Source organism: Enterobacter sp. UCD-UG_FMILLET (assembly GCF_000762975.1).
In the GTDB taxonomy this organism is placed as follows: Bacteria; Pseudomonadota; Gammaproteobacteria; order Enterobacterales; family Enterobacteriaceae; genus Enterobacter; species Enterobacter dykesii.
Genome location: NZ_JRJC01000023.1, coordinates 1 through 230,686, shown reverse-complemented (window position 1 = coordinate 230,686; position 230,686 = coordinate 1). Strand labels below are relative to the sequence as shown.

General features: G+C 56.1%; 194 protein-coding genes, 1 rRNA gene, 3 pseudogenes, 1 riboswitch and 1 other annotated feature (1 of these 200 cut by a window edge). Of the genes and pseudogenes, 121 read left to right on the top strand and 77 right to left on the bottom strand.

Annotation, left to right across the window (positions count from 1 at the left end; all coding sequences use genetic code 11):
* Together LA04_RS11280 and LA04_RS11275 are read left to right on the top strand one after the other, a co-directional pair.
* Positions 1 to 583 carry the 3' portion of a patatin-like phospholipase family protein gene (locus LA04_RS11280; RefSeq protein WP_047651606.1) on the top strand. The gene continues 470 nt to the left of window position 1, outside the view, so 583 of the gene's 1,053 nt are visible here — the last part of the coding sequence; the start codon falls outside the window, past its left edge; it ends in the stop codon at positions 581 to 583.
* Complete coding sequence (locus LA04_RS11275; protein ID WP_047651604.1) at positions 580 to 1,362, top strand: TatD family hydrolase; 783 nt, start codon at positions 580 to 582, stop codon at positions 1,360 to 1,362. The genes LA04_RS11280 and LA04_RS11275 overlap by 4 nt, the downstream gene beginning before the upstream one ends.
* Here LA04_RS11275 and LA04_RS11270 read toward each other — a convergent pair.
* Both LA04_RS11270 and LA04_RS11265 read right to left on the bottom strand, forming a co-directional pair.
* Positions 1,357 to 2,217, bottom strand: coding sequence for a YjjW family glycine radical enzyme activase (locus LA04_RS11270; protein ID WP_047651603.1), 861 nt, complete (start codon positions 2,215 to 2,217; stop codon positions 1,357 to 1,359). The two genes, LA04_RS11275 and LA04_RS11270, sit on opposite strands and share 6 nt — an antisense overlap.
* Positions 2,192 to 3,727 (bottom strand): YjjI family glycine radical enzyme, encoded by a 1,536-nt coding sequence (locus LA04_RS11265; RefSeq protein WP_047651602.1) that lies wholly within the window; start codon positions 3,725 to 3,727, stop codon positions 2,192 to 2,194. The genes LA04_RS11270 and LA04_RS11265 overlap by 26 nt, the downstream gene beginning before the upstream one ends.
* A 262-nt stretch (positions 3,728 to 3,989) precedes the next feature.
* On the opposite strand from LA04_RS11265, the gene deoC reads away from it, so the two are divergent.
* The 4 genes and pseudogenes from deoC to deoD all read left to right on the top strand — a co-directional run.
* Entirely contained in the window at positions 3,990 to 4,769 is a 780-nt protein-coding gene (deoC, locus tag LA04_RS11260) for a deoxyribose-phosphate aldolase (RefSeq protein ID WP_003856543.1), read from the top strand.
* 53 nt (positions 4,770 to 4,822) lie between these two features.
* Positions 4,823 to 6,145: a thymidine phosphorylase gene (gene deoA / locus LA04_RS11255; protein ID WP_047651601.1), complete on the top strand. Its 1,323-nt coding sequence runs from the start codon at positions 4,823 to 4,825 to the stop codon at positions 6,143 to 6,145.
* A 53-nt stretch (positions 6,146 to 6,198) separates the two neighbouring features.
* Entirely contained in the window at positions 6,199 to 7,242 is a 1,044-nt protein-coding gene (gene deoB, locus LA04_RS11250; protein ID WP_047651600.1) for a phosphopentomutase, read from the top strand.
* A gap of 89 nt (positions 7,243 to 7,331) precedes the next feature.
* A pseudogene (gene deoD, locus LA04_RS11245) lies at positions 7,332 to 7,952 on the top strand (purine-nucleoside phosphorylase); the annotation flags it as partial.
* 22 nt (positions 7,953 to 7,974) lie between these two features.
* Here deoD and lplA read toward each other — a convergent pair.
* On the bottom strand, positions 7,975 to 8,991 hold the full coding sequence (gene lplA, locus LA04_RS11240; protein ID WP_047651598.1) for a lipoate--protein ligase LplA: 1,017 nt from the start codon (positions 8,989 to 8,991) through the stop codon (positions 7,975 to 7,977).
* A 39-nt stretch (positions 8,992 to 9,030) separates the two neighbouring features.
* Positions 9,031 to 9,675, bottom strand: coding sequence for a YtjB family periplasmic protein (locus LA04_RS11235; RefSeq protein ID WP_023310324.1), 645 nt, complete (start codon positions 9,673 to 9,675; stop codon positions 9,031 to 9,033).
* 117 nt (positions 9,676 to 9,792) lie between these two features.
* Between LA04_RS11235 and serB the strand changes: the two genes are divergently transcribed.
* From serB to nadR, 3 genes are read left to right on the top strand one after another with little or no spacing between them, the layout of a single operon-like run.
* A complete protein-coding gene (gene serB / locus LA04_RS11230; RefSeq protein WP_025757501.1) occupies positions 9,793 to 10,761 on the top strand; it encodes a phosphoserine phosphatase in 969 nt (322 codons plus the stop codon).
* Positions 10,762 to 10,772: 11 nt separating this feature from the next.
* Complete coding sequence (gene radA / locus LA04_RS11225) at positions 10,773 to 12,158, top strand: DNA repair protein RadA (protein WP_014068810.1); 1,386 nt, start codon at positions 10,773 to 10,775, stop codon at positions 12,156 to 12,158.
* Between the two features lie 37 nt (positions 12,159 to 12,195).
* Entirely contained in the window at positions 12,196 to 13,428 is a 1,233-nt protein-coding gene (gene nadR / locus LA04_RS11220) for a multifunctional transcriptional regulator/nicotinamide-nucleotide adenylyltransferase/ribosylnicotinamide kinase NadR (protein ID WP_006810194.1), read from the top strand.
* A gap of 42 nt (positions 13,429 to 13,470) precedes the next feature.
* On the opposite strand, the gene LA04_RS11215 is transcribed toward nadR, so the two are convergent.
* Positions 13,471 to 14,472: a zinc-binding alcohol dehydrogenase family protein gene (locus LA04_RS11215; RefSeq protein ID WP_047651596.1), complete on the bottom strand. Its 1,002-nt coding sequence runs from the start codon at positions 14,470 to 14,472 to the stop codon at positions 13,471 to 13,473.
* 108 nt (positions 14,473 to 14,580) lie between these two features.
* Between LA04_RS11215 and LA04_RS11210 the strand changes: the two genes are divergently transcribed.
* A complete protein-coding gene (locus tag LA04_RS11210; RefSeq protein WP_047651595.1) occupies positions 14,581 to 15,480 on the top strand; it encodes a LysR family transcriptional regulator in 900 nt (299 codons plus the stop codon).
* A 73-nt stretch (positions 15,481 to 15,553) separates the two neighbouring features.
* Here the strand turns inward: LA04_RS11210 and ettA are convergent, their stop codons facing one another.
* A complete protein-coding gene (ettA, locus tag LA04_RS11205) occupies positions 15,554 to 17,221 on the bottom strand; it encodes an energy-dependent translational throttle protein EttA (protein WP_047651594.1) in 1,668 nt (555 codons plus the stop codon).
* A gap of 227 nt (positions 17,222 to 17,448) precedes the next feature.
* Between ettA and sltY the strand changes: the two genes are divergently transcribed.
* On the top strand, positions 17,449 to 19,386 hold the full coding sequence (sltY, locus tag LA04_RS11200) for a murein transglycosylase (RefSeq protein WP_047651592.1): 1,938 nt from the start codon (positions 17,449 to 17,451) through the stop codon (positions 19,384 to 19,386).
* A gap of 55 nt (positions 19,387 to 19,441) precedes the next feature.
* The gene (gene trpR, locus LA04_RS11195; protein WP_047651590.1) at positions 19,442 to 19,768 is read left to right on the top strand and encodes a trp operon repressor; all 327 of its coding nucleotides are present in this window, start codon (positions 19,442 to 19,444) and stop codon (positions 19,766 to 19,768) included.
* On the opposite strand, the gene yjjX is transcribed toward trpR, so the two are convergent.
* On the bottom strand, positions 19,765 to 20,280 hold the full coding sequence (gene yjjX / locus LA04_RS11190; RefSeq protein WP_047651589.1) for an inosine/xanthosine triphosphatase: 516 nt from the start codon (positions 20,278 to 20,280) through the stop codon (positions 19,765 to 19,767). The two genes, trpR and yjjX, sit on opposite strands and share 4 nt — an antisense overlap.
* Before the next feature lie 50 nt (positions 20,281 to 20,330).
* On the opposite strand from yjjX, the gene gpmB reads away from it, so the two are divergent.
* On the top strand, positions 20,331 to 20,978 hold the full coding sequence (gpmB, locus tag LA04_RS11185) for a 2,3-diphosphoglycerate-dependent phosphoglycerate mutase GpmB (RefSeq protein ID WP_023310332.1): 648 nt from the start codon (positions 20,331 to 20,333) through the stop codon (positions 20,976 to 20,978).
* Here gpmB and robA read toward each other — a convergent pair.
* Complete coding sequence (gene robA / locus LA04_RS11180; RefSeq protein WP_047651588.1) at positions 20,975 to 21,844, bottom strand: MDR efflux pump AcrAB transcriptional activator RobA; 870 nt, start codon at positions 21,842 to 21,844, stop codon at positions 20,975 to 20,977. The genes gpmB and robA overlap by 4 nt on opposite strands.
* A 211-nt stretch (positions 21,845 to 22,055) precedes the next feature.
* Between robA and creA the strand changes: the two genes are divergently transcribed.
* Positions 22,056 to 22,529, top strand: a complete 474-nt coding sequence (creA, locus tag LA04_RS11175; protein ID WP_032660778.1) for a protein CreA — start codon at positions 22,056 to 22,058, stop codon at positions 22,527 to 22,529.
* Positions 22,530 to 22,575: 46 nt separating this feature from the next.
* On the opposite strand, the gene arcA is transcribed toward creA, so the two are convergent.
* Positions 22,576 to 23,292, bottom strand: coding sequence for a two-component system response regulator ArcA (gene arcA / locus LA04_RS11170; protein ID WP_003856501.1), 717 nt, complete (start codon positions 23,290 to 23,292; stop codon positions 22,576 to 22,578).
* Positions 23,293 to 23,387: 95 nt separating this feature from the next.
* Between arcA and yjjY the strand changes: the two genes are divergently transcribed.
* The 7 genes from yjjY (at position 23,388) to LA04_RS11145 (ending at position 30,161) form a co-directional block, all read left to right on the top strand.
* On the top strand, positions 23,388 to 23,528 hold the full coding sequence (gene yjjY, locus LA04_RS24405; protein ID WP_085928893.1) for a protein YjjY: 141 nt from the start codon (positions 23,388 to 23,390) through the stop codon (positions 23,526 to 23,528).
* Between the two features lie 399 nt (positions 23,529 to 23,927).
* Positions 23,928 to 24,614 carry a tRNA/rRNA methyltransferase gene (locus LA04_RS11165; protein ID WP_047651586.1) on the top strand — a complete coding sequence of 229 codons (687 nt, stop codon included), beginning with the start codon at positions 23,928 to 23,930 and terminating at the stop codon, positions 24,612 to 24,614.
* Between the two features lie 211 nt (positions 24,615 to 24,825).
* Positions 24,826 to 24,894 (top strand): thr operon leader peptide, encoded by a 69-nt coding sequence (gene thrL / locus LA04_RS23525; protein WP_015572623.1) that lies wholly within the window; start codon positions 24,826 to 24,828, stop codon positions 24,892 to 24,894.
* Positions 24,833 to 24,949 (top strand) — a sequence feature (Thr leader region). It overlaps the preceding gene by 62 nt.
* Before the next feature lie 24 nt (positions 24,950 to 24,973).
* Positions 24,974 to 27,436 (top strand): bifunctional aspartate kinase/homoserine dehydrogenase I, encoded by a 2,463-nt coding sequence (gene thrA, locus LA04_RS11160; RefSeq protein WP_047651583.1) that lies wholly within the window; start codon positions 24,974 to 24,976, stop codon positions 27,434 to 27,436.
* Position 27,437: 1 nt separating this feature from the next.
* Positions 27,438 to 28,367 (top strand): homoserine kinase, encoded by a 930-nt coding sequence (gene thrB, locus LA04_RS11155; RefSeq protein WP_023310337.1) that lies wholly within the window; start codon positions 27,438 to 27,440, stop codon positions 28,365 to 28,367.
* A gap of 3 nt (positions 28,368 to 28,370) precedes the next feature.
* Complete coding sequence (gene thrC, locus LA04_RS11150; RefSeq protein WP_047651582.1) at positions 28,371 to 29,657, top strand: threonine synthase; 1,287 nt, start codon at positions 28,371 to 28,373, stop codon at positions 29,655 to 29,657.
* Between the two features lie 201 nt (positions 29,658 to 29,858).
* Positions 29,859 to 30,161, top strand: a complete 303-nt coding sequence (locus LA04_RS11145; RefSeq protein WP_047651581.1) for a DUF2502 domain-containing protein — start codon at positions 29,859 to 29,861, stop codon at positions 30,159 to 30,161.
* A 32-nt stretch (positions 30,162 to 30,193) separates the two neighbouring features.
* On the opposite strand, the gene yaaA is transcribed toward LA04_RS11145, so the two are convergent.
* Both yaaA and LA04_RS11135 read right to left on the bottom strand, forming a co-directional pair.
* Complete coding sequence (yaaA, locus tag LA04_RS11140) at positions 30,194 to 30,967, bottom strand: peroxide stress protein YaaA (RefSeq protein WP_023310340.1); 774 nt, start codon at positions 30,965 to 30,967, stop codon at positions 30,194 to 30,196.
* A 66-nt stretch (positions 30,968 to 31,033) separates the two neighbouring features.
* Positions 31,034 to 32,464, bottom strand: coding sequence for an alanine/glycine:cation symporter family protein (locus LA04_RS11135; RefSeq protein WP_047651580.1), 1,431 nt, complete (start codon positions 32,462 to 32,464; stop codon positions 31,034 to 31,036).
* Positions 32,465 to 32,726: 262 nt separating this feature from the next.
* On the opposite strand from LA04_RS11135, the gene tal reads away from it, so the two are divergent.
* From tal to LA04_RS11120, 3 genes are all read left to right on the top strand, one after another.
* On the top strand, positions 32,727 to 33,680 hold the full coding sequence (tal, locus tag LA04_RS11130; protein ID WP_023310342.1) for a transaldolase: 954 nt from the start codon (positions 32,727 to 32,729) through the stop codon (positions 33,678 to 33,680).
* A 110-nt stretch (positions 33,681 to 33,790) separates the two neighbouring features.
* A complete protein-coding gene (gene mog, locus LA04_RS11125; protein WP_029740861.1) occupies positions 33,791 to 34,378 on the top strand; it encodes a molybdopterin adenylyltransferase in 588 nt (195 codons plus the stop codon).
* A 122-nt stretch (positions 34,379 to 34,500) separates the two neighbouring features.
* Positions 34,501 to 35,823, top strand: coding sequence for an MFS transporter (locus LA04_RS11120; RefSeq protein ID WP_047651579.1), 1,323 nt, complete (start codon positions 34,501 to 34,503; stop codon positions 35,821 to 35,823).
* Here the strand turns inward: LA04_RS11120 and satP are convergent.
* Entirely contained in the window at positions 35,800 to 36,366 is a 567-nt protein-coding gene (gene satP / locus LA04_RS11115) for an acetate uptake transporter (protein WP_023334461.1), read from the bottom strand. The two genes, LA04_RS11120 and satP, sit on opposite strands and share 24 nt — an antisense overlap.
* A gap of 296 nt (positions 36,367 to 36,662) precedes the next feature.
* Between satP and dnaK the strand changes: the two genes are divergently transcribed.
* From dnaK to nhaR, 4 genes are all read left to right on the top strand, one after another.
* A complete protein-coding gene (gene dnaK / locus LA04_RS11105; RefSeq protein WP_023310346.1) occupies positions 36,663 to 38,576 on the top strand; it encodes a molecular chaperone DnaK in 1,914 nt (637 codons plus the stop codon).
* An 87-nt stretch (positions 38,577 to 38,663) separates the two neighbouring features.
* On the top strand, positions 38,664 to 39,809 hold the full coding sequence (gene dnaJ, locus LA04_RS11100; protein ID WP_023310347.1) for a molecular chaperone DnaJ: 1,146 nt from the start codon (positions 38,664 to 38,666) through the stop codon (positions 39,807 to 39,809).
* A 172-nt stretch (positions 39,810 to 39,981) separates the two neighbouring features.
* Positions 39,982 to 41,157 carry a Na+/H+ antiporter NhaA gene (gene nhaA / locus LA04_RS11095; protein ID WP_047651577.1) on the top strand — a complete coding sequence of 392 codons (1,176 nt, stop codon included), beginning with the start codon at positions 39,982 to 39,984 and terminating at the stop codon, positions 41,155 to 41,157.
* A gap of 58 nt (positions 41,158 to 41,215) precedes the next feature.
* Positions 41,216 to 42,115, top strand: a complete 900-nt coding sequence (gene nhaR, locus LA04_RS11090) for a transcriptional activator NhaR (protein ID WP_032660752.1) — start codon at positions 41,216 to 41,218, stop codon at positions 42,113 to 42,115.
* A 57-nt stretch (positions 42,116 to 42,172) separates the two neighbouring features.
* On the opposite strand, the gene rpsT is transcribed toward nhaR, so the two are convergent.
* Positions 42,173 to 42,436, bottom strand: coding sequence for a 30S ribosomal protein S20 (gene rpsT, locus LA04_RS11085; RefSeq protein WP_003856458.1), 264 nt, complete (start codon positions 42,434 to 42,436; stop codon positions 42,173 to 42,175).
* A gap of 101 nt (positions 42,437 to 42,537) precedes the next feature.
* Here rpsT and LA04_RS24995 point away from each other — a divergent pair.
* The 14 genes and pseudogenes from LA04_RS24995 (at position 42,538) to folA (ending at position 66,003) form a co-directional block, all read left to right on the top strand.
* Positions 42,538 to 42,756: pseudogene (locus LA04_RS24995) on the top strand (DUF2575 domain-containing protein).
* A gap of 7 nt (positions 42,757 to 42,763) precedes the next feature.
* Positions 42,764 to 43,690, top strand: coding sequence for a bifunctional riboflavin kinase/FAD synthetase (gene ribF / locus LA04_RS11080; protein WP_047651575.1), 927 nt, complete (start codon positions 42,764 to 42,766; stop codon positions 43,688 to 43,690).
* Between the two features lie 45 nt (positions 43,691 to 43,735).
* Positions 43,736 to 46,552 (top strand): isoleucine--tRNA ligase, encoded by a 2,817-nt coding sequence (gene ileS, locus LA04_RS11075; protein WP_047651574.1) that lies wholly within the window; start codon positions 43,736 to 43,738, stop codon positions 46,550 to 46,552.
* Positions 46,552 to 47,052 (top strand): signal peptidase II, encoded by a 501-nt coding sequence (gene lspA / locus LA04_RS11070; protein WP_008502034.1) that lies wholly within the window; start codon positions 46,552 to 46,554, stop codon positions 47,050 to 47,052. Before ileS ends, lspA begins: the two co-directional genes overlap by 1 nt.
* A gap of 52 nt (positions 47,053 to 47,104) precedes the next feature.
* On the top strand, positions 47,105 to 47,554 hold the full coding sequence (fkpB, locus tag LA04_RS11065; protein ID WP_003856450.1) for an FKBP-type peptidyl-prolyl cis-trans isomerase: 450 nt from the start codon (positions 47,105 to 47,107) through the stop codon (positions 47,552 to 47,554).
* A gap of 1 nt (position 47,555) precedes the next feature.
* Positions 47,556 to 48,506 (top strand): 4-hydroxy-3-methylbut-2-enyl diphosphate reductase, encoded by a 951-nt coding sequence (gene ispH, locus LA04_RS11060; RefSeq protein WP_047651573.1) that lies wholly within the window; start codon positions 47,556 to 47,558, stop codon positions 48,504 to 48,506.
* Positions 48,507 to 49,279: 773 nt separating this feature from the next.
* Complete coding sequence (locus LA04_RS11050) at positions 49,280 to 56,518, top strand: inverse autotransporter beta-barrel domain-containing protein (RefSeq protein ID WP_052119545.1); 7,239 nt, start codon at positions 49,280 to 49,282, stop codon at positions 56,516 to 56,518.
* A 360-nt stretch (positions 56,519 to 56,878) separates the two neighbouring features.
* Positions 56,879 to 57,700, top strand: coding sequence for a 4-hydroxy-tetrahydrodipicolinate reductase (gene dapB / locus LA04_RS11045; RefSeq protein ID WP_047651569.1), 822 nt, complete (start codon positions 56,879 to 56,881; stop codon positions 57,698 to 57,700).
* 453 nt (positions 57,701 to 58,153) lie between these two features.
* Positions 58,154 to 59,302, top strand: coding sequence for a glutamine-hydrolyzing carbamoyl-phosphate synthase small subunit (gene carA / locus LA04_RS11040; protein ID WP_010427050.1), 1,149 nt, complete (start codon positions 58,154 to 58,156; stop codon positions 59,300 to 59,302).
* 18 nt (positions 59,303 to 59,320) lie between these two features.
* A complete protein-coding gene (gene carB / locus LA04_RS11035; RefSeq protein WP_039260850.1) occupies positions 59,321 to 62,545 on the top strand; it encodes a carbamoyl-phosphate synthase large subunit in 3,225 nt (1,074 codons plus the stop codon).
* 138 nt (positions 62,546 to 62,683) lie between these two features.
* Positions 62,684 to 62,917 carry a YgdI/YgdR family lipoprotein gene (locus LA04_RS11030; protein ID WP_023310357.1) on the top strand — a complete coding sequence of 78 codons (234 nt, stop codon included), beginning with the start codon at positions 62,684 to 62,686 and terminating at the stop codon, positions 62,915 to 62,917.
* 103 nt (positions 62,918 to 63,020) lie between these two features.
* Complete coding sequence (gene kefF, locus LA04_RS11025; protein WP_047651568.1) at positions 63,021 to 63,551, top strand: glutathione-regulated potassium-efflux system oxidoreductase KefF; 531 nt, start codon at positions 63,021 to 63,023, stop codon at positions 63,549 to 63,551.
* Positions 63,544 to 65,409, top strand: a complete 1,866-nt coding sequence (gene kefC, locus LA04_RS11020) for a glutathione-regulated potassium-efflux system protein KefC (RefSeq protein WP_047651567.1) — start codon at positions 63,544 to 63,546, stop codon at positions 65,407 to 65,409. The genes kefF and kefC overlap by 8 nt, the downstream gene beginning before the upstream one ends.
* Before the next feature lie 114 nt (positions 65,410 to 65,523).
* On the top strand, positions 65,524 to 66,003 hold the full coding sequence (folA, locus tag LA04_RS11015; RefSeq protein ID WP_047651566.1) for a type 3 dihydrofolate reductase: 480 nt from the start codon (positions 65,524 to 65,526) through the stop codon (positions 66,001 to 66,003).
* 39 nt (positions 66,004 to 66,042) lie between these two features.
* Here the strand turns inward: folA and apaH are convergent, their stop codons facing one another.
* The 6 genes from apaH to lptD are packed head-to-tail and all read right to left on the bottom strand — an operon-like array spanning position 66,043 to position 72,772.
* The gene (gene apaH, locus LA04_RS11010; RefSeq protein WP_047651564.1) at positions 66,043 to 66,891 is read right to left on the bottom strand and encodes a bis(5'-nucleosyl)-tetraphosphatase (symmetrical) ApaH; all 849 of its coding nucleotides are present in this window, start codon (positions 66,889 to 66,891) and stop codon (positions 66,043 to 66,045) included.
* 4 nt (positions 66,892 to 66,895) lie between these two features.
* Positions 66,896 to 67,273 carry a Co2+/Mg2+ efflux protein ApaG gene (gene apaG / locus LA04_RS11005; protein WP_023310361.1) on the bottom strand — a complete coding sequence of 126 codons (378 nt, stop codon included), beginning with the start codon at positions 67,271 to 67,273 and terminating at the stop codon, positions 66,896 to 66,898.
* Between the two features lie 3 nt (positions 67,274 to 67,276).
* Entirely contained in the window at positions 67,277 to 68,098 is an 822-nt protein-coding gene (gene rsmA / locus LA04_RS11000; protein ID WP_047651562.1) for a 16S rRNA (adenine(1518)-N(6)/adenine(1519)-N(6))-dimethyltransferase RsmA, read from the bottom strand.
* Positions 68,095 to 69,081 carry a 4-hydroxythreonine-4-phosphate dehydrogenase PdxA gene (gene pdxA, locus LA04_RS10995; RefSeq protein ID WP_047651561.1) on the bottom strand — a complete coding sequence of 329 codons (987 nt, stop codon included), beginning with the start codon at positions 69,079 to 69,081 and terminating at the stop codon, positions 68,095 to 68,097. Before pdxA ends, rsmA begins: the two co-directional genes overlap by 4 nt.
* A complete protein-coding gene (surA, locus tag LA04_RS10990; protein ID WP_047651559.1) occupies positions 69,081 to 70,367 on the bottom strand; it encodes a peptidylprolyl isomerase SurA in 1,287 nt (428 codons plus the stop codon). The genes pdxA and surA overlap by 1 nt, the downstream gene beginning before the upstream one ends.
* Positions 70,368 to 70,420: 53 nt before the next feature.
* A complete protein-coding gene (lptD, locus tag LA04_RS10985) occupies positions 70,421 to 72,772 on the bottom strand; it encodes an LPS assembly protein LptD (protein ID WP_047651557.1) in 2,352 nt (783 codons plus the stop codon).
* A 239-nt stretch (positions 72,773 to 73,011) separates the two neighbouring features.
* On the opposite strand from lptD, the gene djlA reads away from it, so the two are divergent.
* A complete protein-coding gene (djlA, locus tag LA04_RS10980) occupies positions 73,012 to 73,827 on the top strand; it encodes a co-chaperone DjlA (protein ID WP_023310366.1) in 816 nt (271 codons plus the stop codon).
* 29 nt (positions 73,828 to 73,856) lie between these two features.
* Here the strand turns inward: djlA and rluA are convergent, their stop codons facing one another.
* The 6 genes and pseudogenes from rluA to araB form a co-directional block, all read right to left on the bottom strand.
* Complete coding sequence (rluA, locus tag LA04_RS10975) at positions 73,857 to 74,516, bottom strand: bifunctional tRNA pseudouridine(32) synthase/23S rRNA pseudouridine(746) synthase RluA (RefSeq protein WP_047651556.1); 660 nt, start codon at positions 74,514 to 74,516, stop codon at positions 73,857 to 73,859.
* Positions 74,517 to 74,528: 12 nt separating this feature from the next.
* A pseudogene (gene rapA, locus LA04_RS10970) lies at positions 74,529 to 77,235 on the bottom strand (RNA polymerase-associated protein RapA).
* Positions 77,236 to 77,363: 128 nt separating this feature from the next.
* On the bottom strand, positions 77,364 to 79,721 hold the full coding sequence (gene polB, locus LA04_RS10965) for a DNA polymerase II (protein WP_047651555.1): 2,358 nt from the start codon (positions 79,719 to 79,721) through the stop codon (positions 77,364 to 77,366).
* A gap of 74 nt (positions 79,722 to 79,795) precedes the next feature.
* Positions 79,796 to 80,491, bottom strand: coding sequence for an L-ribulose-5-phosphate 4-epimerase (gene araD / locus LA04_RS10960; protein ID WP_039260840.1), 696 nt, complete (start codon positions 80,489 to 80,491; stop codon positions 79,796 to 79,798).
* 47 nt (positions 80,492 to 80,538) lie between these two features.
* Positions 80,539 to 82,041, bottom strand: a complete 1,503-nt coding sequence (gene araA / locus LA04_RS10955; RefSeq protein WP_023310371.1) for an L-arabinose isomerase — start codon at positions 82,039 to 82,041, stop codon at positions 80,539 to 80,541.
* A gap of 10 nt (positions 82,042 to 82,051) precedes the next feature.
* A complete protein-coding gene (gene araB / locus LA04_RS10950) occupies positions 82,052 to 83,761 on the bottom strand; it encodes a ribulokinase (RefSeq protein ID WP_047651554.1) in 1,710 nt (569 codons plus the stop codon).
* A gap of 337 nt (positions 83,762 to 84,098) precedes the next feature.
* Between araB and araC the strand changes: the two genes are divergently transcribed.
* Together araC and LA04_RS10940 are read left to right on the top strand one after the other, a co-directional pair.
* Positions 84,099 to 84,944, top strand: a complete 846-nt coding sequence (gene araC / locus LA04_RS10945) for an arabinose operon transcriptional regulator AraC (RefSeq protein ID WP_047651553.1) — start codon at positions 84,099 to 84,101, stop codon at positions 84,942 to 84,944.
* A 128-nt stretch (positions 84,945 to 85,072) separates the two neighbouring features.
* The gene (locus tag LA04_RS10940) at positions 85,073 to 85,840 is read left to right on the top strand and encodes a DedA family protein (RefSeq protein ID WP_047651552.1); all 768 of its coding nucleotides are present in this window, start codon (positions 85,073 to 85,075) and stop codon (positions 85,838 to 85,840) included.
* Between the two features lie 43 nt (positions 85,841 to 85,883).
* Here LA04_RS10940 and thiQ read toward each other — a convergent pair whose 3' ends face one another.
* The 4 genes from thiQ to sgrR all read right to left on the bottom strand — a co-directional run bounded on the left by thiQ (position 85,884) and on the right by sgrR (position 90,962).
* Positions 85,884 to 86,585 carry a thiamine ABC transporter ATP-binding protein ThiQ gene (thiQ, locus tag LA04_RS10935; protein WP_047651550.1) on the bottom strand — a complete coding sequence of 234 codons (702 nt, stop codon included), beginning with the start codon at positions 86,583 to 86,585 and terminating at the stop codon, positions 85,884 to 85,886.
* Positions 86,569 to 88,179: a thiamine/thiamine pyrophosphate ABC transporter permease ThiP gene (gene thiP / locus LA04_RS10930; protein ID WP_047651549.1), complete on the bottom strand. Its 1,611-nt coding sequence runs from the start codon at positions 88,177 to 88,179 to the stop codon at positions 86,569 to 86,571. Before thiP ends, thiQ begins: the two co-directional genes overlap by 17 nt.
* Positions 88,155 to 89,138: a thiamine ABC transporter substrate binding subunit gene (thiB, locus tag LA04_RS10925; protein WP_047651548.1), complete on the bottom strand. Its 984-nt coding sequence runs from the start codon at positions 89,136 to 89,138 to the stop codon at positions 88,155 to 88,157. Before thiB ends, thiP begins: the two co-directional genes overlap by 25 nt.
* Before the next feature lie 31 nt (positions 89,139 to 89,169).
* Positions 89,170 to 89,270: riboswitch (TPP riboswitch) on the bottom strand.
* A 36-nt stretch (positions 89,271 to 89,306) separates the two neighbouring features.
* Positions 89,307 to 90,962 carry an HTH-type transcriptional regulator SgrR gene (gene sgrR / locus LA04_RS10920; protein WP_047651547.1) on the bottom strand — a complete coding sequence of 552 codons (1,656 nt, stop codon included), beginning with the start codon at positions 90,960 to 90,962 and terminating at the stop codon, positions 89,307 to 89,309.
* A gap of 88 nt (positions 90,963 to 91,050) precedes the next feature.
* Here sgrR and sgrT point away from each other — a divergent pair, with 88 nt between their 5' ends.
* Positions 91,051 to 91,203, top strand: a complete 153-nt coding sequence (sgrT, locus tag LA04_RS10915; RefSeq protein WP_023310379.1) for a glucose uptake inhibitor SgrT — start codon at positions 91,051 to 91,053, stop codon at positions 91,201 to 91,203.
* Between the two features lie 119 nt (positions 91,204 to 91,322).
* The gene (locus tag LA04_RS10910) at positions 91,323 to 92,501 is read left to right on the top strand and encodes a sugar efflux transporter (RefSeq protein ID WP_047651545.1); all 1,179 of its coding nucleotides are present in this window, start codon (positions 91,323 to 91,325) and stop codon (positions 92,499 to 92,501) included.
* Positions 92,502 to 92,583: 82 nt separating this feature from the next.
* Here the strand turns inward: LA04_RS10910 and leuD are convergent, their stop codons facing one another.
* From leuD to leuL, 5 genes are all read right to left on the bottom strand, one after another.
* Positions 92,584 to 93,189: a 3-isopropylmalate dehydratase small subunit gene (leuD, locus tag LA04_RS10905; protein ID WP_047651543.1), complete on the bottom strand. Its 606-nt coding sequence runs from the start codon at positions 93,187 to 93,189 to the stop codon at positions 92,584 to 92,586.
* A gap of 10 nt (positions 93,190 to 93,199) precedes the next feature.
* Positions 93,200 to 94,600, bottom strand: coding sequence for a 3-isopropylmalate dehydratase large subunit (leuC, locus tag LA04_RS10900; protein ID WP_047651542.1), 1,401 nt, complete (start codon positions 94,598 to 94,600; stop codon positions 93,200 to 93,202).
* Between the two features lie 2 nt (positions 94,601 to 94,602).
* Positions 94,603 to 95,694 (bottom strand): 3-isopropylmalate dehydrogenase, encoded by a 1,092-nt coding sequence (leuB, locus tag LA04_RS10895; RefSeq protein ID WP_047060144.1) that lies wholly within the window; start codon positions 95,692 to 95,694, stop codon positions 94,603 to 94,605.
* Complete coding sequence (leuA, locus tag LA04_RS10890) at positions 95,694 to 97,265, bottom strand: 2-isopropylmalate synthase (RefSeq protein ID WP_023334495.1); 1,572 nt, start codon at positions 97,263 to 97,265, stop codon at positions 95,694 to 95,696. Before leuA ends, leuB begins: the two co-directional genes overlap by 1 nt.
* A 91-nt stretch (positions 97,266 to 97,356) precedes the next feature.
* Positions 97,357 to 97,443, bottom strand: coding sequence for a leu operon leader peptide (gene leuL / locus LA04_RS25245; protein WP_071786497.1), 87 nt, complete (start codon positions 97,441 to 97,443; stop codon positions 97,357 to 97,359).
* Positions 97,444 to 98,048: 605 nt separating this feature from the next.
* On the opposite strand from leuL, the gene leuO reads away from it, so the two are divergent.
* The 23 genes from leuO to mutT all read left to right on the top strand — a co-directional run bounded on the left by leuO (position 98,049) and on the right by mutT (position 125,225).
* Positions 98,049 to 98,993: a transcriptional regulator LeuO gene (gene leuO, locus LA04_RS10885; RefSeq protein ID WP_047651540.1), complete on the top strand. Its 945-nt coding sequence runs from the start codon at positions 98,049 to 98,051 to the stop codon at positions 98,991 to 98,993.
* A gap of 379 nt (positions 98,994 to 99,372) precedes the next feature.
* Complete coding sequence (ilvI, locus tag LA04_RS10880) at positions 99,373 to 101,097, top strand: acetolactate synthase 3 large subunit (RefSeq protein WP_047651539.1); 1,725 nt, start codon at positions 99,373 to 99,375, stop codon at positions 101,095 to 101,097.
* A gap of 1 nt (position 101,098) precedes the next feature.
* Positions 101,099 to 101,590 (top strand): acetolactate synthase small subunit, encoded by a 492-nt coding sequence (gene ilvN / locus LA04_RS10875; protein ID WP_023310389.1) that lies wholly within the window; start codon positions 101,099 to 101,101, stop codon positions 101,588 to 101,590.
* 179 nt (positions 101,591 to 101,769) lie between these two features.
* A complete protein-coding gene (gene cra / locus LA04_RS10870; protein WP_047651537.1) occupies positions 101,770 to 102,777 on the top strand; it encodes a catabolite repressor/activator in 1,008 nt (335 codons plus the stop codon).
* A 599-nt stretch (positions 102,778 to 103,376) separates the two neighbouring features.
* Positions 103,377 to 103,835 (top strand): division/cell wall cluster transcriptional repressor MraZ, encoded by a 459-nt coding sequence (gene mraZ, locus LA04_RS10865; protein WP_021240528.1) that lies wholly within the window; start codon positions 103,377 to 103,379, stop codon positions 103,833 to 103,835.
* Positions 103,836 to 103,837: 2 nt separating this feature from the next.
* Entirely contained in the window at positions 103,838 to 104,779 is a 942-nt protein-coding gene (gene rsmH / locus LA04_RS10860; RefSeq protein WP_047651536.1) for a 16S rRNA (cytosine(1402)-N(4))-methyltransferase RsmH, read from the top strand.
* Positions 104,776 to 105,141: a cell division protein FtsL gene (ftsL, locus tag LA04_RS10855; protein WP_008501989.1), complete on the top strand. Its 366-nt coding sequence runs from the start codon at positions 104,776 to 104,778 to the stop codon at positions 105,139 to 105,141. Before rsmH ends, ftsL begins: the two co-directional genes overlap by 4 nt.
* Before the next feature lie 15 nt (positions 105,142 to 105,156).
* On the top strand, positions 105,157 to 106,923 hold the full coding sequence (locus tag LA04_RS10850) for a peptidoglycan glycosyltransferase FtsI (protein ID WP_047651534.1): 1,767 nt from the start codon (positions 105,157 to 105,159) through the stop codon (positions 106,921 to 106,923).
* A complete protein-coding gene (gene murE / locus LA04_RS10845) occupies positions 106,910 to 108,397 on the top strand; it encodes a UDP-N-acetylmuramoyl-L-alanyl-D-glutamate--2,6-diaminopimelate ligase (protein WP_047651533.1) in 1,488 nt (495 codons plus the stop codon). The genes LA04_RS10850 and murE overlap by 14 nt, the downstream gene beginning before the upstream one ends.
* Positions 108,394 to 109,752, top strand: a complete 1,359-nt coding sequence (gene murF, locus LA04_RS10840; RefSeq protein WP_047651532.1) for a UDP-N-acetylmuramoyl-tripeptide--D-alanyl-D-alanine ligase — start codon at positions 108,394 to 108,396, stop codon at positions 109,750 to 109,752. The genes murE and murF overlap by 4 nt, the downstream gene beginning before the upstream one ends.
* Positions 109,746 to 110,828: a phospho-N-acetylmuramoyl-pentapeptide-transferase gene (gene mraY / locus LA04_RS10835; protein WP_008501985.1), complete on the top strand. Its 1,083-nt coding sequence runs from the start codon at positions 109,746 to 109,748 to the stop codon at positions 110,826 to 110,828. Before murF ends, mraY begins: the two co-directional genes overlap by 7 nt.
* Positions 110,829 to 110,830: 2 nt before the next feature.
* Entirely contained in the window at positions 110,831 to 112,147 is a 1,317-nt protein-coding gene (gene murD, locus LA04_RS10830; protein WP_045355138.1) for a UDP-N-acetylmuramoyl-L-alanine--D-glutamate ligase, read from the top strand.
* Positions 112,147 to 113,391 carry a cell division protein FtsW gene (ftsW, locus tag LA04_RS10825; RefSeq protein WP_024907458.1) on the top strand — a complete coding sequence of 415 codons (1,245 nt, stop codon included), beginning with the start codon at positions 112,147 to 112,149 and terminating at the stop codon, positions 113,389 to 113,391. Before murD ends, ftsW begins: the two co-directional genes overlap by 1 nt.
* Positions 113,388 to 114,452 (top strand): undecaprenyldiphospho-muramoylpentapeptide beta-N-acetylglucosaminyltransferase, encoded by a 1,065-nt coding sequence (gene murG, locus LA04_RS10820; protein ID WP_047651531.1) that lies wholly within the window; start codon positions 113,388 to 113,390, stop codon positions 114,450 to 114,452. The genes ftsW and murG overlap by 4 nt, the downstream gene beginning before the upstream one ends.
* 56 nt (positions 114,453 to 114,508) lie before the next feature.
* A complete protein-coding gene (murC, locus tag LA04_RS10815) occupies positions 114,509 to 115,984 on the top strand; it encodes a UDP-N-acetylmuramate--L-alanine ligase (protein ID WP_047651530.1) in 1,476 nt (491 codons plus the stop codon).
* On the top strand, positions 115,977 to 116,897 hold the full coding sequence (locus LA04_RS10810; RefSeq protein ID WP_047651529.1) for a D-alanine--D-alanine ligase: 921 nt from the start codon (positions 115,977 to 115,979) through the stop codon (positions 116,895 to 116,897). The genes murC and LA04_RS10810 overlap by 8 nt, the downstream gene beginning before the upstream one ends.
* A 1-nt stretch (position 116,898) precedes the next feature.
* On the top strand, positions 116,899 to 117,741 hold the full coding sequence (gene ftsQ / locus LA04_RS10805) for a cell division protein FtsQ (RefSeq protein ID WP_023334507.1): 843 nt from the start codon (positions 116,899 to 116,901) through the stop codon (positions 117,739 to 117,741).
* Positions 117,738 to 118,994 carry a cell division protein FtsA gene (ftsA, locus tag LA04_RS10800; RefSeq protein WP_023334508.1) on the top strand — a complete coding sequence of 419 codons (1,257 nt, stop codon included), beginning with the start codon at positions 117,738 to 117,740 and terminating at the stop codon, positions 118,992 to 118,994. The genes ftsQ and ftsA overlap by 4 nt, the downstream gene beginning before the upstream one ends.
* A 63-nt stretch (positions 118,995 to 119,057) precedes the next feature.
* Positions 119,058 to 120,209, top strand: coding sequence for a cell division protein FtsZ (gene ftsZ / locus LA04_RS10795; RefSeq protein ID WP_008501978.1), 1,152 nt, complete (start codon positions 119,058 to 119,060; stop codon positions 120,207 to 120,209).
* Positions 120,210 to 120,310: 101 nt separating this feature from the next.
* On the top strand, positions 120,311 to 121,228 hold the full coding sequence (lpxC, locus tag LA04_RS10790; protein ID WP_008501977.1) for a UDP-3-O-acyl-N-acetylglucosamine deacetylase: 918 nt from the start codon (positions 120,311 to 120,313) through the stop codon (positions 121,226 to 121,228).
* A 279-nt stretch (positions 121,229 to 121,507) separates the two neighbouring features.
* Positions 121,508 to 122,011, top strand: coding sequence for a secA translation cis-regulator SecM (gene secM / locus LA04_RS10785; protein WP_161785592.1), 504 nt, complete (start codon positions 121,508 to 121,510; stop codon positions 122,009 to 122,011).
* 58 nt (positions 122,012 to 122,069) lie between these two features.
* On the top strand, positions 122,070 to 124,775 hold the full coding sequence (gene secA, locus LA04_RS10780) for a preprotein translocase subunit SecA (protein WP_047651527.1): 2,706 nt from the start codon (positions 122,070 to 122,072) through the stop codon (positions 124,773 to 124,775).
* Positions 124,776 to 124,832: 57 nt separating this feature from the next.
* A complete protein-coding gene (gene mutT / locus LA04_RS10775; protein ID WP_047651526.1) occupies positions 124,833 to 125,225 on the top strand; it encodes an 8-oxo-dGTP diphosphatase MutT in 393 nt (130 codons plus the stop codon).
* A gap of 34 nt (positions 125,226 to 125,259) precedes the next feature.
* Here the strand turns inward: mutT and yacG are convergent, their stop codons facing one another.
* The 3 genes from yacG to coaE are packed head-to-tail and all read right to left on the bottom strand — an operon-like array spanning position 125,260 to position 126,827.
* Complete coding sequence (gene yacG, locus LA04_RS10770; RefSeq protein ID WP_045401034.1) at positions 125,260 to 125,454, bottom strand: DNA gyrase inhibitor YacG; 195 nt, start codon at positions 125,452 to 125,454, stop codon at positions 125,260 to 125,262.
* Between the two features lie 9 nt (positions 125,455 to 125,463).
* On the bottom strand, positions 125,464 to 126,207 hold the full coding sequence (gene zapD, locus LA04_RS10765; RefSeq protein ID WP_047651524.1) for a cell division protein ZapD: 744 nt from the start codon (positions 126,205 to 126,207) through the stop codon (positions 125,464 to 125,466).
* On the bottom strand, positions 126,207 to 126,827 hold the full coding sequence (coaE, locus tag LA04_RS10760) for a dephospho-CoA kinase (protein WP_047651523.1): 621 nt from the start codon (positions 126,825 to 126,827) through the stop codon (positions 126,207 to 126,209). Before coaE ends, zapD begins: the two co-directional genes overlap by 1 nt.
* Before the next feature lie 228 nt (positions 126,828 to 127,055).
* Between coaE and LA04_RS10755 the strand changes: the two genes are divergently transcribed.
* On the top strand, positions 127,056 to 128,099 hold the full coding sequence (locus tag LA04_RS10755) for a GMP reductase (RefSeq protein ID WP_023310407.1): 1,044 nt from the start codon (positions 127,056 to 127,058) through the stop codon (positions 128,097 to 128,099).
* A 43-nt stretch (positions 128,100 to 128,142) separates the two neighbouring features.
* Here the strand turns inward: LA04_RS10755 and hofC are convergent, their stop codons facing one another.
* From hofC to nadC, 4 genes are all read right to left on the bottom strand, one after another.
* A complete protein-coding gene (gene hofC, locus LA04_RS10750) occupies positions 128,143 to 129,327 on the bottom strand; it encodes a protein transport protein HofC (RefSeq protein ID WP_047651522.1) in 1,185 nt (394 codons plus the stop codon).
* Positions 129,317 to 130,699: a type II secretion system protein GspE gene (gene gspE, locus LA04_RS10745; protein ID WP_047651521.1), complete on the bottom strand. Its 1,383-nt coding sequence runs from the start codon at positions 130,697 to 130,699 to the stop codon at positions 129,317 to 129,319. The genes hofC and gspE overlap by 11 nt, the downstream gene beginning before the upstream one ends.
* Positions 130,700 to 130,709: 10 nt before the next feature.
* A complete protein-coding gene (gene ppdD, locus LA04_RS10740; protein WP_047651519.1) occupies positions 130,710 to 131,147 on the bottom strand; it encodes a prepilin peptidase-dependent pilin in 438 nt (145 codons plus the stop codon).
* Positions 131,148 to 131,321: 174 nt separating this feature from the next.
* Positions 131,322 to 132,215 carry a carboxylating nicotinate-nucleotide diphosphorylase gene (gene nadC / locus LA04_RS10735; RefSeq protein ID WP_047651518.1) on the bottom strand — a complete coding sequence of 298 codons (894 nt, stop codon included), beginning with the start codon at positions 132,213 to 132,215 and terminating at the stop codon, positions 131,322 to 131,324.
* Positions 132,216 to 132,302: 87 nt separating this feature from the next.
* Between nadC and ampD the strand changes: the two genes are divergently transcribed.
* Both ampD and ampE read left to right on the top strand, forming a co-directional pair.
* Entirely contained in the window at positions 132,303 to 132,854 is a 552-nt protein-coding gene (gene ampD / locus LA04_RS10730; protein ID WP_047651517.1) for a 1,6-anhydro-N-acetylmuramyl-L-alanine amidase AmpD, read from the top strand.
* 9 nt (positions 132,855 to 132,863) lie between these two features.
* Entirely contained in the window at positions 132,864 to 133,718 is an 855-nt protein-coding gene (gene ampE, locus LA04_RS10725; RefSeq protein WP_047651515.1) for a beta-lactamase regulator AmpE, read from the top strand.
* 18 nt (positions 133,719 to 133,736) lie between these two features.
* Here ampE and LA04_RS10720 read toward each other — a convergent pair whose 3' ends face one another.
* The 4 genes from LA04_RS10720 to LA04_RS24780 all read right to left on the bottom strand — a co-directional run bounded on the left by LA04_RS10720 (position 133,737) and on the right by LA04_RS24780 (position 137,904).
* Positions 133,737 to 134,687 (bottom strand): glycoside hydrolase family 43 protein, encoded by a 951-nt coding sequence (locus LA04_RS10720; RefSeq protein ID WP_047651514.1) that lies wholly within the window; start codon positions 134,685 to 134,687, stop codon positions 133,737 to 133,739.
* Positions 134,688 to 134,697: 10 nt separating this feature from the next.
* Positions 134,698 to 136,095: a glycoside-pentoside-hexuronide (GPH):cation symporter gene (locus tag LA04_RS10715; protein ID WP_047651513.1), complete on the bottom strand. Its 1,398-nt coding sequence runs from the start codon at positions 136,093 to 136,095 to the stop codon at positions 134,698 to 134,700.
* A 164-nt stretch (positions 136,096 to 136,259) separates the two neighbouring features.
* Complete coding sequence (gene aroP / locus LA04_RS10710; RefSeq protein ID WP_047651512.1) at positions 136,260 to 137,630, bottom strand: aromatic amino acid transporter AroP; 1,371 nt, start codon at positions 137,628 to 137,630, stop codon at positions 136,260 to 136,262.
* A gap of 46 nt (positions 137,631 to 137,676) precedes the next feature.
* Positions 137,677 to 137,904 (bottom strand): hypothetical protein, encoded by a 228-nt coding sequence (locus LA04_RS24780; RefSeq protein WP_081957687.1) that lies wholly within the window; start codon positions 137,902 to 137,904, stop codon positions 137,677 to 137,679.
* Between the two features lie 263 nt (positions 137,905 to 138,167).
* On the opposite strand from LA04_RS24780, the gene pdhR reads away from it, so the two are divergent.
* The 4 genes from pdhR to lpdA all read left to right on the top strand — a co-directional run bounded on the left by pdhR (position 138,168) and on the right by lpdA (position 145,229).
* Positions 138,168 to 138,932, top strand: coding sequence for a pyruvate dehydrogenase complex transcriptional repressor PdhR (gene pdhR, locus LA04_RS10700; protein ID WP_008501960.1), 765 nt, complete (start codon positions 138,168 to 138,170; stop codon positions 138,930 to 138,932).
* A 123-nt stretch (positions 138,933 to 139,055) separates the two neighbouring features.
* A complete protein-coding gene (gene aceE / locus LA04_RS10695) occupies positions 139,056 to 141,719 on the top strand; it encodes a pyruvate dehydrogenase (acetyl-transferring), homodimeric type (RefSeq protein WP_023310418.1) in 2,664 nt (887 codons plus the stop codon).
* Between the two features lie 14 nt (positions 141,720 to 141,733).
* Positions 141,734 to 143,629 carry a pyruvate dehydrogenase complex dihydrolipoyllysine-residue acetyltransferase gene (aceF, locus tag LA04_RS10690; protein ID WP_047651510.1) on the top strand — a complete coding sequence of 632 codons (1,896 nt, stop codon included), beginning with the start codon at positions 141,734 to 141,736 and terminating at the stop codon, positions 143,627 to 143,629.
* A gap of 175 nt (positions 143,630 to 143,804) precedes the next feature.
* Positions 143,805 to 145,229 (top strand): dihydrolipoyl dehydrogenase, encoded by a 1,425-nt coding sequence (gene lpdA, locus LA04_RS10685; RefSeq protein ID WP_003856313.1) that lies wholly within the window; start codon positions 143,805 to 143,807, stop codon positions 145,227 to 145,229.
* Positions 145,230 to 145,282: 53 nt separating this feature from the next.
* Here the strand turns inward: lpdA and LA04_RS10680 are convergent, their stop codons facing one another.
* Both LA04_RS10680 and LA04_RS10675 read right to left on the bottom strand, forming a co-directional pair.
* A complete protein-coding gene (locus LA04_RS10680) occupies positions 145,283 to 146,074 on the bottom strand; it encodes a DUF2950 family protein (protein ID WP_047651672.1) in 792 nt (263 codons plus the stop codon).
* A gap of 10 nt (positions 146,075 to 146,084) precedes the next feature.
* Positions 146,085 to 147,641, bottom strand: coding sequence for a DUF3300 domain-containing protein (locus LA04_RS10675; protein ID WP_047651509.1), 1,557 nt, complete (start codon positions 147,639 to 147,641; stop codon positions 146,085 to 146,087).
* A 399-nt stretch (positions 147,642 to 148,040) separates the two neighbouring features.
* On the opposite strand from LA04_RS10675, the gene acnB reads away from it, so the two are divergent.
* Both acnB and yacL read left to right on the top strand, forming a co-directional pair.
* Positions 148,041 to 150,638 carry a bifunctional aconitate hydratase 2/2-methylisocitrate dehydratase gene (gene acnB / locus LA04_RS10670; protein WP_047651508.1) on the top strand — a complete coding sequence of 866 codons (2,598 nt, stop codon included), beginning with the start codon at positions 148,041 to 148,043 and terminating at the stop codon, positions 150,636 to 150,638.
* 190 nt (positions 150,639 to 150,828) lie between these two features.
* A complete protein-coding gene (gene yacL, locus LA04_RS10665; protein ID WP_023310423.1) occupies positions 150,829 to 151,191 on the top strand; it encodes a protein YacL in 363 nt (120 codons plus the stop codon).
* 31 nt (positions 151,192 to 151,222) lie between these two features.
* Here yacL and speD read toward each other — a convergent pair whose 3' ends face one another.
* From speD to LA04_RS10650, 3 genes are all read right to left on the bottom strand, one after another.
* Positions 151,223 to 152,017: an adenosylmethionine decarboxylase gene (gene speD / locus LA04_RS10660; protein ID WP_032649781.1), complete on the bottom strand. Its 795-nt coding sequence runs from the start codon at positions 152,015 to 152,017 to the stop codon at positions 151,223 to 151,225.
* Positions 152,018 to 152,887, bottom strand: a complete 870-nt coding sequence (gene speE, locus LA04_RS10655) for a polyamine aminopropyltransferase (RefSeq protein ID WP_023310424.1) — start codon at positions 152,885 to 152,887, stop codon at positions 152,018 to 152,020.
* A gap of 113 nt (positions 152,888 to 153,000) precedes the next feature.
* Entirely contained in the window at positions 153,001 to 153,348 is a 348-nt protein-coding gene (locus LA04_RS10650; RefSeq protein ID WP_014882582.1) for a YacC family pilotin-like protein, read from the bottom strand.
* A 145-nt stretch (positions 153,349 to 153,493) separates the two neighbouring features.
* Here LA04_RS10650 and cueO point away from each other — a divergent pair, with 145 nt between their 5' ends.
* On the top strand, positions 153,494 to 155,062 hold the full coding sequence (gene cueO / locus LA04_RS10645) for a multicopper oxidase CueO (RefSeq protein ID WP_047651507.1): 1,569 nt from the start codon (positions 153,494 to 153,496) through the stop codon (positions 155,060 to 155,062).
* Between the two features lie 37 nt (positions 155,063 to 155,099).
* Here cueO and LA04_RS10640 read toward each other — a convergent pair whose 3' ends face one another.
* Positions 155,100 to 157,490 carry a glucose/quinate/shikimate family membrane-bound PQQ-dependent dehydrogenase gene (locus tag LA04_RS10640; protein WP_047651506.1) on the bottom strand — a complete coding sequence of 797 codons (2,391 nt, stop codon included), beginning with the start codon at positions 157,488 to 157,490 and terminating at the stop codon, positions 155,100 to 155,102.
* Positions 157,491 to 157,698: 208 nt separating this feature from the next.
* On the opposite strand from LA04_RS10640, the gene hpt reads away from it, so the two are divergent.
* The gene (gene hpt / locus LA04_RS10635; RefSeq protein ID WP_008501948.1) at positions 157,699 to 158,235 is read left to right on the top strand and encodes a hypoxanthine phosphoribosyltransferase; all 537 of its coding nucleotides are present in this window, start codon (positions 157,699 to 157,701) and stop codon (positions 158,233 to 158,235) included.
* Positions 158,236 to 158,295: 60 nt separating this feature from the next.
* Here hpt and can read toward each other — a convergent pair whose 3' ends face one another.
* On the bottom strand, positions 158,296 to 158,958 hold the full coding sequence (gene can / locus LA04_RS10630) for a carbonate dehydratase (RefSeq protein ID WP_008501947.1): 663 nt from the start codon (positions 158,956 to 158,958) through the stop codon (positions 158,296 to 158,298).
* A 107-nt stretch (positions 158,959 to 159,065) separates the two neighbouring features.
* Here can and LA04_RS10625 point away from each other — a divergent pair, with 107 nt between their 5' ends.
* The 4 genes from LA04_RS10625 to LA04_RS10610 all read left to right on the top strand — a co-directional run bounded on the left by LA04_RS10625 (position 159,066) and on the right by LA04_RS10610 (position 162,614).
* Positions 159,066 to 159,992, top strand: coding sequence for an ABC transporter ATP-binding protein (locus LA04_RS10625; RefSeq protein WP_032660633.1), 927 nt, complete (start codon positions 159,066 to 159,068; stop codon positions 159,990 to 159,992).
* On the top strand, positions 159,989 to 160,759 hold the full coding sequence (locus LA04_RS10620; protein WP_023310428.1) for an ABC transporter permease: 771 nt from the start codon (positions 159,989 to 159,991) through the stop codon (positions 160,757 to 160,759). The genes LA04_RS10625 and LA04_RS10620 overlap by 4 nt, the downstream gene beginning before the upstream one ends.
* Before the next feature lie 104 nt (positions 160,760 to 160,863).
* Positions 160,864 to 161,304, top strand: coding sequence for a PTS sugar transporter subunit IIA (locus LA04_RS10615; RefSeq protein ID WP_047651505.1), 441 nt, complete (start codon positions 160,864 to 160,866; stop codon positions 161,302 to 161,304).
* Positions 161,305 to 161,366: 62 nt separating this feature from the next.
* Complete coding sequence (locus tag LA04_RS10610; protein ID WP_047651503.1) at positions 161,367 to 162,614, top strand: polysaccharide deacetylase family protein; 1,248 nt, start codon at positions 161,367 to 161,369, stop codon at positions 162,612 to 162,614.
* A gap of 3 nt (positions 162,615 to 162,617) precedes the next feature.
* Here LA04_RS10610 and panD read toward each other — a convergent pair whose 3' ends face one another.
* From panD to thpR, 9 genes are all read right to left on the bottom strand, one after another.
* On the bottom strand, positions 162,618 to 162,998 hold the full coding sequence (gene panD, locus LA04_RS10605; RefSeq protein ID WP_006810068.1) for an aspartate 1-decarboxylase: 381 nt from the start codon (positions 162,996 to 162,998) through the stop codon (positions 162,618 to 162,620).
* Between the two features lie 33 nt (positions 162,999 to 163,031).
* The gene (panC, locus tag LA04_RS10600; protein WP_047651502.1) at positions 163,032 to 163,883 is read right to left on the bottom strand and encodes a pantoate--beta-alanine ligase; all 852 of its coding nucleotides are present in this window, start codon (positions 163,881 to 163,883) and stop codon (positions 163,032 to 163,034) included.
* A gap of 11 nt (positions 163,884 to 163,894) precedes the next feature.
* Positions 163,895 to 164,686: a 3-methyl-2-oxobutanoate hydroxymethyltransferase gene (gene panB, locus LA04_RS10595; RefSeq protein WP_014882600.1), complete on the bottom strand. Its 792-nt coding sequence runs from the start codon at positions 164,684 to 164,686 to the stop codon at positions 163,895 to 163,897.
* Positions 164,687 to 164,809: 123 nt separating this feature from the next.
* Positions 164,810 to 165,289: a 2-amino-4-hydroxy-6-hydroxymethyldihydropteridine diphosphokinase gene (folK, locus tag LA04_RS10590; protein ID WP_047651501.1), complete on the bottom strand. Its 480-nt coding sequence runs from the start codon at positions 165,287 to 165,289 to the stop codon at positions 164,810 to 164,812.
* Positions 165,286 to 166,683, bottom strand: coding sequence for a polynucleotide adenylyltransferase PcnB (gene pcnB / locus LA04_RS10585; RefSeq protein ID WP_072162357.1), 1,398 nt, complete (start codon positions 166,681 to 166,683; stop codon positions 165,286 to 165,288). The genes folK and pcnB overlap by 4 nt, the downstream gene beginning before the upstream one ends.
* Positions 166,684 to 166,725: 42 nt before the next feature.
* Positions 166,726 to 167,616 (bottom strand): tRNA glutamyl-Q(34) synthetase GluQRS, encoded by an 891-nt coding sequence (gluQRS, locus tag LA04_RS10580; protein WP_047651499.1) that lies wholly within the window; start codon positions 167,614 to 167,616, stop codon positions 166,726 to 166,728.
* 59 nt (positions 167,617 to 167,675) lie between these two features.
* Entirely contained in the window at positions 167,676 to 168,131 is a 456-nt protein-coding gene (gene dksA, locus LA04_RS10575) for an RNA polymerase-binding protein DksA (protein ID WP_001155232.1), read from the bottom strand.
* A 176-nt stretch (positions 168,132 to 168,307) separates the two neighbouring features.
* Positions 168,308 to 169,012, bottom strand: coding sequence for a DNA/RNA nuclease SfsA (sfsA, locus tag LA04_RS10570; RefSeq protein ID WP_047651497.1), 705 nt, complete (start codon positions 169,010 to 169,012; stop codon positions 168,308 to 168,310).
* Positions 169,002 to 169,556, bottom strand: coding sequence for an RNA 2',3'-cyclic phosphodiesterase (thpR, locus tag LA04_RS10565; protein WP_047651494.1), 555 nt, complete (start codon positions 169,554 to 169,556; stop codon positions 169,002 to 169,004). The genes sfsA and thpR overlap by 11 nt, the downstream gene beginning before the upstream one ends.
* Before the next feature lie 73 nt (positions 169,557 to 169,629).
* Here thpR and hrpB point away from each other — a divergent pair, with 73 nt between their 5' ends.
* The 6 genes from hrpB (at position 169,630) to fhuB (ending at position 180,942) form a co-directional block, all read left to right on the top strand.
* The gene (gene hrpB / locus LA04_RS10560) at positions 169,630 to 172,059 is read left to right on the top strand and encodes an ATP-dependent helicase HrpB (RefSeq protein ID WP_047651493.1); all 2,430 of its coding nucleotides are present in this window, start codon (positions 169,630 to 169,632) and stop codon (positions 172,057 to 172,059) included.
* A 155-nt stretch (positions 172,060 to 172,214) separates the two neighbouring features.
* Entirely contained in the window at positions 172,215 to 174,740 is a 2,526-nt protein-coding gene (gene mrcB, locus LA04_RS10555) for a bifunctional glycosyl transferase/transpeptidase (RefSeq protein WP_047651491.1), read from the top strand.
* 235 nt (positions 174,741 to 174,975) lie between these two features.
* A complete protein-coding gene (fhuA, locus tag LA04_RS10550; protein WP_047651488.1) occupies positions 174,976 to 177,225 on the top strand; it encodes a ferrichrome porin FhuA in 2,250 nt (749 codons plus the stop codon).
* A 50-nt stretch (positions 177,226 to 177,275) separates the two neighbouring features.
* Positions 177,276 to 178,073, top strand: coding sequence for a Fe3+-hydroxamate ABC transporter ATP-binding protein FhuC (gene fhuC, locus LA04_RS10545; protein ID WP_033144663.1), 798 nt, complete (start codon positions 177,276 to 177,278; stop codon positions 178,071 to 178,073).
* A complete protein-coding gene (gene fhuD, locus LA04_RS10540; protein ID WP_047651486.1) occupies positions 178,073 to 178,963 on the top strand; it encodes a Fe(3+)-hydroxamate ABC transporter substrate-binding protein FhuD in 891 nt (296 codons plus the stop codon). Before fhuC ends, fhuD begins: the two co-directional genes overlap by 1 nt.
* A complete protein-coding gene (fhuB, locus tag LA04_RS10535) occupies positions 178,960 to 180,942 on the top strand; it encodes a Fe(3+)-hydroxamate ABC transporter permease FhuB (protein ID WP_047651484.1) in 1,983 nt (660 codons plus the stop codon). The genes fhuD and fhuB overlap by 4 nt, the downstream gene beginning before the upstream one ends.
* Before the next feature lie 93 nt (positions 180,943 to 181,035).
* On the opposite strand, the gene hemL is transcribed toward fhuB, so the two are convergent.
* Positions 181,036 to 182,316 (bottom strand): glutamate-1-semialdehyde 2,1-aminomutase, encoded by a 1,281-nt coding sequence (gene hemL / locus LA04_RS10530; protein ID WP_047651483.1) that lies wholly within the window; start codon positions 182,314 to 182,316, stop codon positions 181,036 to 181,038.
* A 177-nt stretch (positions 182,317 to 182,493) separates the two neighbouring features.
* Here hemL and clcA point away from each other — a divergent pair, with 177 nt between their 5' ends.
* Both clcA and erpA read left to right on the top strand, forming a co-directional pair.
* Positions 182,494 to 183,894: a H(+)/Cl(-) exchange transporter ClcA gene (clcA, locus tag LA04_RS10525; protein ID WP_047651482.1), complete on the top strand. Its 1,401-nt coding sequence runs from the start codon at positions 182,494 to 182,496 to the stop codon at positions 183,892 to 183,894.
* A 79-nt stretch (positions 183,895 to 183,973) separates the two neighbouring features.
* Positions 183,974 to 184,321, top strand: a complete 348-nt coding sequence (gene erpA / locus LA04_RS10520; RefSeq protein WP_047651481.1) for an iron-sulfur cluster insertion protein ErpA — start codon at positions 183,974 to 183,976, stop codon at positions 184,319 to 184,321.
* Between the two features lie 39 nt (positions 184,322 to 184,360).
* Here the strand turns inward: erpA and LA04_RS10515 are convergent, their stop codons facing one another.
* Genes LA04_RS10515 through mtnN form a run of 3 tightly spaced genes read right to left on the bottom strand, consistent with a single transcriptional unit; the run spans position 184,361 to position 186,503 of the window.
* Positions 184,361 to 184,984, bottom strand: coding sequence for a TRIC cation channel family protein (locus tag LA04_RS10515; protein WP_047651480.1), 624 nt, complete (start codon positions 184,982 to 184,984; stop codon positions 184,361 to 184,363).
* Positions 184,985 to 185,011: 27 nt separating this feature from the next.
* Entirely contained in the window at positions 185,012 to 185,812 is an 801-nt protein-coding gene (btuF, locus tag LA04_RS10510; protein WP_047651479.1) for a vitamin B12 ABC transporter substrate-binding protein BtuF, read from the bottom strand.
* Positions 185,805 to 186,503: a 5'-methylthioadenosine/S-adenosylhomocysteine nucleosidase gene (mtnN, locus tag LA04_RS10505; protein ID WP_014882620.1), complete on the bottom strand. Its 699-nt coding sequence runs from the start codon at positions 186,501 to 186,503 to the stop codon at positions 185,805 to 185,807. Before mtnN ends, btuF begins: the two co-directional genes overlap by 8 nt.
* Before the next feature lie 82 nt (positions 186,504 to 186,585).
* Between mtnN and dgt the strand changes: the two genes are divergently transcribed.
* The 3 genes from dgt to cdaR all read left to right on the top strand — a co-directional run bounded on the left by dgt (position 186,586) and on the right by cdaR (position 190,972).
* Positions 186,586 to 188,100 (top strand): dGTPase, encoded by a 1,515-nt coding sequence (dgt, locus tag LA04_RS10500; protein WP_047651478.1) that lies wholly within the window; start codon positions 186,586 to 186,588, stop codon positions 188,098 to 188,100.
* A 131-nt stretch (positions 188,101 to 188,231) separates the two neighbouring features.
* Complete coding sequence (gene degP, locus LA04_RS10495; protein ID WP_024907518.1) at positions 188,232 to 189,668, top strand: serine endoprotease DegP; 1,437 nt, start codon at positions 188,232 to 188,234, stop codon at positions 189,666 to 189,668.
* Positions 189,669 to 189,814: 146 nt separating this feature from the next.
* The gene (gene cdaR / locus LA04_RS10490) at positions 189,815 to 190,972 is read left to right on the top strand and encodes a DNA-binding transcriptional regulator CdaR (RefSeq protein WP_023310452.1); all 1,158 of its coding nucleotides are present in this window, start codon (positions 189,815 to 189,817) and stop codon (positions 190,970 to 190,972) included.
* Between the two features lie 92 nt (positions 190,973 to 191,064).
* Here the strand turns inward: cdaR and LA04_RS10485 are convergent, their stop codons facing one another.
* The 4 genes from LA04_RS10485 to map all read right to left on the bottom strand — a co-directional run bounded on the left by LA04_RS10485 (position 191,065) and on the right by map (position 195,953).
* A complete protein-coding gene (locus tag LA04_RS10485) occupies positions 191,065 to 191,451 on the bottom strand; it encodes a DUF3461 family protein (RefSeq protein ID WP_014168696.1) in 387 nt (128 codons plus the stop codon).
* Positions 191,452 to 191,562: 111 nt separating this feature from the next.
* Positions 191,563 to 192,387, bottom strand: coding sequence for a 2,3,4,5-tetrahydropyridine-2,6-dicarboxylate N-succinyltransferase (dapD, locus tag LA04_RS10480; RefSeq protein ID WP_008501915.1), 825 nt, complete (start codon positions 192,385 to 192,387; stop codon positions 191,563 to 191,565).
* A 32-nt stretch (positions 192,388 to 192,419) separates the two neighbouring features.
* Positions 192,420 to 195,095 carry a bifunctional uridylyltransferase/uridylyl-removing protein GlnD gene (glnD, locus tag LA04_RS10475; RefSeq protein ID WP_029741204.1) on the bottom strand — a complete coding sequence of 892 codons (2,676 nt, stop codon included), beginning with the start codon at positions 195,093 to 195,095 and terminating at the stop codon, positions 192,420 to 192,422.
* A gap of 63 nt (positions 195,096 to 195,158) precedes the next feature.
* Positions 195,159 to 195,953: a type I methionyl aminopeptidase gene (gene map, locus LA04_RS10470; RefSeq protein ID WP_023310454.1), complete on the bottom strand. Its 795-nt coding sequence runs from the start codon at positions 195,951 to 195,953 to the stop codon at positions 195,159 to 195,161.
* Between the two features lie 321 nt (positions 195,954 to 196,274).
* On the opposite strand from map, the gene rpsB reads away from it, so the two are divergent.
* From rpsB to tilS, 20 genes are all read left to right on the top strand, one after another.
* Complete coding sequence (rpsB, locus tag LA04_RS10465; RefSeq protein WP_003856207.1) at positions 196,275 to 197,000, top strand: 30S ribosomal protein S2; 726 nt, start codon at positions 196,275 to 196,277, stop codon at positions 196,998 to 197,000.
* A 117-nt stretch (positions 197,001 to 197,117) separates the two neighbouring features.
* Positions 197,118 to 197,969, top strand: a complete 852-nt coding sequence (tsf, locus tag LA04_RS10460) for a translation elongation factor Ts (protein ID WP_014882627.1) — start codon at positions 197,118 to 197,120, stop codon at positions 197,967 to 197,969.
* 149 nt (positions 197,970 to 198,118) lie between these two features.
* Positions 198,119 to 198,844 carry a UMP kinase gene (pyrH, locus tag LA04_RS10455; protein WP_008501910.1) on the top strand — a complete coding sequence of 242 codons (726 nt, stop codon included), beginning with the start codon at positions 198,119 to 198,121 and terminating at the stop codon, positions 198,842 to 198,844.
* Between the two features lie 167 nt (positions 198,845 to 199,011).
* Entirely contained in the window at positions 199,012 to 199,569 is a 558-nt protein-coding gene (gene frr / locus LA04_RS10450; RefSeq protein WP_003856180.1) for a ribosome recycling factor, read from the top strand.
* 95 nt (positions 199,570 to 199,664) lie between these two features.
* Positions 199,665 to 200,864, top strand: a complete 1,200-nt coding sequence (ispC, locus tag LA04_RS10445) for a 1-deoxy-D-xylulose-5-phosphate reductoisomerase (protein ID WP_047651477.1) — start codon at positions 199,665 to 199,667, stop codon at positions 200,862 to 200,864.
* Positions 200,865 to 201,050: 186 nt separating this feature from the next.
* Positions 201,051 to 201,809, top strand: coding sequence for a (2E,6E)-farnesyl-diphosphate-specific ditrans,polycis-undecaprenyl-diphosphate synthase (gene ispU, locus LA04_RS10440; RefSeq protein WP_047651476.1), 759 nt, complete (start codon positions 201,051 to 201,053; stop codon positions 201,807 to 201,809).
* Between the two features lie 12 nt (positions 201,810 to 201,821).
* On the top strand, positions 201,822 to 202,679 hold the full coding sequence (gene cdsA, locus LA04_RS10435; protein ID WP_023310457.1) for a phosphatidate cytidylyltransferase: 858 nt from the start codon (positions 201,822 to 201,824) through the stop codon (positions 202,677 to 202,679).
* 11 nt (positions 202,680 to 202,690) lie between these two features.
* A complete protein-coding gene (gene rseP / locus LA04_RS10430; RefSeq protein ID WP_047651475.1) occupies positions 202,691 to 204,043 on the top strand; it encodes a sigma E protease regulator RseP in 1,353 nt (450 codons plus the stop codon).
* A 29-nt stretch (positions 204,044 to 204,072) separates the two neighbouring features.
* Positions 204,073 to 206,490 (top strand): outer membrane protein assembly factor BamA, encoded by a 2,418-nt coding sequence (gene bamA, locus LA04_RS10425; RefSeq protein ID WP_047651473.1) that lies wholly within the window; start codon positions 204,073 to 204,075, stop codon positions 206,488 to 206,490.
* Positions 206,491 to 206,612: 122 nt separating this feature from the next.
* On the top strand, positions 206,613 to 207,107 hold the full coding sequence (gene skp / locus LA04_RS10420; protein WP_045907838.1) for a molecular chaperone Skp: 495 nt from the start codon (positions 206,613 to 206,615) through the stop codon (positions 207,105 to 207,107).
* 3 nt (positions 207,108 to 207,110) lie between these two features.
* Positions 207,111 to 208,136 carry a UDP-3-O-(3-hydroxymyristoyl)glucosamine N-acyltransferase gene (lpxD, locus tag LA04_RS10415; protein ID WP_047651471.1) on the top strand — a complete coding sequence of 342 codons (1,026 nt, stop codon included), beginning with the start codon at positions 207,111 to 207,113 and terminating at the stop codon, positions 208,134 to 208,136.
* A gap of 102 nt (positions 208,137 to 208,238) precedes the next feature.
* Complete coding sequence (gene fabZ / locus LA04_RS10410; protein ID WP_010426706.1) at positions 208,239 to 208,694, top strand: 3-hydroxyacyl-ACP dehydratase FabZ; 456 nt, start codon at positions 208,239 to 208,241, stop codon at positions 208,692 to 208,694.
* Positions 208,695 to 208,697: 3 nt separating this feature from the next.
* Positions 208,698 to 209,486, top strand: a complete 789-nt coding sequence (lpxA, locus tag LA04_RS10405; RefSeq protein WP_023310462.1) for an acyl-ACP--UDP-N-acetylglucosamine O-acyltransferase — start codon at positions 208,698 to 208,700, stop codon at positions 209,484 to 209,486.
* Positions 209,486 to 210,634, top strand: a complete 1,149-nt coding sequence (gene lpxB / locus LA04_RS10400; protein WP_047651470.1) for a lipid-A-disaccharide synthase — start codon at positions 209,486 to 209,488, stop codon at positions 210,632 to 210,634. The genes lpxA and lpxB overlap by 1 nt, the downstream gene beginning before the upstream one ends.
* Entirely contained in the window at positions 210,631 to 211,227 is a 597-nt protein-coding gene (gene rnhB / locus LA04_RS10395; protein ID WP_047651469.1) for a ribonuclease HII, read from the top strand. Before lpxB ends, rnhB begins: the two co-directional genes overlap by 4 nt.
* Before the next feature lie 38 nt (positions 211,228 to 211,265).
* Entirely contained in the window at positions 211,266 to 214,748 is a 3,483-nt protein-coding gene (gene dnaE / locus LA04_RS10390; protein WP_047651468.1) for a DNA polymerase III subunit alpha, read from the top strand.
* A 12-nt stretch (positions 214,749 to 214,760) separates the two neighbouring features.
* Positions 214,761 to 215,720, top strand: coding sequence for an acetyl-CoA carboxylase carboxyl transferase subunit alpha (gene accA / locus LA04_RS10385; protein WP_023310466.1), 960 nt, complete (start codon positions 214,761 to 214,763; stop codon positions 215,718 to 215,720).
* A gap of 100 nt (positions 215,721 to 215,820) precedes the next feature.
* Entirely contained in the window at positions 215,821 to 217,953 is a 2,133-nt protein-coding gene (locus tag LA04_RS10380) for a lysine decarboxylase LdcC (RefSeq protein WP_047651467.1), read from the top strand.
* 65 nt (positions 217,954 to 218,018) lie between these two features.
* A complete protein-coding gene (locus LA04_RS10375; protein ID WP_029741193.1) occupies positions 218,019 to 218,408 on the top strand; it encodes a VOC family protein in 390 nt (129 codons plus the stop codon).
* Between the two features lie 58 nt (positions 218,409 to 218,466).
* Positions 218,467 to 219,756 carry a tRNA lysidine(34) synthetase TilS gene (gene tilS / locus LA04_RS10370; protein WP_047651466.1) on the top strand — a complete coding sequence of 430 codons (1,290 nt, stop codon included), beginning with the start codon at positions 218,467 to 218,469 and terminating at the stop codon, positions 219,754 to 219,756.
* A gap of 28 nt (positions 219,757 to 219,784) precedes the next feature.
* Here tilS and rof read toward each other — a convergent pair whose 3' ends face one another.
* Together rof and LA04_RS10360 are read right to left on the bottom strand one after the other, a co-directional pair.
* Positions 219,785 to 220,045, bottom strand: a complete 261-nt coding sequence (gene rof, locus LA04_RS10365; protein WP_008501890.1) for a Rho-binding antiterminator — start codon at positions 220,043 to 220,045, stop codon at positions 219,785 to 219,787.
* Positions 220,032 to 220,232, bottom strand: a complete 201-nt coding sequence (locus tag LA04_RS10360; protein ID WP_008501889.1) for a YaeP family protein — start codon at positions 220,230 to 220,232, stop codon at positions 220,032 to 220,034. The genes rof and LA04_RS10360 overlap by 14 nt, the downstream gene beginning before the upstream one ends.
* 196 nt (positions 220,233 to 220,428) lie before the next feature.
* Between LA04_RS10360 and LA04_RS10355 the strand changes: the two genes are divergently transcribed.
* The 3 genes from LA04_RS10355 to nlpE are packed head-to-tail and all read left to right on the top strand — an operon-like array spanning position 220,429 to position 222,126.
* A complete protein-coding gene (locus LA04_RS10355; RefSeq protein ID WP_047651465.1) occupies positions 220,429 to 220,974 on the top strand; it encodes a YaeQ family protein in 546 nt (181 codons plus the stop codon).
* Entirely contained in the window at positions 220,971 to 221,393 is a 423-nt protein-coding gene (gene arfB / locus LA04_RS10350) for an alternative ribosome rescue aminoacyl-tRNA hydrolase ArfB (protein ID WP_032649720.1), read from the top strand. Before LA04_RS10355 ends, arfB begins: the two co-directional genes overlap by 4 nt.
* Before the next feature lie 34 nt (positions 221,394 to 221,427).
* Entirely contained in the window at positions 221,428 to 222,126 is a 699-nt protein-coding gene (gene nlpE, locus LA04_RS10345; RefSeq protein WP_047651463.1) for an envelope stress response activation lipoprotein NlpE, read from the top strand.
* A 47-nt stretch (positions 222,127 to 222,173) separates the two neighbouring features.
* Here the strand turns inward: nlpE and proS are convergent, their stop codons facing one another.
* From proS to metN, 6 genes are all read right to left on the bottom strand, one after another.
* Positions 222,174 to 223,892: a proline--tRNA ligase gene (gene proS, locus LA04_RS10340; RefSeq protein ID WP_047651462.1), complete on the bottom strand. Its 1,719-nt coding sequence runs from the start codon at positions 223,890 to 223,892 to the stop codon at positions 222,174 to 222,176.
* Between the two features lie 112 nt (positions 223,893 to 224,004).
* Positions 224,005 to 224,712: a tRNA (N6-threonylcarbamoyladenosine(37)-N6)-methyltransferase TrmO gene (tsaA, locus tag LA04_RS10335; protein WP_039260568.1), complete on the bottom strand. Its 708-nt coding sequence runs from the start codon at positions 224,710 to 224,712 to the stop codon at positions 224,005 to 224,007.
* Positions 224,709 to 225,113 (bottom strand): Rcs stress response system protein RcsF, encoded by a 405-nt coding sequence (rcsF, locus tag LA04_RS10330; protein WP_008501883.1) that lies wholly within the window; start codon positions 225,111 to 225,113, stop codon positions 224,709 to 224,711. Before rcsF ends, tsaA begins: the two co-directional genes overlap by 4 nt.
* 106 nt (positions 225,114 to 225,219) lie before the next feature.
* Positions 225,220 to 226,035: a methionine ABC transporter substrate-binding lipoprotein MetQ gene (gene metQ / locus LA04_RS10325; RefSeq protein ID WP_014168729.1), complete on the bottom strand. Its 816-nt coding sequence runs from the start codon at positions 226,033 to 226,035 to the stop codon at positions 225,220 to 225,222.
* A gap of 40 nt (positions 226,036 to 226,075) precedes the next feature.
* Positions 226,076 to 226,729: a methionine ABC transporter permease MetI gene (locus LA04_RS10320; protein WP_014168730.1), complete on the bottom strand. Its 654-nt coding sequence runs from the start codon at positions 226,727 to 226,729 to the stop codon at positions 226,076 to 226,078.
* Positions 226,722 to 227,753, bottom strand: a complete 1,032-nt coding sequence (gene metN / locus LA04_RS10315) for a methionine ABC transporter ATP-binding protein MetN (protein WP_047651461.1) — start codon at positions 227,751 to 227,753, stop codon at positions 226,722 to 226,724. The genes LA04_RS10320 and metN overlap by 8 nt, the downstream gene beginning before the upstream one ends.
* A 188-nt stretch (positions 227,754 to 227,941) precedes the next feature.
* On the opposite strand from metN, the gene gmhB reads away from it, so the two are divergent.
* Both gmhB and LA04_RS10305 read left to right on the top strand, forming a co-directional pair.
* A complete protein-coding gene (gene gmhB / locus LA04_RS10310) occupies positions 227,942 to 228,508 on the top strand; it encodes a D-glycero-beta-D-manno-heptose 1,7-bisphosphate 7-phosphatase (RefSeq protein ID WP_047651460.1) in 567 nt (188 codons plus the stop codon).
* A 369-nt stretch (positions 228,509 to 228,877) separates the two neighbouring features.
* Positions 228,878 to 230,666 (top strand): 16S ribosomal RNA (locus tag LA04_RS10305).
* Positions 230,667 to 230,686 lie beyond the last annotated feature (20 nt).

Genomic DNA, 230,686 nt, shown 5'->3' with positions numbered 1-230,686 from the left:
GGACATCATCCGCGCCTCCAGCGCGATCCCCGGCTTTTATCGTACCGGTGCCCTGCTGGACGGCATTAGCTACCTGGACGGTGGGATCAGTGACGCGGTGCCGGTGCAGGAAGCCGCCCGGCGCGGGGCGAAAACCATTGTGGTGATCCGTACCGTGCCGTCGCAAATGTATTACACGCCGCAGTGGTTTAAACGGATGGAGCGCTGGCTGGGCGACAGTAGCCTGCAGCCGCTGGTGAACATCGCGAAGCAGCATGAAACCACCTACGGCGCGATGCAACGCTTCATTGAAAAACCGCCGGGTAAGCTGCGTATTTTTGAAATCTATCCGCCTAAGCCGCTGCTGAGCATGGCCCTGGGCAGCCGCGTCCCTGCGCTGCGCATGGATTACAAAACGGGGCGGCTGTGCGGGCGCTATTTCCTGGCGACGGTGGGGAAAATGCTGGCGGAGCAACCGCCGCTTCATCGCCATAAACGCATTATTTTGCCGCCTGCGATTGTCGCCAATGACGCTCTGACGACGCCGCTGGTGGATATTCCGCAGGCGAATGACGCTTTACTGGATAACGAGGATCTGGCGTGACGTACCGCTTTGTCGATACCCATTGTCACTTTGATTTCCCGCCTTTTACGGGAGATGAAGAGCAAAGCATTGCGAAAGCTGCCGAGGCAGGCGTTCAGGCCATCATTGTGCCGGCAGTGGAAGCGGCCTATTTTTCCCGGGTGCTGGATCTTTCCACCCGGCACCCCGCGCTCTATGCCGCGCTTGGCCTGCATCCGATTGTGATTGAGCGGCATCTTGATGAGCACATTGAGAGGCTTGATGAGGTCGTGCAGACCGCAGGAGACAAACTTGTCGCCATCGGTGAGATCGGCCTCGATCTTTACCGTGAGGATCCGCAGTTTGAGCGCCAGCAGACGATCCTCGACGCGCAGCTCAGGCTGGCGAAGCGCCACGATCTACCGGTGATCCTCCACTCAAGACGCACGCACGATAAGCTGGCGATGCACCTGAAACGCATCGATCTGCCGCGCAGGGGCGTAGTGCACGGTTTCTCCGGCAGCCTGCAGCAGGCGCAGCGTTTTATTGAGCTGGGCTATAAAATCGGCGTCGGTGGCACCATTACCTATACGCGTGCCAGTAAAACTCGGGACGTAATGGCACAGCTGCCGCTGTCGGCGCTTCTGCTGGAAACCGACGCGCCGGATATGCCGCTGAATGGTTTTCAGGGCCAGCCGAATCGCCCGGAACAGGCGGCGCGCGTGTTTACCACCCTGTGTGAACTGCGACAGGAGCCAGAAGAGGTGATTGCCGGTGCGCTGCTTGAAAACACCCGTTCGGTATTTGGCATCACGCTATAGGTAAAGCGCCGGACGAATCACCGTTATCTTCTGTTTTTCCAGCGCCCGCGCCAGCGGTTCAACGTCCTCGGGCGTGGCGCTGCGCCACGACGCCGCCTCACCGTAAACGCCATGCGCATGAAACGCGTTGATGCGCACCGGAACATTCCCAAGCCCGTGGATAAAGGTCGTTAGCGGTTTGAGGTGTTCCAGATAATCACACTGCTCCGGAATCACCAGCAGGCGGAGCTCCGTCAAACGGTGACGATCTGCCAGCCAGCGGATGCTCTGCTTGATCTGCGGGTTTTCGCGCCCGGTCAGGAAGCGGTGATGCGCGTTCCCCCACGCCTTCAGATCCAGCATCGCGCCATCCAGTACCGGCAGCAGCTTTTGCCAGCCGGTTTCGCTTAACAGACCGTTGCTGTCTACCAGGCAGGTGAGGTGGCGCAGGGCGGGATCGGCTTTGATCGCGGTGAACAGGGCAATCAAAAACGGCAATTGCGTTGTGGCTTCACCGCCGCTCACGGTGATCCCTTCGATAAACGGGGTGGATTTGCGGACCTGGGTGAGGATCTCTTCCACGCTGAAGCGGTGCGCCATAGGCGTTGCCTGCTGCTGGCACAATTGCAGACAGGTGTCGCACTGCTGGCAGTCACTCTCCTGCCACCAGACGCGTCCGGCCTGAATAGTCAGCGCGTCGTGCGGGCAGCGGGGCACGCAGTCCCCGCAGTCGTTGCAGCGGCCGATCGTCCACGGGTTGTGGCAGGTTTTACAGCGCAGGTTGCAGCCCTGCAGAAACAGGGCCAGGCGGCTGCCCGGCCCGTCCACGCAGGAAAAAGGAATGACCTGACTAACTAAAGCGCATCTGCTGTTCATGGCTTATCACGCGCGGCTGACGTTCCAGAATGCGGGTATTACGTGCGGCCTCTTCGCCCAGCCACGTGGTATTGGTGCGCGATCCGGCTTCCCGGTATTTCTCCAGATCCGATAGTCGCACCATATAACCGGTCACGCGGACCAGATCGTTACCCGCTACGTTGGCGGTAAATTCACGCATACCCGCCCTGAACGCGCCCAGGCAAAGCTGAACTACCGCCTGCGGGTTACGTTTTACCGTCTCATCCAGCGTCAGGATATCGCTTATCCCGGAAGAGTAGTGTTTGTGGTGAGGAGCTACCGCCAGCAAATGGCTGATGAGATCCGGCTCGTCGCCGTAGGGCAGACGCGCGCCCGGCGTGGTGCCCGAGTCGGAACTGATCCCCGACTGCGCATGGAGCATCGCGCGCTGCTTCCAGCCGTATTTCACCGGCGTGTTTTCGACAAACGCCGCAAGCTGTTCGCTGATGCGATAGCCCAGCGCGTTGGCCTGTTCATCCTTTCCGTAGCGTCCCGCTATTCCTGCTTTCTCACAGAGCGCGTTTAGCGCTTCCGCCAGGCCGTACATGCCAAACATGGGCACAAACCGATCCGCATCAATCAGCCCCTCTTTTACCAGGAAGCTATTCTCAAAGAAGCCGGATTTCTCGTACAGGAAACCGCAGCGCGCATCGATGATGGCAATTTGCTGCTGGCAGTAGTGCGGGAGCGTGCGGGTGAAGAAGTCGTCAATGGATGTGCTGCGTTCAGCAATGGCTTTGAGGTTAAGGCGCACCAGGGTGCTGCCACCGCCTGCAAGCGGCAGGGAGTTGTAACAGCTCACCACGCCGTAACGGCCTTTTGTGAAAATTTTATCATTCACTGGGCCATTAGAAATGTGCGGTTTGCTGCATTCACATATGTTTTTTGCCACCTCAAGCAGCAGGTCGTCCGGGGTGATCTCGGGATCGTAGATAAAGGTCAGGTTCGGTGCAACCTGCTTCAGCTCTGCATCGGCACGCAGAATGGCACGGGTAATGGGGCCGTCAGCAGGCCCGATGTTTGCGTGCATAAACGCATCCGGCAGCGTACGGTCGAGATAGCGCCAGAAACGTTTTACTCGGCTATCGATCTCTTCTTGTGTTAGAATTATAACATATGGAGTTAATATCGCATCAAGCTGACCGAGATAGACCGGCATCGATGTGACGGAAGGAACATGATGGTAGAGGATGGTTAACAGCGAGAGGGCGTCGTCGAGATCTTTCGCGCCTTCCAGCTCCAGCCACTCTGAACCGTTAGCGAGAAATTTTGCGTAATCCGGCAGAACGTAACGGGGTTTGTAAGGCGCATGGCCTTCGAACATGTCGCAGATAAACCCCTCGTCCAGCGCGGCGCGCGCAGCTTCAGGAAGTGCCGGATAAGGCAGGTTGTTCTCCGCTTCCAGCGCCAGAAAATGACGTTTTTGTTCCGGGGTTAACACCGGGCTTGTCACAATCTGCTGGCAACGTTGTTGCAGGGCGTCGGGCATGTTCACTTCCTTGAATATTCTACGGATGATGAACGGATTGTAGAAAGCCAGCCTGTCGGCGCTTTTGATCCGACAGGGGGTATCGCTGCTTTAGTCGGCAATTCGCAGGCTAAAGTTTGAAGAAGATCTCATTACAGTAATGCAAATTTGTACGCAGTTTTCATTAACTGTGATGGATGTCGAAGTGTGGATGCGGGTGAATGTTAGAATACTCACAGACCCGCAAGGTAAAATTTATACGGCACTGCCGTTGGAGATTGTTATGACCGATTTAACTGCAAGCAGCCTGCGCGCGTTGAAACTGATGGACCTGACCACCCTGAACGATGACGACACCAATGAAAAAGTCATCGCCCTGTGCCATCAGGCGAAAACGCCGGTGGGTAATACCGCAGCCGTTTGTATCTACCCGCGCTTTATCCCAATTGCCCGTAAGACTCTGAAAGAGCAGGGTACGCCGGACGTGCGCATTGCAACCGTAACTAACTTCCCGCACGGCAACGACGATATCGAGATTGCGCTGGCTGAAACCCGCGCGGCGATTGCTTACGGCGCAGACGAAGTTGACGTGGTGTTCCCGTACCGCGCGCTGATCGCCGGCAACGAGCAGGTCGGTTTTGACCTGGTGAAAGCCTGTAAAGACGCGTGCGCGGCGGCAAACGTGCTGCTGAAAGTGATCATCGAAACCGGCGAGCTGAAAGAAGAAGCGCTGATTCGTAAAGCATCTGAAATCTCCATCAAAGCCGGTGCGGATTTCATTAAAACCTCTACCGGTAAAGTGCCGGTGAATGCGACCCCGGAAAGCGCGCGCATCATGATGGAAGTGATCCGCGACATGGGCGTATCCAAAACCGTTGGTTTCAAACCCGCGGGCGGCGTACGTACCGCCGAAGACGCGCAGCAGTTCCTGGCGATTGCCGACGAGCTGTTTGGCGCCGACTGGGCGGACTCCCGTCACTACCGCTTCGGCGCGTCCAGCCTGCTGGCTAGCCTGCTGAAAGCGCTGGGTCACGGCGACGGTAAGAGCGCAAGCAGCTACTAAGATTTGAATTGCCGGGTGAGCGTAGCGACCCCGGCCTACTTCGGGAGGTTACCGTGTTTCTCGCACAAGAAATTATTCGTAAAAAACGTGATGGTCATGCATTAAGCGACGAAGAGATCCGCTTCTTTATCAACGGCATTCGTGATAACACCGTCTCTGAAGGGCAGATTGCGGCTCTGGCGATGACCATTTTCTTCCACGATATGTCGATGCCTGAGCGCGTGTCGCTGACCATGGCGATGCGAGATTCAGGAACCGTTCTGGACTGGAAAAGCCTCAACCTTAACGGCCCGATTGTGGATAAACACTCCACCGGCGGCGTGGGCGATGTGACGTCTCTGATGCTCGGCCCGATGGTGGCAGCCTGCGGCGGTTATATCCCGATGATCTCCGGACGTGGCCTGGGCCACACCGGCGGTACGCTCGACAAACTGGAAGCCATTCCGGGCTTCGATATCTTCCCGGACGACAACCGCTTCCGCGACATTATTAAAGACGTTGGTGTGGCGATTATCGGCCAGACCAGCTCTCTTGCTCCGGCAGACAAGCGTTTCTACGCGACCCGCGACATCACCGCGACCGTTGACTCCATCCCGCTGATCACCGCCTCTATCCTGGCGAAGAAACTGGCAGAAGGGCTGGACGCGCTGGTGATGGACGTGAAGGTCGGCAGCGGCGCGTTTATGCCGACGTATGAACTCTCAGAGGCGCTGGCCGAAGCGATCGTGGGCGTGTCCAACGGTGCGGGCGTGCGCACCACTGCGCTGCTCACCGACATGAACCAGGTGCTGGCGTCCAGCGCCGGTAACGCCGTCGAAGTGCGTGAAGCGGTGCAGTTCCTGACCGGTGAATACCGCAACCCACGTCTGTTCGACGTCACCATGGCACTGTGCGTTGAGATGTTAATCTCCGGCAAGCTGGCCAAAGACGACGCAGAAGCCCGCGCGAAACTGCAGGCGGTGCTGGACAACGGCAAAGCGGCGGACATTTTCGGCCGGATGGTTGCAGCCCAGAAAGGCCCGACCGATTTCGTCGAAAACTACGCGAAATACCTGCCAACCGCGACGCTCAGCAAAGCGGTGTATGCCGATAGCGAAGGGTTTGTCTCTGCAATGGACACCCGTGCGCTGGGTATGGCGGTAGTCTCGATGGGCGGCGGCCGTCGTCAGGCATCGGACACCATTGATTACAGCGTCGGCTTTACCGATATGGCCCGTCTGGGCGACAGCGTTGACGGTCAACGTCCGCTGGCAGTGATCCACGCGAAAGACGAAGCCAGCTGGCAGGAAGCGGCTAAAGCGGTGAAAGCGGCTATTACGCTTGACGATAAAGCGCCGGAAACCACACCGACTGTCTATCGCCGTATCACCGAATAGCGGTATACTGATCTGATCGATAATTTTTGAAGCACTACGTACGGAGAACAATTATGAAACGTGCATTTATTATGGTGCTGGACTCATTCGGCATCGGCGCAACCGAAGATGCAGAACGTTTTGGTGACGTGGGTTCCGATACCATGGGCCATATCGCGGAAGCCTGTGCAAAAGGCGAAGCGGACAACGGTCGTAAAGGCCCTCTGACTCTACCTAACCTGACCCGCCTTGGTCTGGTGAAAGCGCATGAAGGTTCTACCGGCAAAATCGCAGCCGGTATGGACGGTAACGCGGAAGTCGTGGGCGCCTACGCCTGGGCTCACGAGCTCTCCTCCGGTAAAGACACCCCGTCTGGCCACTGGGAAATCGCTGGTGTGCCGGTGCTGTTCGACTGGGGTTACTTCTCCGACCACGAGAACAGCTTCCCGCAGGAGCTGCTCGATAAGCTGGTGAAACGTGCCAACCTGCCGGGCTACCTCGGTAACTGCCACTCTTCCGGTACCGTGATTCTGGATCAGCTCGGCGAAGAGCACATGAAAACCGGCAAGCCGATTTTCTATACCTCTGCTGACTCCGTGTTCCAGATTGCCTGCCACGAAGAGACGTTTGGCCTGGACAAACTCTACGAGCTGTGCGAAATCGCCCGTGAAGAGCTGACCGAAGGCGGCTACAACATCGGCCGCGTGATCGCGCGTCCGTTTATCGGCGACAAAGCGGGTAACTTCCAGCGTACCGGTAACCGTCACGATCTGGCCGTTGAGCCACCGGCGCCAACCGTGCTGCAGAAGCTGGTTGAAGAGAAAGACGGTCACGTGGTGTCCGTGGGTAAAATCGCGGATATCTACGCTAACTGCGGCATCACCAAGCTGATGGAGCTGGTGGGCGAAGATGACATTCTGATCCTGACCGCGGACCACGGCTGTGACCCAACCTGGACCGGTACCGACCACACCCGTGAGCACATTCCGGTGCTGGTGTACGGCCCGAAAGTGAAGCCGGGCTCGCTCGGTCACCGTGAAACCTTCGCGGACATAGGCCAGACCCTGGCGAAATACTTTGGTACGTCTGACATGGAATATGGCAAGGCCATGTTCTGAATCATGTTGGGTGAGGTCTGATGCCCTCACCCCGGCCCTCTCCCACAGGAAGAGGGTGAAAAGAATAAACAATGTAAAAGGAACTGAAGATGGCAACTCCTCACATTAACGCAGAAATGGGTGATTTCGCTGACGTCGTATTGATGCCGGGCGACCCGCTGCGCGCGAAGCACATTGCAGAAACCTTCCTGGAAGACGTGCGTGAAGTGAACAACGTTCGCGGCATGCTGGGCTTCACCGGTACCTATAAAGGCCGCAAAATTTCCGTTATGGGCCACGGTATGGGTATCCCATCCTGCTCTATCTATACTAAAGAGCTGATCACCGACTTCGGCGTGAAGAAAATCATCCGCGTGGGCTCCTGCGGCGCGGTGCGTATGGACGTTAAGCTGCGCGACATCGTTATCGGTATGGGTGCCTGCACCGATTCCAAAGTTAACCGTATGCGTTTCAAAGACCATGACTTCGCGGCGATTGCTGACTTCGGCATGGTGCGTGACGCGGTTGACGCGGCAAAAGCGCTGGGCGTTGAAGCGCGCGTGGGTAACATCTTCTCTGCCGATCTGTTCTATGCCCCGGACGGCGGCGAGATGTTCGACGTGATGGAGAAATACGGCATTCTGGGCGTGGAAATGGAAGCTGCGGGTATCTACGGCGTGGCGGCTGAGTTTGGTGCGAAAGCGCTGACCATCTGCACCGTGTCTGACCACGGGTGAGGGCATCAGACCGCACCTAGCGCACGGCCTGTGCAATCCACGCCGAAAGCTCCCGCAGCTCATTTTCCTGCTCCGGGAAATCTCCGATCAACGCGTCGCATTCCTGCTGCAGCATATCCGCCCTGTACAAACAGCCCTGCAAGCGTGCCGACAGCGCCTCTAACGGTGCCGGGTTCAGGCTATCGGTAAACACCTGCGTGCGGGTGATATGGCCTTTCTCCACGTCAAAATGCAGCTCCACGCCGCCCCAGGTAAAACGCTCGTCCAGCAGATGGGAAAACGCAGGAGCCTGACCGAAGTTCCACTCCCAGCTGCTCTGGCGAGCGAAGGTTTCGGCGAAGTTGGGCAGGTCCGGGGTTTTGTCAGGGGAGATCACTTCTGCTTCCACGCGCTCGCCGTAATATTCAAAGAACGCGTCACGGATCGCATCGCAAATCTGCTCGTGCGTAATTCCCGGCAGCAGTTCCACCAGATTTGCCACGCGACCGCGTACGGAGGTAATTCCTTTGGCCTGGAGCTTTTTCTTATCCGGATTCAGGTAGTTCGCCAGACGGCTCAGGTCAGCGTTCAGCAACAGGGTGCCGTGGTGGAAGCCGCGATCCATCGTTTCGCGGTAGGCGGAGCCGGAGACCTTCCGGTCGCCCTCGGGGGTTTTCACCACCAGATCGTTACGCCCGGACGCTTCCGCCTTCACGCCGAGTGAATTGAGCGCGTTGAGGACGATGGACGTTGAGATGGTTTTATCGTATTCCGGTTTGCCCGCCATAAAGGTAAAGCAGGTATTGCCCAGATCGTGAAACACCGCGCCGCCGCCGCTGCTGCGGCGCGCGAGACGGACGTTATCCTCTTCCATGCGCCGCGTATTGCACTCTTTCCACGGGTTTTGCGCGCGGCCGATGACCACCGTATCGGCGTTACGCCAGAGAAACAGTACGCGCTGGGTAGCGGGCATCTGGCGGAAGATGCACTCTTCTACCGCGAGATTAAACCAGGGATCGTAAGAGTCAGAGATAAGCAGGCGTAACGTCGTCATGGCAAAGTTCCTTTTCCGAATCGTTCGCCTACTTTATCACTAATCTTTCTTCTCGCTCTCTTCGTCTTCGGGGACGGATTTGCTGGCGGTTAGCAGGAACGGGGATTGCTGCCAGCGCGAGCGCTTGCCGCGAAGCAGGGTACGCGCCAGCACAACGCCGATGGCGAGCGAAAGCAGCAGCATCAGGCGCAGAATATTGGTGGTATTATCGACCTGTTTGGCCTCAGTAGGCAGGGTGTGGGTATCGAGGGTCAGGCGCAGATAGCCCAGCGGGCCATTCTTCCCCTGAATTGGTTCGACAATCTGCTGGTTAAAGTAGCCCCCGGCTTTTTTCCCGTCCAGCGCCAGCCTGTCGCGCACGTCGACGTGCTCGCCCGCGCGGGCAATCAGGTTGCCTTGCTCATCATAGACGCCGGCGTCAAGAATGCGGCTGTTCTCCGTGAGCAGGCGCAACACCTGGCCTATCCGCTTATCGTCCGGCGTTTCGGTACGCATGGACGGCGCGACGTTGAGCGTCACCTGGCGTGCCAGCGTGCGGGCCAGCTCTTCAAACTGCGGGTTGCGTTGCCGTTGATGGTTCTGGCTAAACCACGATGCCCCTTGCATCAGCACTACTAATAGTGCGAGACAGGAAAGGACAATCACGGCGCGATGGAGCCGGAATTTCAGTTTTGCGCGAGCCATATTCCACCTGCTGAAAATTTACGGCTTAATGTTGCCAGAAGTGATGGTTACAGGGTAGCCTCATGCGTTATTTTCCCTCTGCAACCTTCCGGCGCGAACGAAATTACAGGAGCTTTAATGCCGAACATTACCTGGTGTGACCTGCCAACGGATGTCTCTTTATGGCCAGGATTGCCGCTCTCTTTAAGTGGCGATGAGGTGATGCCTCTGGATTACCACGCCGGTCGTAGCGGCTGGCTCCTCTACGGACGCGGTCTGGACAAGCAACGCCTGACCCAGTATCAAAGCAAGCTGGGTGCGGCAATGGTCATCGTCGCCGCCTGGTGCGTGGAAGACTACCAGGTTATTCGCCTGGCGGGTTCCCTGACGCAGCGCGCAACGCGTCTGGCGCATGACGCGGGGCTGGACGTCGCGCCGCTGGGCAAAATTCCGCACCTGAAAACTCCGGGCCTGTTGGTGATGGACATGGACTCTACCGCCATTCAGATCGAGTGTATCGACGAGATTGCGAAGCTGGCGGGCAGCGGCGAGCTGGTGGCGGAAGTTACCGAGCGTGCGATGCGCGGCGAGCTGGACTTCACCGCCAGCCTGAGACAGCGCGTGGCGACCCTGAAAGGGGCCGATGCCAACATCTTGCGTCAGGTGCGCGACGTGCTGCCGCTGATGCCAGGGCTGACGCAGCTGGTGCTGAAGCTACAGTCCCTCGGCTGGAAAGTAGCGATCGCCTCCGGTGGGTTCACCTTCTTCGCGGATTATCTGCGGGAAAAACTGCATCTGACCACCGTGGTGGCCAACGAGCTGGAGATCATGGACGGCAAGCTGACCGGCCAGGTGATCGGCGATATCGTGGATGCCCAGTACAAAGCCAATACGCTGACGCGTCTCGCGGAAAAATATGAAATTCCGGTTGTCCAGACCGTCGCTATCGGGGACGGCGCGAACGACCTGCCGATGATCAAAGCGGCCGGCCTGGGTATTGCCTACCATGCCAAGCCAAAAGTGAATGAAAAGACGGAAGTCACTATCCGTCACGCTGACCTGATGGGGGTGTTCTGCATTCTCTCCGGCAGCCTTAATCAGAAATAACGAGGTAAACCGTGGCGAAAGCTCCAAAACGCGCATTTGTCTGTAATGAATGTGGTGCGGATTATCCGCGCTGGCAGGGGCAATGCAGCGCCTGTCATGCCTGGAACACCATCACCGAAGTGCGTGGTGTGGCGGCTTCGCCGAGCGTTGCCCGCAATGAACGCCTGAGCGGCTATGCCGGTAACGCGGGCGTGGCGAAGGTGCAAAAACTTTCGGACATCAGCCTCGAAGAGCTGCCGCGCTTCTCCACCGGGTTCAAAGAGTTTGACCGCGTGCTCGGCGGCGGCGTGGTGCCGGGCAGTGCGATCCTGATCGGCGGTAACCCGGGCGCGGGTAAATCGACCCTGCTGCTGCAAACGCTCTGCAAGCTCGCCGAACAGATGAAAACCCTGTACGTCACGGGCGAAGAGTCTCTGCAGCAGGTGGCGATGCGCGCTCACCGCCTCGGCCTGCCGACCGGCAACCTGAACATGCTCTCCGAAACCAGCATCGAGCAGATCTGCATGATTGCCGAAGAAGAGCAGCCGAAGCTGATGGTGATCGACTCCATTCAGGTGATGCACATGGCGGACATTCAGTCTTCGCCGGGCAGCGTCGCGCAGGTGCGTGAAACCGCGGCGTACCTGACGCGCTTTGCCAAAACGCGCGGCGTGGCGATTGTAATGGTCGGCCACGTGACCAAAGACGGCTCGCTGGCCGGGCCGAAGGTGCTTGAACACTGTATCGACTGCTCTGTGATGCTCGACGGCGACGCGGACTCCCGTTTCCGTACCCTGCGCAGCCATAAGAACCGCTTTGGTGCGGTGAACGAACTGGGCGTGTTTGCCATGACCGAACAGGGGCTGCGTGAAGTCAGCAACCCGTCGGCCATCTTCCTGAGCCGCGGCGATGAGATCACCTCCGGCAGCTCGGTGATGGTGCTATGGGAAGGGACGCGCCCGCTGCTTGTCGAAATTCAGGCGCTGGTGGACGTGTCGATGATGGGCAACCCGCGGCGCGTGGCGGTCGGTCTGGAACAGAACCGTCTGGCGATCCTGCTGGCGGTGCTGCACCGTCACGGCGGGCTGCAGATGGCGGATCAGGACGTCTTCGTTAACGTGGTCGGCGGCGTCAAAGTTACTGAGACCAGCGCAGACCTGGCGCTGCTGCTGGCGATGGTCTCCAGCCTGCGCGACAGACCGCTGCCGCAGGATCTGGTGGTCTTCGGCGAAGTGGGCCTCGCCGGGGAAATCCGTCCGGTACCCAGCGGCCAGGAGCGTATCTCCGAGGCGGCAAAACACGGTTTCCGCCGGGCGATCGTTCCCGCTGCCAACGTGCCGAAAAAGATCCCGGAAGGGATGCAGGTATTTGGCGTGAAAAAACTCGCAGATGCGTTAAATGTCTTTGACGACTTATAATTACGTAAATTTGATTTTGCAGGAGGCACCGTAATTTATGTCATCATTTGACTACATCAAGACCGCAATCCGCCAGAAGGGCTGCACGCTGCAGCAGGTGGCGGACGCCAGCGGCATGACCAAAGGCTACCTGAGCCAGCTGCTGAACGCCAAAATCAAAAGCCCCAGCGCGCAGAAGCTGGAAGCGCTGCACCGCTTTCTGGGGCTGGAGTTCCCGCGTATGCAAAAGAACATCGGCGTGGTGTTCGGCAAGTTTTACCCGCTGCATACCGGGCATATCTATCTGATCCAGCGCGCCTGTAGCCAGGTTGACGAGCTGCACATCATCATGGGCTACGACGAAACCCGCGATCGTCAGCTGTTTGAAGACAGCGCCATGTCGCAGCAGCCGACCGTGCCGGACCGCCTGCGCTGGCTGCTCCAGACCTTTAAGTACCAGAAAAATATTCGTATTCATGCCTTTAACGAAGAGGGCATGGAGCCGTATCCGCACGGCTGGGACGTGTGGAGCAACGGCATCAAAGCGTTTATGGAAGAGAAGGGCATTGCGCCTAACTGGATCTACACCTCTGAAGAGTCAGACGCGCCGCAGTTCCGCGAGCATTTGGGCATCGAGACGGTGCTGATCGACCCGAAACGCACCTTTATGAACATCAGCGGGGCGCAGATCCGCGAAAACCCGTTCCGCTACTGGGATTACATTCCGACCGAAGTGAAGCCGTTCTTCGTGCGTACCGTCGCCATCCTGGGCGGCGAGTCGAGCGGGAAATCGACGCTGGTCAACAAGCTGGCGAACATCTTCAACACCACCAGCGCGTGGGAGTACGGCCGCGATTACGTCTTCTCGCACCTTGGCGGCGACGAGATGGCGCTGCAGTATTCCGACTACGACAAAATCGCGCTCGGTCATGCCCAGTACATTGATTTTGCGGTCAAATACGCCAATAAAGTGGCGTTTATCGATACCGATTTTGTCACCACCCAGGCGTTCTGTAAAAAATACGAAGGGCGCGAGCACCCGTTCGTGCAGGCGCTGATTGACGAATACCGCTTTGACCTGGTGATCCTGCTGGAAAACAACACCCCGTGGGTGGCCGACGGCATGCGAAGCCTCGGCAGCTCCGTGGACAGGCGGGAATTCCAGTCCATGCTGGTGGAGATGCTCAACGAAAACAACGTTGAGTTTGTGCATGTGGAAGAGTCGGACTACGACTCCCGTTTCCTGCGCTGCGTCGAACTGGTGAAGGAGATGATGGGGGAGCAGGGGTAAGCGTTAACCGCCCTCTCCCTTTGAGAGAGGGCATAAAACCACTCAGAATTCAACCACCACTTTCCCACGCATGTGTCCTTCCAGCACTTTACGGTGCGCCTCGGTAATGCTTTCCACGCTCAGCCCGTGCAGCGTTTCGCTGAGCGAACTTTCCACCACGCCGTTATCCACCAGCTTTGCCACCTCATTGAGGATCTCACCCTGACGCGCCATATCCGCGGTCTGGTACATGCTGCGGGTGTACATAAATTCCCAGTGCAGGGCGGCGGATTTGGACTTCAGCTTGTCCTGGTTCAGCGGACGTTCATTCTCAACGATGGAACAGATATGCCCCTGAGGCGCAATCAGGTCGCTGACCGCATCCCAGTGTCCGTCGGTGTCGTTGAGGATGAAGATGTAATCCACAAAGGTGAGCCCGTGCTTCGCTAGCTCGCCTTTCAGGTCGCGGTAGTTGACGACAATATCAGCCCCGCGATCGCGACACCACCGGGCGGAATCTTCTCTTGACGCCGTCGCGACGATCTTCACCTTGCTGTTGTGCTTCGCAAAGGGGATCGCCAGCGATCCCACGCCGCCCGCGCCGCCGATGATCAGCAGCGTTTTGTCCGCCCCGGCATCCTGAATGTTCAGGCGTTCAAACAGACCTTCCCACGCGGTGAGCGCGGTCAACGGCAGTGCAGCGGCAGCCGCCCAGCCGAGGCTGGCAGGCTTGTGCCCGACAATGCGTGCATCAATCAGCTGGTGCGTGGTGTTGCTGCCCGGGCGAGTGATGTCGCCCGCGTACCAGACCTCGTCACCCGGCTTAAATCCGGTCACGCCAGCCCCCACCGCTTTGACGATCCCGCTTGCATCCCAGCCGAGCACTCGCGGATCTTTCAGCCCATTTTTAGCGATGCCCGCGTGGACTTTGGTATCGACTGGGTTAACGGAGACGGCCTTCACCTCCACCAGCAGATCGTGCTCGCCGGGCTGCGGCATCGGCGGGGTGATTTCAATGAAGGTGGACGGATTTTCTGGGTTAACGGCGATAGCTTTCACAGACATGGTGTTCTCCTCAATGGCATGCGTTTTGTTGAGGCTAGTCTATAAAGTGGCCAGCTGCGTGATAAGATGGACAATCAAGAACTCAGCGTTCGTACAGGATGAACAATCATGTTTAAACAGCTGCAGGATATGGCGCTGTTCGCGCTGGTGGCGGAGATGGGCAGCTTCACCGCAGCGGCACACAAAGCGGAACTGCCGAAATCCAGCGTTAGCCAGCGAATTAGCCAGCTGGAGCAGCAGGTGGGTATCCGCCTTCTGAACCGCACCACGCGCAGGATCAGCCTCACGTTTGCGGGCGAGCACTATCTGGTGCACTGTCGCGAGATGCTGGCGGCCAGCGAGCGGGCGGAGTACGCCATTCAGCGGCTGCGCGAAAACCCCAGCGGGCGGCTGCGGATCACCTGCCCGGCGGGGATAGGGGCGACGCTGCTGGCGCACATGAATGCCGAGTTTCAGCTTCGCTATCCTGACGTGTCACTGGATGTGTCGATCTCTGATGACGTGGTGGATCTGGTCGAGGCCGGTTTTGACGTAGCGCTGCGTACCGGCAAGCCGCAGGATTCCTCCCTGATTGGCCGGATGATCGGGCACTGCCCGCGCTACATGCTGGCGTCGCCGGACTATCTGGCGCGTCGGGAGCCGCTGACGCATCCCCGTCAGCTGGTGGAGCACCGCTGCATTACGCACCGGGCGTGGTCGGAGTGGCTTCTGCGAAGCGAGAGCGAGGATTACCGCTACCTGCCGGATAACGCGCACATGACCGATAATCTGGTCTACGCCCGCGAGTGTGCGATTGCCGGTGCGGGGATCACGCTCTTACCCGCATTTCTGCTGGAAGATAAAATTGAAAAAGGTGCGCTGGTTCAGGTGCTGCCGGAGTGGAATGTTGAAGGTAACGATCTGTGGCTGGCGTATCCAAGCCGCAAGCTGAATTCACCTGCACTGATGAGCTATATCGAGTTTGCGATGCAGTTTGATGAGGTGAAGCGGTATTACGTGGGTGGGTGATTTTGTGCGGCCTGATGCGCTTACCCTGGCGGTACAAACATAAAAAACGGCAACCGAAGTTGCCGTTTTGCTTTTATTTCGCGATACGCTTGTACTTAATACGCTTCGGCTCCAGCGCGTCGGCGCCCAGCGTACGTTTCTTGTACTCTTCGTATTCGGTGAAGTTACCTTCGAAGAACTCCACTTTCCCTTCGTCCTGGTAGTCCAGGATGTGGGTCGCGATACGGTCCAGGAACCAGCGGTCGTGCGAGATAACCATCGCACAGCCCGGGAACTCCAGCAGGGCGTTTTCCAGCGCGCGCAGGGTTTCGATATCCAGGTCGTTGGTTGGTTCATCGAGCAGCAGAACGTTACCGCCCACCTGCAGCAGCTTCGCCAGGTGCAGACGACCGCGCTCACCGCCGGACAGCTCGCCCACGCGTTTGCCCTGGTCGGTGCCTTTGAAGTTAAAGCGGCCAACATAGGCGCGGCTTGGCATCTCGGTGTTGCCGATACGCATGATATCCAGACCGCCGGAAACTTCTTCCCACACGGTTTTGCTGTTATCCATCGCGTCACGGAACTGGTCAACGGAGGCCAGCTTCACGGTTTCACCCAGGGTGATAGAGCCGCTGTCAGGCTGTTCCTGACCGGACATCATGCGGAACAGGGTCGATTTACCCGCGCCGTTCGGACCGATGATCCCGACGATAGCGCCTTTCGGTACGGAGAAGGTCAGGTCGTCGATCAGCAGGCGGTCACCGTAGGACTTACGCAGGTTGGTCACTTCAACCACTTTATCCCCCAGACGTGCTCCAGGTGGAATAAACAGTTCGTTGGTTTCGTTACGTTTCTGGTATTCGGTGTTGTTCAGCTCTTCGAAGCGTGCCAGACGGGCTTTGCCTTTAGACTGACGGCCTTTCGCGCCCTGACGAACCCACTCCAGTTCTTTCTCGATAGACTTACGACGCGCCGCTTCCTGAGAAGCTTCCTGCGCCAGACGCTGATCTTTCTGCTCCAGCCAGGAAGAGTAGTTGCCTTCCCACGGAATACCTTCACCGCGGTCCAGCTCGAGGATCCAGCCAGCGACGTTGTCGAGGAAGTAACGGTCGTGGGTAATCGCCACAACGGTGCCTTCGAAGTCGTGCAGGAAGCGCTCCAGCCACGCCACGGATTCTGCATCCAGGTGGTTAGTCGGTTCGTCGAGCAGCAGCATGTCTGGTTTTTCCAGCAGCAGGCGGCACAGCGCCACGCGACGGCGTTCACCGCCGGAGAGGTTCGCGATTTTCGCATCCCAGTCCGGCAGACGCAGGGCATCAGCCGCGCGCTCCAGCTGCACGTTCAGATTGTGACCGTCGTACGCCTGGATGATCTCTTCATACTTGCCCTGCTGTGCGGCCAGCTTGTCGAAGTCCGCATCCGGCTCGGCGTATTTGGCATACACTTCGTCCAGACCTTTCAGCGCGTTAACCACTTCGGATACCGCTTCTTCAACGGATTCGCGAACGGTATGTTCCGGGTTCAACTGAGGTTCCTGCGGCAGGTAACCAATCTTGATGCCAGGCTGCGGACGGGCTTCACCTTCGATGTCTGTATCAATGCCGGCCATGATGCGCAGCAGGGTGGACTTACCGGCACCGTTGAGACCCAGAACACCGATTTTTGCGCCCGGGAAGAAGCTCAGCGAGATATTTTTAAGAATATGACGTTTCGGCGGGACAACTTTGCCGACACGATGCATGGTATAAACGAATTGAGCCACGTTGGACTTCGCCTCTTTTATCGTAATGAGAAGGAATTTCAGCCTCGAAGTGTAGCCTTTTTCACGTCCTAATCCCAGCCAGGAACGTCGGGAGTGTTAAAACGCGCAAGAAAGGTAAAAAAGTGTCCATGACGTGGCGCGTTGAAGGATGCCTGGTTAGCATAAGTTAATTAGACTTTGACGTGGCAAGACGCTGCAATTGACGAAAAAACAATGAGGAAGAGCTTGTGGAAAAAGCCAAACGGGTGGTCTGGCGTCTGCTGGCTGCCAGCGTATGCGTAATGGCGGTAAGCCAGGCGGTGCATGCCGATTCACTGGATGAACAACGTAACCGCTACGCCCAGATTAAACAGGCGTGGGACAACAAGCAGATGGATACCGTGCAGGCGCTGATGCCGACGCTAAAGGATTATCCGCTGTATCCGTATCTGGAGTATCGCCAGATCACCGACGATCTGATGAACCAGCCTACCGTCACCGTGAATAACTTCATTCAGGCGAACCCGACCCTGCCGCCAGCCCGAAATCTCCAGTCTCGCTTTGTAAATGAGCTGGCGCGTCGCGAAGACTGGCGCGGCCTGCTGGCGTTTAGCCCTGAAAAGCCGAACGCCACCGAAGCCCAGTGTAACTATTACTACGCAAAATGGGCGACCGGCCAGCAGGAAGAGGCCTGGGCCGGAGCGAAAGAGCTCTGGCTGACCGGAAAAAACCAGCCGAACGCCTGTGATTCCCTGTTTAGCGCGTGGCGTGCTTCCGGCAAGCAGGATCCGCTGTCCTACCTTGAGCGCATCCGTCTGGCGATGAAAGCCGGTAACACGCGTCTGGTGACCACGCTGGCGGGGCAGATGCCGTCTGATTACCAGACGATCTCCACGGCGGTTATCGGGCTTGCAAACGATCCCAACAGCGTGCTGAGCTTTGCCCGCAGTACGGGCGCGACCGATTTTACCCGCCAGATGGCGGCGGTGGCCTTTGCCAGCGTGGCGCGTGACGATGTGGAAAACGCGCGGCTGATGATCCCGCAGCTGGTGCAGGCGCAGCAGCTTAATGAGGAGCAAACCCAGGAGCTGCGCGACATTGTGGCGTGGCGACTGATGGGCACCGATGTGACCGATGAACAGGCGCGCTGGCGTGACGATGCCATTATGCGTTCGAACTCCACGTCGCTGGTGGAACGTCGCGTGCGCATGGCGCTGGGCACCGGCGATCGTCGTGGGCTGAATACCTGGCTCGCGCGGTTGCCGATGGAGGCCAAAGAGAAGGACGAATGGCGCTACTGGCAGGCCGATCTGCTGATGGAGCGCGGTCGTGATGATGAGGCCAAAGAGATCCTCCATTCGCTGATGCAGCAGCGCGGGTTTTACCCGATGGCTGCCGCGCAGCGTCTGGGGGAAGAATACACCTTCCGTATAGATAAAGCGCCTGCCAACGCGAACCCGGCGCTGACGCAGGGGCCAGAAATGGCGCGCGTGCGCGAGCTGATGTACTGGAATATGGATAACACCGCGCGCAGCGAGTGGGCGAATCTGGTGACCAGCCGCACCACCGACGAAAAAGCCCAGCTTGCCCGCTATGCGTTTGATAATCACTGGTGGGATCTCAGCGTGCAGGCGACAATTGCAGGCAAGCTTTGGGATCATCTGGAAGAGCGTTTCCCGCTGGCGTACAAAGATCTTTTCGATCGCTATACCAGCGGCAAAGATATCCCGCAAAGCTACGCGATGGCGATTGCCCGTCAGGAGAGCGCGTGGAACCCGAAAGTCCGCTCCCCGGTGGGCGCCAGCGGCCTGATGCAGATTATGCCGGGCACGGCGACGCACACGGTGAAGATGTTTAATATTCCGGGGTACAGCAGCCCGTCGCAGCTTCTCGATCCGGATACCAACATTAACATCGGTACCAGCTATCTCCAGTACGTGTATCAGCAGTTCGGCAATAACCGCATCTTCTCTTCAGCGGCGTATAACGCGGGGCCTGGACGTGTGCGTACCTGGCTCGGCAACAGCGCCGGACGCATCGACGCGGTAGCGTTTGTGGAGAGCATCCCGTTCTCGGAAACGCGCGGCTACGTGAAGAACGTGCTGGCCTATGACGCTTACTATCGCTACTTCATGGGGCAGAAAGATACCCTGATGAGCGATGCCGAGTGGCAGAGACGTTACTGATCGGCGCGGGTTGTGTTATGCTGTACTCGCTAAAGAGTACAAGAGGCAGCATAACATGACCCAGCATTCCCCGTATTCCTCGGCAATGGCCGAACAACGTCATCAGGAGTGGCTTCGTTTTGTGGAGCTGCTTCGCCAGTCTTACGAGCAGGATCTGCATTTACCCCTGATGCAGCTGATGCTCACGCCGGACGAGCGTGAGGCGCTGGGCACCCGCGTGCGGATCATTGAAGAGTTGCTGCGCGGAGAGATGAGCCAGCGCGAGCTGAAAAATGAGCTCGGCGCGGGTATTGCAACGATCACCCGCGGCTCAAACAGCCTGAAGTCGGCCCCAATTGAGCTGCGCCAGTGGCTGGAAGCGGTATTGCTGAAAAATGCCTAACGATAAATCGCGTTATGGAACGGGCTTAACGCCAGGATCACCGCCTGATGATAAACGCCTGAACGCGTCAGCGCGCCTGCGGTAAAGACGCCAATCGCCCCTTCTTTACGGCCAATCTCATCAATGCCGGTGTACTGCGACATCACTGGCCCGAGCGCTTCACCCGCACGGACTTTTTCCAGAATAATCTCCGGCAGCGGCAGGGTGGCCGAACGCGCTTCACCGCGCTGCTCGTGGCTTTCGATGACAACCCAGCTAAAGGTTGCGCCTTCGTCGATGCCTGCTTCAATCGCTACCCAAAAGTCAGCATCCGGTACGGCAGCCTTCGCGTTTGCCACGCGATTTCGTGCGCCAGCGCGCGTTTCCTCGCTGCCAAACGGCTGTTCAGGTACGCCACTCTCGACGCCGATAACCTCAATATGGCAGGATCCTTCGCCGAAAATCTCTTCAAAAGCCTTTAGAATTGCCTGAATTTTGGCAGGATTGGTGGTAGCAGAGACAACATGGTGCATAATTAAGCTCGATTCTAAAAAAACTCATCGCAGTATAACGGAAAAAAAGCATGTTACAGGTATACCTTGTTCGCCACGGTGAAACGCAGTGGAACGCCGAGCGACGTATTCAAGGCCAGTCAGACAGCCCTCTGACAGAGAAGGGTGTGCAGCAAGCGTGGCAGGTGGCAGAGCGTGCCAGAACGCTGGGCATTACCCACGTGATTACCAGCGATTTAGGTCGCACGCAGCAGACGGCGCGCATCATTGCAGATGCCTGCGGCTGCGATGTGATGCTTGAGCCGCGCCTGCGCGAGCTGGATATGGGCGTGCTGGAAAAACGCCATATCGATACGCTGACGGAAGCGGAGGAGGGCTGGCGCCGCACGCTGGTGAACGGTACCGAAGATGGCCGTATTCCTGAAGGCGAATCCATGCAGGAGCTTAGCGTACGCATGCACGCCGCGCTGGCGGAATGCCTGAAGCTTCCGGCTGGCAGCCGTCCGCTGCTGGTGAGTCACGGGATTGCGTTGGGTTGCCTGGTGAGCACCATTCTGGGGCTACCGGCTTACGCTGAGCGCCGTTTGCGTCTGCGCAACTGCTCGATTTCCCGGATTGATTATCAGGAAAGCGCGTGGCTGGCGTCGGGCTGGGTAGTGGAGATGGCAGGGGACATTTCGCATCTTGATGCCCCTGCGCTTGACGAACTGCAGCGTTAACGACGGATCGGAATCAAGAATTCCATACGCAGATTGATTGGACCTTCTTCCGGTTTGGCATCCTGCGCCGGATAGTAGCGCTCAATGTCCTGACCTTTACGGCGATTCAGATTCAGCATCGGCATGCAGGTTCCGTAAACGGTCAGGATAAACTCCTGAACCCCCGTTCCCAGCCCTTCATACGCGAACATCACGTATTCGCCACCTTCCAGCACGACAGGCTTTGATCCCTGAATGTAGCCATTGGCCATATCGGGCGTCAGCGCGGTGGTGTAGAACACCTCCTGCTCGTCGTCTTTTTCCTGGCTTGGGTGCGTTTCGTTGAGGCCGTACAGGATCGGCGGGATCGTCGGTGCGTGGCTCAGGAAATCGCGCCAGAACTGGACGCGCATCTGATGACGGAACTCTGAAATCTGCTCCAGGGAGCACGAATAGCTCTGCGTCGTGCCGATCAGATGGGTTTCCGGCAGTGTAATAATTTCATACTTCGGCATCGCGAATTCGCCCAGACGCAGCGGCGGACGCATGCCAAACGAGCTCCAGTCAGGCGAGCGGCGATAAAGCGCTGGCGTCAACGAGAACTGTTTTTTAAAGGCGCGGGTGAAGGTCTGCTGGGAATCGAAACGATATTGCAGGGCAATATCCAGAATCGGCCGCGCGGTCAGGCGCAGTGCCACAGCAGATTTTGATAAACGACGTGCGCGAATATAGGCCCCGATAGCATGACCGGTGACATCCTTGAACATCCTTTGCAGATGCCACTTGGAATAGCCTGCTTTAGCCGCCACATTATCCAGTGACAAAGGCTGGTCGAGATGACCTTCCAGCCAGGTGAGCAGGTCGCGAATAATTCCAGCCTGATCCATATACTATCCTCATCCTTAAAACAGCAGGTGCCTGATAACAGGTTAGCGGATAATAGCATTTTTTGATGTTTTAGCATTCAGTGTTTTTTTTGCGCATTCATGCTTTTTAGAGCACATTACAGGCAGATATATTCTAATCCTGTGATCTTGCTACATTTTTGTCTAAAGTGTTGAATAATTGCTCAGTGTAATTTTAAAGAATGGTAACAATATGAAATACAAGACTTTGATCTTCACCGCGTTGATGCTGATGGTCGGGCGCGTGGCGCAGGCAGAACAGATTGGCTCCGTCGATACCGTGTTCAAAATGTTCGGCCCGGACCACAAAATCGTGGTGGAGGCGTTTGACGATCCGGACGTGAAAAACGTCACCTGCTACGTCAGTCGCGCAAAAACGGGCGGTATCAAAGGCGGGCTGGGACTGGCGGAAGATACCTCCGATGCAGCGATTTCTTGTCAGCAGGTGGGGCCAGTTGAGTTGAGCGATAAAATTAAAAACGGCAAAGCGCAGGGCGACGTGGTGTTCCAGAAACGGACCTCGCTGGTGTTTAAAAAGCTGCAGGTGGTGCGTTTCTATGATGCCAAACGCAACACTCTGGCGTACCTGGCCTATTCTGACAAAGTGGTGGAAGGCTCGCCGAAAAACGCGATCAGCGCGGTGCCGATTATGCCGTGGCGGGAATAAAAAAAACGGCGCAAATGCGCCGTTTTTTAATGCGTTAACTGCGGGATTACTCCTGCAGATCGCCGCAGAAACGGTACCCTTCGCCGTGGATCGTGGCGATGATTTCCGGCGTATCTGGCGTAGATTCGAAATGCTTACGAATACGGCGAATGGTCACGTCTACGGTACGGTCGTGCGGTTTCAGCTCACGGCCGGTCATTTTCTTCAGCAGCTCTGCACGGGACTGAATTTTGCCCGGGTTTTCGCAGAAGTGCAGCATCGCGCGGAATTCACTGCGCGGCAGTTTATACTGCTCACCGTTCGGGCTGATCAGCGAACGGCTATTGATATCAAGTTCCCAGCCGTTGAATTTGTAGCTGTCTACGCTACGACGCTCTTCGCTGACCGTACCCAGGTTCATGGTGCGGGACAGCAGGTTGCGTGCACGAATGGTTAACTCGCGAGGGTTGAACGGCTTGGTGATGTAGTCATCCGCACCGATTTCCAGGCCAAGAATTTTATCAACTTCGTTATCACGGCCCGTCAGGAACATTAACGCGACGTTCGCCTGCTCGCGAAGTTCGCGCGCCAGAAGAAGACCGTTTTTGCCCGGCAGGTTAATATCCATGATCACCAGGTTGATATCATTTTCAGAAAGGATCTGATGCATCTCTGCGCCATCGGTCGCTTCAAAGACATCGTAGCCTTCTGCTTCGAAAATGCTCTTTAACGTGTTGCGTGTTACCAACTCGTCTTCAACGATAAGAATGTGCGGGGTCTGCATGTTTGCTACCTAAATTGCCAACTAAATCGAAACAGGAAGTACAAAAGTCCCTGACCTGCCTGATGCATGTCGCAAATTAACATGATCGGCTTAACGTGACTAAAGTACGTAATTGCGTTCTTGATGCACTTTCCATCAACGTCAACAACATCATTAGCTTGGTCTTGGGTACTTTCCCTTTGGACCCGACAGTGTCAAAAACGGCTGTCATCCTAACCATTTTAACAGCAACATAACAGGCTAAGTGACACCAGACACCCAATAAAACTACGCTTCGTTGACATATATCAAGTTCAATTGTAGCACGTTAACAGTTTGATGAAATCATCGTAGCGGAATGCTAGCCTTTGTCACAATTTTTCAATAAACCAACTAGTTGCGGACATTGATTTATAAACGAAGCGAATCCAATCAGAATAGGGTATTCATGACGCCATTATCATTATAAAACATAGGGATAATAGTGTTCTGTTAACATTCTAACTGATTGTTCAGACAAGGAATAGTTTAGCGTTTTTAATTTGTTATGAAACGCTATTTCGGTGATTTGTGTTGCAATTTTGTAAATTCGCGCTGCGTAATATGTTGAAGTGCATCACATTTTTGCCCGCTAACTGATTAAAAAGAGAGCATAAATGCATCTGTCGATTGTACTGGTTGCCCCAGCCAGAGCCGAAAATATAGGCGCTGCCGCGCGCGCCATGAAGACCATGGGATTCACCGATTTACGTATCGTGGACAGCACTGCCCACCTGGAGCCTGCGGCTCGTTGGGTAGCGCACGGTTCGGGCGATATCCTCGATAATATAACGACTTACGCGACGCTTGCTGATGCGTTACACGACGTTTCGTTTACCGTTGCGACCACCGCGCGCAGCCGTGCGAAGTTCCATTACTATGCCACGCCAGCGGAGCTGGTGCCGATGCTGAGCGAGAAAAGCCAGTGGCTGGATAAAGCCGCGCTGGTGTTTGGTCGCGAAGATTCCGGATTAACCAACGAAGAGCTGGAGCTGGCGGATGTTCTTACCGGTGCGCCGATGGTCGCCGATTATCCCTCCCTGAATTTAGGCCAGGCGGTCATGGTCTATTGCTATCAATTAGCCTCCCTAATACAAATCCCTCAACCTCAGGCAGAAGGGGCAAATGAAAATCAGCTGGCTGCGCTGCGCTCTCGCGTTGAGCAACTGTTATCTCAGCTGGGAGTGGCGGATGATCGGAAAATGGCTGACTGGCTGCAGCAGCGTTTGGGGCGTCTTGAGCAGCGGGACACCGCCATGCTGCACCGTTTGCTGCACGATATTGAAAAAAAATTGGCCGAGTAAAATACTGCCATAAGTTTTTACTATGGCGAATAAGTCTGTCTGGATGGGTTGCATCTGGGGGAATCGGATGAAAATAATTCTGCACGCAGCGGGACGTGAGAGTCTTCCGAATTGTGATCAAATTAAAAATTCGTTGACTTAAGGTGCCCGATCCTTTAACCCTAAAAGAATACAGGACAGACAGATAATAATGACAGAGTACACAACATCCATGAAACGCATCAGCATCACCACCATTACTACAACCATCATCATTACCACAGGTAACGATGCGGGCTGACGCGTACAGGAAAAACAAAAAAAGCCCGCACCTGAACAGTGCGGGCTTTTTTTTCGGCTAAAGGAAACGAGGTAGAACCATGCGAGTGTTGAAGTTCGGCGGTACATCAGTGGCAAATGCAGAACGTTTTCTGCGTGTTGCCGATATCCTGGAAAGCAACGCCAGGCAGGGGCAGGTTGCTACCGTGCTCTCTGCCCCGGCAAAAATCACGAACCATCTGGTGGCGATGATTGAAAAAACCATTGGTGGCCAGGATGCACTCCCGAACATCAGCGACGCAGAGCGTATCTTCGCTGACTTGCTGCAAGGGCTGGCAGAGGCGCTGCCTGGCTTCCCGCACGCTCAGCTGAAGTCCTTCGTTGAGCAGGAATTCGCGCAAATCAAACACGTCCTGCACGGCATCAGCCTTCTCGGCCAGTGCCCGGACAGCGTCAACGCGGCGCTGATCTGCCGTGGCGAAAAACTCTCTATCGCCATCATGGCCGGCGTGCTGGAAGCGCGCGGTCATAGCGTGACCGTGATCGATCCCGTTGAAAAACTGCTGGCGGTGGGCCACTACCTCGAATCCACCGTTGATATCGCCGAATCAACCCGCCGTATCGCCGCCAGCAAAATTCCGTCTGACCATATGATCCTGATGGCAGGCTTCACCGCCGGTAACGAGAAGGGCGAACTGGTGGTGCTGGGCCGTAACGGCTCCGACTACTCCGCTGCCGTGCTGGCTGCCTGTTTACGCGCAGACTGTTGTGAGATCTGGACTGACGTCGACGGCGTCTATACCTGCGACCCGCGCCAGGTACCTGACGCCAGGCTGCTGAAGTCGATGTCGTACCAGGAAGCGATGGAGCTTTCCTACTTCGGCGCCAAAGTGCTTCACCCGCGTACCATCTCTCCGATTGCCCAGTTCCAGATCCCTTGCCTGATTAAAAACACCGGTAACCCGCAGGCGCCGGGTACGCTGATTGGCGCGAGTACCGATGAAGATGGTCTGCCGGTGAAAGGTATCTCCAACCTCAACAACATGGCGATGTTCAGCGTCTCCGGTCCGGGGATGAAGGGGATGGTCGGCATGGCGGCGCGCGTCTTTGCCGCTATGTCCCGCAACGGTATCTCGGTGGTGCTGATCACCCAGTCCTCTTCCGAATACAGCATCAGCTTCTGCGTGCCGCAGGCCGACTGCCTGCGCGCCCGCCGCGCGCTGGAGGAAGAGTTCTATCTGGAGCTGAAAGAAGAGCTGCTGGAGCCGCTCGCCATTCAGGAACGCCTGGCGATTATCTCCGTGGTCGGCGACGGTATGCGCACGCTGCGCGGTATCTCCGCCAAGTTCTTTGCCGCGCTGGCGCGCGCCAATATCAACATCGTGGCGATTGCCCAGGGCTCGTCAGAGCGTTCAATTTCTGTTGTCGTGGACAACGATGACGCTACCACCGGCGTACGCGTGGTTCACCAGATGTTGTTCAACACCGATCAGGTTATCGAGCTGTTCCTGATTGGCGTCGGCGGGGTGGGCGGCGCGCTGCTGGAGCAGGTGAAGCGTCAGCAGGAGTGGCTGAAGAAGAAACATATCGATCTGCGCGTCTGCGGAATTGCCAACTCCAGAGCGCTGCTGACTAACGTTCACGGACTGAACCTGGAAAACTGGCAGGCTGAGTTGAAAGAGGCAAAAGAGCCGTTCAACCTGGGCCGCCTGATCCGTCTGGTGAAAGAGTACCACCTGCTCAACCCGGTGATTGTCGACTGTACCTCGAACCAGGCGGTGGCCGACCAGTACGCCGACTTCCTGCGCGAAGGGTTCCACGTGGTGACGCCGAACAAAAAAGCCAACACTTCGTCGATGGATTACTATCACCAGCTGCGTCTGGCGGCGAGCAAGTCGCGCCGCAAGTTCCTGTACGACACCAACGTGGGCGCGGGCCTGCCGGTTATCGAGAACCTGCAGAACCTGCTGAACGCGGGCGATGAACTGCAGCGTTTCTCCGGCATTCTCTCCGGCTCGCTGTCGTTTATCTTCGGCAAGCTGGATGAAGGGATGAGCCTGTCGGACGCGACCCGCGCCGCGCGCGAGCTGGGCTATACCGAGCCGGATCCGCGTGACGATCTCTCCGGTATGGACGTGGCGCGTAAACTATTGATTCTGGCACGTGAAACGGGGCGTGAGCTTGAGCTTTCCGATATCGTGATTGAACCGGTCCTGCCGGCAGAATTTGACAGCAGCGGTGATGTCGCTGCCTTCATGGCAAATTTGCCGCAGCTTGACGATGCTTTTGCCACGCGCGTTGCGAAAGCCCGTGATGAAGGTAAGGTATTGCGCTATGTTGGCAACATTGAAGAAGATGGCGTGTGCCGGGTGAAGATTGCCGAAGTGGATGGCAACGACCCGCTGTACAAAGTTAAAAACGGCGAAAACGCCCTCGCGTTTTACAGCCACTATTATCAGCCATTGCCGCTGGTGCTTCGCGGCTATGGCGCAGGGAACGATGTTACGGCGGCGGGTGTGTTTGCCGATCTGCTGCGTACCCTGTCATGGAAGTTAGGAGTTTAACATGGTCAAAGTTTATGCCCCGGCTTCCAGCGCGAATATGAGCGTCGGATTTGACGTGCTGGGCGCGGCGGTGACGCCGGTGGATGGTTCGCTGCTGGGCGATACTGTTACGGTGGAAGCGGCAGACAGCTTCAGCCTGAATAACGTGGGCCGCTTCGCCAGCAAACTGCCGTCCGACCCGCGCGAGAATATCGTCTATCAGTGCTGGGAACGCTTTTGTCAGGAGATCGGCAAAAACGTGCCGGTTGCCATGACGCTGGAAAAAAGTATGCCGATTGGCTCGGGTCTGGGTTCCAGCGCCTGTTCGGTGGTCGCCGCGCTGGTAGCAATGAACGAGCACTGCGGCAAGCCGCTGAACAACAACCGTCTGCTGGGCTTAATGGGCGAGCTGGAAGGGCGTATCTCCGGCAGCATTCACTATGACAACGTGGCGCCGTGCTTCCTCGGCGGCATGCAGTTGATGATTGAAGAAAATGGCATCATCAGCCAGCAGGTGCCAGGGTTTGATGAGTGGCTGTGGGTGCTGGCCTATCCGGGCATTAAGGTCTCTACCGCGGAAGCGCGTGCGATCCTGCCCGCTCAGTATCGTCGTCAGGATTGCATCGCCCACGGGCGTCATCTGGCGGGCTTTATTCACGCCTGCTACACCCGTCAGCCGCAGCTGGCGGCTAAGCTGATGAAGGACGTCATTGCCGAGCCGTATCGCACTAAGCTGCTGCCCGGCTTTAATGAGGCGCGACAGGCATCCATGGATATCGGCGCGCAGGCGTGCGGCATCTCCGGCTCCGGCCCGACGCTGTTCGCCCTGTGCGACAAGCCTGACACCGCGCAGCGCGTGGCGGACTGGCTCTCTAAACACTACCTGCAAAATCAGGAAGGCTTTGTTCATATTTGCCGTCTGGACACGGCTGGCGCACGAGTACTGGGATAATTAATGAAACTCTATAACCTTAAAGATCATAACGAGCAGGTCAGCTTCGCGCAGGCGGTAACTCAGGGGCTGGGCAAAAACCAGGGGCTGTTTTTCCCGCATGACCTGCCGGAATTTCAGCTGACCGACATCGACGAGCTGCTGAAGCAGGACTTTGTCACCCGCAGCACCAAAATTCTCTCGGCGTTTATTGGCGACGAAATTCCGCAGGAGCTGCTGGAAGAGCGCGTGCGTGCGGCGTTCGCTTTCCCGGCGCCGGTGAAGCAGGTTGAGCCTGACGTTGGCTGCCTGGAGCTGTTCCACGGCCCGACCCTGGCGTTTAAAGACTTCGGTGGCCGCTTTATGGCGCAGATGCTGACCCACATCAGCGGCGACAAACCTGTGACCATCCTGACCGCGACCTCCGGCGATACCGGTGCGGCGGTAGCACATGCCTTCTACGGCCTGAAAAACGTCCGCGTGGTGATCCTCTACCCGAAAGGCAAAATCAGCCCGCTGCAGGAAAAACTGTTCTGTACGCTCGGCGGCAACATTGAAACCGTGGCGATCGACGGCGATTTCGATGCCTGCCAGGCGCTAGTCAAGCAGGCCTTCGACGACGAAGAGCTGAAGGTGGCTCTGGGTCTGAACTCTGCCAACTCAATCAACATCAGCCGTCTGCTGGCGCAGATCTGCTACTACTTCGAAGCGGTGGCGCAACTGCCGCAGGAAGCGCGCAACCAGCTAGTGATCTCCGTGCCAAGCGGTAACTTCGGTGACCTGACGGCGGGCCTGCTGGCGAAATCCCTGGGTCTGCCGGTGAAACGCTTTATCGCGGCGACCAACGCCAATGACACCGTGCCGCGCTTCCTGAAAGACGGAAAGTGGGCGCCAAACGCCACGCAGGCGACGCTCTCCAACGCGATGGATGTGTCACAGCCGAACAACTGGCCGCGCGTGGAAGAGCTGTTCCGCCGTAAGATCTGGCGTCTGGGTGACCTGGGCTACGCCGCGGTGACGGATGAAACGACCAAAGCGACCATGCGCGAGTTGAAGGCGGTGGGGTATACCTCTGAACCGCACGCGGCGATTGCCTACCGCGCGCTGCGCGACCAGCTTAACCCGGGTGAATATGGCCTGTTCCTGGGCACCGCGCATCCGGCGAAATTCAAAGAGAGCGTGGAAGATATTCTGGGCGAAACGCTGCCGCTGCCAAAAGAGCTGGCCGAGCGTGCCGACCTGCCGCTGCTGTCACATGAGCTACCCGCAGATTTTGCCGCGCTGCGTAAGCTGATGATGACCCGCGCGTGATTGTGTTGCCCGGTGGCTGCGACGCTGCCACCGGGCTTTTTTTATGGAGAAATTAAGGAGGAAAATAGCAGGGAAAAAGCAGGAATTCCCAATAAATGCGGTCACTTAGCGTTTAGGATTGCAGAGAATAACATCCCCCGTTCCCCTCGCGTACTCTCCTTACATCGGCCCACGTTGGGCAAAGATAATAAGGAGTCACCGATGTCTACACTGAAACCTGCACTCATCGCGCTTTCTCTGATGCTGGTCGCTCCCATGGCGGTTCAGGCATCTGAAATTACCCTCGTACCTGCGGTAAAACTGCAGATTGGCGACCGGGATAACAACGGGCACTACTGGGACGGCGGCCGCTGGCGCGACCACGACTGGTGGAAGGCGCATTATGACTGGCGTGATAACCACTGGCGTCCACATGACGAGCATCGTAAACACGACGATCGTCACGATGACCATCACCACGATGACCACCGCGACGATCGCGGCCCGGACTGGAAACATCACTAATACAAAACCCCGCCATAAGGCGGGGTTTGTTTTTACTGCTCGTGGCGCTTAAACACCAGCTCACCTTTCCCCGACGACGCCTCGTCAAAGAAATAGCCTTCGCTGTTGAAGGCGGTTAGCTGCTCCGGCTTCGTCAGGCGGTTCTGGATGATGTAGCGGCTCATCAGGCCGCGCGCTTTCTTGGCGTAGAAGCTGATCACTTTAAACTTACCGTTCTTCTCGTCGAGGAATACCGGCTTGATGATTTCGGCATCCAGCTTTTTCGGCTTCACCGACTTGTAGTATTCATCGGATGCCAGGTTAATCACCACGTTATCGCCCTGGGCATGCAGCGCCGCGTTCAGTTTGTCGGTAATGATATCGCCCCAGAAATGGTACAGATCTTTGCCTTTGGCATTTTCCAGGCGAATCCCCATCTCCAGACGATACGGCTGCATCAGATCCAGCGGGCGCAGTACGCCGTAAAGACCCGACAGCATGCGCAGATGCTGCTGGGCAAAATCGAAATCGGCTTCGCTAAAATCTTCCGCCTGCAGGCCGGTATAGACATCACCTTTAAACGCCAGAATCGCCTGGCGAGCGTTCGCCGGGGTGAAATCCGGGTGCCACTCGTGAAAGCGGGTCGCGTTAAGATCGGCCAGCTTGTCGCTGATGCTCATCAGCGAGGCGATTTGCGGCGCAGAGAGCTTACGCGCTTCGCGGATCAGCTGTTGCGAGTAGTCCAGCAGTTCAGGCTGGGTATAGCGCTCGGTGGCGAGCGGGCTCTGGTAGTCGAGCGTTTTTGCAGGTGAAATCAGAATCAGCATATCCAGTCCTTGCAGGAAATTTAGAGCGACTTTAGCAAAAAATCGCTCTGAATTGATCGATAGCTGTTATTGCCGCGGCAAATCATCCCACGTGCCGGGGGCAAGCTGCGCCTTAATATCGGGATAACGGGCGGGATCAAATACCGGCGGAACGCCGAGTTTGCGCTGACGCAGATAGTCTCTGGCAATCAGCGTAACCACGGGCGAGAGCAGCAGGATCGCGGTGAGGTTCGTGATCGCCATCAGCGCCATAATGATATCGGCCAGCTGCCAGACCAGCGGCATACTGAGGAAGGAGCCAGCGACGATCATTAGTATGACCGCGAGCCGCAGGGCTCCGATTGCTCCGCGCGAGTCGAGCTTCAGGAAAATAAGGTTATTTTCGGCGTAGAGGTAATTCACCACAATCGAACTGAAGGCAAACAACACCAGGACGAGCGAGACAAATCCTGCTCCCCAACCGCCGGTCAGGTTCACCAGCGCCTGCTGGAGAAGCTGTATCCCGGCGGTACCAGAAGAATGCGGGACGGGGCCTGCCAGCAGCAAAATCATGGCGCTGGCGGAGCAGATGATAATGGTATCGGTAAAGACGCCAATCATCTGCACAATGCCCTGTGCGGCCGGGTGCGGCGGCCAGGAAGAGGCGGCAGCGGCCGCGTTGGGGGTTGACCCCATTCCGGCTTCATTGGAGAACATGCCCCGCTGAAAACCCGCCATCAGCGCCTGGCTAAAGGTGTAGCCCAGCGCCCCGGAGGCCACCTCGCGCCAGCCAAAAGCGCTTTTGACGATGGTCGCAATCACGCCCGGCACCTGGTCGATATGCAGTGCGGCGACGAACAGGCTCGCGGCAACCCAGAGCAGCGCCATAACGGGAACCAGCCACTGCATCAGGCGGGCAACGCCCCTGAGACCGGCTGAAATGGTGAGCAAAACGACGAGGGCTAAAGCAATACCGGCGACCCACTCCGGGCAGGAGAAGGCATAGCGCAGGGCATTGGCGACAGAATTTGCCTGGACGGTATTAAAAATAAGGCCGTACGCGAGCAGTAAAAAAAGCGAGAACAGAACGCCCATCCAGCGCATCCCTAAGCCACGCGCCATGTACCAGGCAGGACCGCCGCGAAACTGGCCGTTTTTATCTTTCTCTTTATACAGCTGAGCGAGCGAACTTTCGGCAAAGGAGGTGGCCATCCCGAGTAGCGCCGTCACCCACATCCAGAAGACCGCGCCTGGCCCACCGGCGCTGATGGCCAGCGCAACGCCCGCCAGATTTCCGCTGCCGAGGCGTGCCGCCAGGCTGGTACAGAGTGCCTGGAACGACGTTAATCCGCCCGGCTGGGGCGTAACGCTGTTTTTCAGACTTCTGCCAAACTTGCGAATATAACGAAACTGGATAAACCCACTGCGTAGCGTAAACCAAATCCCTGCTCCCAAAAGCAGGTAAATCATTATCGAACCCCAGAGGACTTCGTTAATAAAGAAAAAGAAATCAGGCATTAACGTCCCTCTTGTTGATGCCAATGTGAATATGTAAGCGCTACCACTGATTGGGCATGCTGTTGCTTAGCAGCCTGTTAATCTTCCGAGTTTACCATACTCTACCTAAGCGCACTGTCTGCGGTTGCGCTACCCCTCCGTCGTGTTATCATCAGGGCAGACCGGTTACATCCCCCTAACAAGTAAACCTGTCATTTTTCCGCTGCAGGCATGCTGTCGGTAGCGTGAATTATCCAGGGCACGTTAAAAGAGAAACACTATCATGACGGATAAATTGACCTCCCTTCGTCAGTTCACCACTGTCGTAGCTGACACCGGAGATATCGCGGCAATGAAGCTGTACCAGCCGCAGGATGCCACAACTAACCCTTCTCTGATCCTTAACGCCGCACAGATCCCTGAGTATCGCAAACTGATTGACGACGCAGTGACCTGGGCGAAAGCACAGAGCAACGACCGCGCGCAGCAGGTTGTGGATGCCACCGACAAACTGGCAGTGAACATCGGTCTGGAAATCCTGAAGCTGGTTCCTGGCCGTATCTCTACCGAAGTGGACGCACGTCTCTCCTACGACACCGAAGCGTCTATCGCGAAAGCGAAACGTCTGATCAAAATGTACAACGACGCTGGCATCAGCAACGACCGTATCCTGATCAAACTGGCTTCTACCTGGCAGGGTATCCGCGCGGCAGAGCAGCTGGAAAAAGACGGTATCAACTGTAACCTGACCCTGCTGTTCTCCTTCGCGCAGGCGCGTGCATGTGCAGAAGCAGGCGTATACCTGATTTCTCCGTTCGTGGGCCGTATTCTGGACTGGTACAAAGCCAACACCGATAAGAAAGAGTACGCGCCGGCTGAAGATCCAGGCGTGGTTTCTGTTACTGAAATCTACGAATACTACAAACAGCACGGCTATGAGACCGTGGTTATGGGCGCAAGCTTCCGTAACGTCGGTGAAATCATCGAGCTGGCTGGCTGTGACCGCCTGACCATCGCCCCTGCGCTGCTGAAAGAGCTGGCAGAAAGCGAAGGTACCATCGAGCGTAAGCTGTCTTACACCGGTGAAGTGAAAGCACGCCCAGAGCGCATCACTGAATCCGAGTTCCTGTGGCAGCACAACCAGGATCCAATGGCTGTAGACAAACTGGCGGACGGTATCCGTAAGTTTGCTGTTGACCAGGGCAAACTGGAAAAAATGATCGGCGACCTGCTGTAATCATTCTGCGTGACCGGGCTCCCGGTCACGCGACTGCTTTCGTACCCTGTCTGAATCTCCTCTCTGCGTGTATCATTCCCTTTAATCAGTACTTTTTGAATGGAATGGATATGAATACCTTACGCATCGGCTTAGTGTCGATTTCTGACCGCGCCTCCAGCGGTGTTTACCAGGATAAAGGCATCCCCGCTCTGGAAGAGTGGCTAGGCAGCGCGCTGACCACCCCCTTTGACATTCAGACCCGCCTGATCCCTGACGAACAGCCGATCATCGAGCAGACGCTCTGCGAGCTGGTGGATGAGATGAGCTGCCACCTTGTTCTGACGACGGGCGGAACCGGCCCCGCGCGCCGCGACGTGACGCCGGACGCAACGCTGGCGATTGCCGATCGTGAAATGCCGGGCTTCGGTGAACAGATGCGCCAGATCAGCCTGCACTTTGTCCCGACCGCCATTTTGTCGCGGCAGGTTGGCGTGATCCGCAAACAGGCGTTAATACTTAATCTGCCGGGCCAGCCGAAATCAATTAAAGAGACGCTGGAAGGGCTGAAGGCGGAAGATGGCAGCGTCCTTGTTCACGGCATCTTTGCAAGTGTACCGTATTGTATACAGCTTCTTGACGGTCCGTATGTGGAAACCGATGAGAAAGTGGTAGCAGCTTTTCGTCCGAAAAATGCTCGTCGCGAAATAATCTCCTGAAATTAACCAATATGTGACATTAGCTGAAGCGGCGATAGCGTGGTAAAGCTTTTACGGTATAGTAATTTTTTCTTTACGATTGCTGTAAAAATAAATCCACAACACACGCATAATGGTTCGCTATGTCACATAACACCCGACCTCTGAATCGACAGGACTACAAAACTCTCACGCTCGCGGCCTTAGGCGGCGCGCTGGAGTTTTACGACTTTATCATCTTCGTCTTCTTCGCCGCCGTGGTGGGAGAGCTCTTCTTCCCGGCTGATATCCCGGAATGGCTGCGTCAGGTGCAAACCTTCGGCATTTTTGCCGCCGGGTATCTGGCGCGTCCGCTGGGCGGCATCATCATGGCCCACTTTGGCGATCTGGTCGGCCGTAAGAAGATGTTTACCCTTAGCATCCTGCTGATGGCCGTGCCGACGCTGGCTATTGGTCTGCTGCCCACCTATGCCTCGATGGGCATTCTTGCTCCGTTGCTGCTGTTGCTGATGCGCGTTCTTCAGGGCGCGGCGATTGGCGGTGAAGTGCCGGGCGCGTGGGTGTTTGTCGCGGAGCATGTTCCGGCGCGCCGCATTGGTATCGCCTGCGGAACCTTAACGGCGGGACTGACGGTCGGGATCCTGCTCGGCTCGGTGGTCGCAACCATTGTGAATACCAGCATGACGCAGCAGGCCGTACACGACTGGGGCTGGCGCATTCCGTTCCTGCTGGGCGGGGCGTTTGGTCTGGTGGCGATGTACCTGCGCCGCTGGCTGCAGGAGACGCCAATTTTTCTCGAGATGCAGCAGCGCAAAGCGCTGGCGCAGGAGCTGCCGGTGAAGGCGGTCGTGGTTCGCCATAAAAAAGCGGTAGTGGTGTCGATGCTGCTCACCTGGCTGCTTTCGGCGGGCATTGTGGTGGTGATATTGATGTCCCCGGTGTGGCTGCAAAAGCAGTACGGCTTCGCCCCTGCCGTGACGCTACAGGCGAACAGTATCGCGACAATCATGCTCTGCTTTGGCTGTCTTGCCGCCGGGCTGGCGGCTGATCGTTTCGGCGCCAGCGTTACCTTTATCGTCGGCAGCCTGCTACTGGCCGCATCAAGCTGGGCGTTTTATCATCTGGCAGGCAGCCATCCTGAACAGCTGTTTCTGCTATACGGCACGGTAGGGCTGTGCGTGGGCGTTGTCGGGGCCGTACCGTACGTGATGGTCCGCGCGTTCCCACCGGAGGTACGCTTCACCGGGATCTCATTTTCCTACAACGTGTCGTATGCCATTTTCGGTGGGCTGACGCCGATTGCGGTGACGGTGCTGATGGGCGTGTCGCCGATGGCGCCAGCCTGGTATGTACTCGCGCTTTCGTTGATGGGGCTGGGATTAGGGATTTGGCTGGGGCAGATGAAGGGATGTCGTGCCCGCGATGCGGACACGACAGAGGGATCAGTGTTTTTCACCAATCGGTAGAATGGTGCGGTCAAACTGCTCGTTCAGCACTTCACCCATTGCCAGGTAGATAGCGCTTGCGCCGCAAACCAGACCAATCCAGCCTGCAACATGAACGATGCCTTCGTTATCCACCAGGTGACCGATCGCCAGCAGGGCGAACAGCACGGTCAGGCTCAGGAAAACGAACTGCAGCATGCGGTTACCTTTCAGGGTACCGAAGAACATGAACAGGGTGAATACGCCCCACAGGCCCAGGTAGACGCCCAGGAAGTGGGCGTTTGCCGCGTCCGCCATGCCCATTTTAGGCAGCAGCAGAATGGCAACCAGGGTCAGCCAGAAAGAACCGTAAGAGGTGAAGGCGGTTAAGCCGAAGGTATTGCCTTTCTTATATTCCAGCAGGCCCGCGAAGATTTGCGCGATACCGCCGTAAAAAATGCCCATCGCCAGGATGATGCCATCCATCGGGAACATCCCGATATTGTGCAGGTTCAGCAGGATAGTGGTCATGCCAAAACCCATCAGGCCCAGCGGAGCCGGATTAGCCAACTTAGTGTTGCCCATAAGTCCTCAAAAAAATCATCATTAATATGGTGAAATGGTTAAACCCGCGTCAATACTCCCTGACGGGGCGCGGCATCATAATGGGCGCTATCGATGGCGTCTATGATCTCATCAGGGTGAAATTAAAATTTTTTTTATGCTTGCCCCTTGATGGATGCCGTCGCGACCCCATCTTGTAGTCAACCGCAGTGTGTGGACCTGAAAAAAATCAAATCTGGGCAGTTGAAAAAGCACGTTCTGCCCTTATTACAGGTACACAACCACATGTTGACTGAATTTTTAGTGGAGACGTTTAGATGGGTAAAATTATTGGTATCGACCTGGGTACTACCAACTCTTGTGTAGCGATTATGGATGGCACTACTGCACGCGTGCTGGAGAACGCCGAGGGCGATCGCACCACGCCTTCTATCATTGCTTATACCCAGGATGGTGAAACTCTGGTTGGTCAGCCGGCTAAACGTCAGGCAGTGACAAACCCGCAAAACACCCTGTTTGCGATTAAACGCCTGATCGGTCGCCGCTTCCAGGACGAAGAAGTTCAGCGTGACGTTTCCATCATGCCTTACAAAATCATCGCGGCAGATAACGGCGATGCATGGCTTGATGTGAAAGGCACCAAAACTGCACCACCGCAAATTTCTGCTGAAGTGCTGAAAAAAATGAAGAAAACCGCTGAAGATTACCTGGGTGAACCGGTAACTGAAGCTGTTATCACCGTTCCTGCATACTTCAACGATGCTCAGCGTCAGGCAACCAAAGATGCTGGCCGTATCGCAGGTCTGGAAGTAAAACGTATCATCAACGAACCAACCGCTGCTGCACTGGCTTACGGTCTGGATAAAGAAGTTGGCAACCGTACTATCGCGGTTTACGACCTGGGTGGTGGTACCTTCGATATCTCTATTATCGAAATCGACGAAGTTGACGGCGAAAAAACCTTCGAAGTTCTGGCAACCAACGGTGATACCCACCTGGGTGGTGAAGACTTCGATACCCGTCTGATCAACTACCTCGTTGACGAGTTCAAGAAAGATCAGGGCATTGACCTGCGTAACGACCCGCTGGCCATGCAGCGCCTGAAAGAAGCCGCTGAGAAAGCGAAGATCGAGCTGTCTTCCGCTCAGCAGACCGACGTGAACCTGCCGTACATCACTGCAGACGCGACCGGTCCAAAACACATGAACATCAAAGTGACCCGTGCGAAACTGGAAAGCCTGGTAGAAGACCTGGTGAACCGTTCAATCGAGCCGCTGAAAGTTGCCCTGCAGGACGCTGGCCTGTCCGTATCCGATATCCAGGACGTTATCCTGGTGGGTGGTCAGACGCGTATGCCAATGGTTCAGAAGAAAGTGGCTGAGTTCTTTGGTAAAGAGCCACGTAAAGACGTTAACCCGGACGAAGCGGTCGCAATCGGTGCTGCGGTTCAGGGCGGCGTACTGACCGGTGAAGTTAAAGACGTACTGCTGCTGGACGTTACCCCGCTGTCTCTGGGTATCGAAACCATGGGCGGTGTGATGACTGCGCTCATCAACAAAAACACCACCATCCCAACGAAACACAGCCAGGTGTTCTCTACCGCTGAAGACAACCAGTCTGCGGTAACCATCCATGTGATTCAGGGTGAGCGTAAGCGTGCGGCGGATAACAAATCTCTGGGTCAGTTCAACCTGGACGGTATTAACCCGGCACCGCGCGGCATGCCGCAGATCGAAGTGACCTTTGACATCGATGCTGACGGTATCCTGCACGTGTCCGCGAAAGACAAAAACAGCGGTAAAGAGCAGAAGATCACCATCAAGGCATCTTCTGGCCTGAACGAAGCGGAAATCGAAAAAATGGTTCGCGATGCCGAAGCTAACGCGGAATCCGACCGTAAGTTCGAAGAGCTGGTTCAGACCCGTAACCAGGGTGACCATCTGCTGCACAGCACCCGTAAGCAGGTTGAAGAAGCAGGCGATAAACTGCCAGCGGAAGACAAGACTGCTATCGAAGCTGCACTGAGTGCGCTGGAATCCTCACTGAAAGGTGAAGACAAAGCGGACATCGAAGCGAAGATGCAGGAACTGGCGCAGGCTTCTCAGAAGCTGATGGAAATCGCTCAGCAGCAGCACGCTCAACAGCAGGCGGGCGCTGACGCTTCAGCGAACAACGCGAAAGACGACGACGTTGTCGACGCTGAGTTCGAAGAAGTCAAAGATAAAAAATAATCGCCCTGATGCAGGGTAATTAATCGGCACGGGCGTAGGAGAACTCTCCACGCCCGTGCTCGCATGTTAAGGGGCTTAAAAAAACCAATGGCAAAGCAAGACTATTACGAGATTTTAGGCGTTCCGAAAACTGCGGAAGAGCGTGAAATCAAAAAGGCGTACAAGCGCCTGGCCATGAAATTCCACCCGGACCGTAACCAGGGTGACAAAGAGGCTGAAGCCAAATTTAAAGAGATCAAAGAAGCCTACGAAGTCCTGACCGATGCACAAAAACGTGCGGCCTATGACCAGTACGGTCACGCAGCCTTTGAACAGGGCGGCATGGGCGGCGGTGGATTCGGCGGCGGCGGCTTTGGCGGCGGCGCTGACTTCAGCGATATCTTTGGCGATGTATTTGGCGACATCTTCGGCGGCGGCCGTGGTCGTCAGCGCGCGGCGCGCGGCGCGGACCTGCGCTACAACATGGAGCTGACGCTGGAAGAGGCCGTTCGCGGTGTCACCAAAGAGATCCGTATTCCGACGCTGGAAGAGTGTGACGTCTGCCACGGCAGCGGCGCGAAAGCGGGTACGCAGCCTCAGACCTGTCCAACCTGTCACGGCTCTGGCCAGGTACAGATGCGTCAGGGCTTCTTCGCGGTACAGCAGGCCTGTCCTCACTGTCACGGTCGCGGCACGCTGATTAAAGATCCGTGCACCAAATGCCACGGGCACGGTCGCGTTGAGAAAACCAAAACTCTGTCCGTTAAGATCCCGGCTGGCGTCGATACGGGCGACCGCATCCGTCTGGCAGGTGAGGGCGAAGCAGGCGAGCACGGCGCACCGGCGGGCGATCTGTACGTTCAGGTTCAGGTCAAGCAGCACGCCATCTTCGAGCGTGAAGGTAATAACCTGTACTGCGAAGTGCCGATCAACTTCGCGATGGCGGCACTCGGTGGTGAAATCGAAGTGCCTACGCTGGACGGTCGCGTGAACCTGAAGGTACCGGGCGAAACCCAGACCGGCAAGCTGTTCCGCATGCGTGGAAAAGGCGTCAAATCCGTTCGCGGTGGCGCCCAGGGCGACCTGCTGTGCCGCGTCGTCGTGGAAACGCCGGTTGGCCTGAACGACAAGCAGAAACAGCTGCTGAAAGAGCTGCAGGAGAGCTTTGGCGGCCCAACGGGTGAGAAAAACAGCCCGCGTTCCAAAAGCTTCTTCGATGGCGTCAAAAAATTCTTCGATGATTTGACCCGCTAATTCGTTAGCTGGTTTTCATCTTCTCAAAGCCCGGAAGCGATTCCGGGCTTTTTTATTTGCGCGTATAGCTCGGTTAAACTGAATCTATACTCAATATTAATCTGTTTTTGCCGAGCTATTTGGCTTGGTATTATGGTTTTATCGAGGTATTGTTGTAAAAGAGAGAACTTAAATGAAATTACTACACCGTTTCTTTAGCAGTGAGGCGTCCGGTGGCGTGATCCTGATTATTGCCGCAGCGGCCGCGATGGTGCTGGCTAACCTTGGCATCACGCAGGATCTCTACCATGCATTTCTGGAAACGCCCGTTGAGCTAAAGGTCGGGGCGCTGGAAATTAACAAGAACATGCTGCTGTGGATCAACGATGCGCTAATGGCGGTGTTCTTCCTGCTGGTGGGGCTTGAGGTTAAGCGTGAGCTTGTTTTGGGCTCGCTTGCCAGCCGCCAGCGCGCGGCGTTTCCTGTGATCGCAGCCATCGGCGGAATGGTCGTTCCGGCGTTGCTCTTCCTGGCGTTCACCTGGCAGGATCCTGTTGCACGTGACGGCTGGGCGATCCCGGCCGCGACGGATATCGCCTTTGCCCTCGGGGTGCTGGCATTGCTGGGTAGCCGCGTGCCGGTGGCCCTGAAAATCTTCCTGATGGCGCTGGCGATCATCGATGACCTGGGCGCCATTGTGATTATCGCGCTGTTCTACACCAGCGATCTGTCGATCCTGTCCCTGAGCGTCGCCGCCGGGGCGATTGTGGTGCTGGCGCTGCTGAACATCTTTAATGTGCGCCGCATCGGTATCTACATCCTTGTGGGGATGGTGCTGTGGACGGCGGTGCTGAAATCCGGCGTCCACGCCACGCTGGCAGGCGTGATTGTCGGCTTCTTCGTGCCGCTTAAGCCGCAGGACGGCAAGTCACCTGCCAAACAGCTGGAGCATGTGCTACACCCGTGGGTTGCCTTTATGATCCTGCCGCTGTTTGCGTTTGCCAACGCGGGCGTTTCCCTTGGCGGGGTGACGCTGGACGGGCTGACGTCCGTGCTGCCGCTGGGCATTATTGCCGGGCTGTTTATCGGCAAGCCGCTGGGTATTAGCCTCTTCTGCTGGCTGGCGACGAAGCTGAAGCTGGCGTCATTGCCGCACGGCACAACCTTTGGTCAAATTATGGCCGTCGGCGTGCTGTGTGGAATCGGGTTTACGATGTCGATCTTTATCTCGACGCTGGCGTTTGGTGCGCATGCGCCTGAGCTTATCGTCTGGGCTAAACTCGGCATTCTCATCGGGTCATTACTGGCCGCGGTAATCGGTTATACCTTGTTGAAGGTGAAGCTGTCCGTACAGGCCGTCCGGGCATAACGGAACACCGGGAGGAGGCGTTCCTCCTCCCGATACACACTCAGGGAGAGAAGATGCGATGTCTCATTTAAATTACAACCATCTGTACTACTTCTGGCACGTCTACAAACAGGGCTCGGTAGTGGGGGCGGCAGAGGCGCTCTACCTGACGCCGCAAACCATCACCGGGCAAATCAAGGCCCTGGAAGAGCGTCTGCAGGGCAAGCTGTTCAAGCGTAAGGGACGTGGGATTGAACCCAGCGAACTGGGTGAGCTGGTTTTCCGCTATGCGGACAAAATGTTCACCCTGAGCCAGGAGATGCTGGATATCGTCAACTACCGCAAAGAGTCGAACCTGCTCTTTGACGTGGGCGTGGCGGATGCGCTGTCCAAGCGGCTGGTGAGCGGCGTGCTGGATGCGGCGGTAGTCGAAGACGAGCAAATCCACCTGCGCTGCTTTGAATCCACCCACGAGATGCTGCTGGAACAGCTGAGCCAGCACAAGCTGGACATGATTATCTCGGACTGCCCGATTGACTCCACCCAGCAGGAAGGGCTGTTCTCGGTGAAGATTGGCGAATGCGGCGTGAGCTTCTGGTGCATTAACCCGCCGCCGGAGAAACCGTTCCCCGCGTGCCTTGAAGAACGTCGCCTGCTGGTGCCTGGAAGGCGTTCCATGCTCGGACGCAAGCTGCTGAACTGGTTTAACTCGCAGGGGCTAAAGGTAGAAATCCTCGGTGAGTTCGACGATGCGGCGCTGATGAAAGCTTTTGGCGAAGCGCATAATGCGATCTTCGTTGCGCCGACGCTGTACGCGCACGATCTCTATTCGGACGACAAGATTACGGAGATAGGCAGAGTGGATAACGTGATGGAGGAGTACCACGCCATTTTTGCCGAAAGGATGATTCAGCATCCGGCGGTGCAGCGAATCTGCAATCGTGACTACTCGGCGCTGTTTACGCCACCGGCAATCTGAAGGCATAAAAAAACCCGCGTTAAGCGGGTTCTTTAAACAAGCAACAACAAGTAGCGATTAAGCCAGTTTGTTGATCTGCGCGGTCAGGTTTGCTTTATGACGCGCTGCTTTGTTTTTGTGGATCAGACCTTTAGCAGCCTGACGATCCACGATTGGTTGCATTTCGTTAAATGCGTTCTGCGCTGCAGCTTTGTCGCCTGCTTCGATTGCTGCGTATACTTTCTTGATGAAAGTACGCATCATAGAGCGACGGCTTGCGTTGTGCTTACGAGCCTTTTCAGACTGAACGGCACGTTTCTTAGCTGATTTGATATTAGCCAAGTCCAACTCCCAAATATGTTCTATGTGGACAATTCAAAGGCCGAGGAATATGCCCTCTTTGCCTTCTTTTGTCAATGGATTTGTGCAAATAAGCGCCGTTAATTAGCGACGCTACGTTACGTAGTGATGGCGCAGGATTCTACCAGCTTGTCTTCCCTGAATACAGCCTTTCGGCATAAAAATCGCAGTTCAGGAGCAGATTTTTTCGCTGCGAAAGGTCAGCCTGATGAAATCATTACGGCTTTCTGTTTTGCGCGAACAATCGCCGGTTAACCTTAACCGCTGTACAAGGTATACTTTGGCGATTTTCACTGTTTTGAGCCAGACATGAAGCTGATACGCGGCATACATAATCTCAGCAGCGCGCCACACGGGTGCGTGCTGACTATTGGTAATTTCGACGGCGTGCATCGTGGTCATCAGGCGCTGTTGCAGGGATTGCGTAAAGAAGGGGAGGCCCGTGGCCTGCCCGTTGTAGTGATGATTTTCGAGCCGCAGCCGCTGGAGCTGTTCGCGGGCGATAAATCTCCCGCCCGACTCACTCGCCTGCGCGAGAAGTTGCGCTATCTGGCGGAGTCCGGCGTGGACTATGTATTGTGCTTACGTTTCGATCGTCGCTTTGCCGCCCTCACAGCACAAAACTTCGTCAGCGACCTGCTGGTTAAGCGTCTTGGCGTACAGTTTCTCGCCGTGGGTGATGATTTCCGCTTTGGCGCTGGTCGTCAGGGCGATTTCTTGCTATTACAGAAGGCTGGTCTGGAGTACGGATTTGACGTCACCAGCGCGATGACCTTCTGCGAAGGCGGCGTGCGCGTCAGCAGCACGGCGGTGCGTCAGGCGCTGGCTAATGATGACCTGGACACGGCTGAAACCCTGCTGGGGCATCCGTTCACTATCTCAGGCCGCGTGGTCCATGGCGATGCGCTGGGCCGCACGATAGGCTTCCCGACGGCGAATATACCGCTGCGTCGTCAGGTTTCCCCGGTTAAAGGGGTGTATGCGGTGGAAGTAGCAGGACTGGGCGATAAGCCGTTATACGGCGTCGCCAACATTGGCACGCGTCCGACCGTCGCCGGTGTGCGTCAACAGTTAGAAGTGCACCTGCTGGACGTTGTAATGGACCTCTATGGTCGCCATATAGATGTGATACTGCGTAAAAAAATACGCAACGAGCAGCGATTTGGTTCGCTGGATGAACTAAAAGCGCAAATTGCGCGAGATGAATTGACGGCCCGCGAGTTTTTTGGGCTTTGAACCCGGCTTAACTGCCTACGTGATAAATACGGAACCGAGAATCTGATGAGTGACTATAAATCAACCCTGAATTTGCCGGAAACAGGGTTCCCGATGCGCGGCGATCTCGCCAAGCGCGAACCGGGAATGCTGGCGCGTTGGACCGATGATGACCTGTACGGCATCATTCGTGCAGCCAAAAAAGGCAAAAAAACCTTCATTCTGCATGATGGCCCTCCATATGCGAATGGCAGCATTCATATTGGTCACTCGGTTAACAAGATTCTGAAAGACATTATCGTGAAGTCCAAAGGCCTCACGGGATATGACTCGCCTTACGTTCCGGGTTGGGACTGCCACGGTCTGCCAATCGAGCTGAAAGTGGAGCAAGAGTTTGGCAAACCGGGTGAGAAGTTCACCGCCGCCGAGTTCCGTGCGAAGTGCCGCGAATACGCAGCCACGCAGGTTGACGGTCAGCGCGCTGACTTCATCCGTCTGGGCGTGCTGGGCGACTGGTCGCATCCGTACCTGACCATGGACTTCAAAACCGAAGCCAACATCATCCGCGCGCTGGGTAAAATCATCGGTAACGGCCACCTGCACAAAGGCGCTAAGCCGGTGCACTGGTGCGTGGACTGCCGTTCTGCGCTGGCAGAAGCGGAAGTTGAGTATTACGACAAAACCTCTCCATCTATCGACGTGGCGTTCAACGCTGTCGATCAGGATGCGGTGAAGGCTAAATTTGGTGTCTCCTCGGTAAATGGCCCGATCTCTCTGGTGATCTGGACCACCACACCGTGGACCCTGCCAGCGAACCGTGCGATCTCCCTGTCCGGTGAGTTCGAATACGCGCTGGTGCAGATTGACGGTCAGGCGGTTATCCTGGCGAAAGATCTGGTTGAAAGCGTGCTGAAGCGCGCGCATATCAGCGACTACACCGTGCTGGGCACCGTCAAAGGCGACGCGCTGGAGCTGATGCGCTTCAAGCACCCGTTCCTGGACTTCGATGTTCCGGCGATCCTGGGCGACCACGTGACGCTGGAAGCGGGTACCGGTGCGGTGCATACCGCCGGCGGCCACGGTCCTGACGACTATAACATCAGCCTGAAGTACGGTCTGGAAATCGCTAACCCGGTTGGCCCGGACGGATCTTATCTGCCTGGCACCTATCCGGCGCTGGACGGTATCAACGTCTTCAAAGCGAACGACATCATCGTCGACATGCTGCGCGCCAGCGGCGCGCTGCTGCACGTTGAAAAAATGCAGCACAGCTATCCGTGCTGCTGGCGTCATAAAACGCCGATCATCTTCCGTGCGACCCCGCAGTGGTTCGTCAGCATGGATCAGAAAGGCCTGCGCGAGCAGTCTCTGAAAGAGATCAAAGGCGTGCAGTGGATCCCTGACTGGGGCCAGGCGCGTATCGAATCCATGGTGGCTAACCGTCCTGACTGGTGTATCTCACGTCAGCGCACCTGGGGCGTGCCGATGTCTCTGTTCGTGCATAAAGAGACGCAGGAGCTGCACCCGAACACCCTGGAACTGATGGAAGAAGTGGCGAAGCGCGTCGAAGTTGACGGTATTCAGGCGTGGTGGGATCTCGACTCCCGCGACATCCTGGGCGCTGACGCAGACAACTACGAGAAAGTGCCGGATACCCTGGACGTGTGGTTCGACTCCGGGTCTACCCACTCCTCCGTGGTTGACGTGCGTCCGGAATTTGCCGGTCACGCTGCCGATATGTATCTGGAAGGGTCTGACCAACACCGCGGCTGGTTCATGTCATCTCTGATGATCTCCACCGCCATGAAGGGTAAAGCGCCTTACCGTCAGGTACTGACTCACGGCTTCACCGTGGATGGTCAGGGCCGTAAGATGTCCAAATCTATCGGTAACACCGTTTCTCCGCAGGATGTGATGAACAAGCTGGGCGCAGACATTCTGCGTCTGTGGGTGGCATCAACTGACTATACCGGTGAAATGGCCGTTTCTGATGAAATCCTGAAACGTGCCGCCGACAGCTATCGTCGTATCCGTAACACCGCGCGCTTCCTGCTGGCGAACCTGAACGGGTTCGATCCGGCAAAAGACATGGTGAAACCGGAAGAGATGGTGGTGCTGGACCGCTGGGCGGTAGGCTGCGCGAAAGCGGCACAGGAAGATATCCTGAAAGCCTATGAGTCTTACGACTTCCACGAAGTGGTGCAGCGCCTGATGCGCTTCTGCTCCATCGAGATGGGCTCGTTCTACCTCGACATCATCAAAGACCGCCAGTACACCGCGAAGGCGGACAGCGTGGCGCGTCGTAGCTGCCAGACCGCGCTGTTCCACATCGCAGAAGCGCTGGTTCGCTGGATGGCGCCGATCATGTCCTTCACCGCGGACGAAATCTGGGGCTACCTGCCGGGCGATCGTGAGAAGTATGTGTTCACGGGCGAGTGGTACGAAGGTCTGTTCGATCTCTCCAGCACCGAAGCGATGAACGATGCCTTCTGGGACGAGCTGCTGAAAGTGCGTGGCGAAGTGAACAAGGTTATCGAGCAGGCGCGTGCAGACAAGAAAGTCGGCGGCTCTCTGGAAGCGGCAGTTACGCTGTATGCAGAACCGGAGCTGGCGGCGAAGCTGACGGCGCTGGGCGATGAATTACGATTTGTCCTGTTGACCTCCGGTGCGAAAGTTGCGGATTATGCCGATGCTTCTGCTGATGCTCAGCAGAGCGAACTGCTCAAAGGACTGAAAGTCGCGCTGAGCAAAGCCGACGGTGAGAAATGCCCGCGTTGCTGGCATTACACCACCGATGTTGGCCAGGTGGCGGAACACGCAGACATCTGCGGACGCTGTGTAAGCAACGTCGCCGGTGACGGCGAAAAACGTAAGTTTGCCTGATGAGTAAAACTCTCTGTTCAACAGGACTGCGCTGGCTGTGGCTGGTTGTGGTGGTGCTGATTATCGATCTGGGCAGCAAGTTCCTGATCCTCCAGAATTTCGCTCTGGGGGAGACGGTTCCGCTGTTCCCGTCGCTTAACCTGCACTACGCGCGTAACTACGGCGCAGCGTTTAGTTTCCTTGCCGACAGCGGTGGCTGGCAGCGCTGGTTCTTTGCGGGTATCGCTCTCGGTATCTGCGTGATCCTCGCGGTGCTGATGTACCGCTCGAAGGCCACACAAAAGCTGAATAACATCGCCTACGCGCTGATCATTGGCGGCGCGCTGGGCAACCTGTTTGACCGCCTGTGGCACGGCTTTGTGGTCGATATGATCGACTTCTACGTCGGCGACTGGCACTTCGCGACCTTTAACCTCGCTGATAGCGCAATTTGCATCGGTGCGGCGTTAATCGTGCTGGAAGGCTTCTTGCCTAAACCGGCTGCGAAAGAGCAGGCGTAATACACTCGCCCGGTGGTGAAATGCTACCGGGCAAAACAAGCGAGCAATTTGCATGTCTAAATCCGTACAGAGCAACAGCGCGGTTCTCGTTCACTTCACGCTGAAGCTGGATGACGGCTCCACGGCCGAATCCACCCGCAATAACGGCAAACCAGCCCTGTTTCGCCTTGGCGATACCTCCCTGTCTGAAGGTCTTGAGCAGCAGCTTCTCGGTCTGAAAGAGGGTGAGAAAAAGGCTTTTTCGCTGGAGCCGGATGCCGCGTTTGGCGTGCCGAGCCCGGACCTGATCCAGTATTTCTCGCGCCGCGAGTTTATGGACGCGGGTGAACCGGAGATCGGCGCGATTATGCTCTTTACCGCTATGGACGGCAGCGAAATGCCTGGCGTGATCCGCGAAATCAACGGCGACTCTATTACCGTTGACTTCAACCATCCGCTTGCCGGGCGTACCGTTCATTTTGATGTTGAAGTGCTGGAAATCGATCCTGCACTGGAGGCCTGAAATGCAGATCCTGTTGGCTAACCCGCGCGGCTTCTGCGCCGGTGTAGACCGCGCTATCAGCATTGTTGAAAACGCGCTGGAGATTTACGGCGCGCCGATTTATGTGCGTCACGAAGTGGTGCATAACCGCTACGTGGTCGACAGCCTGCGCGAGCGCGGTGCCATCTTTATCGAGCAGATCAGCGAAGTGCCGGACGGCGCAATCCTGATCTTCTCCGCGCACGGGGTATCCCAGGCGGTTCGTAACGAAGCGAAAAGCCGCGATCTGACCGTATTCGATGCCACCTGTCCGCTGGTGACAAAAGTGCATATGGAAGTGGCGCGCGCCAGCCGCCGCGGTGAAGAGTCGATTCTGATTGGCCATGCCGGTCATCCGGAAGTCGAAGGCACCATGGGCCAGTACAGCAACCCGGAAGGGGGGATGTATCTGGTTGAGTCGCCTGAAGATGTCTTTACGCTGAACGTGAAAAATGAAGCCCGTCTGTCGTTTATGACCCAGACGACGCTCTCCGTCGACGATACCTCAGACGTGATTGACGCGCTGCGCCAGCGCTTCCCGAAAATCGTCGGTCCGCGTAAGGATGATATCTGCTACGCGACCACTAACCGTCAGGAAGCGGTGCGCGCACTGGCTGAACAGGCGGATGTGGTGCTGGTGGTCGGCTCCAAAAACTCCTCTAACTCCAACCGCCTGGCCGAACTGGCGCAGCGTATGGGGAAAGCGGCATTCCTGATTGATGATGCTACGGACATTCAGGAAGCGTGGGTGAAAGAGGCGAAATGTGTAGGCGTCACCGCAGGGGCTTCTGCGCCGGATATTCTGGTGCAAAACGTGATTGCGCGTTTACAGGAATTGGGCGGTGGCGAGGCTATTCCGCTGGAAGGGCGTGAAGAGAACATCGTTTTCGAAGTGCCAAAAGAGCTGCGTGTGGACATTCAGCAAATCGACTGAGAAAACGGGGAGCATGGCTCCCCGTTTTACTAATGGGATGCCCCAATTCAGCTTGCGCTCAGTTGCCATTGTCGAGGGTTCGCCTGTCTTCCTCCGTCTGTTTTGGCGTGAGTGGTGGGATAGACTTTTAGCTGCCTGGACGTATATACATGGATCTCAGTTTATTACACCAGACCTGAACGGAGCCGGCATCGAAATAGAACGCGTTCATCTTTCTATCCAGTACCAGTGAAATACAGGGATACAAATCTGGTTTACCTTCGCTTAACAACGTATCAATTTCTCCCTCCGCAAACAGGCTCAAATCAAAAAATCGCAGATACCATTTCTTAAAATTCTCAAAAGAATTCAGCACGATTAGCGTCTGATGACGGGCTCCCAACACAATCAATCTCCACATAAACTATTCTATATATATTATTTGTATATCCTGATGATTGTATTTTGGATATAAATCACACCTGCTTATTAAAAATAAATCAACACGGTTTTAAGTCCATTTTTGTATTGCTTTTTTTTGTACTGATCTCTCTTTATTTGATTGTTTTGATTGGGATTTTTGTGGAGTCCAGTTTGACACTTTTATTTGTTTGTCTTTTTGTGCGTTAAATTCATAATCCTCCGCGCATATAAAATTACTCTCTGGATTTTGCTTCATCTGTTTGATGTCGGACAGGGTTTCTCTGGCTGAAGCAAAGGCTATTGGTCTTTTTATGTTTTTACACTTTTAAAGGAAAAAAAGTTGTTAAATCGCCATCATCCACGGGGTCAAAATGAATCCTAAACTCAGTAAACTGTCTGCGACGGTTTGCCTGTTTTCGCAATTATTCAGCATCGCCTTACCGACCTTCGTGCCGGTTATTGCGCACGCGCAGAATAAGCCGCAAACGCTCGCAGAAATAACCACCACACCTTATATTCTGAAAAAAGGCGAAACGGTCTCTGTTGTTGCCGCGCGTTATTCTCTCAGCGTCGATGCGCTGAAAAAGCTTAACGTCTTCAGAACCTTTAGTAAGCCTTTCGAGAAACTCGGAGAAGGTGATGAAATCGATGTTCCGGTAAATAACACCACTAAAAAAGACACTGCCGGATATACCCCTGAGGGTGCTGACGCCTTCTGGGCAAACCGGGCCTCCTCGCTCGGCAACACACTCTCTTCAGACCATCCTGCCGATCAGGCAGCCTCGATGGTTAAAAGCATGACCACCGGTGCGGCCGTCTCCACCGTTGAGCAGTGGCTCGATCAGTTCGGCACCGCGAAAGCGAAGCTGAACCTGGACGATGATTTCACCCTCGACGGCTCATCGCTCGACGTCCTGCTGCCGCTCTATGATCAGCAGAATAACCTGCTGTTCACGCAGCTTGGTTACCGGAACAAGGATTCCCGTAACACACTCAATGCCGGCCTCGGTTTCCGTACCTTCCACGGCAACTGGATGTACGGTATCAACAGCTTCTATGATGACGACGTGACGGGTAATAACCGTCGCCTGGGCGTGGGTCTGGAAGCCTGGACCGACTACCTGAAACTCGGCGCCAACAGCTACACCGGCCTGACGGACTGGCACCAGTCCCGCGACTTCGCCGATTACGATGAACGCCCGGCTGACGGTTTCGACATCCGCGCCGAAGGCTGGCTGCCGGCTTATCCGCAGCTCGGCGGCAAACTGGTGTACGAGCAGTATCGCGGTGATGAAGTCGCCCTGTTCAGCAAGGACGACCGTTCCAGCGATCCGAAAGCGGTCACCCTGGGCATGAACTATACGCCGGTGCCGCTGGTGACGGTGGGTGTTGACCACCGCCAGGGGCAGAGCGGGCAAAATGACACCCGTCTGAATCTCGAATTTAACTACGAGCTCGGTCTGCCGTGGAACAAGCAGATCGACGATTCGCTGGTGGCCGCCCGCCGCACGCTGGCAGGCAGCCGTCTTGATCTGGTCGATCGTAACAACGATATCGTCCTTGAGTATAAAAAACAGGATCTGATCCACCTGACCCTGCCGGCGCTTCTCGAAGGCAAAGCCAGTGACAAAGGTAACATCAGCGCCACCGTCAAGGCCAAATACGGTGTCGATCATATCGAATGGGACTACAGCGAAATCCTTGCGGCGCAGGGCAGTGCCGTCGCCGTCAACAAGCAGACGCTGGAGATCACCTTCCCGCCGTATCAGACCACCGGCAGCAATGTGTACCACCTCAGCGCGGTGGCCTACGATCCGCATCACAACAAGTCAAACCGTGAAACCATGGAAATCCGCGTCAGCGAGCCGGATGCGACCATCAGTGACGGGGACCTGATTGTCACCGTGGACGGGGCGGCCGCCAACGGCGAGGCCACCGACACGGTGCAGGCGAAAGTCACCGACAGCGCGCACCACGCGGTCGCCGGGGTGAAAGTTGAGTTTACCGCAGACAACGAGACGCGGGTGATGACGGCCTCGGCGGTCACAGACGTAAACGGTCTGGCGACAACCAACCTGACTAACATCCACGCGGGCAAATCAAACGTGACCGCCACGGTGAACGGTTCGGCCCGCAGCGTCCCCGTCAGCTTTGTCGCCGACAGCGGCAGCGCGGTGATTGCCGACGGTAACCTCACCGTTACCCGCGACAACGGTAAAGCGAACAACAGCGACACCAACCACGTTCAGGCGAAAGTCACGGACAAAAACGGCAACACCGTTTCGGGCACCACGGTGAGCTTCTCCAGCACCGTCAGCGGGGCCACCATGGTGACGGCGTCTGCGGTCACGGATGAAAACGGTATCGCAGGCACCGACCTGACCAGCACCATGTCGGGCGTTGTTCCGGTGAAAGCCGCGGTGAACGGTACCGACAAATCGGTCGACACCCACTTCGCCCAGGATGACAGCACCGCCACCATTGGCACCGGTGATTTTGTCCTCACCACGGATAACGCGAAAGCCAACGGCAGCGCCACCAACGCGGTGAAGGCGACCGTGAAAGACGCGAACGGCCTGCCGCTTGCCGGCGTGGTGGTCAGCTTCAGCGCCACTAACGGGGCGAACGTTGCCAGCGCGAAGGCCACTACCGACCAGAGCGGGGTCGCCACCACGACGCTGACCAGCACGAAAGCCGGAATCTCTGCGGTAACCGTCAGCGTCAGCAATGCCACGGGCGGCAGCAGCCAGTCGCTGGACGCGCATTTTGTCGCGGACGACAGCACGGCGACGATTTCTGCCGGTAACCTGACGGTAACCACCGACAACGCGAAAGCGGACGGCAGCGCCACCAACGCGGTGAAAGCGATTGTCACCGATGCGAACGGCAACGTCCTCGCCGGACAAAGCGTGAGCTTCTCTGCCTCCAACAGTGCAACGGTCATCACTGCCTCCGCCACCACGGACGCGGACGGTGTGGCCACCACCACGCTGAACAACAGCAAATCCGGGATCACCAGCGTGACCGCCACGGTCAACGGCAACAGCCAGACGGTCGACACCACCTTCCTGGCCGACAGCAGCACGGCGGGTATCAGTTCCGGTAACCTGACGGTAACCACCGATAACGCGAAAGCGGACGGCGCGGCCACCAACGCGGTGAAAGCGATTGTCACCGACGCGAAAGGCAACCTGGTGAAAGACGCCACGGTAACCTTTACCGCCACTAACGGGGCCTCCATCACCACGGCCTCCGCCACCACGGACGTTAACGGTATCGCCACCACCACGCTGAGCAACACAAAAGCCGGTGTGGCGAAAGTGACGGCCAGCGTCAACGGCAGCAGCCAGACGGTCGACACCACCTTCGTGGCGGACAGCGGCACGGCAACCATCAGCGACGGCAACCTGACGGTGACCACAGATAACGCGAAAGCCAACGGCACGGCCACCAACGCGGTGAAAGCGATTGTCACCGATGTTAACGGCAACCTGGTTTCCGGTGTGGCAGTGACCTTTACCGCCACCAACGGCGCGACGGTGACCACCGCCTCTGCAACCACGGATGCGGACGGTATCGCCACCACTACCCTGACGAACACCAAATCCGGTGTGGCGAAAGTAACCGCCAGCATCAACGGCAACAGCCAGTCCGTGGATACCACCTTTGTAGCCGACAGCAGCACGGCGACCATCAGCGACGGTAACCTGACGGTGACCACCGACAACGCGAAAGCGGACGGCTCGGACACCAACGCGGTGAAAGCGATTGTGACAGACGCCAACGGTAACCTGGTTTCCGGTGTGGCAGTGACCTTTACCGCCACCAACGGGGCGACGGTGACCACCGCTTCCGCGACCACGGATACGGACGGTATCGCCACCACCACGCTGACCAACAGCAAATCCGGTATTGCCAAAGTGACGGCTACCGTCAACGGCAACAGCCAGACGGTGGACACCACCTTTGTGGCCGACAGCAGCACGGCGACCATCAGTTCCGGTAACCTGACGGTGACCACCGACGGCGCGAAAGCGGACGGGGCGGACACCAACGCGGTGAAAGCGATTGTCACTGACGCGAAAGGTAACCTGGTGAAAGACGTGACGGTGACCTTCACGGCCACCAACGGCGCCACGGTGATTACCGCCTCCGCCACCACGGACGTTGACGGTATCGCCACCACCACGCTGAGCAACACCACGGCCGGCACGGCGAAAGTGACCGCTACGGTGAACGGCAACAGCCAGACGGTCGACACCACCTTTGTGGCCGACGGCGGCACGGCAACCATCAACGCCGGTAACCTGACGGTGACCACCGATAACGCGAAAGCCAACGGCAGCGCCACCAATGCGGTGAAAGCGATTGTCACCGACGCGAAAGGCAACAACGTCAAAGACGCGGTAGTGACCTTCACTGCCACCAACGGCGCCACCATCACCACGGAGTCTGCCACCACCGACGCCGACGGTATCGCTACCACCACGCTGAAGAACACCAAAGCCGGTGTCTCTGCGGTAACCGCGAAAGTAAACGGTAACAGCCAGTCTGTGGACACCACCTTTGTGGCGGACAGCAGCACGGCGACCATCAGTTCCGGTAACCTGACGGTCACCACCGATAACGCGAAAGCGGACGGCACGGCCACCGACGCGGTGAAAGCTATCGTGACGGATGCCAACGGCAACCTGGTTTCCGGTGTAGCAGTGACCTTCACCGCCACCAACGGGGCCACCATTACCACCGCCTCTGCCACCACCGATACGGACGGTATTGCCACCACCACGCTGACCAACACCAAATCCGGTGTGGCGAAAGTGACGGCCACCGTCAACGGCAACAGCCAGACCGTGGACACCACCTTTGTGGCCGACAGCAGTACGGCGACGATTTCGTCCGGTAACCTGACGGTGACCACCGACAACGCGAAAGCCAACGGCAGCGCCACCGACGCGGTGAAAGCGATTGTCACCGATGCCAACGGCAACCCGGTGAAAGACATGACGGTGACCTTTACCGCCACCAACGGCTCCACCATTACCACCGCCTCTGCCACCACCGATGCTGATGGTATCGCCACCACCACGCTGACTAATACCAAATCCGGTGTGAGCAAAGTGACGGCCACCGTCAACGGCAACAGCCAGACGGTCGACACCACCTTTGTGGCCGACAGCAGTACGGCAACGCTTGCCGACGGCAGCCTGACGGTGACCACCGACAACGCAAAAGCCAACGGCAGCGCCACCGACGCGGTGAAAGCCATTGTCACTGACGCCAACGGTAACCTGGTGAAAGACGCGACGGTGACCTTTATCGCCACCAACGGCGCCACCATCACCACGGCCTCCGCCACCACGGACGCGAGCGGCGTGGCAACGACGACGCTCACCAACACCAAATCCGGTGTGGCGAAAGTGACGGCCACCGTCAACGGCAACAGCCAGACGGTCGACACCACCTTTGTGGCGGACAGCAGCACGGCGACGATTTCGTCCGGTAACCTGACGGTGACCACCGACAACGCGAAAGCCAACGGCAGCGCCACCGACGCGGTGAAAGCGATTGTCACCGATGCCAACGGCAACCCGGTGAAAGACATGACGGTGACCTTTACCGCCACCAACGGGGCGACCATCGTGACGGAATCGGTCACCACGGATGCTGATGGTATCGCCACCACCACGCTGAATAACACCAAATCCGGTGTGAGCAAAGTGACGGCCACCGTCAACGGCAACAGCCAGACGGTCGACACCACCTTTGTGGCGGACAGCAGTACGGCGACCATCAGCGACGGTAACCTGACGGTGACAACCGATAACGCGAAAGCGAACGGTACAGCCACCGACGCGGTGAAAGCAATTGTGACGGACGCCAACGGTAACCTGGTGAAAGACGCGACGGTGACCTTTACCGCCACCAACGGCGCGACCATCACCACCGCCTCCGCCACCACGGATGCGAACGGTGTGGCAACGACGACGCTGACCAACACCAAAGCCGGTATTGCCAAAGTGACGGCGACGGTGAATGGTAACAGCCTAGTTGTGGACACCACTTTTGTGGCGGACAGCAGTACGGCGACCATTAGCGACGGCAACCTGACGGTGACCACCGACAACGCGGTGGCCAACGACAGCGATACCAACGCGGTGAAAGCGGTTGTCACCGACGCCAACGGTAACAAGCTGAAAGACGCGACGGTGACGTTTACCGCCACCAATAGCGCGAAAATCACCACCGCCTCTGCCACCACGGACGTCGATGGTGTGGTCACTACCACGCTGAAAAATACCAAATCCGGTATTGCCGTCGTGACGGCCACCGTTAACAGCAACAGCAAGTCTGTCGACACCACCTTTGTGGCCGACAGCAGTACGGCGACCATTGCGACGGGTAACCTGACGGTCACCACCGACAACGCGGCTGCGAACGGCACGGCGACGGATGCGGTACAGGCGAAAGTCACCGATGCCAACGGTAACCTTGTGCCGGGTGTGGCGGTTGCGTTCAGCGTCACCACCGGGGCAACGGTCGTGACTGCCTCCGCCATCACCGACGCTTACGGACTGGCGAAAACCAACCTGACCAGCGAGAAGTCCGGTGCCTATACGGTAACGGCCACGTTTGGCGAGGCCAGCCAGACCGCCACGGTCAACTTCAAAGCGGACGCAACGACGGCGGTCACCACGCTGGTAGCCGATGTGACGACGCAGCTCGCTGACGGAGAATCCGTTATCGCGCTGACCGCCACCGTGAAGGACGCGAAGGGTAACCTGGTGCCGAATGAGAACGTGGTGTTTACCACCACCGGTGCGGCGACGTTAGGGGATGCCACCGTAACCAAGACCGTTGCCACCGACGCGAATGGCCAGGTGAAGCTGAACGTGACAAACACAACGGCGGAAATCGTCACCGTTGCGGCGAAATCGTCATCCAACGCCAGTGATACCGGCGGCAGCGTGGAGCTGACCTTTACCGCACCACCGCCAGCACCGATGCCGTCTACCACGAAAATCACGGTTAACGGCGCTGACTTTGCGGTCGACGCCGGCTTCCCGAAATCGGGCTATGACGGCGCTAAGTTCCAGATTGCCCTTAAAGGCGATGCGGCGAGCAACGCCAATTATACCTGGTCGGATAACAGTGACTGGGTCACGGTGGACAGTACCGGTACGGTGACCTTGAGTAGTGAGGGTACTTCGGATGAAGTGACCATTACCGCCACGCCAAAAAGTGGTGGAGTCCCGTTTGACTATAAGTTCCAGTTGATCACCTGGTTTAAAAACCCAAATGTTAAGGTTAAAGCAGTTGATGCACCGGGTGTATGTACTGCTTTAGATGGGGGATATTCTATTGCTGCACCTGAAAAAGTAGGCGACAAGGGTCAAAACATACCTTCCACACGTGTTGCCGGAAGCGATCGCTTGTGGTCTGAGTGGGGGATTAGCAGTACTGATTGGGTGGGGTCTACAGTGCTGTGGACTTCTCAAGTTTCAGGCGACGGTAAGCGCAGTGATTTTAATTTATTAGATCATACGCAGTATGCGTCTCCTGAAGGAGGTGCTTCGACTTATAATGTCGCCTGTGCAAAAGCGTTATAACCCATCATCACTGCATGCAGTCATGATTAATCGTCAAGAGTATTAAAATGTTATCAAATGGGAGCCACCGGCTCCCATTTTTTTATGCCCCTGTCATCCCAGGCAAAATTTTTTCCTTGCCTGTACGGCGTAGATACCCCGTTCAGACTCTCGAGGAAAGCGACGATATCATCAATGTCTTTCTGCCGCCGACGCGGGTGCTCAGAGAATGTTGCGGTTTTTGCCGATCGTCATGTCTTTTACTGATATTTAAGTCGGTTTCACGTTAAATTCTAATTATCGGTGTTTTCAGTTGGCAGTGCTTCTCAAGGCTGGTTAATCTGAAAACGGTTTACATCATTTTAACGTAAGAGAATAACTATGCATGATGCACAGATCCGCGTCGCCATTGCGGGCGCGGGTGGACGTATGGGCCGTCAGCTGATTCAGGCGGCACTTCAGATGGATGGCGTCGCGCTTGGCGCGGCACTGGAGCGAGAAGGTTCGTCGCTTCTGGGGACCGATGCCGGTGAGCTGGCGGGCGCAGGCCACACGGGCGTTACCGTGCAAAGCAGCCTGGAGGCGGTAAAAGAGGACTTCGATGTCTTCATTGATTTTACCCGCCCGGAAGGGACGCTCGCGCATCTGGCGTATTGTCGTCAGCACGGCAAGGGGATGGTGATCGGCACCACCGGTTTTGACGATGCGGGCAAGCAGGCTATCCAGGATGCATCAAAAGAGATTGCGATTGTCTTCGCCGCAAACTTCAGCGTGGGCGTTAACGTCATGCTTAAGCTGCTGGAGAAGGCCGCGAAGGTGATGGGCAACTATACCGATATCGAGATCGTAGAAGCTCACCACCGTTACAAAGTGGATGCGCCATCGGGTACGGCGCTGGCGATGGGCGAAGCGATTGCTCATGCACTCGATAAAGATTTAAAAGACTGCGCGGTCTATGCCCGCGAAGGTTACACCGGCGAACGCGTGCCGGGCACCATTGGCTTTGCAACCGTGCGCGCGGGTGACATCGTCGGCGAACATACGGCGATGTTCGCCGATATTGGCGAACGTGTCGAAATTACGCATAAAGCCTCCAGCCGAATGACGTTCGCCAACGGCGCCGTACGTTCCGCTTTGTGGCTTAAAAAAAAGAAATACGGCCTTTTTGATATGCGAGATGTGCTTGATCTCAACAATTTGTAAGCATTATTACCCATCGTGATGTGGTTATTGCAGTCGTAATTGTTTGATTGCATAGGGCAATATTTTATTGCCCTTTTATTTTATCTGTTTCATGGTGAATTTTACCTTAAAGCCATAAATGTCTATCTATTGTTGCATTTTAACGTTGCAGGAATGTAAATTTTGACCATTTGGTCCACTTTATTCTGCTCCAATGCGTTATTTTTTATTAAACCAGGCGCGCAAGCGTTTTCCACGGTGATTTACCTGATCTTTTTGTCGCTTAAGCCGCATTCCACTCGTCAGGCTTGCAAAAGAATAAGCAAAATATCCGTTTTAAGTTGACTTTTACCCATCAAATCTCCAGAATGCCGCCGTTTGCCAAAAATCCGCTGGCAACACATTTGCATTGATCCATGACATGCTATGAATTAATATGCAAATAAAGTGAGTGAATATTCTCTGGAGGGTGTTTTGATTAAGTCAGCGCTATTGGTTCTGGAAGACGGAACCCAGTTTATCGGTCGGGCCATAGGGGCAACGGGTTCGGCGGTTGGGGAAGTCGTTTTCAATACTTCAATGACCGGTTATCAAGAAATCCTCACTGATCCTTCCTATTCTCGCCAAATCGTTACTCTTACTTATCCTCATATCGGCAATGTCGGCACCAATGCGGCTGACGAAGAATCCTCTCAGGTACATGCGCAAGGCCTGGTCATCCGCGACCTGCCGCTGATTGCCAGCAACTTCCGCAATACCGAAGACCTCTCTTCTTACCTGAAGCGCCATAACATTGTGGCGATTGCCGATATCGATACCCGTAAGTTAACGCGTCTGCTGCGCGAGAAGGGTGCACAAAACGGCTGCATCATCGCGGGGGATAACCTCGATGCGACGCTAGCGCTGGAAAAAGCGAAAGCCTTCCCGGGCCTGAACGGCATGGACCTGGCGAAAGAAGTGACGACCGCTGAAGCCTACAGCTGGACTCAGGGTAGCTGGACGCTGGAAGGCGACCTGCCGGAAGCGAAAAAAGAGAGCGAGCTGCCGTTCCACGTGGTGGCCTACGATTTCGGTGCCAAGCGCAACATCCTGCGCATGCTGGTTGACCGCGGCTGCCGCCTGACGGTGGTTCCGGCACAAACGTCTGCCGAAGACGTGCTGAAGATGAATCCGGACGGTATTTTCCTGTCCAACGGCCCTGGCGACCCGGCGCCGTGCGATTACGCCATCGCCGCCATCAAGTCCTTCCTGGAAACCGACATCCCGGTATTCGGCATCTGCCTCGGCCATCAGCTGCTGGCGCTGGCGAGCGGTGCGAACACCGTTAAGATGAAGTTCGGCCACCACGGTGGTAACCACCCGGTGAAAGACATCGACAACAACACGGTGATGATCACCGCGCAGAACCACGGCTTTGCCGTCGATGAAGCCTCGATGCCGGCTAACCTGCGCGTGACCCATAAGTCGCTGTTCGATGGCACCCTGCAGGGGATTCATCGCACCGATAAGCCAGCATTCAGCTTCCAGGGCCACCCGGAAGCCAGCCCGGGCCCACACGACGCTGCGCCGCTGTTCGATCACTTCATCGAACTTATCGAGCAATACCGTAAGACCGCTAAATAATCAGGAGCCGAGAAGACAATGCCAAAACGTACAGACATAAAAAGCATCCTGATCCTTGGCGCTGGCCCGATCGTCATCGGCCAGGCCTGCGAATTCGACTACTCCGGCGCGCAGGCGTGTAAAGCCCTGCGCGAAGAGGGTTACCGCGTTATCCTGGTGAACTCCAACCCGGCGACCATCATGACCGACCCGGAAATGGCTGATGCGACCTACATCGAGCCTATTCACTGGGAAGTGGTGCGTAAAATCATCGAGAAAGAGCGTCCGGACGCGGTGCTGCCAACCATGGGCGGCCAGACGGCGCTGAACTGCGCGCTGGAGCTGGAGCGTCAGGGCGTGCTGGAAGAGTTCGGCGTGACCATGATCGGTGCGACCGCCGACGCGATTGATAAAGCAGAAGACCGTCGCCGCTTCGACGTGGCGATGAAGAAAATCGGCCTCGACACTGCGCGTTCCGGTATCGCACACAACATGGAAGAAGCGCTGGCCGTCGCGGCTGACGTGGGCTATCCGTGCATCATCCGTCCATCGTTCACCATGGGCGGCACCGGCGGCGGTATCGCCTATAACCGCGAAGAGTTCGAAGAGATTTGCGAACGCGGTCTGGATCTCTCTCCAACCAAAGAGCTGCTGATTGATGAATCGCTGATTGGCTGGAAAGAGTACGAGATGGAAGTGGTGCGTGATAAAAACGACAACTGCATCATCGTCTGCTCCATCGAAAACTTCGATGCGATGGGTATCCACACCGGTGACTCCATCACCGTTGCGCCAGCCCAGACCCTGACCGACAAAGAGTATCAAATCATGCGTAACGCCTCGATGGCGGTACTGCGTGAAATCGGCGTGGAAACAGGTGGTTCTAACGTGCAGTTCTCCGTTAACCCGAAAACAGGCCGTCTGATTGTTATCGAAATGAACCCGCGCGTATCCCGTTCCTCCGCGCTGGCTTCTAAGGCGACCGGCTTCCCGATTGCGAAAGTGGCGGCGAAGCTGGCGGTGGGTTACACCCTCGACGAGCTGATGAACGACATCACCGGTGGCCGCACCCCAGCGTCCTTCGAGCCGTCAATCGACTACGTTGTGACCAAAATTCCACGCTTCAACTTCGAGAAATTCGCGGGCGCGAACGACCGTCTGACCACCCAGATGAAATCTGTCGGTGAAGTGATGGCGATTGGCCGCACGCAGCAGGAATCCCTGCAGAAAGCGCTGCGCGGTCTGGAAGTGGGCGCGACCGGCTTTGACCCGAAAGTGAGCCTGGACGACCCGGAAGCGCTGACCAAAATCCGCCGCGAGCTGAAAGACGCGGGCGCAGAGCGTATCTGGTATATCGCCGATGCCTTCCGTGCGGGCCTGTCCGTCGACGGCGTGTTCAACCTGACCAACATCGACCGCTGGTTCCTGGTGCAGATTGAAGAGCTGGTGCGTCTGGAAGAGCAGGTTGCTGAACTGGGCATCAACGGCCTGGACGCTGACTTCCTGCGCGTGCTGAAGCGTAAAGGCTTCGCCGATGCGCGTCTGGCTAAGCTGGCGGGCGTGCGCGAAGCGGAAATCCGCAAGCTGCGCGACCAGTATGACCTGCACCCGGTCTACAAGCGCGTGGACACCTGTGCGGCGGAATTCTCGACCGACACCGCCTACATGTACTCCACCTATGAAGACGAGTGCGAAGCGAACCCGTCCGTCGACCGCGACAAGATTATGGTGCTGGGCGGCGGTCCAAACCGTATCGGCCAGGGCATCGAGTTCGACTACTGCTGCGTACACGCCTCGCTGGCGCTGCGCGAAGACGGTTACGAGACCATCATGGTCAACTGTAACCCGGAAACGGTTTCTACCGACTACGACACCTCTGACCGCCTCTACTTCGAGCCGGTTACCCTGGAAGACGTGCTGGAAATCGTGCGCATCGAGAAGCCAAAAGGCGTTATCGTGCAGTACGGCGGCCAGACCCCGCTGAAGCTGGCCCGCGCGCTGGAAGCAGCAGGCGTGCCGGTTATCGGCACCAGCCCGGATGCGATTGACCGTGCGGAAGACCGCGAGCGTTTCCAGCAGGCGGTTGACCGTCTGAAGCTGAAACAGCCGGCGAACGCCACCGTCACCGCCATTGAAATGGCCGTTGAGAAGGCGAAAGAAATTGGCTACCCGCTGGTGGTGCGTCCTTCCTACGTGCTGGGCGGCCGCGCGATGGAAATCGTGTATGACGAAGCCGACCTGCGTCGCTACTTCCAGACCGCGGTGAGCGTCTCCAACGATGCGCCAGTGCTGCTCGACCGCTTCCTCGACGACGCGGTGGAAGTGGACGTTGACGCTATCTGCGACGGCGAAATGGTGCTGATTGGCGGCATCATGGAGCATATCGAGCAGGCGGGCGTGCACTCCGGCGACTCCGCCTGTTCTCTGCCAGCGTACACGCTGAGCCAGGAGATTCAGGACGTGATGCGCCAGCAGGTGCAGAAGCTGGCCTTCGAGCTGCAGGTTCGCGGTCTGATGAACGTCCAGTTCGCGGTGAAAGACAACGAAGTCTACCTGATTGAAGTCAACCCGCGCGCGGCACGTACCGTACCGTTCGTCTCCAAAGCCACCGGCGTACCGCTGGCGAAAGTAGCGGCGCGCGTGATGGCGGGCCAGACGCTGGCGCAGCAGGGCGTGACCAAAGAGATCATTCCACCGTACTACTCGGTGAAAGAAGTGGTGCTGCCGTTCAACAAATTCCCGGGCGTGGACCCGCTGTTAGGGCCAGAAATGCGCTCTACCGGGGAAGTGATGGGCGTGGGCCGCACTTTCGCAGAAGCGTTCGCGAAGGCGCAGCTGGGCAGTAGCTCCACTATGAGAAAATCAGGCCGTGCGCTGCTCTCCGTTCGTGAAGGCGACAAAGAGCGCGTGGTTGACCTGGCCGCCAAGCTGCTGAAACAGGGCTTCGAGCTGGACGCGACCCACGGTACCGCGATTGTGCTGGGCGAAGCCGGCATCAACCCGCGTCTGGTGAACAAGGTGCATGAAGGTCGTCCGCACATTCAGGACCGTATCAAGAATGGCGAATACACCTACATCATCAACACCACCGCAGGCCGCCAGGCGATTGAAGACTCCAAGCTGATTCGCCGCAGCGCGCTGCAGTACAAAGTGCACTACGACACCACCCTGAACGGCGGTTTCGCAACGGCCATGGCGCTGAATGCGGATGCCACCGAGAAGGTGATTTCGGTTCAGGAAATGCACGCGCAGATTAGCAAGTAAGTAAAAATGCCCGGTGCCGTTCGGTTGCTGGGCATTCTCCCATCTTCAGAACCTTCTGGTTTTTCATCCGCATTCAGTCAGTTAGCCTAAAATGGTTAGGTCGATAACGAAATTCAACTGAGAGCAGGGGAAAACACCATGCAAAATAAATTACTGATCGCTTCCGTTCTGGCTGCCACGACAATGTTTACCGTTGCGGGCTGTTCGTCTAATCAGGCCGTAAAAACCACCGATGGCAAAACCATTGTCACCGACGGCAAACCGCAGGTGGATGACGATACCGGTCTGGTGTCGTATAAAAACGCCGAAACCGGTCAAACCGAGCAGATTAACCGTGACCAGGTGAAATCTATGGGCGAGCTGGATAACTAATTCAGAATTCTGACGTAAGCCCGTCAATAATATTCACTATTAGCCTGTTGAATTACTGACTACACTCTTTTGTTAAAAGAAAGCAGTAACAACAGGCTAATCAATGATTCTGATAATTTATGCCCATCCTTATCCGCAGCATTCGCATGCGAATAAGCGGATGCTTGAGCAGGTAAGGACGCTTGATAACGTAGAGATACGTTCCCTCTATCAACTCTATCCCGATTTTAATATCGATATCGCCGCCGAACAGGAGGCGCTCTCCCGTGCCGATCTGATTATCTGGCAGCATCCGATGCAGTGGTACAGCACGCCCCCGCTACTGAAGCTGTGGATTGATAAAGTCTTCTCCCACGGCTGGGCGTATGGCCACAACGGCAATGCGCTAAAAGGAAAAAGCCTGTTGTGGGCGGTCACCACCGGCGGTGGAGAAAGCCATTTTGATATCGGTTCCTTCCCGGGTTTTGACGTCCTGGCGCAGCCGCTGCAGGCGACTGCGCTCTATTGCGGTCTGAACTGGCTCCCGCCGTTTGCGATGCACTGCACGTTTGTTTGCGATGATGAAACGCTGCAGGCGCAGGCTCGCCATTATAAACAACGCTTACTTGAGTGGCAGGAGGCGCACCATGGATAGCCATACGCTGATACAGGCGCTGATTTACCTCGGCGCGGCGGCGCTGATTGTGCCCGTGGCGGTACGCCTGGGTCTGGGCTCGGTGCTCGGCTACCTGATTGCGGGCTGCGTCATTGGGCCGTGGGGCTTTCGACTGGTCACGGATGCCGAGGCGATTCTCCATTTCGCTGAAATCGGCGTGGTGCTGATGCTGTTTGTGATTGGCCTGGAGCTCGACCCGCAGCGGCTGTGGAAGCTTCGCGCCTCGGTATTTGGCGGCGGGGCGCTGCAGATGGTGGCCTGCGGCCTGCTGCTGGGCGGGTTCTGCATCCTGTTGGGCATGGACTGGAAAGTGGCAGAGCTCATCGGCATGACGCTGGCGCTCTCCTCGACGGCGATTGCCATGCAGGCGATGAACGAGCGAAATCTGACGGTTTCACAGATGGGACGCAGCGCGTTCTCGGTGCTGCTGTTCCAGGACATTGCCGCTATCCCGCTGGTGGCGATGATCCCGCTGCTGGCGGCCAGCGGTTCCTCTACCACGCTGGGCGCTTTTGCGCTGTCGGCGCTGAAGGTGGCGGGCGCGCTGGCGCTGGTGGTGCTGCTTGGCCGCTACGTGACCCGCCCGCTGCTGCGGTTTGTTGCCCGCTCTGGCCTGCGCGAAGTGTTCAGCGCCGTGGCGCTGTTCCTGGTATTTGGCTTCGGTCTGCTGCTGGAGGAGGCCGGGCTGTCGATGGCGATGGGGGCGTTCCTCGCAGGCGTTCTGCTGGCGAGCTCTGAGTACCGTCACGCGCTGGAAAGCGATATCGAGCCGTTCAAAGGATTGCTGCTGGGACTGTTTTTCATCGGCGTCGGGATGTCCGTCGATTTCGGCACGCTGGTGACGCATCCGCTGCGGATCGTCATCCTGCTCGTCGGCTTCCTGGTCATTAAAATGGTGACGCTGTGGCTGATTGCTCGCCCGTTGAACGTGCCGGGCAGGCAGCGCCGCTGGTTCGCCGTGCTGCTGGGGCAGGGGAGTGAATTTGCGTTCGTGGTCTTTGGCGCCGCGCAGATGGCAAACGTGCTCGATCCCGAGTGGGCGAAGGCGCTGACGCTGGCGGTGGCACTGTCGATGGCGGCGACGCCCGTGCTGCTGGTGGTGCTGACGCGCCTGGAAAAAGCGGGCAGCGAGCAGGAGCGCGAGGCCGACGAGATCGACGAGGAGCAGCCGCGCGTCATCATCGCCGGATTTGGCCGCTACGGGCAGATCGTGGGGCGTTTACTGCTGTCGAGCGGGGTGAAAATGGTCATCCTCGATCACGACCCCGATCATGTCGATACCCTGCGTAAATTTGATATGAAGGTGTTCTACGGGGATGCGACCCGCGTCGATCTGCTGGAATCCGCCGGGGCGGCAAAAGCCGAGGTGTTGATTAACGCCATTGACGATCCGGAAACCAGCATGCAGATGGTGGAGCTGGTAAAAGAACATTTCCCGGCGCTGACCATTATCTCCCGCGCGCGCGATGTGGATCACTACATCCGGCTGCGGCAGGCGGGCGTAGAGGCGCCAGAGCGTGAAACCTTCGAAGGCGCGCTGAAGTCTGGCCGCGTGGCGCTGGAAAACCTGGGGCTCGGCGCGTATGAGGCACGCGAACGGGCAGACCTGTTCCGCCGCTTTAATACCGAGATGGTTGAAGAGATGGCGGCGATGGCCGGCAGTACGGCCACCGAGCGTGCGGCGGTGTTCAAACGCACCAGCGCGATGCTGACGGAAATCATTAACGAGGACCGTAACCACCTGTCGCTGATCCAGCGTCACGGCTGGCAGGGCACGGAAGAGGGCAAGCATACCGGCGATCCGGCTGACGAGCCCGAGAGTAAACCTTCCGCGTGAAGTGGAGTTGCCAGCAATATTAAAAAATTTCTTTATCTTTACCCTGCCGCCAGTCGACGAAAGATTAAGCTTTCCGTATAGTGGCGGCAATTTTTTGCATCCGGGAAATTTTCAATGATCAGTCTGATTGCAGCGCTGGCGGTGGACCGCGTTATCGGTATGGAAAATGCCATGCCGTGGAACCTGCCTGCCGATCTCGCATGGTTTAAACGTACTACGTTAAACAAGCCGGTAGTGATGGGCCGCCTGACCTGGGAGTCGATTGGTCGTCCATTGCCGGGTCGAAAGAATATCGTTATCAGCAGCCAGCCGGGCACTGACGATCGCGTCGAATGGGTAAATTCAGTAGACGAGGCGATTGCTGCATGCGGCAATGCCGAAGAGATCATGGTTATTGGCGGTGGGCGCGTGTACGAGCAGTTCCTGCCAAAAGCGCAGAAGCTGTATCTGACCCACATTGATGCAGAAGTGGAAGGGGATACCCATTTCCCGGACTACGATCCGGACGAGTGGGAATCGGTATTCAGCGAATTCCACGACGCGGATGCACAGAACTCCCACAGCTACTGCTTCGAGATTCTGGAACGTCGTTAAGTGATTTTCCCTCTCCCGGCCGGGAGAGGGAATAGCGTATCAGGAGGCAACGGCCTCACTTTCTCCTAAGTCCAGCTGTCGGTTGGACGGCTGCACAAAGTAAGCTTTATCTTCCCAGCGTAAGCAGGTTAACTCTCCGCCCCAGCAGCATCCGGTATCCAGACCGTAAATCCCTTCCGGTGTGCCTTTTCCTTCCAGCGCAGCCCAGTGACCAAATACCACGCTGTACTCGCTGGTCACCGGTCCCGGAATGGCAAACCATGGTTTCAGCGGAGCGGGCGCGCTTTCCGGCGTCTCTTTGGAATACATGTCCAGCTGTCCGTTCGGGAAGCAGAAGCGCATGCGGGTGAACGCGTTGGTGATAAAGCGCAGACGGGCCAGACCGCTGAGATCCTCGCTCCAGTGGTTCGGCATATCGCCGTACATGGCATCAAGGAAGAAAGGATATGAGTCGCTCGCCAGCACCGCCTCGACGTCACGCGCGCAGGTTTTCGCCGTCTCAAGATCCCATTGCGGGGTGATCCCGGCATGCGCCATGACCAGCTTTTTCTCTTCGTCGATCTGCAGCAGGGGCTGACGGCGCAGCCAGTTAATCAGTTCGTCCGCGTCCGGCGCATCCAGCAGTGGGGTGAGGCGATCTTTAGGTTTGTTGCGGCTGATCCCGGCGAAAACCGCCAGCAGATGCAGATCGTGATTGCCCAGCACCATGCGCACGCTATCGCCGAGTGATTTAACGAAGCGCAGAACCTCAAGGGAGCCGGGGCCACGCGCGACTAAATCGCCCGTCAGCCAGAGCGTGTCCTGTCCTGGCGTAAAGTCGACCTGTTTTAATAATGCGATCAGTTCATCGTAGCAACCGTGAACGTCGCCAATCAGATATGTAGACATTAGATTAATGAATGAGTGTGGTTACGGCGAGACGGAACACAGGAATGGCAACGCGGAAATCATTGCCATCGACGTCGACCATTTCATAATGGCCTTGCATGGTACCCATCGGCGTTTCAATCACCGCGCCGCTGGTGTACTGGTACTCTTCGCCAGGGGCGATGTGGGGCTGTTCACCAACCACACCTTCACCCTGAACTTCGATTTCGCGGCCATTGCCGTTAGTGATAAGCCAGTAGCGCCCGCGCAGCTGCACGGGCATCCGCCCCAGATTGCGAATGGTCACGGTGTAAGCGAAAACAAAACGTTCTTCGTCGGGTGAGGACTGTGATTCAACATAGACGCTTTGTACATGGACACATACGCGGGGCGAATCAATCATGGTTTAATTCTCCTTCGGAGGCGCATTATCGCTGATGTAATTAGCCAGCTTGCAGTACTGCTCTACGGAAATGTTCTCCGCACGCATTGCCGGGTCGATCCCCAGCTCGGCTAACACCTCAACGGTAAACGAATTGCTCAGACTGTTACGGATCGTTTTACGGCGCTGGTTAAAGGCTTCAGTGGTAATGCGGCTCAGTACGCGCAGATCTTTAACCGGATAAGGTTTCGTCTTGTGCGGCACAAGGCGCACAACCGCTGAATCCACTTTCGGTGGTGGTGTGAACGCTGACGGCGGTACTTCGAGTACCGGGATCACGTTGCAGTAATACTGTGCCATCACGCTTAAACGACCATACGCTTTACTGTTCGGGCCTGCAACCAGACGGTTAACAACCTCTTTTTGCAACATGAAGTGCATGTCGGCAATGGCATCAGTATAGCTAAAGAGGTGGAACATGAGCGGCGTGGAGATGTTGTACGGCAGGTTGCCGAAGACGCGCAGCGGCTGGCCCATTTTTTCCGACAGCTCGCCAAAGTTCATGGTCATGGCGTCCTGCTGATAGATGGTCAGCTTCGGCCCGAGGAACGGGTGCGTTTGCAGGCGTGCGGCCAGATCGCGGTCCAGTTCGATGACGGTCAGCTCGTCGAGGCGTTCGCCTACCGGCTCGGTCAGCGCGGCAAGGCCCGGGCCGATTTCGACCATCGCCTGACCTTTTTGCGGATTAATAGCCGAGACAATGCTTTCGATCACGAACTGATCGTTAAGGAAGTTTTGCCCGAAACGTTTACGGGCTAAGTGGCCCTGATGGACTCGATTAGTCATTGAGTATTAACAATCATTTTGATGGCGAGATTAAGCGCCGTAATAAAACTGCCGACATCCGCTTTCCCCTGGCCTGCCAGATCCAGCGCAGTACCGTGGTCAACGGACGTTCGAATAAAGGGTAAACCGAGGGTGATATTCACCCCGCGGCCAAAGCCCTGGTATTTTAGCACGGGCAGGCCCTGATCGTGGTACATCGCGAGCACGGCGTCGGCATTATCCAGGTATTTCGGCTGGAAAAGGGTATCTGCAGGCAGCGGCCCGCTGAGGTTCATCCCCTTCGCCCGCATTTCGTTGAGTACCGGAATGATGGTGTCGATCTCTTCGGTGCCCATGTGCCCGCCTTCACCGGCGTGCGGATTCAGGCCACAAACCAGCACGTGCGGCTGCGGGATCCCAAACTTTGTCTGCAGATCGTGGTGCAAAATCCCGATGATCTCGCGCAGGAGTTCAGGGGTGATCGCATCAGGGATGGCTTTGATCGGCAGATGGGTAGTCACCAGCGCAACGCGCATCTCCTCCGTCGCCAGCATCATCACCACTTTCGGGCTGTGCGAGCGCTCTTCGAAGAACTCCGTATGCCCGGTAAAGGGTATACCCGCTTCGTTGATGACGCCTTTGTGGACGGGGCCGGTGATAAGGGCGGCAAATTCGCCCTTCAGGCAACCGTCGCAGGCGCGCGCCAGGGTTTCAACGACATAGTGACCGTTTTCCGTGCTGAGCTGGCCCGGGATGACCAGCGTACGAAGGGGAACAGAAAGAAGGGTGAGCGTACCGGCTTGCTGCGGTGCAGGCTGTTGGCCTTCAACGTAAGGGATGAGCGTTAAAGGCAGACCGAGCAGCATTGCCCGGTCTTGTAACAGTGTTGCATCGGCGCAGACAACCAGTTCTACCGGCCAGCTGCGCTGGGCGAGCTGGACAACGAGGTCAGGCCCAATCCCGGCGGGTTCGCCGGGCGTGATAACAACACGATGCTGTTTCATTAGTTGCTCAGAACTTTCACGTAAGCGCTGGCGCGTTGTTCCTGCATCCAGGTTGCTGCTTCTTCAGAGAACTTACGGTTAAACAGCATACGGTAGGCTCTGTCTTTCTGTGCCGCATCCGTTTTATCAACGTTACGGGTGTCCATCAGCTCGATCAGATGCCAGCCAAACGAAGAGTGGACCGGCGCGCTGATCTGGCCTTTGTTCAGCTTCATCAACGCGTCACGGAAGGCAGGATCGTAGATATCCGCAGCCGCCCAGCCCAGATCGCCGCCCTGGTTAGCAGAGCCTGGATCCTGAGAGAACTCTTTTGCTGCCTTCGCAAATGTGGTTTTGCCGCTCTTAATGTCTGCTGCGATCTGTTCCAGCTTCGCCCGCGCCTGATCGTCAGTCATGATCGGTGACGGTTTCAGAAGAATGTGGCGAGCGTGAACTTCGGTGACGGAGATATTTTGGCTCTGGCCGCGCAGATCGTTCACCTTCAGAATGTGGAAGCCCACGCCTGAACGGATAGGACCGACGATATCCCCTTTCTTCGCCGTGCTCAGCGCCTGGGCAAAGATAGATGGCAGCTCCTGAATGCGTCCCCAGCCCATCTGGCCGCCTTTCAGCGCCTGTTGGTCAGCGGAGTAGGTGATTGCCAGCTTGCCAAAGTCGCCGCCGTTACGCGCCTGTTCAACAATCGAACGCGCCTGGCTTTCGGCTTCCGCAGCCTGATCGGACGTTGGGTTCTCTGGCAGTGGGATCAGAATGTGGCTCAGGTTCAGCTCTGTGCTCGCATCGTTCTGGTTACCCACCTGTTTTGCCAGCGCGTCCACTTCCTGAGGCAGGATCGTGACGCGGCGACGCACTTCGTTGTTACGCACTTCCGAAATCAGCATCTCTTTACGGATCTGGTTACGGTAGGTGGCGTAGCTGATGCCGTCATAGGCCAGGCGGCTGCGCATCTGGTCTAAAGACATATTGTTCTGCTTCGCAATGTTAGCGATCGCCTGATCGAGCTGCTCGTCAGTGATCTTCACACCCATTTTCTGCCCCATCTGCAGAACGATCTGATCTATGATCAGACGCTCCAGGATCTGGTGGCGCAGCGTGGCGTCATCCGGAAGCTGTTGACCGGCTTCACCCGAATTGAGCTTCACCGATTTCATCAGACCGTCAACGTCACTTTCAAGCACGACGCCGTTGTTAACCACAGCAGCGACTTTATCAACAACCTGGGGGGCGGCGAAGCTGGTATTCGCAACCATAGCGACACCGAGCAGCAGCGTTTTCCAGTTCTTCATACTTTTTCCATTTCAATTAACCGCAAAGCGGATTACGTTGCAAATCAAGCACATTACAAGGCGCTACTGTACGGCAGAATATTCGAGCGCAGCATTTTCTGCGTACCCAGACCGTAGTTGGAACTCAGGCCGCGTAACTCGAAGTTAAAGCCAATCACGTTATCGTATTTGCTCTGATTGTTTTCACTGTTCCAGCCGTTAAGCTTGCGTTCGTAGCCGACACGCAGCGCGTAACAGCAGGAGTTATATTGCAGACCCACCATCTGGTCAGCAGGTTTATTGGCGTTAGTGTCAAAGTAGTAAGCGCCTACGATTGACCAGCGGTCGGCGATTGGCCAGCTCGCTGCGCCGCCCACCTGCGAAATACCGTCTTTATAGGGTTCTGAGCCAGCATAAGATGGCAATGTTGCCTGAATATATTCCGGGCTGGCGTAACGATACGTCAACTGGACCATACGGTCTTCATCGCGACGGTACTCAATAGCAGCACTGCTCGTGGCAATATTATCGAGGCGAGTGTCATATTGCACACCACCGCGCAGACCCCAACGATCGGTCATGCGCCAGTAAGTATCTCCCGCCCAGACCAGCGATCCCGTTTTGTTATCTTTCTCCCAGTTAATGTTGTCATCACCGGTGCGAGACTCGGTGAAATAGTAGATTTGACCAACAGAAACGTTAAAACGTTCAACGGCAGCATCATCATAAACACGTGTTGTGACGCCGGTCGTTAACTGGTTCGCTGACGCGATGCGGTCAAGACCGCCGTAAGTACGGTCACGGAACAGGCCGCTGTAGTCAGACTGCAGTAAAGAGGAGTCGTAGTTCTGGATTTTGCTCTGGTCGCGGTATGGCACGTATAAATACTGCATACGCGGTTCAAGCGTCTGGGTATAACCATCCGCCAGCATAGCCATATCACGCTCGAAGATCAGCTTGCCGTCCATTTTGAACTGCGGGAGCGTTCGGTTAACCGACTCTTCAAGGTCGGCATTTCTACTGGCATTGTAATTGTCGATATTTTTTTGCTGATAGTGAGTCGCCATCAGCTTGGCTTCGGTATTCAGGCTCGCCCAGTCGTTAGACCACGGCAGATTGATCGTCGGCTCAAGGTGAACACGCGTGGCTTCAGGCATGTCCGAATCCGTGTTAACGAAATGTACCGCCTGAGCGTAAACTCGGGTGTCGAATGGACCCACGTCATTCTGATACCAGTTAACGTCCAGCTGTGGCTCTGCCCCATATGTAGACGTGGACTGGTCAGAAAATACCTGGAATTGCTTGGTCGAGACGGTTGCGTCAAAGTTCTGTACCGCATAGCCTACGCTGAATTTCTGCGTGGCATAGCCATCGGTACTTGAGCCGTATTTGGACGAGAAGTCATTAAAATAAGACGAATCGCTAACTTTGGTGTAGTCAACATTAAAGCGCCAGACCTGATCCATCACACCGGCATGCTGCCAGTAGAATAACCAGCGGTGTTTATCGCCTTCGGTTGGATGCTCGTCCTGGAAGACTTTATCCGACGGCAGATAATCCAGCTCCATCAGACCCGCACCGGCGTGGGTCAGATAGCGGAACTCGTTCTCCCACATGATGTTGCCGCGCTTGTGGATATAGTGCGGCGTGATCGTCGCATCCATATTTGGCGCGATGTTCCAGTAATACGGCAGATAGAACTCAAAGTAGTTCGACGTGCTGTATTTGGCATTCGGGATCAGGAAACCGGAGCGACGTTTGTCACCGACGGGAAGCTGCAGATAAGGGCTGTAGAATATGGGAACAGGGCCCAGCTTAAAGCGGGCGTTCCAGATCTCTGCGACCTGTTCTTCGCGGTCATGGATAACCTCGCTCCCGACCACGCTCCAGGTATTGGAACCCGGCAGACATGACGTGAACGTACCGTTTTCCAGGATCGTATAGCGGTTTTCACCGCGCTGTTTCATCAGGTCTGCGTCACCGCGCCCCTGGCGACCCACCATCTGGTAATCACCTTTCCAGACGTTAGTATCTTTAGTATTCAGGTTTGACCAGGCTTTCGGACCTTTCAGGATGATCTGATTGTCGTCATAGTGCACATTACCCAGCGCATCCACCGTTCGTACCGGCTCGGCCGCACCTTCCGGCTGCTTCTGGTGCAGCTGCACTTCGTCTGCCTGCAGGCGGCTATTGCCCTGGTTAATATCGACATTGCCCGTAAACGTGGCATTGTCAGGGTAAGTCCCTTTCGAACTGTCGGCAGTAATGGTTACCGGCAAGCTATTTGTATCGCCACTCACCAGTGGGCGATTATAACTTGGAACGCCAAGCATACACTGCGAGGCGAGATCGGCTGCCAGCCCCTGTTGACTGTACAGGGCGGAGCCAATCATTGTGGCCAGGAGGGTGGGGATACGTTTTTTCATACGTTGTATTTTATTGTTCCGTCATCAGTGGCTACGGCTTACAAACGCTCAGAGACTATCTTACTCATCTGCGCAGTACCAGCGTTAATCCTGCCCGTTTGCGTGCCAGAGTGTTAGGCTCGCTATCGAATGACGAGTATGATAAAGCAAATTATAGGCGATGTCCTTCAATTGACCGTGACTTGAACACAGTGATGATGACGTTGCGTCGGCCAGGAATATGACTATCCGGGGAGTATATGCAGTATTGGGGTAAAATAATCGGCGTTGCGTTCGCCATCATCATGGGTGCTGGGTTCTGGGGGATTGTGCTTGGGCTTATTATCGGCCATATGTTTGATAAGGCGCGCAGCCGCAAAATGGCCTGGTTTGCCAACCAGCGCGAGCGTCAGTCACTCTTTTTCTCCACCACCTTTGAGGTCATGGGGCACTTAACCAAATCCAAAGGGCGTGTCACAGAAGCCGATATTCAGATTGCCAGCGTTTTTATGGATCGCATGAACCTGCACGGCGACTCCCGTCTGGCAGCGCAAAATGCGTTTCGCATCGGTAAGTCGGATAATTATCCGCTTCGCGAAAAAATGCGTCAGTTCCGCAGCATCTGCTTTGGACGTTTTGATTTAATTCGGATGTTTCTGGAAATTCAAATCCAGGCGGCCTTCGCCGACGGCTCGCTTCACCCTAATGAACGTGACGTGCTGTACGTCATTGCGGAAGAACTGGGCATCTCCCGCATGCAGTTCGACCAGTTCCTGCGCATGATGCAGGGCGGGGCGCAGTTTGGCGGCGGCTATCACCAGCAGTCATCTGGCGGTGCCTGGCAGCAGGCGCAGCGTGGTCCGACGCTGGAAGATGCCTGTAACGTGCTTGGCGTTAAGCCCTCTGACGATCAGACCACGATTAAACGTGCCTATCGTAAGCTCATGAGCGAACACCATCCGGACAAACTGGTTGCGAAAGGCTTACCGCCAGAAATGATGGAGATGGCGAAGCAAAAAGCGCAGGAAATCCAGAAGGCGTACGAGCTCATTAAAGAGAAGAAAGGTTTCAAATAAAAAAAAGCCCGACGATGTCGGGCTTTTTTTTAGAAGTCCACCGGGGCTTTAAACGTCATCGCGTTACCGAAGGCCGGATGGGTGATGGTGAGCGTCTGCGCGTGCAGCTGCAGACGTGGCGCTAAGGCCAGCGCTTCAGGCGGCGCGTAAAAGCGGTCGCCCAGAATGGGATGACCCAGGGCAAGCATATGCACGCGCAGCTGGTGTGAACGTCCGGTAATCGGCTTAAGCAGGACGCGTGCGGTATTATCCGGCGCGTACTCCAGCACTTCGTACTCGGTCTGCGCGGCCTTGCCGGTTTCGTAACACACCTTCTGCTTAGGCCGGTTCGGCCAGTCGCAGATCAGCGGTAAATCCACCAGCCCTTCCGCCTGCGCGGGGTGACCCCAGACGCGGGCGATATACTGCTTTTTCGGCTCGCGCTCGCGGAACTGGCGCTTTAACTCGCGTTCCGCCGCTTTATTCAGCGCCACCACAATCACGCCGCTGGTGGCCATATCCAGGCGATGGACTGACTCCGCCTGCGGATAATCGCGCTGAATGCGCGTCATCACGCTGTCTTTGTGCTCGTCCAGACGCCCCGGCACGGACAACAGGCCGCTGGGCTTGTTGACCACCATAATGTGTTCATCCTGATACAGAATGACCAGCCAGGGATCCTGCGGCGGATTGTAAGGCTCCATCACCATCTTGCGCTCCGTTTACTGATGCGTCACAACGATAAGACGCAGGGCATCCAGTCGCCAGCCAGCCTGATTCAGGCTTTCCAGCACCTGCTGACGGTTGCTTTCAATCGCCGCCAGCTCGTCGTCACGGATGTTCGGGTTGACGGCTTTTAACGCTTCCAGACGGGATAGCTCCGCAGACAGTTTCTCGTCTGCTTCGCTGCGCGCGGCGTCAATCAGCGCTCTGGCCGCTTTTTCAATCTGGGTTTCGCCCAGCTGCAGAATAGCGTGCACATCCTGCTGTACCGCGTTCACCAGCTTGCTGCCCGTATGGCGGTTTACCGCGCTCAGCTGTCGGTTGAAACTCTCGAATTCAACCTGTCCCGCCAGGTTCGTGCCGTTTTTGTCCAGCAGCAGGCGGACGGGCGTTGGCGGCAGGAAGCGGGTGAGCTGCAGCTGTTTCGGCGCCTGCGCTTCCACAACGTAGATCAGCTCCACCAGCAGGGTGCCCACCGGCAGCGCCTTGTTTTTCAGCAGGGAGATGGTGCTGCTGCCGGTATCGCCGGAGAGGATCAGGTCCAGGCCGTTACGGATCAGCGGGTGTTCCCAGGTGATGAACTGGGCGTCTTCGCGGGACAGCGCCACATCGCGCTCAAAGGTGATGGTGCAGCCATCTTCCGGCAGGCCCGGGAAATCTGGCACCAGCATGTGATCGGACGGGGTCAGGACAATCAGGTTCTCGCCGCGGTCGTCCTGGTTGATGCCGACGATATCGAACAGGTTCATGGAGAAGCTGATGAGACTGGTGTCATCATCCTGCTCTTCAATGCTCTCTGCCAGCGCCTGCGCTTTTTCGCCGCCGTTGGAATGGATCTCCAGCAGGCGATCGCGACCCTGCTCCAGCTGCGCTTTCAGCGCGTCGTGCTTCTCGCGGCAGGACTTAATCAAATCGTCAAAGCCGTCGGTATTTTCCGGCGCGGCCAGGTAACCGATCAGATCGCCATGCACCTGGTCATAAATGGTGCGGCCCGTCGGACAGGTGTGCTCAAACGCGTCCAGACCTTCGTGGAACCAGCGTACCAGCACGGACTGCGCGGTTTTTTCCAGATACGGCACGTGGATCTGAATATCATGCGCCTGACCGATACGATCCAGACGGCCGATACGCTGCTCCAGCAGATCCGGGTTGAACGGCAGATCGAACATCACCAGGTTACTGGCAAACTGGAAGTTACGGCCTTCGGAGCCGATTTCCGAGCACAGCAGAACCTGTGCGCCGCTGTCCTCTTCCCCGAACCACGCCGCGGCGCGGTCGCGTTCGACGATGGACATGCCTTCGTGGAATACGGCGGCGCGAATGCCTTCACGCTCGCGCAGAACCTGCTCCAGCTGCAGCGCGGTGGCCGCTTTGGCGCAGATCACCAGCACTTTCTGGGAGCGGTGGGCGGTCAGGTAGCCCATCAGCCACTCCACGCGCGGATCGAAGTTCCACCAGGTGCCGGTATCGCCTTCAAATTCCTGGTAGATTTGTTCCGGATAAAGCATGTCGCGGGCGCGCTCTTCCTGGGTTTTGCGCGCACCCATAATGCCGGAGACTTTAATCGCCGTCTGATACTGCGTCGGCAGCGGCAGTTTAATCGTATGCAGCTCGCGTTTCGGGAAGCCTTTAACGCCGTTACGGGTGTTACGGAACAGCACGCGGCTGGTGCCGTGGCGATCCATCAGCATGTCGATCAGCTCTTTACGGGCGGATTCCGCGTTGTCGCTGTCGCTGTTCGCGGCCTGCAAAAGCGGCTCGATATCCTGCTCGCCAATCAGATCGCTCAGGGTGTTAAGTTCGTCATCAGAAAGACGCTTGCCCGCCAGCAGCATGGCGACGGCATCGGCGACCGGGCGGTAGTTATTTTGCTCTTCCACGAACTGCGCAAAGTCGTGGAAACGGTTTGGATCGAGCAGGCGCAGACGGGCGAAGTGGCTTTCCAGACCCAGCTGCTCCGGCGTTGCGGTCAGCAGCAGGACGCCAGGCACGCGCTCGGCAAGCTGCTCGATAGCCATGTATTCGGAAGCGCAGGTTGAAGCGGCGCAGCATTTCAACCAGCCACTGGTGTTGCAGGGTTTCTGGCACCACAATCAGCACGCGTTCGGCAGCGCCGGAAAGCAGCTGTTGATGCAGGATCATGCCCGCTTCGATGGTTTTACCCAGGCCCACTTCATCTGCCAGCAGCACGCGCGGCGCGTGACGACGGCCCACGTCGTGGGCGATGTTCAGCTGGTGGGGGATCAGGCTGGTGCGCTGGCCGCGCAGGCCGCTCCACGGCATGCGGTACTGTTCACTCTGGAACTTACGCGCGCGATAGCGCAGGGAGAAGCGATCCATACGGTCGATTTGCCCGGCAAACAGGCGGTCCTGCGGCTTACTGAACACCAGCTTGCTGTCGAGCAGCACTTCACGCAGGACGACATTGGCTTCATCCGTATCAAGACGAGTACCAATGTAGGCGAGCAGTCCATTCTCTTCTTTTACGTCTTCAATCTTGAGCTGCCAGCCGTCATGGCTGGTCACGGTGTCACCCGGATTAAACATCACGCGGGTTACAGGGGAGTCATTGCGAGCGTACAGACGGTTTTCACCGGTGGCAGGGAAGAGGAGGGTAACCATACGCGTATCGATAGCTACGACGGTTCCTAATCCAAGTTCGCTTTCTGTATCGCTGATCCAGCGTTGACCAAGTGTAAAAGGCATAGTTGTTCGGCTCTAATCTTTAATTGCAGGCAATAGTTCGACTACCGTCAAAAAAGACGGTCATCGAAAAATGGGTCCGGGAATGGAAAGGGCGCTATGGTACTGGATGGCAGCCATTTCGTCACGCGTCAAAATAGGCCAAGTTGCCCTGTCACTAGTGTAGCAAAATCATCGTCGATGAAGGGCAAAATTCCGTCGGCAACCGGCTGAAGCTGACGCGTCAGATAGTGTTCGTAATCCAGAGGAGAATGCTGATAATCCACGGGTTCCGGGCCGCTAGTGGTCCAGACGTATTTGATGGTTCCCCGGTTTTGATACTGCGGCGCGCGGCCACGGCGGACGTTTTCTTCATCCGCGAGACGTGCGGCGCGTACGTGCGGAGGAACGTTACGCTGGTACTCCGCCAGCGGGCGGCGCAGGCGCTTGCGGTATACCAGCTGCGCGTCAAGCTCGCCCGCCATCAGGCTGGCTATCGTCTCACGCACGTAGTCCTGATACGGCTCATTGCGAAACACCCGCAGATAGAGCGTCTGCTGGAACTGCTGTGCCAGCGGCGTCCAGTCGGTACGCACCGTTTCCAGCCCTTTAAAAACCATCCGCTGCGCGTCGCCTTCCTGAATCAGCCCCGCGTAACGCTTCTTGCTGCCCTGATCGGTACCGCGAATGGTGGGCATTAAAAAACGGGCGAAATGGGTTTCAAATTCCAGCTCCAGCGCGCTGGTTAACCGCTCTTTCTGCAAATGTTCCTGCCACCAGTCGTTCACGAAGGCGACCAGCGATTTGCCGATTTGTGCGGCATCGTCTTCAGAGTGCGCGCCCTTAAGCCACACAAATGTGGAGTCGGTGTCGCCGTAGATGACGTCATAGCCCCGGGACTCAATCAGCGCTTTGGTCTGGCGCATGATCTCGTGCCCACGCATGGTGATCGAGGAGGCCAGACGCGGGTCAAAGAAGCGGCAGGCGCTGGTGCCCAGCACGCCGTAAAAAGCATTCATGATGATTTTCAGCGCCTGTGATAGCGGCTTGTTGCCGTGGCGCTTGGCCTCGTCTCGCCCGTGCCAGATGTTTCCCACGATTTCAGGCAGACAATTTTTTTCGCGCGAGAAGCGTGCGCCGAGGAAACCTTCCGTGCTGTGCTCAGCATCCGGCTGGGCCATGCCCTCAACCAGCCCGACGGGATCGATGAGGAAGGTTCGGATAATCGACGGGTAGAGGCTTTTGTAATCCAGCACCAGAACGGAGTCATACAATCCTGGACGGGAGTCCATCACATACCCGCCGGGACTTGCCTGCGGCGGCACGTCCCCGAGGTTAGGGGCGACGTATCCTGCCCGGTGCATCCGCGGAAAATAGAGGTGGCTAAAGGCCGCTACGGAGCCGCCGTGTCTGTCGACGGCCAGGCCGTTTACCGTCGCGCGCTCCAGCAGGAACGGCATAATCTCGGTTTTGTGGAAGATCTGCGTGACCAGCTCGCAGTCTTTCAGGTTATAGGTGGCGAGCGCGGGTTTGTCTTCGTTAAAGCGCCGGTCAATTTCGTCCATTCTGTCCCAGGGGTTGTCGATGGATTTGCCTTCGCCAAGCAGCTCCTGCGCGACCGCTTCCAGGGAGAAAGAGGAGAAGTTCCAGAAGGCGGACTTAAGCGCCTCGATGCCGTCGATGATCAGGCGACCGTTAGCCTGCGCGAAGAAGACACCGTTCTTAAAACCGTGTTCGCGCCATTCCAGCTCGCTGTTTCCGCGCCCCAGCATCAGCGGGATGCGGTAGCGCTCGGCGTGTTTTTGCAGCACGCGCAGGTCAAACTGCACCACGTTCCAGCCGATCAGAACGTCGGGATCATAGTCTGCAAACCACTGGTTAAGCTTCTCCAGCAGCTGCGGGCGGCTGTTGACGTACTCAAGCCGGAAATCCAGCGCGGATGCATCGCCATTCGGCGGACCGAGCATATAGACAACCCGATCGCCGCAGCCTTCCAGACCGATGCAGTACAGTTCGCCGTGGCGGGTGGTTTCGATATCCAGGGAGACCCACTTCAGCGGCGGGCGGTAGTGCGGATTCGGCTTCAGGCGCGCGTTAACGAGGCTGCCGCTATGATCGGTGCCGTCGACCCAGACGGGGGCGGTAATAAACCGCTCCATCAGAAAGCGTTCCGGTGGGCGAATATCCGCCTCGTAGAGCGTAACGCCCGCCTCGCGGAGCAGCTTTTCATAGCGCATTAGCTGACGATGGGCGCGACAGTAGAGGCCGTAAACCGGCTGACGGTGGAAATCTTTCAGCTCAAGCGGAGTGATGCGCCAGCCGTTTTCGCCGCGCAGTAGCTGTTTCACTTTTTCGACGTGCGCTTCAGGAATAAAAGCCACGGATTCCTGCGGGGGAAGCGTAACGTGCAGCGGACCGTTGTCTGTCGCCAGCCAGAACGCGACCTCGGTGCCCTGAGGGGTATCCCGCCAGTGTCGGGTCAGTAAAAAGCCTTCTTGCGCCTGCGCCACACCGTTATCCCAGAAAACAAAACCAGGCCTGATTATAGCCTGGTTAAGAATTTAATGCTGGGTTTATATACAGTTTACTGCCCGTAATAGGCCTTCGCGCCGTGCTTGCGCAGGTAATGCTTATCCAGCAGGGTTTGCTGCATATCCGGCAGCTGCGGCGCCAGCTGGCGACAGAAGATCCCCATATAGGCGACTTCTTCGAGCACGATCGCATTATGTACCGCGTCTTCCGCGTTTTTACCCCAGGCAAACGGGCCGTGGGAGTGCACCAGCACGCCGGGCATTTGCGCGGCGTCGATCCCTTGCTTTTCGAAGGTTTCGACAATCACGTTCCCCGTTTCCCACTCGTACTCCCCGTTAATCTCCGCGTCGGTCATCAGACGCGTGCAGGGAATGGTACCGTAGAAGTAGTCCGCGTGGGTGGTGCCGGTCGCCGGGATGGACTGGCCCGCCTGCGCCCAGATGGTGGCGTGGCGCGAATGGGTATGCACGATGCCACCGATGGTCGGGAATGACCGGTACAGCAGGCGGTGAGTCGGCGTATCGGAGGACGGTTTTTTCTTACCTTCGACCACTTCGCCAGTCTCGAGGCTGACAACGACCATATCGTCTGCGGTCATCACCGTGTAATCCACGCCGGAAGGCTTAATCACGAACACGCCTTTTTCGCGGTCAACGGCGCTGACGTTGCCCCAGGTCAGGGTGACCAGATTATGTTTCGGCAGCGCCAGGTTGGCTTCGAGCACCTGACGTTTGAGATCGTCTAACATTGTTGTCTCCCTGCCCGGTGAGCGTAGCGTCACCGGGCATTCCGTACTTAGCGTTTTGAACCGTAATAGACTTCGTTCCAGCGCAGCGCGTCTTTGAAGGCGGGCAGGCGGGTATCGTTATCAATCACGGTCAGCTCGATGTCGTGCAGCTCGGCGAACTGACGCATGTCGTTCAGATCCAGCGCGTGGCTGAACACCGTGTGGTGCGCGCCGCCGGCCAGGATCCAGGCCTCAGAGGCGGTTGGCAGGTCAGGCTGTGCTTTCCACAGGGCGTTGGCGACCGGCAGTTTCGGCAGAGAGTGCGGCGTTTCAACTGCATCGACGCAGTTCACCAGCAGGCGGAAACGATCGCCGAGGTCGATCAGGCTGGCGTTGATGGCCGGGCCGGTGCGGGTGTTGAAGATCAGACGCGCCGGATCGGCTTTGCCGCCGATGCCGAGATACTGCACGTCGAGGATCGGTTTTTCTTCGACGGCGATTGTCGGACACACTTCCAGCATGTGGGAGCCGAGCACCAGGTCGTTGCCGTTTTCGAAGTGATAGGTGTAGTCCTCCATAAAGGAGGTGCCGCCCTGCAGACCGGTCGACATCACCTTCATGATGCGAAGCAGAGCGGCAGTTTTCCAGTCGCCTTCGCCCGCAAAGCCGTAGCCCTGCTGCATCAGACGTTGTACCGCCAGACCCGGCAGCTGTTTCAGACCGTGGAGGTCTTCAAAGGTGGTGGTAAAAGCGTGGAAGCCGCCCTGTTCCAGGAAGCGCTTCATGCCCAGCTCGATGCGCGCCGCGTCCAGCACGTTCTGACGCTTGTCGCCGTTGATTTGTGCCGCAGGCGTCAGGCGGTAGCTGCTTTCGTACTCGTCCACCAGCGCGCTTACGTCGCCATCGCTGATTTCATTCACCACCTGCACCAGGTCGCCCACGGCCCAGGTATTCACGGAGAAGCCGAACTTGATCTGCGCGGCGACTTTATCGCCATCGGTGACCGCCACTTCACGCATGTTGTCGCCAAAACGCACCACTTTCAGATGGCGGGTATCCTGTTTGGATACCGCCTGACGCATCCAGGAGCCGATACGCTGTTGCGCCTTGCCGTCCTGCCAGTGGCCGGTGACCACCGCGTGCTGCTGGCGCATACGCGCGCCGATGAAGCCGAACTCGCGGCCGCCGTGCGCGGTCTGGTTCAGGTTCATAAAGTCCATGTCGATGCTGTCCCACGGCAGGGAGGCGTTGAACTGGGTATGGAACTGCAGCAGCGGTTTGTTGAGGATAGACAGGCCGTTGATCCACATTTTGGCCGGAGAGAAGGTGTGCAGCCACACCACCAGACCGGCGCATTTATCGTCGTAGTTGGCGTCGCGGCAGATGTGAGTGATTTCGTCCGGCGTTGTGCCCAGCGGTTTCAGCACCAGTTTGCACGGCAGCTTGGCTTCCGCATTCAGCGCGTTAACGACGTGCTCCGCGTGTTTTGTCACCTGCTGCAGGGCTTCCGGTCCGTACAGATGCTGGCTGCCAATCACAAACCACACTTCATAGTTATTAAAAATGGTCATCATCGTGTCCTTAATGGGTCAGGGTTGCCGTAGTGTCCGCGGTGCTTTTGGCCGGGGCGGCGACAGGGAGATAGTGAAGTTCGGCGTTTTTTGCCCATTGCTGGTAGCGCTGATAAAGCTGTTCAAAGCGTTGTGCCTGCTGGGCGCGCGGCTGAAGCGTGTTTTCGACGGCGCTCGCCATATGCTGCTGCGCAGTCGGAATGTCCGCATGAACGCCCGCGGCCACGGCGGCGAAAATCGCCGCGCCCAGCGCGCAGCACTGATCGGAGGCCACAATCTGCAGCGGACGGTTCAGCACGTCGCAGCAGGCCTGCATGATCGCCGGGTTTTTACGGGCGATACCGCCCAGCGCCATCACGTTGTTGACGTCGATACCCTGCCCGGTGAAGCACTCCATAATGGCGCGGGCACCGAAGGCCGTTGCGGCAATCAGGCCGCCGAACAGCGCAGGGGCGTCGGTCGCCAGGTTGAGATCCGCGATCACCCCTTTCAGGCGCTGGTTGGCAAACGGCGTGCGGCGGCCGTTAAACCAGTCCAGCACCACCGGGAGGTGATCGAGAGACGGATTTTTTGCCCAGGCTTCGGTGAGCTGCGGCAGAAGCTGCTTTTTGCTGTCGCCTATCTGGGTTTTCAGTTCAGGATGTGTCGCCGCCAGCTGGTCCAGCGGCCAGCCCAGCACGCGACCAAACCAGGCGTAGATATCGCCAAACGCGGACTGACCGGCTTCGAGGCCGATAAAATCCGGCACCACGCTGCCGTCAACCTGGCCGCAGATGCCTTTCACCGCGCGGTCGCCGACGGTGGCTTTATCCGCCGTCAGGATGTCGCAGGTGGAAGTCCCGATGACTTTGACCAGCGCGTTTGGCTGTGCGCCCGCGCCCACGGCACCCATATGGCAGTCAAAGGCACCACCCGAGATCGCCACGTTCTGCGGCAGGCCGAGGCGCGTCGCCCACTCTTCGCAGAGGGTGCCGACGGGAATATCGGCGGTGAAGGTGTCGGTAAACAGCGGGTATGTCAGGCTCTTGTTGATGATCGGGTCGAGCTCGTCGAAGAACGCGGCCGGAGGCAGACCGCCCCAGCTTTCGTGCCACAGGGATTTATGCCCGGCGCTGCAGCGGCCGCGGCGGATATCCTGCGGGCGGGTGGTGCCAGAGAGCAGGGCAGGCACCCAGTCGCACAGCTCAACCCATGACGCCGCAGCCTGCGCAACGGCTGCGTCGGCACGGGTGACGTGAAGGATCTTAGCCCAGAACCATTCGCTGGAATAAATCCCGCCGATGTAGCGGGAGTAGTCTGTCTTGCCCGGCTGGTGGCACAGGCGCGTAATGGCTTCGGCCTCTTCCACGGCGGTGTGGTCTTTCCACAGCACGAACATGGCGTTCGGGTTGTCGGCAAACTCCGGGCGCAGCGCCAGCACGCGGCCTTCGGCATCCACAGGGGCAGGCGTGGAGCCGGTGCTGTCGACGCCAATCCCGACAATCTCAGCCCGCTGGGCGTCAGTCAGTTCAGCCAGGACGGTTTTGATCGCCGCTTCCATCGACTCGATATAGTCACGCGGGTGGTGGCGGAACTGGTTGTTCGGCGCATCACAGTAGCGCCCCTCTTGCCAGCGCGGGTACCACTCAACGCTGGTTGCTATCTCCTGGCCGGACGTACAGTCCACTGCCAGCGCGCGAACCGAATCGCTGCCAAAATCGAGGCCAATCGCAATTGCCATGGTGTTGCTCCATCGAAAAAACAGGTATGGAAGAACATTAGAGACTGGGGAAAAAAGTCGTCAGGCAGGATCCGCTAATCTTATGGACTAAATTGCTGTTACAACGGAAAGTGTGACGCCGTGCAAATATTCAATGTGGACATTTCTGCCGCACTTATAGACACTTTTGTTACTGGTTATCCGCCTGCTCTGGCGGACAAATCAGGGGGAAAGGCTGAAACATGGCGGACGTAAAAGCGGCGTGATGCTTTTTGGATCTTTTCGCGGGCCATTTTAAAGCTGCTTTTAGTGATATGGACAATTGGTTTCCTTCAGGACCCTTGGGAGAACTGAATCTATGGCCGAAACGCAAAACGATCCCCTGCTGCCGGGATACTCGTTTAACGCGCACCTTGTGGCGGGACTGACCCCTATCGAGGCTGAGGGATACCTCGACTTTTACGTCGACCGACCGCTCGGCATGAAAGGGTATATCCTCAATCTGACCGTGCGAGGGGAAGGGATCATCAAGAACGCTGACCAGCAGTTTGTCTGCCGCCCCGGCGATATCCTGCTGTTCCCGCCGGGGGAGATCCACCACTATGGCCGTCATCCGGATGCCAGAGAGTGGTATCACCAGTGGGTCTATTTCCGTCCGCGCGCCTACTGGCAGGAGTGGCTTTCCTGGCCAGCTATTTTTGCGCACACCGGTTTTTATCGCCCGGATGAGGTTCATCTGGCGCAGTTTCGCGAGCTTTTTGCGCAGATTATCGAGGCGGGACAGGCCGGTGGGCGCTACGCCGAACTGCTGGCGATTAACCTGCTTGAACAGCTGCTGCTGCGACGGATGGAGGCGATTAACGAGTCGCTTAACCCGCCGCTGGACAACCGCGTGCGCGACGCCTGCCAGTATATCAGCGACCACCTGGCCGATAGCCAGTTTGATATCGCCAGCGTTGCTCAGCACGTCTGCCTGTCGCCGTCGCGTCTGTCGCATCTGTTCCGCCAACAGCTTGGCGTCAGCGTATTGAGCTGGCGCGAGGATCAGCGCATCAGCCAGGCAAAGCTGCTGCTCAGCACCACCCGGATGCCGATTGCCACCGTCGGGCGCAACGTGGGCTTTGAGGATCAGCTCTATTTCTCCCGGGTATTTAAAAAATGTACCGGGGCCAGCCCGAGCGAATTCCGCGCGGGATGTGAATAAACGGTAAAAAAAGATAAACAAACAGGTGAATGCAGAAAGCAACCTGTAAACTATTCAGACAATTGTTGCCTTGACGCGGTGCAGGGCGCTAAGCAGAATCGCTGATTCGTTTTCTGACCGGAATAGTTATGCAGGCATTGCTGGAACACTTTATTACCCAGTCCGTTATGTACTCGCTCATCGCCGTGGCGCTGGTGGCGTTTCTGGAATCGCTGGCGCTGGTTGGGCTGATCCTGCCCGGCACCGTCATGATGGCCGGGCTTGGGGCGCTGATTGGCAGCGGCGAGGTTAATTTCTGGCAGGCGTGGCTGGCCGGGATTATCGGCTGCCTGCTCGGCGACTGGATCTCCTTCTGGCTGGGCTGGCGCTTTAAGAAGCCGCTGCACCGCTGGTCGTTCATGAAAAAGAACAAAGCCTTGCTGGATAAGACCGAGCATGCGCTGCATCAGCACAGCATGTTCACCATCCTCGTCGGCCGCTTTGTCGGGCCAACGCGTCCGCTGGTGCCGATGGTGGCGGGGATGCTGGATCTGCCCGTCGCGAAATTCGTGGTGCCGAACATTATCGGCTGCGTTTTCTGGCCGCCGTTCTACTTCCTGCCGGGGATCCTCGCGGGCGCAGCCATCGATATTCCTGACGGTATGCAAAGCGGTGAGTTTAAGTGGCTGCTGCTGGGAACGGCCGTGCTGCTGTGGCTGGCGGCATGGCTCTGCTGGCGGCTGTGGCGCAGCGCGAAAGCCAGTGTCGATCGCCTGACGCGCTACCTTCCGCGTACTCGCCTGCTCTGGCTGGCGCCGCTGAAGCTGGGCGTGGCAGTGGTAGCCCTTGTCGCGCTGATTCGTCATCCGCTGATGCCGGTGTACGGTGAGATTTTATTGAAAGTGGTGAGCCGTTAACGTGTTTGCCCTCTCCCGGTGGGAGAGGGCCAGGGTGGGGGCATCAGACCGCACGAATACCCAACAGTGAAGACGCCCCTGCCTTACCACTCAGCAGTTCTTCTGTTTTTCCATCCCACAAAATACGCCCTTCGGCAATCACCACCGATCGCTGTGCGATGCGGGCAGCATCCTCAATACTGTGCGAAACCATCAGCATCGTCAGCCGCTGGCGCTGGCAGACGTCCTGCACCAGGGCGAGCATCTCCTGGCGCAGCGCGGGATCGAGCGCCGAGAACGGCTCATCCAGCAGCAGGATCGGCTGCTCGCGCACCAGGCATCGCGCCAGCGCCACGCGCTGACGCTGGCCGCCGGAAAGCTCGCCCGGCAGCCTGTCGATGAACTCGCTGATCCCCATCTGGGCGGCAATGTTCTCCAGCTTCTGGCGCTGGGCATCGTTCAGCCTGAGTCCCGGATGCATTCCCAGCGCGATGTTTTGCCGCACCGTCAGATGGGTAAACAGGTTGTTTTCCTGAAACAGCATCGAGACAGGACGTTTTGCGGGAGGTGCGTGGGTATAATCTTGATTTTCAATGACTATCGAGCCGCTTGCCGGCTGCAGAAAACCCGCAATCAGATTAAGCAGCGTGCTTTTTCCCGCGCCGCTTGGGCCAAGTACGGCGATCATCTCCCCCTGACGCGCGGAGAGCGTGAAGCGCATCGGCAGATGCTGATAAAGCCAGGTTACATCAGTCAGTTTTAACATCACGCCCCGGAAGTTTTTCGATAACGGTAAATAAGGCAAAGCACAGCAGCAGCAGTAACAGCGCGGTGACCGCGCCGTCCTGACTGCGATAAGAGCCGATCTGCTGATAGAGCCAGTATGGCAGCGTGCGGAAATCGTCATTGCCGAACAGCGCCACGACGCCAAAGTCTCCAATAGAGAGCACGCAGGCAAACGCCAGCGCCTGCGCCAGCGGGCGCTTTAGCGCGCGCAGTTCGACCACCTTCAGCCGCTGCCAGCCCTGCATGCCCAGCGACTGGCACAGCAAACCGTAGCGGCTGTTGACGTCGCGCATCGGGTTTTCCAGCACTTTGAGCGCGTAAGGGATGGCCATCAGGGCGTTGGTAAAAATCACAATGCCGTCGGCGCTTTTCGGCAGGCCGATGGTGCTGTTGAACAGTAAAAAGAAGCCCGTCGCCAGCACGATGCCCGGCATTGCCAGAATCAGCATGCCCGTCAGCTCCAGCGCCTGTCCGGCCTTTTGGGCCTGCCGGGCATAGAGTTCACGGCTGCTCCACAGCAGCATCATGGTTAGCATGACGCACAGTAACCCAGCCGCCAGGGCGATACGCAGCGAGGTCCATGTCGCCTGCCAGAGGACGGGCTGTTGCAGGACGGACATGAGATTAAGGTTCAGTCCGTCAACAATAACGGCCATCAGCGGCGGCAGCAGAAGCAGGAGCGCCAGCGCGATCAGGATAAAATCGGTAACGCGGCTGTGCAGGCTGTCCTGCGGATCGCGCCAGCCGGTAATTTGATTACTGCCAGCGGGAATGGCTTTACTCAGCCGCTGGCTCAACAGCACCAGCGCCAGACAGCACGCCATCTGCACCATCGCCAGCAGCGCGGCGCGACCGGGATCGTAGTCGTAACTTAAGGCCTGGTAAATCGCCAGCTCAATAGTGGTGGCCTGCGGCCCGCCGCCGAGCGACAGCACGGTGGCAAAGCTGGCAAAGCAGAGCATGAAGATTAACGCCGCGACGGGCGGGATCTGGCGGCGCAGCCACGGCCATTCGACAAAGCGGAAGAATGACCAGCCGCGCATGCCGAGCTGAGCCGCAATCTGACGCTGTTCGCCGGGAATGTTTTCCAGCGCCTGCAAGAAGAGGCGCGTTGCCATTGGCATATTGAAAAACACGTGCGCGAGCAGAATGCCCTGCAGGCCGTAAGGCGAGAATGACCATTCCAGACCAAGCTCGCCGAACAGCGAAGCCAGCCAGCCCTGGCGACCGTAAACGCTGAGGATCCCAAATACCGCCACCAGCACGGGCAGGATCAGCGTCATGGCGCACAGGCGCAGCAGTGCCAGCCTGCCGGGAAAACGCCGTCGATACAGGGCGCGCGCCAGGAAAATGGCCGGGAACACCGACAGCAGGGCAGAGAGAGACGCCTGCCAGAAGGAGAACCGAATGACGTGCCAGAGGTAACTGTCGTGCCAGAGGGCGAGCAGGTCGCTCTCTGGCGCGTTGAACCACAGCGCAAGAAAAGCCCCCAGGCTGACCACCACCATCACTGTGGCGGCGAGCAGCCCGGGAAGTAACCAGCCGGGAATCAACGGCTGACGGCGCGTTGCCATTCACTTACCCATGCTGCACGCTGCGCGGCGACCTGCTGTGGCGTAAATTCCAGCGAGGTGTTTGGTTTGGTCAGCTGCTCGAAACCTGCGGGCAGCGTAACGTTAGTGACCGGATACATCCAGTTACCAGCCGGGATGGCATTCTGGAACCCCGGTGAAACCATAAACTTCAGGAACTTCTCGGCCAGCTCGGGCTGTTTGCTGGCGGCGGTACGCGCGGCGACTTCCACCTGCAGATAGTGCCCTTCCGCAAAATCTGCGGCAGCATAGTTGTCTTTCTTCTCGGCGATAATATGGTAGGCCGGAGAGGTGGTGTAGCTCAGCACCAGGTCGCTTTCACCTTTGAGGAACAGGCCATAGGCTTCGCTCCAGCCTTTGGTTACGGTGACGGTTTTAGCGGCCAGCTTCTGCCACGCTTCCGGCGCTTTATCCCCGTAGACCTTTTGCATCCACAGCAGCAGGCCCAGGCCTGGCGTGCTGGTGCGCGGATCTTCATAAATCACGCGCCATTTCTGGTCACTCTCAACCAGCTCTTTCAGGCTCTTCGGCGGGTTTTTCAGCTTATTTTTGTCGTAAACAAAAGCAAAGTAGCCATAGTCGAACGGCACAAAGGTGTCGTTTTTCCAGCCGCCCGGCACGTTAACGGCATCTGCCGCGACGCCGCTTTTAGCAAACAGTTTGGTCTGCGAGGCGGCTTCCAGCAGGTTGTTATCCAGCCCGAGCACCACGTCGGCCTTGCTGTTTTTCCCTTCCATGCGCAGACGGTTGAGCAGCGATACGCCATCTTCCAGTGCCACGAACTTCAGTTCGCAGTTACAGTCCGCTTCGAAAGCTTTTTTGACTACCGGGCCAGGGCCCCAGTCGGCAGAGAAGGAGTCATAGGTGTAGACCGTCAGGACGGGCTTCGCAAAAGCAGGCAGCGCAAACAGCGCCAGCAGGGGGAGAACTTTTTTTAACACTTTGCACCTCAAGGTTGAGTGGCAAAGGATTTTGAGAGACAGCCTCAAATCCCTTCGCCGGCGTTATCCGGATCAGGTTCGACGGGTATTATCTCAGCGCACATCTGTGATGCAGCACCCCGTTGAGAACGGCGCTATTGTAATGATTTGGTGAATATTACGAAAGCGTTATGGCTCCGGCGGCGCAAACCAGGCGGATTTAAAATCAAACCAGCCCAGGGTGTTCATCCGCAGGCCGCGCATGCTGCGCTGGCCCTGGATCATCAGCCAGTGGTGGATCAAGGGTACGATCGCCTGCTCGGCCAGAAGCTGCTGGCACCAGGCTGCAAGATTCATTTCGCCCGCGCGCCACAGGGCGGCATCCTGCTGCCAGTCACGGTCGATGCAGTGCTGGATCAGCGGGACTTCATACAAATGCGAGAAAAGGGAAAAATCGAGCGGCAGGGTAAAGTTGGCGCTGTTGAGCCAGATATCGCTGGCGATCTCCCCCTGATGCCATTCGTCATAGTCCACTTCCCTGACCTCTAACCTGACCCCCTCGGCTGCCAGCAGCCGGGTCATGATTCTGGCGATAAAACGATGCTCCACGTGTTCGCGGTAGTAGGTCAGGGTGATGGACTCCAGCCCTGCGGGTTTGTCGCAGTGAACCGGGCGGGCGTGGTGCCAGCGCGGAAGCAGGCCGTACGCCGGGAACCAGTATGTCTGATACTGCTCTTCCGCATGGTAAATCAGATTGGAAGGGGACAAAACGTGGCTAACCCACCTGCGGACGGCCTGGTTTGCCCCACGGTGGGTGCGGCGGTCAAAGAGAAGATAGTAGCATCCCTCCTCCAGGCGACTCTCCACGGCTTTTTCTCCCGTGGTGGGGCCTTCCAGCGTTAGGCCGGCGCTCAGCTCTTCATTGAGATCCGGTAATACCCAGACGTTCACCTCGTCGATGAGCGCCCGATAGCCAAAGTAGTCATCGAACGCGCGGATTTTCAGCTGGTTGCTGGTATTGCGGGACACGGAGTAAGGCCCGGTGCCAATCGGCAGGCTGGCAAAGTTGTTCATTGATTCCCACTCGCCGGGCAAAATCATCGACGGCACGTAGCCCAGCAGCCAGGGAAGCCACTTATCCTGCTGCGACAGCTCGATATCCAGCGTCCAGGCCGTGGGCGAGTGGACGCGGGAGATATGCGAGTAGAGCGGGAGCTTGCGGACGCGTTCCAGAGAGGCGATGACGTCGTGCATTTCCAGCTCGCGGCCGTGGTGAAAGTGAATGCCGGGGCGTAAAAAGAAACGCCAGTGGCGGGGGGAAAGCTGCTGCCAGTGGTGCGCGATATCCGCTTCCAGTTCCCCATTTTCCTCATTTATGCGCGTCAGGCCGCTGAAGATTTGCCGGGCCATGTGGGTTTCAGAGCGGCGTAACGCCGTACCGGGTAACAGATTTTTCATCGGACGGTAGTAGAGCACCCGCAGAATGTGTCGGCCCTGACGAAAGCTGCGCCCAAGATGGGAAACCAGCATCTGGCGCACGGCGGCTTTGTCGCCCACCAACTGTACCAGCTGATCGATGCGGTCCTGCTCGAGCAGATCTTCCGCGCGCTGCTGCTGCAGCGCCAGCCCGGTATAGAGGAAGGTCAGCCGCGAGCGTTTGCCGCGTCCTGCCTCCGCTTCCCAGCTTAACCAACCCTGCTGCTGCATGGTGTTGAGCAACGTGCGCATATGGCGGCGGGAGCAGCTAAGCAGGTCCGCCAGCTCGTTGAGCGTGGTCTCCTGCGATTGCCCCTCGCAGCACTGCCAGAGGCGGATAAACTGTTGTTGCAGACGACCGGAAGGCATAAAAGGGGAACTCCTGACAAAAAACCAGCAATTTATTTATCCCTATATTAGGCCAATAATTCTCCCCGATGAAGCGAGGAGGTAAATTATGAAGAGGTCTACCGCACGTCAGTTTTATCAGCAGTACTTTTCAGCGACAAAAGGAGCGTCCTGGCTGGCCCGCCGGTGTGCAGAGCAACGGCTGAAAACGTTAGAAGAACTGATGCAGTGGGACGTTACAGCCCCGACCTCTTCCCGCTAACTCGCCTCGATCATGTGTGACTGAGTATTGGTGCTTATCACCCGCCAGCAAAATGTTTTTGCTGGCTTTTTTCGTTTACTATTCACCCAATTTCGATTCGCTTTCACAAGGACTTGCGCATGCTGTGGTTGATGACGATGGGGCGACGCCTGAATGGCGTGTATGCCGCTTTTATGCTGGTGGCCTTTATGATGGGCGTGGCGGGGGCGCTGCAGGCGCCGACGCTGAGCCTGTTTCTCAGCCGTGAGGTGGGGGCACAGCCGTTTTGGGTCGGCCTGTTTTATACCGTCAACGCCATTGCCGGGATCCTGGTCAGCCTCGCGCTGGCGAAACGATCGGACAGCCAGGGCGATCGCCGCAGGCTGATCCTCTTTTGCTGCGCCATGGCCGTGGGCAACGCGCTGCTCTTTGCCTTCAACCGTCACTATCTGACGCTCATTACCTGCGGCGTGCTGCTGGCGTCGCTGGCGAATACCGCCATGCCGCAGCTGTTCGCGCTGGCCCGTGAATATGCGGATAACTCGGCGCGTGAAGTGGTGATGTTCAGCTCGGTGATGCGCGCCCAGCTTTCGCTGGCGTGGGTCATTGGCCCGCCGCTGGCCTTCATGCTGGCGTTGAACTACGGCTTTACCACCATGTTTTCCATCGCCGCCGGGATTTTTATCATCAGCCTGGCGCTGATTGCCTTCGCGCTGCCGTCCGTGGCGCGCGTCGAACAGGCGACGGATAAACCTGTCACCGAGGTGAGCGGCTGGCAGGACAAAAACGTCCGCATGCTGTTTATTGCCTCCACGCTGATGTGGACCTGCAACACCATGTACATCATCGATATGCCGCTGTGGATCAGCAGCGATCTGGGCCTGCCGGACAAGCTTGCGGGGATCTTAATGGGAACTGCCGCCGGGCTGGAAATTCCGGCAATGATTCTGGCGGGTTACTACGTTAAGCGGTTTGGAAAGCGCAGGATGATGATTGTCGCCGTGGCGGCTGGGGTGCTGTTCTACGCGGGGCTGATCCTTTTCCATTCGCGGGAAGCGTTGCTGGCGTTGCAGCTGTTTAACGCCGTGTTTATTGGGATTGTTGCCGGGATCGGCATGCTCTGGTTTCAGGATCTCATGCCCGGCCGTGCCGGCTCGGCGACCACGCTTTTTACCAACAGCATTTCAACCGGGGTGATTCTGGCGGGCGTGATTCAGGGGGCGCTGGCGCAAAGCTATGGGCATGCATCCGTGTACTGGACGATCGCAGCGATCTCGGTCATCACGCTGGTATTGACGTGCCGGGTTAAAGACGTTTGATTCTGGCAGCCGAAAAGCAATCAGAGGGCTGGAATGCAAAAAGCGCTGGAATCAGTGGCCCGCGCTTAGCGGGCCACTGCCTTTAGCCCATAAACGCAGGCTGTTTGTTCTCATACGCTGAGATAGCGTCTTCGTGCTGGAGAGTTAAACCAATGCTGTCCAGACCGTTCAGCATGCAGTGACGGCGGAAGGCATCAATGCTGAAGCTGTAGGTCTTATCCCCGGCTTTCACCACTTCTGCTTCCAGATCCACTTCAAACGAAATGCCCGGATTCGCCTTAACCAGCGCGAACAGCTCATCGACCTGTTCATCGCTCAGCGTGACGGGCAGCAGCTGGTTGTTGAAGCTGTTACCGTAAAAAATATCCGCGAAGCTTGGGGCAATGACCACTTTAAAACCGTAGTCGGTGAGCGCCCACGGCGCGTGTTCACGGGATGAGCCGCAGCCAAAGTTTTCGCGTGCCAGCAAAATGGAGGCGCCTTTATATTCCGGGAAGTTCAGAACGAATTCCGGATTAGGCACTTCTCCCTTATCGTCCAGGAAACGCCAGTCGTTAAACAGATGTGCGCCGAAACCGGTGCGCGTCACTTTCTGCAGAAACTGTTTTGGAATAATAGCGTCAGTATCGACGTTAGCGGCGTCCAGCGGGACAACACGGCCCGTATGTTGGGTAAATTTCTCTGCCATGATTGTCTCCTTATTTCAGGCTGCGAATATCGGCGAAATGGCCGGTGACTGCCGCAGCGGCGGCCATTGCCGGGCTGACCAGATGGGTGCGCCCACCGCGGCCCTGACGGCCTTCAAAGTTACGATTGCTGGTAGAGGCGCAGCGCTCACCCGGATTCAGGCGATCGTTGTTCATGGCCAGACACATGGAGCAGCCGGGCAGGCGCCACTCGAAGCCCGCTTCGATAAAGATCTTATCCAGACCTTCGGCTTCCGCCTGGGCTTTCACCGGGCCGGAGCCAGGAACCACCAGCGCCTGAACGCCAGGCGCCACTTTGCGGCCTTTGGCAATCTCGGCTGCAGCACGCAAATCTTCGATACGGGAGTTGGTGCAGGAACCGATAAAGACTTTATCAATGGTCACGTCGGTCAACGGCACGCCAGGCTTCAGACCCATGTAGGCCAGCGCTTTTTCCGCACTGGCGCGCTCGACCGGATCGGTAAAGGATGTCGGGTCCGGGATATTGTCATTAACGGAAATCACCTGGCCCGGGTTGGTGCCCCAGGTCACCTGCGGCGCAATCTCTTCTGCCTGCAGCGTGACGACGGTGTCAAACGTCGCCCCATCGTCGGTTTTCAGGGTTTTCCAGTACGCTACCGCGTCGTCAAAATCCTGACCTTTCGGCGCGTGCAGACGACCCTTCACGTAGTTGAAGGTGGTTTCGTCCGGCGCGACCAGACCGGCTTTGGCACCCATCTCAATGGCCATGTTGCACAGGGTCATGCGGCCCTCCATGCTCAACGCCTGGATGGCTTCACCGCAGAATTCAACAACGTGACCGGTGCCGCCTGCGCTGCCGGTTTTACCGATGATGGCCAGCACGATATCTTTCGCGGTAATACCCGGTGCGGCTTTACCCTTCACTTCAATCTTCATCGTTTTGGCGCGGCCCTGTTTCAGGGTCTGCGTAGCCAGCACATGCTCCACCTCGGAAGTGCCAATCCCGAACGCCAGGGCGCCAAACGCGCCGTGGGTTGCGGTATGGGAGTCACCGCAGACGATGGTCATGCCCGGCAGGGTGATCCCTTGCTCAGGCCCCATCACGTGGACGATGCCCTGATACGGATGGTTCAGATCGTACAGCTCAACGCCAAACTCGTTGCAGTTCTTAATCAGCTCCTGCATCTGGATACGCGCCATCTCACCCGAGGCATTAATGTCTTTGGTCTGGGTGGAAACGTTGTGATCCATCGTCGCGAAGGTTTTACCCGGCTGACGTACCGGGCGCTTGTGCGCGCGCAGGCCGTCAAATGCCTGAGGAGAGGTCACTTCGTGTACCAGATGACGGTCAATGTACAGCAGCGGGGTTTCGTTCGGTGCCTCGTAAACAACGTGCGCATCAAACAACTTTTCATATAACGTCTTAGCCATGATTACACCCCTTCAGCGACATAGCGGGCAATGATGTCGCCCATTTCATCGGTACTGACTGCCGCCGTGCCGCGTGCTAAATCACCGGTACGGACGCCTTCTTCTAACGCCCGGTTAATGGCGTTTTCAATTGCGGTTGCTGCCTCGCCTGCATCCAGGCTGTAGCGCAGCAGCAGGGCCAGGGAGAGGATCTGCGCAATCGGGTTGGCAATGTTTTTGCCCGCGATATCCGGCGCTGAACCGCCTGCCGGTTCGTACAGGCCAAAGCCTTCTTCGTTCAGGCTTGCGGAGGGCAGCATGCCCATCGAGCCGGTGATCATCGCGCATTCGTCAGAGAGAATATCGCCGAACAGGTTGGAGCACAGCAGCACGTCAAACTGGGACGGATCCTTAATCAGCTGCATGGTCGCGTTGTCGATGTACATGTGCGACAGCGCGACGTCCGGGTACTGCTTAGCGACTTCACTGACGATCTCGCGCCACAAAATGGAAGACTGCAGCACGTTCGCTTTATCAATGGAGGTTACTTTATGGCGGCGTTTGCGCGCCGACTCGAACGCGATGTGGGCGATACGTTCGATTTCGAAACGGTGATACACCTCGGTGTCGAACGCTTTCTCGTGTTGCCCGCTGCCTTCGCGTCCTTTAGGCTGACCGAAATAGATCCCGCCGGTCAGTTCACGCACGCACAGAATGTCGAAACCGTTGGCGGCGATATCCGCACGCAGCGGGCAGAACTCTTCCAGACCCTGATACAGCTTCGCCGGACGCAGGTTGCTGAACAGCTTGAAATGTTTACGCAGCGGCAGCAGCGCGCCGCGCTCTGGCTGCTCTGCCGGCGGCAGGTGTTCCCACTTCGGGCCACCGACGGAACCAAACAGCACGGCATCGGCATTTTCGCAGCCTTCCACGGTCGCTTTCGGCAGTGGCGTACCGTGGTTATCAATCGCAATACCGCCCACATCGTAGTGGCTGGTGGTGATTTTCATCGCAAAACGCGCGCGAACGGCTTCCAGTACTTTCAGCGCCTGTGCCATCACTTCCGGACCAATACCGTCGCCCGGCAACACAGCAATATGGTAATTCTTCGACATTACACGGTTTCCTTGTTGTTCTCTTTATTCTGAGCTTTGCGTTGCAACTCTTTTTCGACTTCGGCGGCGCGCCAGATGTTGTTCAGAACATGCACCATCGCTTTCGCGGAAGATTCAACGATGTCGGTCGCCAGGCCCACGCCATGGAAGCGACGGCCGTTGTAATTGACCACGATATCCACCTGACCCAGTGCATCTTTGCCGTGGCCCTTGGCCGTCAGGTCATATTTCACCAGCTCAACGTCGTACTCGGTGACGCGGTTAATCGCCTGGTAGATGGCATCAACAGGGCCGTTACCGTTAGCGGCCTCTGCTTTAATTTCATCACCGCAGGCCAGTTTGACCGAGGCGGTGGCGATGTCGCTGGAGCCGGACTGTACGTTGAAGTAATCCAGACGGAAATGCTCCGGCTCTTCCTGCTGCTTGTTAATAAAGGCCAGCGCTTCCAGGTCATAGTCGAACACCTGGCCTTTTTTGTCGGCCAGCTTCAGGAACGCGTCGTACAGCTGATCCATATTGTAATCGCTGTCCTTATAACCCATCTCTTCCATACGGTGTTTAACCGCGGCGCGACCGGAACGGGAGGTCAGGTTCAACTGCACCTGATTCAGTCCGATGGATTCCGGGGTCATGATTTCGTAGTTTTCACGATTCTTCAGGACGCCATCCTGGTGAATACCGGAGGAGTGCGCGAAGGCGCCGGTGCCGACAATCGCTTTGTTAGCCGGAATAGGCATGTTGCAAATCTGGCTGACGGTCTGGCTGGTGCGCCAGATTTCGTTGTGATTGATGCGGGTGTGCACGTCCATAATGTCTTTGCGCACTTTGATCGCCATGATCACTTCTTCCAGCGAACAGTTGCCCGCGCGTTCGCCGATACCGTTCATCGCGCCTTCTACCTGACGTGCGCCAGCGTGGACGGCGGCAATCGCATTACCCACGGCCAGACCCAAATCATCGTGGGTGTGGACGGAGATAATTGCTTTATCAATATTCGGCACGCGGTCATACAGGCCGGTGATGATGTTGGAGAACTCAAACGGCATGGTGTAGCCGACGGTGTCCGGGATGTTGATGGTTTTCGCGCCCGCGTTGATGGCGGCTTCTACAACGCGCGCCAGGTCTTCGATTGGCGTACGGCCCGCATCTTCACAGGAGAACTCAACGTCATCGGTATAGTTGCGTGCGCGCTTAACCATGTAGACCGCGCGCTCAATCACCTCATCCAGCGTGCTGCGCAGCTTGGTTGCGATGTGCATAGGCGAGGTGGCAATAAAGGTGTGGATACGGAACGCTTCGGCGACCTTCAGCGACTCGGCAGCTACGTCGATGTCTTTCTCTACGCAGCGCGCCAGGGCACAGACGCGGCTGTTTTTAATGGTGCGCGCAATGGTCTGTACGGATTCGAAATCACCCGGAGACGAGACCGGGAAACCGACCTCCATCACGTCGACACCCATACGTTCGAGAGCCAGCGCGATCTGCAGTTTCTCTTTTACACTCAGGCTTGCCTGTAATGCCTGTTCACCGTCACGTAAAGTAGTATCGAAAATAATGACTTGCTGGCTCATGGGTTAGGTCCTTGTCAGTCTTAGGGCGCCTTGCTACGAGCATAAAAAAACCCGCGCAGTGGCGCGGGTTTCTAGTCTTACTGGTGACGATTCAACGCTGAATTTCGCCCGCCAGTCTACCGCGCACAGTGGATGCGTTTAGTAGTAGTAGACCGGTGAAACGAATGGTGCGTGTCATGAATCGTGCTCCGTTAAATTCAATATGCTTTTAGTGGTACTGGATACGGCTGTTCATGTCAACCCCTGAGGATGAAAACGGGCCCGACAGACGAGATCAACAGGATATTCACTTTAGCTAATTGTGCTGGTTTTTGCTTTTTTGACCCGTCTAATTGTCTAATTTTGGACTTAATAAAAAATTGCAGAAACAAAAAAATATAATTGTTCAAACAAGCGTGAAACGGGTTGAAGAGAATTCTTTGTGCCTAAAGCGTTTTGAGATCATTAAGTTATAAATGCAGTGAATCTATTCCAGAATGCTGAAAAGCGGACGGGGGTAACAGGTTGTTAACTAACTGTTGGACGATAGCGATAATTGTTTAATAATACTTACGTCATCATTAACCTGATGGCAATTGTATATTTGTTTAGTTTATGGTTTCATTTGGCTCCTAAAGTCAAACATATCATTTTTGTTCATTAATTTTCGTTAATATAGAGTCTTTATATATTCCGAATTTTAAATCATTCTCTTTCGCTGATCGTATTTGCATGATAAATCATATTTTTCGAGATTATTACCGTACGTTGGCAAAGGGGTGTAGCGTGACAGTGGAGTCAGAAGTGCCAGAAAATAATATTAAACAACCTCAAGCTACTGATGGGATTAAACCGCAGTTACGCACGGTGGATCTGAATCTTCTGACGGTGTTTGATGCTGTCATGCAGGAACAGAATATCACCCGCGCTGCTCAAACTTTGGGGATGTCACAACCTGCCGTGAGTAATGCCGTTGCCAGGCTTAAGCTTATGTTTAACGACGAATTATTTGTTCGCTACGGGAGAGGGATTCAGCCTACAGCGCGCGCATACCAGCTGTTTGGCTCTATTCGCCAGGCGTTGCAACTGGTTCAAAATGAGCTGCCGGGGTCGGGCTTTGAACCCTTAAGCAGCGAGCGCGTATTCCATCTTTGTGTCTGTAGTCCATTAGATAATTATTTAACGTCGATTATCTATAATAAAGTTGAAGAGATCGCACCAAATATCCATCTTGCTTTTAAATCATCCCTGAATCAAAACACGGAACATCAGTTACGCTATCAGGAGATAGAGTTCGTTCTGGGGTATGAAGAGTTCCGTCGTCCGGAATTTTCCTGCGTGCCGCTGTTTAAGGATGAAATGGTTCTGGTCGCCAGTAAAAAACACCCGCGCATGAATTCTCCGCTGCGAGAAAACGATGTTTATAACGAGCAGCATGCCGTTGTTGCGCTCGACAGATATGCTTCTTTTAGCCTGCCGTGGTATGACACTGCCGATAAACAGGCGAGCGTGGCTTATCAGGGGATGGCTATGGTCAGCGTATTAAACGTTGTCTCCCAAACGCATCTGGTGGCGATTGCACCGCGCTGGCTGGCAGAAGAGTTTTCTGAATCTTTAAATCTGCAAATTTTGCCTCTGCCGCTTAAGCTAAATAGCCGAACCTGTTATCTTTCCTGGCATGAAGCAGCGGGCCGGGATAAAGGACATCAGTGGATGGAAGAGTTGCTGGTTGGCATCTGCCGCCGGTAAACGCATCAGGATAAATCGCATCGGTTTATGTGATTTATCCTGATTTTTTTTAGATAACTGATATTTTATTCTATGGTGCTTTTTTCGGGCTGCTCTCTGGCGCGTAAAAATAGATGATTTTCTGCGTTGTCGCGCTTTTCAGCGATGATTTATCACCCCATCCTCTATTCTCAGAGGAATTAACCATATCTTCTCTTAACGGCTGCTTTTTCTGCTTTACCCACCGTTTATCTCCCCAGGTTTGCTAATTGCCTGCCTCATAACGAGCGGTTAAGGTAAAGAACACTCTGCAAAATATAAGATTGGTTTATCCCAATCGTAAGACGGTGCGGAAATGAATTCGGCAGTCCGTCTATAACAAAATGCCTGGAGGCAAAGCATGGAGATGTTGTCTGGCGCGGAAATGGTCGTTCGGTCGCTGATCGATCAGGGCGTAAAGCAAGTGTTCGGCTACCCTGGCGGTGCGGTCCTCGATATTTATGATGCGCTGCATACGGTTGGGGGCATTGACCATGTTCTGGTACGTCACGAGCAGGCGGCGGTACACATGGCTGACGGCCTGGCACGTGCGACGGGTGAAGTGGGCGTGGTATTAGTCACGTCCGGCCCCGGCGCGACAAACGCCATTACCGGCATTGCGACGGCCTATATGGACTCTATCCCGCTGGTGATCCTCTCCGGGCAGGTGGCAACCTCGCTGATAGGCTACGATGCGTTTCAGGAGTGCGACATGGTCGGGATTTCGCGTCCCGTTGTGAAGCATAGCTTCCTGGTCAAGCAAACAGAAGACATTCCAGGCATACTGAAAAAAGCCTTCTGGCTGGCGGCGAGCGGACGCCCGGGACCGGTGGTGGTCGATCTGCCTAAAGATATCCTCAACCCGGCAAACAAGCTGCCTTATGTCTGGCCGGAAGCGGTCAGCATGCGCTCTTATAACCCCACAACGCAGGGGCATAAAGGTCAGATCAAGCGAGCGTTGCAAACGCTTCTGGCCGCCAAAAAACCGGTGGTCTATGTCGGTGGCGGGGCGATCAACTCTGCCTGTGAAGCCCAACTTCGTGAACTGATTGAAAAGCTTAATCTTCCCGTTGCGTCGTCGCTGATGGGGCTGGGGGCGTTCCCTGCAACCCATCGTCAGGCGCTGGGGATGCTGGGTATGCACGGTACCTATGAAGCCAACATGACAATGCATCATTCCGATGTGATCTTTGCCGTCGGCGTGCGGTTTGACGATCGCACCACCAACAACCTGGCGAAGTATTGTCCGAACGCCACCGTGCTGCACATTGATATCGATCCAACGTCAATTTCAAAAACGGTGTCGGCTGATGTGCCGATCGTCGGTGATGCCCGGCAGGTTCTGGAGCAAATGCTGGATCTGCTGGCCCAGGAGAGTGCAACCCAGCCGCTGGATGAGATCCGCGACTGGTGGCAGCAGATTGAGCAGTGGCGCGCGCGTCAGTGCCTGAAATATGACACGCAAAGTGAAAACATTAAGCCGCAGGCGGTCATTGAAGCGGTGTGGCGACTGACGAAAGGTGAGGCGTACGTGACCTCAGACGTGGGGCAGCATCAGATGTTCGCCGCCCTGTATTACCCGTTTGATAAACCGCGACACTGGATCAACTCCGGTGGGTTAGGAACCATGGGCTTTGGTCTGCCTGCCGCGCTGGGCGTGAAGCTGGCGCTACCGAATGAAACCGTCGTCTGCGTGACGGGGGACGGCAGTATTCAGATGAACATTCAGGAGCTGTCTACCGCGCTGCAATATGAACTGCCGGTACTGGTGCTGAACCTGAATAACGGCTATCTCGGTATGGTCAAGCAGTGGCAGGATATGATCTACTCTGGCCGCCACTCCCAGTCCTACATGAAATCGCTGCCGGACTTTGTTCGTCTTGCTGAAGCTTACGGTCATGTAGGCATGCGGGTGACCGATCCGGCTGAGCTGGAAACGAAGCTCGCACAAGCGCTTGAGCACGTTAAAAACAACCGCCTCGTCTTTATGGATGTGATTGTTGATGGAACCGAGCACGTTTATCCGATGCATATTCGTGGTGGTGGTATGGATGAAATGTGGTTAAGCAAAACGGAGAGAACCTGATATGCGCCGGATATTATCTGTTTTACTGGAAAACGAGTCTGGCGCACTGTCGCGCGTCATTGGCCTTTTTGCGCAGCGCGGCTATAACATTGAAAGCCTGACCGTTGCCCCGACGGAAGACCCTACGCTGTCGCGCATGACGATCCAAACCGTCGGTGATGCCAAAGTGCTTGAGCAGATTGAAAAACAACTGCATAAGCTGGTCGACGTACTGCGCGTGAGCGAGCTGGGGCAGGGGGCCTACGTTGAACGTGAGGTCATGCTGGTGAAAATCCAGGCCAGTGGCTACGGGCGTGATGAAGTCAAACGCAATGCTGATATTTTCCGCGGACAAATTATCGACGTCACGCCTTCTCTTTATACGGTTCAGCTGGTTGGGACAAGCGACAAGCTGGATGCTTTCCTGGCGTCCGTGCGGGATGTCGCAAAAATTGTCGAGGTCGCGAGATCGGGTGTCGTGGGCCTGTCACGCGGTGAGAAAATCATGCGTTAGTTGTCAAAAAGGTTCGCCTCTTTCTGCCCGGTCACCAAAGCCGGGCTTTTTTTTGCGTAATCAGCCGACAACGCAGATAAAAGCGGTTGCCGCGAAGGCTTTTCTGCGTTTAGATGTTAAAAGATTTAACCATAACCTTGACAGGGCCATGGACTCTTTTCTTTTTTTAAGGGGCAATTGTGAAACTGGATGAAATCGCCCGGCTAGCCGGCGTGTCACGAACAACGGCCAGCTATGTGATTAACGGTAAAGCAAAGCAGTACCGTGTCAGCGACAAGACCGTTGAAAAAGTTATGGCGGTGGTTCGTGAGCATAACTACCATCCGAATGCTGTCGCAGCCGGCCTACGTGCCGGGCGTACCCGCTCTATTGGTCTGGTGATCCCTGACCTGGAAAACACCAGCTATACCCGTATCGCCAACTATCTTGAACGTCAGGCGCGCCAGCGCGGCTATCAATTGCTGATTGCCTGCTCGGAAGACCAGCCCGACAACGAGATGCGCTGCATTGAGCATCTGCTCCAGCGCCAGGTGGATGCCATCATCGTATCGACCTCCTTGCCGCCAGAGCATCCGTTCTACCAGCGCTGGGCGAACGACTCGTTCCCAATCGTTGCGCTGGACCGCGCTCTCGATCGCGAGCATTTCACCAGCGTTGTGGGTGCGGATCAGGATGATGCAGAAATGCTGGCCGCGGAGCTGAGAACGTTCCCCGCTGAAACAGTGCTGTATCTTGGCGCGTTGCCCGAGCTTTCCGTGAGCTTCCTGCGTGAGCAGGGATTCAGAACTGCCTGGAAAGACGATCCGCGCGAGGTTCACTACCTCTATGCCAACAGCTACGAACGTGAAGCCGCAGCGCAACTGTTTGAGAAATGGCTGGAAACGCACCCGATGCCTCAGGCGCTGTTCACCACGTCATTTGCGCTGTTGCAGGGTGTCATGGATGTAACATTACGTCGTGAAGGTAAATTGCCCTCCGATCTGGCGATTGCCACGTTCGGGGATAACGAGCTGCTCGACTTCCTCCAGTGTCCGGTGCTGGCGGTAGCACAGCGTCACCGCGATGTGGCTGAACGCGTGCTGGAGATTGTGCTGGCAAGCCTGGATGAGCCGCGCAAACCGAAGCCGGGCCTGACGCGTATCAAACGTAATCTCTATCATCGCGGAATTTTAAGCCGCCAAAAATGAAATGACCGGGGCGGAGAAGTCTGCCCCATTTTGCTGCGATAAATCGTACGGATAATTCCCGGAGAGAAATTAGGATAATTCTTGCGAGATCATAATCGCCTATTTTTTTTAATTCATTTTGGCTTTTAAATTGTCCTTTAAAGAACATCTCAGCGATTTTAAACAGCTATCTTTGTATTGTTTTGTTACAAACCCTATTCGGCCGATGAATAATCAGACGTTTTTCCTCCTCCTGTGCCAGCTTACGTGGCAACCGCCGCGCTTACCGGGTGCCAGAGTGAATCTGGCGCTGTTATCCCCTGAGAATCTGTCATAAAATGCTGCCCGCGTCGCAAACTGACACTTTATATTTATCTGCGATGATATTGAGTGAGCTTTAACGCTAGTGTGCATATTCGGTTTTTTTCTTACAAATATTCATAACGTTAATTTTGCCTCGCCAGTTGTGCAGTTATTAACCAGGACTGTTTATCTCTGTAAATAGAGGGCTTCCGAGTCCTTATAGGGAGAGTCCTGGCTTGACAAGCTTTTCCCTCGCTCCGTAAACTCCTTTAGGTGGGAATTTGTGGGTTAAAGTGGAGAGGAGGGGTGAGACTGGCATGTTCCGTGGAGCAACGTTAGTCAATCTCGACAGCAAAGGGCGATTATCGGTACCAACCCGATACCGCGACCAGCTGATTGAGAACGCTGCGGGTCAAATGGTTTGCACCATTGACATTAACTCCCCCTGCCTGCTGCTTTACCCCTTGCCTGAATGGGAAATTATTGAGCAAAAGCTGTCGCGACTGTCGAGCATGAACCCGCAGGAACGCCGCGTGCAGCGGTTGTTATTGGGACATGCCAGTGAATGTCAGATGGATAACGCAGGGCGATTACTGATTGCGCCTGTGTTGCGGCAACATGCCGGTCTGACCAAAGAAGTGATGCTGGTCGGGCAGTTCAACAAGTTTGAACTGTGGGATGAAACGACCTGGTATCAACAGGTCAAGGAAGATATCGACGCTGAGCAGTCTGATTCCGCGACATTATCGGAACGGCTGCAGGACTTGTCTCTATAAATATGATGGAAAATTTTAAACATAAAACGGTGTTACTGGACGAGGCCGTAAACGGCCTGAATATTCGTCCGGATGGCATCTACATTGATGGCACGTTTGGTCGCGGTGGTCACTCGCGTTTGATTCTCTCCCAGCTTGGAGAGGAAGGACGTCTGCTGGCAATCGATCGCGATCCGCAGGCTATTGCCGTTGCACAGACCATCAATGACCCACGCTTTTCCATCGTGCATGGACCTTTCTCTGCGCTCGCGGATTATGTTGCCGAGCGCGGCCTGACGGGCAAGATCGACGGGATTCTTCTCGATCTTGGCGTCTCTTCACCCCAACTTGATGATGCTGAACGTGGTTTCTCCTTTATGCGTGATGGTCCGCTGGACATGCGTATGGACCCGACGCGCGGTCAGTCTGCCGCTGAGTGGTTACAGACCGCTGACGAAGCCGATATTGCATGGGTCATCAAAACGTTTGGCGAGGAGCGGTTTGGCAAACGTATTGCGCGCGCCATCGTTGAGCGCAATCGTATTGAGCCCATGACCCGCACCAAAGAGTTGGCCGAAGTGATCGCGACGGCGACGCCGGTGAAGGATAAGCACAAACATCCCGCGACCCGTACCTTCCAGGCGGTTCGCATCTGGGTAAACAGTGAACTGGAGGAAATAGAGCTGGCGCTAAAAAGCTCGCTCGACGTGCTGGCCCCGGGTGGGCGGTTATCCATCATCAGCTTCCATTCGCTGGAAGACCGTATTGTGAAACGCTTTATGCGTGAACAAAGCCGCGGTCCACAGGTGCCAGCGGGGCTGCCGATGACGGAAGAACAACTCAGGAAGCTGGGTGGCCGTCAGTTGCGAGCATTAGGCAAGTTGATGCCGGGCGAAGAAGAAGTGGCAGAGAATCCACGCGCCCGTAGTTCAGTGCTGCGTGTTGCAGAGAGGACGAACGCATGATCGGCAGAGTGACAGAGACCCTAAGCAAAGTTAAGGATTCGTTAGGAAGCAACGAGCGCCATGCCTTGCCTGGCGTGATCGGCGACGATCTTTTGCGGTTTGGGAAACTGCCACTCTGTCTGTTCATTTGCATCATTGTCACGGCAGTTACGGTGGTGACCACCGCCCATCATACACGTTTATTGACTGCGCAACGCGAGCAGATGGTACTGGAACGCGATGCGCTGGATATTGAATGGCGAAATCTGATCCTTGAAGAAAACGCGCTCGGCGATCACAGCCGGGTTGAACGGATCGCAACGGAAAAGCTGCAACTGCAGCATGTTGATCCTTCGCAGGAAAATATCGTAGTACAAAAATAAGGGAAAACGCGACGCATGAAAGCAGCGGCAAAAACGCTAAAACCAAAACGTCAGGAAGAACAGGCCAACTTTATCAGTTGGCGTTTTGCGTTGCTTTGCGGCTGCATTTTACTCGCTCTGGGTTTTCTGCTTGGACGCGTGGCCTGGCTACAAATCATCGCTCCTGACATGCTGGTACGCCAGGGTGACATGCGTTCCCTGCGCGTTCAGGAAGTGTCGACATCCCGCGGGATGATCACCGACCGCTCGGGTCGTCCGCTGGCGGTGAGCGTGCCGGTGAAGGCGATCTGGGCCGATCCGAAAGAACTGCATGATGCAGGCGGGATCACGCTTGATAACCGCTGGAAGGCGCTTGCGGATGCGTTGAAGATGCCGCTGGACCAGTTAGCTTCACGCGTGAATACCAACCCGAGAGGGCGGTTTATCTATCTGGCGCGTCAGGTGAACCCTGACATGGCGGACTACATCAAAAAATTAAAGCTGCCGGGCATCCACCTGCGTGAAGAATCCCGTCGTTACTATCCCTCCGGCGAAGTGACTGCTCACCTCATTGGCTTTACTAACGTCGATAGCCAGGGGATTGAAGGCGTTGAAAAAAGCTTTGATAAATGGCTCACCGGCCAGCCCGGCGAGCGCATTGTGCGTAAAGACCGCTATGGTCGCGTAATCGAGGATATCTCCTCTACGGACAGCCAGGCCGCACACAACCTGGCGCTGAGTATTGATGAGCGGTTACAGGCGCTGGTTTACCGCGAGCTGAACAATGCCGTGGCTTTCAACAAAGCGGAATCGGGCAGTGCCGTGTTAGTCGACGTCAACACGGGTGAAGTGCTGGCGATGGCCAATAGCCCTTCCTACAACCCTAACAATCTCACCGGTACGCAGAAGGATGTTATGCGTAACCGTACCATCACCGACGTATTCGAACCGGGTTCGACCGTTAAGCCGATGGTGGTCATGACTGCACTTCAGCGCGGTATCGTCAATGAAAACACCGTACTGAATACCATTCCATACCGAATTAACGGCCACGAAATCAAAGACGTGGCGCGCTACAGCGAATTGACCCTGACCGGGGTGTTACAGAAGTCGAGTAACGTCGGTGTTTCAAAGCTGGCGTTAGCGATGCCGTCCTCAGCGTTAGTAGAGACTTACTCACGTTTTGGGCTTGGAAAGGCGACCAATTTGGGGTTGGTCGGAGAACGCAGTGGCTTATATCCTCAAAAACAACGGTGGTCTGACATAGAGAGGGCCACCTTCTCTTTCGGCTACGGGCTAATGGTGACACCGTTACAGTTAGCGCGAGTCTACGCAACGATCGGCAGCTACGGCGTTTATCGTCCGCTGTCGATTACCAAAGTTGATCCACCGGTTCCCGGCGAGCGTATCTTCCCGGAATCAACCGTCCGTACTGTTGTTCATATGATGGAAAGCGTGGCGCTGCCCGGTGGCGGCGGCGTGAAGGCGGCAATCAAAGGTTATCGCATCGCCATCAAGACCGGTACGGCGAAAAAAGTAGGGCCGGACGGCCGCTATATCAACAAATACATTGCCTATACCGCAGGCGTTGCGCCTGCAAGCAATCCGCGTTTTGCGCTGGTGGTCGTGATAAACGATCCACAGGCGGGTAAATACTACGGCGGCGCCGTCTCCGCGCCTGTGTTCGGGGCTATCATGGGCGGCGTGTTACGCACCATGAACATTGAACCGGATGCGCTGGCGACGGGCGAAAAAAGTGAATTTGTAATTAATCAAGGCGAGGGTACAGGTGGCAGATCGTAATTTGCGCGACCTTCTCGCTCCGTGGGTGCCAAATGCACCGGAGCGAGCACTGCGAGAGATGGTACTGGACAGCCGCGTGGCTGCTTCTGGCGATCTTTTTGTGGCGGTGGTCGGTCATCAGGCGGACGGGCGTCGTTATATCCCGCAGGCGATTGCGCAAGGTGTGGCTGCCATTATTGCTGAGGCGAAAGATGAGGCAACCGACGGTGAGATCCGTGAAATGCATGGAGTGCCGGTTATCTATCTCAGCCAGTTAAACGAGCGTCTTTCCGCGCTGGCGGGACGTTTTTATCACGAACCTTCCGACCAGCTGCGCCTGGTTGGCGTCACGGGTACGAACGGTAAAACCACTACCACGCAGCTGATGGCGCAGTGGGCCCAGCTGCTGGGTGAAACCGGTGCGGTGATGGGTACCGTGGGTAACGGCCTGCTGGGCAAAGTGAGCCCGACGGAAAACACCACCGGCTCGGCGGTAGACGTACAGTACGTGCTTGCCGGTCTGGCAGGGCAGGGGGCAACCTTTGCTGCAATGGAAGTCTCTTCGCACGGTCTGGTACAGCACCGCGTCGCGGCGCTGAAATTTGCCGCTTCCGTATTTACCAACCTGAGCCGCGATCATCTTGATTATCACGGTGATATGGAGCATTACGAAGCCGCGAAATGGCTGCTGTTCTCTACTCACCATTACGGACAAGCCATCATCAACGCCGACGACGAAGTGGGCCGCCGCTGGCTGGCGAAGCTGCCGGATGCGGTTGCGGTGTCGATGGAAGACCATATCAATCCGAACTGCCACGGCCGCTGGCTGAAGGCGGTTGAGGTGAATTATCACGACAGCGGGGCGACAATCCGCTTTGCCTCTTCCTGGGGTGAAGGTGAGATTGAAAGCCGCCTGATGGGCGCCTTTAACGTCAGCAACCTGCTGCTGGCGCTGGCAACGCTGCTGGCGCTGGGTTATCCGATGGCTGAACTGCTGAAAACCTCAGCGCGTCTGCAGCCGGTTTGCGGCCGCATGGAAGTGTTCAGCGCGCCGGGCAAACCGACCGTTGTGGTTGATTATGCCCACACGCCGGATGCGCTGGAAAAAGCGCTGGAAGCGGCGCGCCTGCACTGCGCCGGTAAGCTCTGGTGCGTGTTTGGCTGCGGCGGCGATCGCGACAAAGGCAAACGCCCGCTGATGGGGGCTATTGCTGAGCAGTTCGCAGATATTCCGGTTGTGACCGATGACAACCCGCGTACCGAAGAGCCGCGCGCCATCATTAATGACATTCTGGCGGGCATGCTGGACGCTGGACGCGCTCGCGTGGTGGAAGGCCGTGCGGAAGCAGTGACCAACACCATCATGCAGGCGCAGGAAAATGATGTTGTCCTGTTAGCGGGCAAAGGGCATGAAGATTATCAGATCGTTGGCAATCGCCGTCTGGACTACTCGGACCGCGTAACGGCAGCACGTCTGCTGGGAGTAGTGGCATGATTAGCATCACGTTAAGCCAGGCCGCTGCCATCCTGCAGGGCGACCTGCACGGGCAAGACCTGACCATTGATGCCGTAACGACGGACACCCGCAAAATCACCGCAGGCTGTCTGTTTGTGGCGCTGAAAGGCGAGCGTTTTGATGCGCATGATTTTGCAGAACAGGCCAAAGAGAACGGCGCTGGTGCGCTGCTCGTCAGTCGCAAGCTCGATATCGATCTGCCACAAATTGTGGTGAAAGATACGCGTCTCGCATTCGGTGAGCTGGCCGCCTGGGTTCGTCAGCAGGTCCCTACTCGCGTTGTCGCCTTGACCGGTTCATCAGGCAAGACGTCGGTGAAAGAGATGACGGCGTCGATCCTCAGCCAGTGCGGAAATACGCTTTATACCGCGGGCAACCTCAATAATGACATCGGCGTGCCGATGACATTACTCCGTCTGACCAAAGAACATGAATTTGCAGTGATCGAGTTAGGGGCAAACCACCAGGGCGAAATCGCCTGGACCGTGAGCCTGACTCGCCCGGAAGCCGCGCTGGTGAATAACCTCGCGGCGGCGCATCTGGAAGGCTTTGGCTCGCTGGAAGGCGTAGCGAAAGCCAAAGGTGAGATTTACACCGGCCTGCCGGATGACGGTATCGCCATCCTGAACGCCGACAACAACGACTGGCTGAACTGGCAAAGCATCATTGGTTCGCGTAAAACCTGGCGCTTCTCGCCAAATGCGGCCAACAGTGATTTTACCGCGACCAATATCCACGTGACGTCGCACGGCACGGAGTTCACCCTCACGACCCCAACGGGTGACGTTGATGTGCTGCTGCCGCTGCCGGGTCGCCATAACATCGCCAATGCGCTTGCGGCGGCGGCGCTGTCGACGGCGGTGGGCGCGTCGCATGAGGCGATTAAAACCGGGCTGGCGAATCTGAAAGCCGTGCCGGGGCGTCTGTTCCCGATTCAGCTTTCGGAAAACAAGCTGCTGCTGGATGACTCCTACAACGCGAACGTTGGCTCGATGACGGCGGCGGTGCAGGTGTTATCTGAAATGCCGGGCTATCGCATCATGGTGGTGGGCGATATGGCAGAGCTGGGCGACGAAAGCGAAGCCTGCCATACCCAGGTCGGTGAAGCGGCGAAAGCGGCAGGGCTGGACTGCGTGCTGAGCGCAGGAAAACTGAGCCAGGCGATTAGCCATGCCAGCGGCATTGGCGAGCATTTTGCTGATAAAGCCGCGTTGATAGCGCGCCTTAAGGCGTTGATTACAGAAAAACAAATTGTGACTGTGTTAGTGAAAGGTTCACGTAGTGCCGCCATGGAAGAGGTTGTGCACGCATTACAGGAGAACGGGACATGTTAGTTTGGCTGGCCGAACATTTGGTCAAATATTATTCAGGCTTTAACGTCTTTTCGTATCTGACGTTTCGCGCCATCGTCAGCCTGCTGACTGCGCTGTTCATCTCGTTGTGGATGGGCCCGCGCATGATTGCCCGTCTGCAAAAACTCTCTTTCGGCCAGGTTGTGCGTAACGACGGTCCGGAATCGCACTTCAGCAAGCGCGGCACGCCGACCATGGGCGGGATCATGATCCTGACCGCCATCGTCGTTTCCGTGCTGCTGTGGGCGTATCCTTCCAACCCGTACGTCTGGTGCGTTCTGACGGTACTGGTGGGTTACGGGATCATCGGTTTTGTTGATGACTACCGCAAAGTCGTCCGCAAAGATACCAAAGGCCTGATCGCGCGCTGGAAATATTTCTGGATGTCGGTGATCGCGCTGGGTGTGGCCTTTGCGCTGTATCTGGCAGGCAAAGACACGCCTGCCACCGAGCTGGTCGTGCCGTTCTTTAAAGACGTGATGCCACAGCTGGGGCTGTTCTACATCCTGCTGGCCTACTTTGTGATTGTCGGTACCGGCAACGCCGTTAACCTGACCGACGGTCTGGATGGTCTGGCGATTATGCCAACCGTCTTTGTGGCCGCCGGTTTTGCGCTGGTGGCGTGGGCGACCGGTAACATGAACTTTGCGAACTACCTGCACATCCCTTATCTGCGCCACGCGGGTGAGCTGGTGATCGTCTGTACGGCGATTGTCGGCGCGGGGCTGGGCTTCCTGTGGTTCAACACCTATCCGGCGCAGGTCTTTATGGGTGACGTCGGTTCTCTGGCTTTGGGCGGTGCGCTCGGCATTATCGCCGTACTGCTGCGTCAGGAGTTCCTGCTGGTGATCATGGGCGGCGTGTTTGTGGTTGAAACCCTGTCGGTGATTTTGCAGGTCGGTTCCTTCAAGCTGCGCGGTCAGCGCATCTTCCGTATGGCGCCGATTCACCACCACTATGAACTGAAAGGCTGGCCGGAGCCGCGCGTGATTGTGCGCTTCTGGATTATTTCGCTGATGCTGGTGCTGATTGGCCTGGCAACGCTGAAGGTACGTTAATCATGGCAGATTACCAGGGCAAAAAAGTCGTTATCATCGGGCTGGGCCTCACGGGGCTCTCCTGCGTGGACTTTTTCCTCGCGCGCGGCGTGACGCCACGCGTGATGGATACGCGTGTCTCTCCGCCGGGTCTGGACAAACTGCCGGAACAGGTTGAACGCCACCTTGGTGGTCTGAATGATGACTGGCTGCTGGCAGCCGATCTGATTGTCGCAAGCCCAGGTATGGCGCTGGCGCACCCTTCGCTGAGCGCTGCTGCGGATGCGGGCGTTGAAATTGTCGGCGATATCGAGCTGTTCTGCCGCGAAGCGCAGGCGCCCGTTATCGCCATTACCGGTTCTAACGGTAAAAGCACCGTCACCACCCTGGTGGGGGAAATGGCGAAAGCGGCGGGAATGAACGTCGGCGTTGGCGGTAATATTGGTTTACCTGCTCTGATGCTGCTGGACAAAGGCTGCGAGCTGTATGTTCTCGAACTTTCCAGCTTCCAGCTGGAAACCACCTCCAGCCTGCATGCCGCGGCGGCGACAATCCTTAACGTGACCGAAGATCATATGGACCGATATCCATTTGGTCTGCAGCAGTACCGTGCCGCCAAGCTCCGCGTTTATGAAAATGCCAAAGTCTGCGTTGTTAACGCCGATGACGCGCTGACCATGCCTGTGCGTGGCGCAGACGATCGCTGTATTAGCTTCGGTATCACGATGGGGGATTACCACCTGAATCGTCAGTTAGGCGAAACCTGGCTGCGCGTGAAAGGTGAGAAAGTGCTGAACGTGAAAGAGATGAAGCTCTCTGGTCAGCACAACTATACCAATGCCCTGGCGGCGCTGGCGCTGGCGGATGCGGTAGGGCTGCCACGCTCCTCCAGCCTGAAGGCGTTAACCACGTTTTCTGGTCTGGCGCACCGTTTCCAGCTGGCGCTGGAGCACAACGGCGTGCGCTGGATCAACGACTCCAAAGCGACCAACGTGGGCAGCACTGAGGCCGCGCTGAACGGTCTGCACGTTGACGGCACCCTGCATTTACTGCTGGGCGGCGACGGTAAATCAGCGGATTTCTCCTCTCTGAAGCCGTATCTCGCCGGAGATAACATCCGCCTGTACTGCTTCGGCCGTGACGGCAGCGAGCTGGCTGAACTGCGCCCTGAGGTTGCCGAGCAAACCGAAACCATGGAACAGGCGATGCGGTTGATTGCTCCTCGCGTGAAGCCAGGCGATATGGTGCTGCTCTCTCCGGCCTGTGCCAGTCTCGATCAATTCAAGAATTTCGAACAGCGTGGTGATGTCTTTACCCGCCTGGCGAAGGAGTTAGGCTAATGCGTTTATCTCTCCCTCGCCTGAAAATGCCGCGCCTGCCAGGATTTGGGATCCTTGCATGGTTGTTTGCGGCGCTCAAAGGCTGGGTGATGGGCTCTCGTCAAAAAGATAACGACAGCCTTGTCATGTACGATCGCACGCTGTTCTGGCTCACGATGGGGCTGGCGGCGGTCGGCTTCATTATGGTGACGTCAGCCTCAATGCCCGTCGGGCAGCGTCTGGCGAACGATCCTTTCCTGTTTGCCAAGCGTGATGGTCTTTACATCATCCTGGCGTTCTGTCTGGCGCTGGTGACCTTGCGTCTGCCGATGGAGTTCTGGCAGCGGCACAGTACGGCGATGCTGATCGCCTCGATTATTATGCTGCTGATCGTACTGGTGGTGGGGAGCTCTGTTAACGGGGCATCACGCTGGATCGCCTTTGGCCCGCTGCGCATTCAGCCTGCGGAATTTACCAAGCTCTCCCTGTTCTGCTACCTGGCTAACTACCTGGTGCGTAAGGTAGATGAAGTGCGTAACAACCTGCGCGGCTTCTTAAAACCGATGGGCGTCATTCTGGTGCTGGCGGTATTACTGCTGGCGCAGCCTGACCTCGGTACCGTGGTGGTACTTTTTGTGACCACCCTGGCCATGCTGTTCCTGGCGGGCGCGAAGCTGTGGCAGTTCATCGCTATTATCGGGATGGGGATTTCGGCGGTTGTGCTGCTGATCCTCGCCGAGCCTTACCGTATTCGCCGTGTGACCTCGTTCTGGAACCCGTGGGAAGATCCCTTCGGCAGCGGCTATCAGCTGACGCAGTCGCTGATGGCCTTTGGTCGCGGTGAAGTCTGGGGGCAGGGGTTGGGTAACTCGGTACAGAAACTGGAGTATTTACCGGAAGCGCATACTGACTTCATCTTCTCCATTATTGCGGAAGAACTGGGTTATATCGGTGTGGTATTAGCGCTTTTAATGGTATTCTTCGTCGCTTTCCGCGCCATGTCCATCGGCCGGAAAGCGCTGGAGATCGATCACCGCTTCTCAGGATTCTTAGCCTGTTCTATTGGTATCTGGTTTAGCTTCCAGGCATTGGTTAACGTCGGGGCCGCAGCGGGTATGCTGCCGACCAAAGGTCTGACGTTGCCGTTGATCAGTTATGGTGGTTCGAGTCTGTTGATTATGTCGACGGCCATCATGTTTTTGTTGCGCATAGATTATGAGACGCGTCTGGAAAAAGCCCAGGCGTTTACACGAGGTTCACGATGAATCAACCGAAGCGGTTAATGGTGATGGCAGGCGGTACCGGCGGACACGTGTTCCCGGGGCTGGCGGTTGCGCACCATTTAATGGATCAGGGCTGGCAGGTACGCTGGCTGGGAACCGCAGACCGCATGGAAGCCGACCTGGTGCCGAAGCACGGTATCGAGATCGACTTTATTCGTATTTCCGGCCTTCGGGGCAAAGGCCTCAAGGCAATGCTGCTGGCACCGGTGCGTATTTTTAACGCCTGGCGCCAGGCGCGCACCATCATGAAGCGCTTTAAGCCAGATGTGGTGCTGGGCATGGGCGGCTATGTCTCTGGTCCTGGCGGGCTGGCGGCGTGGTCGTTAGGCATTCCCGTTGTGCTGCATGAACAGAACGGTATTGCCGGTCTGACCAACAAGTGGCTGGCGAAAATCGCTACCAAAGTTATGCAGGCGTTTCCCGGTGCGTTCCCGAAAGCGGACGTGGTGGGGAACCCGGTGCGTGTGGATGTGCTGGCGCTCCCGCTGCCGGATGCTCGCCTGTCGGGCCGTGAAGGGCCGGTTCGTGTACTGGTCGTCGGCGGCTCTCAGGGGGCACGTGTCCTAAACCAGACGATGCCGCAGGTTGCCGCAAAGCTGGGGGATACCGTGACCATCTGGCACCAGAGCGGAAAAGGCGCTCAGCAGACCGTTGAGCAAGCTTACGCAGACGAAGGCCAGCCGCAGCATAAAGTTACAGAGTTTATCGACGACATGGCGGCAGCCTATGCCTGGGCCGATGTCGTGGTCTGTCGTTCAGGCGCGCTGACGGTGAGCGAAATCGCAGCCGCGGGTTTGCCGGCCCTGTTTGTGCCGTTCCAGCACAAAGACAGACAGCAGTACTGGAATGCGCTGCCGCTTGAGAAAGCCGGTGCCGCGAAGATATTTGAACAGCCACAATTTACCGCCGACGCGGTCGCCACCACCCTGGCGGGCTGGAACAGAGACGCACTGCTGGAGATGGCGCAACGCGCGCGCGCGGCCGCTATCCCTGATGCGACGGAACGGGTGGCAAAAGAAGTGAGCCTGGCAGCCCAGGCTTAACCCTCGCAGCGCGTGTTGCGCTGCACGAATTTTAAGTAGTCGATGGCGTTTAGAGAATGAATACACAACAACTGGCAAAACTGCGTTCAATCGTGCCCGAGATGCGTCGCGTCCGGCACATTCACTTTGTTGGCATCGGTGGTGCTGGCATGGGCGGTATTGCCGAAGTGTTAGCTAACGAAGGCTATCAGATCAGCGGGTCTGACCTGGCGCCAAACCCTGTTACGCAGCAGCTGGCGTCGCTTGGGGCGACTATCTATTTCAACCATCGTCCGGAAAACGTGCGCGATGCGAGCGTGGTGGTGGTCTCAAGCGCCATCTCCTCTGATAACCCGGAAATCGTTGCCGCGCACGAAGCGCGCATTCCGGTGATCCGCCGTGCAGAAATGCTGGCGGAACTGATGCGTTTCCGTCACGGCATCGCCATTGCCGGGACCCACGGTAAAACGACGACCACGGCGATGGTTTCCAGTATTTATGCGGAAGCGGGTCTCGACCCGACGTTCGTCAACGGCGGTCTGGTCAAAGCCGCGGGCGTACACGCGCGTCTGGGCCACAGCCGTTACCTGATTGCTGAAGCGGATGAGAGCGACGCATCGTTCCTGCACCTGCAGCCGATGGTGGCGATTGTGACTAACATCGAAGCTGACCATATGGATACCTACCAGGGTGACTTCGAGAACTTAAAGCAGACCTTCATCAACTTCCTGCACAACCTGCCGTTCTACGGGCGCGCGGTGATGTGCGTAGATGATCCGGTGATCCGCGAGCTGCTGCCGCGCGTGGGTCGTCAAATCACCACTTACGGCTTCAGCGAAGACGCTGACGTCCGCGTGGAAGAGTACAAACAGATTGGTGCGCAGGGGCATTTCACTCTGGCGCGTCAGGACAAAGAGCTGCTGCACGTCACGCTGAATGCGCCGGGGCGCCATAACGCCCTCAATGCCGCAGCGGCAGTGGCCGTCGCGACGGAAGAAGGCATTGATGATGATGCGATTCTGCGCGCGCTGGAAAGCTTCCAGGGTACCGGCCGTCGCTTCGACTTCCTCGGTGAATTCCCGCTGGACGCCGTGAACGGTAAAACCGGCACAGCGATGCTGGTGGACGACTACGGCCACCATCCGACCGAAGTGGACGCCACCATTAAAGCCGCGCGTGCAGGCTGGCCTGACAAAAATCTGGTGATGATCTTCCAGCCGCACCGCTTCACGCGTACTCGCGATCTGTATGACGATTTCGCCAGCGTCCTGTCACAGGTAGACACCCTGTTAATGCTAGATGTCTACGCCGCAGGCGAGACGCCGATTCCTGGCGCAGACAGTCGTTCTTTATGTCGCACCATCCGTGGGCGCGGGAAAGTTGACCCTATTCTGGTTTCTGACCCTGCACAGGTGGCGGAAATTCTGGCACCGGTCCTGACAGGTAACGATCTGATTCTGATTCAGGGCGCGGGAAATATCGGCAAAATCGCCCGTACCTTAGCTGAAATCAAACTGAAGCCGCAAACCCAGGAGGATGAGCATCATGGCTGATAAGATTGCTGTCCTGTCTGGCGGTACCTCCGCCGAGCGCGAGGTTTCCCTGAATTCCGGCGCGGCCGTGCTGGCGGGCCTGCGTGAAGGTGGCGTCAATGCGCACCTGGTCGACCCAAAAGAGGTCGACGTGACGCAATTAAAAGCCATGGGCTTCGATAAAGTCTTTATCGCTTTGCATGGTCGCGGTGGTGAAGACGGCACCCTGCAGGGGCTTCTGGATTTGATCGGCATGCCGTACACCGGCAGCGGCGTGATGGCCTCCGCTATATCTATGGATAAACTGCGCAGCAAGCTGCTGTGGCAGGGCGCGGGATTACCCGTTGCGCCATGGGTTGCGCTGACGCGTCGCGAATTTGAATTGGGCCTGCCGGATAGAGTTAATGCACGCATTGCCGAACTGGGCTTACCGGTTATTGTAAAGCCCAGCCGGGAAGGCTCCAGCGTGGGAATGTCCAAAGTCGACAAAGCTGAAGATCTTTCGTCCGCTTTAGCTCTGGCATTTCAATATGATGAAGAAGTTCTGATTGAAAAATGGCTCAGCGGGCCGGAATTTACCGTCGCCATGCTTGGCGAAGAAATTTTACCGTCAATCCGTATCCAACCGGCCGGAACCTTCTATGATTATGAGGCGAAGTATCTCTCTGATGAGACGCAATATTTCTGCCCATGTGGTCTTGAATCTGAGCGTGAAGCAGATTTACAGTCCCTGGTGCTTAAAGCCTGGCATGTTCTGGGTTGCCGCGGCTGGGGACGCATCGACGTAATGCAGGACAGTGACGGACAATTTTATCTGCTGGAAGCGAATACCTCTCCGGGAATGACCAGCCACAGCCTTGTGCCGATGGCCGCGCGTCAGGCGGGGATGAGTTTCTCGCAGTTAGTCGTACGCATTCTGGACCAGGCGGGCTGATATGTCTCAGGCTGCATTGAACACGCGCAACCGCGATGACGAGGACGAATACACCTCTTCACGCCGCAGTAATGGAACGCGTCTTGCAGGCATCATTTTCCTGCTCGGGGTGCTGTGCACCGTGTTTATTAGCGGCTGGATGGTCCTGGGCTGGATGGAAGATGCGCAGCGGTTGCCGCTCTCTAAGCTGGTGGTCACCGGTGAGCGTCACTACACGCGTAACGACGATATTCGCCAGTCAATTCTGGCGCTGGGCTCGCCTGGCACCTTTATGACGCAGGACGTCAATATTATCCAGAGTCAGATAGAACGTCTGCCATGGATAAAACAGGCGAGCGTAAGAAAGCAATGGCCTGATGAATTGAAGATTCATCTGGTTGAATATGTGCCCATTGCGCGTTGGAATGATCAGCACATGGTTGACGTCGACGGAAATTCCTTCAGCGTCCCGGCCGATCGTGTCAACAAGCAAAATTTGCCGATGTTGTATGGCCCTGAAGGCAGCGAAAACGAAGTGTTACAAGGTTTTCGTGAAATGGGTCAGGTGCTGGCGAAGGACAGATTTACGTTAAAAGATGCAGCCATGACGGCGCGCCGTTCCTGGCAGCTGACGTTAACGAACGGCATTAAGCTCAACCTGGGGCGCGGGGACACCATGAAGCGTCTGGCGCGTTTTGTCGAACTTTACCCGGTTTTACAGCAGCAGGCACAGACTGACGGCAAACGGATAAGCTACGTTGATTTGCGCTATGACTCAGGCGCAGCAGTCGGTTGGGTACCGGCTCCGGTCGAGGAACCTAATCAGCAACAGAATCAGGCACAGGTACAGGCAGAACAACAATGATCAAGGCGACGGACAGAAAACTGGTAGTTGGACTGGAGATTGGCACCGCGAAGGTTGCCGCTTTAGTAGGGGAAGTTCTGCCCGACGGTATGGTCAATATCATTGGCGTAGGCAGTTGCCCGTCCCGTGGTATGGATAAAGGTGGGGTAAACGATCTTGAATCGGTGGTCAAATGCGTTCAGCGCGCCATCGATCAGGCTGAACTGATGGCAGATTGCCAGATTTCTTCTGTCTATCTGGCCCTTTCTGGCAAGCACATTAGCTGCCAGAACGAAATCGGTATGGTGCCGATTTCCGAAGAAGAAGTGACGCAGGAAGACGTTGAAAACGTCGTGCACACCGCGAAATCCGTGCGTGTCCGCGACGAGCATCGCGTGCTGCATGTCATTCCGCAGGAATATGCGATTGACTACCAGGAAGGGATCAAGAACCCAGTCGGTCTTTCTGGCGTACGTATGCAGGCAAAAGTGCACCTGATCACATGTCACAACGATATGGCGAAGAACATTGTAAAAGCCGTTGAACGTTGTGGCCTGAAAGTTGACCAACTTATTTTCGCCGGTCTGGCGGCAAGTTATTCCGTACTGACCGAAGATGAACGTGAACTGGGTGTCTGTGTGGTCGATATTGGTGGTGGTACAATGGATATCGCCGTCTATACCGGCGGTGCGTTGCGCCACACGAAAGTGATCCCTTATGCCGGGAACGTTGTGACCAGCGATATTGCTTACGCTTTTGGTACGCCGCCGAGCGATGCAGAAGCGATTAAAGTGCGCCACGGCTGTGCGCTGGGGTCTATCGTTGGCAAAGATGAGAGCGTTGAAGTGCCGAGCGTCGGTGGTCGTCCACCGCGTAGCCTGCAGCGCCAGACGTTGGCAGAGGTGATTGAGCCGCGCTATACCGAGCTGCTCAACCTGGTCAACGAAGAGATTTTACAGTTACAGGAACAGCTTCGTCAGCAGGGCGTTAAGCATCATCTTGCGGCGGGGATTGTATTAACCGGCGGTGCAGCGCAAATTGAAGGTCTTGCGGCCTGTGCTCAGCGGGTGTTCCATACGCAGGTGCGTATTGGTGCGCCGCTGAATATCACCGGTTTAACGGATTATGCTCAGGAGCCGTATTATTCAACGGCTGTGGGCCTGCTTCACTACGGGAAGGAATCTCATCTCAGTGGTGAAGCAGAAGTGGAAAAACGCGTCTCAGTGGGGTCGTGGGTCAAACGACTGAACAACTGGTTGCGAAAAGAGTTTTAATTTTTTTAAGAGACCGGAGAGAATTAGCGGTCTCGGGCGACAGGCACAACGGAGAGAGAAATTATGTTTGAACCTATGGAACTGACCAACGACGCGGTGATTAAAGTCATCGGCGTCGGTGGCGGCGGCGGTAACGCCGTAGAGCATATGGTGCGTGAACGCATTGAAGGTGTTGAATTCTTCGCAGTTAACACCGATGCGCAGGCACTGCGTAAGACGGCTGTAGGCCAGACTATCCAGATCGGCGGTGGTATCACCAAAGGGCTGGGAGCAGGGGCTAACCCGGAAGTCGGTCGCAATGCGGCTGAAGAAGATCGTGAAGCGCTGCGCGCTGCGCTGGAAGGTGCGGACATGGTCTTCATCGCAGCAGGTATGGGTGGCGGTACGGGTACCGGTGCAGCACCTGTTGTGGCTGAAGTAGCTAAAGATTTAGGTATCCTGACCGTTGCTGTCGTGACCAAGCCTTTCAACTTTGAAGGCAAGAAGCGTATGGCGTTCGCGGAGCAGGGTATCACCGAGCTGTCCAAGCATGTGGACTCGCTGATCACCATCCCGAACGACAAACTGTTGAAAGTTCTGGGTCGCGGTATTTCCCTGCTGGACGCATTCGGTGCAGCAAACGACGTGCTGAAAGGCGCGGTCCAGGGTATCGCTGAACTGATTACCCGTCCTGGCCTGATGAACGTTGACTTTGCAGACGTTCGCACCGTGATGTCCGAAATGGGCTACGCGATGATGGGCTCTGGCGTGGCAAGCGGTGAAGACCGTGCAGAAGAAGCGGCTGAAATGGCCATCTCTTCTCCACTGCTGGAAGATATCGATCTGTCTGGCGCGCGCGGCGTGCTGGTCAACATTACCGCTGGCTTTGACCTGCGTCTGGATGAGTTCGAAACCGTGGGTAACACTATCCGTGCGTTCGCCTCTGACAACGCGACCGTGGTAATCGGTACTTCCCTTGACCCTGAGATGAACGACGAGCTGCGTGTTACCGTTGTTGCGACCGGTATCGGTATGGACAAGCGTCCTGAGATCACCTTAGTGACCAACAAGCAGACTCAGCAACCGGTAATGGATCGTTACCAGCAGCACGGTATGTCTCCTCTGACTCAGGAGCAGAAACCGGCCGCGAAAGTGGTGAACGACCCAACGCCGCAAACGGCGAAAGAGCCAGATTATCTGGATATCCCGGCGTTCCTGCGTAAGCAAGCTGACTAAGAATTGGCTGGAATTTGGGGATTTGCGCTCTTTGTGCTAAACTGGCCCACCGTTAGTGATATACACTCTCGGTTGGATAGTTAATTTGGCGAGATTATACGATGATCAAACAAAGGACACTTAAACGTATCGTTCAGGCGACGGGTGTCGGTTTACATACCGGCAAGAAAGTCACGCTGACGTTACGCCCTGCGCCGGCCAATACCGGGGTCATCTATCGTCGCACCGACTTGAATCCACCGGTAGATTTTCCGGCCGATGCCAAATCTGTGCGTGATACTATGCTCTGTACTTGTCTGGTGAACGAGCATGACGTGCGGATTTCTACCGTTGAGCACCTGAACGCCGCCCTGGCGGGGCTGGGTATCGACAACATTATTGTTGAAGTCGATGCGCCAGAAATCCCGATTATGGATGGCAGTGCTGCACCGTTCGTCTATCTGTTGCTGGATGCCGGCATCGAAGAACTGAACTGCGCGAAGAAATTTGTACGCATCAAAGAGACCGTTCGCGTCGAAGATGGCGACAAATGGGCTGAATTCAAACCGTACAATGGTTTCTCGTTGGACTTTACCATCGACTTTAACCATCCGGCGATTGATTCCAGCACCCAACGCTATGCGATGAACTTCTCTGCCGATGCGTTTATGCGCCAGATCAGCCGAGCCCGTACGTTTGGCTTCATGCGTGATATCGAATATCTGCAGTCCCGCGGCCTGTGCCTGGGCGGCAGCTTCGATTGTGCCATCGTTGTTGACGATTATCGCGTACTGAACGAAGACGGCCTGCGTTTCGAAGATGAATTCGTTCGTCACAAAATGCTGGATGCTATCGGCGACCTGTTCATGTGTGGTCACAACATCATTGGTGCATTTACCGCGTTTAAATCCGGTCATGCACTGAACAACAAACTGTTGCAGGCCGTCCTGGCAAAACAGGAAGCCTGGGAATATGTGACCTTCGAAGACGAAGCTGAACTGCCGCTGGCTTTCAAAGCACCAAGCATGGTTCTGGCGTAACGGGTCATCCCGTTTCGTAAAAAACTCGACTGGTTAACCTGGTACTCTCTCCGACCAGGAAGACCAGTCGTTTTTATTTTTACCCTTCTTCGTTTGCCCCAGCGTTATCTCTCGTTTGTCTTACGCAGAAAATGTGCGCGTTAGCTGCATTCTTGACCGTTTTTCCCCGCGGCGGCACCTCATTCCTGCTGATGTATATTGGCTTTAGTGGTACTATCTGGGCGCTAAAAAGAATAACTGAACTCAGCCTCTGCGAGGCTGGCTTATTGGGTGGAGCAGGTGAGCGGAATACTGACGCGCTGGCGACAATTTGGCAGACGTTACTTCTGGCCGCATCTCTTATTAGGGATGGTCGCGGCGAGTTTCGGCTTGCCTGCGCTCAGCAACAGTGCCGAAGCGGCGACGCCCGCAAAAACCTCCACCACTAAACACGATTTCAACACGCGGGTTAACTTCACTAACCTCGCGTGGCTTGAAGCCAGTCGCCGCCCAAACTTCACCGTCGATTACTGGCACCAGCACGCTATCCGCACCGTTATCCGCCATCTGTCCTTTGCGATGGCACCGCAGGCCATGCCTGTTGCGGAAGAGGCCCTGCCGGTTCAGGCTCAGCATCTTGCCCTGCTGGACACGCTCAACGCGCTGCTCACGCAGGACAGCCAGCCGCCGGTTATGGTTCGTCAGACAGCGCAGCGTGCGTTTGTCTCGCCTGTTTCATTCTCTGTTTCAACCTGGATTAGCCAGGCTCACGGCATTCGTGCCGGGCCGCAACGCCTCAGCTAAATTAACTTTTTCAATACCTTAATTTATCTGCCCATAATGGGGCGTTTGAGAATTTATTATGCTAATCAAATTGTTAACTAAAGTTTTTGGTAGTCGTAACGATCGTACCCTGCGCCGTATGCGCAAAGCTGTTGCCGTCATCAACGGTATGGAACCGGCGATGGAGAAGCTCTCTGATGACGAGCTGAAAGCGAAAACGGCGGAATTCCGTGCGCGTCTGGAAAAAGGCGAAACCTTAGAAAGCCTGATCCCGGAAGCGTTTGCTGTCGTGCGCGAAGCGAGTAAGCGCGTATTCGGCATGCGTCACTTCGACGTTCAGCTGCTGGGTGGTATGGTGCTCAACGAGCGCTGCATCGCGGAAATGCGTACCGGTGAAGGTAAAACCCTGACCGCAACGCTGCCGGCTTACCTGAACGCGCTGACCGGTAAAGGCGTTCACGTCGTTACCGTCAACGACTATCTGGCGCAGCGTGACGCCGAAAACAACCGTCCACTGTTCGAATTCCTCGGTATGACCGTCGGCATCAACATGTCCGGCCTGCCTGCGCCAGCCAAGCGCGAAGCGTATAACGCGGACATCACCTACGGCACCAACAACGAATACGGCTTCGACTACCTGCGTGACAACATGGCGTTCAGCCCGGAAGAGCGCGTCCAGCGTAAGCTGCACTATGCGCTGGTGGATGAGGTTGACTCCATCCTGATCGATGAAGCGCGTACTCCGCTGATCATCTCCGGCCCGGCTGAAGACAGCTCCGAGATGTACCGTAAAGTCGACAAAATCATTCCACACCTGCTGCGCCAGGAGAAAGAGGACTCGGATACCTTCCAGGGTGAAGGTCACTTCTCCGTAGATGAAAAAGCGCGCCAGGTGAACCTGACCGAACGCGGTCTGGTGAAAATTGAAGAGCTGCTGGTCGCTGAAGGCATCATGGAAGAGGGCGAGTCCCTGTACTCCCCGAGCAACATCATGCTGATGCACCACGTGACCGCTGCACTGCGCGCCCACGCGCTGTTCACCCGCGACGTCGATTACATCGTTAAAGACGGCGAAGTGATCATCGTCGATGAACACACCGGTCGTACCATGCAGGGACGTCGCTGGTCTGACGGTCTGCACCAGGCTGTGGAAGCCAAAGAAGGTGTGGATATTCAGAATGAAAACCAGACGCTGGCGTCTATTACCTTCCAGAACTACTTCCGTCTGTACGAGAAGCTGGCGGGCATGACCGGTACTGCTGATACCGAAGCGTTTGAATTCAGCTCCATCTACAAGCTGGATACCGTGGTTGTTCCAACCAACCGTCCGATGATCCGTAAGGATATGCCGGACCTGGTGTACATGACCGAAGCGGAAAAAATTCAGGCGATCATCGAAGATATTCGCGACCGCACTGCCAACGGCCAGCCGGTTCTGGTGGGGACCATCTCCATCGAGAAATCCGAAGTGGTTTCGCACGAGCTGACGAAAGCGGGTATCAAACACAACGTTTTGAACGCCAAATTCCACGCCAAAGAAGCGGACATTGTTGCGCAGGCGGGTTATCCGGCTGCCGTAACCATCGCCACCAACATGGCGGGTCGTGGTACCGATATTATGCTGGGCGGTAGCTGGCAGGCTGAAGTGGCTGAGCTGGAAAACCCAACGCCAGAACAGATTGCGCAGATCAAAGCCGACTGGCAGGTTCGTCATGGCGCCGTTCTGGCTTCCGGCGGTCTGCACATCATCGGTACCGAGCGTCACGAGTCTCGTCGTATCGATAACCAGCTGCGTGGCCGTGCGGGTCGTCAGGGTGATGCCGGTTCATCCCGCTTCTACCTGTCTATGGAAGATGCGCTGATGCGTATTTTCGCCTCTGACCGCGTGTCCGGCATGATGCGTAAGCTGGGGATGAAACCAGGCGAAGCCATTGAGCACCCGTGGGTGACTAAAGCGATCGCTAACGCACAGCGTAAAGTGGAAAGCCGCAACTTTGATATTCGTAAGCAGCTGCTGGAATATGATGACGTGGCTAACGATCAGCGTCGTGCGATCTACACCCAGCGCAACGAACTGCTGGACGTGTCCGACGTGAGCGAAACCATCAACAGCATTCGTGAGGATGTGTTCAAAGCCACCATCGACGCGCATATTCCACCGCAGTCTCTGGAAGAGATGTGGGATATTGAAGGCCTGCAGGAACGTCTGAAAAATGACTTTGACCTCGATCTGCCAATCAAAGAGTGGCTGGATAAAGAGCCTGAGCTGCACGAAGAGACCCTTCGTGAACGTATCTTTGAAACCGCGCTGGACGTCTACAAGCGTAAGGAAGAGGTTGTTGGCGCTGAAATGATGCGTCACTTCGAAAAAGGCGTGATGCTGCAGACCCTGGACTCCCTGTGGAAAGAGCACCTGGCGGCGATGGACTATCTGCGTCAGGGTATTCACTTGCGTGGCTATGCGCAGAAAGATCCGAAGCAGGAATACAAGCGTGAATCCTTCTCCATGTTTGCGTCTATGCTGGAGTCACTGAAATATGAAGTGATTAGCACCCTGAGCAAGGTTCAGGTGCGCATGCCGGAAGAGGTGGAAGCGATGGAGCAGCAGCGTCGTGAAGAAGCCGAGCGTCTGGCACAAATGCAACAGCTGAGCCATCAGACCGACGACAGCGAAGCCGCTGCGGCGATCGCCGCACAGACCGGCGATCGTAAAGTGGGTCGTAACGATCCGTGCCCGTGTGGTTCCGGTAAAAAGTACAAGGCGTGCCACGGCCGTCTGAGCTAAGTTCATAAAAAAACAAAAAGGCGCAGATTTCTGCGCCTTTTTTATGGAAGTGACAATATGAAAATACTGCAAATTGCCGTCGGGATTATTCGCAACCCGCAAAACCAAATCTTTATCACCCAGCGCGCTGCCGACGCCCATATGGCGAACAAGTGGGAGTTTCCGGGCGGTAAAATCGAGTCAGGTGAAACGCCGGAAGAGGGACTGGTTCGGGAACTTCAGGAAGAGGTGGGGATCACGCCGCTTGGCGCAACGCTATTTGATAAGCTTGAATACCAGTTTCCGGACAGGCACATCACGCTGTGGTTTTGGCTGGTGGAATACTGGGAGGGTGAACCCTGGGGAAAAGAGGGACAGCCGGGTAGCTGGGTGGAACTTCAGGCAAGTGATGCCGAAAAATTCCCGCCAGCTAATGAGCCCGTGATCCTGCGGTTAGTCGCACAACCGTAGGCCTGCCAGGCGAAGCGCCAGCAGGCTTTACAGATTACTGCTGGGTTTCACTCCAGTCGTCGCTGTCCGAGAGATCGCCTTTGCTCGGAATGCGTTTCTCTTCCGCCGCCCATTCGCCCAGGTCAATGAGCTGACAGCGCTTGCAGCAGAATGGGCGGAACGGACTCACTTCGCCCCAGACAACGGTTTTGCCACAGGTTGGGCAGCTTACGGTAGTGACATCAGACATCGGCACTCCTTAACAACAGGCCAGTTCAAAATCGAGACGTTCCGGCACGGTGCCATTTTCACTGTCCAGCGGCATAAAGCGAATCGCAAAGCGGCTCTTATGCCCGGAAATCTGCGGGTAAAGCTGTTCTCCAAGCGATAAATTCAGGCGCAGAAGATCGGCATCATCACCGTTATCCTGGAAGAAACCATTCAGGCTGGTTTGCTTGCGGAACGGCGCAGAGTTACGGATCAGATCGAGGATCAGCGACAGCGTCTGGTGCATTGGCTCCAGGCTCGCCAGCCAGCTGTTCACCTGTGCGTCACGCTGCGCCTGTGGCATATGTAGCCACATATGCAGGGTCGGCAGGTCGAAGCTGCAGCAGCCGCCAGGAATGCTCAGACGCTGGCGCACCAGGCCAATCAGGCGGTCTTCACGCAAAAACTGCCCGACGCGCGGCGCTGCCATCAGGACGGCGCTACTGCTTTTCAACTGCTGGCGGAGCGCGTCGATACGGCTCTGATCTACGCCGGGGACCTCTGTCCATGCCTGTAATTTACGCTGCTGGCGCTCCAGCTCTTTGAGTAATTCTGTGCGGACATCGCCGCGTTCAATCACATCCAGCAGATCGCCTACGTTGCGGAAGAAGTGCAACGCCGTGGCATGATCGTTAACAGGCAGATGTTGTGAAAGTTGTTTAATAAGGAATTCGATGCGCAGCCAGGTACGCATTTTTTCGTTGAGCGGATGCTCAAAAAGGATGTGGGTCGACATTATGGTTTTTCCTGTGCAACGGCCTGCGCGGCGAACGTCAGATACTGCGCGTGCAGACGGGCAACATCCGATGCAATGGCATCTGGTGCGCCGTTATTATCAATAACATCATCCGCCACGGCAAGGCGCTGAGCGCGCGTAGCCTGAGCGGCAAGAATTTGTTCAGCATGCTCCCGCGAGACGCGATCGCGCGTCATGGTTCGCTGGATTTGCATTTCGGGTGCGACATCAATCACCAGCACACGATCGGCTTTCTTCTGCAGCTGATTTTCAACCAGTAGCGGAACCACCCACAGGACATAGGGCGAGCGGGCTGCGGCTATCTGACGCTGAGTTTCCTGGTGGATGATGGGGTGGAGCAGGGCATTAAGCCAGTCTTTTTCCGCAGAATCAGAAAAAATACATTCGCGAAGCTGACGGCGATTCAGTGTGCCATCGGCAGTGATAACTGCCTGACCAAAATGTTCTGCGATGGCCTTTAGCGCGGGTGTATTGGGCTCTACCACCTGGCGGGCAATGATATCGGCATCAATAATCGTGATACCCAAACGAGAGAACGCGTCCGCAACGGTACTTTTGCCACTACCGATGCCGCCGGTTAATGCGACGATATACCCCATTAATTCAAATCCTGGGAATTATTCATTATTAAAATCAGTTGTTTAAAACTATTTGGTGCGCTGGCAACTGTTTGGCCCTGTTTACCGGCTTTTTACCAGGTAAATTTATAGGATTGTAGCGTAAAAAAAGAGAATTTCGCAGTCTTGTGGAGCAGGTATTAGTGCGTATGATAACGTCACTGGAGTTGTGCTTTTAACATATTTGCCTCTAACCCCAGGAATCCGCACATGCGTATCGAAGAAGATCTGAAGTTAGGTTTCAAAGACGTTCTTATCCGCCCTAAACGCTCTACACTGAAAAGTCGCTCAGACGTTGAACTCGAACGTCAATTCACCTTTAAGCATTCCGGTCAGACCTGGTCTGGCGTGCCGATCATCGCTGCCAACATGGATACTGTGGGAACCTTTGAGATGGCAACCGCCCTGGCACAGTTCGACATTCTCACCGCCGTGCACAAACATTACAGCCCTGAAGAGTGGAATGCGTTTGTTGCGTCCGCGTCTGCTGACGTGGTGAAGCATGTGATGGTTTCTACCGGCACTTCCGATGCCGATTTCGAGAAGACCAAACAGATCCTGAACGCTAACCCGGCGCTCAACTTCGTTTGTATTGACGTGGCGAACGGTTACTCCGAACACTTCGTGCAGTTCGTCAGCAAGGCGCGTGAAGCCTGGCCGACGAAAACCATCATCGCGGGCAACGTGGTGACCGGTGAAATGTGTGAAGAGCTGATCCTTTCCGGTGCAGATATCGTGAAAGTGGGTATTGGCCCGGGCTCCGTGTGCACGACCCGCGTCAAAACCGGCGTCGGTTATCCGCAGCTTTCCGCAGTCATTGAATGCGCCGATGCGGCGCACGGTCTGGGCGGCCAGATCATCAGCGATGGCGGCTGTACCATGCCGGGTGATGTTGCGAAAGCCTTCGGCGGCGGCGCGGACTTCGTGATGCTCGGCGGTATGCTGGCAGGCCACGAAGAGAGTGGTGGTACCGTTGTTGAAGAGAACGGCGAGAAATTTATGCTGTTCTACGGCATGAGCTCTGAATCCGCGATGACCCGTCACGTCGGTGGCGTGGCAAAATACCGTGCGGCAGAAGGCAAAACCGTGAAGCTACCTCTGCGCGGCCCGGTTGAATACACCGCGCGCGATATCCTCGGCGGCCTGCGCTCGGCCTGCACCTACGTTGGGGCATCCCGCCTGAAAGAGCTGACGAAACGTACAACCTTTATTCGCGTTCAGGAGCAGGAAAACCGCGTATTCAATAGCCTGTAATGGCTTCTGCTGGCGCATGCCCGTGCGCCAGCACTGTTCAGCACTACCCCGCGCTCATCGCATCCCCCAGATGGAAAATCGGCAGGTACATTGCCACCACCAGCGTGCCGATGATGACCCCTGTCACAATCAGAAGCACTGGCTCGAGAAGTGCCGCCAGATTATCTGCCCGTTGAAAGGTCTGTTCCGTGTGGTGCCGGGCGAGATTTGCCAGCATGATGTCCAGCGCACCTGACATTTCACCGGTTCGTAAAAGCTGAATGCACAGCGGGGTAAAGATGGCCGCTTTCTGAAAGGATGACCAGACGGGGAGACCTTTTTCAATGTCCTCCCGAACGCTGCGGAGTATCCCCCGCCAGTAATAACTTTCAACGGTCTCCTCTGCGCTCTCCAGTCCCTGTAAAAAGGGGATGCCTGCCTGCTGCGTAAGTGACAGCACGGTAAAGATGTGTCCCAGTTTTTGTCCTTTTGCCAGCGCGCCCATCACGGGCGTATGCATCAGCATGCGCTGCCAGCGAGGGTTCTGCCGCAGAGCCCAGGCGGCGGCTAAGGGCGCTAATAACGCGGCGAACAACGCGAGGGCATAGGACTGGATAAATGCGGCCATCCCCATGACCATTTGTGTCAGCATCGGGAGCGGCGTGTTAAACGTTTTGTAGATCGCGGCAAACTCGGGTAAGACAAGAATGACCATCGCCAGCACCACGAGCACGGCCAGCGTCAGGACGATCGCCGGGTAGCGCAGGGCCTTTTTCACCTTCTCTCTGAGCTGCTGCTGCGCTTTTTGCTGCTGCGCGAGCTGGCGGCAGCACTCCTCCAGTTTCCCTGTGAGCTCACCGGTTTTCACCATTGAGACATGCAGCGGGCTAAACACCTCTGGCCACTTTTTTAGCGACTCAGAAAAGGGGGATCCCTCACTGAGCTCATCGGCAATGCTTTGCAGCAGCGCCTGCCACGGTTTTAATGGATGTTGCTCTGCCAGCATCTGCAGGCTGTGGGACAACGTCAGCCCCGCCTGCAAAAGCGTGGCGAGCTGGCGAAACATCTCGCAGCAGTGATGCGGCCGCCAGCGGTGCCGCTGAGCGCATCGGGTCAGCGCCAGAGGATGGAGATCGCTACGCATTAGCCAGGTGAAGGCGGCATTGCGGTCTGTGGCCCAGAGTGTTCCGCTTTGGGATTCACCTTCTTTGGTGAGCGCTCGCCAGCGCCAGAGCTGATTAGCAGCCATCCGGTATTCCCAGCACGCGCACCAGCTCTTCGATCGTGGTCAGCCCTTGCTCGACGGCCATGCAGCCGTGCTCAAAAAGAGAAATCATTCCCGCCTGCCGGGCACTCGCCTCTATCACTTCGATTCCCGCCCCACTGGCAATGGCCTGACGCAGGGGATTGTCGATCGCCAGCACTTCAAAAATGGCCACGCGGCCATAAAAACCGTGATAACAGCGATCGCAGCCGGTGGGCTGCCAGCGTGGAAGCGGTCTGGACCATACGGCGCGCGGTAATTCAGCATGCTCGCTGGCTTCCCGGCGACAGTGCGGACACAAACGCCGGACCAGCCGCTGGGCAATCACCATCGACAGCGCGGAAGATATCATCCAGCGCGCGACGCCCATCTGCTCGAGGCGAATCAGGGTTTCCGTCGTCGAGTTGGTGTGCAGCGTTGACAGCACCAGATGACCGGTCTGGGCGGCATTAATGGCAATTTCTGCCGTTTCACCGTCACGGATTTCGCCGACCATAATGATGTCTGGATCCTGACGCAGCAGTGCCCTCAGCACGCTCTGGAATGTTAAACCCGCCCGGGGATTAATCTGCGTCTGGTTTAATCCCGCCAGAGGGATCTCAATGGGATCCTCCACGCTACAGATGTTGACGTCAGGGGTATTACGCGCCTGCAGCGCGCTGTACAGCGTCACGGTTTTGCCGCTGCCGGTAGGGCCGGTGACCAGAATCAGCCCCTGCGGCTGGTGGAGAACCTCATTGAAACAGGCCAGTTGTTCTGCGCTCATACCAAGCGCTTTCGGCTCAAGAGCCTGCTGAACCTGATGCAGCAGACGCAGCACAATTTTCTCGCCACCGTTGCAGGGAAGCGTCGCGATCCGAAACGAGACCGGCTCGTTTGCCAGCTCAATCGTAAACTGACCGTCCTGAGGTAAACGACGTTCTGCAATATCCAGGTTACCCAGCACTTTTAAACGTGCGCTGAACAGGCTGGCCAGCGAGGCGGAAAGCGGAGGCTGGGGGCAAAGCACCCCGTCGATGCGTAAACGGATCTGGCATGCGTGCTCCATCGGTTCGATATGAATGTCGGAGGCGCGCTGGTTGATTGCCTGCTGCAGCGTGTGGTTGAGGATATCCACCGTCGAGTGTGTTTGCGAAATAACGGGCAGATGCGATTGTGACGTTAGCTGCCGGTGTTTTTCCATGCGCTCAGCGCTCCAGCACTCAATATCAATCCGTTTCTGGGTCGCGAAGCGCAGCGCCTCCATGAGTTCAGCCGCGGGGCTGCCCACGACGGCGATGCTGACCATGTCACTGTCGCTGGTGAGCAGCAGAGCGTGATGGCGCTGACAAAGCGCCACGAGTTGATCGGTATTCATTATCCGCTCCTCAGTTATTGTCAAAGCGGAAAACGTCTTCGCAGGCCTGTTTCAGGGCGCTGTCCGCGCTGATGTTGCAGTCGCGCGTCCAGCCCGTCATACCGTTGCCGTCGTTCCACTGCGGCGTCATGACCACTTCCAGCCCGTTAAGACTCTCCTGTCCTGTTAAGGTCACGGTCCCTTTCGCCACGCTCATTCCTGAAACGTAGCGTGTCGTGGTGGGGGAAGGGATACCGTTACTGCCAGCGTCGCAGCTCTCCACGCCACCGTGATCCAGCGCGCAAAGCTCAATGGCCGTACGGTAGGGAACAAAGGTTTGCAGCATATCGGTCAGCGCCGCCTTGCGCAGGTAATTTTGATAGGCGGGAACGCCGATGGCGCTCAGAATCGCAATGATGCCAATGACTACCATCAGCTCAATGAGTGTGAAGCCTTGTTGTCTGTTCATATCTGCTCCTTATGCAAAGTGGCGCTACTTTGTCAGCGGGAAAGAGCAGAAACGAGAGGTAAAAAAGGGAACGGGAAGAGGGCTTCAGAGAATTTATGCAGAGTTGCAGGGAAGAACAGCGGATCTGCGAGCGGGGCTGAAATTCCCCTCTCCGGGTTGAGAGGGGAGAATGCGTTATTTGAAGCGCATTGAGAGGTCGAGGGCGCGAACGTGTTTGGTCAGCGCGCCGACGGAGATGTAATCCACGCCGGTTTCGGCGAATTCACGGATCGTTTCGAAAGTGACGTTCCCGGACACTTCAAGCTGGGCCCGGCCGTTAGTCAGTTTTACCGCCTCGCGCATCTGCTCTGTTTCGAAGTTATCAAGCATGATGATATCGGCCCCGGCCTTAATCGCCTGCTCCAGCTCTTCCAGGCTTTCGACCTCTACTTCGACAGGCACATCCGGGTGCAGCCAGAAGGCTTTCTCCACCGCCTGACGCACGGAGCCAGAGGCAATAATGTGGTTCTCTTTAATCAGGAAGGCGTCGGATAAGCCCAGACGATGGTTTGCGCCACCGCCGCACAGCACCGCATACTTCAGCGCGGTGCGCAGGCCCGGCAGCGTTTTGCGGGTATCCAGCAGCTGGGTGCGGGTACCGGCCAGCAGGTCAACGTAGCGACGCACTTCGCTGGCGACGCCGGAGAGCGTTTGTACAAAATTGAGCGCGGTACGTTCGCCGGTCAGCAAGACGCGGGAAGGACCGTCCAGTTCGAACAGCGGCTGGTTTGCCGTAATTGCATCGCCGTCTTCAACGTGCCAGATAATCTGCACATCATCGCCCGCCAACTGGGTAAATACCTCTTCGACCCAACGCTTGCCGCAAAAGACGCCGTTTTCACGGGTAATAATGACCGCGTGTGAGCGTGTCTCTTTTGGCAATAATTGTGCGGTAATATCCTTATCAGCGTTAACGTCACCGCCCAGATCTTCTTTCAAAGCATGGGAGACGCTTGCCGGAATATCCATATTAATACGTTCCAGAAGCGCTTCACGTCGGTGGTCGGGGTTGTAGCGGCGAGGCGGCATGATAAAACTCCAAATTGGTAACGAATCATAATATTGAAACATGCTACTCTGAACCGAGTCATTGCACCATACAGAAGGAGTTCCAGCATGTTGTTAGAAAACGGATGGCTGGTGGATGCGCGGCGTGTGCCCTCGCCGCACCACGATTGCCGCCCGGAGGATGAAAAGCCCACACTGCTGGTGGTTCATAATATTAGTCTCCCGCCGGGTGAATTTGGCGGCCCGTGGATCGATGCGCTATTCACGGGAACGATTGATCCCGATGCTCATCCCTTCTTTGCTGAAATTGCACATCTGCGCGTATCGGCTCACTGCCTGATTCGTCGCAATGGTGAAGTGGTTCAGTATGTTCCCTTCGATAAGCGCGCCTGGCACGCCGGGGTGTCGATGTATCACGGGCGCGAACGGTGCAACGATTTTTCTATCGGGATTGAGCTGGAAGGAACGGATACGACGCCCTACACCGATTCACAGTATCAACAGCTGGCGGCTGTGACCCGCACGCTTATCGGACTCTACCCGGCTATCGCCGACAATATCACGGGACACAGTGATATAGCCCCGGAGAGAAAAACCGATCCCGGCCCGGCCTTTGACTGGCCCCGGTTTCGCGCCACGCTCACCGCGTCGTCAGAATAAGGAGATATCATGACGTTGTTTACCATGCTGCTGGTTATCATCGCTGAACGCCTGTTCAAGCTCGGCGAGCACTGGCATCTGGATCACCGGCTGGAGGTGTTATTCCGCCGTATCAAACATTTTTCCATGCTGCGCACGCTGCTGATGATGGCAGGGGTGATGGTCATTACGTTCCTGCTCCTGCGCTCGCTGTACGGACTCTTTTTCAACGTGCCGCTGCTGGTGGTGTGGATCCTGCTCGGCGTGCTGTGCATAGGCGCAGGCAAGGTGCGTTTGCACTATCACGCCTACCTGAAAGCCGCCTCCCGTGACGATGCCCATGCGCGCGGTGCCATGGCGAGCGAACTGACGATGATCCACGGCGTGCCGCCGGACTGCGACGAGCGCGAGTTTCTGCGCGAGCTGCAAAACGCGCTGCTGTGGATTAACTTCCGCTACTACCTTGCTCCGCTGTTCTGGTTCGTGGTGGGCGGTCCGTGGGGGCCGGTACTGCTGATGGGGTATGCGTTTCTGCGCGCCTGGCAGACCTGGCTTGCCCGCTATCTGACGCCGCACGAACGTTTGCTGTCCGGCATCGATGCCATCCTGCACGTGCTCGACTGGCTCCCCGTGCGTCTGGTGGGCGTAGTGTACGCGTTAATTGGACACGGTGAAAAAGCGCTGCCCGCGTGGTTTGCCTCGCTTGCCGACCGCCATACGTCTCAGTACCAGGTGTTAACGCGTCTGGCGCAGTTCTCGCTGGCGCGCGAGCCGCATACAGACAAGATTGAAACGCCGAAAGCCGCTGTCTCCATGGCGAAGAAAACGTCGTTTGTGGTGGTGGTGATCGTGGCGCTGCTGACTATCTACGGCACGCTGGTGTAGGCCAGCGCGCCGCAAAGGCTAAAGCGTATCCGCGGGCGGGATGCCGAAATCAGGCATCCCGCTTTCATTCCAGCGGACAAGCTTCAATCGGGTATGGCGGTTCGGATCGTACAGCGGGTCGCCCTCAATTTCGGTGTAATTCCGCGCGTGATACACCAGCACATCTTCCCCTTCCGGCGTTTGCGTAAAGCTGTTGTGGCCCGGGCCGTACTGGCGATTTTCGTAGCTGGTAACGAACACCGGACGAGGGGATTTGTGCCAGTTTGCCGGGTTTTGCGGATCGGCATTCAGGTCTATCCACAGTAGACCCATGCAGTAATTCTCGTCGGTAGCGCTGGCGGAATAGCTGATAAAAAGCTTATCGCCGTGAACCAACACCGCCGGGCCTTCGTTGACCCAAAACCCGCGACGCTCCCAGTCATACTCCGGCTTGCTGAGCATCACCGGCTCGCCTTTCAGCGTCCACGGGTTCTCCATTTCACACAGATAAAGATTGGAGTTTCCGGTGATGTCCGGCGCTTTTTGCGCCCACAGATACCAGCGTTTCCCCTGATGAACAAAGGTGGTAGCGTCCAGAGCGAAGGTATCGAAAGGCGTTTTGATTTGCCCTTTCTCCACCCACGTGCCGGTAAGCGGATCGCCGTCGGCACATTCAATGGCAAACATGCGGTGCTGGAACATTCCAAGCTCGTCGAGCGCCTGGGTGTGCGTCGCGGCAAAATAGATGTACCACTTCCCGTCAATGTGGTGCAGTTCCGGCGCCCAGATAAGCTGGCTCATCGGCCCGGTCTCGGGTTTGCGCCAGACCACCACTTCTTCGGCATGACGTAAGTCTTCCAGCGACGCTGCGCGGCGGATCGCCAGCCTGTCGTACTCCGGCACGGAGGCGATAAAATAATACTGCCCCTCGTGGCGTAAAATGTACGGATCGGCGCGTTGTTCAATAAACGGGTTTGGCCAGGTTTGCATTCGGCTTTCCTTATTTTGTCTCAGCGACTTTGAGTTCCTGATAATCGTTCAGCTCGCGGTAGTTATTGCGACGCTTTTCCAGATCGGACTGGATCTGCTTCATGGTTTCGCGATCCACTTTCAGCAGGCGCACCACGCCCGCAGTAATCAAGTATCCAATGCCGGGAATGACGGTAAAGAGCAGCACGATCCCATTGATGGCGTCCGCGCTCTGCGCTTTTGCGCCCGCGTCATAACCGTACCAGGAGAGCAGGAAGCCGACCATCGCCCCGGCAATCGCCAGCCCCAGCTTCAGGAAGAAGATATTGCCGGAGAAGCTGATCCCCGTGATGCGTTTTCCGGTCTTCCACTCGCCGTAGTCGTCCACGTCGGCCATCAGCGACCAGTGCAGAGGAGACGGGATCTGGTGCAGGATGTTCAGCAGGACGTAGAGCACCACGATGGTGACGGTGGCTTTCGGGTCGAAGAAATAAAAGGCGGTTGAGAAAATCGCCAGAACGATATTGGTCCAGAAGAAGACCTTGAGCTTGCACCAGCGGTCGGTCAGGACTTTTGCCAGCACGCTGCCGAGCATCATGCCGACCACGCCCAGGCTGATAAACAGCGTGGCGAAATGGGTGCTCTGGCCCATAACCCAGGTGACGTAATACATGGTGGCCGCCATGCGGATAAAGCCCGGGCAGACGTTGCACAGGGTCAGGAGCAGAATGCGTACCCACTGGTCGTTCTTCCACACGTCTTTCAGATCGTTTTTCAGCTCGTCGTTGGTCTGTACCGCCGGACGCACGCGCTCGCGCACGGTGGCGAAGCAGAACAGGAACATGCAGGTGCCAATCAGCGCCAGAACGGTCATCGCCATCTGGTAGCCTTTGGCTTTGTTATCTCCGCCAAACCAGTCGGCCATCGGCAGCAGCGTTAATGAGAGCAGCAGCGTGGCGATACCGACCAGCACGAAGCGATACGACTGGCAGGCCACGCGTTCTTTTGGATCGTTGGTGATCACCCCGCCCAGCGAGCAGTAGGGAATGTTGATGGCCGTATAGGTCAAAGAGAGCAGGAAGTAGGTGACAAACGCATAGATAACTTTGCTGTTATAGCTCCACTCCGGCGTGGTGAACATCAGGATGCTAAACAGCGCGTAGGGGAAGGCGATCCACAGCAGCCATGGACGAAACCGGCCATATTTACTGCGGGTACGGTCAGCAATCGCGCCCATGATCGGGTCCGTTACGGCGTCAATCACGCGTACGGAAAGCAGCAGCACGCCGACCAGCGCAGGGGCGAGGCCAAAAATATCCGTATAAAAATAGTTAACAAACAGCATGATGGCACCGAAGATGATGTTGCATCCCGCGTCGCCCATCCCATAGCCGATCTTTTCTTTTACTGACAGTGTGTTGTTATCCATCGACAGCTCTCCGGTTTACGGTATGGAGAGAATTATTCGCTGGCAAAGGAATATATGCGTTGCAGTATCAGGGCGGTGATATGGATAAATGCGCTGTGGGCGTGAAAGTGTGAGGGAGGTAACAACGCGCGGCACCCGCAAAAGCAGGTGCCGCGGAGAGAGGCTTAGTGTGCCTTCATGGCATTACGGCTTTTCTGACTGAAGAGATAGCCCACGCCAAGAATCGCAATCCAGACCGGGATCAGGTAGACGGAAATCGCCATACCCGGCGTGATCAGCATGATCACCAGTACGGCCGCCATGAACACCAGGCACACCCAGTTGCCCAGCGGATAGAGCAGGGCAGGGAAGCGGGTGGTGACGCCCTGCTGCTGCTTGGCGCGGCGGAACTTCATGTGCGCCAGGCTGATCATCGCCCAGTTGATGACCAGGGCAGAGACCACCAGTGCCATCAGCAGGCCAAATGCCGATTCCGGTGCCATGTAGTTAATGAGTACGCACAGCGCGGTCACGACCGCCGAAACCAGAATCGTGTTTACCGGCACGCCGCGTTTATCGACGTTGAGCAGCGCTTTTGGCGCGTTCCCCTGCTGGGCCAGGCCGAACAGCATACGGCTGTTGCAGTATACGCAGCTGTTGTAAACAGAGAGCGCGGCGGTCAGCACCACGATGTTCAGGGCGTTCGCGACAAAGGTGTCGCCCAGCTCGTGGAAGATCAGCACAAACGGGCTGGTGTCAGCGGTCACGCGCGTCCACGGCAGCAGGGAGAGCAGCACGGCCAGCGAGCCCACATAGAAGATCAGAATGCGATAGATAACCTGGTTAGTGGCTTTTGGAATGCTTTGCTCCGGATTGTCGGCTTCAGCGGCGGTGATGCCCACCAGTTCCAGACCGCCGAAGGAGAACATGATAATGGCCATCATCATCACCAGACCGGTCATACCGTGAGGCAGGAAGCCACCCTGTTCCCAGAGGTTGCGCACGGTGGCCTGCGGGCCGCCGTTGCCGCTGAACAGCAGCCAGCCGCCGAAGATAATCATCGCCACCACGGCAATGACCTTGATGATAGCGAACCAGAACTCCATCTCACCGAACACTTTTACGTTGGTCAGGTTAATGGCGTTAATAATGACGAAGAAAGCCGCTGCGGAGGCCCAGGTTGGGATCTCGGGATACCAGAACTGAATGTATTTCCCGACGGCGGTAAGCTCGGCCATGGCAACCAGAACGTACAGCACCCAGTAGTTCCAGCCCGAGGCGAAACCGGCAAAGCTGCCCCAGTATTTATAGGCAAAGTGGCTGAAGGAGCCTGCGACCGGCTCTTCAACGACCATTTCACCCAGCTGGCGCATAATCAGAAAGGCAATAAAGCCGGCAATCGCGTAACCCAAAATAATGCCGGGACCGGCTGACTGGATAACGGATGCGCTGCCCAGAAACAGGCCGGTACCAATCGCACCGCCCAGTGCGATGAGCTGTATGTGGCGGTTTTTAAGCCCGCGCTTTAGCTGATCGCCGTGCTGTTGAGCTTCCATTTGAAACCTCGTGTGTGGTTGTTATGTTCACGCTGTGCGTGTGTAATTATGAAAATCCATATTCTGTATTTATTTCTTTACGGTTAACGAGACCGAAAAAAGCGGACATGACTTCCGTAAGCGCAAGAATAGTGGTAAGCGCCTGCGAATGCACCTGCTTTATGAAGGGGTGATGACGAGTTGAATAAAAAGAAAGCATTTGTAAATTAGCCCGCTCATTCTTCCTCACCCAACCTATAGAATAGAAATGCTCCGTAAGTGGGCGAATTTTCATTATTTGCCTTGTTGAATCGCTTCAGATTGCAAAAACCCTCGTTTCATTATGGTTAAAACTCCCTCTTTGGGAGTAATCAACTCATTTGTGCAAAGTTACATTTCTGAAACGTTATTTCTGTAAGGTTGTTAAAATGTGCAGGGTTTACTGATTTCAATCAAAACCAATATGGACAGAAGGTGAATACTTTGTTACTTTAGCGATACGAAATAGAAATTGGTAAGACCAATTGACTCCGGGCAAAAAGGCGTAAGACAGGGAATATGGCCTACAGCAAAATTCGCCAACCAAAACTATCTGATGTGATTGAGCAGCAGCTGGAGTTTTTAATCCTCGAAGGGACTCTGCGCCCGGGTGAGAAACTTCCGCCAGAACGCGAGCTGGCAAAACAGTTCGACGTTTCACGTCCCTCTCTGCGTGAGGCGATTCAACGTCTCGAAGCAAAGGGCTTGCTGCTTCGTCGCCAGGGCGGCGGAACCTTTGTGCAAAACAGCCTGTGGCAGAGCTTCAGCGATCCGCTGGTAGAACTTCTCTCTGACCACCCAGAATCCCAGTTTGACCTGCTTGAGACCCGTCACGCGCTTGAAGGTATTGCGGCCTATTACGCCGCCCTTCGCAGCACTGATGAAGATCGCGTGCGTATCCGCGAACTGCATCAGGCCATTGAACGGGCACAGCAGTCCGGCGATTTAGACGCCGAGTCCAGCGCCGTCGTCCAGTATCAAATCGCCGTCACCGAAGCGGCCCACAACGTGGTGCTCCTCCATCTGCTACGCTGCATGGAGCCGATGCTGGCCCAGAACGTTCGTCAAAATTTTGAATTGTTGTATGCCCGTCGGGACATGCTCCCACTGGTAAGCAACCATCGCACCCGAGTATTCGAGGCGATAATGGCCGGGGAACCGGAGCAGGCGCGCGAAGCGTCGCACCGCCATCTGGCTTTCATTGAGGAAATCTTGCTGGACCGCAGCCGTGAACAATCGCGTCGCGAACGTTCATTACGCCGCATACAGCAACGAAAGGATTAAGCGCCAGGTACTTTTAGAGCGCGGCAACTAAACGCAGAACCTGTCTTATTGTGTTCTTGCCCAAGAGCACAATGGGACAGGTTCCAGACAAATCAACGTATTAGATAGATAAGGAATACCCCCATGTCAGAACGTCTCCAAAATGACGTGGATCCGATCGAAACTCGCGACTGGCTACAGGCGATCGAATCGGTCATCCGTGAAGAAGGTGTTGAGCGCGCTCAGTATCTGATTGATCAGCTGCTTTCTGAAGCCCGCAAAGGCGGTGTGAAGGTTGCTTCAGGTGCAGGGGCTAGCAACTACGTAAACACGATTGCCGTCGAAGACGAACCGGAATACCCGGGCAATCTGGATCTGGAACGTCGTATCCGTTCTGCAATCCGCTGGAACGCCATCATGACCGTTCTGCGCGCATCCAAGAAAGACCTGGAACTGGGTGGCCACATGGCCTCCTTCCAGTCTTCTGCAACCGTTTACGAAGTGTGCTTCAACCACTTCTTCCGTGCAGCGAACGAGAAAGACGGCGGCGATCTGGTGTACTTCCAGGGCCACATCTCTCCGGGCATCTATGCACGTGCATTCCTGGAAGGTCGTCTGACTGAAGAGCAGATGAACAACTTCCGTCAGGAAGTTCACGGTAAAGGTCTGTCTTCTTACCCGCACCCTAAACTGATGCCTGAATTCTGGCAGTTCCCGACCGTATCTATGGGTCTGGGCCCAATCGGTGCGATCTATCAGGCTAAATTCCTGAAATACCTGGAACACCGTGGTCTGAAAGACACCTCTGAGCAGACCGTTTACGCCTTCCTGGGCGACGGTGAAATGGATGAGCCAGAATCCAAAGGCGCGATCACCATCGCAACCCGTGAGAAGCTGGACAACCTGTGCTTCATCATCAACTGTAACCTGCAGCGTCTGGATGGTCCGGTAACCGGTAACGGCAAGATCATCAACGAACTGGAAGGCATCTTCGCAGGTGCTGGCTGGAACGTGATCAAGGTCATGTGGGGCGGTCGTTGGGATGAGCTGCTGCGTAAAGACACCAGCGGTAAACTAATCCAGCTGATGAACGAAACCGTTGACGGCGACTACCAGACCTTCAAATCCAAAGACGGTGCCTACGTTCGTGAGCACTTCTTCGGCAAATATCCTGAAACCGCAGCACTGGTTGCAGACTGGACTGATGAGCAGATCTGGGCTCTGAACCGCGGTGGTCACGATCCGAAGAAAGTCTACGCTGCACTGAAAAAAGCGCGCGAAACCAAAGGTAAAGCGACTGTAATCCTGGCCCATACCATCAAAGGTTACGGCATGGGTGATACCGCAGAAGGTAAAAACATCGCTCACCAGGTTAAGAAAATGAACATGGACGGCGTGCGTTATATCCGCGACCGTTTCAACGTTCCAGTGACCGATGAGCAGGTAGAAAACCTGTCTTACATCACCTTCCCGGAAGGTTCTGAAGAGCACAAGTACCTGCACGAACGTCGTCAGGCGCTGAAAGGCTACCTGCCAGCTCGTCAGCCTAACTTCACCGAGAAGCTGGAACTGCCGGCGCTGGAAGACTTCTCTCAGCTGCTGGAAGAGCAGAACAAAGAGATCTCTACCACTATCGCTTTCGTTCGTGCCCTGAACGTGATGCTGAAGAACAAGTCGATCAAAGATCGTCTGGTTCCAATCATCGCCGACGAAGCGCGTACTTTCGGTATGGAAGGTCTGTTCCGTCAGATCGGTATCTACAGCCCGAACGGCCAGCAGTACACCCCGCAGGACCGTGAGCAGGTTGCATACTACAAAGAAGACGAGAAAGGTCAGATCCTGCAGGAAGGTATCAACGAGCTGGGCGCAGGCGCATCCTGGCTGGCTGCTGCGACCTCTTACAGCACCAACAACCTGCCGATGATCCCGTTCTACATCTACTACTCCATGTTCGGGTTCCAGCGTATCGGTGACCTGTGCTGGCAGGCTGGCGACCAGCAGGCTCGCGGCTTCCTGGTAGGCGGTACGTCCGGTCGTACGACTCTGAACGGTGAAGGTCTGCAGCACGAAGATGGCCACAGCCACATTCAGTCTCTGACTATCCCTAACTGTATCTCTTACGACCCGTCTTACGCGTACGAAGTGGCAGTCATCATGCATGACGGTCTGCAGCGTATGTACGGTGAAGCGCAAGAGAACATTTACTACTACATCACCACCCTGAACGAAAACTACCACATGCCGGCAATGCCAGCAGGTGCCGAGGAAGGTATCCGTAAAGGTATCTACAAACTCGAAACCATCGAAGGTAGCAAAGGTAAAGTTCAGCTGCTGGGCTCCGGCTCTATCCTGCGTCACGTACGTGAAGCAGCGCAGATCCTGGCGAAAGACTACGGCGTAGGTTCCGACGTGTACTCTGTGACTTCCTTCACCGAACTGGCGCGTGATGGCCAGGATTGTGAGCGCTGGAACATGCTGCACCCACTGGAAACTCCACGCGTTCCGTACATCGCTCAGGTGATGAACGACGCGCCAGCGGTGGCGTCTACTGACTATATGAAACTGTTCGCTGAGCAGGTTCGTACTTACGTTCCAGCTGATGATTATCGCGTTCTGGGTACTGACGGCTTTGGTCGTTCTGACAGCCGCGAAAACCTGCGTCACCACTTCGAAGTTGATGCTTCTTACGTGGTTGTAGCAGCACTGGGCGAACTGGCTAAACGTGGCGAAATCGATAAGAAAGTGGTTGCGGACGCAATCACCAAATTCAACATCGATGCAGAAAAAGTTAACCCGCGTCTGGCGTAAGAGGTAAAAGAATAATGGCTATCGAAATCAATGTACCGGACATCGGGGCTGATGAAGTTGAAATCACCGAGATCCTGGTCAAAGTTGGCGACAAAGTTGAAGCTGAACAGTCGCTGATCACCGTAGAAGGCGACAAAGCCTCTATGGAAGTCCCGTCTCCTCAGGCTGGCATCGTTAAAGAGATCAAAGTCTCTGTTGGCGATAAAACCGAGACCGGCAAACTGATCATGATTTTCGATTCCGCCGACGGTGCAGCAGCTGCTGCACCTGCGCAGGAAGAGAAGAAAGCCGCTCCGGCCGCCGCTGCTCCAGCAGCTGCCGCGAGCGCGAAAGAAGTGAACGTGCCTGACATCGGCGGTGACGAAGTTGAAGTCACTGAAATCTTGGTGAAAGTGGGCGACACCGTTGCGGCTGAGCAGTCACTGATCACCGTAGAAGGCGATAAAGCCTCTATGGAAGTGCCGGCTCCGTTCGCGGGTACCGTTAAAGAGATCAAGATCAACACCGGCGACAAAGTGTCTACCGGCTCCCTGATCATGGTCTTTGAAGTGGCGGGTGCTGCACCTGCTGCCGCGCCTGCGCAGGCCGCTGCTCCGGCTCCGGCTGCTGCACCAGCAGCTGCTGGCGGCGCGAAAGACGTGAACGTACCGGACATCGGCGGTGACGAAGTTGAAGTGACCGAAGTGATGGTGAAAGTGGGCGACAAAGTTGCCGCTGAACAGTCACTGATCACCGTAGAAGGCGACAAGGCTTCTATGGAAGTGCCAGCGCCGTTCGCGGGTACCGTTAAAGAGATCAAGATCAGCACCGGCGACAAAGTGTCTACCGGCTCTCTGATCATGGTCTTCGAAGTGGAAGGCGCTGCGCCTGCCGCAGCTCCGGCTGCCGCGGCTGCTCCAGCACCGGCAACTGCACCGGCTCAGGCTGCTAAACCAGCCGCTGCCCCTGCTGCTAAAGCAGAAAAATCTGAGTTCGCTGAAAACGACGCTTACGTCCACGCTACCCCGCTGATTCGTCGCCTGGCGCGCGAATTCGGTGTGAACCTGGCGAAAGTCAAAGGGACCGGCCGTAAGGGTCGTATCCTGCGCGAAGACGTTCAGACCTACGTGAAAGACGCGGTGAAACGCGCCGAAGCTGCACCTGCTGCAGCCGCCGGTGGCGGTATCCCGGGCATGCTGCCATGGCCGAAAGTGGACTTCAGCAAGTTCGGCGAAATCGAAGAAGTGGAGCTGGGCCGCATCCAGAAAATTTCTGGTGCTAACCTGAGCCGTAACTGGGTGATGATCCCGCACGTTACGCACTTCGACAAAACCGATATCACCGATCTGGAAGCGTTCCGTAAACAGCAGAACGCTGAAGCTGAGAAGCGCAAACTGGACGTGAAATTCACCCCAGTGGTCTTCATCATGAAAGCCGTTGCCGCTGCCCTTGAGCAGATGCCGCGCTTCAACAGCTCCCTGTCCGAAGACGGCCAGAAGCTGACGCTGAAGAAATACATCAACATCGGTGTTGCGGTTGATACGCCAAATGGTCTGGTTGTTCCGGTCTTCAAAGACGTGAACAAGAAGAGCATCACTGAGCTGTCCCGTGAACTGACCGTGATCTCCAAGAAAGCGCGTGATGGTAAGCTGACTGCTGGCGAAATGCAGGGCGGCTGCTTCACTATCTCCAGCATCGGCGGCCTGGGTACCACACACTTCGCGCCGATTGTGAACGCGCCGGAAGTGGCTATCCTCGGTGTGTCCAAGTCCGCGATGGAGCCGGTATGGAACGGCAAAGAGTTCGTGCCGCGTCTGATGATGCCAATCTCTCTGTCCTTCGACCACCGCGTGATCGACGGTGCTGATGGTGCGCGCTTCATCACCATCATCAACAACATGCTGAGCGACATTCGCCGCCTGGTGATGTAATCGAAAAGCCGGCCAGTCGGCCGGCTTTTTTCTGATAATCTCATGGTGTTTGTGAGGTTATTGGCGAAAGCGACAATTCGTGAGCCGTTTGTTGTTTCAAAATTGTTAACAATTTTGTAAACTGCGGGCGGATAGAACGACCCGGTGGACGACGGGTATAAATTAAGAGGTCATGATGAGCACAGAAATCAAAACTCAGGTCGTAGTACTTGGGGCAGGCCCGGCAGGTTACTCCGCAGCATTCCGTGCAGCGGATTTAGGTCTGGAAACCGTCATCGTAGAACGTTACAGCACCCTCGGCGGTGTTTGTCTGAACGTCGGCTGTATCCCTTCTAAAGCGCTGCTGCACGTAGCGAAAGTTATCGAAGAAGCCAAAGCGCTGGCTGAACACGGTATCGTCTTCGGCGAGCCGAAAACCGATATCGACAAAATTCGTACCTGGAAAGAGAAAGTTATCACTCAGCTGACCGGCGGTCTGGCGGGTATGGCCAAAGGCCGTAAAGTGAAAGTGGTAAACGGTCTGGGTAAATTCACCGGTGCGAACACCCTGGAAGTGGAAGGCGAAAACGGCAAAACCGTGATCAACTTTGACAACGCGATCATCGCGGCAGGCTCTCGCCCAATCGAACTGCCATTCATTCCGCATGAAGATCCACGCGTGTGGGATTCCACCGATGCGCTGGAGCTGAAAACCGTTCCTAAGCGTCTGCTGGTCATGGGCGGCGGTATCATCGGTCTGGAAATGGGTACCGTGTACCATGCGCTGGGCTCAGAGATCGACGTGGTTGAAATGTTCGACCAGGTTATCCCGGCTGCCGACAAAGACATCGTTAAAGTCTTCACCAAACGCATCAGCAAGAAATTCAACCTGATGCTGGAAACCAAAGTGACTGCCGTTGAAGCGAAAGAAGACGGTATTTACGTTTCCATGGAAGGCAAAAAAGCCCCATCCGAACCACAGCGTTACGACGCCGTGCTGGTGGCTATCGGTCGTGTGCCGAACGGTAAAAACCTCGACGCGGGCAAAGCTGGCGTGGAAGTGGACGACCGTGGCTTTATCCGCGTTGACAAACAGCTGCGCACTAACGTGCCGCACATCTTTGCTATCGGCGATATCGTCGGTCAGCCAATGCTGGCGCACAAAGGTGTTCACGAAGGTCACGTTGCCGCTGAAGTTATCGCCGGCATGAAGCACTACTTCGATCCGAAAGTCATTCCATCTATCGCGTACACCGAGCCAGAAGTGGCATGGGTGGGTCTGACCGAGAAAGAAGCGAAAGAGAAAGGCATCAGCTACGAAACCGCCACCTTCCCGTGGGCTGCTTCTGGCCGTGCTATCGCTTCCGACTGCGCTGACGGTATGACCAAACTGATCTTCGACAAAGAGACTCACCGCGTCATCGGTGGTGCGATTGTCGGTACCAACGGCGGCGAGCTGCTGGGTGAAATCGGTCTGGCTATCGAAATGGGCTGTGACGCTGAAGACATCGCGCTGACCATCCACGCTCACCCGACTCTGCACGAGTCCGTGGGCCTGGCGGCAGAAGTGTTTGAAGGCAGCATCACCGACCTGCCAAACGCGAAAGCGAAGAAGAAATAAGTTTCTTCAGATAAAAAAAAGCGGCCAATGGCCGCTTTTTTTATGCGCTGTGTTCAGGGGGCCACAGGCTGCCAGGTTTTATCAGGGCTATAGGCGGCTAGCGCCCGGGCTTTCTGCTCTGAATCGCTGCCGAGATCGGACTGGTACACCTTGTCGTCCTGGTTTATCACAAAGCTCATTACGCCCGTCTGACCGTAGCTAACCGGCCAGGCCACCATCGCGAAACCGTGATTATCCGGCAGGATGCGGAAGCGATAGCCGTGATAGCCGGTACCTGGCTCTTTCGGGCTAAATGCCGGGCCTAGCGGGCTGGGCGCTTCGCCGGGCGAGGCGGGCCAGTACAAACCGTCTTTTTTCCCTTTCGAGCTGACAATCTTCTGCGCGTATTTCTGGTTCATCGCAAAATAGCTTTGCTGAGCATCAACATAGGCATGTAAGGCTTCAATGGCGGCGAGTTCGTTACGCCCGATTTCACGGGTCAGGATCTCTTCAGCGCCTTCTTTGATGTCGAACTGCCAGCCTGCAGAGGTTTTGATCACCGGGATGGGAAGCTGCCAGCCGCTGTCTCCGACAACCAGATGCGCCGTATCTCCTTCGACAACCGTGGTATGGCGGACGTTCCAGTCGCGCAGGAAGCGATCGACAGCATCCGGATCAACACCTTCGGGGGGCAGAAAATCGCGCCAGTTCTCTCCTAGCAGGTTGGTCATCGCGCTCTCATTTTGCTCACTGATGGCTTTGGTCAGCGCATCGGTTGCCTGAGCGGGCGTGCTAAAGGACTGCTGCGCCATCACCGGGGCCGAAAGCATGAATAACACCATTCCGCTGAGTAGTTTACTTTTCATGTCGGTTCCCTTAGCGATGTCGAATTTCACGGCGTTCAGCACGTCCACCGGACGCCTGGCGCGGCTGCTGCTGGCGAGCAGCGAGCTGTCTGCTTTGCGCACCGCGCTGCTGTTGCGCCTGCCAGTTCGCCGAGCGGCTGTCGTTACCGCTCAGCGCATTGGCCCGCGGCTGGCTGTTTCGCTGCTGCAGAGTGCGTTGCTGCGCGGGCTGTGAAGCCCGCTTCTCTTGTCTCTGCGCGGTGGTCTGGCGGTTTTCTCGCTGCTGCGCGGTGCTCCGCTTCGCCGTCTGCGGTTTAGTGTCGTAGCCACGGTAGTTATTGCGCTGGGAAATCTGCTTCAGCTGTTCGCCTGAGGCCTGACGCTGCACGTCTTTCGTTCCGGTGCGCGCCGTTTGCGGGAAGGTTTTACCCGTGGACTTCTCCATCTGGCTTAGCGCTGCCTGGCGCTGGCTATCGCGGTTAACCGGTTTTTGCTGCGTTGAGCTGAGCCCTGTCGCCGCGTTGGTGGAGTGGAAGCGAGTGTTGAGCTGGTTAGTCGGATAGGGCACGCCTTCCCGATAGGCCGGGTTGTGCTGCCAGGTACGGTTAGCGTCCGTCAGGCGCTGTCCGCTGATTTTATTGAAGTTCTCAACGTTGATATTGATGTTGTTATCACCGTTGCGGTTATAGCCGCCGTGATTATCCCAGTCCCCATGGTGATGATCCCAGTCATCGTCATCATCCCAGTCGATGCTGCTGAAGATGGCATAGGTTGTGGCGACGCCCAGGCTGAAGCCTAAACCGTTTACGAAGCTGCTGCCAAACTGCTCCCCGGGTGTAGGCGGGAGATAGGTGGGCGGATAGGCGGTGTTTGGCCAGGTCCCGTAAACCGTATTGGGGTTATAGGTGGGGACGTAAACAACCTGCGGATCGGCAGATTCAATTTTGATTACCGTTGGGGCGGGCGCGACCGTCGTTGTTGTCGTTGCTTCAGTGGCGCTGGTTTTCGCTGGCGCCGGTTTTGTCACGGTGGTGACCGTCTGCTGAGGGGTGGATTGTAGAGCGCCGGTCTTCTGCGCCAGCGCGCGCAGGCGCTGAACGGAATCCATCACGTCTTTCGGCTGCGCGAGAAACGCATCACCCAGATTTTGTACCCACGGCGGGTTTTCACCTATCAGGGACATAAGCTGAGGAAACGCGACCAGCGATTTTACGCTGGGATCCCAGGGCTGGCTGGCAACGGCCTGAATCGCGGCGTCCCCTTCCATTTTAGGGTTGTCTTTGGACCACTGCGCCGCCTGGATCACGTTGGCCGGATAGGTCGACGCCATTAAAATTTGCGACAGCAGGGCATCCGGATAGAGCGCGATGGGAGCAACCCACTGATCGATTTGCGCGGCAGTATAGGCTGGCGCGACAACAGGTGCGGGCTGGGCTGCGGCAGGCGCAGGTGCAGCCGGTTGTTGTGCGACGGGGGTCGGCGCGGCGGGCTCCGTGGCGCGGCCTTTGACAAACATGACTCCCGAGGCGGCAAAAAGCCCGGCACTGCACAGAAGGACGAGCAGATGTGGCTTAAAGGGCAACTTCATAAAATGACTCCAACGAGACAAGCGCTGTGCCGTGAGGCGTTACGGTTGGCGTGAGTATTATTCACCCGTCTTTTACAGTTTTGACTTTTATTGGGAAGCGTCCGGGACGTCCGGATAAAGAGTGTGAGTATTTATTACACAATTATATCTGATGAAGAAAAAACTGAAGCGTCACGGTGCAGAAGATACCGCAAAAAGATGCCCTGAATCCCCGCTACACCATGCTTAACGATTCAGCAAATTTTTTAATGTTGCTTTTTTGTAAACGGATTAACACTGTGCAGAAATCCTGCTATGCTGCCCGACGCGGTATCGGGCATTTACCCTACAAACTGCTGTCTCACAGGAGCGTGAAGAGAACGCCCGCCGCATATGACAATGAGAGCGAGGAGAACCGTCGTGCTAGAAGAATACCGTAAGCACGTAGCAGAACGTGCCGCCGAGGGAATTGTACCCAAACCTTTAGATGCAACCCAAATGGCCGCGCTCGTCGAGCTGCTGAAGAACCCGCCTAAGGGCGAAGAAGAATTCCTGTTAGATCTGCTGATCAACCGCGTACCGCCTGGCGTAGATGAAGCTGCCTACGTAAAAGCCGGATTCCTTGCTGCTATCGCCAAAGGCGAAGCCACCTCCCCACTGGTTACTCCTGAAAAAGCCATTGAACTGCTCGGCACCATGCAGGGTGGTTACAACATTCATCCGCTGATTGACGCGCTGGATAACGACAAGCTGGCACCGATTGCCGCTAAAGCGCTCTCTTCCACGCTGCTGATGTTCGATAACTTCTACGATGTAGAAGAAAAAGCCAAAGCAGGCAACGTCTATGCGAAGCAGGTGATGCAGTCCTGGGCCGATGCCGAATGGTTCCTGAATCGTCCTGCGCTGGCTGAAAAAATCACCGTTACCGTCTTTAAAGTGACCGGTGAAACCAACACCGATGACCTCTCTCCGGCACCGGACGCGTGGTCTCGCCCGGATATCCCTCTGCACGCTCTGGCGATGCTGAAAAACGCCCGTGAAGGCATTGAGCCGGATCAGCCGGGCAGCGTTGGCCCGATCAAACAGATCGAAGCCCTGCAGAAAAAAGGGTTCCCGCTGGCCTACGTGGGTGACGTTGTGGGTACCGGTTCTTCCCGTAAGTCCGCAACCAACTCCGTGCTGTGGTTCATGGGCGACGACATTCCGCACGTGCCGAACAAGCGCGGCGGCGGCCTGTGCCTCGGCGGCAAAATTGCGCCAATCTTCTTCAACACCATGGAAGATGCGGGCGCCCTGCCGATCGAAGTGGACGTTTCTAACCTGAACATGGGCGACGTGATTGACGTTTACCCGTACAAAGGCGAAGTGCGCAACCACGAGACCAACGAGCTGCTGGCAAGCTTCGAGCTGAAAACCGACGTGCTGATCGACGAAGTGCGTGCCGGTGGCCGTATTCCGCTGATCATTGGTCGTGGTCTGACTACCAAAGCGCGTGAAGCGCTGGGTCTGCCGCACAGTGATGTATTCCGTCACGCGAAAGACGTTGCTGAAAGCAACCGCGGTTATTCTCTGGCACAGAAAATGGTGGGCCGCGCGTGCGGCGTCGCCGGTATTCGTCCTGGCGCGTACTGCGAGCCGAAGATGACCTCCGTGGGCTCTCAGGACACCACTGGCCCAATGACCCGTGACGAACTGAAAGACCTGGCGTGCCTGGGCTTCTCTTCTGATCTGGTGATGCAGTCCTTCTGCCACACGGCGGCCTATCCGAAGCCGGTTGACGTGACCACGCACCACACGCTGCCAGACTTCATCATGAACCGCGGCGGCGTTTCCCTGCGTCCAGGCGACGGCGTCATCCACTCCTGGCTGAACCGCATGCTGCTGCCGGATACCGTGGGTACCGGCGGTGACTCCCATACCCGTTTCCCAATCGGTATCTCTTTCCCGGCGGGCTCCGGTCTGGTGGCGTTTGCTGCTGCGACTGGCGTGATGCCGCTGGATATGCCGGAATCGGTGCTGGTGCGCTTCAAAGGTAAAATGCAGCCGGGTATCACCCTGCGCGACCTGGTTCACGCGATCCCGCTGTATGCGATTAAACAGGGCCTGCTGACCGTTGAGAAGAAAGGTAAGAAAAACATCTTCTCTGGCCGTATCCTGGAAATTGAAGGGCTGCCGGATCTGAAAGTGGAGCAGGCGTTCGAGCTGACCGATGCTTCCGCCGAGCGTTCTGCGGCGGGCTGTACCATCAAGCTGAACAAAGAGCCGATTATCGAGTATCTGACCTCCAACATCGTGCTGCTGAAGTGGATGATTGCAGAAGGCTACGGCGACCGTCGTACGCTGGAGCGTCGTATCCAGGGCATGGAAAAATGGCTGGCCGATCCGCAACTGCTGGAAGCCGATGCTGACGCAGAGTACGCGGCGGTGATCGACATCGATCTGGCGGATATCAAAGAGCCAATCCTGTGTGCACCGAACGATCCGGACGACGCGCGTCCGCTGTCTGAGGTTCAGGGCGAGAAGATCGACGAAGTGTTTATCGGATCCTGTATGACCAACATCGGTCACTTCCGTGCTGCCGGTAAGCTGCTGGATACCCACAAAGGCCAGCTGCCAACCCGTCTGTGGGTGGCGCCGCCAACCCGTATGGACGCGGCTCAGCTGACCGAAGAGGGCTACTACAGCGTGTTTGGTAAGAGCGGTGCGCGTATCGAAATCCCTGGCTGTTCCCTGTGCATGGGCAACCAGGCGCGCGTAGCCGACGGTGCGACGGTGGTTTCCACCTCTACCCGTAACTTCCCGAACCGTTTAGGTACCGGAGCGAACGTCTTCCTGGCCTCTGCGGAGCTGGCGGCGGTTGCGGCGTTGATTGGCAAACTGCCAACGCCGGAAGAGTACCAGACCTTTGTGGCTCAGGTAGATAAGACCGCGGTGGATACCTATCGCTATCTGAACTTCGACCAGCTCTCTCAGTACACCGAGAAGGCCGACGGGGTTATCTTCCAGACGGCGGTATAAACAGCAAAATCGTCTCTACGAGACGGTTTTGAGTGTTTGCACCCTCTCCCACGGGAGAGGGACGGGGTGAGGGCATCAGGCCGCAGGGTCTTGCTCTCACCTTTTTATTTTCATTCCTCCTACCTCTCCCGCTTTTTTTCTTCCTCGCTGCTGCGATAATTACCTTAATGGCTTTGCAGAGGAAAACACTATGGATTACGAATTTCTGCGCGACATCACCGGAGTGGTGAAAGTGCGTATGTCGATGGGCCACGAAGCCGTTGGACACTGGTTTAACGAAGAGGTGAAAGAAAATCTCGCACTTCTTGATGAGGTTGAACAGGCGGCAAATACGGTGAAAGGCAGTGAACGATCCTGGCAGCGCGCCGGGCATGAATATACGCTGTGGATGGACGGTGAAGAGGTCATGGTGCGTGCCAACCAGCTCGAGTTTTCAGGTGACGAGATGGAAGAGGGGATGAGCTACTACGACGAAGAAAGCCTGTCGATGTGCGGCGTAGAGGATTTCCTTCAGGTGGTAAATGCTTACCGCGACTTTATGAAACAGAAATAACAGCCCGGAGCATCCCTGCTCCGGCTTGCTCTTACACGGCCGGAATATTGCGGCCGTAGTAAATCTCGCGCATCTCTTTCCAGAGCAGGTCAGTAATCGCCTTACGCTCTTCTTCGCTCAAATCTTCCGGCTTCGTGTGGAACATATAGTGCTTAAGGTCAAATTCCTTAAGTAACATCTTGGTGTGGAAGATATTTTCTTGATACACGTTCACGTCCATCATGTCGTAAAGCGATTTCATGTCCTCGGACATGAAGTTCTGAATAGAGTTGATCTCGTGGTCGATGAAATGCTTCATGCCGTTGATATCGCGGGTAAAACCACGCACGCGATAATCAATGGTGACGATGTCCGATTCCAGCTGGTGGATTAAATAGTTCAGCGCGTTCAGCGGGGAAATCACGCCGCAGGTCGACACTTCAATATCGGCGCGGAACGTACACAGCCCGCCTTCCGGGTGACTCTCCGGGTAGGTGTGCACGCAGATATGGCTTTTATCCAGGTGGGCAACCACCACTTCCGGCAGCGGGCCCGGATGTTCCGTTTTGTCGATAAGCTTCGGGTCGACCGGCTCTTCGCTGACCAGAATGGTCACGCTGGCGCCCTGAGGTTCATAATCCTGTCGGGCGATGTTCAGGATGTTTGCGCCGATAATGGAACAGGTTTCTGACAGGATCTCGGTCAGACGGTTGGCGTTGTAGAGTTCGTCGATATAGGCGATGTACCCATCGCGTTCTTCCGCTGTTTTGGCATAGCAGATATCGTAAATACAAAAACTCAGGCTTTTCGTCAGGTTGTTAAAGCCATGCAGTTTAAGCTTTTTCAATTAGCTCACCCCCTTAGTGGATAATGCGTCTTGCAGGTACTGCGGCAGAGCAAACGCTGCGGTATGGATAGCCGGATTGTAGTATCGGCACTGAAGACCGGCCTGATGGAAGCGGGCCTGAATAATTTCGGTGGAGAGATGGCGTAATACGTCGTTATCCGTCGCCCATGCAAAGGTCATGATCCCACCGTAATACGTCGGAATAGCGGCCTGATAGAAGCTGACATCATCGAAATAGGTGCTTAGCTTACGATGGCTGTCGAGCGCTTCATCCTGCTGCAGGAAGCAGACGCCATTTTGTGCGACGAAGATCCCGCCCGGGTTCAGACAGCGCTTGCAGCCTTCGTAGAAGGAGGAGGTAAACAGCGACGCGCCGGGGCCGATTGGGTCGGTGCAGTCGGAGATGATCACGTCAAAGGTCTGCGAGGTCTGGTTAACAAAGTTAACGCCGTCGTCAATCACCAGGCTAAAGCGCGGATCGTCATAGCTACCGGCATTGTGGTTGGGCAGATACTGGCGGCAGAAAGAGACGACGCCCGCATCGATTTCCACCATGGTGATGGTTTCGATGGAACGATGGCGGGAAACTTCACGCAGCATTGCACCGTCGCCACCGCCGATAATCAGGACATGCTTCGCGTGACCGTGCGCCAGCAGCGGGACGTGGGTCATCATCTCATGATAGATAAACTCGTCGCGCTCGGTGGTTTGCACAACACCGTCCAGCGCCATGACGCGGCCAAAGGCGGCATTCTCGAAGATGATCAGATCCTGGTGATCGGTTTTCTCATGATAGAGCACGTTATCAACGGCAAAGTACTGACCAAACTGGTCATGCAGTGTTTCATGCCACAACGTGTGGTCGGCCATAGCGAACTCCTCCTGTATTAACATCCGTTATGCTCACAAAAAATGAGCGAAACATGATAGCTAACTCTAACCGTGGTTGCACGGTCAGAGGTTCAACAGGGGCGTCGGGAAGGTTATTTCACGTAGGCGAGCAGGCTGAGCGAATCGCGAGCCAGCGCTTTGCATTTTTTGGCAGTGGGAATACCAATACCGCTTAAGTCACGGTAGCTGTCTTCACCGAGCGCCTTCATGTCGAAGCTGTCGTAGTTGCTGAGATCCCACTGGTTCTGCTGGGCAAAAAAGACCAGCGCGCGGCGAATTTGCCCGTTGGGTAAATTCTGGTAGCCACAATCATTTTTCAGGAATACAAAAACCGCCGTTAAATCGGCCATATCTTCCGCTTCATTTTCACTGAGCGCATAGCTGTTCGCACACATTGCCATCAGGCTACCGAACAAAATTGTCCTGAAAAACGTCTTCATTGCTTCTACCACTTCTTCACGGAAAATTAACGTTAGCATACTTGATGCCAGTGCGACGATCTTTATTATTGCCGCTTGACTTGACCTTCCGGTAAGGGGAGGGTTTATGCTCAAAAGATCGCCTGCTGGAAATAAGGAAATGAACATGCAACGTCGTGATTTTTTAAAATATTCCGCTGTGCTGGGGGCTGCCAGCGCATTACCACTCTGGAGCCGCGCGGTTTTTGCGGCCGACAGGCCTGCCTTACCCATCCCTGACTTACTGACCGCTGACGCCCGCAGCCGTATCCAGCTTGTGGTTCAGGCCGGTAAAACAACATTCGGTGCGCACAACGCCACGACGTGGGGCTATAACGGTAATTTGCTCGGTCCGGCGCTTCAGCTACGTAAAGGGAAAGCGGTGACGGTGGATATCCACAACACGCTCGCCGAAGAGACGACGCTGCACTGGCACGGGCTGGAAGTACCGGGCGAGGTGGACGGCGGGCCGCAGGGCATCATCAAAGCGGGCGGTACGCGCAGCGTCACCTTTACGCCCGAGCAGCGCGCGGCGACCTGCTGGTTCCATCCGCATCAGCATGGCAAAACGGGCCATCAGGTGGCGATGGGGCTGGCAGGGCTGGTGCTGATTGAAGACGACGAGAGCCGCCTGCTGCGCCTGCCGAAACAGTGGGGCATCGACGACGTACCGGTGATTGTGCAGGACAAGAAATTCAACGCTGACGGGCAAATTGACTACCAGCTGGACGTGATGAGCGCGGCGGTAGGCTGGTTTGGCGACACGCTGCTGACCAACGGCGCCATTTACCCTCAGCATGCCGCGCCGAAAGGCTGGCTGCGCCTGCGCCTGCTCAACGGCTGTAACGCTCGCTCGCTCAATTTCGCCACTAGCGATAAGCGTCCGCTGTACGTGGTCGCCAGCGATGGCGGCCTGCTGCCGGAGCCGGTGAAGGTAAGCGAGCTGCCGATGCTGATGGGCGAACGCTTTGAGGTGCTTGTGGATATCAGCGACGGCAAGCCGTTTGACCTCGTGACGCTGCCGGTGAGCCAGATGGGGATGGCGGTCGCACCGTTTGATAAGCCGCATCCGGTGCTTCGTATTCAGCCGCTGTTAGTGACCGCATCCGGCACGCTGCCTGATACGTTAACCACTCTGCCAGCCCTCCCGTCGCTTGAGGGGCTTACGCAGCGCAAGCTGCAGCTCGCCATGAACCCGATGCTCGATATGATGGGGATGCAGGCGCTGATGGCGAAATATGGCGATCAGGCGATGGCGGGGATGCACCACGGGCAGATGATGGGCCACATGAATATGGACCACGGCAAAATGGGCGGCATGGGGAACATGAATCACGGCGACCATGGCTTTGATTTCCACAACGCCAACATGATCAACGGCAAAGCGTTCGACATGAATACGCCGATGTTTGCTGCGACAAAAGGTCAGCTTGAGCGCTGGGTGATTTCTGGCGAAGGGGACATGATGCTGCACCCGTTCCATATCCACGGCACCCAGTTCCGTATTCTCACAGAGAACGGCAAAGCGCCGGATGCGCATCGCGCGGGCTGGAAAGATACGGTGAGAGTGGAAGGCGGCGTCAGCGAGGTGCTGGTGAAGTTTGACCACGAGGCGCCGAAGGAGTTTGCCTATATGGCGCACTGTCATCTGCTGGAGCATGAAGATACGGGGATGATGCTCGGCTTTACCGTATAAAAAATCCGGGTGGCGTAGCCGCCACCCGGATTTTCAGTTACTTACTTTCATCCGGCAGTGCATACGCGACAATATAGTCGCCCATCTTCGTGCCAAACGAACCGTGACCACCCGCAGAGATGACAACGTACTGCTTGCCATTCACTTCATAGGTCATCGGGGTGGCCTGTCCACCCGCTGGCAGACGGCCCTGCCACAGTTTTTCACCGTTGGTCATGTTGTACGCGCGCAGGTAGTTATCTGCGGTTGCCGCGATGAACAGCACGTTACCGGCGGTGGAGATTGGGCCACCCAGCATCGGCATACCCATATTGAACGGCACCGGAACCGGCATCGGGAACGGCATGCTGTCCTGTGGCGTACCAATACGTTTTTTCCATACGATCTGGTTAGTTTTCAGATCCAGACCGGAGATATAGCCCCAGGCAGGCTGTTTACACGGCAGACCAAACGGCGACAGGAACGGGTTCAGGGTCACGCCGTAAGGAACGCCATACTGCGGCTGAATGCCGGCTTCGGTACCGCTGCCTTTTGCGTCTTTCGGCTGCTCCATTGGGTTGCCTGGACCGCGTGGGATCAGGCGGGAAACGAACGGCAGCGCCATCGGGTTGGCAATCGCCACCTGACGGTTAGGGTCAACGGAGATCCCGCCCCACTCGAACATCCCCAGGTTACCCGGGAAGACCAGCGTGCCCTGCTCAGACGGCGGCGTGAAGATGCCTTCATAGCGCAGCTGGTGGAACATCACGCGGCATACCAGCTGGTCAAACATGGTGGCACCCCACATGTCTGCACCGCTGAGGTCTTTCTTCGGACGGAAGCTCAGGTCAGAGAACGGCTGGGTTTTGCTGACGTAATCGCCTTTCGCCGCGCCCTGCGGAACCGGTTTTTCCGGTGCAGGCACAACCAGCTTGCCGTTGCTGCGATCCAGCACGAAGATGTTGCCCGTCTTGGCCGGAGCGTAAATCACCGGAACGGTTTTGCCATCTACGGTAATGTCCGCCAGCGTCGGCTGGGACGGCATATCCATATCCCACAGATCGTGGTGAACGGTCTGGTAGCTCCATGCCAGCTTGCCGGTGGTCGCGTTCAGCGCCACGATAGCGCTCGCATAACGCTCCTGCTCCGGCGTGCGGTTACCACCCCAGATATCTGGCGTGGTCACACCCATTGGCAGATAGACCAGGTCCAGCTTCGCGTCATACGCCGCTGGTGCCCAGGAGTTTGGCGAGTTAAAGGTAAAGGTGTGCTCGTCCGACGGGATCGCGTTTGGATCTTTCGCGCCCGGGTCGAAGGCCCACAGCAGTTTACCGGTGTTCACGTCGAAACCACGGATAACGCCGGAGGTTTCACGCGTGGAGAAGTTATCCGTTACCGAACCGGCAATCACGATGGTTTTATCGGTGATGATTGGCGGTGAGGTTGGCTCATACAGACCCGGCGTGGTGTCCGGCATGTTGGTCTGCAGGTTTAGGATACCTTTGTTGGCAAAGGTTTCACACAGCTTGCCCGTTTCGGCGTTGATGGCGAACAGACGGCCATCGTTCACCGGCAGCATAATGCGGCGAGGACAGTCGGCAATGACTTCCGGGCTCGCATTATCGGCGCGCGCTTCGTGGTAAGAGACGCCACGGCAGGTGACATGCTGGAAGGACGGGTTGGAGTTCAGCTGCGGATCGAAGTGCCATTTCTCTTTACCGGTGGCCGCGTCGAGCGCGAACAGACGCTGGTGCGCCGTACACAGGTAGAGCATATTGCCGACTTTAATCGGCGTCACTTCGTTGGTCAGCTCGCCCGGATCGTTCGGCATCTTCAGGTCACCGGTACGGAATACCCAGGCTTCCTTCAGGTTTTTAACGTTGTCCGCGTTGATCTGCTTCAGCGGGGAGTAACGTTGACCTTCCTGGTTACGACCATATGCAGGCCAGTCGCCGTCAGCGACCTGGGAGATAGCTGCCGCAGGCGTGGATTCTGCGTTCAGCGTACCGTTGATCTCCTGTGGGTCATTAAAACCGGCCCAGGTCAGAATACCGCCGGTAATCAGCAGGGCAACAACCAGGCCCGCCACCGCACCGCTGGACGGCACAATCAGGCGACGCCACACGAACGGCAGGATCAGCCAGATGCCGAAGAAGACCAGGATGTCGCTGCGCGGCGTCAGCGCCCAGAAGTCAAAGCCGACTTCCCAGACGCCCCAGATCATGGTGGCAAGAAGTAGGGCGGCATACAGCCACAGTGCAGATTGTTTTCTACGCAACAGCAGGACAGTTACGGCAACCATAACCAGACCCGCAATCGGGTAGTACCAGGAGCCGCCTAACGCGACCAGCCAGACGCCACCGATTAACAGATACAGCGCGCAGAAGGCTGCGAATGCGGCTGTTAATGTCACCAGTAGACGCGGCTGTTTAGAGTTTGTTTCAGCCATAGAAAGTGTACTCGTCAGTTTTTGTTAATAATTTGCTAGCAACTAATTATAGGTATTAACAAGTGTGATCGGAATCACAATATTTGCTTTTTATAACTCATACGCCAGGCTTATCCATTTGCTGATATAATGAGTGGCTTGCGTATCAGTGCTGGATATTAACTCATCCGTATTGAGAGATTTTCATTAAAATCATTTGGTTAGTAATATGAAACATACTGTTGAAGTGATGATCCCGGAAGCCGAGATCAAAGCGCGTATCGCCGAACTGGGTCGTCAAATCACCGAACATTACAAGGACAGCGGCAGCGAAATGGTGCTGGTCGGTCTGTTGCGCGGCTCTTTCATGTTCATGGCAGACCTGTGCCGTGAAGTGCATGTGCCCCATGAGGTCGATTTTATGACCGCCTCCAGCTACGGCAGCGGCATGTCCACTACCCGTGATGTGAAAATCCTGAAAGATCTGGATGAAGATATTCGTGGCAAAGATGTGTTGATCGTTGAGGACATCATCGACTCCGGCAACACGCTGTCGAAAGTGCGCGAGATCCTGAGCCTGCGCGAGCCAAAATCTCTGGCGATTTGTACGCTGCTGGACAAACCTGACCGTCGTGAAGTTCAGGTGCCGGTAGAGTTCGTGGGCTTCTCGATTCCTGACGAATTCGTCGTCGGTTACGGCATTGACTACGCGCAGCGCTATCGTCATCTGCCGTATGTTGGGAAAGTGGTACTGCTCGACGAGTAATGGCGGGCTAATGCCTTATCCCGGCCCTCTCCCACAGGGAGAGGGAGAACATCCCCGGCTTTATTTATGGTTTACATGCTTAAGCTGAAGGTTGGCAATCCCCGAACGGTAACGCTGCTCCAGCGTTTCGCGGTTGGTGGCGGTCACTTCCAGATTGCGCAGCAGGCCATCGTGAATACCATACGCCCAGCCGTGGATAGAGACCTTCTGCCCGCGTTTCCACGCTGATTGCATGATCGTTGAGTGGCCCAGGTTATACACCTGCTCCATCACGTTGAGTTCGCAAAGGGTATCCATACGACGCTCCTGCGGCATTTCGCCCAGCAGTGAGCTATGTTTGAACCAGATATCGCGGATGTGCAGTAGCCAGTTATCAATGAGCCCCAGTTCCGTGTTTTCCACCGCCGCCTGCACGCCGCCGCAGCCATAATGGCCGCAAATGATGATGTGCTCGACTTGCAGAACGTCCACGGCATACTGAACAACAGAAAGACAGTTGAGATCGGTGTGAATCACGAGATTGGCGACATTACGGTGAACAAACAGTTCGCCGGGTTCAAGGCCGGTCAGGCGCTCCGCCGGTACGCGGCTGTCGGAACATCCAATCCAGAGAAAGCGTGGGTTCTGAGCCTGCGCGAGTTTTCCAAAAAATCCGGGGTCTTCCTCCACCAGCATTTTTGACCATAGTGCATTGTTGCTGATGAGTGTATCTATGTTGTTCATGGAGGTTAGCGACCTGTAACCGAGTAATTGCGTTGCGCTACTATAGGGTAACCCGACTTTTAATGAAACCACACAACGTGTGTCAGAACTGAAGGTAAGTGAATTTCATGGCAATTGCACTGGAGCTTGAACAGCTTAAAAAAACCTATCCGGGCGGCGTTCAGGCGCTGCGCGGAATAGATCTTAAAGTAGAGGCCGGTGATTTTTACGCGCTTCTGGGGCCGAACGGGGCGGGGAAATCGACCACCATTGGGATTATCAGCTCGCTGGTCAATAAAACGTCCGGCCGGGTGAGCGTCTTTGGGTACGACCTGCAAAAAGATGTGGTGAACGCCAAGCGCCAGCTGGGGCTGGTACCGCAGGAGTTCAACTTCAACCCGTTCGAGACGGTGCAGCAAATTGTTGTTAACCAGGCGGGCTATTACGGCGTTGAGCGTAAAGAGGCCCTGGAGCGTAGCGAAAAATACCTTAAGCAGCTCGATCTGTGGGAAAAGCGTAACGAACGCGCGCGCATGTTGTCCGGCGGGATGAAGCGCCGCCTGATGATTGCCCGTGCGCTGATGCACGAGCCAAAACTGCTGATCCTCGATGAGCCGACTGCGGGTGTCGATATCGAACTTCGTCGCTCCATGTGGGGCTTCCTGAAAGATCTCAACGACAAAGGCACCACCATTATTCTGACCACCCACTACCTGGAAGAGGCTGAAATGCTCTGCCGCAACATCGGCATCATTCAGAACGGCGAGCTGGTGGAAAACACCTCGATGAAGAATCTGCTCTCCAAGCTGAAATCAGAAACCTTCATTCTCGATCTGGCGGCGAAAAGCGCGCTGCCAAAACTTGAAGGTTACAACTATCGTCTGGTGGATACCTCGACGCTGGAAGTGGAAGTGCTGCGCGAGCAGGGGATTAACAGCGTGTTCTCACAGCTGAGCGCGCAGGGTATTCAGGTTTTAAGCATGCGTAACAAAGCGAACCGACTGGAAGAGCTGTTTGTCTCTCTGGTACATGACAAACAAGGAGACAAGGCATGACGCATCTTTACTGGGTCGCGCTGAAAAGTATCTGGGCGAAAGAGATCAACCGCTTTATGCGTATCTGGGTGCAAACCCTGGTGCCGCCGGTCATCACGATGACGCTCTATTTCATCATCTTCGGTAACCTGATTGGTTCCCGGATTGGTGAGATGCACGGCTTTACCTATATGCAGTTTATTGTGCCCGGCCTGATCATGATGGCGGTGATTACTAACGCCTACGCCAACGTAGCGTCGTCGTTCTTCAGCGCCAAGTTCCAGCGCAATATTGAAGAGCTTCTGGTCGCGCCTGTGCCGACGCACGTCATCATCGCGGGCTACGTCGGCGGCGGCGTGGCACGCGGGCTGTGCGTGGGGATCCTGGTCACGGCGATTTCGCTGTTCTTCGTGCCGTTCCAGGTCCACTCGTGGCTGTTTGTCGCGCTGACGCTGCTCCTGACGGCGATCCTGTTCTCGCTGGCCGGTCTGCTGAACGCCGTGTTCGCCAAAACGTTTGACGATATCAGCCTGATCCCGACCTTCGTGCTGACGCCGCTGACCTATCTCGGCGGGGTGTTCTACTCCCTGACGCTGCTGCCACCGTTCTGGCAGGCGCTATCGCACCTGAACCCGATTGTCTACATGATCAGCGGCTTCCGCTTTGGCTTCCTGGGCATCACCGATGTGCCGCTGTTTACCACGGTGGCGGTGCTGGTAGTGTTTATCATCGCCTTCTACCTGCTCTGCTGGTCGCTGATCCAGCGTGGACGCGGGCTGCGCAGCTAATCTTTTGCCCGGCGACGTTATGTTTGCCGGGCACTTTCTTTGACAGTTATCACCGTAAGCAAACCTTCACTCCGCTAAACTACTTGCCTGCTAAGGAGGGAGTTATGCTGGGATGGGTTATCACCTGCCACGATGAACAGGCGCAGGACATGCTGGATAAGCTTGAAGCCAGATTTGGCCCGCTGGTGCAATGCCGGGCGGTAAACTACTGGCGCGGGTTGAGCACCAACATGCTGAGCCGCATGATGTGCGATGCCCTGCATGAAACGGACACCGGTGATGGCGTGATTTTTCTTACCGATAAATCGGGCGCAGCGCCTTACCGCGCAGCCGCGTTGCTGAGCCATAAGCACGCGTGCTGTGAAGTGATCTCGGGTATTAACCTCTCCCTGCTGGCGTTAATGTATCCGCAGCGTGAAGCCTTAAGCAGCGCTGAGTTTCGCCAGGCCATCGTGGCGCAGGGCGTTCCGGGCGTCAGCAGTTTGTGGCATCAGCAGCAAAAAAATCCTCCTTTCGTCCTGCTCCACGATTTGTATAAGAATTAAACGTGGGTATTGATGTCTCATTTGTTACAATAGCGGCAGTTTTCCGCACCGATTAAGACACCATGCTACCGCGCACTCTTTTCTTGCTATTGATGCTCATTTCCGGCGTCAGCTCAGCCAGTTTACTCAGCCAGCAAACGCTGCCTGCCCAGTACATGCAAACCACCGAAGACGCGGCGATCTGGGCGCAGGTGGGGAACAGCGTGATCAACGTCGGTAACGTGCGCGCCGGGCAGATCCTGGCCGTTGTGCCCGCGGCGGCGGACTACTACGAATTTCGCTTCGGTTTTGGCACGGGGTTTATCGACAAGGGGCACCTCGAGCCGGTTCAGGGGAAACAGCGCGTCGAGGACAGCCTCGGGGATCTCAATAAGCCCCTGAGCAATCAGAACCTCATTACCTGGAAAGACACGCCGGTGTATAACGCGCCGTCGAGCGGCAGCGCGCCTTTCGGCACATTAAGCGCCAATCTGCGCTATCCGATACTGAATAAACTGAAAGACCGTCTGAATCAGACCTGGTTCCAGATCCGCATCGGCAATCGTCTGGCGTGGATCAGCAGCCTGGACGCGCAGGAAGATAACGGACTTCCAATTCTGACCTACCATCATATTTTGCGTGATGAAGAAAACACGCGCTTTCGACATACGTCCACAACGACCAGCGTACGTGCGTTCAACAACCAGATGGCATGGCTACGCGATCAGGGCTATACCACCCTGACGATGTACCAGCTTGAAGGGTACGTGCGTAACAAAATGAACCTGCCTGCAAAATCGGTGGTGATTACCTTTGACGACGGCCTGAAATCGGTCAGCCGCTATGCCTATCCTGTGCTGAAAGAGTACGGCTTCAAGGCTACCGCGTTTATTATCTCTTCCCGCATAAAAGGCCATCCGCAGAAGTGGGATCCTAAATCGCTGCAGTTTATGAGCGTGCAGGAGATTAAGGGAATTCAGGATGTGTTCGATATTCAGTCTCACACCCACTTCCTGCACCGCGTGGATGGGTATAAGCACCCGATTTTACTGAGCCGCAGCTATCACGTGATTTTGTTTGATTTTGAACGCTCGCGTCGCGCGCTGGCGCAGTTTAATCCACGCGTGCTCTATCTTTCCTATCCGTTTGGCGGCTACGACAATAAAGCGATAAAGGCGGCGAATGATGCCGGTTTCCATCTGGCGGTGACGACGGTGAAAGGGAAGGTGAAGCCGGGGGATAATCCGTTCTTACTGAAACGCCTGTACATCTTAAGAACGGATTCGCTGGAGACAATGTCGCGGCTGATCAGCAATCAGCCGCAGGGATAGTGCTTAAGCAACCTGAACCGGAATCGCCTTCGCGGTACGTTTCATGTCGTTGTCGCCTTCAAAGTAGGCAACTTTCGGCTGCCAGCGGCGTGCTTCTTCATCAGACATCATCACGAAGCTGGCGATAATCACAATATCGCCCACGTCCGCGCAGTGCGCTGCCGCGCCGTTAACGGAGATGATTTTAGACCCGCGCTCGGCGGCGATGGCGTAGGTTGAGAAACGTTTGCCGTTGTTAACGTTCCAGATATCAATCGCTTCGTTTTCAAGGATGCCCGCAGCATCAAGGAAATCCTGGTCGATGGCGCAGGAGCCTTCATAGTGCAGGTCGGCCTGGGTGACTTTCACACGGTGAAGCTTACCTTGCAGCATTTTGCGAATCATTACGTTTACCTTTCATCTTCCGGGTAGAGAAACCTACGCCAGTTCAACCACTTTGTTGTCGATTAGGCGGGCCTGACCAAGCCATGCCGCCACCAGAATGACCGCACGTTTGCTGGTCTGTGTAAGCTCCAGAAGCGTGTCGACATCGCGAATTTGAATATCATCAGCGCGGAAGCCTTTATCGTTCAGCGCCTGTTCAGCCAGAGCAATAATCTCTTCGGCAGTTAACTCTTTCGCCAGCAGCTGTTCTGCCATGGTGTTCATGACCTTGCTTAAGCCCGGCGCGATTTTACGCTGGTCCGCGGTCAGGTAGCCATTTCGCGAGCTGAGCGCCAGACCGTCTTTGGCGCGTACAATCGGTACGCCGACAATCTCGATATCGTAGCCCATATCCGCAACCATCTTGCGGATCAGCGCCAGCTGCTGGAAATCTTTCTCACCGAAGCAGGCTACGTCCGGCTGCACCAGGTTGAACAGCTTGCTGACGATGGTCGATACGCCGCGGAAATGACCCGGGCGGCTTGCGCCTTCCAGCATGGTAGAAATGCCCGGTACGTCAACGTAAGTGGCCTCATCGGTACCCTGAGGATAGACATCCGCCGGTGCCGGAGAGAAGACAATATCCGCATGGCGTTTTTTGAGCTTCTCGCAATCTTCCTGCAGGGTGCGCGGATAGCGTGCCAGATCGTCGGCGCGGTCAAACTGCATTGGGTTAACGAAGATACTGACCACCACGATATCTGCACGGGCTCTTGCTTCGTCAACCAGCTTCATATGGCCGTCATGCAGGTTGCCCATGGTCGGGACCAGTGCGATACGTTTACCTTCCTGACGCGCGCGACGGATATGCTGGCGCAGCAGCGGCAGGGTTTCAATGATTAGCACAACGAGACTCCTTAATGGAAACTGTGTTCTTCACCCGGGTAAACACCGGATTCAACGTCGGCAATATACTGCCTGACCGCAGCGCGCATGTCGCCCGCTTCGGTGAGGAAATTTTTGGCAAACTTAGGAATATGCCCGCCGGTGATGCCAAAGGCGTCGTGCATCACCAGGATCTGACCGTCGGTCACGTTGCCTGCGCCAATACCAATCACCGGAATCGACAGGGCTTCAGTAATACGCTTCGCCAGCTCAACCGGCACGCACTCCAGCACCAGCAGCTGAGCGCCTGCGGCTTCCAGCGCCAGGGCATCATCAAACAGCGTCTGGGCGGCGTCACCGCGGCCCTGCACTTTATAGCCACCAAAGATGTTGACGGACTGCGGTGTCAGGCCCAAATGGCCGCACACCGGCACGGCGCGCTCGGTGAGCATCTTCACCGTATCCACCAGCCAGGCACCGCCTTCAATTTTGACCATGTTAGCGCCAGCACGCATGACCGCTGCCGCGTTTTCGAATGCCTGCTCCGGCGTGGCGTAGGCCATAAACGGAAGATCGGAAAGCAGCAGGCAGGCTGGAGCCCCGCGGCGCACCGCACGCGTGTGGTAAGCGATATCCTCAACCGTGACCGGCAGGGTGGAATCATGTCCTTGTACCGTCATCCCTAACGAATCTCCGACCAGCATGACGTTGATACCCTCTTCGGCAAAGAGTTTGGCGAAGCTGTAGTCATACGCGGTGATGGTGGCGAAGCGTTTTTTTTCCTGTTTGCATTTCTGCAGTAAGGAGATGGTGGTTGGTTTCATACTGTTTCCTGATAGCCCAAAAGCGAATCTTTGCGCATTTTAACAGTAACATTCGGGGGAACAATGATTTTAGGTAACCGATTAGCCACAATTATTTTGAGGCTAATCGGCAGGGGAACCGGATCACCAGCGGGCGGGTCTTTCCGCGTTGAGGCTGTACAGAGTGGACTTAAGTGGGGTGCCATCCGGGAAGATGAGATCGGGGGCGACTTCAAACAGCGGCCAGAGCATAAACCCGCGATTTTTCATGTCGTAATGCGGAACGGTGAGACGTTCAGTGTGAATGGTCTCGTGACCAAACAGCATAATGTCGAGGTCCAGCGTGCGCGGTCCCCAGCGCTCGGCTTTGCGTACGCGGCCCTGCTGCAGTTCGATGCGCTGGGTGTTATCCAGCAGCGTTTCGGCATCAAGGGCAGTTTCCAGCACCGCGGCGGCATTGAGATAATCAGGCTGATCCTGCGGGCCCAGCGGCGGCGTGCGGTAGAAAGAGGAGACCGCCACGATCTTGCTTTGTGGGATCTCCCCAAGCGCCTGTAGGGCAGCGTTCACCTGCTCCAGCGGAGAGGCTAAATTGCTGCCGATGGCGATATACGCGAGGGTCATGCTGTCCCTTCACGACGCGGCGCGCGCTTGCGCGGGCGACGATGGCGGCGACGCGGTTCCGGCTCTTCATCCAGACCGGTGAGCATGTCTTTTTGCTCCGGCGGGGCGGAAACCTGGAATTCGGCCCACCACTGCGCCAGGCGCTGCAGCTCCTGGTTGCGTTCAATTTCAGCACGCAGCGACAGCAGATCGAAGGCGGCGCGGAATTTTGGATGCTCCATCAGCTTCCAGGCGCGTTTGCCCTGACGACGGGACATGCGCAGCTGAAGCTGCCAGATATCGCGCACCAGCGTGGTAATGCGTTTTGGAATAGCGAGCGTACGGCACCCTTCGTCCAGCACGTCGTTTGCGGCCAGCGCGAAGGCGTCATAGTAGGCAAGCCCGCTCTCCTGGGTAATTCGCTGGGCCGTTTCCAGCAGCGGATACCAGAACATCGCCGCAAACAGGAACGCCGGATTGACGCGCATGTCGTTGCGAATACGGGTATCGGTATTTTTCAGCACCTGCGCAATCATCCGCTCCATTGGGCTGTCACCGCTTTCGGTGAAGTAGCGAGTAATGGTCGGGAACAGGGGCTGGAAAAGGTTGTATTCGCGCAGCAGATTGTAGGTTTCAAAGCCGTGGCCAGCCTGCAGCAGCTTCAGCGCCTCTTCAAACAGGCGGGCAGGCGGCACGTCGTTAATCAGCGTCGCCAGACGCGGAATCGGCTCAGCCGTTTCCGGGCTGATGCGCATATTGAGCTTGGCTGCGAAACGCACGGCGCGCAGCATACGGACGGGATCTTCGCGATAGCGCGTTTCCGGCGTGCCGATCAGACGGATCAGACCTTCTTTCAGGTCCTGCATGCCGCCGACGTAATCGCGCACGGTGAAATCCGCCACGCTGTAATAAAGGCTGTTGATGGTGAAGTCGCGACGCTGGGCATCTTCTTCGATAGAGCCGAAGATATTGTCGCGCAGCAACATGCCGTTCTGGCCGCGCTGTGACGTGGTGCGATCGGATGCGCCCGCTTCGTGGTGGCCGCGGAAGGTCGCCACTTCGATAATTTCCGGCCCAAACATCACGTGAGCCAGACGGAAACGGCGGCCAACGAGACGGCAGTTGCGGAATAATTTGCGCACCTGTTCAGGCGTGGCGCTGGTCGTCACGTCGAAATCTTTTGGTTTTTTGCCCAGCAGTAAATCACGCACTCCACCGCCCACGAGGTAGGCCTCGTAGCCCGCTTTATTCAGACGATAGAGCACCTTGAGGGCATTTTCACTGATATCTTTGCGGGAAATTGTGTGCTGCTCACGCGGAATAACCGACATGTGTGGCTGTGCAATAGCATCGTTCGCCATGCTCTCTTCGCGGCTTAGCACTTTACGGCAAAAATTAGCGACTCGGGTAAAAATGGTACACCTCGTAGTGTGTTTTGTTATGAAAAAAGCGGCTAATCATAGCTCAGCGCAACGCATTTGAGAATGCTGGATTTTTGGCACTGCCGCGAGCGTCCAGTTGGCAACGGCCATTTTCAGCAGTTCGTCAATACGCAGATCCTGCCATTCGTTGGTTACATTCTGGTTGAGAAACCGCAGCGCGTCGATCAAAACAGGACGCGGATCGCCGTCTGGCAGGGCCGGGGCGTGGTTCTGCTTTGACAATTTAAAGCCCTGCGCATTGACCGCCAGCGGCAGATGAATGTAGTCCGGCGCCGTCCAGCCAAACTGGTGATATAGCGATATTTGTCGCACGGTCGGTTCGACCAGATCCGCCCCGCGCACAATTTCCGTCACGCCCTGAAAACGATCGTCGACGACCACGGCCAGGTTATAGGCGAAAAGGCCGTCACGGCGGTGAATAATAAAATCCTCACGTGCCAGACGTTCATCGGCATGAATCTCACCGGAGAGGAGATCGTTAAAGCGCGTCACCGGGGAGCGCTGCTTTATACGTACGGCGGCATTTTCCGGGGGAAGGTTGAGCGTACGACAGTGGCCATCATAAACCCCTCCCACGCTCTGGATACGCGCGCGGGTGCAGGTGCAGTTATAGGAAAGCCCCCGATCGCGAAGCCAGGCCAGACGCTCCCGATAGGCATCGTGACGTTTTGACTGCCAGAGAACCTCGTCATCCCAGTGAAGACCGTAATGTTCCAGCTGACGCAGAATAGTCTCTGCAGCACCGGGAACTTCACGCGGAGGGTCGATATCTTCAATGCGGACAAGCCATTTGCCCTGACGGGCGCGAGCCTGCAGGTAGCTGCCGAGCGCGGCAATTAATGAGCCGAAGTGTAATTCACCGGAAGGAGATGGCGCGAAGCGCCCAATATAGTGTGATTCAGACATATCAACAGTAACAAGGCGGGAGAGACTCCCGCCTTTAGAGTGTGTAAACAGCGCTGGTATTAACCGGCCATCTGTTTTTCGCGGATTTCGGCCAGCGTTTTACAGTCGATGCACAGATCGGCGGTTGGACGCGCTTCCAGGCGACGAATACCAATTTCAACACCGCAGGATTCGCAGTAGCCAAAATCTTCGTCTTCGACTTTTTTCAGCGTTTTCTCGATCTTTTTGATCAGTTTGCGTTCGCGGTCACGGTTACGCAGTTCGAGGCTGAACTCTTCTTCCTGAGCGGCACGGTCTACCGGATCCGGGAAGTTGGCAGCTTCATCCTGCATATGAGTAACGGTGCGATCGACTTCATCCCTGAGTTGATTACGCCATGCTTCAAGAATACGCTTGAAGTGCGACAGCTGGGCTTCGTTCATATACTCTTCGCCCGGCTTCTCTTGATACGGCTCCACCCCAGCGATGGCGAGAATACTCAGGGACGATGTTTTACGGTTTTGCCCTTCTTGCATGTTGCTTCTCCTTAACACGCACTATCGATCCCCGTGTTGGGGGAAAAATCAGGTCGCTATAAATAGCAGATGCTTTTCCGTAAGGCAATTATCTAAACGTTACACTTGACAAGCCTGTGAGGAAAAGCGTATTTGCGCACGCGGCCAGAACACTTATTCGACAATCGTCTAATCCCTTATAAGACAATGGGAAGAGAGGATCTCAGAGTCATATTATCGGCAGAAAGTTCCGCTTTATAAGCGAAAACCTCTACCCCCTGCTTTTGTGCCTCATTCAACAATTGCGCGTATTTAGGATCAATATGGCGGGCAGGGGAGAAACGTTCAATGGCTGAATGCAACACCGCAAACAGCAATACGGCACGTTTGCCCGCCGCCGCAACACTCATTAGCTCTCGCAGATGCTTCTGGCCACGTAGCGTTACCGCATCCGGGAAGTAGCCATTTTCCTGTTCCGCTAACGTCACTGATTTCACTTCAATATAGCACTCAGGCCTGTCTTCCGCCTGTAACATGAAGTCAATTCTGCTGCCTTCATCGCCATATTTCACTTCACTTTTATGCGTGCCATATCCCACCAGTTCGGGAATGGCGCCAAGGGTCAGCGCTTCCTTAACAAGCTGATTTGCGCGCAGGGTGTTAATGCAAATAAATGCCCCGTTTTGGGTTTCGGTCATTTCCCAGGTATGGGCATATTTGCGTTTACTATTTTCTGATGTGGAATACCAGACCCTGTCACCTGGCGTCGCACACCCCGTCATGGCGCCGGTATTGGGGCAGTGCAGGGTGAGCTGAACCCCTTCGGGGGTGATCACATCGGCGAGGAAGCGTTTGTAGCGTTGGATAAGCGTAGCGTGCTGCAGGGGAGGACTAAACTTCATCGGAATTCCTTTCGGTGTTGCCCAGCGTCCAGCGCTGTAGCGGCGTATAGCGGGTGCGTCCCTGTGCAAAGACGGATTCGTAGAGCGCGAATCCGTTGACCGGAAAGGCCCAGTGAAAACCCGGCGGCGGGATAGCAACGGCCTGGCCGGCATCGCGCAGCAGCGTGATGTGCGGATGAAACGGCTGCGGGCTCTGATAACAGCCGCTGCGCGCCGCCTGCGCGCGCAGCATGTTCGCCAGCTGCAATAACCCGCGCGGCGGCTGGCGCGTTCCCAGCCATACGACGCGCGAACGCAGCCACTGACCCGCGTCGTCGAGTTGCAGCGTAAATTCCGGCTGGGCAATACGCCCGGCCATGGCGGCTAACGCCCGCTGTTTTTCGGTGCTGACGTCGCCCAAAAAGGCCAGCGTCAGGTGCAGGTTGGCCGCCGCGACAGGACGGCCCGCTTCCGGGGGGAAGGAATCGGCGCGCCAGCGAACAATTTGACGTTGTATCGTGGTGGGCAATTCAATGGCAAAAAACAGCCGTTTCGACTCAGGCATACGGAGGACTCGGTAATGATATGCGCCGATGCTACAATGTACGCCGACTAATGTTAACCCTCTGGAGCTGTTAGTGTCCTCATTGCCGGTCGCCGTCATTCTTCCTGAGCTTCTCGCTGCCTTACGCCATTCCCCGCAGGTTTTGCTGAATGCCCCTACGGGCGCGGGCAAGTCCACCTGGCTGCCGCTGCAGATTCTGAAAGACGGAAATATCAGCGGGAAAATTATCCTGCTGGAGCCGCGCAGGCTGGCCGCGCGCAACGTGGCGCAGCGTCTGGCGGAACTGCTGAATGAAAAACCGGGCGAAACGGTAGGTTACAGGATGCGTGCCGAGACCTGCGTTGGCCCAACCACGCGTCTTGAAGTGGTCACCGAGGGTATTCTCACCCGCATGCTGCAAAACGATCCGGAGCTGACCGGCGTCGGGCTGGTGATCCTCGATGAATTCCACGAGCGCAGCCTGCAGGCGGATCTGGCCCTCGCGCTGTTGCTGGACGTGCAGCAGGGGCTACGCGACGATCTCCGGCTGCTTATTATGTCGGCCACGCTGGACAACGAGCGGCTACGACAGGCATTACCCGATGCGCCAGTCATCAGCTCAGAAGGGCGGGCGTTTCCGGTTGAACGCCGCTATCAGCCGCTTCCCCCCCATCAGCGTTTTGACGAGGCCGTCGCCATTGCCACGGCTGAGCTGCTGCGCCAGGAAGCCGGTTCCCTGCTGCTGTTTTTGCCCGGCGTGGGCGAAATTCAGCGCGTGCAGGAGCAGCTTTCTACCCGCTTAGGCGGCGACGTGCTGCTTTGCCCGCTCTACGGCGCGTTGTCGCTACAGGATCAGCGTAAAGCGATTGTTCCTGCGCCGGCGGGGCAGCGCAAGGTGGTGCTGGCAACCAACATTGCTGAGACCAGTTTGACCATTGAAGGGATTCGCCTGGTGGTGGATAGCGCGCAGGAGAGGGTGGCAAGCTTTGACCCGCGCACCGGACTGACTAAACTCCTGACGCAGCGCATCAGCCAGGCGTCGATGGTGCAGCGCGCGGGCCGCGCGGGGCGTCTTGAGCCGGGCATCTGCCTGCATTTGACCAGCGCGGAGCAGGCTGAACGCGCCGCACAGCAAAGCACGCCGGAAATTTTACAAAGCGATTTGTCTGGTCTGGTGATGGATCTGCTCCAGTGGGGCTGCCCGAACCCTGAGCAGCTCACCTGGCTTAATCCTCCTCCTGTCGTAAACCTCACCGCTGCGCGCACGTTGCTGACCCAGCTTGGAGCGTTGGAAGGCGAGCGTCTGACGGCGCGCGGCCAGAAAATGGCGGCGCTGGGCAACGATCCGCGTCTGGCCGCGATGCTGGTAGCCGCGCAAGGGGATGATGAAATTGCCACGGCGGCAAAACTGGCGGCTATTCTTGAGGAGCCGCCTCGCGGTGGCAGCAGCGATCTGGGGCAGGCGTTTTCGCGCAGCCAGGGGAACTGGCAGCAGCGGGCGCAGCAGCTGAGTAAACGCCTGAATAGCCGGGGAGGTGCGCCTGACAGCGATAAGATTGCCTTCCTGCTGGCACAGGCCTTCCCGGACAGGATCGCGCGTCGGCGCGGGCTGGACGGTCGCTACCAGCTGGCAAACGGCATGGGGGCGATGCTGGACAGCGATGATGCGCTGACGCGTCACGAGTGGCTGATCGCCCCGCTGTTGCTGCAGGGCAGCCATTCTCCGGATGCGCGTATCCTGCAGGCGATAGCCGTAGAGATTGACGCTCTGACGCGAGCCTGTCCGCAGCTGCTTCAGCAATCTGATACCGTGGAATGGGATGACGCCCAGGGCACGCTGAAGGCCTTTCGTCGCAGCCAGATTGGCAAGTTGACGCTTGGGACGAAGCCGCTGGCGAAGCCGTCGGAAGACGAGCTTCATCAGGCCATGCTGAACGGAATTCGGGAAAAAGGGCTGAGCGCCCTGAACTGGACGCCGGAAGCGGAGCAGTACCGCATTCGTCTGCACTGCGCCGCGAAGTGGCTACCGGAATACGGTTGGCCTGCGGTGGATGACGAGACGCTGCTCGCTACGCTTGAGCGCTGGCTACTGCCGCAAATGAGCGGCGTACACTCTCTGCGAGCCCTTAAGGCGCTTGATGTTAAGACCGCGTTACAGAATTTACTGGACTGGTCATTACGTCAACGTCTGGATAGTGAACTGCCAGGGCATTACACTGTGCCGACCGGAAGCCGGATTGCCATCCGTTATCATGAGGATAATCCGCCGGCGCTGGCGGTTCGGATGCAGGAGATGTTTGGTGAAGCCACCACGCCGTCCATTGCGGAAGGGCGTGTGCCGTTAGTGCTTGAGCTGCTGTCGCCTGCGCATCGTCCATTACAAATCACCCGAGATCTGGGAGCGTTCTGGGCGGGAAGCTACCGTGAAGTGCAGAAAGAGATGAAGGGGCGATATCCCAAACATGTCTGGCCGGACGATCCGGCGAATACGGCGCCGACGCGGCGAACGAAGAAATATTCGTGAGTTAGGTGGAAGAGGGGAGTGCGGCCTGATGCCCTCACCCCGATCCTCTCCCATGGGGAGAGGGAGAAAACAAATTTTGAGAGATTTCTTCTTTCACAGACCTGTGAAAGAAAAGAAAATCTGGCCTTTGCGCCTGAAAGTTGCGGAGAAAAAGCATGGCGGGGAATGACCGCGAGCCAATAGGACGTAAGGGAAAACCAGCGCGTCCGGCGAAAGAAAAGGTAAGCCGTCGTCGCCTCAGAGATGAGGACTATGACGATGACTATGAAGACGATTATGAGGATGAAGAACCGATGCCGCGTAATGGAAAAGGCAAAGGGCGTAAGCCTCGGGGCAAACGCGGCTGGTTCTGGCTGCTGCTGAAGCTGTTTATTGTTTTTGTTGTCCTGATGGCGATTTACGGCGTGTATCTGGATCAGAAGATCCGCAGCCGTATCGACGGTAAAGTCTGGCAGCTACCTGCGGCAGTGTATGGCCGTATGGTGAACCTTGAGCCAGATATGTCCATCACCAAAAACGAGATGGTCAAACTGCTGGAAGCCACCCAGTATCGTCAGGTGTCTAAAATGACCCGTCCTGGCGAATTTACCGTGCAGGCCAACAGCATTGAGATGATCCGCCGTCCGTTTGATTTCCCGGACAGCAAAGAGGGGCAGGTGCGCGCGCGTCTGACCTTTGACGGCGATCGTCTGGACACCATCGAGAACATGGATAACAACCGTCAGTTCGGTTTCTTCCGCCTCGATCCGCGTCTGATCACCATGCTTTCGTCAGCAAACGGCGAGCAGCGCCTGTTCGTGGCGCGTAACGGCTTCCCGGATCTGCTGGTTGATACCCTGCTGGCAACCGAAGACCGTCACTTCTACGAGCACGATGGCATCAGCCTCTACTCGATTGGTCGTGCGGTGCTGGCTAACCTCACTGCCGGTCGTACCGTGCAGGGAGCGAGTACGCTGACCCAGCAGCTGGTGAAGAACCTGTTCCTCTCCAGCGAACGTTCTTACTGGCGTAAAGCGAACGAAGCCTACATGGCCGTGCTGATGGATGCGCGCTACAGCAAGGATCGTATCCTTGAGCTGTACATGAACGAGGTGTACCTCGGTCAGAGCGGCGATAACGAAATCCGCGGCTTCCCGCTGGCGAGCCTGTACTACTTTGGCCGTCCGGTGGAAGAGCTGAGCCTGGACCAGCAGGCGCTGCTGGTGGGTATGGTGAAAGGGGCGTCCATTTATAACCCGTGGCGCAACCCGAAACTGGCGCTGGAGCGTCGTAACCTCGTTCTGCGTCTGCTGCAACAGCAGCAGGTCATTGACCAGGAGCTGTACGACATGCTGAGCGCGCGTCCGCTTGGCGTTCAGCCGCGCGGCGGCGTGATTTCGCCTCAGCCTGCGTTTATGCAGATGGTGCGTCAGGAGTTGCAGTCTAAGCTCGGTGATAAGGTGAAAGATCTCTCCGGCGTGAAGATCTTCACCACCTTTGACTCCGTGGCGCAGGATGCGGCCGAAAAAGCGGCTGTGGAAGGCATTCCGGCGCTGAAGAAACTGCGTAAGCTCTCCGATCTTGAAACCGCGATGGTGGTGGTTGACCGTAACACCGGCGAAGTGCGCGCGATGGTGGGCGGTGCCGAGCCGCAGTTTGCAGGCTACAACCGTGCGATGCAGGCGCGTCGCTCAATCGGCTCTCTGGCAAAACCGGCAACCTACCTCACAGCCCTGAGCCAGCCAAATCAGTATCGCCTGAATACCTGGATTGCGGATGCGCCGATCTCCCTGCGCCAGCCTAACGGCCAGGTCTGGTCACCGCAGAACGATGATAAACAGTTCAGCGGCCAGGTCATGCTGGTGGATGCGTTGACCCGTTCCATGAACGTGCCAACGGTGAACCTGGGCATGTCGCTGGGACTGCCGGCGATTGTCGACACCTGGCAAAAACTGGGCGTGGCGAAAGATCAGCTGCACCCGGTGCCGGCGATGATCCTCGGCGCGCTTAACCTGACGCCAATCGAAGTGGCGCAGGCGTTCCAGACCATTGCCAGCGGGGGCAACCGCGCGCCGCTGTCTGCCCTGCGCTCAGTGATTGCCGAAGATGGCTCCGTGCTGTATCAGAGCTTCCCGCAGGCGGAGCGTGCCGTTCCTGCTCAGGCCGCCTATATGACGCTGTGGACGATGCAGCAGGTCGTGCAGCGCGGCACCGGCCGTCAGCTGGGCGCGAAGTATCCGGGTCTGCATCTGGCGGGTAAAACCGGGACCACCAACAACAACGTCGATACTTGGTTCGCCGGGATTGATGGCCGCGAAGTGGTGATTACCTGGGTAGGCCGCGACAACAACCAGCCAACCAAGCTGTACGGCGCGAGCGGGGCGATGTCGATTTACCAGCGCTATCTGGCAAATCAGTCTCCTGTGCCGCTGAATCTGGTGGCGCCGGAAGATATCGTCGATATGGGCGTGGACAGCTCCGGTAACTTCGTCTGCGGCGGCGGAATACGTACGCTGCCTGTCTGGACCGCAAACCCGGACTCGCTGTGTCAGCAAAGCCAGCCAGAACAGCCAACGGGTAACCCGTTCGACCAGTCTTCTCAACCACAGCAGCCGCAGCAGCAACAGCCGCAGCAGCAGAATGAGAAGAAAGACAGCGACGGTGTCGCGGGCTGGATTAAAGACATGTTCGGCGGTAACTAACCTTTTAAAGCCCTCTTCCCCGGAAGGGGGCTTTTTTTACCCGTAGACCTCATTTCGTTAACCCTCGCTTTAACACTGATTAACCCTTCGTTTTCTCTTGATGATTTCTTAAACCCTTAATTCTCATAGGGCCGCTTACTGCTTGCTATGCAACCAGCGTTTCGCATATTATTCTGGCGCTCATAATAATAATTCTCGTTTACGTTATCATTCACTTTCACATCAGAGATTCAACATGGCGCTTTCCAATACTGCTCAGCCAATGAACACGTCGCTGCGTAAGCTCGCGGTTGTCGTCGCCACAGCGGTTGCCGGCATGTCTGCTTATGCTCATGCGGCCGAAACCCCGAAAAAAGAAGAAACCATTACGGTAACCTCAGCACCTGCGGCACAGGAAAGTGCCTGGGGGCCAGCTGCGACCATCGCCGCACGGCAATCCGCGACCGGAACCAAAACGGATACCCCTATTCAAAAGGTTCCGCAGTCTATTTCTGTCGTCACTGCCGAAGAGATGGCGCTGCATCAGCCGCGCTCGGTGAAAGAAGCCCTGAGCTACACGCCGGGCGTTGCGGTAGGCACGCGCGGCGCGTCTAACACCTATGATTATTTGATCATTCGCGGCTTCGCGGCCGATGGCCAGACGCAGAATAACTACCTCGACGGCATGAAAATGCAGGGGAACTTCTATAACGACGCGGTGATTGATCCTTACATGCTGGAGCGCGCCGAAATCATGCGCGGTCCGGTTTCCGTTCTGTACGGCAAAAGCAGCCCGGGCGGTTTGCTGAACATGGTCAGTAAGCGCCCAACAACCGAGCCGCTGAAAGAGATCCAGTTCAAAGTCGGCACGGATAGCCTGTTCCAGACCGGGTTTGACTTTAGCGATGCGATCGACGACGACGGCGTTTACTCTTATCGCTTAACGGGCGTTGCGCGTTCTAATAACGCTCAGCAGGAGCGTGCGGAAGAGCAGCGTTACGCCATCGCGCCATCGTTCTCCTGGCGTCCGGATGATAAAACTACCTTCACGTTCCTCTCCTACTTCCAGAACGAGCCTGAAACGGGCTACTACGGCTGGCTGCCAAAAGAGGGAACGGTTGAGCCGCTGCCGAACGGCGATCGTCTTCCGACGAACTTCAACGAAGGCGCGAAGAACAATACCTATTCCCGTAACCAGAAAATGGTGGGATACAGCTTCGACCACGAGTTCAACGATACCTTTACCGTGCGTCAGAACCTGCGCTTTGCCGAGAACAAAACCTCGCAAAACAGCGTATACGGTTATGGCGTCTGTACCGACCCGGCAAACAGCGGCAACAAACAGTGTGCCGCGTTAGCGCCATCGGACAAAGGCCATTATCTGGCGCGTAAATACGTTGTCGATAACGAAAAGCTGCAGAACTTTACCGTTGATACCCAGCTGCAGAGCAAATTCGCAACCGGCGAGGTGGACCACGTCCTGCTGACCGGCGTTGACTTTATGCGCATGCGAAATGATATCAACTCCTGGTTCGGTTACGACGACTCTGTTCCGCTGCTGGATCTCTACAATCCGGTGAACAGCGATTTTGATTTCGGCTCAAAAGATCCCGCGACCTCCGGTCCATATCAGATCCTCAACCGTCAGAAACAGACGGGGCTGTACGTTCAGGATCAGGCGCAGTGGGATAAAGTGCTGGTAACCCTGGGTGGCCGTTATGACTGGGCCGATCAGGAATCCTACAACCGCGTGACGAACACCACCTCCAAACGTGATGATACCCAGTTCACCTGGCGCGGTGGCGTTAACTATCTGTTTGATAACGGCGTAACCCCGTACTTTAGCTACAGCGAATCTTTTGAACCGGCATCGCAGACCGATGCTCAGGGCAAACTGTTCTCGCCGTCTAAAGGCAAACAGTACGAAGCGGGCGTGAAATACGTGCCAAACGATCGTCCGATCGTCGTCACCGGTGCGTTGTACCAGCTGACCAAAACCAACAACCTGATGGCGGACCCGGCGGGCTCCTTCTTCTCGGTTCAGGGCGGTGAAATCCGCGCGCGTGGCGTAGAACTGGAAGCGAAAGCGGCCCTGTCTGCAAGCGTCAACCTGGTGGGTTCTTATACCTATACCGATGCGGAATACACCACGGACACCACCTACAAAGGCAACACGCCTGCTCAGGTGCCAAAACACATGGCGTCGTTGTGGGGCGATTACACCCTGTTTGACGGTGCGCTGTCTGGTCTGACGCTGGGCACTGGGGTGCGTTACACCGGCTCAAGCTATGGCGATCCGGCGAACTCCTTCAAGGTGGGCAGCTATACCGTTGTCGATGCGCTGGTCAGATACGATCTGGCACGCGTTGGCATGGCTGGCTCAAACGTGGCGCTGCACGTGAACAACCTGTTCGATCGTGAGTACGTTGCCAGCTGCTTCAATACCTACGGCTGCTTCTGGGGTGCTGAACGTCAGGTTGTTGCCACCGCGACCTTCCGCTTCTAATCTCTCTTCGGGCACGGTTCGCCGTGCCCTTTTTATTTAAGTTGGCTGATATGCAGGATATTCAAACGCAACCCGACACCACCTTTACGCTCAACCATCTCTCCTTTCGCGTACCCGGGCGCACGCTGCTGCATCCGCTCTCTCTGACGTTCCCTGCCGGTAAAGTGACGGGCCTGATTGGTCACAACGGTTCCGGTAAATCCACCCTGCTCAAGATGCTGGGGCGCCATCAGCCGCCTTCAGAAGGCGATATTCTGCTGGATGACCAACCGCTGGAGAGCTGGAGCAGTAAAGCCTTTGCCCGCAAAGTGGCCTATCTGCCGCAGCAGCTGCCGCAGGCGGAAGGGATGACGGTGCGTGAGCTGGTGGCGATTGGGCGGTATCCGTGGCACGGTGCGCTTGGGCGCTTTGGTGTCGCCGACAGAGAGAAAGTGGAAGAGGCGATTGCGCTGGTCGGGCTAAAACCGCTGGCGCACCGTCTGGTGGATAGCCTGTCCGGCGGCGAACGTCAGCGCGCGTGGATTGCGATGCTGGTGGCGCAGGACAGCCGCTGCCTGCTGCTGGATGAACCGACCTCTGCGCTGGATATCGCCCATCAGGTCGACGTCCTGGCGCTGGTGCATCGCTTGAGCCAGCAGCGTGGCCTGACGGTCATTGCGGTCCTGCACGACATCAACATGGCCGCGCGCTATTGTGACTACCTCGTCGCGCTGCGCGGGGGCGAGATGATTGCCCAGGGCACACCGGCAGAGCTGATGCGCAGCGAAACGCTGGAACATATTTACGGTATTCCGATGGGTATTCTGCCTCACCCTGCCGGGGCTGCACCGGTGAGCTTTGTCTACTGATGCCGAATAACACACGCATTAGCCGCCGTCGCCTGCTGACGGCGATGGCGCTCTCACCGCTGCTGTTCAAAATGAATACGGCGCGTGCCGCCGCCGTCGATCCGCACCGTATTGTGGCTCTGGAGTGGCTGCCGGTCGAACTGATGATGGCGCTCGGCGTCACGCCCTATGGCGTGGCGGACATTCCTAACTATAACCTCTGGGTGAGCGAGCCAAAGCTGCCGGACTCGGTGATCGACGTCGGCCTGCGAACGGAGCCAAACCTCGAATTGCTCACCCAGATGAAACCCTCGTTCCTGTTCTGGTCTGCGGGCTATGGCCCGTCAGAGGAGATCATGGCGCGCATTGCGCCCGGGCGCGGATTCGCTTTCAGCGACGGTAAAAAACCACTGGCTGTGGCAAAAAACTCGATTAACGAGATGGCGCATTTCCTCAATCGCGAAGCGGAGGCCAAAAAGCATCTCGACGAATTTGATGCCCTGATCGACTCCCTGAAGCCGCGCTTTGCTCTCCGGGGCGATCGTCCGCTGCTCATGGTGACGCTGCTGGATGCCCGCCATATGCTGGTCTTCGGTAAAAACTGTCTGTTCCAGGAGGTGCTGGACAGCTTCGGCATTCGCAATGCCTGGGAAGGGGAGATGACCTTCTGGGGCAGTACCGCCGTGGGTATCGACCGCCTGGCGGCGTTTCGCGATGTGGACGTGCTCTGTTTCGACCACGGTAACGAACGCGACATGCAAACCCTGATGGCGACCCCGCTCTGGCAGGCAATGCCGTTTGTGCGCGAGAGGCGCTTCCAGCGCGTTCCGGCGGTCTGGTTCTACGGCGCGACGCTGTCGGCCATGCATTTTGCCCGCGTGCTGGATAACGCCCTGGGAGGTAAAGCATGAGTACGCGTATTGCCCGCTTCCCTGCGCTGCTGTTATCCCTGCTTTTTCTGGTTGCGCTGGTATTAACCGGATTCAACCTCTCCACGGCGTTACCGCGCGAGCAGTGGGGGGCCGCTCTGGCCTCGCCGGATATCGACAATATTCAGCAGATGCTGTTCCACTACAGCCTGCTGCCGCGTCTGGCGATCTCCCTTTTGGTCGGGGCCGGCTTAGGGCTGGTGGGCGTGCTGTTCCAGCAGGTGTTGCGTAACCCGCTGGCAGAGCCAACCACGCTCGGCGTCGCGACCGGCGCGCAGCTTGGGATCACCATCACCACGCTGTGGGCGCTGCCGGGAGCGTTAACCTCGCAGTTTGCGGCACTCGCGGGAGCGTGCGTGGTGGGGGCGCTGGTCTTTGGCGTGGCCTGGGGCAAGCGCCTTTCCCCGGTAACGCTTATTCTGGCCGGGCTGGTGGTGAGCCTGTACTGCGGGGCGATTAACCAGCTGCTGGTGCTGTTCCATCACGATCGGCTGCAAAGCATGTTCCTGTGGAGTACCGGCACGCTCACCCAGACTGACTGGAGCGTTGTAGAGCACCTGTGGCCGCAGCTGGCTGGCGGCGTCGTGCTGACGCTGCTGCTCCTGCGCCCTCTGACGCTCATGGGGCTGGACGATGGCGTGGCGCGTAATCTGGGACTGGCGCTGTCGCTGGCTCGTCTGGCGGCGCTGACGCTGGCGATTGTATTGAGTGCCCTGCTGGTCAACGCGGTTGGCATCATCGGGTTTATCGGCCTGTTTGCGCCGCTGCTGGCGAAAATGCTCGGGGCGCGTCGCCTGCTGGCGCGTCTGATGCTGGCGCCGCTGATTGGGGCGCTGATCCTCTGGCTTTCCGATCAGCTTATTCTCTGGCTGGCGCAGGTCTGGAGGGAAGTCTCCACCGGCTCTGTGACCGCGCTTATCGGGGCGCCGCTGCTGCTGTGGCTGCTCCCGCGCCTGCGCAGCATGAGCGCACCGGCGATGGACGCGGGCGATAAAGTTTACGCTGAACGTCGGTCGGTGCTGTGGTTTAGCCTTGCCGGTCTGGCGGTGCTGATGATCGCCTCGTTCGCGGCGCTCTCATTCGGACGCGATGCCTCGGGCTGGCACTGGGCAACGGGTGATTTACTCAATGAACTGGTGCAGTGGCGCTGGCCGCGTATCTTCGCTGCGCTGATCGCAGGGGTAATGCTGGCGGTGGCGGGGTGCATTATTCAGCGTCTGACCGGCAACCCGATGGCAAGCCCTGAAGTGCTCGGGATCAGCTCTGGCGCCGCCTTTGGCGTGGTGCTGATGCTGTTCTTTGTGCCGGGCAATGCGTTTGGCTGGCTGATGCCTGCCGGCAGTATCGGCGCGGCAGTCACGCTGATGATTATCCTGATAGCCGCCGGCCGCGGCGGATTTTCACCGCACCGCATGCTGCTGGCCGGGATGGCGCTCAGCACGGCATTTACCATGTTGCTGATGATGCTGCAGGCCAGCGGCGATCCGCGTATGGCGAAGATCCTGACCTGGATTTCCGGCTCGACGTACAACGCCACCGGCAGCCAGGTAATCTGGTCCGGGATGGTGATGCTCGTGCTGCTGGCGATGGTGCCGCTGTGCCGCCGCTGGATGACCATTCTGCCGCTCGGCGGCGAAACCGCGCGCGCGGTGGGAATGGCGCTGACGCCAGCGCGTGTGGCCCTGCTGCTGCTGGCGGCGTGCCTGACGGCTGTGGCAACCCTGACGATTGGACCGCTGAGTTTTGTCGGATTAATGGCGCCGCACATTGCCAGAATGATGGGATTCCGCCGGACGATGCCGCATATCGTCATGTCGGCCCTGACGGGCGGGGTGATGCTGGTGTTTGCGGACTGGTGCGGAAGAATGGTGCTGTTCCCGTATCAGATCCCGGCGGGTCTGCTGTCGACCTTTATCGGTGCGCCGTACTTTATTTATCTGTTGAGAAAGCAGAGTCGGTAATAAAAGTAAACGGCAATCTTTAGATTGCCGTTTTAGTGTTTGCTCCCTCTCCTCATGGGAGAGGGTTGGGGTGAGGGCATCAAGCCGCACATCTTAGAGCTTCGTAAACACCTTACGCGCGGCGTCGATGGTGTTGTTGATATCATCTTCGCTGTGCGCCACCGACATAAAGCCCGCTTCGAACGCGGACGGCGCCAGGTACACGCCTTCGTCCAGCATCAGGTGGAAGAAGCGCTTGAAGCGCTCAACGTCGCACTTCACTACTTCCTGATAGCAGGTCACGGTTTTTGCGTCGGTGAAGAAAATCCCGAACATGCCGCCCACGTGGTTAACCACCAGCGGAATACCGGCCTCTTCTGCGGCTTCCAGCAGACCGTTTGCCAGCTGCGTGGTCAGGTCGGTCAGGGTTTCGTGGATGCCCGGCTGAGCCACTTCGGTCAGGCAGGCAAAGCCCGCCGCCATGGCGATGGGGTTACCGGAGAGCGTGCCCGCCTGGTAAACCGGACCGGTTGGCGCCAGGGCTTCCATCACGTCCTTACGTCCACCGAATGCGCCGACAGGCATGCCGCCGCCGATGATTTTACCCAGACAGGTGAGGTCCGGCTCAACGCCGTAATATGACTGGGCACCCGCCAGCGCCACGCGAAAGCCGGTCATGACTTCATCGATGATCAGCAGCGCGCCGAACTCATCGCACAGGGCGCGCAGGCCCGGCAGGAAGTCAGGCTGCGGCGGGATACAGTTCATGTTGCCGGCGACCGGCTCAACGATGATGCAGGCGATCTCCTGCGGATACTGCTCGAACGCCGCGCGAACGGTAGCAATATCGTTGTAGGTGCAGGTCAGGGTATGCTTCGCGAAATCTGCCGGTACGCCCGGAGAGTTCGGCTGGCCGAGCGTCAGCGCGCCGGAACCGGCTTTCACCAGCAGGCAGTCCGCATGACCGTGGTAACAGCCTTCAAACTTGATGATTTTATCGCGACCGGTAAAACCGCGCGCCAGGCGGATGGCGCTCATGGTCGCTTCGGTACCTGAGTTCACCATGCGCACCATGTCCATGGTAGGCACCAGTTCAGTCACCAGCTCGGCCATTTTCACTTCCATTTCGGTTGGCGCACCGAAGCTCAGGCCGCGCTGGGCGGCTTCAATGACCGCGTTACGAATGGCCGGGTGGTTGTGTCCCAGCACCATCGGGCCCCAGGAACCCACATAATCGATATAGGCCTTGCCATCGACATCATACAGATACGCGCCGTCAGCACGTTCGATAAACAGCGGCGTACCACCCACGCCGGTGAAGGCGCGCACAGGTGAGTTCACGCCACCCGGAATAAGCTCGCGGGCTGCACTGTAGAGGTTTTCAGACTTGCTCATGGCGTCGTTCCTGGTTCGAATAAAATGGTTAAGCCCACTATTCTAAGTGATTCGGGGAAGGTTATGAAATTTTTAGCCGGGCAATGCTTTAAGATTTGTTAAGTAATTTTCAGGAGACGGTAGGGTCGTCTCTGGTAAAATCCTTACGGGTTTTTGTATGACGAATAAGAACAGGACATGAAATCAGATTCTCCATCTTTTGAAGAACAACAGTTTACGCGCGCCCAGCACCGAATCAGCATTCGGCGGCTGCTCAATCGCGATAAAACGCCGCTGGCGATCCTGCTGGCCGCTGCCGTGGTGGGCACTCTCGCGGGCCTGGTTGGCGTAGTGTTTGAAAAAGCGGTTAATGCCGTACTCAACTGGCGAGTGGGCACCGTGGCCGGTTTTGCCGACAGCGAATGGCTGGTCTGGGTGTGGGCATTCGGGCTGTCCGCGCTGTTTGCCATGGTGGGATATTTTCTGGTGCGTAAATTTGCGCCGGAGGCGGGCGGGTCCGGCATCCCGGAAATTGAAGGGGCCCTGGAGGAGCTGCGTCCGGTGCGCTGGTGGCGTGTCATCCCGGTGAAATTTATCGGCGGCATGGGTACGCTGGGCGCGGGGATGGTTCTTGGCCGGGAAGGGCCTACGGTTCAGCTGGGCGGGAACGTTGGCCGCATGGTGGGCGATCTGTTTCGGATGCGCAGCGCCGAAGCGCGCCATACGCTGCTGGCAACCGGTGCGGCGGCGGGGCTTTCCGCCGCGTTTAACGCGCCGCTGGCGGGCATTTTGTTTATCATCGAAGAGATGCGCGCGCAGTTTCGCTACAACCTGATCTCCATTAAAGCGGTGTTTACCGGCGTCATTATGTCGAGCATCGTGTTTCGCCTCTTTAATGGCGAAGGGGCGGTCATTGAGGTGGGTAAACTGACCAACGCGCCGGTTAACACCCTGTGGCTTTACCTGATCCTCGGCATGATTTTTGGCGTGGTGGGGCCGCTGTTTAACACCTTTATCCTGCGCGCCCAGGATATGTTCCAGCGCATTCACGGCGGGAACACCACGAAATGGGTGCTGATGGGGGGTCTGCTGGGCGGCATGTGTGGCGTACTCGGGTTTATCGAGCCGAATGCCGCAGGCGGCGGGTTCGGGCTGATTCCCATTGCGGCGGCGGGGAATTTCAGCGTGGGTCTGCTGCTGTTTATGTTTATTTCACGCGTCATCACAACGGTGTTGTGTTTCTCCTCCGGTGCGCCCGGCGGGATTTTTGCCCCGATGCTGGCGCTGGGCACGCTGCTGGGGACTGCGTTTGGTATGGCGGCCGAAGTGGGCTTTCCCGCTTATCACCTTGAAGCCGGGACGTTTGCGGTGGCCGGAATGGGCGCGCTGCTGGCCGCGTCCCTACGTGCGCCGTTGACTGGCATCGTGCTGGTGCTGGAGATGACGGACAATTACCAGCTCATTTTGCCAATGATCATTACCTGTCTCGGCGCGACACTATTAGCCCAGTTCCTGGGCGGAAAACCGCTATACTCCACCATCCTTGCGCGTACCCTGGCAAAACAAGAGGCGGAGCGGGCCGCCGCGCAGAATACTTGAATGAATTACCAGGGTATTAGATAATGACATAAAGAATTGGGTGAATTTTGCCCAATAGCAGTATTCATGGGAGCATAAGATGAGTGATGACGTAGTAGCTGTACCGCTCGAATTTACCGAAGCAGCAGCCAACAAAGTGAAAAACCTGATTGCCGACGAAGACAATCCGGATCTGAAACTGCGTGTTTATATTACCGGTGGCGGCTGCAGCGGCTTCCAGTATGGTTTTACCTTTGACGACCAGGTTAACGATGGCGATATGACTATCGAGAAACAGGGCGTCGCGCTGGTGGTTGACCCGATGAGCCTGCAATATCTGGTAGGCGGTTCGGTGGATTACACTGAAGGTCTGGAAGGTTCACGCTTTGTTGTGACTAACCCGAACGCAACCAGCACCTGCGGATGTGGTTCGTCGTTCAGCATCTGATGACCAAAAAACGGTAACCTGGCGGTTACCGTTTTGCTTTTACCTGCCATTATCATCCAGCGCAAACGTCGGTAGCTTCAGATGCCAGCGTATCGCCGCTAAACGTATCACCAGCGTGACCACCATCCCCAGCATCGCGGCATTTTCCAGCGGGAGGGCAAAGGTGTAGTACGCGGTAGCGTGAACAATCCCGCCCACAATGCAGGCCGTTGCGTAAATTTCAGTACGCAGGATCATCGGCACTTCACGCGCCAGAATGTCGCGTATGATCCCACCGCCCACGCCGGTTAATACGCCCATGCAGATTGCCACCATCGGACCGGTACCGGCATTAAACGCCTTATTGACGCCAATACCAACAAACACGGCCAGACCGACGGCATCCAGTACCGGCAATATCCACTTGGGTAAGCGGCGAGGCTGGCGAACCAGTACAATGGTTAACAGGCAGTTGACCATCGCGACCACCAGATCGGTAGGATCTTTCACCCAAAACACCGGGCCATTCGCCAGCGCCATATCGCGGATAGTTCCGCCGCCAACGGCGGTCACGACGCCCAGCACCAGCACGCCAAACGGATCCATGCGTAGTTTTCCGGCGAGCAGAACGCCGGAGATAGCAAAAACGGCTGTGCCAAGAATATCCAGCCAATAAACGAGCATCGTTAAATCCTCGAAAAGGGTCTTATGTTAGTGACTCTCTGCCAGGGCGGCACAGAGCTGTTTTGCGGCGAGGATAATACGCGGGCTGGCGCGTTCAAACCAGTCGCTGTTGAGTGGGATCACCGGAATTTTTAGCTGCCTTTGCCAGAATTGTTCAATTTTAGGAATCTCGCTCGCATTTCCGACCACGACGATGGCCTGCGGCCGGCGCGCCAGGACCTGCTCGCGGCTCACCTGAGGCCACGGCACCCGGCTGGCGGCAAAGATGTTTTCACCGCCGCAGACTTCCAGCACCTGGTTCTGAATCGACCCTTTTCCGGTGGTGAACAGCGGCTGGCTGCCAAACTGCAGGAAGATGCGCTTTTTAACAGGGGTATCGTATCGGGATTTCAGCGCAGCATAGTCACTGAGCATTTGTTTCGCCGCGCTCTCGGCTTTTTTGGGGGTTGGGCTATAAGGGGCGAGAGAGCGTAGCGCCTGAGCGACTTGTTCAATGCTGACGGCATCAATCCACATCACTTTTATGCCAAGCGAGGTGAGCTGGTTGACCTGCCGCTCGGCGTTGCCGCCGCGCCAGGCCAGCACGAGATCCGGTTTAAGCGCCACGATGCGCTCAAGGTTCATCCCCTGCCAGGTTGCCACCTGTTCAATACCCGCGGCTTGCGGTGGGTAATCCGAATAGCTACTCACGCCAACGGGCGTGATCCCGGCGGCAAACGCCAGTTCCGTATTCGCGGGAGAGAGGGTAATCACGCGCGGTAACGCATAGAGCCACAGCGGTGCGAGAAGAAGCAGGGCGGCCAGCGCCCTGAAGGTATGTTTAGCCACGTGCCAGATTCTGCACCAGGCGCTCCACCATTACGGTGGACTGTTTTGCCGCAACGGTCAGGAACTCGTCGAAGCTGATGTGGGACTGCTGGTCTGCCACGTCAGAGATGGCGCGAACCACCACGAAGGGTACGCTGAAGTTATGGCAGACATGAGCGATCGCTGTCGCTTCCATCTCAACGGCAACCGCCTGAGGGAAGTTATGACGGATTTTCGCCAGCCCAACGGAGCCGTTGATGAAGGCATCACCGCTGACAATCAGACCGCGTACCGCGTTGAGGTTGAGCTCCGCAATGCAGGTCTCTGCCGCCGCAATCAGTTTGTCGTCAGCTTTAAAACCAGCAGGACAGCCCGGTAGCTGACCGTACTCGTAACCAAACGCGGTGACGTCGGCATCGTGGTAACGCGCTTCGTCGGAGACAACGATATCGCCCACTTTCAGCGTCGGCGCCAGGCCGCCCGCAGAGCCGGTATTCACGATCACGTCCGGCTTGCAGCGCTCAAGCAGCAGGGTTGCACCCAGCGCAGCAGCCACTTTACCGATGCCTGATTTCAGCAGAGCCACGTCAACACCGTTCAGCTGGCCGGTGTAGATCTCACAACCCCCCAGAGAGAGGGTCTGACGGTTCTCAATTTTGTCACGCAGCAGCGTAACTTCTTCTTCCATTGCACCAATAATGCCGATTTTCATAGATTTACTCGCGATGTGCCTTGTTAAGATGCATAGTCTATCATGCGGTTAAGGGGAAACGCATTCTCACGCGGGGGAGCACATGTCACTAATCGATTTTCGCACCAAAATTAACTGGCACCGACGTTTCCGTTCGCCGCAGGGCGACAAGAGCGAACATGAGATCCTGCGTATCTTCGAAAGCGATCGCGGGCGAATTATTAACTCGCCCGCCATCCGCCGTCTGCAGCAAAAAACTCAGGTGTTCCCGCTGGAGCGTAACGCCGCGGTGCGCACGCGCTTAACCCACTCCATGGAAGTGCAGCAGGTCGGGCGCTATATTGCCAAAGAGATTTTGAGCCGTCTCAAAGAGCAGCGTTTACTGGAAACCTATGGTCTGGACGAGCTGACGGGGCCCTTCGAGAGCATCGTTGAGATGGCCTGCCTGATGCACGACATCGGCAACCCGCCTTTCGGCCACTTTGGTGAGGCGGCTATCAATGACTGGTTTAAGCAGCGGCTTTTCCCTTCGGATGCGGTAAGCCAGCCCCTCAGCGATGACCGCTGCATCGTACGCGATTTACGCCTGCGTGAAGGTGAAGAGGGGCTGAACGATCTGCGCCGCAAGGTGCGCCAGGATTTATGTCATTTTGAGGGCAACGCGCAGGGGATCCGGCTGGTCCACTCCCTGATGCGTATGAACCTGACCTGGGCCCAGGTCGGCTGCATTCTGAAATACACGCGTCCCGCGTGGTGGATGGGGGATACGCCCGCGTCCCACAGTTATCTCATGAAAAAACCGGGCTATTACCTTTCTGAAGAGGCCTATATTGAGCGGTTACGTAAAGAACTTTCATTGACTGCAAATGGCCGCTTTCCATTGACCTGGATTATGGAAGCCGCCGATGATATTTCCTATTGCGTTGCCGATCTGGAAGATGCCGTGGAGAAAAGAATCTTCAGCGTCGAGGAGCTTTATCAGCATCTTTATACGGCCTGGGGCACCCATGAAAAAGGCTCGCTGTTTGCGCAGGTTGTCGAAAATGCCTGGGAAAAATCGCGCTCAAATACATTAAGCCGCAGTACGGAAGACCAGTTCTTTATGTATTTGCGGGTCAATACATTAAATAAACTGGTGCCGTATGCGGCGTCGCGTTTTATTGATAATTTGCCGCTTATTTTCAGCGGGGAATTCAACCACGCGCTGCTGGAAGATGACAGCAGTTTCAGCCAGCTCCTTGAGCTTTATAAACATGTGGCGATGCGGCATGTATTCAGCCATCCGGATGTTGAACAGCTAGAGCTGCAGGGCTATCGGGTAATCAGTGGGTTACTGGAAATTTATTCCCCGCTGCTCCAGCTGTCCGTCGACGAATTCAGCGAACTGGTGGAACACGAGCGCGTGCGCAGAATACCTATCGAATCGCGGCTTTATCAAAAACTCTCTACCCGGCATCGTCTGGCGTATGTCGAAGCGATTGGCAAGCTGGAACGCCACTCTCCCCAATGGCCGGTAATGGAATATTATTATCGCTGCCGTCTTATCCAGGACTATATCAGCGGCATGACGGATTTGTATGCCTGGGATGAATACCGCAAGCTGATGGCGGTGGAATAACGCCGGAGTTTTGTAAAGACGGCCAATAAATTTTTACCTTTTCCATAAACTTATCGCCGGAACTAAGCGGTATAAAATGAATCTGAGTTACACAGCAATTTTGCGTTACCTGTAAATCGAGATTGAGAAACATGAAAAAAACCACATTAGCAATGAGTGCACTGGCTCTGAGTTTAGGTTTAGCGCTGTCTCCTCTGACTGCTACTGCAGCCGAGACCGCGTCGTCGGCAGCAACCGCGCAGCAGATGCCAAGCCTGGCACCGATGCTCGAAAAAGTGATGCCATCGGTGGTGAGTATTAACGTTGAGGGCAGCACGACCGTCAATACGCCGCGTATGCCGCGTAACTTCCAGCAGTTCTTCGGCGACAACTCGCCGTTCTGCCAGGACGGTTCGCCATTCCAGAGCTCTCCGTTCTGTCAGGGCGGCGGTGCCGGGGATGACAGCCAGGGCGGTGGCCAGCAGCAGAAATTCATGGCGCTTGGCTCGGGGGTAATTATTGATGCGGCGAAAGGCTATGTCGTCACCAACAACCACGTTGTCGATAACGCGAACAGCATTAAGGTTCAGCTGAGCGATGGCCGTAAGTTTGACGCCAAAGTGGTCGGCAAAGACCCGCGTTCTGACATTGCGCTGATCCAGATTCAGGATCCGAAAAACCTGACGGCGATTAAAATTGCCGACTCCGACGCGCTGCGCGTGGGCGACTATACCGTGGCGATCGGTAACCCGTTCGGTCTGGGTGAAACCGTGACCTCGGGTATCGTCTCTGCGCTGGGCCGTAGCGGCCTCAATGCCGAGAACTATGAGAACTTCATCCAGACGGATGCGGCGATCAACCGCGGTAACTCCGGCGGTGCGCTGGTGAACCTGAACGGTGAGCTGATCGGTATCAACACCGCTATCCTGGCGCCAGACGGCGGCAACATCGGTATCGGTTTTGCTATCCCGAGTAACATGGTGAAAAACCTGACCGCGCAGATGGTGCAGTATGGCCAGGTGAAACGCGGCGAGCTGGGTATTCTCGGTACGGAGCTGAACTCCGAACTGGCTAAGGCGATGAAAGTTGACGCCCAGCGCGGGGCATTCGTCAGCCAGGTGATGCCGAATTCCTCTGCGGCGAAAGCGGGCATTAAAGCGGGGGATGTAATCACCTCCCTGAACGGTAAACCGATCAGCAGCTTTGCTGCCCTGCGTGCGGAAGTGGGCTCGATGCCGATTGGCAGTAAAGTCACCCTCGGCCTGCTGCGCGACGGTAAGCCGGTTAACGTGAGCCTGGAGCTGCAGCAGAGCAGCCAGAATCAGGTGGATTCCAGCACCATCTTCAGCGGGATTGAAGGTGCCGAGATGAGCAATAAAGGCGCAGACAAAGGCGTGGTGGTGAACAACGTGAAAGCGAATTCACCGGCAGCCCGTATCGGCCTGAAAAAAGGCGATGTGATCATGGGCGCTAACCAGCAGCCGGTGAAAAATATCGCTGAACTGCGCAAAATTCTCGACAGCAAGCCTTCCGTGCTGGCGCTGAATATCCAGCGTGGTGATACCTCTCTTTATCTTCTGATGCAGTAATTCTCTGAAGCCCCTGTTCGCAGGGGCTTTCTCGTTTCTGTGATTCTTGCCACAACTCCATACTTCTCCCTCTCTCTTTGTGCATTCGCACAATGCAGCCGTCGCTGAACTTCCCTATGCTTGAGCTCTGCTCACGGGAGGGTTACATGGCTGGCTGGCATCTTGATACCAAAATGGCGCAGGATATCGTGGCGCGCACTATGCGCATCATTGATACCAATATCAACGTAATGGATGCCCGCGGGCGCATTATTGGCAGCGGCGATCGCGAGCGTATTGGGGAATTGCACGAAGGCGCGCTGCTGGTGCTGTCTCAGGGGCGGGTCGTGGATATCGACGATGCGGTAGCGAAACACCTGCACGGCGTACGTCAGGGCATCAATTTACCGCTGCGCCTTGAAGGCGAAATTGTGGGGGTAATCGGCCTCACCGGCGAGCCTGAGTCACTGCGAAAATATGGTGAGCTGGTCTGTATGACGGCGGAGATGATGCTGGAGCAGTCGCGCCTGATGCACCTGCTTGCCCAGGACAGCCGCCTGCGTGAAGAGCTAGTGATGAACCTTATTCAGGCGGAAGAGCATACGCCTGCGCTCAGCGAATGGGCGCAGCGTCTGGGAATCGATCTCAACCAGCCGCGCGTGGTGGCGGTCATTGAGGTGGATAGCGGCCAGCTTGGCGTGGACAGCGCGATGGCCGAGCTGCAGCAGCTGCAAAATGCGCTGGCGACGCCGGAGCGCGATAACCTGGTGGCGATAGTCTCCCTGACGGAAATGGTGGTCCTCAAGCCGGCGCTCAATGCGTTCGGCCGCTGGGATGCCGACGATCATCGTCGTCGCGTGGAGCAGCTGATCTCCCGGATGGAGGAGAACGGCCAACTGCGTTTTCGCGTTGCGCTGGGCAACTACTTTACCGGGCCGGGCAGTATCGCCCGCTCCTGGCGTACCGCGCGCACCACCATGATGGTGGGCAAGCAGAGGATGCCGGAGAGCCGCAGCTATTTCTATCAGGATCTGATGCTGCCGGTGCTGCTCGACAGCCTGCGCGGGGGCTGGCAGGCCAATGAGCTGGCGCGGCCATTAGCGCGTCTGAAAGCCATGGACAACAACGGCCTGCTGCGCCGGACGCTGCAGGCGTGGTTCCGCCATAACGTGCAGCCGCTGGCGACCTCAAAGGCGCTGTTTATTCACCGCAATACGCTTGAGTATCGGTTAAACCGGATTTCGGAGCTGACGGGGCTGGATCTGGGAAACTTTGACGACAGGCTGCTGCTGTATGTGGCGCTGCAGCTGGACGAACAGAGATGACTGAGTGCGGTCTGGTGCCCTCACCCCATCCCTCTCCCACGGGGAGAGGGCGCAAACACTAAAAACGGCAATCAAGGATTGCCGTTTTGCTTTTATTTCCGCGTTAATTTCTCAAGATCCGCTTCAATCTCGCTGATCTTATTAGTTACAACGCTTTCAAGGTGACGCAGATCGTCAAGGATCTTACGCTTGAGATCGACTTCGGTGCGGTCGCGCTGGCAGATCTGATCGAGTTCATCGATCACATAGCGCAGGTTCGGGCTGATTTCCTGTACTTCTTTGTAGCCCTGTCCTACACCGTCAGCCACAACGGTCTTACGCTGGCGTGGATATTTAAACTTCACGCTTTTGGCGAAAAACTCTCCTTTGTCCTTGTGAAAATAGATTTTCAGAATATCGTTATTGGCTTCCTGACGGAGGCTGTAACGATCAATTTCATCAGGATTGGTAATGCCCAGACTTTTCAGATTATCGTACATAGCGGTACCCTTGATCTCAACATAACCTTTGAATAATTAACGAAAAAATCTAATTTCGCCACCCTCAGATATAAAAAAAGCGGGGTTGCCCCCGCTTTTTGTTATACCCGATTAATCGATGGTGCGCAGCAATTCGTTGATGCCCACTTTACCGCGCGTTTTCGCATCCACTTTCTTCACGATAACCGCACAGTACAGGCTGTATTTGCCATCTTTTGACGGCAGGTTGCCGGAAACCACCACGGAGCCCGCCGGAACGCGACCGTAGTGAACTTCGCCGGTTTCACGGTCGTAAATACGGGTGCTCTGACCGATGTAAACGCCCATGGAGATCACGGAGCCTTCTTCCACGATCACGCCTTCAACTACTTCAGAGCGCGCGCCGATGAAGCAGTTGTCTTCGATGATGGTCGGGTTAGCCTGCAGTGGCTCCAGAACACCACCGATGCCCACACCGCCGGACAGGTGAACGTTTTTACCGATCTGCGCGCATGAACCGACGGTCGCCCAGGTGTCAACCATGGTGCCTTCGTCAACGTAGGCACCGATGTTCACGTAGGATGGCATCAGCACGGTGTTGCGTGCGATGAATGCGCCCTGACGAACCGCCGCAGGCGGTACCACGCGGAAGCCTTCTTTCTGGAAACGCGCTTCGTCGTAGTCAGCGAATTTCATCGGCACTTTATCGAAGTAGCGGCTTTCTGCTCCGTCGATAACCTGGTTATCGTTGATACGGAAAGAGAGCAGCACGGCTTTCTTAAGCCATTGATGAGTGACCCACTGACCGTCGATTTTTTCTGCCACGCGCAGCGCGCCGGAATCCAGAAGGGAAATCACCTGGTTTACCGCTTCACGGGTCACGGTATCCACATTTGCCGGGGTAATCTCGGCGCGACGCTCAAAAGCGGACTCAATAACGTTCTGTAACTGCTGCATTGTTTACTCTTTCCATTTCACTAAAAAACATATCACCCTTTATCGTTTGGATTGAGGGCTGCTGTCAACCGTTGTTGCACTTCAAGCTGCAGGTCATTATTAAGGGCACGCCGGTCCGCTGTGGCGATTATAAATAAATCTTCTACTCGCTCGCCAATCGTTGTAATTCGGGCCCCATGGAGCGAAATTCCCAGATCGGCAAAAACCTGGCCGACGCGGGCAAGCAGCCCTGGCTGGTCGAGCGCGATCAGCTCCAGGAACGATTTACGGTCGGTGTGGGTCGGCAGGAAGTTGACCTCGGTATCGACGGTAAAGTGGCGCAATTTCGCCGGCTGGCGACGCGGCTGCGGGGGCTGCCAGCTGCGCTGGGTAATCGCCTGCTCCAGACCGAAGCGTATCCCTTCATGCCTGTCCGACGAGAGCGGGCTGCCGTCCGGCTCAAGCACGATAAAGGTGTCCATCGCCATGCCGTCGCGGGTGGTGAAAATCTGCGCGTCGTGAACGCTCAGGTTACGCCTGTCCAGCTCGGCGCAGACCGCAGCAAACAGATAAGGTCGGTCCGGGCTCCAGATGAAAATCTCCGTCCCGCCGCGGGTGGCCTGCGGGCTCAGCAGGATCATCGGCTGGGATAGATCGTGCTTGAGCAGATGCCGCGCGTGCCACGCAAGCTGGTTTGGGCTATGGCGGACAAAATAGTTGGCGCGGCAGCGGGCCCAAATCTGATGCAGTGCCTCTTCATCAATGTTATCCATCCGCAGCAGCGCCAGCGCCTGAAGCTGGTGATGGCGCACGCGCTCGCGCATGTCCGGGGTATTTTGCATCCCGCGACGCAGCTGTTTTTCGGTGGCGAAGTACAGCTCGCGCAGCAGGCTCTGCTTCCAGCTGTTCCACAGGGTCTCGTTGGTGGCGCAGATATCGGCCACCGTCAGGCAGACCAGATAGCGCAGACGGTTTTCCGTCTGAACCTCTTCCGCGAACTGCTTGATCACTTCCGGATCCTGAATGTCACGACGCTGCGCGGTAACCGACATCAGCAGGTGATGGCGCACCAGCCAGGCCACCAGCTGCGTTTCACGCGAGTTCAGGCCGTGCAGTTCGGCAAATTTCAGCACGTCCTGTGCGCCCAGCACCGAATGGTCACCGCCGCGACCTTTGGCGATATCGTGGAACAGGGCGGCAATCAGGATCAGTTCCGGATGGGTCAGGCGCGGCCACAGCTCCACGCACAGCGGATGGCGGGAGCGCGTCTCTTCTTTCGCAAAGCTTTCCAGCTTGAGCATCACGCGGATCGTGTGTTCATCCACCGTGTAGGCGTGGAACAGATCGAACTGCATTTGCCCGACAATGTGCGACCACTGCGGCATATAGGCCCACAGCACGCTGTGGCGGTGCATCGGCAGCAGGCCGCGGCTGACGGCGCCCGGGTGACGGAGCATGCTCAGGAACAGCGAACGCGCTTCCGGGATATAGCACAGCGGCTGCGTCAGATGACGGCGCGCATGGCGCAGATGGCGCAGGGTGGTGGAGTAGATGCCTGTGATGGTGCTGTTGCGCACCATGGTATAGAACATCCGCAGAATCGCTTCCGGCTCGCGGATGAACAGCGTTTCGTCGCGCAGGTCGATAAGCGTGCCGCGCAGCTGGAATTCGTCATCAATCGGGCGCGGTTTTTCGTCCGCCGTCAGGGCCAGAATGGCCTCGTCGAACAGCTGCAACAGCATCTGGTTCAGCTCGGTCACCCGGCGTGTGACGCGGAAGAAATCCTTCATCATGTGCTCAACCGGCTCGTTGCCTTCGCCCTGATAATTCAGACGCTGAGCCACGCTGAGCTGGCGGTCAAACAGCAGGCGGTTATCGTAGCGGGTGACTTCAAGATGCAGGGCAAACCGGATGCGCCACAGCAGGTGCAGGCACTCGTTTAGCTCGTTACGCTCGGCCTCGGTTAAAAAGCCGAAGCCGACCATCTCGTCCATCGAGGTGGCACCAAAATGGCGGCGGGCGACCCACTGCAGGGTGTGGATGTCGCGCAGGCCGCCGGGGCTGCTTTTAATATCGGGTTCAAGATTATAGCTGGTGCCGTGGTAGCGCTGGTGGCGCTGATTTTGCTCCTCGACCTTCGCGGCGAAGAACTTTTCTGACGGCCAGAAGCCGTCGCTGAAGATGTGCTTTTGCAGCTCCAGGAACAGGGCGACGTCGCCGATCAGCAGGCGCGTTTCAATCAGGTTGGTGGCGACGGTCAGGTCCGATAACCCTTCCAGCAGACACTCTTCTAGGGTACGCACGCTGTGGCCGACTTCCAGCTTTACGTCCCAGAGCAGCGTCAGCAGTTCGCCAATTTTTTGCGCCTGTTCGTCCGGCAGCTTTTTGCGGCTTAGGATCAGGAGATCGATATCGGAAAGTGGATGCAGCTCACCGCGGCCATAGCCCCCGACGGCAACCAGCGCAACGTCGCTGATTTGCCCAAACCCGTAATCGATCCACAGGCGCTGCAGGAGCTGGTCGATAAATTCGGTGCGCGCTTCAATGAGCTGCTCGGCCGACACGCCTGCGTCGAACGCGCTGCCCAGCCAGCGATGGAAAACATCCATATGGGCTTTAATATGTGCGCAGGTCAGCTCGTGCGACGGCCAGACGCCCGGGTTATCGGGCTGGTCGGGGAGGGTGGGAAGTGCTGTGTTAGCATACTGTTCGGGTAAAAGATTACTCATCGTGCGCCACCCATAAGAAAAAGCTATAGCCATTAAAAAAGCCGGCATTTGCCGGCTTTTTTATCATTCATCGTGCGTCAGTATCGCCGGGATGGTGTCATCCTTGCGCAACGTCATAATTTCGCAGCCGTTGTCTGTTACCACAATAGTATGCTCGTACTGCGCAGACAAGCTTCTGTCTTTGGTTTTCACCGTCCAGCCGTCTTTCATGGTACGGATGCGATAGTCACCCGCGTTGACCATCGGCTCAATGGTAAAGGTCATGCCTTTTTGCAGCACCACGCCGCCGTCATCTGCATCATAGTGCAGGACCTGCGGCTCTTCATGGAAGACGCGACCAATGCCGTGACCGCAGTACTCGCGCACCACGGAGAAACCTTCTGCTTCGACAAACTTCTGGATTGCCGCACCGATGGTGCGCAGGCGAATACCCGGCTTCACCATTTTCAGCGCCAGGTAGAGGCTCTCTTGCGTCACTTTGCACAGACGCTCTCCAAGAATAGTCGGCTTGCCAACGATGAACATTTTTGAGGTGTCACCGTGGTACTCGTCTTTAATGACGGTCACGTCGATGTTGACGATGTCGCCATCTTTCAGCAGTTTTTCATCGTCCGGGATGCCGTGGCACACCACTTCATTAATAGAGATGCAGACGGATTTCGGGAAACCGTGGTAGCCGAGGCAGGCGGAAACCGCGTGCTGCTCGTTCACGATATAGTCGTTACAGATACGGTCCAGTTCACCGGTGCTGACGCCCGGCTTCACGAACGGCTCGATCATTTCCAGCACTTCCGCGGCCAGACGACCGGCGACGCGCATCTTTTCAATTTCTTCAGGTGTCTTAATAGAGATAGCCATGTAATCTGTCCATCGGTGTCGATTTTTTCGACAATACTAGTCTAAGTGTCGTCAATGGTATCAGTCAGGCACGCTCCGTGCCAAATTGAGAATCATTAACAGCACACTCCGCCAACAACAGTTGGTTTCTGGTCGTGTTTTGTGGTATAAAGCGCGCCGGACTTCCGATCCATCTCAGATACACAGGCTGGACGGGAGCGACAAATCTCACTTTGTGTAACAACACACACGTATCGGCACATATTCCGGGGTGCCCTTCGGGGTCGGTAATATGGGATACGTGGAGGCATAACCCCAACTTTCAATATAGAGGTTTTAAACATGGCAACTGTTTCCATGCGCGACATGCTCAAGGCTGGTGTTCACTTTGGTCACCAGACCCGTTACTGGAACCCGAAAATGAAGCCTTTCATCTTCGGCGCACGTAACAAAGTTCACATCATCAACCTTGAGAAAACTGTACCAATGTTCAACGAAGCCCTGGCTGAGCTGAACAAGATCTCTTCCCGTAAAGGTAAGATTCTGTTCGTTGGTACTAAGCGCGCTGCAAGCGAAGCTGTGAAAGATGCTGCTAACAGCTGCGACCAGTTCTTCGTGAACCATCGCTGGTTGGGCGGCATGCTGACCAACTGGAAAACTGTTCGTCAGTCCATCAAACGCCTGAAAGATCTGGAAACCCAGTCTCAGGACGGTACTTTCGACAAGCTGACTAAGAAAGAAGCGCTGATGCGCACTCGTGAACTGGACAAGCTGGAAAACAGCCTGGGCGGTATCAAAGATATGGGCGGCCTGCCAGACGCGCTGTTCGTAATCGATGCAGACCACGAGCACATCGCAATCAAAGAAGCTAACAACCTGGGTATCCCGGTATTCGCTATCGTTGATACCAACTCCGATCCGGACGGTGTTGACTTCGTTATCCCGGGTAACGACGACGCAATCCGTGCTGTTAGCCTGTACCTGAGCGCTGTAGCTGCTACCGTTCGTGAAGGCCGTTCCCAGGATCTGGCTTCTCAGGCGGAAGAAAGCTTTGTAGAAGCTGAATAATAAGGTTTTACCCCTTATTAGTACCGTGTATGAATAGGGGCCCATTACCGGCCCCTTTTTTCAATTTACACTGTTTGGCCCCCGGCCGGGCAGTTCACATCTCCCGAGGATTTAAGAATGGCTGAAATTACCGCATCCCTGGTAAAAGAGCTGCGCGAGCGTACTGGCGCAGGCATGATGGATTGCAAAAAAGCGCTGACTGAAGCGAACGGCGACATCGAGCTGGCAATCGAAAACATGCGTAAATCCGGTGCGATCAAAGCAGCTAAAAAAGCAGGCAACGTTGCTGCTGACGGCGTGATCATCACTAAGATCGACGGCAACTACGGCATCATTCTGGAAGTTAACTGCCAGACTGACTTCGTTGCTAAAGATGGTGGTTTCCAGGCATTTGCTAACAAAGTTCTGGACGCAGCTGTTGCTGGTAAAATCACTGACGTTGAAGTTCTGAAAGCACAGTTCGAAGAAGAACGTGTTGCGCTGGTTGCTAAAATCGGTGAGAACATCAACATCCGTCGCGTATCTTCTCTGGAAGGCGACGTTCTGGGCTCTTACCAGCACGGTGCACGTATCGGTGTTCTGGTTGCGGCTAAAGGTGCAGACGAAGAGCTGGTTAAACAGCTGGCTATGCACATCGCTGCAAGCAAACCAGAATTCGTTAAGCCAGAAGACGTGTCTGCTGAAGTGGTAGAGAAAGAGTACCAGGTTCAGCTGGACATCGCGATGCAGTCTGGTAAGCCAAAAGAAATCGCAGAGAAAATGGTTGAAGGCCGCATGAAGAAATTCACCGGCGAGGTTTCTCTGACTGGCCAGCCATTCGTAATGGACCCAAGCAAGTCTGTTGCTCAGCTGCTGAAAGAGCACAACGCTGACGTAACTGGCTTCATCCGCTTCGAAGTGGGCGAAGGCATCGAGAAAGTTGAGACTGACTTCGCAGCAGAAGTTGCTGCAATGTCCAAGCAGTCTTAATGATTGAAAAGGAGCCGCCTGAGGGCGGCTTCTTTTTGTCACCCGTCACAGGAAATCAGACAGGCTCCAGTATCGCTGTGCTGATTTGCGGCATATCATGTCGCCAGAATTAACCCCATCTTAATCGTTGACAGTCTCAGGAAAGAAACATGGCTACCAATGCAAAACCCGTGTACAAACGCATTCTGCTTAAGCTGAGTGGCGAAGCGCTGCAGGGATCGGAAGGCTTCGGTATTGACGCAAGCATCCTTGATCGCATGGCACAGGAAATCAAAGAACTGGTCGAACTGGGCATCCAGGTTGGCGTGGTCATTGGCGGTGGCAACCTTTTCCGTGGTGCTGGTCTGGCGAAAGCGGGGATGAACCGCGTTGTGGGCGACCACATGGGTATGCTGGCAACCGTGATGAATGGCCTGGCAATGCGTGACGCGCTGCATCGCGCTTATGTGAACGCCCGCCTGATGTCCGCGATTCCCCTGAATGGCGTATGCGATAATTACAGCTGGGCGGAAGCCATCAGCCTGCTGCGCAACAACCGCGTGGTGATCCTCTCCGCCGGTACGGGTAACCCGTTCTTTACCACTGATTCCGCTGCCTGCCTGCGCGGTATCGAGATCGAAGCCGATGTGGTGCTCAAAGCGACCAAAGTAGACGGCGTGTTTACTGCCGACCCGGCAAAAGATCCTTCTGCCACCATGTACGATCAGCTGAGCTACAGCGAAGTGCTGGATAAAGAGCTGAAAGTGATGGATCTTGCCGCCTTCACGCTGGCTCGCGACCACAAACTGCCGATCCGTGTCTTCAACATGAACAAACCTGGCGCACTGCGTCGCGTGGTCATGGGCGAAAAAGAAGGCACTTTGATCACGGAATAATTTCCGTTAACGATAAATACAGGTAAGATTCCGCTTTATTTTGTAGTGGTATCTTACCCGGGCGCGCCTTTGGCGTTGTCATGAATTAAACGCGACTATACTTAGCACACCTGTAGCGCTGTGCTGGCGGATAGTCTGCCTGAGACAAGTTTTCAAGGATTCGTAACGTGATTAACGACATCAGAAAAGATGCTGAAGTACGCATGGACAAATGCGTAGAAGCGTTCAAAAACCAAATCAGCAAAATCCGTACTGGCCGTGCGTCCCCGAGCCTGCTGGATGGCATCATTGTAGAATACTACGGTACGCCAACGCCTCTGCGTCAGCTGGCGAGCGTGACGGTAGAAGATACCCGTACGCTGAAAATCAACGTGTTCGACCGCTCTATGAGCCCGGCCGTTGAGAAAGCGATTATGGCCTCTGACCTCGGACTGAACCCAAGCTCTGCGGGTGCTGACATCCGCGTTCCACTGCCTCCGCTGACGGAAGAACGTCGTAAAGATCTGATCAAAGTGGTACGTGGCGAAGCTGAGCAGGGTCGTGTATCCGTGCGTAACGTACGTCGCGACGCGAACGATAAAGTGAAAGCGCTGCTGAAAGAAAAAGAGATCAGCGAAGATGACGATCGTCGTTCTCAGGACGACATTCAGAAAATGACCGACGCGGCCATCAAGAAAATTGATGCGGCGCTGGCAGAAAAAGAAGCGGAACTGATGCAGTTCTGATTTCTGTCGTACACTGATAAACGCCGTTCAGAAGGACTTCGGGTCTTGCTGGCGGCGTTTTGCTTTTATCTGGTCTAACTTTTTTCGGGCATCTCATGAAGCATTTAACACTCCTCGGCTCAACTGGCTCTATCGGTTGCAGCACTCTCGACGTCGTTCGCCATAATCCTGAACTTTACACCGTGACAGCGCTGGTGGCCGGTAAGAATGTGCAGCGAATGGTCGAGCAGTGCCTGGAGTTTGCGCCCCGCTATGCGGTGATGGATGACGAAGAGAGCGCGCGTCTGCTGAAAGCACAGCTGCGTGAAAAGGGCAGTCGAACCGAGGTGCTGAGCGGCCAGCAGGCGGCCTGCGAGATGGCGGCGCTGGATGAGGTGGATCAGGTCATGGCGGCCATTGTCGGCGCGGCAGGGCTGCTGCCGACGCTTGCTGCGATTGATGCCGGTAAGGATGTTCTGCTCGCTAATAAAGAGTCGCTGGTCACCTGCGGACGCCTGTTCATGGAGGCGGTGAAGCAGCGTGGGGCGCGTCTTTTGCCGGTCGACAGCGAACACAACGCGATTTTTCAGAGTTTACCGCAACCTTTTCAACAGAACCTGGGGTACGCTGACCTGGAGCAGAATGGCGTAGTGTCTATCCTGCTTACCGGGTCTGGTGGCCCATTCCGTGAAACGCCACTGTCTGAACTGCGTGCAATGACACCCGATCAGGCGTGCCGTCATCCGAACTGGTCGATGGGGCGTAAAATCTCCGTTGATTCTGCCACCATGATGAACAAAGGTCTGGAATACATTGAAGCGCGCTGGCTGTTTAATGCGTCAGCGAAACAGATGGAAGTACTGATTCACCCGCAATCGGTGATTCACTCGATGGTGCGTTACCAGGATGGCAGCGTGCTGGCACAGCTGGGCGAGCCGGACATGCGTACGCCAATTGCCCATTCAATGGCGTGGCCAAATCGAGTGAAATCCGGCGTGAAGCCGCTTGATTTCTGCAAGCTAAGTTCCCTGACGTTCAGTGAACCAGACTATGACCGCTATCCTTGTCTGAAGCTTGCGATGAATGCCTTTGACCACGGGCAGGCGGCGACGACGGCACTTAATGCAGCCAATGAAATTACCGTTGAGGCATTTCTGAATCAGCAAATTCGTTTCACCGATATCGCATCGCTTAATTTATCGGTACTGGACATGATGGATTTGCGCGAACCACAAAGCGTGGAAGAGGTGCTGGCGGTGGATGCAGCTGCGCGTAATATTGCACGCCAACAGGTGACACGTCTCGCAAGCTGGTGATAAAGCAAGCACTAGTCGTCGTGCTATTTGTTAGCGTTGGGCTTCAGTGATATAGTCTGCGCCACCTGATCGCAGGTATTTGACTTAATGTGGTCAGGTGAGCCGTGGTTTGACACGGCTTTTTTATGTATAGGCTTCAGTATTCCTGAGTACCGTTAAATCCTTTTCAGGGACAAAAAACGCGTTATGTTGTCTGCGAATCAACCAATAAGCGAAAATTTGCCAGCTCATGGCTGCCGTCATGTAGCAATCATTATGGATGGCAATGGCCGCTGGGCGAAAAGACAAGGGAAGATACGAGCCTTTGGGCATAAAGCGGGGGCGAAATCCGTTCGCCGCGCCGTTTCTTTTGCCGCCAACAACGGCATTGATGCGTTAACGCTCTATGCTTTTAGCAGTGAAAACTGGAATCGTCCTCTGCAGGAAGTGACTGCGTTGATGGAATTGTTTGTGTGGGCGCTAGACAGCGAAGTAAAAAGCCTGCACCGCCACAACGTCCGCCTGCGTATCATTGGCGATACCAGTCGTTTTAACTCACGTTTGCAGGAACGGATTCGTAAAGCAGAAGCGCTGACGGAGAATAATACCGGTCTGACGCTGAATATTGCGGCGAATTACGGCGGACGCTGGGATATTATCCAGGGCGTTCGGCATCTGGCCGAACAGGTTCAGGAAGGGCTGTTGAGACCCGACCAAATTGATGAAGAGGCGCTGAGCAAGCAAATCTGCATGAATGAACAGGCACCTGTGGATTTGGTAATTAGGACAGGGGGGGAGCATCGCATAAGTAACTTTTTGATATGGCAAATTGCCTATGCCGAACTTTACTTTACGGATGTTCTTTGGCCCGATTTTGATGAACAAGACTTTGAAGGTGCGCTGCATGCCTTTGCCAATCGAGAGCGTCGTTTCGGCGGCACCGAGCCTGGTGGCGACAACGCCTGATGGGGGTAGCTTTTGCTGAAGTATCGCCTGATTTCCGCTTTTGTATTAATACCCATTGTCATTGCGGCGCTGTTTTTACTGCCCCCGGTGGGATTCGCTATTGTCACGCTGGTGGTGTGCATGCTGGCCGCGTGGGAATGGGGACAGTTTAGCGGCTTTACCTCGCGCACTCAGCGAGTATGGCTTGCGGTACTTTGTGGCTTTATCCTGGCCATAATGCTGTTTACGTTGCCTGAATATCACCATGATATTCACCAGCCCCTGGTTGCCGGTTCCTTGTGGATATCGTTGGCCTGGTGGGTTGCTGCGCTGCTGCTGGTTCTTTTTTATCCGGGGTCCGCGGCATTATGGCGTAATTCAAAAGTGCTGCGACTGATTTTTGGCTTGCTCACCATTATTCCTTTTTTCTGGGGTATGGTTGCGCTGCGGGCCTGGCACTACGACGAAAACCACTACAGCGGTGCGATCTGGCTGCTTTATGTGATGATTCTGGTCTGGGGGGCTGACTCCGGGGCCTATATGTTTGGTAAACTGTTTGGCAAACATAAGCTGGCACCGAAGGTTTCTCCGGGCAAAACCTGGCAAGGATTCATCGGCGGCCTGTTTACGGCAGCGATCATCTCCTGGGGCTACGGCGTCTGGGCGAATCTTGAAGTGGCACCGTCAATACTGCTGGTGTGCTCGATTTTTGCTGCGCTTGCCTCCGTGCTCGGTGATTTAACCGAAAGTATGTTTAAGCGTGAAGCAGGGATTAAGGACAGCGGACACCTGATTCCAGGGCATGGCGGTATACTGGATCGCATTGATAGCCTGACAGCGGCTGTTCCAGTGTTTGCGTGTTTGCTTTTACTGGTATTCGGGACGATTTAACGGAAGGTTTTATGCTGAGCATTCTCTGGAATCTGGCGGCGTTCATTGTTGCACTGGGTGTACTGATTACCGTGCATGAATTTGGCCATTTCTGGGTTGCTCGCCGCTGTGGCGTGCGCGTAGAGCGATTTTCCATCGGGTTTGGGAAATCACTCTGGACGCGCACCGACCGCCACGGCACGGAATTTGTCATCGCCCTTATCCCGCTGGGCGGCTACGTCAAAATGCTCGACGAACGCGTCGAGCCTGTCGCTCCTGAGCTGCGACACAGCGCATTCAACAATAAAACCGTTGGACAACGCGCTGCCATCATCGCTGCCGGACCGGTAGCCAACTTCATCTTTGCGATTTTTGCTTACTGGCTAGTGTTTATCATCGGCGTCCCTGGCGTACGTCCTGTGGTAGGTGAAATTGCCCCCAACTCCATCGCGGCGAGTGCGCAAATTACATCCGGGATGGAACTTAAAGCGATTGATGGCATCGAAACCCCTGATTGGGATGCCGTGCGACTGCAGTTGGTAGCCAAAATTGGCGATCCGCAGACCACCATCAGCGTATCGCCGTTTGGTTCAGATACGCGTCAGGACAAAGTACTTGATTTACGTCACTGGCGTTTCGAGCCAGACAAAGAGGATCCCGTCGCTGCGCTGGGCATTCGTCCACGCGGCGCGCAGATCGAGCCGGTATTAGCCGAAGTACAGGCAAATTCGGCGGCGAGCAAAGCAGGTTTGCAAGCGGGCGACAGGATCGTTAAAGTCGATGGTCAGCCATTAACAGAGTGGATGACCTTTGTTACTCTGGTGCGCGATAATCCGGGAACGTCTCTCGCGCTGGAAGTTGAAAGGCAGGGCAGTCCGCTTTCGCTGACGCTGATCCCGGATTCGAAGTCGGTCGGCAAAAAGGCAGAAGGGTTTGCAGGCGTTGTGCCAAAAGTGATCCGGCTGCCAGATGAGTACAAGACAATACGCCAGTATGGGCCGTTCAGCGCCATCCTTGAAGCCACGGATAAAACATGGCAACTGATGAAGCTGACGGTCAACATGTTGGGGAAATTGATAACCGGTGATGTGAAACTGAACAACCTCAGTGGGCCAATTTCGATTGCTCAGGGGGCTGGGATGTCAGCGGAATTCGGGGTGATTTACTATCTCATGTTCCTCGCGCTCATTAGCGTGAACCTTGGGATAATCAACCTGTTCCCGCTTCCCGTTTTAGACGGGGGTCATCTGCTGTTTTTAGCGATTGAAAAGCTAAAAGGCGGACCGGTATCCGAGCGAGTTCAAGACTTTAGTTATCGCATTGGCTCGATTTTGCTGGTGCTGTTAATGGGGCTTGCACTTTTCAATGATTTCTCTCGGTTGTAAGAGAGTGTTAGGAAGAACGCATAATAACGATGGCGATGAAAAAGTTGCTCATAGCGTCGCTGCTGTTTAGCAGCGCCACCGTATACGGTGCTGACGGGTTCGTAGTGAAAGATATTCATTTCGAAGGCCTCCAGCGTGTCGCCGTTGGTGCGGCCCTCCTCAGTATGCCTGTACGCCCCGGCGATACGGTCAATGATGATGATATCAGTAACACCATCCGTGCTCTGTTTGCCACTGGCAACTTCGAGGATGTCCGCGTCCTGCGCGATGGTGATACGCTGCTGGTGCAGGTAAAAGAACGTCCAACGATCGCCAGTATCACTTTCTCCGGCAACAAGTCGGTGAAAGATGACATGCTCAAGCAGAACCTTGAAGCATCGGGTGTTCGTGTGGGTGAATCCCTGGACCGTACAACCCTTTCAGACATTGAAAAAGGTCTGGAAGACTTCTATTACAGCGTCGGTAAATACAGCGCCAGCGTGAAAGCGGTTGTCACTCCGCTGCCACGTAACCGTGTTGACCTGAAGCTTGTCTTCCAGGAAGGTGTTTCTGCGAAGATCCAGCAGATCAACATTGTCGGCAACCACGCGTTCAGCACCGACGAACTGATCTCCACCTTCCAGCTGCGCGATGAAGTGCCATGGTGGAACGTGGTAGGCGATCGCAAATACCAGAAACAGAAACTGGCGGGCGACCTTGAAACCCTGCGCAGTTACTATCTCGATCGTGGCTATGCGCGTTTCAACATCGACTCGACTCAGGTCAGTCTGACTCCGGACAAGAAAGGCATCTACATTACGGTTAACATCACTGAAGGCGAGCAATACAAGCTTTCTGGTGTTGAAGTGAGTGGTAACCTGGCGGGGCATTCTGCTGAAATCGAATCGCTGACCAAAATTCAGCCGGGCGACCTGTACAGCGGTTCCAAAGTAACCAAAATGGAAGACAGCATTAAGAAGCTGCTCGGCCGCTATGGTTATGCCTATCCGCGCGTACAGACTCAGCCGGAAATCAATGACGCGGATAAAACCGTTAAGCTGCACGTGAATGTTGATGCGGGCAACCGTTTCTACGTGCGTAAGATCCGCTTCGTTGGTAACGACACCTCCAAAGATTCCGTTCTGCGTCGCGAAATGCGTCAGATGGAAGGCGCATGGTTGGGTAGCGACCTCGTTGATCAGGGTAAAGAGCGTCTGAACCGTCTGGGCTATTTTGAAACGGTGGATACCGATACCCAGCGCGTACCGGGCAGCCCGGATCAGGTTGATGTTGTTTATAAAGTGAAAGAGCGTAACACCGGTAGCTTCAACTTCGGTGTGGGCTACGGTACTGAAAGCGGCGTAAGCTTCCAGGTCGGCGTGCAGCAGGATAACTGGCTGGGTACGGGCTACTCTGTCGGTATTAACGGCACCAAAAACGACTATCAGACCTACTCTGAGTTCTCTGTGACGAACCCGTACTTCACCGTAGACGGTGTGAGCCTGGGCGGTCGTATCTTCTATAACGACTTTAAAGCAGATGATGCGGATCTGTCTTCTTACACCAACAAGAGTTACGGTGTAGACGGTACGCTTGGCTTCCCGATTAACGAATACAACACCCTGCGTGCGGGCTTAGGTTATGTGCATAACGACCTGTCCAACATGCAACCGCAGGTGGCAATGTGGCGTTACCTGGACTCTATTGGCCAGTCGGCAAGTACGTCCAGTGATAACAACGGTTTCGCTGCGGATGACTTCACCTTTAACTACGGCTGGACCTATAACCGCCTTGACCGTGGTTACTTCCCAACGGAAGGTTCTCGCGTCAACCTGAACGGTAAAGTTACCGTGCCGGGTTCCGATAACGAGTTCTATAAGGTCACGCTGGATACTGCGTCCTACTTCCCAATCGATGACGATCACAAGTGGGTGGTTCTGGGTCGTACCCGTTGGGGCTATGGCGATGGTCTGGGCGGCAAAGAGATGCCGTTCTATGAAAACTTCTATGCGGGTGGTTCCAGCACCGTTCGTGGCTTCCAGTCCAATAACATTGGTCCGAAAGCGGTCTACTACGGCGGGAACGACAAAGACAACTGCGATAAGTCTTCCTCCTCCGAAGTCTGTAGCTCTGATGATGCGGTGGGCGGTAACGCGATGGCGGTGGCCAGTCTGGAGTTCATCACACCAACGCCGTTTATCAGTGATAAATACGCGAACTCTGTCCGTACGTCCTTCTTCTGGGATGCCGGTACGGTATGGGATACCAACTGGCAGAATACGGCCCAGATGCGTGCGGCAGGTGTTCCAGATTATAGCGATCCGAGCAATATTCGCATGTCTGCCGGTATCGCATTACAATGGATGTCACCGCTGGGGCCGTTGGTCTTCTCTTACGCCCAGCCGTTTAAGAAATATGATGGAGATAAGTCGGAGCAATTCCAGTTTAACATTGGTAAAACCTGGTAATAATCCGCAGCAAAGGAATGCGTTGGCAGTGTAGCGCTGACAACTGGCGATCGGTAAAACGGTCGCCTTGCCACGCAAAGAACGGTACCTTCTGGTGCCAATGGGATGGTAAGGAGTTAATTGTGAAAAAGTGGTTATTAGCTGCAGGTCTCGGTTTAGCGATGGCAACTTCTGCTCAGGCAGCAGACAAAATTGCAATCGTCAACATGGGTAATTTGTTCCAGCAGGTTGCACAGAAAACGGGTGTTTCTGCGACTCTGGAAAACGAATTCAAAGGCCGTGCAAGCGAACTGCAGGGTATGGAAAACGATCTTCAGTCCAAAATGCAGCGTCTGCAGCGTGATGGTTCTACCATGAAAGCAAGCGACCGCAGCAAGCTGGAAAAAGACGTAATGGCTCAGCGCCAGACGTTCTCCCAGAAAGCGCAGGCTTTCGAGCAGGATCGTCAGCGTCGTTCTAACGAAGAACGTGGCAAGCTGGTGACTCGCATTCAGACTGCTGTTAAAGCAGTGGCTGCCGATCAGAGCATCGATCTGGTTGTTGATGCGAACGCCGTCGCTTTCAACAGCAAAGATGTTAAAGACATCACTGCTGATGTTCTGAAACAGGTTAAATAAGTAATGCCTTCAATTCGACTGGCTGATTTAGCTCAGCAGTTGGATGCAGAATTACACGGTGATGGCGATATCGTCATCACCGCTGTTGCGTCCATGCAATCTGCTAAAGCTGGCACGATTACCTTCATGGTAAGCCCTAAGTACCGTGAGCAACTGGCTCAATGCCAGGCGTCAGCTGTTGTTCTGACGCAGGACGATCTTCCATTTGCCACTGTAAGCGCGCTGGTAGTGAAAAACCCCTACCTGACGTATGCACGCATGGCTCAAATTCTTGATACCACGCCGCAGCCGGCCCAGAACATTGCTGCCAGCGCAGCGATTGATCCGACGGCTAAGCTGGGTAACAACGTCGCCGTTGGCGCGAATGCGGTTATCGAATCCGGCGTTGTGCTGGGCGATAACGCCGTCATTGGCCCGGGCTGCTTCGTTGGGAAAAATACGAAAATCGGCGCCGGGACCCGTTTATGGGCGAACGTGTCCGTTTATCATGATGTTGAAATTGGCGAAAATTGCCTCGTCCAGTCCAGTACCGTCATTGGTTCTGATGGCTTTGGTTACGCTAACGATCGCGGTAACTGGGTTAAGATCCCGCAGCTTGGTCGCGTTATTATTGGCGATCGCGTAGAGATCGGCGCCTGTACCACCATTGACCGTGGTGCACTTGACGACACGATCATTGGCAATGGTGTTATCATCGATAACCAGTGCCAGATTGCGCATAACGTTGTGATTGGCGACAATACCGCGGTTGCGGGTGGCGTCATCATGGCAGGCAGCCTGAAAATTGGCCGTTATTGCATGATTGGCGGTGCGAGCGTGATTAATGGCCATATGGAAATATGCGACAAGGTCACCGTGACGGGAATGGGCATGGTAATGCGTCCTATCACTGAACCTGGCGTCTACTCCTCAGGCATTCCGCTACAACCCAACAAGGTATGGCGTAAAACAGCAGCTCTGGTGATGAACATTGATGATATGAGCAAACGCCTCAAGTCTCTTGAGCGTAAGATCGATCAACAAGATTAAGCGTCATCCGTTGAACGCTATTTTTCCCGGCCTGTCGGCTTTCTAATAAACCGGCAGGCCGTGTTATTATTGTTATCAGTATATTTTGACAGGAAGAGTATTTTGACTACTGACACTCATACTCTGCATATTGAAGAGATTTTAGAACTTCTGCCGCACCGCTACCCGTTTCTGCTGGTAGACCGTGTGCTGGATTTTGAAGAAGGTCGTTTTCTGCGCGCAGTGAAAAATGTTTCCGTGAACGAGCCGTTCTTCCAGGGGCACTTCCCTGGTAAGCCTATCTTCCCGGGTGTGTTGATTCTGGAAGCGATGGCTCAGGCTACCGGTATTCTGGCGTTTAAAAGCGTCGGCAAACTGGAGCCAGGTGAGCTGTATTACTTCGCGGGTATTGATGAAGCGCGCTTTAAGCGCCCTGTCGTGCCTGGTGATCAGATGATCATGGAAGTCACTTTTGAAAAAACGCGTCGTGGCCTGACTCGCTTCAAAGGCGTAGCGCTGGTTGACGGCAAAGTTGTTTGTGAAGCGACGATGATGTGTGCTCGTAGCCGGGAGTCCTGATACGTGATTGATAAATCTGCCTTTATTCATCCTACCGCTATTGTGGAAACCGGTGCCATCATTGGTGCTAACGTCCACATTGGCCCGTTTTGTATTGTTGGACCCCATGTCGAAATTGGTGAGGGTACAGTACTGAAATCTCACGTTGTCGTGAATGGTCACACGACCATTGGCTGCAATAACGAGATCTATCAGTTCGCTTCCATCGGCGAAGTTAACCAGGATCTGAAATATGCTGGTGAGTCGACCCGTCTGGAAATTGGCGATCGTAACCGTATTCGCGAAAGCGTCACCATTCATCGTGGAACAGTACAGGGTGGTGGGTTGACGAAGGTGGGCAGCGATAACCTGTTTATGGTTAATGCGCATATTGCGCACGACTGTACTGTGGGTGACCGCTGTATTCTTGCCAACAACGCAACGCTGGCGGGACACGTATCGGTTGATGACTTCGCAATTATTGGCGGCATGACCGCAGTCCATCAGTTCTGCATCATTGGTGCGCACGTGATGGTTGGCGGATGCTCCGGTGTGGCGCAGGACGTCCCACCGTATGTGATTGCGCAGGGCAACCATGCCACGCCGTTTGGCGTGAACATCGAAGGCCTCAAGCGTCGTGGTTTTAGCCGCGAAGCGATTACTGCTATCCGCAACGCGTACAAACTGCTGTACCGTAGCGGTAAAACGCTGGAAGAGGCGAAGCCGGAAATTGCCGAGCTGGCGAATAAGCACCCGGAAGTGAACGCGTTCATGGAATTCTTTGACCGTTCAACAAGGGGTCTGATTCGTTAATGGTCGACAGTCGTCCGCTTACGATAGCCCTGGTCGCCGGAGAAACCTCCGGCGATATTCTTGGTGCCGGTCTCATCCGCGCGCTTAAGGCCCGTGTACCCAATGCTCGCTTTGTCGGCGTTGCTGGCCCGCTGATGCAGGCCGAAGGCTGTGAAGCCTGGTATGAAATGGAAGAGCTGGCCGTGATGGGCATCGTTGAGGTGCTGGGGCGGCTACGCCGTTTACTGCACATCCGTGCCGATCTCACCCGTCGCTTTACCGAACTCAAACCCGATGTGTTTGTCGGTATCGATGCACCTGATTTCAACATTACCCTCGAAGGGAATCTGAAAAAGCAGGGCATTAAAACCATTCACTACGTCAGTCCGTCCGTCTGGGCGTGGCGACAGAAACGCGTTTTCAAAATCGGACGGTCCACCAACCTGGTGCTGGCTTTCCTGCCTTTCGAAAAAGCGTTTTACGACAGATTTAATGTTCCGTGCCGTTTTATCGGTCATACCATGGCGGATGCGATGCCATTGGATCCGGATAAAAACGCGGCGCGCGACGCGCTGGGCATCCCGCATGATGTGCACTGTCTGGCACTGCTGCCAGGCAGCCGTGGTGCAGAAGTGGAGATGCTGAGCGCCGATTTCCTCATAACAGCGCAAATTCTTCGCCAGACCTATCCGGATCTTGAAGTGGTTGTTCCGCTGGTGAATGCCAAACGCCGCGAGCAGTTTGAGCGCATCAAAGCGGAAGTCGCCCCGGATCTTCACGTCCGTCTTCTGGACGGTAAAGGGCGGGAAGCGATGTATGCGAGCGATGCCGCGCTGCTGGCCTCCGGCACGGCGGCGCTGGAATGCATGCTGGCGAAATGTCCTATGGTGGTCGGTTATCGTATGAAGCCGTTCACTTTCTGGCTGGCAAAACGTCTGGTGAAAACGGATTATGTCTCCCTGCCAAACCTGCTTGCCGGGCGCGAGCTGGTGAAAGAGCTGCTGCAGGATGAGTGCCAGCCGCAGGCGCTTGCCGATGCACTGCTGCCGCTGCTCGCCAACGGCAAGACCAGCCACCAGATGCACGATACCTTCCGCGAACTGCATCAATTGATCCGCTGTAATGCTGATGAGCAAGCGGCTGATGCGGTGCTGGAGCTAGCAAAATGATGGAATTTGTTTATCCTCACACTCGCCTTGTGGCGGGCGTGGATGAAGTAGGTCGTGGTCCGTTAGTGGGGGCCGTGGTGACCGCTGCGGTGATCCTCGATCCGGCTCGGCCGATCGTCGGGCTGAACGACTCTAAAAAATTGTCTGAAAAGCGCCGTCTGGCGCTGTTTAGTGAGATTCAGGAGAAGGCACTGGCCTGGAGCCTGGGGCGCGCTGAACCGCATGAAATAGACGAGCTGAATATTTTGCATGCCACGATGCTGGCAATGCAGCGAGCGGTAGCAGGCCTGAAAATTTCCCCGGAATATGTCCTGATTGACGGCAACCGCTGTCCGGCATTGCCCATGCCTTCAATGGCGGTCGTAAAAGGCGATAGCCGGGTCGCAGAAATTAGCGCAGCTTCTATTATTGCCAAAGTGACGCGCGACGCCGAAATGGCCGCGCTGGATCTCACTTACCCTCAGTATGGTTTCGCCCAGCATAAGGGGTATCCCACACCTTTCCATCTGGAAAGGCTGGCTGAACATGGCGCAACCGAACACCATCGGCGCAGTTTTGGCCCGGTGAAACGCGCGCTGGGACGGGTGTCCTGAATCAATACGCAAGCAATTAAGTAACGCGGAATCTGAAGATGGCTGAACCACGTTTCGTACACCTGCGGGTGCATAGCGACTACTCCATGATCGATGGGCTGGCGAAGACCGGGCCGCTGGTAAAAAAGGCGGCCTCCCTTGGCATGCCCGCGCTGGCGATCACCGATTTTACCAACCTGTGTGGCCTGGTGAAGTTCTACGGAACGGCGCACGGCGCGGGGATGAAGCCTATCGTCGGCGCAGATTTTCATGTGCAGAGCGATCTCATCGGCGATGAAATGACGCAAATCTCCGTGCTGGCGATGAACAACACGGGCTATCAAAACCTCACTCTGCTTATCTCAAAAGCCTATCAGCGCGGATATGGTGCGCTGGGCCCGTGGATCGACAGGGACTGGCTGGCGGAGCTGAACGAAGGGCTGCTGCTGATCTCTGGCGGCCGCATGGGGGATGTCGGTAAATGCCTGCTGCGCGGCAATAGCGCGCTGGTGGATCAATGCGTCTCGTTTTATGAAGAGTATTTCCCGGATCGTTATTATCTGGAGTTGATCCGCACCGGTCGCCAGGACGAAGAGAGCTATCTGCATGCGGCGGTCGCACTTGCGGAAGAACGCGGTCTGCCCGTTGTCGCGACAAACGATGTGCGGTTCCTCGAGCCGGGAGATTTTGACGCTCACGAAATTCGCGTTGCGATCCACGATGGCTTCACGCTCGACGATCCGAAACGGCCGCGTAATTACTCCGCTCAACAGTACATGCGCAGCGAGGAGGAGATGTGTGACCTCTTCTCCGATATCCCCGAAGCGCTGGAAAACAGCGTGGAGATCGCAAGGCGCTGTAACGTTACCGTCCGCCTCGGCGAATACTTCCTGCCGCAGTTCCCGACGGGTGATATGACCACGGAAGATTTCCTGGTCGTGAAATCAAAAGAAGGTCTGGAAGAGCGTCTGGAATTCCTGTTCCCGGATGAGGCCCTTCGCAAAGAGAAGCGGCCGCCGTACGATGAGCGCCTGGATATTGAACTCCAGGTCATCAACCAGATGGGCTTCCCGGGCTACTTCCTGATCGTAATGGAGTTTATCCAGTGGTCGAAGGATAACGGCGTACCGGTCGGACCGGGACGAGGCTCCGGTGCGGGCTCTCTGGTGGCGTATGCGCTGAAAATTACCGACCTCGATCCGCTGGAATTTGACCTGCTGTTCGAACGTTTCCTCAACCCGGAACGTGTTTCCATGCCCGACTTTGACGTCGACTTCTGCATGGAGAAACGCGATCAGGTAATCGAGCACGTTGCCGATATGTACGGCCGTGATGCGGTATCGCAGATTATTACGTTCGGTACGATGGCGGCGAAGGCGGTTATCCGCGACGTCGGCCGCGTGCTGGGCCACCCGTACGGGTTTGTCGATCGCATCTCTAAACTGGTGCCGCCCGATCCGGGCATGACGCTGGCAAAAGCGTTTGAAGCCGAACCTCAGCTGCCGGAAATCTACGAAGCTGACGAAGAAGTGAAAGCGCTGATCGACATGGCGCGCAAGCTGGAAGGCGTGACGCGTAACGCCGGTAAGCATGCGGGGGGCGTGGTTATCGCGCCGACCAAAATTACCGACTTCGCGCCGCTCTACTGCGATGAAGCGGGTGAGCATCCGGTTACTCAGTTTGATAAGAACGACGTGGAATACGCCGGGCTGGTGAAGTTTGACTTCCTCGGCCTGCGTACGCTGACGATCATCGACTGGGCGCTGAAGATGATCAACCCGCGCCGGGAAAAGCAGGGCCTTGAGCCCATAGACATTGCCGCCATCCCGCTGGATGACAAGAAAAGTTTCGACATGCTGCAGCGCTCGGAGACGACAGCCGTCTTCCAGCTTGAATCCCGCGGCATGAAAGACCTGATTAAACGTCTGCAGCCCGACTGCTTCGAAGATATGATCGCGCTGGTCGCCCTGTTCCGTCCGGGCCCACTGCAGTCAGGGATGGTAGATAACTTTATCGACCGTAAGCACGGCCGCGAAGAGATTTCCTATCCGGACGTTCAGTGGCAGCATGAAAGCCTGAAGCCGGTGCTGGAGCCCACCTACGGCATCATCCTGTACCAGGAACAGGTTATGCAGATCGCCCAGGTGCTTTCCGGTTATACCCTCGGCGGCGCGGACATGCTGCGTCGTGCGATGGGTAAGAAAAAGCCGGAAGAGATGGCCAAGCAGCGCTCCATCTTTGAAGACGGGGCAAAGAAAAACGGCGTAGACGGCGAGCTGGCGATGAAAATCTTCGACCTGGTGGAGAAATTCGCCGGGTACGGATTTAACAAATCCCACTCCGCCGCCTATGCTTTGGTGTCGTATCAAACGCTGTGGCTGAAAGCGCACTATCCTGCTGAATTTATGGCGGCGGTAATGACGGCCGATATGGACAACACCGAGAAGGTGGTTGGCCTGGTGGACGAGTGCTGGCGCATGGGGCTTAAGATCCTGCCGCCGGATATTAACTCAGGGCTCTACCACTTCCACGTCAATGACGACGGAGAGATCGTTTACGGGATCGGCGCGATCAAAGGCGTGGGCGAAGGCCCTATCGAGGCGATCATCGAAGCGCGTAACAACGGCGGGTACTTCCGCGAGCTGTTCGATCTTTGCGCCCGTACCGATACCAAAAAACTGAACCGTCGCGTGCTGGAAAAACTGATCATGTCCGGCGCGTTTGACAGGCTGGGACCGCACCGCGCCGCGCTGATGAATTCCCTCGGCGACGCCCTGAAAGCGGCGGATCAGCACGCAAAAGCGGAAGCCATTGGTCAGGCGGATATGTTCGGCGTACTGGCGGAAGAGCCAGAGCAGATCGAGCAGTCTTATTCCAACTGCCAGCCGTGGCCAGAACAGGTGGTACTGGATGGGGAGCGTGAGACGTTAGGCTTGTACCTGACGGGACACCCGATCAACCAGTACATCAAAGAAATTGAGCGCTATGTCGGCGGCCATAGGCTTAAAGACATGCATCCGACAGAACGTGGTAAAATCACCACGGCTGCGGGGCTCGTGATTGCCGCAAGGGTTATGGTCACCAAGCGCGGCAATCGTATCGGCATCTGTACGTTGGATGACCGTTCCGGGCGTCTGGAGGTGATGTTGTTCACCGACGCGCTGGATAAATACCAGCAATTGCTGGAAAAAGACCGCATACTTATCGTCAGCGGACAGGTCAGCTTTGATGACTTCAGCGGGGGGCTTAAAATGACCGCCCGCGAAGTGATGGACATTGACGAAGCCCGGGAAAAATATGCTCGCGGGCTTGCTATCTCGCTGACGGACAGGCAAATTGATGACCAGCTTTTAAACCGACTCCGTCAGTCTCTGGAACCCCACCGCTCGGGGACAATTCCAGTACATCTCTACTATCAGAGGGCGGATGCACGTGCGCGGTTGCGCTTTGGTGCAACGTGGCGTGTCTCTCCGAGCGATCGTTTACTGAACGATCTCCGTGGCCTCATTGGTTCGGAGCAGGTGGAACTGGAGTTTGACTAATACAGGAATACTATGAGTCTGAATTTCCTTGATTTCGAACAGCCGATTGCTGAGCTGGAAGCGAAAATCGATTCTCTGACAGCGGTAAGCCGTCAGGATGAAAAACTGGATATTAACATCGACGAAGAAGTGCATCGTCTGCGCGAGAAAAGCGTAGAGCTGACGCGCAAAATCTTTGCCGATCTCGGCGCATGGCAGGTGGCCCAGCTGGCCCGCCATCCACAGCGTCCGTACACCCTGGATTATGTCCGCCTGGCGTTTGACGAATTTGACGAACTGGCAGGCGATCGCGCATACGCTGACGATAAAGCTATCGTTGGCGGTATCGCGCGTCTGGACGGACGCCCGGTGATGATCATTGGTCATCAGAAAGGTCGTGAAACCAAAGAGAAAATCCGTCGTAACTTCGGTATGCCAGCACCAGAAGGCTACCGTAAAGCCCTGCGTCTGATGGAGATGGCTGAGCGTTTCAACATGCCAATCATCACCTTCATCGACACCCCAGGTGCATACCCTGGCGTGGGCGCTGAAGAGCGCGGTCAGTCTGAAGCCATCGCGCGCAACCTGCGCGAGATGTCTCGTCTGAAGGTGCCGGTCATCTGTACCGTTATCGGTGAGGGTGGTTCCGGCGGCGCGCTGGCGATCGGCGTGGGTGATAAAGTGAATATGCTGCAGTACAGCACCTATTCCGTTATCTCCCCGGAAGGCTGCGCGTCCATTCTGTGGAAGAGCGCTGACAAAGCGCCGCTGGCTGCAGAAGCAATGGGTATCATTGCGCCACGCCTGAAAGAGCTTAAGCTGATCGATTCCATCATCCCGGAACCGCTGGGTGGAGCGCATCGTAAGCCGGAAGTGATGGCGGCTTCTCTGAAAGCGCAGCTGCTGGCCGATCTGGCAGACCTGGACGTGCTGAGCAAAGACGATCTGCTCAACCGCCGTTACCAGCGCCTGATGACCTACGGTTACGCGTAAGCTTCACAATTATCTGAAAAGCCGCACAATGTTGCGGCTTTTTTTATACCTGCGGTTTAGCCGGACTATGCTTAGCTAATGTTTTTAAAGGAGGAAGCCCATGAATATCATTGCCATTATGGGGCCACACGGCGTCTTTTATAAAGATGAGCCGATTAAGGAGCTTGAGCACGCCCTGCAGTCGCGCGGGTATCAGCTAATCTGGCCGCACAACAGCGCCGACCTGCTGAAGTTCATCGAGCATAATCCACGTATCTGCGGCGTGATCTTCGACTGGGATGAATATGACCTCGAACTGTGCAGCGATATCAACAAGCTGAACGAATATCTCCCGCTGTACGCGTTTATTAATACCCACTCAACCATGGACGTCAGCGCCAATGATATGCGTATGGCGCTGTGGTTCTTTGAATATTCCCTCGGCGTGGCGGAAGATATTGCGACCCGAATTCAGCAATACACGAATGAATATCTCGATAACATCACTCCGCCCTTTACCCGCGCGCTCTTTACCTACGTGAAGGAGGGGAAATATACCTTCTGTACGCCAGGCCATATGGCGGGGACGGCCTACCAAAAAAGCCCGGTGGGCTGCCTGTTCTATGATTTCTTCGGTGGCAACACGCTGAAAGCGGACGTGTCGATTTCAGTCACCGAACTAGGTTCTCTGCTCGACCACACCGGCCCGCATCTGGAAGCCGAAGAGTATATCGCCCGCACCTTTGGGGCCGAGCAGAGCTATATGGTGACCAACGGCACCTCGACCTCGAACAAAATCGTCGGGATGTACGCTGCGCCTGCGGGCAGCACCCTGCTGATTGACCGTAACTGCCATAAGTCGCTGGCTCACCTGCTGATGATGAGCGACGTCGTACCGCTCTGGCTGTCGCCCACGCGTAACGCGCTCGGTATTCTTGGCGGCATTCCGCGCCGGGAGTTCACCCACGAAGCCATTGAAAGTAAGGTCGCGGCAATTCCTGGCGCAAGCTGGCCTGTCCATGCGGTGATCACCAACTCCACCTACGACGGTCTGCTGTACAACACGAACTGGATCAAAAAGACGCTTGACGTGCCGTCGATCCACTTCGACTCCGCGTGGGTGCCGTACACCAATTTCCACCCGATTTACGCGGGGAAAAGCGGAATGAGCGGTGAACGCGTGCCGGGGAAAGTGTTCTTCGAAACGCAGTCGACGCATAAAATGCTGGCGGCGTTTTCCCAGGCTTCGCTTATTCACATCAAAGGCGAGTACGACGAAGACACATTCAACGAAGCCTTTATGATGCATACCACCACCTCACCGAGCTACCCGCTGGTGGCCTCCATTGAAACGGCCGCGGCGATGCTGCGCGGCAATCCGGGCAAACGTCTCATCAATCGTTCGGTGGAACGTGCGCTGCATTTCCGCAAAGAGGTTCAGCGGCTGAAAGATGAAGCCGACGGCTGGTTCTTTGATATCTGGCAGCCGGAAGAGATTGATGAAGCAGAATGCTGGCCCGTCTCGCCCGGCGAAGACTGGCATGGCTTCCGGGATGCCGATAGCGACCATATGTTCCTCGACCCGGTAAAAGTGACGATCCTGACGCCGGGTATGGATGAGCAGGGCATAATGAGCGAGGAAGGTATTCCGGCCGCGCTGGTCGCGAAATTCCTTGATGAACGTGGCGTGGTGGTGGAGAAAACCGGTCCCTATAACCTGCTTTTCCTGTTCAGCATTGGGATCGACAAAACCCGGGCGATGGGATTGCTGCGCGGGCTGATGGAGTTTAAGCGAGCCTACGATCTCAACCTGCGGGTGAAGAACATGCTGCCGGATCTCTACGCGGAGGATCCTGACTTCTATCGTAATATGCGTATTCAGGATCTGGCCCAGGGGATCCACAGGCTGATCCGTCAGCACGATCTGCCGCGTCTGATGCTTCAGGCGTTCGATGTCTTACCCGAGATGAAATTTACCCCGCACAAGGCATGGCAGCGCCAGGTGAAAGGGGAGGTCGAAACCGTTGAGCTGGAAAACCTGGTCGGGCGCGTATCGGCCAACATGATCCTGCCTTACCCGCCGGGCGTTCCGCTCCTGATGCCGGGAGAGATGATTACCGAAGAGAGTCGGGCCGTGCTCGATTTCCTGCTGATGCTCTGTTCGGTAGGGCGTCACTATCCCGGTTTTGAGACCGATATCCACGGTGCGAAGCGCGACGAGAACGGCGTTTACTGGGTGCGAGTCCTAAAATAAGGGTGACCGCTTGCCAGGCGCGGGTTTTCGGTTGTAACGTTCAGGCATCATAAAAAGGAGAAGCTATGCTGGGTTTAAAACAGGTTCATCATATTGCGATCATTGCGACCGATTACGCGAAAAGTAAGGCCTTTTACTGCGACATCCTGGGCTTTACGCTCATGAGCGAGGCCTACCGCGAGGAGCGTGACTCCTGGAAGGGCGACCTGGCGTTAAACGGGCAGTATGTGATTGAACTGTTCTCTTTTCCTTTTCCGCCTGCGCGTCCGTCCCGGCCGGAAGCCTGTGGCCTGCGTCATCTTGCCTTCAGCGTCGATGACCTGGATAGCGCAGTAAAACATCTGGAAGCGCACGGCGTGACGTGTGAAGCGATCCGCGTCGATCCGTTCACCGACAAGCGCTTTACCTTTTTCAACGATCCGGACGGCCTGCCGCTGGAGCTTTATCAGCAGTAATCTTCGTCCTGTGTGATAATGCCCGCTCAGTTCGGGCATTTTTTATGTGTAATTCCCTATGACCTTACCCGCTATCGCACACGCCGTTTCACCGTACCGCCAGCTGCTGGTGGGGTTTAGCGGTGGCCTTGATTCTACCGTGTTGCTGCATCGCCTTAAGCTTTGGCGCGATCGGGAACCTGACGTCCAGCTACAGGCGATGCATATTCATCACGGATTAAGTCCTCACGCAGAGGAGTGGGTGGCGCACTGCGAAGCCTTGTGTGCAGCCTGGTCGATCCCGCTCATCGTTGAACGCGTCATGCTTGCGGAGGAAGGACTGGGCATCGAGGCGCAGGCACGTAAAGCCCGCTATGCCGCGTTTGCCGGGGCATTACGTACTGGAGAAGCGCTGGTAACGGCCCAGCATCTGGACGATCAGTGCGAAACCTTTCTGCTGGCGCTTAAGCGGGGCAGCGGGCCGGCGGGGCTTTCTGCCATGCCGGCGCGTTCGGCATTTGCCGGCACAACGTTACTGCGCCCGCTGCTTGGCGAGACGCGTGCCTCACTGGAAGCCTGGGCGCGAGAGCATCAGCTGAGCTGGATCGAAGATGAGAGTAACCAGGATGACGGCTATGATCGTAACTTCCTGCGTCTGCGCGTCCTCCCGCTATTGAGCGAGCGCTGGCCGCATTTCGCCGACGCGACGGCAAGAAGCGCCATGCTGTGCGCCGAACAGGAATCGCTGCTGGACGAGCTGTTAAGTGACGAACTCGCTGAACTGATTTCAAAAGACGGAGCGCTGGCCATTGCACCGCTGACAGCGATGAGTCCGGTGCGTCGCGCCGCGCTGCTACGACGCTGGCTGGCCTCTCATGATGCTACGATGCCGTCACGGACAATGCTGAGCCGTATCTGGGACGAAGTCGCTCTGGCGCGGGATGATGCTTCCCCGTGCGTCCACCTGAACGGGTTTGAGGTTAGACGCTATAAAGGGGAACTCTGGTGGATAAAATCCATGCCCTCGCTGACCAGTGTCGTGCTCGACTGGTTTTCTCCTGACGCGCCCCTGATATTGCCCTGTGAGGCAGGACGCGTTTCTCTCCTGTCGTCTGGTCATGTGCGGCTGCCGAAGCCCGATGAACCGGTCACCGTGCGCTTTAAGGCTGGCGGCATGCTGCATATCGTCGGGCGCAACGGGGGCCGGAAGCTGAAGAAAATATGGCAGGAGTATAACGTGCCGCCGTGGCTGCGCGACACCACGCCGCTGCTGTTCTACGGTGAAGCGCTGATTGCTGCTGCAGGGGTGTTCATCACGGAAGAGGGGTGGTCAGAAGAGGGTGTCCGTTTTGAGTGGCAGAAAGCGTAACGGGCAGCCAGGCTGCCCGTTAGTGTCATCAGGATTCGCTCACCACGACGGTGCCGATTTGCGGGTGGCTGAAGCTGGCTATTTTGTCCAGACGCAGCTCACGCGTCGCACCGGCATCTTCCACTATCAGGTATTCCACATTTTTACGTGAAACCAGATCACTGGCTTTCGCCTTCAACACTTCGCCATCTTTTAGCTCCAGCGTCAGTAATAAATGATGCTGGCAGGCGAGTTCGAGGTTGTCATAGTCATCACAATTGATGGGTTGATAAGTATCATTCATCGACATAATCGCTCACCAGTAAATTCGCCGCAGCATACGCTGCTTTTTCCCTGACCGACTCTGAAAGGCTCTCATCAGAGGCCACTTCATTAAGCACTTTCAATACACAGCCCAACGCGTCCGGGACATACCCCAGATCTCCGCTGGCGATTTCCGCATACCGTTTGCGAATTAACTCACAATAATTATTCACATCCCCTCCCGCCAGCGCACTGACTTACTGTGAGATATCATTAAGCCTACGAAGATAAACTCGGTTTAGCAAGGTGACTATACCATACTCATTTAAGCAATATCAGCGCCTTGATAGCGGTGTATTTATTACCCCATAACAGCCTTTTGCCGCGGTTTTCGCTACAATGAGTGCCTGATTCGAATGGAGTTCTCTCATGGCGCTGAAAGCGACAATTTATAAAGCAGTGGTCAATGTGGCCGATCTGGATCGCAACCAGTTCCTCGACGCGTCGCTTACGCTGGCACGCCACCCCTCCGAAACCCAGGAGCGCATGATGCTGCGCCTGCTGGCGTGGATTAAGTATGCCGACGAACGTCTGCAGTTTTCCCGTGGGCTAAGCGCAGAAGACGAGCCTGAAGCCTGGCTGCGCAACGATCATCTGGGTATCGATTTGTGGATCGAACTCGGCCTGCCGGACGAGCGCAGAATTAAAAAGGCCTGCACCCAGTCCGCTGAAGTGGCCTTATTCGCTTATAATCAGCGCGCTGCGGAGATTTGGTGGCAGCAAAACAAGAGCAAGTGCGGACAGTTTAAAAATCTCACGGTCTGGTATCTGGATGATGAGCAGCTGGCGCAGCTGAGCGAGTTCGCCAGCCGGACCATGGTTTTGCAGGCGACGATTCAGGATGGCGCCATCTGGCTCTCTGACTCTCGGAATAATCTGGAAATTCATTTAGCGGCGTGGCAACCCGCGTCATGATCGTCTTGTCCCGAAACGTCAGCATTCCTGACAACGAGCTGGAGATCACCGCCATCCGTGCTCAGGGGGCTGGCGGGCAGCACGTCAACAAGGCGTCGACGGCTATCCATTTGCGTTTTGACATTCGGGCCTCAAGCCTGCCAGAGTATTATAAAGAAAGCCTGCTTGCCGCCAGCCATCACCTGATCACCAGCGATGGCGTGATTGTGATCAAAGCCCAGGAGTACCGCAGCCAGGAGCTCAACCGGGAAGCGGCGATAGCCAGGCTGGTGGCGGTCATCAAAGAGTTAACGGCAGTACAAAAAAGCCGCCGGGCAACGCGGCCAACCCGCGCATCGAAAGAGCGTCGGTTGTCCTCGAAGGCCCAAAAGTCCACAGTGAAAGCACTACGCGGTAAAGTTCGTCGCCCGACAGAGTGACGAAAGGGAACACACTTTTCATAAGGAATTCATTGTGAAAAAAGTATTATGGTCAGCGCTGGCAGCGAGTACGCTGTTTGCGCTTTTTGGGTGTAACAACCGCTCCGAAACGCAGGTTTTACAACCCACGCAAACGGAAGAATTAAAACCAATGCAGCAAAGCTGGCGCGGCGTATTGCCTTGCGCGGACTGCGAAGGCATTGAAACGTCGCTGTTCCTGCAAAAAGATGGCACCTGGGTGATGAACCAGCGCTATCAGGGCGCAAAAGAGCCTTCTTCTTTTGCAACTTATGGAACATGGGCGCGTACGGCGGAGAAGCTGGTCCTGACGGATACCACCGGTGAGAAAACCTTTTTCCGCGCTAAAGGCGAGGGGATGGAGATGCTTGACCGCGAAGGCAACCCGATTGAATCCCAGTTCAACTACACGCTGGCGCCGGTAAAAGCGGCTCTGCCTGCCACGCCGATGGCGATGCGGGGGATGTACTTCTATATGGCGGATGCGGCGATCTTTACCGACTGCGCAACCGGCAAGAAGGTTAGCGTGGCAAACAATGCGCAGCTTGAACGTGATTACGCTGTGGCGCGCGGTAATGACAGCAAGCCGATATTGCTGACGGTGGATGGTCACTTTACGCTGGAGCCAAACCCGGATAGCGGAGAGATGGTGAAAACGCTGGTGGCGGATAAAGACGCGAAATTTGTAGCGGGTAAAGACTGTAACAGTAAATAAGCCGACGCTGAGCCATTAAAAAACCCCGCCTGAGCGGGGTTTTTTGTTTAGCCTTTGATGGCTTTCACCAGGTAATCAAGAATGTCGCCGGTCTTGATCATCTGTTTTTCGCCGCTGCGACGGTATTTGTATTCAATCTCATCGCTGTCGAGGTTACGGTCGCCGATGACGACGGTGTGTGGAATACCGATCAGTTCCATATCGGCAAACATCACGCCCGGACGCTCTTTACGGTCATCCATCAGCACTTCGATACCCTGAGCGCGCAGCTCGGAATACAGCTTCTCGGCCAGTTCCTGCACGCGGTAAGACTTGTGCATGTTCATTGGCAGAATGGCCACCTGGAACGGCGCAATATTGTCCGGCCAGACGATGCCGCGTTCGTCGTAGTTCTGCTCAATCGCCGCAGCCACCACGCGCGTCACCCCGATACCGTAGCAACCCATGGTCAGGATCTGGTTACGGCCATCTTCACCCTGAACAGCCGCGTTCAGCGCGCGAGAGTATTTATCACCCAGCTGGAAGATGTGACCGACTTCGATGCCGCGCTTAATCATCAGGGTACCCTGGCCGTCCGGGCTTGGATCGCCTGCAACCACGTTACGGATGTCAGCCACTTCCGGCGTCGCCACGTCGCGATCCCAGTTGATGCCGAAGTAGTGTTTACCGTCGATGTTCGCACCGGCGGAGAAGTCGCTCATTGCAGCAACCGTGCGGTCAATAACAACCGGCACCGGCAGATTGACTGGACCCAGTGAACCTGGACCCGCATTCACCACGGCGCGGATTTCCGCTTCCGTTGCAAAGGTGAGCGGGCTGGCTACCTGCGGCAGCTTTTCGGCTTTTACTTCGTTCAGCTCATGATCGCCACGCACCAGCAGGGCAACCAGCGGGTAAGCGCTGCCTTCGGTGGATTTTACCAGCAGCGTTTTCACGGTTTTTTCGACAGGCAGATTGAATTGCTCAACCAGCTCGGCAATGGTTTTCGCGTTTGGCGTATCAACCAGCGTCATCTCTTGCGTTGCCGGGCCGCGCGGTTCTTTTGGTGCCAGCGCTTCTGCAAATTCGATGTTCGCTGCGTAGTCTGAAGAGTCAGAGAAGATCACATCGTCTTCACCGCTCTGCGCCAGTACCTGGAACTCATGGGAGGCGCTACCGCCGATGGAGCCGGTATCAGCCTGCACAGCGCGGAAATCCAGACCCATGCGGGAGAATATTTTGCTGTATGCCGCGTACATTGCGTCGTACGTCTCTTGCAGGGATTCCTGAGAGGTATGGAAAGAGTAGGCATCTTTCATCAGGAATTCGCGAGAGCGCATGACGCCGAAACGTGGGCGAACTTCGTCACGGAACTTGGTCTGGATCTGGAAGAAGTTCAGCGGCAGCTGTTTGTAAGAGCTCAGCTCGTTACGAATCAGGTCGGTAATGACTTCTTCATGCGTTGGGCCGAGAACGAACGGACGCTCGCCGCGATCGACGAAGCGCAGCAGTTCAGGACCATATTGCTCCCAACGGCCGCTCTCCTGCCACAGGTCAGCGGGCTGAACCACAGGCATGGACACCTCGATAGCACCGGCGTTGTTCATCTCTTCACGCACGATGTTTTCGACTTTTTTCAGGACGCGCACGCCGGTCGGCAGCCAGGTGTATAACCCGGAGGCCAGCTTGCGGATCATCCCGGCGCGCAGCATCAGCTGATGGCTGATCACTTCGGCGTCGGCAGGCGTCTCCTTCAGAGTGGAGAGCAGATATTGGCTAGTACGCATGTTGTTACGGTTCCATTTCGACGATTGGAACAGGCTGAAACACCAGCCTGACACAAAAAAAGTGGTTTAGTTTACCAGTGTGGCAAAGATGCCAAAAGAGAGGAGAACAAAATTACCTGGGTTCAAGGGCAAACACTTCAAAACCTGCCCCGGTGACGCGCCAGCGAACGTTGAAATCAAGCAGCCAGACGGCGTACGTTTTTCCTTCTTCCTCTTCTTTACGGTAGGCCGGACGCGGGTCCTGTGCCAAAACTTCGGTGATGAAATCCCGTAAGCGAGGATAGCGTTTCTCCAGTTGACCAAGCTGCGCGGTTATCTCTGGCGTAAAATACACAGGCATATCCGCCTGCGGCGCGTCCTGAGCATAACTTGCACGCGCGTCCGGGAGCGCTTCGGCGAAGGGCAAATAGGGTTTTATGTCGATTACCGGCGTGCCGTCTACCAGGTCGAGGCTACCTAACTCAAGTATCACCCGATCTTTCTGGCAGCGTATGCCTTTCAGTTCAACCAGCGACATTCCAATCGGGTTTGGGCGGAAGGTCGAGCGCGTCGCAAACACGCCCATTCTCGCATTTCCGCCAAGACGAGGAGGGCGCACGGTAGGTCGCCAGCCGCCTTCCATCGTCTGGTGAAACACGAACACCACCCATAAATGGCTGAAAGCCTCGAGCCCGCGTACCGCATCGGCCTGATTGTAAGGCGCAATCAGGTGAAGTTCACCGCTTCCGCTGGTGACCAGACCGGGCTGGCGGGGGACGGCGAACTTCTCTTTATAAGGAGAGTGGATAACGCCTATCTGCTCGAACTGAAATGCACTCATTTCGCCGTGATGTTCAGCGCAGAACCGATGCAAACCGCCTGACGGTAGCAGCCCGGCGTGCCGCTGGTGACTTCGCAGCTGTGCAGCAGGACCGCGTTAGCTTTCATTTTTGCGGCATTAATCTGCATGCGTTTACGCGCTGTCGGAATATTCGGTGGTGAGTCCTGATTGGTCGCCTGGCAGGATTCGCCGCTCACTTCGCCCAGTTCACGGAACGGCTTACCAACGAGTTCGTCCGCTTTCGTGATAATGCGAACCGGCGCAGGGCGAACCACTTTCGGTTTCGCAGGCTCGGTCTTTGGCGGGGTTGCCGTGCTTTGAACAGGTTCAACGGGAGATCTGCTTAGCATAGAACAGCCGCTCAGCATGAGTGCTAAAAGACAGATCGGTAAAGCACGCATAATAGTTCCTCAATGGATAATCAAAACGTCAGATATTGAATCAGTTGACTGCACAAATGACAAGACGGGCATAAGCCCGTCCTGATGATATTACACTGAGGTGAGATTACCAGCCTTTAACAGCGCCGCCGTTAAACACTTTGTTGGCTTCCTGGTAAACTTCATCTGACTGATAGGCCTGAACGAATTTCTTCACGTTTTCCGCGTCCTTGTTGTCTTCGCGAGTCACGATCAGGTTAACGTACGGGGAGTCTTTATCTTCAACGAAGATACCATCTTTGGCTGGCGTCAGGCCAATCTGGCTGGCGTAAGTGGTGTTGATAACGGCCAGGGCAATCTGCGCATCGTCCAGAGAACGTGGCAGCTGCGGTGCTTCCAGTTCAACAATTTTCAGATTTTTCGGGTTCTCGGTGACGTCCAGAACGGTTGGCAGCAGGCCAACACCGTCTTTCAGTTTGATCAGGCCCACTTTCTGCAGCAGCAGCAGGGAACGACCAAGGTTGGTTGGGTCGTTAGGCACGGCAACCTGAGAGCCCGGCTGCAACTCGTCCAGCGATTTAATTTTCTTAGAGTAACCGGCAATTGGATAAACGAAGGTGTTACCGACACCCACCAGTTTATAACCGCGATCTTTGATCTGCTGATCCAGATATGGCTTATGCTGGAAGGCGTTAGCGTCGATATCGCCTTTGCTCAGCGCTTCGTTCGGCAGAACGTAATCGTTAAAGGTTACCAGCTCCACGTCCAGGCCATATTTCTCTTTCGCCACTTTCTGAGCAACTTCCGCAACCTGCTGTTCTGCACCCACGATAACGCCCACTTTAATGTGGTTTGGATCTTTTTCATCCTGACCGCAACCCACCAGTGCCAGAGAGCCGATCAGCGCGCCTACTGCTGCGAAGGTCTTTAATTTAAACGCCATGTTTTATCCTTAACTCGTAGAGTTTGTGTTGTGTGTAACGTTATTTGTGAGTAACGGTCCGGACGATGCGATCGCCGGAGAACTGGATTAAATAAACCAGAACAACCAGCAATACCAGTACGGTATTCATCACGGTCGCGTTATATCCAATATAGCCGTACTGGTAACCAATCTGACCTAAACCGCCAGCGCCAACTGCGCCACCCATTGCGGAATAACCGACCAGCGTGATGAGCGTGATGGTTGCCGCGTTCACCAGGCCTGGCAGTGCTTCCGGGAGCAGAACTTTGCGGACGATCTGCATCGGCGTTGCGCCCATCGCGCGTGAGGCTTCGATCAAACCTGTTGGGATCTCCAGCAGGGCGTTTTCCACCATACGGGCGATAAACGGCGCAGCCCCCACGGTCAGCGGAACAATGGCCGCCTGCAGTCCGATAGACGTTCCGACGATCACGCGGGTAAACGGAATCATCCACACCAGCAGAATAATGAAGGGAATAGAACGGAAGATGTTCACCAGCGCGGAGAGCGTACGGTACAGTTTCGCGTTCTCAATGATTTGACCCGGACGCGTCACGTACAGCAATACGCCGACCGGCAGGCCAATCACAAAACCAAAGAAGCCAGAGACAAAGGTCATTGCCAGCGTTTCCCAAACGCCGCGAACCAGCAGCCACATCATCGGCTCAGACATAACCCAGTACCTCTACTTTTACGTGGTGTTCCTGCAGCCAGGCAATTGCGGCCTGGGTTTCTTCTTGTGTGCCGTGCATTTCTGTCAGCATGATGCCGAACTTCACGCCACCTGCGTAATCCATCTGCGCGCTGATGATGTTGTTGTTCACGTTAAAGCGACGCGCGGTTTCGGAAAGCAGGGGAGCGTCAACGGACTGACCGGTGAACTCCATACGCAGCATCGGGACGCTGTTTGCTTCGGGTTCGGTTTTCAAACGCTCCAGATAATCTTCCGGAATATCCAGATGCAGCGTGGACTGGATGAACTGCTGTGCCAGCGGCGTCTTCGGATGCGAGAACACTTCACTTACCGTGTCCTGCTCGATCAGTTCACCGTTGCTGATGACCGCCACGCAGTCGCAGATGCGTTTCACCACGTCCATCTCATGTGTAATAAGGAGGATCGTCAGGCCCAGGCGACGGTTAATGTCTTTCAGCAGTTCCAGAATCGAACGCGTGGTGGCCGGATCCAGTGCGCTGGTGGCTTCATCGCACAGCAGTACCTTAGGGTTGCTTGCCAGCGCGCGGGCAATGGCGACACGCTGCTTTTGCCCACCGGACAGGTTTGCCGGGTAGCTATCATGCTTATCGCCCAGACCCACGAGGTCGAGCAGCTCGGTAACGCGACGCTTCACTTCTTCTTTCGGCGTGTTATCCAGTTCAAGCGGTAAGGCAACGTTGCCAAACACGGTGCGGGAAGCCAGCAGGTTAAAGTGCTGGAAGATCATGCCAATCTGACGACGCGCTTTGGTGAGTTCTTTCTCTGAAAGGGCGGTAAGTTCCTGGCCGCCAACTTCTACGCTGCCCTGGGTTGGGCGCTCAAGCAGGTTAACACAACGAATCAGCGTGCTTTTACCTGCACCCGATGCGCCAATGACGCCATAAATTTGACCAGCAGGAACATGCAGGCTGACGTTGTTCAGCGCCTGAATGGTTCGGTTCCCCTGCTGGAACACTTTGGTGATATTGGAAAGTTTAATCATTAGATTATTTTTATCGTATGTAAGTTAGCCGTGGCATTTTCTTCTGCCAGATACGGGTGATGACCGTAAACAAAACGGATGTTAAGGCATCCAGACGTCTAAATCAATCCAACTCTGTACGATGAGCACTTTATTGCGCTGCGATTCATGAGATACTAGTCGAACATGCCTTTTTCAGGAGCAAACCGGTGGCAAAATCAGTACCCGCAATTTTTCTCGATCGTGACGGCACTATTAATGTGGATCACGGTTATGTCCATGAGATTGATGAATTCGAGTTTATCGAGGGCGTAATAGATGCCATGCGCCAACTGAAAGAGATTGGTTATGCGCTGGTGGTTGTGACGAACCAGTCCGGTATTGCACGCGGTAAATTCACCGAAGCGCAGTTCGAGACGCTGACGGAATGGATGGACTGGTCGTTGGCCGACCGCGGTGTGGATCTCGACGGCATCTACTATTGTCCGCACCACCCGCAGGGTACGGTAGAAGCGTATCGCCAGACCTGTGACTGCCGTAAGCCGCATCCGGGGATGTTCATCTCTGCACAGGAGTTCCTGCACATCGATATGGCTGCTTCTTATATGGTGGGCGATAAACTGGAAGATATGCAGGCAGCAGCAGCAGCGGGCGTAGGAACCAAAATATTAGTTCGCACCGGTAAGCCAGTGACGCCAGAAGCAGAAAATGCAGCGGATTGGGTGATTAATAGTCTGGCCGATCTGCCAAAAGAGATTAAAAAGCACCAAAAATAGCCTTTTTGGCGAAAAGATGAGCGGTTGAAATAAAAATGCATTTTTCCGCTTGTCATTCCTCGGCGGCCCCCTATAATGCGCCTCCATCGACACGGCGGATGTGAATCACTTCACACAACAGCCGGTTCGGTTGAAGAGAAAAAATCCTGAAATAACGGGTTGACTCTGAAAGAGGAAAGCGTAATATACGCCACCTCGCAACGGTGAGCGAAAGCCGCGTTGCACTGCTCTTTAACAATTTATCAGACAATCTGTGTGGGCACTCAAAGTGACATGGATTCTTAACGTCYTCGGACRAWAAATGAATACCAAGTCTCTGAGTGAACATACGTAATTCATTACGAAGTTTAATTCACGAGCATCAAACTTAAATTGAAGAGTTTGATCATGGCTCAGATTGAACGCTGGCGGCAGGCCTAACACATGCAAGTCGAGCGGTAACACAGGGAGCTTGCTCCCGGGTGACGAGCGGCGGACGGGTGAGTAATGTCTGGGAAACTGCCTGATGGAGGGGGATAACTACTGGAAACGGTAGCTAATACCGCATAACGTCGCAAGACCAAAGAGGGGGACCTTCGGGCCTCTTGCCATCAGATGTGCCCAGATGGGATTAGCTAGTAGGTGGGGTAACGGCTCACCTAGGCGACGATCCCTAGCTGGTCTGAGAGGATGACCAGCCACACTGGAACTGAGACACGGTCCAGACTCCTACGGGAGGCAGCAGTGGGGAATATTGCACAATGGGCGCAAGCCTGATGCAGCCATGCCGCGTGTATGAAGAAGGCCTTCGGGTTGTAAAGTACTTTCAGCGGGGAGGAAGGTGTTGWGGTTAATAACCWCAGCAATTGACGTTACCCGCAGAAGAAGCACCGGCTAACTCCGTGCCAGCAGCCGCGGTAATACGGAGGGTGCAAGCGTTAATCGGAATTACTGGGCGTAAAGCGCACGCAGGCGGTCTGTCAAGTCGGATGTGAAATCCCCGGGCTCAACCTGGGAACTGCATTCGAAACTGGCAGGCTAGAGTCTTGTAGAGGGGGGTAGAATTCCAGGTGTAGCGGTGAAATGCGTAGAGATCTGGAGGAATACCGGTGGCGAAGGCGGCCCCCTGGACAAAGACTGACGCTCAGGTGCGAAAGCGTGGGGAGCAAACAGGATTAGATACCCTGGTAGTCCACGCCGTAAACGATGTCGACTTGGAGGTTGTGCCCTTGAGGCGTGGCTTCCGGAGCTAACGCGTTAAGTCGACCGCCTGGGGAGTACGGCCGCAAGGTTAAAACTCAAATGAATTGACGGGGGCCCGCACAAGCGGTGGAGCATGTGGTTTAATTCGATGCAACGCGAAGAACCTTACCTACTCTTGACATCCAGAGAACTTNGTGCGAAAGCGTGGGGAGCAAACAGGATTAGATACCCTGGTAGTCCACGCCGTAAACGATGTCGACTTGGAGGTTGTGCCCTTGAGGCGTGGCTTCCGGAGCTAACGCGTTAAGTCGACCGCCTGGGGAGTACGGCCGCAAGGTTAAAACTCAAATGAATTGACGGGGGCCCGCACAAGCGGTGGAGCATGTGGTTTAATTCGATGCAACGCGAAGAACCTTACCTACTCTTGACATCCAGAGAACTTAGCAGAGATGCTTTGGTGCCTTCGGGAACTCTGAGACAGGTGCTGCATGGCTGTCGTCAGCTCGTGTTGTGAAATGTTGGGTTAAGTCCCGCAACGAGCGCAACCCTTATCCTTTGTTGCCAGCGGTYMGGCCGGGAACTCAAAGGAGACTGCCAGTGATAAACTGGAGGAAGGTGGGGATGACGTCAAGTCATCATGGCCCTTACGAGTAGGGCTACACACGTGCTACAATGGCGCATACAAAGAGAAGCGACCTCGCGAGAGCAAGCGGACCTCATAAAGTGCGTCGTAGTCCGGATTGGAGTCTGCAACTCGACTCCATGAAGTCGGAATCGCTAGTAATCGTAGATCAGAATGCTACGGTGAATACGTTCCCGGGCCTTGTACACACCGCCCGTCACACCATGGGAGTGGGTTGCAAAAGAAGTAGGTAGCTTAACCTTCGGGAGGGCGCTTACCACTTTGTGATTCATGACTGGGGTGAAGTCGTAACAAGGTAACCGTAGGGGAACCTGCGGTTGGATCACCTCCTTACCTTAAAGAACCTGCCTTTG

Excerpts from the sequence above, each read along its gene's own strand:
- LA04_RS11270 (WP_047651603.1), bottom strand. The coding sequence starts at position 2,217 with ATGAACAGCAGATGCGCTTTAGTTAGTCAGGTCATTCCTTTTTCCTGC.
- LA04_RS11265 (WP_047651602.1), bottom strand. The coding sequence starts at position 3,727 with ATGCCCGACGCCCTGCAACAACGTTGCCAGCAGATTGTGACAAGCCCG.
- deoC (WP_003856543.1), top strand. The coding sequence starts at position 3,990 with ATGACCGATTTAACTGCAAGCAGCCTGCGCGCGTTGAAACTGATGGAC.
- deoB (WP_047651600.1), top strand. The coding sequence starts at position 6,199 with ATGAAACGTGCATTTATTATGGTGCTGGACTCATTCGGCATCGGCGCA.
- lplA (WP_047651598.1), bottom strand. The coding sequence starts at position 8,991 with ATGACGACGTTACGCCTGCTTATCTCTGACTCTTACGATCCCTGGTTT.
- LA04_RS11235 (WP_023310324.1), bottom strand. The coding sequence starts at position 9,675 with ATGGCTCGCGCAAAACTGAAATTCCGGCTCCATCGCGCCGTGATTGTC.
- serB (WP_025757501.1), top strand. The coding sequence starts at position 9,793 with ATGCCGAACATTACCTGGTGTGACCTGCCAACGGATGTCTCTTTATGG.
- nadR (WP_006810194.1), top strand. The coding sequence starts at position 12,196 with ATGTCATCATTTGACTACATCAAGACCGCAATCCGCCAGAAGGGCTGC.
- LA04_RS11215 (WP_047651596.1), bottom strand. The coding sequence starts at position 14,472 with ATGTCTGTGAAAGCTATCGCCGTTAACCCAGAAAATCCGTCCACCTTC.
- LA04_RS11210 (WP_047651595.1), top strand. The coding sequence starts at position 14,581 with ATGTTTAAACAGCTGCAGGATATGGCGCTGTTCGCGCTGGTGGCGGAG.
- trpR (WP_047651590.1), top strand. The coding sequence starts at position 19,442 with ATGACCCAGCATTCCCCGTATTCCTCGGCAATGGCCGAACAACGTCAT.
- yjjX (WP_047651589.1), bottom strand. The coding sequence starts at position 20,280 with ATGCACCATGTTGTCTCTGCTACCACCAATCCTGCCAAAATTCAGGCA.
- gpmB (WP_023310332.1), top strand. The coding sequence starts at position 20,331 with ATGTTACAGGTATACCTTGTTCGCCACGGTGAAACGCAGTGGAACGCC.
- robA (WP_047651588.1), bottom strand. The coding sequence starts at position 21,844 with ATGGATCAGGCTGGAATTATTCGCGACCTGCTCACCTGGCTGGAAGGT.
- creA (WP_032660778.1), top strand. The coding sequence starts at position 22,056 with ATGAAATACAAGACTTTGATCTTCACCGCGTTGATGCTGATGGTCGGG.
- arcA (WP_003856501.1), bottom strand. The coding sequence starts at position 23,292 with ATGCAGACCCCGCACATTCTTATCGTTGAAGACGAGTTGGTAACACGC.
- LA04_RS11165 (WP_047651586.1), top strand. The coding sequence starts at position 23,928 with ATGCATCTGTCGATTGTACTGGTTGCCCCAGCCAGAGCCGAAAATATA.
- thrA (WP_047651583.1), top strand. The coding sequence starts at position 24,974 with ATGCGAGTGTTGAAGTTCGGCGGTACATCAGTGGCAAATGCAGAACGT.
- thrB (WP_023310337.1), top strand. The coding sequence starts at position 27,438 with ATGGTCAAAGTTTATGCCCCGGCTTCCAGCGCGAATATGAGCGTCGGA.
- thrC (WP_047651582.1), top strand. The coding sequence starts at position 28,371 with ATGAAACTCTATAACCTTAAAGATCATAACGAGCAGGTCAGCTTCGCG.
- LA04_RS11145 (WP_047651581.1), top strand. The coding sequence starts at position 29,859 with ATGTCTACACTGAAACCTGCACTCATCGCGCTTTCTCTGATGCTGGTC.
- yaaA (WP_023310340.1), bottom strand. The coding sequence starts at position 30,967 with ATGCTGATTCTGATTTCACCTGCAAAAACGCTCGACTACCAGAGCCCG.
- LA04_RS11135 (WP_047651580.1), bottom strand. The coding sequence starts at position 32,464 with ATGCCTGATTTCTTTTTCTTTATTAACGAAGTCCTCTGGGGTTCGATA.
- tal (WP_023310342.1), top strand. The coding sequence starts at position 32,727 with ATGACGGATAAATTGACCTCCCTTCGTCAGTTCACCACTGTCGTAGCT.
- mog (WP_029740861.1), top strand. The coding sequence starts at position 33,791 with ATGAATACCTTACGCATCGGCTTAGTGTCGATTTCTGACCGCGCCTCC.
- LA04_RS11120 (WP_047651579.1), top strand. The coding sequence starts at position 34,501 with ATGTCACATAACACCCGACCTCTGAATCGACAGGACTACAAAACTCTC.
- satP (WP_023334461.1), bottom strand. The coding sequence starts at position 36,366 with ATGGGCAACACTAAGTTGGCTAATCCGGCTCCGCTGGGCCTGATGGGT.
- dnaK (WP_023310346.1), top strand. The coding sequence starts at position 36,663 with ATGGGTAAAATTATTGGTATCGACCTGGGTACTACCAACTCTTGTGTA.
- dnaJ (WP_023310347.1), top strand. The coding sequence starts at position 38,664 with ATGGCAAAGCAAGACTATTACGAGATTTTAGGCGTTCCGAAAACTGCG.
- nhaA (WP_047651577.1), top strand. The coding sequence starts at position 39,982 with ATGAAATTACTACACCGTTTCTTTAGCAGTGAGGCGTCCGGTGGCGTG.
- nhaR (WP_032660752.1), top strand. The coding sequence starts at position 41,216 with ATGTCTCATTTAAATTACAACCATCTGTACTACTTCTGGCACGTCTAC.
- ribF (WP_047651575.1), top strand. The coding sequence starts at position 42,764 with ATGAAGCTGATACGCGGCATACATAATCTCAGCAGCGCGCCACACGGG.
- ileS (WP_047651574.1), top strand. The coding sequence starts at position 43,736 with ATGAGTGACTATAAATCAACCCTGAATTTGCCGGAAACAGGGTTCCCG.
- lspA (WP_008502034.1), top strand. The coding sequence starts at position 46,552 with ATGAGTAAAACTCTCTGTTCAACAGGACTGCGCTGGCTGTGGCTGGTT.
- fkpB (WP_003856450.1), top strand. The coding sequence starts at position 47,105 with ATGTCTAAATCCGTACAGAGCAACAGCGCGGTTCTCGTTCACTTCACG.
- ispH (WP_047651573.1), top strand. The coding sequence starts at position 47,556 with ATGCAGATCCTGTTGGCTAACCCGCGCGGCTTCTGCGCCGGTGTAGAC.
- LA04_RS11050 (WP_052119545.1), top strand. The coding sequence starts at position 49,280 with ATGAATCCTAAACTCAGTAAACTGTCTGCGACGGTTTGCCTGTTTTCG.
- dapB (WP_047651569.1), top strand. The coding sequence starts at position 56,879 with ATGCATGATGCACAGATCCGCGTCGCCATTGCGGGCGCGGGTGGACGT.
- carB (WP_039260850.1), top strand. The coding sequence starts at position 59,321 with ATGCCAAAACGTACAGACATAAAAAGCATCCTGATCCTTGGCGCTGGC.
- LA04_RS11030 (WP_023310357.1), top strand. The coding sequence starts at position 62,684 with ATGCAAAATAAATTACTGATCGCTTCCGTTCTGGCTGCCACGACAATG.
- kefF (WP_047651568.1), top strand. The coding sequence starts at position 63,021 with ATGATTCTGATAATTTATGCCCATCCTTATCCGCAGCATTCGCATGCG.
- kefC (WP_047651567.1), top strand. The coding sequence starts at position 63,544 with ATGGATAGCCATACGCTGATACAGGCGCTGATTTACCTCGGCGCGGCG.
- folA (WP_047651566.1), top strand. The coding sequence starts at position 65,524 with ATGATCAGTCTGATTGCAGCGCTGGCGGTGGACCGCGTTATCGGTATG.
- apaH (WP_047651564.1), bottom strand. The coding sequence starts at position 66,891 with ATGTCTACATATCTGATTGGCGACGTTCACGGTTGCTACGATGAACTG.
- apaG (WP_023310361.1), bottom strand. The coding sequence starts at position 67,273 with ATGATTGATTCGCCCCGCGTATGTGTCCATGTACAAAGCGTCTATGTT.
- rsmA (WP_047651562.1), bottom strand. The coding sequence starts at position 68,098 with ATGACTAATCGAGTCCATCAGGGCCACTTAGCCCGTAAACGTTTCGGG.
- pdxA (WP_047651561.1), bottom strand. The coding sequence starts at position 69,081 with ATGAAACAGCATCGTGTTGTTATCACGCCCGGCGAACCCGCCGGGATT.
- surA (WP_047651559.1), bottom strand. The coding sequence starts at position 70,367 with ATGAAGAACTGGAAAACGCTGCTGCTCGGTGTCGCTATGGTTGCGAAT.
- lptD (WP_047651557.1), bottom strand. The coding sequence starts at position 72,772 with ATGAAAAAACGTATCCCCACCCTCCTGGCCACAATGATTGGCTCCGCC.
- djlA (WP_023310366.1), top strand. The coding sequence starts at position 73,012 with ATGCAGTATTGGGGTAAAATAATCGGCGTTGCGTTCGCCATCATCATG.
- rluA (WP_047651556.1), bottom strand. The coding sequence starts at position 74,516 with ATGGTGATGGAGCCTTACAATCCGCCGCAGGATCCCTGGCTGGTCATT.
- araD (WP_039260840.1), bottom strand. The coding sequence starts at position 80,491 with ATGTTAGACGATCTCAAACGTCAGGTGCTCGAAGCCAACCTGGCGCTG.
- araA (WP_023310371.1), bottom strand. The coding sequence starts at position 82,041 with ATGACCATTTTTAATAACTATGAAGTGTGGTTTGTGATTGGCAGCCAG.
- araB (WP_047651554.1), bottom strand. The coding sequence starts at position 83,761 with ATGGCAATTGCGATTGGCCTCGATTTTGGCAGCGATTCGGTTCGCGCG.
- araC (WP_047651553.1), top strand. The coding sequence starts at position 84,099 with ATGGCCGAAACGCAAAACGATCCCCTGCTGCCGGGATACTCGTTTAAC.
- LA04_RS10940 (WP_047651552.1), top strand. The coding sequence starts at position 85,073 with ATGCAGGCATTGCTGGAACACTTTATTACCCAGTCCGTTATGTACTCG.
- thiQ (WP_047651550.1), bottom strand. The coding sequence starts at position 86,585 with ATGTTAAAACTGACTGATGTAACCTGGCTTTATCAGCATCTGCCGATG.
- thiP (WP_047651549.1), bottom strand. The coding sequence starts at position 88,179 with ATGGCAACGCGCCGTCAGCCGTTGATTCCCGGCTGGTTACTTCCCGGG.
- sgrR (WP_047651547.1), bottom strand. The coding sequence starts at position 90,962 with ATGCCTTCCGGTCGTCTGCAACAACAGTTTATCCGCCTCTGGCAGTGC.
- sgrT (WP_023310379.1), top strand. The coding sequence starts at position 91,051 with ATGAAGAGGTCTACCGCACGTCAGTTTTATCAGCAGTACTTTTCAGCG.
- LA04_RS10910 (WP_047651545.1), top strand. The coding sequence starts at position 91,323 with ATGCTGTGGTTGATGACGATGGGGCGACGCCTGAATGGCGTGTATGCC.
- leuD (WP_047651543.1), bottom strand. The coding sequence starts at position 93,189 with ATGGCAGAGAAATTTACCCAACATACGGGCCGTGTTGTCCCGCTGGAC.
- leuC (WP_047651542.1), bottom strand. The coding sequence starts at position 94,600 with ATGGCTAAGACGTTATATGAAAAGTTGTTTGATGCGCACGTTGTTTAC.
- leuB (WP_047060144.1), bottom strand. The coding sequence starts at position 95,694 with ATGTCGAAGAATTACCATATTGCTGTGTTGCCGGGCGACGGTATTGGT.
- leuA (WP_023334495.1), bottom strand. The coding sequence starts at position 97,265 with ATGAGCCAGCAAGTCATTATTTTCGATACTACTTTACGTGACGGTGAA.
- leuL (WP_071786497.1), bottom strand. The coding sequence starts at position 97,443 with ATGACACGCACCATTCGTTTCACCGGTCTACTACTACTAAACGCATCC.
- ilvI (WP_047651539.1), top strand. The coding sequence starts at position 99,373 with ATGGAGATGTTGTCTGGCGCGGAAATGGTCGTTCGGTCGCTGATCGAT.
- ilvN (WP_023310389.1), top strand. The coding sequence starts at position 101,099 with ATGCGCCGGATATTATCTGTTTTACTGGAAAACGAGTCTGGCGCACTG.
- mraZ (WP_021240528.1), top strand. The coding sequence starts at position 103,377 with ATGTTCCGTGGAGCAACGTTAGTCAATCTCGACAGCAAAGGGCGATTA.
- rsmH (WP_047651536.1), top strand. The coding sequence starts at position 103,838 with ATGATGGAAAATTTTAAACATAAAACGGTGTTACTGGACGAGGCCGTA.
- ftsL (WP_008501989.1), top strand. The coding sequence starts at position 104,776 with ATGATCGGCAGAGTGACAGAGACCCTAAGCAAAGTTAAGGATTCGTTA.
- LA04_RS10850 (WP_047651534.1), top strand. The coding sequence starts at position 105,157 with ATGAAAGCAGCGGCAAAAACGCTAAAACCAAAACGTCAGGAAGAACAG.
- murF (WP_047651532.1), top strand. The coding sequence starts at position 108,394 with ATGATTAGCATCACGTTAAGCCAGGCCGCTGCCATCCTGCAGGGCGAC.
- mraY (WP_008501985.1), top strand. The coding sequence starts at position 109,746 with ATGTTAGTTTGGCTGGCCGAACATTTGGTCAAATATTATTCAGGCTTT.
- murD (WP_045355138.1), top strand. The coding sequence starts at position 110,831 with ATGGCAGATTACCAGGGCAAAAAAGTCGTTATCATCGGGCTGGGCCTC.
- ftsW (WP_024907458.1), top strand. The coding sequence starts at position 112,147 with ATGCGTTTATCTCTCCCTCGCCTGAAAATGCCGCGCCTGCCAGGATTT.
- murG (WP_047651531.1), top strand. The coding sequence starts at position 113,388 with ATGAATCAACCGAAGCGGTTAATGGTGATGGCAGGCGGTACCGGCGGA.
- murC (WP_047651530.1), top strand. The coding sequence starts at position 114,509 with ATGAATACACAACAACTGGCAAAACTGCGTTCAATCGTGCCCGAGATG.
- LA04_RS10810 (WP_047651529.1), top strand. The coding sequence starts at position 115,977 with ATGGCTGATAAGATTGCTGTCCTGTCTGGCGGTACCTCCGCCGAGCGC.
- ftsQ (WP_023334507.1), top strand. The coding sequence starts at position 116,899 with ATGTCTCAGGCTGCATTGAACACGCGCAACCGCGATGACGAGGACGAA.
- ftsA (WP_023334508.1), top strand. The coding sequence starts at position 117,738 with ATGATCAAGGCGACGGACAGAAAACTGGTAGTTGGACTGGAGATTGGC.
- ftsZ (WP_008501978.1), top strand. The coding sequence starts at position 119,058 with ATGTTTGAACCTATGGAACTGACCAACGACGCGGTGATTAAAGTCATC.
- lpxC (WP_008501977.1), top strand. The coding sequence starts at position 120,311 with ATGATCAAACAAAGGACACTTAAACGTATCGTTCAGGCGACGGGTGTC.
- secA (WP_047651527.1), top strand. The coding sequence starts at position 122,070 with ATGCTAATCAAATTGTTAACTAAAGTTTTTGGTAGTCGTAACGATCGT.
- mutT (WP_047651526.1), top strand. The coding sequence starts at position 124,833 with ATGAAAATACTGCAAATTGCCGTCGGGATTATTCGCAACCCGCAAAAC.
- yacG (WP_045401034.1), bottom strand. The coding sequence starts at position 125,454 with ATGTCTGATGTCACTACCGTAAGCTGCCCAACCTGTGGCAAAACCGTT.
- zapD (WP_047651524.1), bottom strand. The coding sequence starts at position 126,207 with ATGTCGACCCACATCCTTTTTGAGCATCCGCTCAACGAAAAAATGCGT.
- coaE (WP_047651523.1), bottom strand. The coding sequence starts at position 126,827 with ATGGGGTATATCGTCGCATTAACCGGCGGCATCGGTAGTGGCAAAAGT.
- LA04_RS10755 (WP_023310407.1), top strand. The coding sequence starts at position 127,056 with ATGCGTATCGAAGAAGATCTGAAGTTAGGTTTCAAAGACGTTCTTATC.
- hofC (WP_047651522.1), bottom strand. The coding sequence starts at position 129,327 with ATGGCTGCTAATCAGCTCTGGCGCTGGCGAGCGCTCACCAAAGAAGGT.
- gspE (WP_047651521.1), bottom strand. The coding sequence starts at position 130,699 with ATGAATACCGATCAACTCGTGGCGCTTTGTCAGCGCCATCACGCTCTG.
- ppdD (WP_047651519.1), bottom strand. The coding sequence starts at position 131,147 with ATGAACAGACAACAAGGCTTCACACTCATTGAGCTGATGGTAGTCATT.
- nadC (WP_047651518.1), bottom strand. The coding sequence starts at position 132,215 with ATGCCGCCTCGCCGCTACAACCCCGACCACCGACGTGAAGCGCTTCTG.
- ampD (WP_047651517.1), top strand. The coding sequence starts at position 132,303 with ATGTTGTTAGAAAACGGATGGCTGGTGGATGCGCGGCGTGTGCCCTCG.
- ampE (WP_047651515.1), top strand. The coding sequence starts at position 132,864 with ATGACGTTGTTTACCATGCTGCTGGTTATCATCGCTGAACGCCTGTTC.
- LA04_RS10720 (WP_047651514.1), bottom strand. The coding sequence starts at position 134,687 with ATGCAAACCTGGCCAAACCCGTTTATTGAACAACGCGCCGATCCGTAC.
- LA04_RS10715 (WP_047651513.1), bottom strand. The coding sequence starts at position 136,095 with ATGGATAACAACACACTGTCAGTAAAAGAAAAGATCGGCTATGGGATG.
- aroP (WP_047651512.1), bottom strand. The coding sequence starts at position 137,630 with ATGGAAGCTCAACAGCACGGCGATCAGCTAAAGCGCGGGCTTAAAAAC.
- LA04_RS24780 (WP_081957687.1), bottom strand. The coding sequence starts at position 137,904 with ATGAAAATTCGCCCACTTACGGAGCATTTCTATTCTATAGGTTGGGTG.
- pdhR (WP_008501960.1), top strand. The coding sequence starts at position 138,168 with ATGGCCTACAGCAAAATTCGCCAACCAAAACTATCTGATGTGATTGAG.
- aceE (WP_023310418.1), top strand. The coding sequence starts at position 139,056 with ATGTCAGAACGTCTCCAAAATGACGTGGATCCGATCGAAACTCGCGAC.
- aceF (WP_047651510.1), top strand. The coding sequence starts at position 141,734 with ATGGCTATCGAAATCAATGTACCGGACATCGGGGCTGATGAAGTTGAA.
- lpdA (WP_003856313.1), top strand. The coding sequence starts at position 143,805 with ATGAGCACAGAAATCAAAACTCAGGTCGTAGTACTTGGGGCAGGCCCG.
- LA04_RS10680 (WP_047651672.1), bottom strand. The coding sequence starts at position 146,074 with ATGAAAAGTAAACTACTCAGCGGAATGGTGTTATTCATGCTTTCGGCC.
- LA04_RS10675 (WP_047651509.1), bottom strand. The coding sequence starts at position 147,641 with ATGAAGTTGCCCTTTAAGCCACATCTGCTCGTCCTTCTGTGCAGTGCC.
- yacL (WP_023310423.1), top strand. The coding sequence starts at position 150,829 with ATGGATTACGAATTTCTGCGCGACATCACCGGAGTGGTGAAAGTGCGT.
- speE (WP_023310424.1), bottom strand. The coding sequence starts at position 152,887 with ATGGCCGACCACACGTTGTGGCATGAAACACTGCATGACCAGTTTGGT.
- LA04_RS10650 (WP_014882582.1), bottom strand. The coding sequence starts at position 153,348 with ATGAAGACGTTTTTCAGGACAATTTTGTTCGGTAGCCTGATGGCAATG.
- cueO (WP_047651507.1), top strand. The coding sequence starts at position 153,494 with ATGCAACGTCGTGATTTTTTAAAATATTCCGCTGTGCTGGGGGCTGCC.
- LA04_RS10640 (WP_047651506.1), bottom strand. The coding sequence starts at position 157,490 with ATGGCTGAAACAAACTCTAAACAGCCGCGTCTACTGGTGACATTAACA.
- hpt (WP_008501948.1), top strand. The coding sequence starts at position 157,699 with ATGAAACATACTGTTGAAGTGATGATCCCGGAAGCCGAGATCAAAGCG.
- can (WP_008501947.1), bottom strand. The coding sequence starts at position 158,958 with ATGAACAACATAGATACACTCATCAGCAACAATGCACTATGGTCAAAA.
- LA04_RS10625 (WP_032660633.1), top strand. The coding sequence starts at position 159,066 with ATGGCAATTGCACTGGAGCTTGAACAGCTTAAAAAAACCTATCCGGGC.
- LA04_RS10620 (WP_023310428.1), top strand. The coding sequence starts at position 159,989 with ATGACGCATCTTTACTGGGTCGCGCTGAAAAGTATCTGGGCGAAAGAG.
- LA04_RS10615 (WP_047651505.1), top strand. The coding sequence starts at position 160,864 with ATGCTGGGATGGGTTATCACCTGCCACGATGAACAGGCGCAGGACATG.
- LA04_RS10610 (WP_047651503.1), top strand. The coding sequence starts at position 161,367 with ATGCTACCGCGCACTCTTTTCTTGCTATTGATGCTCATTTCCGGCGTC.
- panD (WP_006810068.1), bottom strand. The coding sequence starts at position 162,998 with ATGATTCGCAAAATGCTGCAAGGTAAGCTTCACCGTGTGAAAGTCACC.
- panB (WP_014882600.1), bottom strand. The coding sequence starts at position 164,686 with ATGAAACCAACCACCATCTCCTTACTGCAGAAATGCAAACAGGAAAAA.
- folK (WP_047651501.1), bottom strand. The coding sequence starts at position 165,289 with ATGACCCTCGCGTATATCGCCATCGGCAGCAATTTAGCCTCTCCGCTG.
- gluQRS (WP_047651499.1), bottom strand. The coding sequence starts at position 167,616 with ATGTCTGAATCACACTATATTGGGCGCTTCGCGCCATCTCCTTCCGGT.
- dksA (WP_001155232.1), bottom strand. The coding sequence starts at position 168,131 with ATGCAAGAAGGGCAAAACCGTAAAACATCGTCCCTGAGTATTCTCGCC.
- sfsA (WP_047651497.1), bottom strand. The coding sequence starts at position 169,012 with ATGAAGTTTAGTCCTCCCCTGCAGCACGCTACGCTTATCCAACGCTAC.
- thpR (WP_047651494.1), bottom strand. The coding sequence starts at position 169,556 with ATGCCTGAGTCGAAACGGCTGTTTTTTGCCATTGAATTGCCCACCACG.
- mrcB (WP_047651491.1), top strand. The coding sequence starts at position 172,215 with ATGGCGGGGAATGACCGCGAGCCAATAGGACGTAAGGGAAAACCAGCG.
- fhuA (WP_047651488.1), top strand. The coding sequence starts at position 174,976 with ATGGCGCTTTCCAATACTGCTCAGCCAATGAACACGTCGCTGCGTAAG.
- fhuC (WP_033144663.1), top strand. The coding sequence starts at position 177,276 with ATGCAGGATATTCAAACGCAACCCGACACCACCTTTACGCTCAACCAT.
- fhuD (WP_047651486.1), top strand. The coding sequence starts at position 178,073 with ATGCCGAATAACACACGCATTAGCCGCCGTCGCCTGCTGACGGCGATG.
- fhuB (WP_047651484.1), top strand. The coding sequence starts at position 178,960 with ATGAGTACGCGTATTGCCCGCTTCCCTGCGCTGCTGTTATCCCTGCTT.
- hemL (WP_047651483.1), bottom strand. The coding sequence starts at position 182,316 with ATGAGCAAGTCTGAAAACCTCTACAGTGCAGCCCGCGAGCTTATTCCG.
- clcA (WP_047651482.1), top strand. The coding sequence starts at position 182,494 with ATGAAATCAGATTCTCCATCTTTTGAAGAACAACAGTTTACGCGCGCC.
- erpA (WP_047651481.1), top strand. The coding sequence starts at position 183,974 with ATGAGTGATGACGTAGTAGCTGTACCGCTCGAATTTACCGAAGCAGCA.
- LA04_RS10515 (WP_047651480.1), bottom strand. The coding sequence starts at position 184,984 with ATGCTCGTTTATTGGCTGGATATTCTTGGCACAGCCGTTTTTGCTATC.
- mtnN (WP_014882620.1), bottom strand. The coding sequence starts at position 186,503 with ATGAAAATCGGCATTATTGGTGCAATGGAAGAAGAAGTTACGCTGCTG.
- dgt (WP_047651478.1), top strand. The coding sequence starts at position 186,586 with ATGTCACTAATCGATTTTCGCACCAAAATTAACTGGCACCGACGTTTC.
- degP (WP_024907518.1), top strand. The coding sequence starts at position 188,232 with ATGAAAAAAACCACATTAGCAATGAGTGCACTGGCTCTGAGTTTAGGT.
- cdaR (WP_023310452.1), top strand. The coding sequence starts at position 189,815 with ATGGCTGGCTGGCATCTTGATACCAAAATGGCGCAGGATATCGTGGCG.
- LA04_RS10485 (WP_014168696.1), bottom strand. The coding sequence starts at position 191,451 with ATGTACGATAATCTGAAAAGTCTGGGCATTACCAATCCTGATGAAATT.
- dapD (WP_008501915.1), bottom strand. The coding sequence starts at position 192,387 with ATGCAGCAGTTACAGAACGTTATTGAGTCCGCTTTTGAGCGTCGCGCC.
- glnD (WP_029741204.1), bottom strand. The coding sequence starts at position 195,095 with ATGAGTAATCTTTTACCCGAACAGTATGCTAACACAGCACTTCCCACC.
- map (WP_023310454.1), bottom strand. The coding sequence starts at position 195,953 with ATGGCTATCTCTATTAAGACACCTGAAGAAATTGAAAAGATGCGCGTC.
- rpsB (WP_003856207.1), top strand. The coding sequence starts at position 196,275 with ATGGCAACTGTTTCCATGCGCGACATGCTCAAGGCTGGTGTTCACTTT.
- tsf (WP_014882627.1), top strand. The coding sequence starts at position 197,118 with ATGGCTGAAATTACCGCATCCCTGGTAAAAGAGCTGCGCGAGCGTACT.
- pyrH (WP_008501910.1), top strand. The coding sequence starts at position 198,119 with ATGGCTACCAATGCAAAACCCGTGTACAAACGCATTCTGCTTAAGCTG.
- ispC (WP_047651477.1), top strand. The coding sequence starts at position 199,665 with ATGAAGCATTTAACACTCCTCGGCTCAACTGGCTCTATCGGTTGCAGC.
- ispU (WP_047651476.1), top strand. The coding sequence starts at position 201,051 with ATGTTGTCTGCGAATCAACCAATAAGCGAAAATTTGCCAGCTCATGGC.
- rseP (WP_047651475.1), top strand. The coding sequence starts at position 202,691 with ATGCTGAGCATTCTCTGGAATCTGGCGGCGTTCATTGTTGCACTGGGT.
- bamA (WP_047651473.1), top strand. The coding sequence starts at position 204,073 with ATGGCGATGAAAAAGTTGCTCATAGCGTCGCTGCTGTTTAGCAGCGCC.
- lpxD (WP_047651471.1), top strand. The coding sequence starts at position 207,111 with ATGCCTTCAATTCGACTGGCTGATTTAGCTCAGCAGTTGGATGCAGAA.
- lpxB (WP_047651470.1), top strand. The coding sequence starts at position 209,486 with ATGGTCGACAGTCGTCCGCTTACGATAGCCCTGGTCGCCGGAGAAACC.
- rnhB (WP_047651469.1), top strand. The coding sequence starts at position 210,631 with ATGATGGAATTTGTTTATCCTCACACTCGCCTTGTGGCGGGCGTGGAT.
- dnaE (WP_047651468.1), top strand. The coding sequence starts at position 211,266 with ATGGCTGAACCACGTTTCGTACACCTGCGGGTGCATAGCGACTACTCC.
- accA (WP_023310466.1), top strand. The coding sequence starts at position 214,761 with ATGAGTCTGAATTTCCTTGATTTCGAACAGCCGATTGCTGAGCTGGAA.
- LA04_RS10380 (WP_047651467.1), top strand. The coding sequence starts at position 215,821 with ATGAATATCATTGCCATTATGGGGCCACACGGCGTCTTTTATAAAGAT.
- LA04_RS10375 (WP_029741193.1), top strand. The coding sequence starts at position 218,019 with ATGCTGGGTTTAAAACAGGTTCATCATATTGCGATCATTGCGACCGAT.
- tilS (WP_047651466.1), top strand. The coding sequence starts at position 218,467 with ATGACCTTACCCGCTATCGCACACGCCGTTTCACCGTACCGCCAGCTG.
- rof (WP_008501890.1), bottom strand. The coding sequence starts at position 220,045 with ATGTCGATGAATGATACTTATCAACCCATCAATTGTGATGACTATGAC.
- LA04_RS10355 (WP_047651465.1), top strand. The coding sequence starts at position 220,429 with ATGGCGCTGAAAGCGACAATTTATAAAGCAGTGGTCAATGTGGCCGAT.
- arfB (WP_032649720.1), top strand. The coding sequence starts at position 220,971 with ATGATCGTCTTGTCCCGAAACGTCAGCATTCCTGACAACGAGCTGGAG.
- proS (WP_047651462.1), bottom strand. The coding sequence starts at position 223,892 with ATGCGTACTAGCCAATATCTGCTCTCCACTCTGAAGGAGACGCCTGCC.
- tsaA (WP_039260568.1), bottom strand. The coding sequence starts at position 224,712 with ATGAGTGCATTTCAGTTCGAGCAGATAGGCGTTATCCACTCTCCTTAT.
- rcsF (WP_008501883.1), bottom strand. The coding sequence starts at position 225,113 with ATGCGTGCTTTACCGATCTGTCTTTTAGCACTCATGCTGAGCGGCTGT.
- metQ (WP_014168729.1), bottom strand. The coding sequence starts at position 226,035 with ATGGCGTTTAAATTAAAGACCTTCGCAGCAGTAGGCGCGCTGATCGGC.
- LA04_RS10320 (WP_014168730.1), bottom strand. The coding sequence starts at position 226,729 with ATGTCTGAGCCGATGATGTGGCTGCTGGTTCGCGGCGTTTGGGAAACG.
- metN (WP_047651461.1), bottom strand. The coding sequence starts at position 227,753 with ATGATTAAACTTTCCAATATCACCAAAGTGTTCCAGCAGGGGAACCGA.